Source organism: Neobacillus sp. KR4-4 (assembly GCF_042136325.1).
Classification (GTDB): domain Bacteria; phylum Bacillota; class Bacilli; order Bacillales; family Cytobacillaceae; genus Neobacillus.
The window spans coordinates 115,343-346,028 of record NZ_JBHHJU010000001.1 but is presented as its reverse complement, the minus strand read 5'-3'; the positions used below and the strand labels follow the sequence as shown (position 1 = coordinate 346,028).

Sequence of the window (230,686 nt, the reverse complement as noted above, 5' to 3'; positions counted from 1 at the left end):
AATGTTCCGGATACAAATCAGGTGCATGCTCTTTGTGAAAAGGAGCCCAGGCAGTTTCGAGATAGTTCGTCAGTTTAAAATAATCATTATTAACGACCTTTTGCTCCTTCACATCCACGAAGACAGGCACCGTTGGCCTGCCAGTATAATCTGCAGCTGTTTTTAAATAAATTTCACTCATATACCTAATTCCTAATACTGGGTCAATGCCGTCCTCATCTAAAGAAAACTCCCAATCCACGTGGGGAAGATTCGGCCGCATAGGACTAGCTGTCCCTAAACTGATTACTTCCTCTAACCCGAGAACACTGCGGACAATAACCGACCGATGGGCCCATGGGCAGACAGCAGACCATAATAATCGGTAACGCCCGGCTTCAACTGGCAGCTCTCCATCGTTTTGACCGAAAGGCGTAGTAAATCTGTTCTTTTGACGATTAAACGCACCATCTGCAGTAATCTCTTTTGGACTTTTATTAATTCCCTGATCATCTCGTGACATAAATGAATCCCCTCTAATAAATATTTAAATCTAAGTAATTCTATCGGTTTTATTAATTTTAGTATGATTAATCAATCTGTATAAGTCAATAATATTATCTGGCTTCATTTAATATTCAGAATCTACATTCCTAAAGCGATCCCCTTCAAACGAAAAAGGACATCTCCATGTTGAAGATGTCCTTTCTCCGCTATTAAGCTGCTTTTTGTTCTTGATAAGGTTTAAGCTTGTGGCCTTCCCATCTAGTAATAACAATGGCAGCCAAAGAGTTTCCGACAATATTAACACAAGTTCGTGCCATATCAAGGATCCTATCAATCCCGGCAATAAACGCTAAACCTTCTACAGGAATTCCTACGCTTCCTAATGTAGCAAGAAGAACTACAAATGATACGCCTGGTACCCCCGCAATTCCTTTAGAGGTTAACATCAATACAAGTACTAAGGTGATCTGATGGCCAATACTCATATGAATACCATACATCTGTGCAATAAACAGCGCTGCGATCGCTTGGTAAAGGGTAGATCCATCAAGATTGAAGGAATATCCTGTTGGAATAACAAAAGATGTAATCGCCTTAGGACAGCCAAGTTTCTCCATCTTTTCCATGATTTTTGGAAGAACTGCTTCCGAACTTGCTGTTGAGTAGCCTAAAATTAATTCATCTTTTAGATACTTAATGAGATGGATAATGTTAAATCCAACAAGTTTTGCTGTTAAACCTAGGACAACTAGAATGAAGAAAAACATGGCTCCGTATACAACAAGAACTAGTTTACCCAATGGTATTAATGAAGCAACACCAAATTTTGATACAGTCACACCAATTAATGCGAACACACCGAATGGCGCTAACTTCATGATCTGGTTGGTAACATAGAACATCGCATCGGCAGTTCCTCTAAAGAAATTAATGATTGGAATGCCTTTCTCCCCAATTGCCGCAACTCCAAGCCCGAACATAACGGAGAAGAAAATGATTGGCAGCATTTCCCCGTTTGCGAGAGACTGAATGATATTTGTAGGAACAATGTTTACAACAGTATCAATCATTGAATGAGATTCAGTTTGTTCCGCTGTGCTTACAAAGCTGTTTATATCTGTTTTCGCAAGTTTTGATTTATCTACACCTGCACCTGGCTGGAATACGTTTGCAAATAGAAGTCCTAAAACAATCGCAATCGTAGTGATCACTTCAAAATAAAGCAGGGTTTTACCACCCAGTTTCCCCAATGACTTCATATCTCCAGTACCAGCAACACCCACGATTAAACTAGAAATAACAATGGGAACAACAATCATTTTAATTAAACGAATAAATATATCGCCAATCGGCTGCAGGTAACTTGCCACATGTGGATTACCATAAAAAACCGCACCCACAATGACACCGAGAATGAGCCCAATGAAAATCTGCCACGCTAAACTAATCTTCTTCATTTGCATTTCTCCTTTTCAATATAATAAAAGTTGATTACTATAATGAATCAACTCTGACTTATAAAATGAAATATTATTTTCTCTATTCAGTTATACTTAGTTTATATTATATAAATTCTCCTCATATAACAACAATTTTCTTCATGGAAATTACTCCTATTTGTAATATCAGAATAACAATATCCCTTATTTACCAAGACTTTTTTCCTAATATAATCGAAAAATTCCTATCTGAAAAGTATAAGAATAATGAAGATTTACAACCTGTACGAAAAGGTTCCCTACGTATTAGCCTAGCTATTGATGAATAGCCTAGTTGTAGATGGTTTTCCATACTTTTATATAGGAGGGGTCAAAATGGGGTATTATGTAAAGGTTGCCTCTCAAGTCAACATTTATGTAGAAGATATTAATCCCAAGAGCCATAAGACCGTCCTCTTTGTCCATGGCTGGCCTGCAAATCATAATTTATTTGAATATCAGTTTAATGTCCTTCCTTCCATGGGATATCGATGTATTGGGATTGATCTTAGAGGATTTGGCAAATCAGATAAACCATGGAAAGGCTACTCTTACGACAGAATGGCTGATGATATTCGCCAAGTTGTGAAAGCGCTTCGTTTACAGCATTTCACACTCGCTGGCCATTCAGTAGGTGGAGCGATTGTAATTAGATATATGGAGCGTCATAGCGGCTATGGGGTTTCAAAATTAGCCCTATTCGGTGCGGCTGCCCCTAGTTTTACCAAGCGGCCCGGCTTCCCTTTTGGGTTAGAAGCGAAGGATGTCAATACATTACTGGGACAAATTTATAACGATCGTCCGAAAATGCTCGCAGACTTCACGAACATGTTCTTCCATCAGGCAATCACCAAACCATTTTCAGACTGGTTTTTTCAATTAGGACTCCAAGCTGCAGGTCATTCCACCGCAGGTTTACTTAATTCCTTAAGAGATGAAACCTTATTCGATGATATCAAAAGGATTCAAGTGCCTACATTGATTCTTCATGGGAAACACGATCAAATTTGCCTGCCGCCGCTGGCTTCCGTCCTTCACCAAGGCATACAGAATTCTAAACTGGTTTGGTTTGAACATAGCGGGCATGGGTTGTTCTGGGAAGAGCAGAAGAAGTTTACCCAGGAATTGGCTAATTTCATTGGCTAGAATAAAACAAACGCTTCCTACATAAATAGTGGGAAGCGTTCATTATTATTGTTGGGGATATGCCTTTTGTAAAAATCGGATTGACTCGGTAATGAGCTCTTTTAATACAGAAACATCAATATCGGCAACTTTATTGATATAAACACACGCTTTCCCAGTTGTATATTTCCCAAAGTTTTTAAGTAATTCCTCACGCTTCGTCTCACCAGGTGCAAAATACAAACTAATTTTTGCCTTACGTGGTGAAAAGCCAACCAAAGGGGCATCTCCCTCATGACCAGATTCATATTTATAGTGATAAGAACCAAAACCAATGATACTTGGCCCCCACATTTTTGCCTCATAACCTGTCGTTTCAGTAAAGATATCAATTAATTTATACGCATCTTCACGCTTTTTCGGATTGTCTACTTGTTCAATAAACTCCATGACACTGTGCTCAGTTTCTTTTGTTTTTTGTTGATAACTCAATTGGTTCACTCCTTTGTTATATTTTAGTGAATATTGGTATGAAGGACAAATAACAGGCTTTTGTATTAATTAATACTCTTTCAATCCTTCCTTTCCTGCTATTTTGTTGCTTTTTCTCCAAATAAAAAAGGAGAGCAGCTCTACTCTCCTTCTTCTACAACTATGATATATCCATGTTGCTGCGGGCCGTCCTCGTATACTTCGCGAGAAACTATGTAATAGTTTTCCTTACTTTCGTCACTGATGACTAATTCACTTGGACTTTTGTCCACTGCTGCTGCTTCTAAGCTAAAATATGGCAATCCAAGTGTTGAACTATCAAATGGCATGGTTATCCCTCATTTCTATCTATTAAGATGTACATTCCCTTTGTAAAGTATAACAAATTTTTCCCCTTTGTTGTCCTAATGATTTTTCTTTAATTTCAAGTTATGGTACTCTCTTAAAAGAAAAATGAAAACGTTTTGGAAACGGGGGATTATTATGAACGTATTATGGGATTTTGACGGAACTCTTTTTGACACCTATCCAGCACTTGTCTCTGGATTCATCCGCTTAAGCCAACAAGATTTGGACCGTGATGAGGTTCTTAAATGGCTTAAAATTGATTCCAAGACTGCCTTTAAGCATTATGGAATCGGTGAGGAGCAGAGACTTGAATACCAAACTTTACATAATTATTATTCAAAGACAGAAAGCAAGCCATTTGAACACTTAAAGGAAGCATTATCCTCTGTGGAGAATAATATTATTGTGACACATCGTGATAAGGAATCCACTGTATTTCTGCTTGAGAAATACCAATTAAAAGACTACTTTAAAGACATTGTTTCCGTGGAGGAACAAGGATTTACACGAAAACCACACAGCTCCTCATATGAATATGTATTAAAAAGTTACCAAATTGATTTGGTTGTCGGTGATCGTGAGTTAGACTTAATTCCCGCTCGCAAATTAAAGATTAAAACATGCGCCTTTCAGAATCAAAACATTGAGGCGGATTTTCATATTGACAGCTATGCCGATTTTATTCCTGAAGTTCTAAACCGCCTTTAGGTTTTTATTAAAATTTTGAAACTTTATTGAATTTCATTCGTACAAGTATATATAGGTAGGATGAATGGCAGAATAAAAAAAATTATGATAGAACGGAAGATCGATATTGGGCTCTAATATTTTACTTATTGGACATTATGTTTTTGAGGCTTATTATTGGTTAATTTTAATATCCATTTTTGGTTCTTGGTTTCCTAAGTTTCAAGAAACCAAACTTGGGATCTGGATTGGCAAGTTGGTCGAACCTTATTTAGGCTTGTTCAGAAGGTTTATTCCACCACTTGGTCCAATTGATTTTTCACCAATTATTGCATTATTTGCCTTTCAATTTATCCGGAGATTTGCAATCGAAGGTCTTCGCCAATCATTAAATGTTATTGGTGTATAAGGCAAAAGAAAAGGAGCTGCGCTGCAGCTCCTTTTTTCTATATCATCAATATTTCCCTTATATCCTCTTCAGTAAGGGTAGACATGACTTTCTCATCCGAATCAATAATTTCTTCGATAAGGTGTCTCTTCTTTTCTTGCAGTTCATTCATTTTTTCCTCAATCGTCCCGCGTGCTACCAGCTTGATGACCTGGACGATATTTTTCTGACCCATTCGATGGGCCCGGTCTGCCGCCTGTTCCTCAACAGCAGGATTCCACCATGTGTCATATAAAATGACGGTATCTGCACTCATTAAATTCAAGCCGGTTCCTCCTGCTTTCAAGGAAATGAGGAACAAATCACGTTCACCTCGATTAAATCGCTCGCAGATTTCTACTCTTTCTTCTGATGGGGTCTGTCCATCCAGATAGAAGTAGTTCATCCCTTTTGTGGTTAACTCCCTGCCGATTAATTCAAGCATCTTCGTAAATTGAGAAAAAATTAACACACGTCTTCCAGAGAGCTTTGATTCTTCGACAATCTGCAAGAGCTGTTCAAATTTTGCCGAATTCCCTTGATAACCATCTACAAATAAGCCTGGATGACAGCAAATCTGCCGCAGCCGCGTCAAACCTGCCAATATTCTGATTCGATTTTTGCGAATCGTATCTTTGTCGAGATGCTTTAACGTGTCGTGCCTTAGTTTCGCCAGATAGGCGGCATACAATTTCTTTTGTTCTGGGAATAGTTCAACCGATTCCAAAGACTCCATTTTTCCAGGAAGTTCAGCGAGGACATCTTCTTTTAACCTGCGCAGTAAAAAAGGACGGATTCTCCGCGCAATCGTTTTTCTTGAAAGCTTACTATATTCCTTTAACCCGAGAAACAGTTCTGGAAAAACAACATGAAAAATTGACCATAACTCCTCTAAGGCATTTTCCACTGGTGTACCTGTTAGCGCAAAGCGATGCTGGGACTGCAGTTTTTTTACTGCTCGGGCAGTTTGGGTCAACGGGTTTTTAAAAGCTTGTGCTTCATCGAAAAACACAGTATGAAACATTTGTTTCTCAAACCAGATGATCTCGCGACGCAGCAATGGGTAGGAGATTATCATAACATCAACATTTGTCTGTTCTTTCAGGAGTTGGGTCCGCTCTGCTTTCGTTCCATCAATGACAATGGCGTTCAATTGAGGAGCGAATTTCCTGCATTCACTCAGCCAGTTATAGGTTAACGATGATGGACAAACAACAAGGGCCGGCTGCCTATTTTTTCGAATATCGGACTGGACCGACACAATATACGCGATGCTTTGAATCGTTTTTCCAAGTCCCATATCATCCGCCAATATTCCTCCAAAACCATAGTAAGCCAGAGTTTTCATCCATTTAAACCCGTGTTTTTGATACTCTTTGAGAATCGGATCTACACTTGAAGGCACCTCAAACTCTAACTTGCCGGGATGGTGCAGGTGATCCAGAAACTGCCGAAAGGAGTCCTCTAGTTTGAAGGCATCACTAATCTCAACCGTATCAAGGAGTTGAAGACTTTGCTCGATTGGTAAATCCAATCCACTGGCAAGATCCCTATTTTTGGCTAGTGGTGAATAAAGAAAACGTTGGATTTCTTCAAATTCTCTTGTCTGAAGCGAGAGCAGCGACCCGTTTGGCAGACGATAATATTTCCGCTTTTCCTCTAAAGCCGCCAAAACTTCACGTATTTGTCTCTCAGGAATACCGTCCATTTCAAATTTGAATTCAAGCCAGTTGGTCCGTTCCCTTTTGACCCTTACCCTTACCTGTGGACGAAAATTCTCTCTCGAAATCCGATTTCGAACAGCTGTCGTTGCGTAAATCCGGACAAGGTTTTGGAGTTTGGGGACGACGTACGTTAAAAAATCATATTCCAGTTCTTCATTATGAAGAAAATATCCCCCGTCCGTCCTGGCAAACGCGCTATCCTCAAAAATCTGCAGGATTTCCTCTTCCTTTTCCACATCACGGATCACTAACGATCCTGTCGGGAGATCTCTATTTTCTAAAGGATTAATGATTGTATTTTCATAATGAAATTCGAGCCCAGCAAGCAGGCGGTTTTTCACACGGTCCAAGTAGAGTTTGGCTACTAGAGGTGTGGTCATCCATTGCTTCATGATTGCTTCGGCGATCGTAACTTGGCCTAATCTTTTTAATCCAGGCGCCACCTTTTCTAAAAAAAACTGGATTTGCTCTTCAGGAATCGGTATTTGACTCATTCCCGAGGCATCAAGCATCCTTTTCAGGTCGAAAAGACGTTTAAAGTCCTGCTCTACCAGTTGTTTTATTTTCCCTTCAAATAAAACAGAATGATAAGCTTCAAAGAAAATCATTCGCTGCAGATTTTTGACTCTCAGCTGATAGCCATTTCCATCCGCTCTAACAAAATCAAACTGTAAAGGCAGCCCTCCGTCAGACACATGCAGTCCCTGATAGACTCGGCCCTCATACTCCACCAGCACATTAGTTATCTTTCGTAGGAAAGAAAGCAGGCGTCCCCATGCGGATGATGGAATAAATAGCATTTGCTGTGTATTGATATTGTTATTGGTGTCAGGCACCGCATCCATATAAACTTTTTCATCAAGGACTACTTGGCAGAGTTGCTCGAGTACGTCATTGTATTCTTTTTGAAAGCAGTGCTGATTTGGGTCAAAATAAAATGAAATGGAAAGTTTGAAGGTCTTTCCTGCTCTCATCTGTTCCAGAAAGACACGGATGTTTTGTACTATGACGGATTCGAGTGTAACTTCAATCGTAAATAAATGGCTTCCATTGCCTATATCAACGGGTTTCAAGATAAACCCAATATCCAGCACGGTTCTTTTTTCAAAATGCAGTTGATGACTGCTAGACCGGACCGGCCGGTCGGTAAAAATATTCAATAACCCTTCAGTGAGTTCCTGATTGGTTGAATGAGCGGCGCTCGTGCTAGGGATCGTTCCTTTTTGTTGGTGCTCGTAAATGGCTAATAAAACGGCAGCAATATGCTGACAATCCTTTGAAAAAGAAGCCAGCTTCGGGCAGCTGCATTCCGTTCGAAGATCATCACCTGGACCAATCTCGATGGTTACATGAAAATCTTCATCACCTCTCACGGTTGCTTGACAGCGATGTGGGAGATATTGATGAAATATAACTTTATTCGTTTGATAAAAATACTCTCCCCGTTTGAAGGAGACAGTGCCACACATTTCTTTTATCCGTTTATGAGATAATGTTACGTTCAAGTGTCCTGCTCCCTCCTGAGGTTTGGGCTGTGCCCCCATTAAGATTTATAGAACATTATAGCATAACTACATTTTCACTTTCTCTCTTCTCTAAAAGATTGTTGCTTCCATAGATTCGCTCATTGAAACCCGAGATTCGCTCGTTAAAGCCTAATATTCGCTCGTAGAAGCCCAATATTAGCTCATAGGACTTTAAAATTCACTCATAGACTGGATAAACCATAAAAAAATCCTGAACTTTCAAAATTTTAAGTGTAATTTTACACAATATTTCTTTTTTTGTGATTTACTCATTGCTTTGTAACAACTTTATTCATGAAAACTGCCTTTACTTTTGAATGAAAAAACGCCTGCCCTTATAGAACGGAGGGCAGACGCTTAATTATGAAAATCTATTCTTCAAAACCAACTCTCATTGTATCCGGATGGGAACCTGCGCGGCTATCTTGATTTAATCCATCGATTTTTTCCATATCCTCAGCGGATAATTCAAAATCAAAAAGATCGGCATTTTCGATAATACGATGTTCTTTGATCGATTTTGGTATAGTCACTACACCATGCTGCAGATCCCAGCGCAAGATCACTTGAGCAACAGATTTATTATATTTATGGGCAAGGTCTTCCAGAACTGGTTCATTTAGAAGCTGCCCTTGTTTTAACGGCGACCATGCTTCCATTTGAATGCCTTCCTTTTTACAGTAAGCAAGCAATTCTTTTTGGGTTAAATGTGGATGGAATTCTACCTGGTTTACCATTGGTTTAATCTCTGCGGTACTGATTAAATCTTCTAGATGATGAACAAGGAAGTTACTTACACCAATGGCGCGGACACGGCCATCTTTATAGAGTTTTTCCAATGCCTTCCATGTATCTTTATACTTATTTTTTCCAGGCCAGTGGATTAAATACAGATCCAAATATTCAAGTCCGAGCTTGTTAAGACTAGTTTCAAAGGCTGCTAACGTCGATTCATAGCCTTGATCAGAATTCCATACCTTAGAGGTGATAAATAATTCTTCACGCGGCACGCCTGATTCTTTAATGGCCTGACCTACGCCTTCTTCATTTTTATAGATAGCGGCAGTATCAATACTAATATAGCCATTCTTAATGGCTGCTTTAACGGATTGAACGACCTCTTCTCCTTCATTCACTTTGAATACACCTAACCCCACCCATGGCATTTTTACACCATTATGTAATGTAGTAGTGTCTTTTAAATTTGTTGGCATCAACATTTCCTCCTTTTTATTATGGCTGTGTAAAATTGTCTGTTGCTTTCCGTTCCAGGCACTTCGCTTTCCGCGGGCGTGCCGGGGAGCCTCCTCGTCGCTTTGCTCCTGCGGGGTCTCCCCTGCCCCGTACTCCCGCAGGAGTCTTCGTACCTTCCACTCCAATCAACAGAGTGCAAAAATCAACATTAACCTTTAACACAACCTTTATTAAAAATCGAAAAAAAGACGAAGGGTCTTGGTTTCGATATTTGAAAATCACTCTATGGGTTACAGTTTATCTTCCTCTAGCGGCCTGAACTTTTTCAATATACTGTTTTGCATACTCAGTAATTTTGTTAAAATCCCCTGTTTTTGCTGGTGCCAATAGATTACCGCCTACTCCAACGGCTACGCACCCATTCTTAATCCACTGTTCAACATTGTCTAAGCTGACTCCACCAGTTGGCATAATATTTATTTGTGGAAGCGGCGCTTTTACTGCTTTAACAAAATCTGGACCAAAGGCACTGCCAGGGAATAGTTTCACAATATCAACTCCCGCTTCTAATGCACGTTTCATTTCGGTGAGGGTCATACAGCCAGGCATATATGGAACTTGATAAAGATTGCATAATGTTGCCGTTTCCTGGTCAAAGGCTGGACTCACTACAAACTGTGCCCCCGCTAAAATGGCAATCCGAGCTGTCGCTGCGTCAAGTACGGTTCCTGCGCCAATCACTACATCATTATTATCTTGATAAAGGGCTGCTAATTCTTTAATCACTTCATCTGCGCCTTGGACGGTGAAGGTAACCTCAATCCCTTGAATACCGCCTTCTACACAGGCTTCTGAAATGTTAACAGCCTCTTCTTTTGAGTCTGCCCTTACAACCGCAACCACACCACATTCCGCAATTTTCGTTAAGATATTGATTTTTTTCATCATCGGAATCACATTCTTTCTACTTATTTTCTTTTCAAAAAAGTATTTTCAAATAGTTTTCATTATTCTTATTTAAATTTACAAAATCACACTCTTATCGTATCATATAATAGAACAGCGTTCCAAAAATATGAACTGAAAAACATTTAAAAGAGGTAGAAATCATGTCTAATGTTCAATCCCTTGAAAGAGCACTTACCATATTAAACAAGCTTTCTGAATATCCCGACGGCATCCAGATTACACGGCTAGCGGAGCAGGTTGGACTGACAAAAGGTACTCTTCATCGATTGTTATCTACATTATCGAATATGAATTATGTTGTTAAAGATGAAGAGACCGACAAATATAAACTTGGCTTACAAGTCCTCTTTCTTTCAAGAAACCTTTTAAACAACTCAAATATTGTCACGATTGCTAAACCATTTTTAGAAAAATTATCACAAGAAGTGAATGAAACCGTTCATTTATGCATAGAAGACCGCGGCGAAGTAATTTATATTGATAAAATTGAAAGCAATCAAACCATTCGAATGTATTCGCGCATTGGCAGCAGAGCTCCTATGTACTGTACCGCTGTCGGAAAAATATTACTTTCTGATATGAATCAGGACAAATTTGAAGAACTCGTTTCAAACATTACCTTCATTCCTAAGACACCAACAACAATCACATCAAAAGAAGAATTGATTAAAGAAATCGAAACGGTGAAGGCCAAAGGTTATGCGTTAGATAATGCTGAGAATGAAGAAATGCTTAGATGTATCGCCTCGCCAATTTACGACCATAAAGGCAAGATAATTGCCAGCTTTAGTATTTCAGGACCTAATAACCGAGTTACCATGGATTTGATCAACCATACATTAATTGACAAAATGAAACAGTATAGTATCGCTATTTCAAGAAACCTTGGGTATACAGGTTCTTAAACAAGATAATTTAAAGGTAAAGAAAACCAGATAAATCGGATTTTCTTTACCTTTGGCTGTGTTAAACTTGTCTGTTGATTTCCGTTCCAGGCACTTCGCTTTCCGCGGGCGTGCCGGGGAGCCTCCTCGTCACTTTGCTCCTGCGAGGTCTCCCCTGCCCCGTACTCCCGCAGGAGTCTTCGTGCCTTCCACTCCAATCAACAAAGTGTCAAAATCAACATTAACCTCTAACACAGCCTTACCTTTAATATTCTCTTCTATTAAAGCTTCTCCAAGGATTCTTCAATAAAGGCTTCTAAGTTATCTCGATTCGGTAATCCATCGTTATCCCCAGGGGACATTACCGCAAGCGCACCGATAGCTGCTCCGCGTTTTACCGCTTCCTTCAAAGGCAAACATTCTAATATCCCGCTGACCACTCCAACGGCAAATCCGTCACCAGCACCTACCGTATCAACGACTTTCTTTACCGGAAAACCCTCGGTGTAGAATTGCTCACCTTGTGAGCTGGTGAACGCCCCTGCGGCCCCGAGCTTAATCACGACAGTTTTTACACCGGCGGCGTGATAATAAGCTGCTATCTCATGAACGTCTTCTTTTCCCGTTAACAGTTTCCCTTCCTCAATGCCTGGAAGAACAATGTCTGAACGGCAGGCCAAGTCGTTAATGACCCGAACCATTTCTTGTTTGTCTGCCCAAAGGCCCGGACGCAAGTTAGGATCATACGAAATTTGCACACCGCGCTCACGAGCCACCTTCAAGAGCTCATAAACCATCTCTCTACACCCTGCTGATAATGCGGGGGGAATACCCGTTAAATGAATATGGTCAAATCCATCCCAATTCAAATGAGCGATTGTTTCCAAGTTCATATGCGAAGCTGCTGAATTCTTTCGGGCTGAAAACACTTCTGGGTCACCGCTCACTACCTTTTCCTTCCACTGCATTCCAGTTAAATAGTCTGCGTGATACGTCACATATGTGGTATCAATCGCATTCTGCTTCAGAAATGTTTCAATATTTTTGCCAAACGGGTCCAGCCCTAATTGGGTAATATAGGTGACTTCATGCCCCAAGCGTGACATCCCAATCGAAAAGTTAACCTCTGCACCTGCCACAAAACGATCAAATCGATCAACAGTTTCTAGGGAACCCTCTTGGTCTGCTACAAATAGTGCCATCGGTTCTCCAACAGTCATAATTCTACTCATACGATCCTCCCCTTAATTGAAAGAGAGACATACATTATGTCTCCCTTGATTTACTTATCAAGCCGTGGCTTTATTTCCGCCCGGCATAACTGGTTCATTTTTTTTCTTTTTCATGTATTGCGACCAATAGGCCGTTAAAATTGGAACTAATATCGACGTTACGATAACAGACGCTGCACACAACGCCGTTGTAGATTGTGCAACTGGCAGAAATTCAGGTTTCATCGTAGCAATGATCATTGGATTGGCCACTGCAGCACCTGCTGTACTTGATGCCGCAAGTCCTGCCGTACCGTTTCCGCCACCGATAAACTTATCAGCAAGCATTAATGGAATGCCTGTGATAACGATTACAAGAAGACCCAATAAAATTCCTGCCAGACCTGTCTTCGCAATTACCGTCAAATCAATCGAGTTACCTAGAGCAAAACCAAAGAATGGAATCATGGTATGTGTCGCTTTACTGAAAAATTCACGGAAATCTTTATCCAAGTTACCAAGAATAAACCCTACTAAGAAAGGTAAGACAGCGCCTACAAATGCTTGTGGTTGGAATGCCGCCAACCCAGTTGAACCCAGAATTAACATGGTCACTAGTGGACCTGATTCAAGTGACATTAGGACAAACGCTCCGGCTTCTTCTTTACTGCCATACTGCTGCATAATGGAAGCATATAAGCCTCCGTTTGTCATATCCATGCACGCGATTAAAGCAAGAACAGAGAATCCTGCAAAAAAGCCAGTTTGAATCCCGCCATCTGGGATAAACATAGCAGCAACGATGGCAACGATCCATGCAACCGCTATCTTTGTTAACACAAGTGTTCCTGATTTCCGTAAAACCGTACCTGTTGCCTTAATATTGATTCCTGCACCCATGCAGAAAAACCAAACAGCTAGAATTGGTACAGTACCGGTCATTAACCCATTCGTAAATGAACCAAAATACTCACCAGACTTTGGTGCAAGCGTATGAATAATTGCACCTAAAAATAATGGAACCAGCATAAGACCACCAGGAATTTTTTCAATCGTCTTCATAATTTTCATAATGGCATATCATACCTTTCGGTTTATAATGGGTAATTTTTTTAGTAAAAAAGTGTCGAGACATGCTTGTTTTGTTCCTGAAACAAATCATGACAATCAAAGGCGGCTGGATTTAAACGATATTGACTTTGAACCGCCTCTGTCTTTAAATCACTAATTCCTTTTCCCGGCTTAACGGGCTAACCAACCACCGTCAACTGCTAGAATATGTCCATTCATATAATCGGAGGCTTTACTAGATAAGAAGACAACTACACCCATAAGATCTGACGGGTCAGCCCATCTTCCAGCTGGAATACGAGAGAGTATTTCTGCATTCCGACCCTCATCTGCACGAATTGGCGCTGTATTGGCTGTAGCAATATATCCTGGTGCAATCGCATTGATTTGGATATTGTAATGTCCTAATTCGTTAGCGAATGCCTTTGTAAGACCCGCAACCCCATGCTTACTTGCTGTGTATGGAGGAATAAATTTACCACCTTGGAAGGACAGCATTGAACCAATGTTGATAATTTTTCCGCTTTCTTGCTTAGCCATCACTCTAGCAACCTCTTGACTTAGAAAATAGACTGCGTTCAGGTTAATATCCATAACCGCATCCCAATCCTCTTGTTTGTAATCTAGTAATGGCGTACGACGGATGGTTCCTGCATTATTTACGAGAATATCTATTTTCCCATAGACGTTCAGACACTCATCTACGATATTTTTAATATTTTCTCTTACCGTTAAGTCTGCTTGATGAAAATGAACTGTGCGTCCAGTCTCTTCGATTAGAGCTCTAGTTTCATCCCAGTCTGTATTGTGGGAAACAACAAATAAATCTGCTCCCGCTTTCGCTAATGCAATCGCATAGCCTTGACCAAGTCCGGTATTTCCTCCTGTCACAATCGCAACCTTACCTGTTAATGAAAAAAAGTCTAGTGAAAAATCTCTTAAACTCATTAGTTAGCACCTCTTCTTTTTTGTCTTCTCATTGGCAGTTACAAGTTATCTCAGTTGATCCATGGTGACTTGATCCATATCGTTATAGGTTTTATTTTCTCCGGCCATTGCCCAGATAAAGATATAGTTACTTGTTGCATTGCCGCAATGAATCGACCATGGCGGTGAAATAACCGCTTGTTCGTTCTTCATTACCAGATGACGTGTTTCGGTTGGTTCCCCCATCATATGGAACATTCTTGCATTTTCGTCCAAATCAATATATAGATAGACTTCCATTCTGCGGTCATGTGTATGTGTTGGCATCGAATTCCATACGCTTCCCGTATTTAATTGCGTCAAGCCCATCACAACCTGGCAGCTTTGGATTCCTTCATTATGTATCATGCGGCGAATCACTCGATCGTTTGCATTTTCTAGTGACCCTAATCGGTCGCCTTCAATATCTTTAAAGGCTGCGTGTTGGACGGGATACTCTTTATGAGCTGGTGCAGAGAATAAATAATACTTCGCTGGGCTTACAGTGGATTCACTCGTGAACAGTAACTCTTTCTTTCCTAATCCAACATATAAGCAATCTTTGTTGTCCATTTGATATGTTTCGCCATCCACAGTGATCTTCCCGCTTCCACCGACATTGAAAATACCCACTTCTCTGCGCTCCAAGAAGTAATCAGCTTTGATTTGGTCATACCCCTCTAAAGAAATCGTCTCTCCCATCGGTGTGATGCCCCCAACGATGGCGCGGTCTTCCATCGTATATACAAGTTTGATTTCGCCTGGCACAAATAATTCTTCAATTAGATAGTGTTTGCGAAGTTCCTCGGTCGTAAATGTTTTTGCATGGTCTGGGTGTGTTGAGTACCTTGTTTCCACAATATCCACTTCCTTATATTTAATAGGTTTTCTCTTGAGTATTTTTTGTTCCACATCGTGGTACGATGTTTCATAATTTAATTATAGCGTTTTCATTTGCAAATGGCTAGTAGTAATTTGTCAAAATTGTGAATTTTAAATTTTAATGATTATTACCAGAACTTTTGGTAAAATCATGTAAAAGTATTTTTGGAGGATTTTTATTATGATTAACTACCCGCATTTAAAAAAGGGAGCTGCCATTGGAGTAACTGCACCGTCTTCAGGTGTGCCCGCACCACTACATGAAGTCATTAAACAAGCATGCTGCCGGATGGAGCAAAGAGGATTCAAGGTGGTTTGTGGAGAAACAACTTGGACTCAAGACAAAGCTAAATCAGCTCCAGCATTGATCCGTGCAGCTGAATTTAACTTAATGATGCAAAACAGTGATATTGACATTATCATTCCACCCTGGGGCGGAGAATTATTAATCGAGATTCTCGAACATATAGACTTTGAAAATATTAAAAACAAGTGGGTTCTGGGCTATTCCGATGTAAGTGCGCTTTTGCTTGCGATTACCTTGAAAACAGGTATAGCTACCGGTCATGGAACAAATCTCGTAGATTTAAGAGGAGAATTGATGGATGAAACGACCGCCATATGGGAGTCTGTTTTATCAACGAACATAGGTGAATCAATTACTCAGTTTTCCTCTGACCATTATCAGAAAGAATGGCAGCATGCTAATCCCTCACCCTGTGTCTTTCATTTAACCGAACAGACGGTTTGGAAAGTTGTCGGGAACCAACCTGTTAAGATCGAAGGGCGCTTGCTCGGCGGGTGTGTTGACATTATTAGGCATCTTATCGGGACACCATTCGGTGATGTAGAAGCTTTTAGAAAAAAACATATAAGCGGAGAGCCTGTTATTTGGTATTTAGAGAATTGTGAAATGAATACTGCTGATTTGCGGAGATCCTTAGTCCAAATGAAATTAGCTGGTTGGTTTGAAAACTGTTCAGGCCTAATGTTTGGACGGAGTGAAGCCAATAAGCCCGTTGAAAGCTATACGGTGGAAGATGTTTATCAAGACCTTGCTAATGAGCTTAAAATACCAATTATTTATGACATTGACTGCGGGCATCTCCCACCACAAATCACCTTCATTAATGGGGCTTATGCTGAAGTGGAAGTTGCCGCAGGTAAAGGTGCCGTTTTACAATTTTTCCGGCCGTAATTACAACAGTTGTCAGCATGACATTCGGACAGCCTTTTCCGATTTTTCGCTTCTCCTGTCCGAGTAACTGAAATACCTACTTTCCAATTTATAAAGTGGACCTTAGAAATGATACATAAAAGACCAAATCACCTGCGATTGATCTCTATTTAAAATGCTATTTGTATTTCTCAACAAATATGAAAGTAACTACTTTACTTGTATACCGGTTCCTTTTTCTTTACTAATTCATAGTAAAGGGCTGTGCATGTCTGAACCACCAAAAAAACGACCACTGAATACTTAATACTATAACCATGCTGATAATGAGTTAGTCCCATAAAGCCTGAGACTCTTTCCATTAGTAAGCCTACACAGCACCAACCGAGCACATATAATATAAATGTTTTCCTACTGATTTTAAATCTTTCATAAAAATAAATGAAAAAATAGCTGAAAGGTGCAAATAAAAAATAGCTAATCAAATCGAATAGTTCATATTTGTTGGAATCATTGACTTTATAATAATCAAGCAACCCTCCGCCGATCGTGAAATCAAACAAGGTAGAGCTTGCGAATCCCCACACTAAAAATAAAATGGTAATCGATGTAGGTAATTTTTTCGGAAATAGGAAAAATGCCAAATAGGCAACAGCCAGCATAATTAAGATATAGATCTCATTTTTCAGCAAAATGGGATAGGTTGAATCATTACAGCGGGCACGCAAAACACATCCCTAAACTGAAATCATATAATCGCCTGGCCATACAGGGTACATTGAAAGGAACGGAACCTATGAAATATAAGATTATTGAAAGAGATCGTTTTAAAGTTGTTGGAATCAAGCGCGAATTATCATGTGAGAATGGTGAGAACTTAACGGAGATCCCCAAAATGTGGGCTGATGTTCATACCGATGGAACGAACGATTTATTAATCAAGGTGAATAATGGGGAAATTAATGGCGTCCTTGGTGTATGTGCTGAAAAACGAGGCACTCAGGTGCAATTAATGGATTACTGGATTGCTACGGAACATACTGGTGAAACGCCTGAAGGTTTATTGAATCTTGAGATACCTGCTTCTAAATGGGCCGTATTTGAAGTTCACGGCGCAATGCCCGATGCTATACAAAAAGTGTGGCAACAAATATATAGCGAATGGTTCCCTTCCAGTCATTACAAGCATGCTGGCACACCTGATTTAGAAGTCTATTCCGCCGGAGATCCTTGGAGCCCTGATTACTACTCTGAAATCTGGATTCCTATAAAATAAAGAATATGTTTCTGATTAAACGTTTGGTTAGCTCTCCAAGCCAGGTATACCAAGGATTCCGGCGATTTGATCAGACGTTTGATTAGTCTTTAACCAAAAATTTACTAATGATTAATATTTAGTTCATATTTTATTAATAATATGGAGATATAGTATTTATTAGAGGGGATAGCACGCGTGGCTATCATGGTATTAGGCGTAGGCGGAGCCGATACCTTAGGAAGAGCTCCAGCTAAACAGTTGCTCCCTTAAATATGTAGTCTATTACTTCCTTATTTGTAAATACGAAAACTCAACGGGAGTGCACCTCTTCATAGAAGGAGGTGTGTTCTTTTTTATTAGCAAAGAAGAAGTTTATTCCATCAAACGTTTGATTAGTTAGTTCACCCCTACATAATGGATGACCACGTTTTAATCAAACGTTTGATTAGTTTTCAAAATGGCTCCGTTTGTTTGAATGAAACAAACATTCGTTGACTGTTAACTCTTTTCCTGAACGTCAGTGGGTTTTTCCCACAGTTCAATCCATCTGCCTTCAGGATCAGAAATCCAAATAAATGTTCCAAATTCACTTTGCTCCGGCTCCTTCAAAAGAGGAACCCCGCATTGGTTAAGATGCTCAAGACACTCAGCCATATTGTCAATTTGAAAATTCAACATAACAGATTGCTCTTGAGGAAAATATTCGTTATCCTCTGTAAAAAATGAAAAGGCTGTTTTATTCTCTGCTCCAGGAGTAATAATTGTCATATTCCAATCATTGTCCATAGGGATACCTAGAACGTCGTTATACCATTTTTTTAAAGTTTCTATATTTTTTGATCTCCAAAAGATGCCGCCAAATCCTAATACTTTCATTTTTCCACCCCTTAAATTTAAATACTATACCTTTTAATTTACCCCTTTAATAATTCAAGATTCATTCAACTAATTCCTGTCACTAAATGATTTTTATAGTTTAATACAAAAAAAGCTTGAGGATCATAATCCCCAAGCTCTCATATTCACTATTTACCAATAAACTCCTGTGTCCAATAGTTCCCCTGCGCAACATAACCTACACCAATATAATTGTAGTTCGGGCTGAGAATATTCTTACGGTGTCCTTCACTATTCATCCAAGCTTTGACTACTTCTTCAGGAGTTCGCTGGCCCTTGGCAATATTTTCACCTGCATAACGATAGGTAATCCCATACTTCTTCATCATATCAAATGGTGAACCGTATGTTGGGCTTGTATGGCTAAAGTAACCATTTGCAGACATATCACGTGATTTTTCATGAGCCATTTTGCTAAGTGTTACATCCACTTTAAGGGCCGGTAAGCCATTTTTAGCCCGTTCTTGATTGGTTAAATCAACTACTTTTTGCTCATAAGCACTTAAGGTACTTGTAGTTTGTGTAGTAGCTGTCTCGGTTGCCGGTTGTTGCTGCACAGACTGTGGAGCAGTTTGAGCAGGCTCCTTTGTTTCGACCGTTTGATTCGGTTGAGTTTGAGATGGCTGCTTTCCAGCATTTTGTGAAAATGAAACTCCTAAACTAGCAAGATATTTCTCCATGACACTAGTAAGCTCGTTCAAACTTGTCCCTTGGTATACATAGACTTTTTCCTGTACCGAAGGGCTATTAGTGGCAGCGTGGGCCTTATGTAAGACCGGATTTGACATCATTAATGCCGCTGCAGCTGCAACAGTAAGAATTGCTTTTTTCTTCATCATTGATTCTTCCTCCTATTTCGACAATTTGCCGTTTTTCCACAAATTCATCGTAACATATGATTTTTGTCATATTTAAGGAAGGATTTTACAACAGAATGGAAGATCCATTCTAGTAGAAACTTTATCTCAAGCTATCCTTATTCTTTAAGTCTCTTTCTCTATCAAGGTAAAACAGTTCTTTTTGCACCATTTCCAAATTAAGGAATAACTTCTAATAATTATAGTGAGAATTAATATTGACACCTCTTGCAAAGAGCACCCTTCTTAACAAATATTTCAAAAAGGTATCGTGTTTTACATTTATTTATTAAGAATAACCGGAGTAAGTGCTTCACTACCTGTTAAAACACCCAGCATATTATCCGCTGCCAAATGAGCCATCTTCATTCTAGTTTTTACACTTGCACTTCCAATGTGAGGCAGGGTTACCACATTCGGCAGCGTTAATAATGGATGATCCGTTGGTACGGGCTCTTGTTCAAACACATCCAGTCCGGCGCCCCAAATCTCTCCATTTTTCAATGAATGATATAATGCTTCTTCATCAACGATCCCCCCTCTTGCGGTATTGATCAGAATGGCTTCTTTTTTCATAAGCGACAATTCTTCTTTACCGATTAAGTGGTGGACTTCAGAACTGTATGGCAGCAGCAGGCACACAAAATCAGATTGCTGCAACAAGTCCTTCATTTCTCGGTAGTGAATCCCGAGCTTTTCCTCCGTTTCCCGTTTCCGTGTCCGATTATGATAAAGAATGTTCATATCAAAACCTTGCGCCCGCTTAACGAGAGCTTCGCCAATTCTGCCTAATCCAATAATCCCCAGGGTAGCTCCATAAATATCCTGTCCAGTCATTTGCATAAGGGACCAGGCGCCCCATTCCCCACTGCGTAAGTATTCAGATCCCTCGACGACTCTTCGTGCTGAAGCCATTAATAGGGCAAACGTTAAATCAGCGGTCGTTTCGGTTAAAACACCAGGCGTGTTGGTAACGACAATTCCCCTCTCCGTTGAGGCTTGAATATCGATATTATTATAGCCAACCGCAATGTTACTAATGACTTGTAACTGTTTCGCTTGATTTAGCACCTCTACATCAATCTTTTCTGTTAATAGACAGATCAGCCCGTCTACTTCTTCTATTTCTTTTAATAACACCTCCCGAGGAACCGGAACATTTTCTTCATGCCACATCTTCACATGAAATTGACTTGAGAGTTTATCAATAATTTCCCCGGGGAGTTTTCTCGTAATATAAATCGTTTTTTTCAAAAATACCTCCACCTTTCAGCATACACATGATTTAAGCTGTAAACATTTCTAAGAAATGTTCAATAACAAGCGAAGACATCCCTAGTGCGGGAGCATTTTTTCCTAAGGAAGAGAGCAATAGTTCCTGATTGTTGCTAAACATGTCATTACTCCTTGAGGAAATAGAGTTTCGAATCGAGTTCATAACCATAGGCAGGGCTTCAACTATGTCATTCCGGATAATAACTGCTTTCGGGTTAAATGTATTTATAATACTTGTTAATCCAATTCCAAGGTAGAAACCGAAGTTTTGTAATCCCATTAATATATCAGGATCATTTTGGTTAGCGCGATTAATTAGTTCCTGGCTGGAAGTGACGCGATTATTTTGTTGAAAAGGCTGCAGTAATGCTTTTTCGGAGGCGTATAATTCCCAGCACCCTTTGTTGCCGCAACTGCATTTGAGTCCGTTATAGTCGATGGTTAGATGACCCATTTCACCAGCGAACCCATTAACCCCTCGATATATATCATGATTAATGACAATACCAATTCCGATTCCCGTCCCGATGCTCACATAGATTAAGTTCTCGTAATTTTTAGCTGCCCCAAAGACTTTTTCTCCATAGGCACCGGCATTCGCTTCATTTTCAATAAAAACAGGTACTTGAAATTCCTTTTCGATATCAGCTTTTAAGTCTAGTTGATAATTCCAATCGATGTTCGGTGTGAAAATAACCTTTTGCTCTGTACTGACTAGACCAGGTACGCATACCCCAATACCAATCAAACCATAAGGAGATTCTGGGATTTGATTGCTAAGTTCCTTAATCATTGAAAATAATAAATCTTTGTTGGAATCAAGAGAAGGTTCCTTTAGATGATGGAATTGATTTGCGACGATGTTTCCTTTTAAATCTGTTAGAATTCCATTGATAGATTCAACGCCGATATCAATTCCGATGGAATAACCGGCATTTTTATTAAAAACAAGCATCACAGGCTTTCTTCCGCCGCTGGATTGCCCTTGTCCAATTTCAAAAATCAGTTTCTTTTCTATTAATGTATTAACTTGGGAAGATACAGTCGATTTATTTAATCCTGTTATTTCTGATAATCTTGCCCTCGAGATGGGAGAATTAGAAACAATTTCATTCAGTAATACCTTCTGGTTCATTTTCTTTACTAAGATTTGATCCGCGATCATCAAAAGTTTACACCCCGTTTGTATAATGCTTGAATTAAGCCACCATTTTATTCTGGTCATTTATTACTATTATAAATCAATTGTAAGTTAAATTACATTTCTATTGTAAAAAACTCTTGAATTAATATATTTAATTAGTTTATCCAAACAACAAACTAATTATTAATAAAAGGACTAATTATCCAGCCCTCGTGTTTGTTTTATTATTAGAAATTGAAATTAGTCTTAAATATTCGAGAAGAATGGCAGGATGATTAAGCAAAGACAAAGAAAAAATATGGCCATTGCACCTATTTTTTCTTTGTCCTTCCACATGGAAACGCCGAATCCTATGGTATAAACAATAATTAAAAATAGACTCATGTAAATAAATATTTTCAACTATGTCCCCACCCTTGGAGGTTTTTTTGTTCTTTTACCATAATCAATAATTTCAACATCTACTTTCACATGAATGTCCGCTTTCTGATATGATTTTCCCCAATTGAATTTTTTATATTCTTGAATCGTCCCAAAGTATTTTCGGGCATACATGGATAATGGATATGGTACACCTTTAAATTTTGTTTGTGTTTTTTTTAACAACTTTTCGTTCAGTGTTTCTATATGAGCAGCTATTTGTTTTTTTACGATTAGTTGATTTTTTTTCTCCGTATAGTTAACCATAGATGGGTTTGATATAATTTCTATCTTTAAAGGAATGGTTATAAAAATCTTTGGCCTTTGACCCTTTAAGTCCATCTTCACTTTATTATTTTCTGTTTTCATAATTCTTGCTGCAAACTGCAACTTGTCTTTTGAAAAAGGATCAGGTATATCAACCAATATATCTTGGATACTTGTTGAATCATCTAGAATATTAATATTGCGTGTTTCTTGACCGGTTAGCTTATTAATCATCACGCCATTCTTGAAGACAGCTGACCCAATAAACTGTGTAGCTCCCACTTCGCCTGTAGCATTCAATTGCCCTGCCATGTATTCATCTTCACTTCTTACCTCGGGATTCTTTTCCTTATTGGCTGTTGTGTACATCGCCAAATAGAAATCTGTCCCTCTTTCCAGCGTTTTAAAAAAACGAAAGAGGGTGGAATCTGGGATGAACCCATTATCAATTCCGTGATCAATCATGAATTGAAAGTATTTATGTGGTCTTGTTTCCATTTTCGGCCGATTACGTATAAAATACTCACTTGCATTTTCTTTAGATATGGCTAAATAGCAATCCAAGCGAATGTCTTTATCCTTTAAGATGTCGTAAAACTTCTTAATAAAATCTTTGTCATGTGCATATTCCTCGGAGACAACAATAATCTTTAATAGTTCATAACTAATATCCCGGGAGATTACGGAATTGCCTGTAGCCTTCGCCGCAATGAAATCATTGGCATCAAACGTGACAATTTCCCGCGGCTTTTCGGTTGACCCGCCACCGCCTTGAATACTGCCTACTTCCGCATTGGCTAATAACATGGTGACTTTGATTTTCCCTTCAACTTTGGAGCGATCTAATCCTAGTCCGATCACATAGGCTTTGTCTTCAATTTCTTGACGATCCCAACAACCTGTTAATAAACAAACAATGAGGAAAAACAACAATATTCTACATACTGCCTCTGTTTTTTTCATGTTTAAATTCTCCCTTTAGCAGTGCAGCCAGCCATAAAGTGATCGAAACAACCAAAAATGTAGGACCAATAGCACTTCTTAAAATCGGTTTCAGTTGGAGACTTATGTCATAAGGTGATTCCGGAATGGATCCAATCAATAAATAAATTGCTGCCAGTGCTGGAATGAGGAATTCAAAATTTTTAATTTTAAATAGTTGACCGAACATAAGTGCATTTATGTACAAAAATGCGGAAAAACGAATAAATGCCGCCATTAACCAAGTAACGAAAAATACAATTTCGATATTCGGAAAAAAAGTCCCAATTGAAATAAAACGAATCGCTGTGTGGAATGGATAACCAACTCCTCTTAAAGAGACATCAAACATACAAATGAAAATGATAATACCCACACTTAATTGGATGCTGACGTAAACTAAGGCAATCCACGTGCCTTTTCGAAAATCTTTGTATGAGGTGATAGACGGTATAATCAAGGCAAACAGAAAAAACTCAGAAAAAAGGGATAGATTTAGGGTGCTTTGCTTCAATATTTCAAGTTTTCCAGGACCCCAAATGGGGAATAGAGATTGAATACTGCTATCTTGAGTACTTATTACGAACGAAAGGAACAAGAAAACGACTGCATAGTAAACAACCAGATAGGCAACTGATCCGATATGCTGAATTCCCTTTTTCGCACCATATACACAAACGCCCATTAAGATGGCATAGATGATGACCATCGGTGTCCTATTAAAATAAAACGTCCTTATGATCGTTGTATACGTTCTTGAATCGAACGAAATGGAAAATACATTGATAATAAATATTAGAAAACAGACAAAAAACCCCAGATATTTTCCGAGTAACTTTTGAATAACAGAAAATAGATTTTTGTTTTGATACAACGACATGGTCTTTAGTAATAAAAAGAGCGGGATAAAGGAGATTGCGGCTGTTATGATCGGGATCATCCATGCTGCGTTTTGGACCTTTTGAAACAGCGCAGTCGGTGTGTCTTCAGTTACTTTGGCACCAACCATTAAAATGGCGATGGACAGATATTCACGGATCCCTATTTTTCCAGGTTGCTGCTTCATAGGTTTTTTTATCCCTTTCTTTGTTTGACAGTATCCTTTGGATTTAAATACCCTGGGCGAAACCTTTCTTTCATGGGGACATGACGAATAATTAAGTCTTTTGAAGAAATAAAATGCGGCGTCATGGGTGCAAAGTAAGGAACTCCAAATGATTTTAATGAAGCTAAATAAAAAAGTCCCGGTATAAATAGAGCAACTGCGCCATAAATCCCCATAAAGGTTGCCGCTAGAATAAATAAAAACCGCGATATGCGAATAGCAAAATTCATGCTCACATCACTGATAATAAAAGAGCTTAAGCCGCTTAAGGCAATAACAATGATGACAATCGGACTAATAATATTCGCTTGAACAGCAGCCTGTCCTAAAATTAATGCACCGACAATCCCAATCGTTGGACCAATAGGGGTTGGTACACGTAGTCCCGCTTCTCGAATGAGTTCAAAGGCGATTTCCATCATTAAGATTTCAACGGTCGATGGAAAAGGGACACGTTCCCTTGTCCCGGCAATGGCCATTAACAAATCAGGCGGAATCATCCCTACATGATAATTTGTAATCGCAATATATAAGGGCGAAGCAAACATGGCGACAAACAAAGCTTGAAATCGCAAAAACCTGATGAAATTCCCATAGGGTGTGCGTAGATAATGATCTTCCGGCGAATGAAACATTGCCCAAAAGGTAGCAGGCAGTACCAGACAACTTGAAGAATTTGTCATTAATAAAACGATGTGACCTTCCTCGATGAAGGAGCTCGCCCGGTCAGGACGTTCTGTATATAATATGGACGGAAATAATGATCTTGGGCGCTCTTCTAAGTATTGCTCTAAAATACTTAGATCAAGAATTCTATCCGTATCGAGAGAAGCTAACTTGTCTTTTATCGTTTGAAGCAATCCATCATTTACTAGGTCTTTTTCATAAACCAAAAATACATCGTTTCTGGATCGTTTCGAAATAACCTTTGCCTCAACAATAAGATTTTCATTTCTTATCTTTTTACGAAGCAAGGAAATATTATCCATTACCTTTTCGTTAAAAGCTTCCTTTGCCCCTTTTACAATCACTTCATTATCGGATTTCTCTATGGGACGGCCTGTAATTTTCGTCGTTTCAAATAGGTAGCATTGAGTATCGCCATCCACAAAGAGTGCAGTGACTCCACCTGTAATAAATTCCGTAATTTCCCCAATATTTGTTGCGGTTCTTTCACTTGGGTAGGAAGTAATGTTTTGAATCTTACCTGACGGCTGAACATTACCAATTAATTTTTCCATGATGCCTTCTTGAATGCTTTGTGCGTCGACCATTGTAGTTATGTAAATGATAAAAGCACGGAGGTTAAGTGAACCGATGGTAAACTCACGTACCTTGATATCGATATTCTTTGGTATACTGAAAATGGACTTAAATGTTGCTAAATTTTGATCGTAACTACTGCTAATATCTTGTTTTTTTAATTCAATTTCCTGTGTATTAGACTGTTCACTAAATTGTGGTTCTGGATTGAGCTTCTTAAAAAACTGCTTTAAGATTTTTTTGTTCAAAATGAACCACCCCCTAATTTTTATATTGTTTTCCATTTTTAAGGGTATTTATGTACAGATTAGTAATGATTCGGGCATATTTAATGGTTGATTTTTATTTGTTTCCAGTTATACCATAGTAAGATGATGTCGCTGCTGTAAAAAGCAGTTATGTAATCATTCATATGGATTTAAGAACAGGGGTGGATCTATTATGAAAGGAAAAATCAGACTTGTTTTGACGATGCTCATTTTTGGGAGTATCGGGGTTTTTGTAAGAAAGATTGACCTGTCTTCAAGTGAAATTGCCTTCTTACGGGGTGTCATCGGATGTCTGTTTCTGCTTATTGCTAGTTTCCTTGTCAAACATAAGCCATCTTTTCAAGCACTTAAAGAAAATGCGCTTCTGCTTCTATTATCAGGTGCAGCAATTGGATTCAATTGGATTTTTCTTTTTGAGTCCTATCACTATACGACTATATCGAATGCCACGATAAGCTATTACTTCGCACCGATTTTTGTGATGATCTTAGCACCATGGATTCTTAAAGAAAAATTGACGAGCGTGAAGATTATATGCATTGCTTTGGCAATGATTGGTTTGTTTTTAATCGTTAATCCTGGTGATGGCGGCACAAGCGGATCACAGAATCATACGTTAGGGATTTTTTACGGTCTTTTAGCGGCAGCATTTTATGCTAGTGTGGTCCTAATGAATAAATTCATCAAAAATTTATCAGGTTTTGAAACAACGGTAGTGCAATTAATGGCAGGAGCTCTGGTTCTGTTTCCATATGTACTCTGGCAGGGTAATTTAAACCTGGGTAGATTAGACACAACCTCCATTATTTTCATCTTAATTCTAGGGATTGTACATACTGGTTTTGCTTATTTTTTATACTTTACTTCTCTCCAAGAACTAAAGGGGCAGACGATTGCGGTACTCAGCTATATCGATCCGATATCAGCCGTGATTATTGCCGCGATTTTCTTAAACGAAGGGATGTCACTAATTCAAATGATAGGCGGTGCTCTTGTCTTAGGCTCCACGTTCTTGAGCGAAAAACTGGAATTAAAAATCTCCAAAAAAGGTCAGACTCCCACTACTTCACCGTAATGGAAGGCTGACCCTTTTTTTAATCCTATTATTCTCCTATTCTTTAAGACTCCAATTCATTAGATGATCTTTCTAGCCCGTGTTGCGCCTCATAACTTAAATTATGTTATACTTTAGAAAGTTTGTCTACAGTGGAGGTTTAAGTAGTGGAGTTACTAAAATCAAATACCTATTCGAAATCAACTTACATCATATGGCTCATTATTGGGATTGTACTAATTGCCTTTAATTTGCGTCCTGCGATTACATCAGTAGGACCGTTAGTTGGAATGATTCAGAAAGATGTGGGACTAGCCCATTGGAGCGCGGGCTTATTAATGAGTTTGCCTTTAATTGTTTTTGCCATCATGTCACCAATTGTACCAAAGCTCGCCAACCGTTTAACAAATGAGACAGCTTTAGTAGTTGGTTTGATCTCTCTTTTAATAGGCATTGTCATTCGATCTATTCCCATGGCGTTTTTTCTTTTCACAGGTACTTTGTTTATTGGGGTCGGGATAGCGATTGGAAATGTCTTATTACCTGCGATTGCAAAGGACAAATTCCCAGACCAATTTGGGCTGATGACAAGTGTTTATTCAACATCCATGGGATTAGTTGCCTCCTTAGCATCCGGAGTTAGTGTTCCGTTAGCAGTGGGAATGAACCTTGGGTGGAAGGGTGCCTTAAACGTTTGGGGGATTCCCGCTGTCGCAGCGATTTTGGTGTGGATATTCCTTTCTAAATTTAATCAAGGAAATCAAAAGGAGATTAGAAAAGTCACTCCGAGCTCGAATCATGTCTGGCGTTCGCCGCTTGCCTGGCAAATCGCTATATTTATGGGGTTTCAATCTTTTTTATTTTATGTAACCATTTCCTGGTTACCTGAAATCTTACATAGCCATGGATTGAGTATGGAAACAGCAGGCTGGCTCTTGTCATTTAGTCAAATTGTCGGATTACCGGCTAGTTTCTTCATCCCTGTAATTGCTGGACGGTATCGTTCGCAAGTATGGATATCTTTTGTGTTAGGCATATGCTCTATCATTGGTTATGGAGGATTACTGTTAGGCTCTTCTTATCCGATTTTAATCGTAAGTATTATCATTATTGGAATCGCATTGGGAGGAACTTTTCCACTAGCTCTAAGTTATATTGGCCTCCGCTCTAAGAGTGCCGGCGAGGCAGCCGATTTATCTGGGATGGCACAATCAACGGGTTATATCTTAGCTGCCGTAGGTCCCTTGTTTATTGGATTTTTGTATGATTTCACCCATATGTGGATGATTCCGCTAATTACCTTAATCATAATCTCTTTCATCGTTATGCTGTTCGGGATGATGTCGGGCCGAGACAAATATGTGTAGTAGTGGGGAATACTAGATTAAATACTTGGCGCACGGTGACAGTCACTGTGCGCCATCATTTTATATTTTCTTCTTCCATTTAATGGACCCGCTATCACTGTGAGGATGACTATTCGACTTTAATCGTTTGTATTCATTCTCTAATTCTGTTAAAGAAAACTTCGAAAGCTGTTCCTCATTTTCAAATACTTTAAAGGTAAGCAATATATTTATTAATGTTTTCCTTCTTTGTTCTACAGCATTCCGAAGGATATTCTCCATACCATCCTCTCCCTTTGTCAGTTTGCTTGTGTTTTGATAAGAGTTACTTATTAATACCAACGAGATATCATATTTTTTGTCATTTTACACTCAACCTTTTGGATTTTTATCGACTTTTCCCTTTTATGAGCGAATTTTTGAGTTTTGTGAGCGAATTCAGGGGGGCAATGAGCGAATTATTAGCATCAATGAGCGAATCGAGTGTATTATTGAGCGAATTCAAAATCAACAATGTTTAATGAAAAAGAAGTCTTAGAGTAGAATCAGCTCCTTCAATTTGAATAAAAAAAGACTTCTCACGGGAGGGAGAAGTCTCTATCAGAATAGTCGACTAGTGAAATGAATTTTTATAGTCAAAAAGGAGACACATTGATTTGTGTCTCCAGTTGTCTGGTAACGATTATTAATTAACTGACTTGTTAAAGATTAAATCATTTTATCTAATTCCAATAATACCCATATGATTACTTATTAGGATAGTAACATCCTCCAATGGATCCTGTCAATGAAAAAATCTAAAAACCTGTTGATAGTCAAAAGATTGGTGTCAGGCACCATGTGAATTTTTTCACACAGTGCCTGACACCTTAAGTCTTTCGTTTTTACGAAGGATTCTCCACTCAACGATTATGAAATAGACGCTCAACCCTGCCCAGATATTCACATTCAGAACTTCCCCGATCATCTTTTCTCTCCCGCCGGGAAGGGAAGTCATTTAAATCTCTTCTCCCTTTCTTCTTCAGGCATGGTTCGCCGCTTTCCTCTGTTTTCGCTGACCCCATGGTTTAAACACCGAAATTACAAACATCGCACCAAGCGAAATAATCTGAAGGATAATTCCAATCCAGAGCTGCCACTGGTTTACAGTAAACGATGGGTTCAAAAGAGTGTTCATTCCTCCCTTGGATGTCAATGTTACCGCCTTGAGTGTTAAGGTATACATAGCGAAGGGTCCCAATAGAATCGAGAGGAGCGTCAACCCTTCCTTAACGATTATCCAGTAATATTTAAACAATCCCCATTGCGTTAGCACAGATAGTAATATCCCTGTCACCACAGTGCCAATTGTTGAAGCACGAACGGAAGTTTTAGCAAGAACATGCATACTTGTATAACATGCCTTGAGCACACCGGCATCGTTCGTGTTTGCGGCAGTTATACTCAGAATTAAAAAAACAATGGCCACCCCGAACATAATTGCTGCAAATAATAAATGTAAGATAAGCAGCCATCTTCTCTGGGTAAGATTCAATTTCCTCATACCATTCCCCCCTTGTCACACATTAAACCGATACCCTACACCCCAAATGGTTTCAATATATTTCGGGTTTGAGGGATTCGTTTCAATTTTTTCACGCAATTTACCAATAAAAACTGTTACCGTGGCATTGTCCCCGTTTGAATCCAATCCCCAGATTTTCTCAAATAGTTCGTCTTTGCTGAACACCCGATTCGGATGGATGGTCAAAAATAGCAGCAAGTCAAACTCCTTCGATGTAAAAGGAATTTCAGTTTCATTTACGAACACTTTTCTAGATAACTTATCAATACGAATACCTCGGATTTGAATTTCTTCTTTGTGTGTCCCAACATTATCTGATATTAATCGGTCATAGCGGGCAAGATGCGCTTTGACCCTGGCCATCAGCTCACCCACACTGAAGGGCTTGGTCACAAAATCATCTGCACCGAGACCGAGGCCTCGTATCTTATCGATTTCTTCCCTTTTAGCGGATACCATTAAAATTGGGATGTTTTTCACTTGTCGGACTCGCCGGCAGATTTCAAATCCATCTGTATTTGGAAGCATGAGATCAAGAATAATCAAATCATATTCATTTTCTAAGGCCTTTTTCAGACCTAGGTCCCCACTTGCGGCAATTTCTACCTCATAGCCGCTTGCCTCTAAATAATCTTTTTCCACTTCCGAAATGACCTGATCGTCCTCTATGATTAAAATTCGTTTCACTCGTCCTCACCCTCATGATTGATCTTTGACAGCGTAAAATATATGCTGGTCCCTTCTCCTAATTGACTTTCAGCCCAAACGGTCCCACCTTGGCCTTCTACTATCTGTTTGACAATAGCAAGACCAAGACCCGTGCCTCCCGTATCTGTATTCCTCGAAGGTTCTGTCCGATAAAAACGATTGAAAATATGGAACAGTTCATTGCTGTCAATTCCCGTTCCGTTATCCTGGATGTGTATTGTTGCCTTTGCCTCGTCGTCAAACAATTCCACATTAATTTCCTTATGTGCCTTGTCCATATATTTTAAGCTGTTCTCAATAATGTTTATTATGACTCTGCTCAACTTTTCGTGGTCTGCCATAACACGAACCGGACTGGCCCTGCCAGAAGAAAACGTAATCTTAATGTTATCCATCCGCGGGTCGTGACGTAATTCCTCTATATAATTCTGTAAGTATACCCGAATGTCCAAAGGCTCCATATGAAATGGCAGTTGATTTATATCCAGCTTGGAATACAGCATTAATTCATCAATCAAATGGTCCATATCATCCGCTTTTTTTGCAATCATATTTATATATTTTTCCTTTTTCGAAACAGTATCTGCGATTCCATCTTGAATACCTTGAACACAGGCTTTAATTCCCGTAATCGGCGTTTTCAGATCATGTGAAATATTTGAAATTAGCTCTTTCCGGTTCTCTTCATACTGTAGTTGAAGATGGATTGACTCTCTCAATCGAACGCGCATTTCTTCAAAGGAAGCTCCTAATTCTCCGAATTCATCTTTGCGTTCCAACTCCACTCCATGGTCCAGATTCCCTTTTTTAATTTGTTCTGCAGCATGTTTTAAAGTAAACAAGGGTTTAATAAAGCTCCGGGAAACTAAATAGGTAAGGACACCGTTCGTTAACCCAATAACAAGTAGCAGCGACAATACTAGCAGTGGGAAAAACTTTCTTACTTCCTTGAAAAAGGGATATAGATCAGAAAGTACATATACCGTACCTGTAGTGTGATCGCTAAGGGTGATATTGAATGCTTCAACTAAAAAACGAGTTTTTCCCCAGCGGTCTTGAGTCTGACTGCTTTGCATTTTCTGAATCTCTGAAGCATCTATATCAAGGCTGTTCACAAAAGAGGAAGTGAAGCTCACTTGATTATTTTTCATCACTACGATTCCTGAATGAACACCATTTAATTGTTCGTCTGTGTTTTTCAAGAATCGGATGTCATTGAATCGGTCTGGGTCATTTTGTGACATAAATTTCACGCCGGCAATCAAATCTCGGCGTTCATTGGTCGTTTCCCAAAAGGCTGGTATTCCCTTCCCATCCATGGTTCCTGCCATATCCTTATAAAAAGTGGAAACAAGTGTTGCTGCAATAAAGGCAAACAACACGATGGGCATGAAGGTCATGGCCATATAGGAAAGCAAAAGTCTCGTCTTGATTGACATGAGCAAATCTCCTTAACGCATTTATTCCTCATACAATAATTCATCTGCTACTGTTATTTATCATAACCGCGAATGATAAACCACTTCTAAACCAATTCTAAAAAAAGTATAAAATTATTTGTCCAGTCGGTTTGTTAAGAAAAAATAGCCGTCTTTTAGCGAAAATGGTTACTTTTATAAGGGCGATAAGTTTTTTTAACAAATAAAAAAACAGAATGCTCAACTGGCCATTCTGGTTTTTAGATCCCTATGAAAGTTAAACTATTTCCGTCTTCTACTAAGACTCTGCTGCCCAGTTCTCAGCACATTTTAGCTTTCTCTCTGTTGATATTCCGGCACTTTATTCCCTTTCGCAAATGGCCAAGCAAACACTTTCTGGCCCTCACCGCTGCCTGCAAATTTAAACACAACAATTCCGCCGACGATGACCAGCACTCCCATCAACTGATTGAGAGTAAACGGGACCTTATTCAGACCTAACCAGCCTAGTGAGTCCCCGAGTAAGGCAAACAACAACTGTGATGTTAACGCGATTGCAATGGCATAGGTTGGTCCGAGCCGTTTGATTCCTTGAACAAGACAAACAACTACTCCTACGCCGATCATCCCGCTAAACCAGTACCACGTCTTCATATTTTCTAGGTGGAATAATCCTCTTCCCTCAAAGATGAGGCCGAAAGTCAGTGAGGCAAGAAAACCCATCCCTAATACTAAGGTCGTCGTCGCCCATGACCCCGCTCGTTCATTGACTTTACTGTTGAAAATATTTTGCAAGGCTACCAGCGAACCGGCAATAATTGCAAATAATAATCCCAAAATCATCCGCTTTCTCTCCCTTGTGTTGATTTTTTTCAAACTTATTCATAAATATTATCGCCTGCGAGACCTTTCAATCCATTTCTGTCCTTAACTAAAATGGAACCTCTCTTCCGTTCAATCAGACCCTCTTCACAAAATTGTGTGATGACTCGATTCAAATGACGATAACTCGTTCCAATTAAATTGGCCGCATCCTTAATGCTGATACTCAGTTGGTCTTTATCCTGTGAATCAGCTTCATCAAAGGAAACCGACAAAAGGTAACTAGCCAAGCGAACTTCGACCGGATACATAATATTAAAGGTCATTAAATTGTTTTTTAGCTGAAACTTCCTGGTGATAATATCCAATAGAAATTGCAGAAATGGCGCGTGGTCACTTCCATATTGCTTCAACCAGCGATAATGAATTCCAATCATCCAAACCGGCGATACGGCCTCCACCGTGTTAATAATATCAATGCCGCGGACATACTCAATATCCCCGATCACTTCAATCGGTTTCTTAAAAGAGAGAATGAGTGTTTTACCTTCCGGCGAACTAGTATAGATTTTGACCTTTCCTTTAACCAGAACATACAAATACTGTGAAGCTTCCCCCTGGGAGCAAATTAGTTCTCCTTGGTCAAAACTGTACAGCGACAAATGAGGAATCAATGGTTCATGAAATATCGAATCTAGTTGGTATGTTTGGATATAGGCGAGCAATTGCTCCTGATTCTTTTGTTCCCTCACTCGGTTTCACCTCTGTTTTTAACTGCATCTTGCGAGACTTAAGACCTTAGGATGACCACACCTGCAATCATCATCCCGATACCAATAAACTGTGGCAGTTTCATCTTTTGCTTTTCCAGGCCGAACCATCCGCTACTATCGATAATAAAAGTTAATGTTAACTGCGAAATCAGAATAGCCGATATACTAAGGGTTACACCGATTTCCTCAATCGATTTGACATTACTAAAGATAACAATCGCTGCAAAAGCGCCACCGATCAAATATAAGGGCTTCACTTGTTTGAAGCCATACCAATTGGCGTCCCGAACGAACATTAAGATGATAAAAGCCATTACAAAACCCGTAAGCTGGGTAATGGTCGCTGCCTGCCATGTACCTATATCTTGACTAATTCGTGTATTAGCAATTCCTTGCAAGGTAATAAATGCCCCGCCTAAAAACGCAAAGATAATTCCCTTCATTCTCTCTTCTCCCCTAATTTTTATTTCTGTCTATATTAAAAGGTATCACACGCTTGTTTGAATAGGACATATGTCCTCAACTATAAAATTGTGTTAAATGCCAAATATAAAAAGACCGCCAAAATGACGATCTTTTACAGTCCATAACTTATTTCGGCTTTTTTTGGGCTTGTCTAACTACCTTTTCAAGTCCATTTTCTCCTGCAAACTCTTGATCATTTGGTTGAGCATTTTTATTGTTCTTCAATTGGTTATTCTTATTTTTAGCCATACGTTCACCACCCTTGTCGTTTCCTAATTCAAGATGCCAATTAATAAATCGACACCCGCCATTTTAGTTTGCTAACTTTTTTGCGGGCTATGCGATTTGATTCACGAATTTTCTCAACAAACAAAAGGATTGATTATAGCAGCCATAGGGGTTAAACAAATAGCTATTGACTACCTTGTTGCCCCATTTTTATTATTCCCAGTCGTCAATCAGCCTGATTCTTTTAATTTCCGGACGGCTCTCTTCATGCTTTTAAATAGCTTACAGCAAAAAACAGGCAACCTTGGCCAAGGCTGCCTAAAATCATTTATTCCATGGTCAGCCAGGTTTGTGACCATTTTTCAAGTTCTTGTATAATTGGTTTTAAAGAGAGTCCCTTTTCTGTAAGAGAATACTCAATTCGGACAGGTGTTTCCGGAAACACCTCTCGTTTCACAATCCCCTGACCTTCTAAATCCTTGAGCCGCTCGGAAAGGACTCTTCCGCTAATCCCCATTGAAGATTCCAAGCTGCAGAAGCGTTTTGGGCCCGATAGCAGTTGATAAATAACTAATCCTGTCCAACGCTGGCTTAACATCCCCATCGCTTTTTCAAATCGAGGACAAATGACTGACTCATCCATTGACCTTTCCCCCTCTTCGCAATTAGCAACATAATTACCTTGCAAAATATATTTATTTGACACAATCGATTTTTAAAAATATAATTACTTACATAAAGTAACTGACTAACGAATAATTATTAACTATGAATATTTTACTTTAACCATTTATGGTTCGTCAATACATCAGATAGAATAAGGTGGTTTTCAAACATGAACCTTGAGGCAGATGTTTGTATTGTAGGTGCAGGTCCCGGAGGCGCGTTACTAGGATATTTGCTTGCCAAAAAAGGAATTTCAACGATTGTACTCGAACGCCACAAAGGGATTGATAAAGAATTCCGTGGTGAACATCTCAATCAGGACGGAGAACGAGTATTAAAAAAATATAATCTTTATGACCAAGTAGATGCTGCTGGGTTATTATTAATGGAACGAGTGGAATATTGGCAGGACGGAAAGGCAATAAAGACCATCACACCTGGTGCTGGGGAGCAGCATGTCGGCATCCATGTCCCGCAAAAGAATTTGTTAAGCGTGCTAATTCAAGCATCTGAACCATATCAGAATTTCAAACTGATGATGGGGACAAAGGTGATAGAATTAATGTTTAATGATATGGGTTATGTAACTGGTTTAAAAGCGCTATATGGCGGGCAAGAAGTAACAATAAACAGCAAGATTGTTGTCGGTGCTGATGGCAGGTTCTCAACAGTAAGGAAACTGGCTGGGATGCCTTTTACAAAGAAAACACATGGATACGATTTGTTATGGGCGAAAATTCAAAGCCCAGCAAATTGGGAGCCAACTATTAAAAACACTTTAGTGAATGGAAATCAGCTGGCTTTGTTTACCCAGGCAGGCGGGTTTATCCAAATAGGCTGGAATATTGAAGAAGATTCGTATCCATCCTTAAAAAAGCAATCATGTGAACCTTTTATCAAACAAGTGATAGATGCATTTCCAGAATTAACCGAAACCATCCGTACCCAGATTCGATCCTGGGACGATTTTATTTTATTAAAAGTGCAAAGCTCACATTCTCCAACATGGGTGAAAGACGGGTTGGTGATCATGGGCGATGCCGCACATACGATGAGTCCAACTGGTGCATTTGGGATCAATTGTGCACTATTAGATGCAGATGTATTAGCTGATGTACTGAGCGAAGCACTCGACAAACAGAACCATAGTGCGGCACAATTAAAAAGATTCGAACACGAACGACGGGATCATACAGAAAAGCTGCAACAACAGCAACGAGAGAAAGAAAAAAACTATCGGGATAATTTTGCCGTGCCAGTCCTTTCTTGACAGTAATGGCAGTAGGAATCTATGAAAATATGGATTGGGGGAATTCATAGTGGAACAAATTCAATTAAAAGCAGATACTCTCTCTTTTTTAGAGGATAAAATAAAATTAGTTAAAAAAGGTGAGGAAGCGATTTACCTAGTGGGACCGATCAAGCTTCCAGTCAATTTATATGGTGAAACGGTAGAATTTAAATGGTACAGCTGGCTGAAGAGTGAACATGTAACAGAAGATTTCCAGCAAGTCATTGATCAATTAGCTTCTGGGAATTTAGCGGAATACCAACAATCAAGTGTCCTCGTTTATGGAGATTTTGAATACGGAGAGGATGCATTAATCAGAATGCATTCTATTTGTCATACAGGAGATATCTTTGGCAGCAAGCGCTGTGATTGCGGTTTTCAACTAAAGCAATCGATGAAAATGATTGCCGAGCATGGAACCGGAGCGTTATTTTATTTAGCCAATCATGAAGGCCGAGGAATAGGCTTATTTAGCAAGGCAATGGCCTATATTCTGCAAGAAAATGGCTACGACACAGTCGAGGCAAATGAAGGACTTGGATTTCCAGATGATACACGAAATTACGAGGATGCGATTGAAGTGCTTAAAGCGCTAAGAAGCAAACCTGTCACCCTCATCACGAACAATCCGAGAAAGCTTAAGGCCTTAAAAGCAGCAGGTGCAACAGTTTCTGGACGAACTCCTCTTTGGGGCGATATCTCCGAGTACAACGAAAAATACTTACAGACGAAAGTAAAAAAATCTGGTCATATGGCGTAGGAAAATAAAACATTCAAAGTTATTGACATTTCATGACAATTGTTTTAAAGTAACAAAGGCAATAATTAAATAACAAAATTCATTTGTTTGTGGACTTTTCTAGAGAAATATCTCTATTTTCGCCACACAGTTCTCACGTGAGAGCTGTGTGGCTTTTTTGTTGTTTGGAAACTGGATCGAAAGATTAAAAAAATCAAAAAGGGGTAGAAAAAATGAAAACTTGGCACTATGCATTGATTGTTTTTTTAGGAGGATGCTGTTACGGTGTATTATCGACCTTTGTTAAGCTTGCTTACTCAGCTGGGTTTACGGTAAAAGAAGTTACCGGGAGTCAATTCATACTCGGGACCTTACTCATTTGGAGCGTCGCACTGTTTTCAAAGAAGGCAAAACTTACCCTGCTGAACATAGGTAAATTGCTTTTAGCAGGAATTCCAGTTGGGTTGACGGGCATATTTTATTATCAATCCCTGCAGACCCTTGATGCTTCACTTGCGATTATCTTTTTATTTCAATTTGTATGGATTGGCACTTTTATTGAATGGATGGTTTATAAAAAAATACCTAGTATGGGGAAAATGGCTTCAATTGGGATTCTAATCATTGGCTCGATTCTTGCTGCTGGCATTATTACTGAAGGCGGCGTAGATCTAACCTTGCAGGGAACAGTGTGGGGACTGCTTTCCGCGATTTCATATACTGCTTTTATCTTTCTCAGCAGTTCTGTGGGAGAGGGTACACCGCCAGTACAGAAAAGTGCACTCATGTCCACTGGCGGATTAATCACAGTTTTATTAATTTTTCAGCCAACAAATTTACTTCATTTACCCGTAATGATGGGAGTGGCTCCTTATGGATTGTTCCTAGGATTACTAGGCGTCGCCTTGCCGCCGCTTTTATTTTCTATTGGAATGAAGCATGTCGGACCAAGCCTCGGAACCATCTTAACAGCCTCTGAGCTACCGATTGCTGTTATCTTGTCTGCTATCGTTCTAGCCGAGAATGTTAACTTGTCACAATGGCTTGGAGTTGTCCTTATTTTAGGGGGGATTATGGCCGCGAACGTTAAATGGCCTAAGTCTCAAATGAAGTCAGCATCATTGGAAAGTAAATCGGTGTTATAAGATTTGTGGGGGCCGTCATGATGGCCCCCATTTTTATTGATAAGATGGTCTTTTTAAAGAGCATTTACTTGCTGCATCCTGTAAATTCGGAGCGAAGAAGCTTAGCTTTTTTATAAAGTAACAGGTTTCTGGAAAATGATGCTCTAAAAATCGTAAGGTTGTTTTATTAAGCAATTTATTTTCCTTATATTTAATCACCATGTTGTAGACAAATTGGCTCATCTCTAGAGTTGTTTTTCCCACTTCATTAGCAAATTCAGTTTGACGGGCGAACCCTGGCTCTTTGAACCGCAAATAACCCTTTAAGTGGTGATTTTGAACGATATAAACTTGAAATTTGTTGATATACATTTCCGCTTGAGTACTGGCCATGATTTCAATAGGGTCAATAATATTCTTAAACAGAACGGCGTGTCCCAGTTGATCTTCAAGCCATAAATCCATTAGGTCTGGTAATGGAAGAGGTACAGGCTCTCTTCCATAAACCAACAGACTTAAAAACCGCAGATATTCTTGATTTTCAGCTAATGTTCCGTTCAGGTAGGTTGGCGATAAATTTAAATTCACCTTATTATCAATTCTAAGCGCCTGCAATTTCCCTTCAAATTCAAAATATCCTTTTGCAACAGGCCATGCTCTTTGGGAAAAATAGATCATAGCTTCGTCTGTATAGTTACTTGAACTTGGAATATTGTCTAATGATGCAATTAAATCCCCAAATAAATTAATATATTGTTGCGCAGTGTTAACGTATTCAGCTTCGCTAACAGAAAGATTGTCTCTCACAAAATACGCATGATCCTGTAAAACTTCTAACCAAAATAAATGTTCATCCCATACGGAAATCATATTTCTTTGCAATGCTCTCCCCCCCTCTACCCCATTTATATGGATGAGAGGACTATGAAAGAATAAATTCACACACATTCTTATGTGTTTATAACCAAAGAAAAAAAGACCGATTTGGTCTTTTTGTATGTCATCTTCAACTTTGCAGCCAATCGCTCAGCAGCAAATAAATTACAACCCGCTATTTCTCCCAAAGCTCGACCAGCCGACCTTCAGGATCTTTAATCGCTGGGAGGTGCTGTTTTTAAATGCAATCTCTCTCGCTCTCAAACAAGTTAATATTATTATATTACAAATTTACCCTTTTTTTACAATGATTTATTAATAATAGCTTAGTCCTCAATAAGAAAAATTCAATAGCATTCATCAATCCAATTTTTAATGGTAATACTAAAATATATTCGAAAAGTAAAATAGGTAAGGAATGGTAAACGATGCCACGAAAAGCTTCACTAAATAACGAGGTGCCTGACACCGAAGAGAATGTTGTATCGCAAACTAACCAAAAAAAAGAGGATGATATCGATAAACTTTCACGTATGTTAGGTGCTGTAATGAGTTATCTATCGGATGATGAATTAGAGGAACTTGACATCGAATACCTTTTAGATGATACAGAAGGGTTACGGGATTGGTGGGATCAATATCGAGAAAGTAATAAAAAACAATTGGAGGAAGAAATTAAAGAATCTCTAGGTGAACTGTCATTAAAAGAACTGGAAGAAATCCGTGAAAAGATCAAGGAAAAGCAAAATTGAAAACTCACTAATTCATTAAAATCGTTATACACGTTTTTTTAAAATAGACCTCCTAAATTTTAGAAATATCTATTTTAAATTCGTACAAATATAGTTAGAATAGATTTTATATGACTTTAAGTAAAGAAGGAAAATCTATTGACTACAGAAAACAATAAGTACCAGGACCAATCATTATTTAGCATCACGTGGCCTCTTTTTATCGAAATATCGCTCCATATGGGTATGGGAATTGTTGCTACGTTAATTTTAAGCGGATATTCTGATAACGCAGTGGCAGGAGTTGGCGTAGCCAATCAGATTATTAATATATTTATTTTAGTATTTAATGTCACAGCTATCGGTGCAACCATCTTGATCGGTCAAAATTTGGGGGCGAACCGATTAGACTTGGCACGACGCCTTGCAAAATCTGCCTTTGGGGTGAACTTCTGGATTGGTGTTATGATGACTATCGTTGTAGTGGCATTTGGCGGTGTATTTTTAAAATTTTACGGACTGAGCGGGGAAGTTTACGATTTTGCTTACACCTTCCTTTCTATTATAGGTCTGTCTCTTTTCCTTGAAGCCATCGCATTAGCATTAAGTGCTGTTTTGCGCAGCTATGGACACACAAAAGAAACCATGGTTGTTACGGTTATCATGAATGTGATTAGTATGGCCGGTTCCTTTATTGCCATTAAAGGATGGTTCGGCCTCCCTATAACAGGTGTTGCCGGGGTTGCCTATGCCATGTTTGCTGCTCGAATTTTTATTATTGCAGCACTTTTTTATTTTGTTTATAGGCAACTAGCTTTAAAGTTTCATATGAAAGATTTGTTCAAAATTAATAAAATGGATGTTAAGGGGCTACTTTCGATTGGGATCCCCTCTGCCGGTGAAAACCTCTCTTATCAATTTTCACAAGTGGTCATTACAAGCTTTGTAGCACTAACCGGGGATGCTGCGTTAGCAGCACGGGTGTATATTTTAAATATATCCATGGTTTGCTTCCTATTTACATTTGCCATTGGCCAAGGGACACAACTGTTGATTGCCCGTTATATCGGAGCCAAGCAATATGACCGAGCCCTAAAAAGGGGCCTGAAGACTTTAAAAATTGCCGTGATTGTATCGGCATCGGTATCACTTGCGGTTGCTTTAATAGGCAAGCCAATTTTAACTATTTTTACAAGCGATGCTGACATAATCGCGATCGCTCTCCCAGTATTGTGGGCGATTGTGTTCATTGAACCGGGCCGGGCCATGAATATCGTTCTCATGGGTTCTTTAAAATCAGTCGGTGATGTACGCTTCCCTGTTGTCATCGGTATCATCAGTATGTGGGGAATTGCCGTCGTCTTAAGTTACTTTTTCGGAATTACACTTGGTTTGGGACTGTTAGGAATTTGGCTTGCCCAAGGATTGGATGAATGTATCCGAGGGTTTTTTGCCCTAAAGCGCTGGGTCTCCAAACCATGGTTAAAGAAGAAAGTAGTCGAACAAAACTTATCATCAAGTATGTCTTAAATGACTTGGGAACTCTCATTAACATGGCTGCCGAAAGGGCGGCCATGTTCTATTTTTACGAAATTGACTTAAAGTGGATGGTGTGTTTTTAATCCAATTGGATGGTTAATGATTCATCCAGTTGAGCTATTATTAACCTATTAACCTATTAATCTTTAATGGAGATGATGAAAATGACCTGGGCTGTGGTTTCGATAATTATCGTAAGTACGATTAAAATATTAATGACTTGTCTTCCAACCGGGCCAGTGGAATGGCTTATAAGGAAATTTGAAATTCACTCAAAACTAAATGAAACAGACGCCACCCTAACCATAGACGGAAAAAACTTAACAGGTGAAGACAAACTTCAATTGATTCATTACTTTAACGAAGCTGTCTTTTTAAAGCAGCATTATATCTTTCCAGGGACGGAGGAATTATTTTTACATCCTGAAAATAGTCAGCCTCCATTGGTTATTGATACGAAAAGCGGCAAAAAAGAGGTTCGATTATTTGTATACAGTTACAACGATCGCATTGATGTCGTCAAACAGTACAAGAAGAAGGTCATCGCGTATAGTCTATCTTCCGAACCTCTTCAAAAAAGTACTTTGGAAGTCCAATACTAATTATGAAAATGAACACGGAAGCCTAGTCCCGTGTTCATTTTTATTTCTATTGATTTTTTAATTCCTCCGTTATTCTGGTTAAATCCTTTCGGCGATAGACGCTTAAGACAATTCCAACTAAAATAGCATTTAGCAGCGTTGGCATTAGTCCATAGCTGATAAATGGCAAGGATATCGAAATTAAAGGAAAAATACCTAATGTCATTCCGATATTAGTAGCTAGCTGGACGGTATAAAGAGAAACGGCACCGATTAGCAGAAGTTTGCCGTACGGATCTTTCATCCTGCTTGTGATGACCATCATTCTGGCGATAAATAGGCCAAGGATTACCACTAATACAAGAGCTAATAGCCAGCCATAGTAATAGGTAAAGCTAACAAAGACTAAATTTGTATGGGCCAAAGGAATAAATTCTTTGTCCACGGAGTGGCCAAACCAGCCTGCTTTTAACAGAAATTCTTTCACATGCAAGATCATATAACCTGGTCCATCCGCGTATTCTTCTGGGTTTAAGTAAGCCAACAATCGATCTTTTTGGTATATACTTAAAAACTTCCAAGAAATGAAACTAACAATCAAGAATAAACTAACGGAAACTCCCCAGATGGAAAGAACAGTTTTTCGACTAAACCTGCTCCACCAAATCATCGAAAAGACCATGACGGTGTAAATATATGTGGAAGAAATACTTGGTGCAGTTAAGAGTAAAAAGAATGGCAGAGAGAAAAGCAGAATAAACTGCCAGACCTTCAACCTCTCAAGATCCAATATGGAAGCCCAGGCAAGGAAGAAGAATGGGAGCGACATGATCGTTTCAATCGTTAACGGTCCAATCCTAAAAAGCGGAAGTCCATTGATTGTGGTGTTTGAAAATAGTCTTAACACCAGAAGAATCATTACCCCAATGGAATAAAATAACCAGCCTTGCGTTTTGAACTTCCGATAATCCATCAGCATGATTCCTAGAACGGATGCGCTCCCGATAAAAGTAATAATGACTTTAGACGGTAACAAATATTCTCCTATACTGATTGAAAACATTGGTAAAAATCCGAGCCCGAAAATGGTCACTAAAAGAACCACAAGAATCCAATCTACTTTTGGTCGATGGAGTTTATTGAGCTGCTTCCCTAATTGAACCGGGCTTCCCATTTGTTCTACTGCCTTTTCTTCAGCTTCTACTTCTGGAAGTCCCTTCTCTATCCAAATATTTTTCGCTTCCTTTACATGATAATTCAATTCATCTATCACATATTTCTTTGCATCCTTCGATTTGATTTGAGCGATGACTTCATTTAAAAAGACTTGTTTTTTATTCACTAATGCCTCACCTCTCAAATAATTCTTTCCATGCTACTTGGCTTTTTATTTGTTTTTTATCGGCTTTCCGTAACACTTTTCGTCCCTTATCTGTTAACTGATAATACTTCGCCTTTGCTTCAGTCCAGCACGATTGGATACATCCGGACTGTTCGAGACGATGTAAAAGAGTGTATAAAAACCCTTCATTGTCTTCAAACTTTTTAATGCCTCTTCCCCGCAAAAGCTTCGTTAATTCAAAGCCTGTTTTTTCATGAACAAGCAGCTGCATTACCGCTACTAAAATGTCCTCGTCAGTTTCGGGTGGTTGATTAATTTTTCCAAGGATATTCCTGCGATGCTTCTCTGTAAACTTCAATTGAGAAAACGCCTGTCGATCCATGGCTTTTTTTAAGTTCTTTAATCGGTCCTCCATCACCATTCCTCCAATCGTTCTTTCAAAAGTTCCTTTGCCCGTCTAAGCCTGGTTTTCACAGTATTCGCCCCTACTTCCGTTACTACGGCAATCTCCTTAATAGGCAATTCCTCATAATAGAAGAGATAAATGACTTCCCGATATTTAATAGGAAGGAGCATGATCGCAGCAATCAATTGATCATCCTCTTGTCTTTGGATGACTGTTTGCTCAATCATTTCCTTTTTCGTCGTGTTGTTTAACGGCTCCTCTTCAGTAATTACGACGTTCTTGTTGTACCAGCTTTTTAGAAAATCTTTGCAATGATTGATGGCAATCCTCCATAACCATGTTCGCAACTTGGATTTTCCTCTATATGTATGGAGTCCTTTATAACACTTAACAAAAATGTCCTGAGTCAAGTCTTCCGCGATGGTGCGATTATTCACATATGAAAAGACCAGCTGAAGAACGTCCTGTCCATACCTGTTCATAATTTCATCTATAAGTAATTCTTTATCTTCTGTCTCTATTACTTCCAACGTCAGTTCTTCCATGTCTTCCCCTCCTTCCTAAACTATAGACGATAGACTCCTATATAAAGTTTTTTATAATAAACACCGAAGGCAGGGATAGCACAAATATATACCATAAAAGGCGGCTGGCTTCAGGCTGCTGGTAATCCTTCAAATGCAGTTGGTGCAGCTTTTGAGGAAACAAAAAAAAAACCTTCAATCCAAAGTTAGATTAAAGGTTCGGTATTTTATTACCTTGGTTTCTACTTCAAAGAATTAACTAAAGACCAGCTCTTTTTCTCTTAGTCCAAGTGTCTGCTCTGTGGTAGTATGAATTTCATGCAGAAGGTTTGGATTTTCCATTAGTGACATGCCATAAGAAGGGATCATTTCTTTGATTTTCGATTCCCACTCTTTGATATGATCCGGGAAGCATTTTTTGATGACCTCAAGCATGACGTGAACGGCAGTAGAAGCACCCGGTGAAGCACCTAGCAACGCTGCAATTGAGCCATCAGCGGCAGTAATCACTTCCGTACCAAATTGCAGTGTTCCTTTGCCGCCTGCTTCGGTATCTTTGATTACTTGTACACGTTGGCCGGCTACTACTATATCCCAATCCTCTGTTTTAGCATTCGGGATAAACTCTCGTAACTCTTCCATACGCTGTTCTTTCGTTAACATTACTTGTTGAATCAGGTATTTTGTTAGTGCCATCTCTTTTGCGCCTGCAGATAACATAGTCAAAACATTATTAGGTTTGACAGAAGTAATTAAATCCATATTTGAACCAGTTTTTAAGAACTTTGGTGTGAAACCGGCAAATGGTCCAAAAAGCAGCGATTTTTTATTATCGATAAATCTCGTGTCAAGATGCGGAACAGACATTGGCGGAGCACCAACCTTAGCTTTGCCGTATACTTTTGCATGATGCTGTTCTACAACTTCTGGATTGTTACATACCATGAATAGTCCGCTTACCGGGAATCCTCCGACATGTTTTCCTTCTGGAATGCCCGATTTTTGCAGCAAATGCAGGCTTCCTCCGCCGCCACCGATAAAGACGAATTTTGCGGTATGGCGTTTGACTGTACCACTAAATTGATTCTGAACTTTCAATTCCCATTGGCCGTCGTTAGTACGCTTGATACCGTTAACATTATGATTATAGTTTATCTGGACATTTTTAGTTTCTAAGTGGTCAAACAACATGCGGGTTAATGCACCAAAGTTGACATCTGTTCCAGAGTCAATTTTTGTTGCAGCAATCGGTTCATTCAATTTCCGGCCTTCCATGATCAGCGGAATCCATTCAATCAGTTTTTCATGATCTTCAGAGAACTCCATTCCTTGAAATAAAGGATTTTTTGACAGCGCTTCAAAACGTTTCTTTAAAAAAGCTAGATTTTCTTCCCCTTGTACTAAACTCATATGTGGCAAACGTCTAATAAAGTCCTGTGGATTATCAATCAGATTGTTTTTTACTAGATAAGACCAAAATTGCATGGAAACCTGAAACTGTTCATTAATTCTTATCGCTTTACTAATATCTAAAGATCCATCTGGTTTTTCAACTGTGTAATTAAGTTCACAAAGTGCTGCATGCCCTGTTCCTGCATTATTCCATTCGTTAGAGCTTTCCTCACCTGCGTTCTCGAGTTTCTCATACACAGTAATTTTCCATTCTGGTACTAATTCTTTCAAGAGTGTCCCAATAGTCGCACTCATGATTCCGGCACCAATTAAAATGACGTCTGTTTTTGTTTCCCCGTTGTTCATTTTAACCCACCTTATCCCCTGAAATTTGGCAGAAAAGATGCAGGTGTTACATCAAGGTAATGCGCGACCTAATCACACACCTTTTCTGTCTCAAAAGTATTCCAAACTCATAATCTATAAAAGTATTTAATATTAATATATCTACTATTATTATATGACAATTTTAAATTATTTAAAAGGTATTGAAAAGCGAGAAGTCTTTCCATATGGTTTTTAATGATATTTTTTCCCAAGTGGAGACCAAGGGGACGGTTCTGTCATATGTATCTCTACTTACAACGATCCCTATATTTTTCCAAAGAATGCCGTAAAATAAATCGTATGTTTCCTGAATTATATTATGAATCTCTTAAATAGGTCATATAAATCCCCAGTTTGGGGTGATTTCAAATGATTATCCAGCAAATATCTAAAATAAAGGAAGAAAAACCCGACTTTCCTTAGTGGTAGGAAAATCGGGCTTTTTCTTTAGTAAAATAGTGTTCTACTCTTTTTCGAAGAGATATTGTGATTAATAAAAATTTATACCGTTTGAAGTTCTTTTTCACCATAAAATGCCGGTCTTTCTTGAAGTTCAATAGATTCTTTCTCTCCTGTTTGCTGGGCTTTGACACATGCATCAGATGTTACTGCTGCTATGTAGCCATCCCATGAGGTTGGTCCTTGCGGCTGACCTTTTTTAGTAATTGAATCAATAAAGTCCTGGATTTCAACATCGTATGCGTCCATAAAACGGTATTTCCAATCAGTTAAGATCGCTGTGCTTAATTTTGCATCTTTGCGCATAACAACACTTGGAACTTCCGGCAATTTCGCGATTCCATCTTCACCAATAACTTCACATTGAATGTCGTAGCCATATCTGCAATTCACAAATACCTCCACATTCATTACAATGCCCCCAATTGTTTCAATTGTAAATAATTGCGGATCTTGTAATTTTTCATGTGAATATTTTGTTTTCTTTGGAAAAACCACTTGAACTGATTTATAGTCGTCATTAACTAGCCAGTGAAGAACATCAATTTCATGGATTAATGTATCTTGAACTGCCATTTCAGTAACATAGTTTTCATCAACCGCCGGGTTACGGTGTACAGCACGAATCATTAATGGTTTACCAATTTCATTGTTGTTAATAACTTGTTTTAATTGAACATATCCACTATCATAACGGCGCATGAAACCAACCTGAACCAACTTCTTACCCTGCTTCAATTCTGCTTCCACGATCCTCATACAGCCTGCAGCAGTAGTGGCTAATGGTTTTTCACAAAATACATATTTACCAACCTCAACAGCAGCTACTACTGTTGCTTCGTGTGCAGGACCCCAGCTTGTAACAAGTACCGCATCAACATTCGCTTCTGCAATAAGTGCCTTATCGTCTGGATATACGACTGCATCTAATTGATAGGATTCAACTGTTTGTTTGGCAGATTCTAGATTGACATCTGTTACAGCAACAATTTTGCCCCCGGATAATTTATTTGTAATTCTATTAATATGCTCTCTTCCAATTGCACCTGTTCCTACTACACCAAATCTTAAAGTCATGTTGATTCTCTCCTTTATGTTTACATATTTAATGTGATACTTCTAGACAACGCTTTCATTTATTAGTTAATTCATCATTCAATCATTGTTTTATAAGATTATTGATTGGAAGCTTGTTGATGACTTTCTTGCCCATAGTTACGGAAATAACTTTCTAACTGCTCAAGTGACTTTCCTCTTGTCTCTGGCAAAATTTTATTCACAAATATAATGGCGCCAATTCCACACACAGCGAAAAGGAAGAAGGTGATCGATAAGCCCACTGCACTTAGTAATATCGGGAAAAATAACCCAACAAGGAAGTTTGTGATCCATAAGCAGAATACCGTTACACCCATTCCAAGTCCGCGTAATTTTTGCGGGAAGATTTCCGATAACATTAACCAGGTGACCGGAGAAATCGCACCCTGCTGGAAGGCAAGGAAGGTAACAGTCAAGCTAAGAACGACAAACGGAAGTGCTGGAGATCCTTTAAGTATTAGCGAGAATACCCCAATGAGGGCAAGAGCTGCCGTTGTTCCGGTTAATCCAGCAATTAGCATCGGACGCCGGCCGATTTTTCCTAAAAGCCAAATACCGACAATCGTTGCTATTACTGAGATGGCACCATTAGCTATATTACCGATTAGTGCTGCATTGGTTGAAAAACCTGATTGCTGAAGAATTTGAGTACCATAATACATGATAGAGTTAACCCCTGTTATTTGCTGTACAATCGCAATACCAATCCCAATCCCGATAATCCGGCGAACCCACGGTACATTTAAATCCTTAAATGTTGCATGCTGAGTCCCTGACTCTTGAGCAATATTATTTTTAATCTCATCAAGTTCCGATTGGGCACGGTTTGCATCACGTATTTCTTTAAGGACCCTTAGTGCATCCCCCAGTTTTCCTTTTGATGCCAGCCAGCGCGGACTCTCTGGAACCGCTAACATTCCAAACCATAAGACCACAGCCGGAAGTGACGCAATCACTAACATATAACGCCAAACATGTGAAACCCCTTCACCAAACGTATTTCCAAGAATGGCATTAAATACAAACGCTAACAGTTGACCGGAAACAATCATTAATTCGTTCTGGGTAACCATCCTTCCCCGCATCTCGGCCGGAGACATTTCCGCTAAAAAAGATGGCACCATGACGGATGCAGCGCCTACCGCTAAGCCCAGTAAGAATCGGAAGACTATCATCACACCAGCAGACGGTGAGAGGGTACATCCTATTGCTGCGATAAAGAATAGTAATGCGAGATTAAGAATCATTTTGCGGCGGCCAAAACGATCTGATAAACGCCCGCCAAATACTGATCCAAGTGCTGCCCCGAAAAGAAGTGAACTTGTAACGAGACCTTCAGTAGCCGGTGTTAGATTTAGTTGGTCCGATTTAGCCATAAATGGCAGTGCTCCGTTGATAACACCTGTGTCATATCCGAAGAGAAGTCCTCCGAAAGTGGATATAACTGTAATCTTCTTTAAAGCCTTTTTGTAATCGCGTGGTTTTTCAATCGCCTGATTACTCATGTGCTCCCTCCCCAGGGTTCGTTTTTTTAAGCTTTGATTAATGAACTATTTTCTAATGGAATTAATTCTTCATTAATGTAATTACGGGCTTTCAACGCATACTCCAACGGATGTGCAACTGAGGGGTCTTGTTCAGCTTCAATGACAATCCAGCCTGAATAATTCATTTCCAAAAGCTTGTTGTATACTTCTGTAAAATCAATGCAGCCATCACCGGGAACGGTAAACATTCCTGCCAAAAAGGATTGTAAGAAGGACTTTCCTTCTTTTTCACATTGTTCTTTTACGGCTGGACGCACATCTTTAAAATGAACGTGATGAATACGATTGATATGGCTAGTTAATAGAGTCATATAATCAGCATCGGATACAAAGATATGACCGGTATCATACAGCAAATGAACGTGATTCGGATCCGTGTTTTCCATCAGATGATCAATCTCGGCTAATGTTTGCACGCCCGTCCCCATATGATGGTGAAAAACTAGCTTCAAATCATATTCTTCAGCAATTTTTCCTAATTCATTGAGTCCCTGGCATAACTGATCCCATTCTTGATCTGTGAAAGATGGTTTTTCTTTGAACACATTTTTCTCTGTACCTTGAATACTATAGGTTTGTTCTGATACAACAGCAACAGCTGCGTTAACCGCTTTCAAATACTCGCAATGTTTATGGAAAGCTTGCGATGTTTCTTCCACTCCGTCGCGAATAATAAAACTACTAAACCATTGTCCGGCAATTTTTAAGTTGCGGAGGTGAAGTTCTTTGTTCAATACTTTCGGTTCTGGAAAAAAGCCGCCAACTTCTGTTCCTTCAAAGCCTGCTACTACAATATCACTGAGCAAGTGGGACAATGTGCTCTCTGCGCCAATTTCCGGAATATCATCATTGCGCCATCCAATTGGAGCAATCCCCCATGAGATTTTTTTATTTTCCATCGTTTAACCTTCTTCCTTTTAAAGTAGGACTGTTCAACCGGTTGACCTTATTTTATAAATTGTGGAGAATCGATGTATTATATAAAATTGCTATCAAATTATCAATTCTTGCTAAACTTATATAAATTTATCAAAAAATAACAAAAAGATATCCACAAAAATGGATATCTTTTTTTAAAAACAAAGTTTTCTAAACTTTCCAGGGGTGATGCCCCCAGTAGAATGGGAGAACACTCTAATAAAATGGCCAATACTATTAAATCCGCAATCCATGCTTATTTGCTCGATGGAAAGATTGGTTTCTACCAATTGATTCTTCGCTTGGATCAATCTGTAATTTAGGACATATTGGTGAGGGCTGGTTCCTATGTACTTTTTAAACGTACGACAAAAATGATAGGTACTTAAATTGGATATTTCACTCAGCTGGTCGACGGAAATTTTAGAAGCGTAATTCTCACTAATAAAGGACAGTACAGCTTGAATTTCGGTTGGTACTGCCTTTGCAACGTTTGCACCTCTGTTTTCAAACGTATTCCGGGTACTCTCTACTAAATTACCAAGCAGTTTATATATTTCTAGGGATATTGTAAAGTCAATTTCTTGGTTCGATGCGATTAGGGATAAAATATTGGGAATATTATTTTGTTCACTCGTCAGTCTAAACGTGCAGCCCTTTCTTTTGTATAACTCGTTATACATAGCTTGTGTGTGACTACCTGTAAAGTGAATAAATTGGAAGGTCGTTTCTTCCAGTGCATAGTAGTTATTTTTTTCTTTACAATCTAGAAGAACAATATCATCTTTCGAGGCTACAAATGATTGGTCAAGATAGTGGAATTGCATCGATCCTTTTTTTATAAAAAAAAGGATAAAGGAATTCATGTAATCACGAGTAATACTGTAAGGAACCTCTACTATATATTCACCGCCCCATAGGACATAATGATATAATTCTTTCGTTAAAGCGGAAGGTTCATAAAAATATAATCCCTTTTTTGACCTGATGCCCGGTTCTACTTTTGGAATATAGAAATTCACTTTTTCACCTCTCACCTTATTGTAAACACTAACATTACTAAATATAGTATATTTTATTCTGACCCAAAAGTAATGGTCCATTTTTAGGAACTTTTCAACTATTATATTTTCTTTGAGTATCGCGCAAAGCCCTAATTCATTACCAAAAGTTATCAACTAAATTAAAAAATAGCACCAAAATACAATTTTAGAGCAAGATTATATAAAGTAATGAAGGAAAATTTCCATTAAACTGAAATCGCATACATAAAGTTATTAAATGGAGGTTTACCTATGAAATTATCATTTAATGAAGGAACAACATTCGAAAGTGCTTCTCTTCAACAGAATTTAGAGTATTGTGAAAAACACGGTTACGATTTTATTGAAATTCGCTCCATTGATCAGTTAAAAGATTATCTCAAAGAATATACATTAGATGATTTAAAAGCCTATTTTGATACCCATCATATTAAACCACTTTCTTTGAACGCATTATGCTTTTTTAATAACCGTACGAAAGAAGACGAAGAGAAGATTATTGAGGAATTCAAGGAATACTTGGAGATTTGCAAAAAAATAGATTGTCCATATATTTGCGTGGTACCTTCTAATATCGATGTGACGGAAAAAGGAAAGACATTGACCGAAGAAGTAAATGCAAGTTGTATTCGAGTTTTAACCCATCTATCTGACTTAGCCGAACCATACGGAGTAAAGATTGCGATTGAGTTTATCGGCATTCCGCAAAATACAGTTAATACATTTGCACAAGCATACAGCATTGCAAAAACAGTTGATCGAGATAATGTGGGTCTTGTGTATGATACATTCCAATTTACTGGAATGGGATCAAGATTAGAAGATGTAACTGATGAAACAGCAGATAAATTGTTTATTTTCCATATCAATGATGTGGAGGATTTTCCGATTGGGCAAATGCATGACACTAACAGAGTATGGCCTGGTCACGGTGTGATTGATTTAGAGGCACATTTGAAAAGATTAAAAGAATTGAATTATGATTTTGTCGCATCCGTTGAGTTATTCCGACCAGAATATTATCAAATGGATCCTGAAGAAGTCATCAAAAAAGCAAAAGAAATGACCTTGGAAGTATTGGAAAAGTACTATAATAATCATAATCACCCTGTTCATAATTGATCGAAAGGCATAAAGGATCTTTTTAAAAAAAGTCCTTTATTGTATTTGGCAATTAAATAATGTATACATGGCAGTACCTTTTTTGTATGTAAAAAGAGCCTAAATACGCAAGAAATACAATAAAACTTGCATATTTTAGGCTCTTTAATTTTAGGTCTTTGACAATTATGAGAATACTGCAATTTTACGTGCAATAGATTCTGTTAAACGGGATGCTACTTTAGGAACAGCCCATTTAATAATTGGTGTTAACACCGCACCCGATAATCCGCCTGCACGGACTTCCACCCTACAAGTCATTGTTGTTTTACCATTAACATCTTCTGAAGTAAAGTGACCGCTTCCTGTAAAATTATCTGATAAACCTTTTAGTTCAAACTTAATATTTGAAGGTTCATTCCATTCGGTAATATCTACCTGCGCTTGTATTGTTTTTTTAATACCTTTCACATTACCTTCAAATGTCCAAATAGATTGCTTGTCATTTGTAATTTCATGTTCTTTATAGGCTGGTACTGTCGTTGCCCATTTTTCAAGATCACTGACATAATCCCAAACTGCTTGTACATCTACTGGAATTTCTACTGTATGTATTCCCGTTGCCATTATGATTCCCACTTTCACTACGTATGAATAGTAAATTTATATTTCTACAAAATATAATTATTACATAAAAGACATAAACTTACATCACTAATTACACTTAAAAAGAGTAGAGATGTTATTACCATCTCTACTCTTTTAGGTGTAACTGAATCTTAATAACTCCATCTAAAAGGAAGAAATAAATGGCCTTATTAAAGTAAACCTTATGTTTATTGGTATTCAACCCATACAGCACCACTATCTGCAGACCTTACACAATTCTCAACCCATCTGACACCTTCTACTCCTGCTTCAATTCCTGGATACCACACATCTTCAAACTTTTCGCCACGATCTGCTGCCTCTTTAGAAAATAAATATTGGCCTTTAGTCCAACGCATAAAATCACATATTGATAAACATTATCTTTCTGAAATTGACTTAAACGCTACTGCATCACAACTGAATATGAGTCCTTCTTATTTAACACATGCTTTTAAAGCTGGTACAGGCTATTCACCTATGCAATATATTATTAGAAGAAGAATTGGTGAAGCACAATCCTTTCTTTTAATGACAGACTTTTCAATGAGTGAAATTGCTGGCATTGTTGGATTTAACAGTTTAAGTAATTTTCATAAAGTTTTTCAAAAATATATCGGAGTCAGTCCAAAAAAATATCGAGAAATATATAAGCCTAATAATGATACGTAATAATTTGCTTTCATTCATTATTGATTGAACATATAAAAAAAAGAGAAATATTGAGATAATATATATTTCATACGCTTACATAATGAATGTTAGCGTTTTTTTGATGTTTGTTTTCGTTTTCATCATGATTGCTAAAGAGCCTCCCAAGGTACAAAATTAAATTAACCAAATTATTCCTAGGGAGGAATCATGATGAAAAGAATAATGGAATTCATTCAACATACAATGCAATCTTTTAACCATTCAATGGATCAATATGGTGAGGCACGAATCGTTTTTTATGAAAGTATGTCTCCCTTAAGCGAGAAAAAAATAATCTCATTGAACAAAGCCTATACAAAAAAACGCGGAGAGGCCCTTTAGACTATCTCCGCGTTTCAGTTATTCATTTATTTTTTTCTATGCCCTCATTTTAAAGTTTTCCTCGATTTGCTCTAATGAAAGCCCTCTTGTCTCTGGTAAGTTTTTCGCCACAAATGCCACCCCAATGAACCCAAATACAGCAAATAGGAAAAATGTTCCTGAAAGTCCGACAACCTTCAAAAGAGTAGGGAAGAATAGACCTACTATAAAATTACAAAGCCATAAGAATAATGTAGCAATTCCCATACCAACACCACGTAAGCGAGCAGGGGAGATTTCAGCAATAATCAGCCAGCCTAAAGGGCCAATCGCCCCTTGGAAGAAGGCTAAATATAGGACTGTCAGTGATAATACTACAAATGGCAATGCAGGTGAACCAGCAAGTGCGAAAGTAGAAATACCGATCGTAATAAGAACAACTGTTACACCAGCTAAACCTGTAAGCAGCATTGTCCGTCTATTCACTTTGTGCATGATGGACATACCCACTATAACAGCAATAACGGCGATTAATCCATTGGCGACGTTTGCAATCAAAGCAGTTTTTGTTCCAAAACCAGAATTTTCAAGAATTTGTGTTCCATAATACATAATAGAGTTTATACCGACTAACTGCGAGACTGACCCAATTACAACCCCTATTAATACCATCTTTCGAATCCAAGGGATTCTTAAATCTTTAAGTGTTGCTTTTTCCATTTTTTGCTCTGCTTGGATATGTGCTTTTATTTCATCTAATTCTTGTTGTGCTGTACTCTCATTACGAATCATTTGAAGCACTTTTAGTGCTTCGGCCATTCTTCCTTTTGAGGCTAACCATCGAGGACTTTCTGGTAAAATAACCACTCCAATCCATAAAGCCACAGCTGGTAATGTTGCAATGACTAACATATAACGCCAAACATGTCCTGTATCACCAAAGGCATTTCCGATGACTGCATTAAATATATAAGCTAGAAACTGCCCAGTTACAATCATCAATTCATTTCGAGTAACCATCATGCCCCGCCGATCCGATGGAGACATTTCCGCAAGATAGGATGGTATGATCACTGAGGAACCACCGACAGCAAGACCCAGCAAAAAGCGGAAAATAATCATGATTGATGCATTTGGTGCAAAAACGCAGCCTATTGTTGAAAATAAAAATAAAATAGCTAGATACATGATTAGGCTTCTGCGCCCTTTTTTATCTGATAACCGGCCTCCCAATATTGAACCAAAAGCAGCACCTAAGATTAATGAACTCGCTACTAACCCTTCTGTAAAAGCATTAAGATTTAACTGGTCAGGTTTAGCCATAAACGGAAGTGCGCCATTAATGACTCCTGTATCATATCCAAATAATAGGCCCCCAAATGTTGATACAGTAGTAATTAATTTCAAGAACTTTTTTGGATTCTTTTTCTGTACATGTTCCAGTTGAACTGGACTCTCAGAAACGTTGAGATTTTGCAAGGTACATTTCCCCTTTGTCTAATTGTTTTATAACAATTTCTTCTGCCAGATTCCTTGATTAAGTCAGATTAGAATAATAGACTCCCATAAAGATCTTTGCTAATTAGGGATTAATTTAAAACGCTTTCATTTAACTCAATAAGATAAAAAATATATTTAATCATATTTAATCTATCCAGGGAGCAAACTACGGTAATTGCCCCCCGGCTTTTATACTATCTTTTTTTACACTAGCTGTGGTTTTTTGCTCTCATATTCTACCCAAACGGATCCATTGTCTGCGGAGCGAACGCAGTTTTCAATCCAGCGAATACCTTCAATACCAGCATTAATATCAGGGTATACCAGATTTTTCAATGTTTCCTCATCACCACGATTTTTTGCATCAATGGCAATGGCAAATTTCAGATATATATTTGCCCAAGATTCGGTTAAACCTTCTTGATGCAATGCTCCCAAACGCTCATCAGCATTACATGTTTCATCCAGGTATGGCATTGCACGAATTAAAGTTTGAATAGGTTCTCCCTGCACTTCGTATCTTAGTTCATTTGGTTTGCTATCCCACCATTCTAGGCTTGCTTTAGATCCGACAATGCGAATTCTGTGACCGTCCATACAGCCTGCATTAATAGAAGATGTCCATAGTCTTCCTACTGCTCCGTTTTCATATTGCATCAGAACAAAAGCATTGTCCTCTAAAGGAGCACGGGATCCCACAAAACTTTGTCGGTCACATAATAATTTATTAATTTTCATGTTTGGCATAATCAGCTCAGACATATAGTAAGTATGGGTTGAAAGATCTCCCAAAACAAAACTTGGACCAGCAACCTTAGGATCTACACGCCATTTTTGGGCAGCATTTGTTTTATCACCTTGCTCGGTTGCACTAAAACCATGAGTGTACTGTAAATCAACCACACGAATATCACCGATCTTGCCTTGTTCAATCATAGCCCGCATTTGAAGCAGCAACTGATTCCCGGAAAAACCATACGTTACTCCTACAATTTTCCCTTGTTTTTCTGCCAGAGCTTTAATCTCCTCACCCTCTGCTACAGTAAAGAACAATGGTTTTTCACAAATAACATGCAATCCGGCTTCCAATGCTGCTTTCGTAATTTCATAATGTGTTCCGTTAGGAGTGGCAATGGAGACAACCTCGATACCATCTTCTCGTTCCGCTTCTTCTGCAAACATTTTTATATAATCAGGATAGCAGCGATTCTCATCGACACCAAGATTAACACCAAAGTCTTTTCCTCTTTCTGCATCAATATCAAATGCACCCGCTACCAATTGATAAGCTGTATTATCTCTTAGTGCACCAATGCGGTGTTTATAACCAACCTGGCCAGTTCGCCCGCCTCCAATCATAGCCCAACGTAGTGGTCTTACAATCTTTTTCTCTCCATTTAACATCGTAAAAACTCCTCTCAATTGAATAATTTTCAGTATTTTTCATAAATTTCTGTAAAATTAAAAGCTAAGGGTTTGTTTTACAATCTTTTTCTCTCCATTTAACATCGTAAAAACTCCTCTCAATTGAATAATTTTCAGTATTTTTCATAAATTTCTGTAAAATTAAAAGCTAAGGGTTTGTTTTAACGCATCTATCGAAGTTCTTATTCCTGCCTCAACGGACATTGTCAGATCTTCCATTTCTAGGGAAACTTCACCGTTATAACCCATCATGCGTACAACAGAGAAGAATTCTTTCCACCATTGCAAATCTTGACCGCAGCCGACAGCCACATAATTCCATGCTCTATTGGCTGTATCTGTCACCTCTTTTGTTTCCAATACACCATTAACAGCTGATAAATGTCTTTCAATTCTTACATCTTTACCATGAACATGATGAATCGCTGCTCCTAGTTCTCTAGCTGACAAAATGGGATCAGCACCCATCCAGATTAAATGGCTAGGGTCTAAATTCAAACCAACCATAGGTCCAACTGCATTTCGTAATCTAAATAATGTTTCCGGATTATAAACTAACATCGAACTGAAATTTTCAAGGGCAATTTTTTCAACACCGCATGCTTCCGCCTTTTTCACTAACTCTCTCCAATATGGGATCGCTACCTCATTCCATTGATAATCCAAAATATCTTTTAATACTGGGGGCCAGCTTACTGTATATGTAATCCAGTTCGGGATCTTATCCTCCGGGCTTCCTGCCGGCAGACCACTCATCATAATGACCTTCTTCACACCAAGTAAACCGGCTAATTCCATTGTTTTTTCTGTTACTTCTCTGTGCTCTTTACCGAGTTCACCTGGATCTAAAGGATTCCCGGAACAATTCAGTGCACAAAGCTTAATATTCCGCTTTTCTAATTCACCTAGAAATTCACTTCTTTTTGCTTCACTTTCCAGCAATTCATTTAAACGCAAATGTGGAGCCGGTGACCAACCTCCTGTTGTCATTTCAATAGTATCAATCCCCATTTCAGCCACCGTATCCAACATTTTTTCAAACGGCAAGTGGCCTAAGCTATCTGTTACATATGATAATTTCATAGAAATCTTTCCTCCTTGTCTGATTTGCTGTGTATTCATAAATCCTTTATTACATACAAGTGTTTGGATTTTACATTTAAGGACATCTTACAAATTAACTTGTTTTTGGAGAATTCGCTTTCATTTTTCCATGTCTGTATTTTCCAATGAATCACCTTCTATGAACTTGTCATGACCTTGTTTACATAGCTAATTATATAAAAAGAATTCAGAATAGTAATTAAATTATAGAGACATGTTTTTATACTTTAAGGACATCTTTCTTTAAATAATTAAATTTTAAGCGTAAAAAAACACCCCCAATATAGTTATGGAGATGTCAGCTATGCGAATATGTGGTTGTATTTTGGTCTACAAACAGAGAGCGAAACTTTCCTGGTGATATTTGCATCATGGAAGTAAAAACACGGGTAAAATACTGAACATTCATAAAACCCGTTTCCTCAGCAATTTCTTTTAACGATAAATTCGATGTTTTGAGTAAAATCATTGCCTTTTTTATTCGTTCGTCTTGAACGTACTTTGAAAAACTTACTCCTAATTCAGATACAAAAACCCGAGACAAATGTCTTCCAGATATGTGTAAATGTTTGGCTACTTCCGTAAGTTTCAAGGAATTTGATAAATTGTCATTAATATATAACTGCGCCTGAGTAAGGAGGACGGAATGCTGTTCGGGATCATGTTTATGATTACTCTTATTCAAAGCAGGAACAAAATCTTGCAATATTGAGAGAATAAGAGAATAGGCAATATTTGAAAGCATTTCTTCAAAAAACTCATTTTGCCGCTTTGTTGCCTGGATAAGCAGTGATTTCCATAATAATGCTGTTTCCATTTCATCTTTATTATGTAAAATAACTTCGGTGCATTTTTTGGCAGTTTCCATGATTCTGATCCAGCTTTCATTCGACTCTGATTCGAGAAGGTCAAAGGCAACGTATAAGAGAGACAGCCCCTTCTCGCTTTTTATTTGGTGCAAAATTTCAGGTCTCGATAAAAAAAGTGTATTCTCTTGAAGAGTAAAGGTATTTTGATCATCTAGGTAAGTTCCTTCCCCCTCCACTACATAACAAACTTCGAAAAAAGAATGTTTATGTAATTGATTGTCATAATGCTTTGGCATGACTCCCCAATAATGAATTTGAAAAGAAGCGCCATTTTGGTTTAAACGATGAACATAATCATTCAAAGAAGTTTTTCCGGTTAGATATTTATTTAAATCCAATATAAGCACTCCTTGTCCAAGTAGCTGCCATTTTTAATCTTTCATTCAAGTAAAGTATTACATAAATAATCTTTAATACAACACAAAAATAAATTTTACTTATTCCCTGAAATCCAATTAGAGGAAATCATGTCTTCATATAAATGTATATACTCTAACAAACTGTGATAATTTGGCCTTTAGTGCAATTGATCTTAATGTGAAAAGATTTCCGGAACATGTAAAAGGACCGCACTGTAGTCCTCTTTTAAACTTTTTTACATTTATCTAAAAAAATAGGATAGAAAGAATATAAAATAGGTCCACATGAGATAAATTGTCTATGCTTGGTTAATAGAATGCTCGGGATTAGCCTTACAAAAATCTTTTATTATGATAAACTTCTACCTGAATTCGGTTCTAATAAAACTTTAAATGCGGATTAAATTTTATTTTTTTTCATATAATTCCACTTGAACGTACAATCCTGTTTTCTTTAATAATTTCAAACAGGTTCGTGAGGATTACTCAATTCCAGCGCATTCAAATGCAACATCAAACCCCTTTCCCTTTGTTATCTGGTTTACTCTCTCTTCTACGGGTTCTTCGTCTATAAAAATAGTGTCGTTTGCACCCAATTCTTTTGCTAATTGTAATCGTTCACGATCCACCGAAGTTCCTATCACGATGACATTTCCGCCAGAAGCTATTGCAACTTGCATTGGAAGTAGTCCAATTGCACCTGGACCGGACACTAATACAAAGTCTCCTGCTAAGACACTACCACGTTCTACTAAACATCGGACCATACAAGCTAAAGGTTCACAAAACGCTGCTTCATCCATTGTTACATTATCTGGAATGTGGAATGCTAAATCAGTTGGAATGACCATATATTCCGAGAACGCCCCATTCACACCTGAGCCAATTGACTTCCTTTCTTCACAAAGCATTATTAATCCTTCATAATAGTAATTTCACTTTCCACAGCTTTTTGCTGCTGTTAAGGAAATTACTCTATCTCAATTTTAAAATCATTTACATCCTCCCCAACTTCAACAACAATTCCAGAGTATTCATTTACCATTGTCACTGAATAATTGGCAGGATATTCACCGGCAATAATATGAAGGTCGGTTCCACATATCCCAGCTGCATGAATTTTTACTTTTATCTCGGAGGCTTTTACAATTGGTTCATCTAATTCTGAATTACCTTTATCCAGTTTACTTCTCTTACAAAATTCTAATATCAAGATGCTTGCTTTATAGATATAGATAAATAACAACCTCATTGTTATTTCTATTCATCGTTTAGTTTACTACTTAATGATAATTTATAGGATACTAAAAAAGGAGCATATGTTTTTCCCTTTTGCTCCCCTTTTATTTCAATGCTCTTTTAATGTTTTCAAAAGCAACTTTCGATCATTTTGATTTTCTTGGGCTTGCTGAAACGGATCAAGCAAACTTTGTAAACCGTTAATATGTTGTATAAGCTTGGAAATTACTTCTTGAGCGTTTACTATAAATTCACACTCTTGTTTTGTAAACGGTCTTGCATAATCCACGTTCGTAACAACATCATAGAAAACAACATTTCCCACCTCTACCTTACAAACCTTCCAATTTTCACTTTGAATATTATTACAACGTTCTTTTAGGGTGTTTATCTCACTTTGCTCCATTAATGAAGACTTATATACATCGTATTGCTCGAGATTATGCTTTTTTCTTAAAAACTCCATTCTCAATACTCCTTTAAATGACTTCAAACACCTAATGTCAATGCTCTTTTAATGGTTTCAATGGCTTCTTTTCGATCAGGTAATGTGGTGACAGGGCGTATTGCTTCTACAATTAATGGCCCGATAGTAATGTTAGGTACAAATTGACCATCCATTACATCAACATGAATATAATCAGCTCCACCTATCTCTACTTCTTTTATTTCATCTGCTAATCTAGCAAAATTAGCAGACAAAATGGAAGGAGCTATTTTAATCATTTTCATTACCCCAACTTTCTATATTTCTGAACTTAACAATAGTCTCGACAATATTATGTGCTTTTTATTAATTTTATTGGTCGTGATTTAAATAATTATTTGCATCAGAATATTATGCTTTGTTTGAAGAACCAAATTCACGAATTTTACTTATAACTGTTTCTTTAATCGCTTCACGGCCTGGGCCAATGAATTTTCGTGGATCATATACATCAGAATCTGTATTTAACTTCGCCCGAACAGCTTTTGTAAAAGCTAATTGATTTTCAGTATTTACATTAATTTTTGCTGTTCCTAATGAAATTGATTTTTTGATTTGTTCATTCGGGATACCCGTACCACCATGTAAAACTAATGGCAACTCAATAGTTTTACAAATCTCTTCCATTTCCTCAAAACCTAAATTTGGCACCCCTTTGTAAGGCCCATGAACAGATCCCAATGCCGGCGCTAGGCAATCAATACCAGTAAGTCTAACTAACTCCTTACATTCTTTCGGATCAGCATAAATAACACCATCTGCAATTACATCGTCTTCTTGTCCGCCAACCGTTCCTAATTCAGCTTCTACTGATATCCCCCGTTCATGTGCATATTGAACAACCTGTCTAGTTATTTCCACATTTTCTTCAAATGGATGATGGGAAGCGTCAATCATAACCGAAGTAAATCCAGCATCAATAGCATCTTTACATTTTACAAAGCTAGACCCATGATCCAAATGAATAGCTACAGGAACAGTAATACCCATTTCTTCGATCAGAGCTTCTACCATAGCGGTAACTACCTTATAGCCCCCCATATATCGAGCTGCTCCTTCCGAAACACCAAGAATAATAGGTGATTTCTCTTCTTCGGCCGCAGACAAAATGGCTTGTGTCCATTCTAAGTTATTTATGTTAAATTGCCCCACTGCATAACGCTCTTCTAATGCCTTATTTAACATATTCTTCATTGAAGTTAACCCCATAAGAACCCTCCTAAGTTAGAAAATCCAAAATACAAAGTGACTTTTTCCATTTAAGAATCTTTATGTAAATAAATTATCAATTTATTTAATAATTCTTTAGGAAACTGATAATCTTAAATCTGAAGCTTTATATACTTATTTTTTAATACATCCTTGCAACTATATCACTTATTAAAGTTACTGCATTCCTTGCATTGAGTTCGTTATTATTAAATTCATTAGTTGTTTCATATGTTGCTATTTTATTGACACGATTTGCGTGCCTCCCACCTTCAAATGGGGTTGTTAACCATATTTTTGCAATATCACGAGCTAATCCCGCACCAATGACACGCTCTCCCATAGCTAACATGTTTGTATCGTTATGTTCTCTCGTAGCTTTCGCGCTAAAGGTATCATGCACAAGAGCACAGCGTACCCCCTTTACTTTGTTGGCCGCAATGCTCATTCCAATGCCGGTTCCGCAAATTAAAATACCACGGTCTACTTCTCCCTTGGCAACCTTTTCAGCTACCGGAAAAGCATAGTCTGGATAGTCAACTGATTCGCAACTTTCACAACCTAATTCAACATATGTTATCTTCATTTCTTTCATCAATGAAATAATTTCTTGACGAATAAACATACCACCATGATCAGATGCAATGGCCACTTTCATCATTTTTCCTCCAATCTTCTTTTACTAAGAAAGATAAATAGTACTAAACTTTATTATACTAATAGAATGAAATGCAGTATGTTCTAGACCAAAATGTGATCTCTAGTTTTTGCTAGAAGGCGATTTTTTACTTCTTCAGTATTCACAAACCGTTGTGAAACACCCGTTTCTATAGCAGCTTTCGCAACTGCCGCTGCAACATATGCTGCCACGCGAGGATCGAAAGGATCTGGAATCACATAGTCGGGGTTAAGCTCATCCTCAGAAATCAACTCAGCAATCGCATAAACTGCCGCTAATTTCATTTCTTCATTGATTTCTTTAGCATGAACATCCAATGCTCCACGGAATATCCCAGGGAAGGCTAAAACGTTATTTATCTGATTTGGAAAATCAGAACGACCTGTTCCTACAACAAACGCTCCTGCCTCTTTTGCATCTATTGGCATAATTTCTGGTACCGGATTTGCCATTGCAAAGATAATGGGGTTCTGATTCATGGAACGAACCATCTCCTGAGTGACAGCACCAGCAGCCGATACGCCAATGAAAACATCAGCCCCAACAAGTGCATCTGATAAAGTTCCTTTTTTATGTTCTTTGTTAGTTATCCTTGCCATTTCATCTTTAAATGAATTCATTCCAACTGGACGACCTTCATAGATAATTCCTTTTGTATCACATAAAATAACATCTTTTACACCCATATTAAGTAACAATTTTACAACCGCCACTCCTGCAGCTCCCGCACCATTTGCTACTACACGAATATCTTCTATCTTTTTGTCCACCAGCTTAAGGGCGTTGATTAGTCCTGCAGCTGTTACAATGGCTGTACCGTGCTGATCATCATGAAATACGGGAATATTACATGATTTCCGCAGGCGATCCTCGATTTCAAAACATTGAGGGGCAGCAATATCTTCTAAGTTAACTCCACCAAAAGTCGGTTCTAATAATTGAACCATTTCAACAATTTTATCGGTGTCTGTTGTATCAAGACAGATTGGAAACGCATCCACATCTGCGAATGATTTAAAGAGTAACGCTTTCCCTTCCATCACAGGCATAGCTGCTTTCGGCCCGATATTCCCAAGACCAAGTACCGCTGTACCATTCGAAACAACAGCAACAAGATTCCCCTTAATCGTATAATCATAGACTTTGTCCTCATCTTGATAAATTTCAATACAAGGCTCTGCAACACCAGGTGAATAAGCAAGACTTAAATCTCTCCCGTTACGTACTTCTACCTTTGAATAGATGCCAAGTTTCCCTTTATTTTTCTTATGCATTTCTAGAGACTGTTCCCGTAATGCCAACGTCATAACCTCTTTCGTAATAAATTTTATATTGAAATAAGAATTGGAAGTCATAATCGCAAAACTTATTTTTTTGCTGAAAACGAATTTTTCCATCACGATGATTGCATGTATCACCTCCCTAAAGGAATGTGTGGTGAAATAGTCGTATCTGCTCTTTTTTGAATTAAATTTATTATTTAGTTATTGAAAACGGCACTTTATTAATTATTGTTTTTAATTTTTTCCTTGACGCTCAAAGCAATTTTAATAGATAATTTTTAAAAGGCTTTTAAAACTAGTAGTTTTCTAAACTAGTAGTTTTTTATATCAGTGTGGCATTGTTCTCTCACTGCGGAATAGAACGTACTTCTTGCATTATTTTTTGTAACATCGTAATTTCTTTATCTAATTGTTGACTAAGATCGATGGTGCTCGTGTCTGTAAGCCCTTTATTTTTTACTAATTTATATAAATCTTTGCGATATTCACCTATACGCTTATGACATTCTAGTGCCGTTCTCAACAACATTTCCTTATCTCCTTTTTCGTATTTTGTATGTGATGCACTATAAAAGTCTTTCCATTTCAATGTCCTATTAAAAAATAAACTATATTTTAAATAATCTTACGTACTTTCTTAAAGTTAAACATGCCTTAAGGAAAATAGCTCTCTAAGTTCATCAACGTTTACATCAGCTAATGAATCCACAACTCTATCTGCTTGTGTGAGATCCATATTTATTTGTTTATGTCTTACTCCAATACATTGCATATTGGCTGTTTTAGCGGCAGTTAGACCATTAAAAGAATCCTCAATCACTATACAATTTGATACCAATACACCCAGTTTTTCTGCTGCATGAAGAAAAATCTGTGGATCAGGCTTTCCCCTTTCAAAATCCTCACCTGAAATAATTTCATCAAAATATTCTCTTAATTCACATTGATCCATTACTGTTTGTATTCTTCTCATTTCGGAAGAAGATGCTAAAGCCGTAGAAATACCGTGTTTTTTTAAAGACTTTAGTAAGGGTAATGCCTCCGAAAAAAACAGTTGCTTATAATTCCATTCTTTCTGTGAAAATATTGTTCGTTGTAATTCAATAAGCTCTTCTAAAGTTTGCGGCAAAGAATACTTTTCTTTTAAAATTGACCATTTTCTTTTGGCCGTTCCACCCATATAACTACGTTGTGTAATTTCGTCTACCTGAATATCCAGTTTCTTAAATATCTCTTGGTTGTACCTTCTATACACTGGCTCAGTATCGACAATTACTCCATCCATATCGAAAATAACTGCTAAATTGGACACTATTTTCACCTTCCCATCTTCTTTTCAGCTAAATTCAGGGTACTAATTTCTAAGTTCAGAATCTTGTTCAATACCTTTGTCATCATTACATCTTTTTTCATTACAACGAGAATAGTAAAATCCAACTTTCTCTGAACTAAATGTATCCAAGAGGCGTCCACACTTATCACAAATAATAGAACCTAGTACTAATGTGTTTTCTAAAACTGACATAATTGATCATCCTTTCAATGTAGTTAAATCAAAATAAATTGTTAACACTATTACAATGTCTTTATCACCTTAAAACCAACTATTTATATGACACGGCCATACATAGGAAGACCGTTCTCCAAAGGAAGAATCAATTCACCCTGGATAATCGGACGTACGTAGTTAATAAATTCTTGGGACATGGAACAGTTTTCTTGATCATACCAACTTATTGGTACAAAGCGTTCCTTTCCTCCAACCACGCTTAACGGTACTGCTTTGTAAGAAATTTTATACTCTGTTAGATCTTCTCGACTTATTCCAATCATAACTCCTGAATAATTTTCCTTTGCAAAAGACCAGGCTTCTATTCCAACCTTGTAGGCTTCCGATACATCTGTTTTTGCAGCAAATAACATACTGCTTCGCTGCCAAGTACTAGGTAAAATAACATGTGAATGGATATCTGTTTCCTCTTTGATAATATTATTTAAATATGAAGAAACCCCCCCAAGCTTAGGACGACCAAGGATATCAAAGTTCAAGTCATTTCCTGAAATTAGGTTACCCTGATGATCTTTAATCCCTTCTGAAACCACTACGACTGCACTCTTTTTTTCTAGATTTAAAGATTGAATTCTACTTATAAAGTCATTCTCATCAAACGGTACTTCAGGAATATATATTAAATCTTGACAATTGCCCCCTACATCTCCGACCAATGAACAAGCTCCTGCTAACCAACCAGTATGACGACCCATTGTTTCTATTATTGTAATACGGTTACTTACCATATAACTTTTCATGTCCATCTTAATATCAAGCATACAAGTGGCTAAAAATTTTGCAGCGCTTCCAAAACCAGGCGAATGATCGGTACCCATTAAATCATTATCTATTGACTTAGGGACACCAATTACAATTAATTCATAACCGACTTTTTTTGCTTGGTCATGAATCATTTGAGCAACTTTCATGGAACCATTTCCGCCAATACAAAAGAAGTACCGAATATCCCTTTTTTTCATAACATATAATATATTTTCGATCTCGTTGATAGTGAGCTTATGCCGCCAAGACCCAAGCGCAGCACCTGGTGTCCAACGTAGACGATGACGCTCCTCGTTAGACAGGTCACTTAAATTCACAAAAGATTCATTTAGCAGTCCATGTATTCCTCCTACTGCTCCATAAATCTGTCCCTTAAAAGATGAATCAATCGCTCCATTTAAGATTCCGATTAATGAATTATTAATAACAGCTGTGGGACCCCCGGATTGAACAATTAGACAATTCCCATTCATAAGCTTTTCTTCCTTTCGGTATTCACTCGGTTAAATTTAGTTAAGCGCTTCACTTTTTCGTTAAAAAAAATAATATCTTATTTTCTCTGTCTAATATGCACTTTTGTCTAATTCTAATTATATCCTAATACAATTTAATTGAAAACTTTATTAAGCGCTTTACCTATTTCTATTATATGTCTATCTATTCAGAAAATCAACTTGATTACTAAAAAATTATTAACTGTGAAGCTTGTATTTTATAATAGTTTTCTTATACCTTATCATGTATAAAGTGATAAGGTATAAGAAAACTTAAACAGTTGTAGCAACAACCTCTAACTCACTCTCCCAAAAGATTCTAAATAAAAAAAAGAGAATGTCCTAGTTCTTTAGGACACCCCCTATGTCAAATTACGCCTATTAAGAATAACTAAAAAGTTACTTTCCTAACAACTTGTTAAGAACCTCTAACTTTTCATTTGCGTTTTCTTTTGTTACAATATCAAGATCTGTAACAATTTTCTTCTCCACTTTTTCTCCACTTAAAGATTTTACGATACTTTCTACGCCTTTATAGCCCATATCATATGTTTTGACAGCAACAGTGGCGCTTAAGTTACCTTGACTAATGGAGTCAACCGCTTCAGTAATACCATCCATTCCCACAGAAACAATTTTTTTCCCTGCTGTTTTACTCGCTTTAAGTGCTCCGAGTGCCATTTCATCATTTGCACCAATAACGCCTTTAATTCCTGGATGCGCCTGTAAAATATCCTCCATGACAGATGTCGCTTTTACCCGGTCCCAATCTGCCGCTTGAGAAGCAACAACTTTTAAACCAGCCTTTTCCAAGGCTTCTTTTGCTCCCTTAACTCTATCAGCGCTTGTTGGTGTTCCTGAAATTCCTTCTAGTATCGCTACTTCGTCTCCAGACTTTATTTTAGAAGCTAATATCTCACCAGCTTTTCTACCTGCGTTGACATCGTCATTTCCGATAAATGTAATTTTATCTTCTGAATCTACATTACTGTCTAAAAGAGCAACAGGAATATTCTTTTCCTTAAATTGCTTTAAAATAGGGATGACGGTTTTGGGTTGACTCGGAGTTAAAACTAAACCGGCAGGATTTTGATTTAGCAAATCCTCAAGCATGTTGATTTGTTCCATATATTTTGTTTGATCATTGGGTGCAATAACGGTACCATCTACATTAAAATCTTTAAACGCAGCATTCGCACCCGCTTCGATAAATTTAAAATATTCAGAATCCAGACTTTTTAATACAACATACACTTTCTTTTTCCCATTATCGCTAGTTTTAGAACTAGTGCTTGTTTGTACTGTATTATCTTTGTTACCACATCCGGCAAGTGAAAGTACTATCACTGTGAGAATTATTAAAGCAGCTGTAAGCTTTTTCATAGCCATCCCCCTTGTAAGTAATAAGCAAAATCCTAGTATTGTTAAAAGTGCGATATTCTTTTTGCTGTCACCTCCTCCCTCAAAAAAGAAAGCGTTTTAATAAATGACAAAAAATAAAATTACAATTCTCACTAAATAACGAAATTCACTTTTTCATTAAATAACATAAGAGGTTAGATTATTAGTATCATAGATAATTCACGCTATTTGATTAAGCGCTTCACCTATTAATAAAAAAATAATCTTAATATAAATCCTCAATATATATTAAGATCATCTGATAACCTAAACTGTTTAAAGTTAAAATATGCAATTTTACAGTTTTGAATTTATTGTCATTATTAAGCGCTTCACTTTTTGAGTTTATTATATTTCAAAATTTTCAGAAAATCAACATGTTTTTCAAGAACAAAAATGAAATAGTTTAGGAACTTACTTTCTTCACCACTTTTGCAGTTGATTCTCTCTTCACTAGTTCAGGCATTAATGTAACCCGTTTTATTGTCTCATTTCTTTCAATCATACCTACCATTAATTCCATAATTTCTTTCCCCATAATCTGTATAGGTTGAGCCATGGTAGTTAACGTAGGAGCAATTAATGTTGCAAGCATCGTATCGTCAAAACCGACGACAGATAATTGTTCAGGAACGGAAATACCATATTCCCTAGCAGCATGAATCGCTCCTATCCCCAATAAGTCATTGCAAGTAAAAATAGCTGTTGGGGGATTAGCATTATTCAAATAGTTTTGTGTAATTTTTTTCCCCCAAACTATACTTATCTCCTTTGCATATTCAACATTCCCTGGTACCTTTATCCCGTGATCTTCTAGAGCTTGTTTATACCCTCTTACTCTCTCTCTATTACTCCATACGTCAAGAGCGATTATTCCTATATTTTCATGACCTAAGCTAATTAAATATGACGTAGCTTGATATCCTCCCATATAGTCGTCTATTGCTACTGTATTAATAGGAATCATTGGAGAATCACGTGCAATAATTGATACAGGAATATTCTCTTCTATTAATTCTTGTACCTTTGTTAGATCCTCAAATCCGGACGCAAGAATAAAACCATCAACACTTTTTTGTTTTAAAAGTGATAAATACTTATTTTCTTTTTCAGACGAATAATCTGTACTACACATAATTAGATTATATCCCCAATTGTTCGCACTATCTTCAATATTTCGTGCTAATTCAGAAAAAAAGGGGTTAGCCAAATCTGGAATTAACAATCCAATTGTTTTTGTTTTTTTTCCCGTCAACGCAGATGCCATTACATTTGGATGAAAATCTAACTTCTTTGTCACACCTAAGACTTTTTTTCTTGTCTTTTCACTGATATTCCCTGTATTATTAATAACTTTAGAAACCGTTGCAATTGAAACACCCGCCTTTTTTGCAACGTCATATATAGTAACTTTCATTTTTTTCCCCACTTTTTAGTTAACATTATATATAGAATTTTTACTGTTAAATTAGTATTACATGGAAGCCAAAAATTGGGTTCACTTAATTTCTTATTTTCCTTAATTTATGTTTATATTCACTCGCCCTGTTGACTTTCTTTCAACCAGTTCAGGTAATAATAATTTCCGTTGTTTCCTTGTTACCGTTCCTTCAATTTCTGAGAGTAGTGACTCTATAGTCTCTTTCCCCATGTCATTGAGAGGTTGTGACATTGTAGTTAAAGTTGGGCTACATATAGTTGCCAAAACTGAATTATCAAACCCTATAATTGATATATCATCGGGAATGGTTAGCCCCCTCTTATGCACTGCCCGCATGGCCCCAATCGCTAAGATGTCATTAAAAGCAAAAATAGCTGTTGGAGGTTGTTCTAAATCAAGAAGTTTTTCTGCTTGTCTTTCACCCTCTTCAAATGTAGCCCTTGACTCTGTCTTAAGCTTTTCATCGTATACTAAGTGATAATCATTTAATGCATTTTGATATCCACGAATTCGTTCTGCACTGCTTTGAACCGTTTCTGTAATAATTGCAATACGCTTATGACCTTGTTCAGCTAGGTAAGCGGTTGCTTGATATCCACCTCTATAATCATCTACTGAAACTGTATTAAGTTGTAATGAATCTATATTATAAGCAACCAAAACTACAGGTATTTTTTGCTCCATTAAATCTTTTATTAAATTTACATTATTAAAACCAGAAGTTATAATAATTCCATCCACTCGTCTTCGGAGCAATAGAGACACGTATTTTTTTTCCTTTTTCTCATTATAATCTGTGCTACAAATAATAATGTTGTACCCTTTCTCATCCGCCCAGTCTTCAACACTCCTTGCAAACTCAGCATAAAATGGGCTCGAAATATCCGGAATAATTAAACCAATTGATTGGGTACGTTTAACGGAAAGTGAGGATGCAACGGAACTTGGATAATATTTCAATTCCTTCATTACATCCAATACCTTTTTCTTCGTTTTCTCACTGTATTTCCCGTTATTATTAATAACGCCAGAAACAGTGGCAATTGAAACACCGGCTTTTTTGGCTACATCATAAATCGTTGGTTGTTGCATAATCTTTCCTCATTTCAAAAAATTCATCTTCTACTATTTAGTATAGCAGTTTTTGAACACAATACATCATAAAAGTTAAACGCTTTACGAAAACAGTTATATACAGAAAGATTCATTGTAGAAATACAATGAATCTCACTGATAAAACCGAATAGTAAATTTTTAATTTTCCCTTTTACGAGTTCCGTAAGCCAAACTTTACCCTTCTACGTTTACCACCACTGTCACCGTTTCAAGAAGCTCCTGGATAGCGTATGCAGGTCCTTCTTTACCATTTCCACTTTCTTTAACACCACCATATGGCATTTGGTCAGTACGGAAACAGCAAGTATCATTAATGATAACTCCTCCAACTTCAAGTAAATGAGGAATTTTATAGGATAAATTTAGATCTTTAGTATAAATTCCTGCTTGCAGTCCATATTTCGAATCATTTACTAGTTCTATCGCGTCTTCAAGGGAGTCATAGAACAGTACTGAAACAACAGGTGCAAATACTTCCTCGTCTAACACCTTCATGCCTTTTTTCACATCTGTTAATACGGTTGGATAATAAATATTACCAATACGCTTGCCACCTGTTAAAATAGATGCACCATTTTGTTGTGCCTCATTTACCCATTCTTCAATACGGATTGCTTCTTTTTCACTGATCATTGGTCCGACATTCGTTTCAGGATCTAGCGGGTCACCCACTCTAAGTTCTGAAACATATTGTAAAAATGCCTCCATAAATTGGTCCTTTACCGATTTCTGAACTAAAATGCGCTGAACCGATATACAAATTTGCCCGGCATTAGCAAATGCCATCTTTGCTAATCTCTCTGCTGCTTTTTCAACTTCCGCGTCACCATGAACGATAGTGGCTGAGTTAGACCCTAGCTCTAATGTTGCCTTACGTAATCCGATTGTTTTTTGAATATGTTTTCCGACTCCAGGTGAACCTGTAAAAGTGTAATGGGCAATTCGTTCATCGTTTAAAAGCTGTTCACCCACGGTACTTCCACCACCAGTTACACATTGAATATAACCTTTTGGAACGCCGGATTTTTCTAATAACTGACATAATTTTATAGCTGAAGTTGCTGTATCTGATGCAGGCTTAATAATTACTGGATTTCCAGCTGCTAATGCAGGTGCTACTTTATGAACTACAAGATTTAACGGAAAGTTAAACGGTGTGATTGCCGCAACAACACCCACTGGTTTTTTTATCGTATATAGAAAACGGCCTTGAACATTGTAATTAGGGATAATTTCACCCACTAATTTTTTAGTTTCCTCAGCAGCCATCTCAAAAGTAGCTATCGATCTATTTACTTCCCCTAATGCGTCTGTGATTGGTTTCCCACCTTCTTGTGCAATAGTGTTTGCAAAGTCTTCTCGGTTCTGTTTGAGAAGTTCTGCAACACGTATTAAAACAGCATGACGAGATTCCGGTGAAAAAGATACCTTTTTATGAGCATAAACCGCTGATTCTACAGCTTTATTTACAAGATCTGGGCTTGCTAAAGACACTTCAGAAAAAACTTCCCCTGAATATTTATTATAAATTTTATACGTTTCTTCAGTAGATACCCATTCGCCATTTATAAACAATTTTTGCTTATCCATTGTTTTTACCATCAGTTTACTCCTATCATATTTTCTATTAAGCGCTTAACTAAATAGGGTGCTTTTTCATTTAAAATATTATTTCCTCTTTATAACTTCTTTGACACGATCTACAATATGATTTACGGAAATTTCATACTTTTGAAGTAGAGCCTCATTCGGACCAGACTCTGAATTACGGTCTTTTACACCAATTCGAAGCATTGGAACTGGCCTTTCTTCTACAAGTACCTCTGCAACAGCACTTCCAAGGCCCCCATAGATGCTGTGTTCTTCTGATGTTACGATAGCACCCGTATCCTCTGCCGCTTTAATAATAGCTTCCTTATCAAGAGGTTTAATGGAAGGCATATGCAAAACAGCTACATTGATTCCTTCCTCCGCAAGTTTTTCCGCCGCTTCAAGAGAGCGGCCTGTTTGCGTGCCCGTTGAAATGATAGTCGCGTCTTTCCCTTCTCTTAATTTAACTGCTTTACCAAGTTCAAACTTGTAATCTTCAGAAAAAACCGCTGGCAGTGGATCCCTTGCAAGGCGAATATACACAGGTCCATAATAATCATTAGCAAATTCCATCATTTTCTTTGTTTCCACACCATCAGCCGGTGCTAGTACTACCATGTTGGCCAGGCTGCGGAAAATCGCAATATCTTCTAAGGCTTGGTGTGTTTTACCTGTTAAGCCAGTTAATAGACCACTATAGGCACCAATCATTTTGACGTCTAGATTTGGCTGTGCAATCTGTACTTGGATTTGATCAATAGATCGTTTAGATAAAAATGCTGCAAAAGTAGTAGCCCATGGCTGTAAACCAGTGGTAGCAAGACCAGCCGCAACGCTCATCATATTTTGTTCTGCTATTCCCATTTGTAAAAATTTTGGTGCATTTTTTTCTGCAACAACATTTACCTTTGTTGATGTCGCTAAATCACCATCCAGCGCAAAAACCCTCGGATCATCTAAGGAAAATTTTAATAAAGTATCTCCAAACACATCACGCATTGCTACCTTTTCTACAGTTTTTAAGTTTGTCATCTTTTTAAACCCCCATTTCGATTTCTGTGATTGCTGCTTCTAGTTCCTTATCATTTGGTACACGTGCATGCCATGAATAACTATTTTCCATGAAGCTTACACCTTTCCCTTTGATTGTATTGGCAATAATAATAGTTGGCTTTCCTTTTATCTGTTTCGCTTCTTTAAATGCCCTATTTATTTGTTCAACATCATGACCATCCACGCTGATTACATTCCAGCCAAATGCCTCCCAACGCTTTTCCGGAGATAATGCAGGGTTTTCTCGCTCTGTTATTGTACCTGCCCACCCATACTGCTGTAGTTTGTTATAGTCCATGATAACAACGAGATTATCTAACTGATATTTTGATGCCACATCTGCAGCTTCCCATACTTGCCCTTCTTGTGATTCACCATCTCCAATCATGCAGTAAGTGCGGAAAGTTTTGTTATTCAATTTCCCACCAAGCGCAATCCCTACCGCAGCAGAGATTCCCTGTCCCAAGGAACCTGTCGACATGTCAACACCAGGCAAAATCTTCATATCTGGATGTCCTTGCAAGCGAGAGTCAATTTCATCAAATGTATTTAATTCATCAGTTGGGAAATAACCACGTTGTGCAAGCACAGAATATAGCGCGATAGCTGAATGTCCTTTTGATAAAACAAAACGATCACGATCTACCCAATGAGGCTCTGCAGTATTGATATTCATTTCTTCAAAATATAAACTTACAAGCACTTCCACAGCAGACATTGGGCCCCCCACATGACCCGCTCCAGCATGATGAACAGTTTTAAGGATAAGTTTTCTTGTTTCAGACGCTCTCTGCTTTAACATTGACACTCTTTCTTGATTGAGTAACATACTCATTTGAATTCCTCCTTAATATATAGAACAATTTTACCTAAGCGCTTAACTAAATGTGTGAAAATGTGGATGCTAATATCTTAGCATCCCACAGATAAGAAAAAAGTGAATATTTAGTTCGGATATGTGTACGTATTCACCCGCAGTTTATTCCACAATCAATTCAAAACTTTTCTTCTAATTTTAACAGGTTTGCCTGTTTCAAGAGATTCTTTTGCAGCTTTTGCAATTAACTCAGCCTGAAGTCCATCATTACCTACGCAAACAAGGGGTTTATCATTTATTACTGAGTCTATAAATGCATGTGTTTCTATCATGTACGCTTCTTTGTAACGGTCAAGGAAGAAATGTTTTAACGGATCTTTAATTACCCCATTTGAAGTGCTAATTTCTACATTTGTAGGGTGTTCGTTTTGAGCTGATACACTACCGTTCGAACCAAAAACCTCAAGTCTTTGATCGTAACCATATACCGCTTTACGGCTATTGTCTATCACACCAATTGTACCATTTTCAAACTTTAAAACAGTTAAGGCTGTATCTACGTCACCCAGCTCACTAAAAATAGGATCAATTAGATTTGCGGCTTGGACATATACTTCCTCAACCTCACTCCCTACAACGTATCGAGCTAAGTCATAGTCATGAATAGCCATATCAAAGAACAAACCTCCAGAATTCTTGATATAATCAGCCGGAGGCGGCTCTGGATCACGGGCTGTAATTTTTAAAATATGAGGCTCTCCAACTACACCATTTTTAACTGTATCATGCACCTTTTTAAAATTCGGATCAAAACGTCGGTTAAATCCAACCTGTAATTTAATACCTGCTTCTTTAACAATCTCCAGAACTCTTTGTGTTTCTTCCACTGAAAAACTGATTGGTTTTTCACAAAAAATATGTTTTCCAGCTAGGGCTGCTTCTTGAATAATAGAAATATGAGTGCTTGTTGGAGAACAAATAAAGACTGCATCAATTTCAGGATCATTCAGGATGTCTTGATAATTCGTTGTAACTGTTTCAATTCCAATTTGTTTTGCCCATTCTTCTACGCTATCAATATAAATATCTGAAATTGCCTTAATTCTAACATTGGACAGCGGAGCAATATTTGTCGCGTGCAAACGTCCAATTCTACCGGCACCTATAATGCCAATTGTAATTTTCCCCATAATAAATCTTCCTTTCTATAACTATTACATTAATTTAGTTAAGCGCTTCTCTTAATAAATTCATTATAGACTATATTATTTACTTTTGAAAGTGTTTTCTTTATTTTTTTCTGAAAGTTTCCACAAACACTAGTCCCTTCAATCCCTTCTAATATATAAATATTTTAAACTAAAATTATTTATTGCATAACCAAATCAACTAGTATAATATATATAGCATAGGTTAAGCGCTTAATTTTTTATTCGTTTAGGATACAAAAATACTCTTGATAAATCCAATAAAAGAGGAGGCAATCTAATGACGCATATCCCCTTCAATTTAGGTATTCATCCAATAAATTGGGTTGGTGAAGATGTCTTAGAACATGGTGATCATTATTCCTATCAACAAGTAATGTCTGAAATCTCATCTCTGGGATTCAAAGGAACTGAAGTAAGTAGAAAGTTTCCGAAAGATCCGCAGGAGCTGAAAAAGGCCCTTTCGGATTATAATCTTCAATTAACTACTCAGTGGAAATCTGTATTGTTTTCTGATCCAAAGAACCATAAAACTGAATTACAAGCCTATCAAGAACATGTTGAATTTTTAAAACCATTTGGCTGTAAGGTTGTAAGTACTGCGGAAATCGGCGGATCCATCCTTAATCAAGATCCAAGACGTGGACAGGACGAAACTGAGGTTTTACGTTTAGATGAAGATGGTTGGAAGTATATGGTAGAGGGATTGAATAAAGCCGGTGAAATTTGTCGTGATAACGGCATGTACCTTGTGTATCATCATCACGCAGGTACTGTGGTGGAGCAACCAGAAGAAATTGATAAATTAATGGAAATGAGCGATCCAAATCTAGTTCATTTGTTATTTGACACTGGCCATGGGTATTATGGTGGCAATGATCCGTTGTCCTTATTAAAAAAGTATTACAATAGAATCAAATATATTCATCTAAAAGATGTCCGACAAGAAATCCTTAATCAGGCACGTCAAAATAAGTATAGTATAAGATCATGTATACAGAATGGTATGTTTACAGTACCTGGGGATGGTTGTTTAGACTTCAAGCCTATTTTTTCAGAATTATTTGAACGAGGATACAATGGTTGGGCTCTAATTGAGGGAGAACAGGATCCATTAATATGTAATCCATATCAATACGCACAAAAGGCAAAAACACACATTGAAGATATTTTTAATAGTTTACAAGAAGAAAAAACATCCATTTTTTAAAAGTTTTTATTTTAAAAGATAAATAAAGATAAAAAGGCGGTTGAAAATCAGAGAAAACGATTTTCGACCGCCTTTTTTTATGCTTTTTATTTTCTTGTTCTAATCTTTGAAAATAAAAGGGTATAATGAGAAAATTTTTTTAATGATTTAATAAATTCTGTGTAACAGAAGATCTATTTAAGGACTCATACCCTTTTTCAATATAATGTATCACCTTTATTGAATCTTCAATTGAATATCTTGGTTGGCAGCGATTAATAATGCAATCATGTAAATGTTCTACTTGATTTAAATATTGATCATCTTCGTAAGCTTCATATAAAACCGTCTGATTATTAAGGTCTTTAACAATCACTTTTCCGGATTTATCTAGCGATGCATCAGGACGGAAGGCTGAATCTACTAGAATTGTTCCTTTTGACCCGATAATTTCGTACCGATTGATCATTGGTAATTCCATACTGGCTGTGATCTCGGCTGTACGTCCTTGTTCATCTATAAAAATACAAGTAGAAAGTGTATCTACTTTATATTCCGGATGAATTTTGCCTGCCATTGTTACTTTTGTTGGTTTCATTCCAATTATCTGACTCATAGCATGAACACCGTAACATCCTACATCACGCATGGCTCCTCCACCAAGTTCAGGGTTTAATCGGATATCGTTACAATCTTCCAACATCCAGGAAAAATGAGCCTTTATATGTAAATAATCTCCAATATAATTAGATTCAAGCAATTCTCTTACTCTCTGATGCTGTTTATGGAATTGATACATAAAAGCTTCCATAAAAATCACGCCATTGTCCAATACAGCCTTTTGAATGTCTTTCATTTCTTCTACGTTTAATGCAGCCGGTTTTTCTAGTAAGATATGCTTTCCCTTTTTTGCGGCTTTGATAGCCCACTCTACATGGAGCGCATTTGGTAAAGGAATGTAAACCGCGTCAATGGCGGGATCATCAAGCAACTGATCATATTCCTTATAAATAGTTGGTATATTGAACTTCTCTGCACGTCCCTCGCTTTTACTAGCAATCGCCACTACTTCAGCACAATCTGAACGCCTTAAAGCAGGCAGAACTTGATCATAAGCGATGTTTGCTGCACTTAAAATACCCCATTGAATTTTTTTCATATACTTTCAGCTCCCTATTAATCTCGAAATTAGTGAACCCCTACCAATTTGCTCCCAAATTCTTCTTTTTAACAAATTACACTATATATCATGGCTGGGCTTCCATAATATAGATAGAAAGAGCAGCCTTTGTTTATCAACCGCTCTTTCACATGTAATGTTAAAGACTACTTGTCTAAAATGCTTTTAACTTTCTCTAATTTTTCTCCAGCATTTTCTTTTGTGATCACTTCTATACTGCTGTCAATATTTTTCTCAACAGTTTCTCCTTTAATCGCTTTCAATGCATTTTCAACGCCTTTATATGCCATATCATATGGTTCTTGGGCCACAGAGGCGGTTACATCTCCTTTACTAATCGACTTTAAAACATCACTTGTTCCGTCAATACCGATAATTGGAATATTTAAGTTACGGGCCTTGACTGCTTTTAAAGCACCTATAGCCATTTCATCATTTGCTGTAAAAATGCCTTTAATATCCGGGTTGGCCGTTAGAATATTCTCCATTACAGTAACAGCTTTCACACGGTCAAAATCAGCTGCTTGGGAAGCCGTAATCTTAATGCCTTTTTCCTTCATAACATCTTCTACACCTTTTACCCTTTGCTCATTTACGTCTGTTCCTAACACACCTTCAAGAATGGCAATTTTATCACCTTTTGATAGTTTTTCAGCTAAAAATTTACCGGCTTCCTGTCCTGCCGTGTAGTTGTCAGTACCAATGTACGCTGTTTTTCCGTCCCACTTTAAGTCTGTATCAATAAGAATAACTGGAATATCTTTTTCCTTGTATCTCTGAAGAACTGGGATGGCCGCTTCAGTGCTTGGCATGACAACTAATGCATCCGGCTCTTCATTGGTTAAATCCTCCAAAATATTAATAAGCTTTTCTGTTTCTGTTTGCGTTGTAGCTGCAAGAAAAGTCCCATCTACCCCTAAATCCTCAAATGCTTGTTTTGCCCCTTTTTCTGCCAACTTAAAATACTCTTGATCTAACCCTTTTAGTACAACCGCAACTTTTGGTTTGCCGCTATCCTTTTCTGTCTTGTTTCCGTTCTCATTAGAAGCAACCTTACTACTTTCCTGTCCTCCGCATCCAGCTAGTAGTAACATAGCTGTCAGCAAGGTAATAGCAGTTATCATCAATCGATTTTTCATTATTATCCCCCCGGTAGAGTTTATCTTTTCTATATAAATTTCTTTTAATTTTTTTGACACAACTCATGGCCTTTCTTCTCTTTATGTCTTTAGGGCTAACCCTCACGACTTTGCTTTCAAGCGCCTTTTTATAAGCTTTTGGCAAGGCACTGTAAGAGAAATGGGCGAAAGTCTATGCATAAATTCTCTGACTTGGGCAGTTTTTTTCCATGCCAAATAATTTATGTAGATTTATATATTTTGTAAATCTATTGTTTGTATTTATTATTACAATGGATAGACTATTATTTTAATTGCCTCTCCCTTTCTCATTGTTTCGATTCCTTCTTCTAGTTTATCTAACGTAATTTTATGAGTAATCAAACTATTTAAATTTAGGATGTTCGACTCTAAAATTTTCACGACTTTAGGAAAATCATAATTTTGAATAAATGTTCCTTTTACAGTGATTTCGTTTCTTGTAAGATCATATTGTTTAATTTGCGGCTGTGCATGCTCATTCATTCCAACTAAAAGGATCTGTCCCCCGCTGCGAACAAGATTTATGCACTGATCAAATAATACTCCTACACAGTCGATGACAACATCTGCACCAACCTTGGTTATTTCTTTTACTGTTTTTACGAGATCCTCGTTCTTTGGATTGAGAACATGAGTGGCCCCAGATAGCTTTGAATAGTTTAGTCGATAGTCCGAAAAATCAGCACAGATGATTTTTGCTGCGCCCGCAGCTTTTAATACTTGCGTAAACAGTTGTCCCATTGGACCTGCTCCTATAATTACAACACTCTCACCAGGCTGGACATTTACTTTTTCGCTGCCATTGACAACACATGATAACGGTTCAGCTAAAACAGCTATCTCAGGAGCGATTTCTTTTGAAATCTTGAACACATTTTTGGAAGGAACAACACTATAGGAAGCCCAACCACCGTCAAGAAAAATCCCGAGAGTAGAAGAATTTTTACACAAGTTTGGTCTGCCAATTTGGCAATAATGGCAGGACCCGCAAGTAGTAGTAGGATCAACAATTACCCGATCACCGATATTCACATTTCTCACATCTTTACCGGTTTCAACTACTTCCCCTACATATTCATGTCCCTGAATAACACCCGGTGTCGCTGGATGACCTGGCGGGTCTGATAAAATGTGAACATCCGTTCCGCAAATACTTGCTGCCAATACCTTAATTTTTACGTCTAAATCCGATTTTAAAGTTGGTACTTCCCTTTCTTGTAAAGCTAAATTCCCTACCTTTTCGAATACTCCTGCTAACATACATGTTCCTCCGTTTTAATAATGTCATTTGTTTTCCATTGATGTATTTCCAAAAAAATACAAATTGATATAAATATATTTTGATAATTTTACTAATGTTGTAGTACTCAAAAACTATGATTTATAAGATTTATTGAAACCATCTTTTTAAATATACTAGAGACTCCTCAGCATATTTATACATCCATTGCATATTATCTCTTCCTTTATCAGCGCTGAAAGGATTGGCACCAGGAGTATTGCATTCAACCACAATGGTACGATTATATTTCAGGCTCTGTAGTTCAGAAAAAATGTGTTGAAAAGGCAGTTGGCCTCTCCCCAATGCTTGACGGTTATTGTCTGCAACATGCACTACTTCTACCATCTCACATATTCTTCTAAAAGGTTCTACCATATCTTTTTCTTCAATATTCATATGGTACGTATCTAAGAGCGTCTTAACTAGAGGGTGATTAATTTCATTTACGAATCGATAAGCATCATCAGCTGAATTTACAATACAGCTTTCATAACGATTTAATGGTTCAATAATTAGCTTTACATCTAATTCAGAAGCTTTTTCAGTTAATTGATGAATCGAGTCGACTGCCCATCCCCAATCTTCTTTTCCATTTCCCATAGGAGCAGATTTGCCGACAGCGGAAGGACATACAACTAAATATCTCCCATTTACATTATTAACTGCTTCAATTTGTCTTTTAAAATATTCAATCGCGTTTTTTCTATTAACAGGATTTCTATTGGCTAAATCTTTATTTTCATCGGGCCAGCCAGCATCCCCTGTTAAACCACTTATTTTCAGATCCAATTCCTTTGTTAATTGATTTATATAGTGCGGATTATTTACTGCAAGACTAGCATGAAGTTCTACTGCATCATAGCCAGTATCTTTTACAAATTTCGCAACTTTTTCAATAGGTTCTTCTCCGAATGTCCAGCTACAAATTGATAACTCCATCCAACTTCCACCTCAAATTTTATATTCCGACACCTTGATCACTTTCCAAGATACCCATTAATTTTCACAATTTCTTCTTCTACATTTTCTTTTGTGACCACATTTACACCCGTATCGATTCTTTTTTCAACCTTTTCGCCTTTTTTGGTTTTATAAGCTGCTTCGACTGCCTGATAACCAATTTGATAAGGCTGCTGCGCAACATTTGCCAACATTTTGCCGTTTTTAAGGGCATCAAGGCCATTTGGCGTACCATCGAATCCAATAATTGGAATGTTTGTATTACCCTTATTCTCTAGAGCTTTACTAGCTCCTAACGCCATTTCATCTGAAGTTGCAAACACAGCTTTAACATCAGGATTGGCAGTTAATATGTTTTCCATAACACTAACTGCCTTTAAACGATCGCTTTGTGCATCTTGAATAATAAACTCAATATTTTTACCTTTTAATGCTTCCTTAAAACCATTTGTACGGTCATCATGTGTCTTGCTCCCTAATTGCCCGCGGATAATGGCTACTTTGTCACCATCTTTAAGTTGAAGGTGCTTGCTTACAAATTCTCCTCCGAGCTTCCCTGCTTTATAATTCTCGGTTCCGATAAATGAAACTTTCTTTTCAAATTTCGCATCAGCATCCGCCAGTATAACAGGAATATCTTTTTGGTCTGCGCTATTCAAAGCAGGAAGAATAGCTTCAGCCTGACTTGGCGCTACTATTATCGCATCTGAACCAGAAACAACCAGATCTTCTATCATTTTGTTTTGTTGTTCATATTGTGATTCCTCGGGTGGTCCAAAAAATTGAACCTCCACGCCGAGTTCTTTGGCAGCATCTTTTGCACCGGCCATTACGATTTTCCAATATTCACTATTCAGCGTCATCAAAACAACGCCAAATTTATAGCTATCTTCCGAACCATTAGCCTTTGTTGCGCTATCTCTCGTGCTGCTGCTAGAGCAAGCAGATAGTATGGCTAGAATCAACATTGTTAAAATTAATAGAATATGTTTATAATATTTCATCTTTTTTCTTCCCCCTTATTATTTACTATTTTCCTAGGAGCTTTTTGGGACTTTTTATGATGAAACTTTTACATATGAATTTCTTTCAATCGATTGTAAACACATTTCAATCGCCTGCATGTTTTGAATCGTCTTTAGATCGAAATCATTTGGATAATTTCCATCTAGCACCCACTGAGAAAATGCTTCTACTTGAAGGACATATTGCTGTCCCACAATTTTCTCTTCCCTCGATTCCCCATTTTCTTTACTAACGATAACCAACCCTTCACCATTAAAAAGATTCGGCAAATATGCACGAGGGACCTCAATTTTGCCTTTCGTTCCTATTACCTCATAATGATTTCTTAATACTTGTTCCATAGAAGCATCAAATAATGCAGTAAGCCCGTTATTGAGTTTTACAATTCCTTGTACAGACATATCCACCTTGTATTCAGGATGGTGCTGTGCTGAAACAAAAACCTCTTCAGGAGTAGCGTTAAGGATATTTCCAATAGAGTGAAGGCAATAACAACCTACATCATATAAACTGCCACCTCCTAAAGCCGTACTTCTTCGAATATCATGTTCAATCCCGTGAAGAAAAAACGAAAAGCTGGCTCTCATTGACTTAACCTCGCCAATCTCACCTGAAACAATAATCTCTTTGACTCTTTGATGCTGCGGATGAAATTGATACATAAAGGCTTCCAAAAACATAACGCCATATTCCTTGCAAACATCTATCATTTCTTGTGCTTCTTTAGCTGTTAATGCCGCCGGTTTTTCACAAAGAATATGCTTTCCTTTTTTAGCGGCCTTTTCGGCCCATTCGCGGTGAAGCCCATTTGGCAAGGGGATATATACTGCATCAATATTCGGATCTTCTAAAAGCTCTTCATAGGTTGGATAAATAGTTTTAATCTTGAATGTTTCCGCCACATTGTAAACTTGACTGTTTGAGCTTGCTATTGCAATAACTTCAGCATTTTGTGCATCTACAAATGCAGGAAGCAAATGATCCTGTGCAATTTTGGCAGTGCTTAATATACCCCATCGAACAATCTTTCTCATATACTAGCTCTCCTTTTTACATTTTTAAAAGTTCATAGTCTATTTTTTGTCCCCTTTACGACGAAGCACATCGACATATACTGCCGCTATAATTACTAATCCGATGATGATTGTTTGCAAATCAGATGAGGTCCCCAATAAGTTTAGACCATTACGTAAAACGGCAATAATCATCGCTCCAATTAGTGTTCCCCATACTGTGCCAACACCGCCAAAAAAGCTTGCTCCACCAATGATTACTGCTGCGATTGCGTCTAATTCGTACGATAATCCGGCAATCGGCGATGCAGAATTCGTTCTTCCAATTAAAACAAGCCCGCCAAGAGCTGCCATAACCCCGCTTATTGTATAAACAAGAATTAAAATCCGATCAACAGGAATACCTGAAAGTCTTGCGGCTTCCTTATTACCGCCAATTGCATAAATATATTTACCGGTTGATGTACGAGTCAGAAACATATGAAAACCGATACAAGCTACAATTACCAGCAGGAAACTGACAGGAATGATTCCAACATTTTCTTGACCTACAAAGTTCATGGCATAAGAGAAACCAAAGATAGGTGAAGCTCCAGTGACAATTAAAGCTAATCCACGGAAAATGTTCATTGTTCCCAGTGTTGAGATAAACGGATGCGGCAAACGCAATTTCGTCAACAGGATTCCATTTAGCCAACCTGCCAATGCTCCAATTCCAAGACAAACAATAATCGCTAAGATTGGGCTCATTCCCCAAGTTACCGTTACAATACCTGCACTAATAATCGCAAATGCAAGGATAGATCCGACTGACAAGTCAATTCCGGCAGTTAAAATAGGCAATAACATTCCCAAAGATAACAATGCGTTAATGGATGATTGTCGTGCAATATTCATTAAATTGTCCGCTTTCAAGAAACTCGGTGTAAGAATTGAAAGAATTACACATAGGCCGACTAAACCAAAAAGTGCACCAAACTTATTAATAATAAATCTCCAATTTCTTCTCTCCTTTAAAGCAGGATTAGCTTTTGTTCCAAATTCTAGTGAACGCTGTTCCATCATTAATCATCCTCCCGTTGCAGCTTTCATAATAACTTCTTGACTTGCTTCACTTCGTGCTAAATCACCTGTAATTCTTCCTTCGTGCATAACAAGAATGCGATCACACATACCGAGAATTTCGGGTAGCTCAGAAGAAACAATAATGACACAAGCTCCCAATTCGACCAATTCATTTATGAGATTATATACTTCAACCTTAGCACCAACATCAATGCCGCGAGTTGGTTCATCAAAAATGAAAACTCTAGCTTCAGTAAACAGCCATTTTGCAATAACAACTTTTTGCTGATTACCCCCACTTAAATTTCGAGCCATAAGATTGATATTATTGGGTCTTATTTTTAAATCTTTAACGTATTTATTTGCTACTTCCTTTTGCTTTTTATAGCTAATTAACCCCTTCTCCTTGACTCTTCGTAGTTTAGCTATTGTTTTATTAAAGATTAGAGTTTGATCCAGGAAAAGTCCTTCTCCTTTTCTATCTTCTGTAATAAAGGCAATTCCAGCATCAATAGCGTCTTTCGGCTTTCGAATAATCTTTTGTTCACTGAATACATGGATTTTTCCAGAGTCTATGAGATCAGCTCCGAAAATCCCTCTCATTAATTCAGATCGTCCTGCTCCCACTAATCCGGATATACCAAGAATCTCTCCTTGATAGGCAGTAAAGTTTATCTCGTGAGGTGAGTCTTTCAGTTTAAGATTCTCTACTTTTAATCCTTCTTTCCCTCGCTTAAATGCTTTTTTTGGATATTTTTGATCAAGGGAACGTCCTACCATTAATTCAATCATTTGATCGACAGAGGTGTCTTTTACAGGTACGGTAGTAATTTTAGTACCATCTCTTAAAACCGTAATTCGGTCACCAATATGCTTGATTTCTTCTAGCCGGTGAGAAATATAGACAAACGTCATTCCCTGTTCCCGTAAATTTTCAACAGTAGATAACAATTGATCAACTTCTTGTCCACTCAAACTGGCAGTAGGTTCATCCATAATTATTAGTTTGGCATCCAAAGAAAGCGCCTTCGCAATTTCGACTAATTGCTGCTGTCCAATACCCAGGTTACCTACTAATTCATCTGGATTTACTTTTTGACCGAGTCTTTCCATTAGTTCTTTTGCTTTTTCTTTCATTTGGGCACGATCAAGAAGAGAAAAACGCCCTCCTTTCTTTCGTTCATGACCCAAATAGATATTATCTGCTATCGAAAGTTGAGGTATAAGGTTTAGTTCTTGATAAATAGTGGCAATTCCAATATTGATGGCATCTTTAGGTTCCGTTATGTTCGCATTTTTTCCTTCCCAGTTTATCTCCCCTGTATCCTTAGAGTAGGCACCAGTCAAAATTTTAATAATTGTCGACTTCCCAGCGCCATTTTCCCCCAAGAGCACATGAACTTCACCTTTTTGAATATCCAGGTTAATATTATGCAAGACTTGAACTCCAGAAAATGATTTACTGACATCTTTCATTTCCAGTAACTCCATTAGCTTCCCTCCTAACTGCTACTCAACTATTCAATCTATGAAATGTTTGATTTACATACAAATTTATGTTAAGCGCTTCACTAAATAGTTTTATTGTCACATTTCAAATGATAATTTTATAATATTTACTTCTTCTTTCGATACCTACGCTTTTTTATTTTTAGAAGCATTATCGAACCATACCGCTAAAACAAGAATCGATCCCTTGACAATGTATTGCCAAAAGGCATCTATATTCAATAAACTCATCCCATTATCAAGAGTCGCCATTATTAAAGCACCTAAGATGGCACCATTCACTCTTCCCCGACCGCCTGCCAAACTTGTTCCACCAATTACCGCTGCTGCTATTGCATCAAGTTCCATCATATTACCTGCACCTGGCACCCCAGCGTTTAAACGTGCTGACAATATAATACCGGCAAAAGCGGCGATTAAACCATTTAAAGCAAATACAATTAAAACCACTTTTTTAACTTTTATTCCAGAATATCTAGCTGCCTGTATGTTTCCACCAATTGCATAAATACTTCTTCCGAATTTTGTTTTTTCAGCTATAAACGTATACAAGATAGCAAACACTAACATAAAAAATACTGGAATTGGAATACCTCTATAAGTATTCATTAATATAACAAAAACTGAAATTAACCCTGCTATTAAGATAAGTTTCCAAGTAAACAGTGGCATGGGTTCTAACCTTAAATTATATTTCACTCTTGATTGCCGCTTTCTTACAGATAACACCACTATCGTAACAATCGCAATTAACGCTACAAATAGTCCTACATTGTTATTTATATAGGCTTGACCTAGAATTTGATAACTATTATTCATGGGAGCAATCGTTACTCCCTTTGTGATACCGAGTAATATTCCACGGTAGATCATCATCCCACCAAGTGTAACAATAAAAGCAGGGATATTAAGATAAACAGTAGCAAAGCCATGAATAATTCCAATAATTACACCAAAAACTAAAACCACAGCGATTGTCGGGAGTGTTCCCCACCCTTCCCATGCCATAAAGACTGCGGCAAGCCCACCTGATAAACCAACGAGGGAACCCACAGATAAGTCAATATTCCCCGTTACGATAACAAGAACCGCTCCTGTCCCAAGTAAAGATACAACGGACATCTGCATTGCTAAGTTAGAAAGATTACGAGCAGATAAAAAGACCCCGTCGGTAAAAAAGGCAAACATGATCATAATTACTACGAGACCGATAAGCATTGTATAAGCCCTAATATCATAACTTTTCTTTTTTAAGTCTATTGTTTGTTCACTTTCAAGGCCCTTTGTTGGAGCTTTCGTGATTGTTTCCATCTTACTTACCTCCCGTTGCGTAATAAATAATTTTTTCTTGGCTAGCTTCTTCTATACTTAATTCTGCTGAAAAGTTGCCCTCCGTCATCACGTATACCCGATCACTCATCCCTAATACTTCTTCTAATTCAGAAGAAACCATAACCACGATGACCCCTTTATCCACGAGATCATTCATGATTTTATAAATCTCATATTTTGCTCCAATGTCGATCCCGCGTGTTGGCTCATCTAAAATCAATACCTTTGGCTCCGTCATCAACCATTTTCCAATAACAACCTTTTGTTGGTTTCCTCCACTTAAATTATTGACAATGGTTTCAACGCCAGATGTTTTTATATTCAACATTGAAACGAACTTATTTGAAATGGTTACTTCTTTATTTTCGTTGATAATTAACTTACTAACTGCATCCAAACTTGCCATTGAAATATTTTGTTTTATATCCATGTCTAAAACAAGCCCTGAACCTTTACGATCCTCAGAGACAAGGGCAATTCCATTTTTTATGGCATCAAACGGGTTATTAATGGTTACTTTTTTTCCTTCAAGGTATATTTCACCTTCTACTTTTCCAGGAAATGCCCCAAAAATACTGGAAACAAACTCTGTTCGTCCCGCACCCATTAGACCCGCAATCCCAACAATTTCACCACGATAGGCCTGAAAAGTAACATTATCAATAATCTTCTTATTTATTTTACTTGGATCATATACAGTAAAATTTCGGATTTCAAATGCAAGTTCCCCTCTAGAGTGTTCAACACGGGGAAATAGTTTATCAAGCACCCTGCCAACCATCATGTAAATAAGTTTGTTTTTATCGATTTTCTCCGCAATCTCCGTACCGATATACTGGCCATCTCTTATTGCTGAAATCGAATCTGCTAGACTCATAACTTCATCAAGTTTATGGGAAATATAAATGGATGTAACACCCTGTTTTTTTAATTTCTTAATAATACCAATTAATATTTCACTTTCTTTTTCCGTTAGAGCAGATGTCGGTTCATCGAGGATTAATAATTTTGCATTTTTTGAGAGGGCTTTTGCAATTTCAATCAACTGCTGTTGTCCAACCCCAAGATTGCCCACCTTTTCTTCTGGGTCCACACGAAGTTCTAGCTGTTCTAAAAGTTGTACAGTTTTGTTATACATATCATCCCAGTTAATCACACCCAAATTATTGGGTTCATTTCCGAGAAAAATATTTTCCTGTACCGATAATTCCTGAACAAGTGCCAACTCTTGATGAATGCAAACAATACCTTTCTCTTCTGCATCACGAATTTCTTGAAATTGCTGGACCTGTCCATTAAAAACAATTTCTCCACTATAAGTTCCATATGGATATATTCCACATAACGTTTTAATTAACGTTGATTTTCCAGCACCATTTTCTCCGCATAGTGCATGGATTTCTCCTCTTTTAACCTTAATATTAATATCACTCAATGCTTTGACCCCGGGAAATTCCTTTGTAATCTGTCTCATTTCCAGAATGTAATCACTCATATAGTCACCCCTATCCCATTGTGAAAAAATCGCTGCCTAAGACACCAAGTACAATCCCTAGGCAGCGTTTTCATTTTTATTTATTAATTATTGCTTTGGCCGTTGATCCTTTGGAACATCTTTATATACCTCATCCATTTTGTGGAATCCATCTTTGATAATAGTCGACATGATATTGTCTTTTGTAACTGTTGTTACATCCATGAGAAACGTGGTTACGTCTTTCGTACCATTATCTACCTTTCCAACATGTCCATGCTGAATATTACCTGATACCATATTTTCTACTGACTTCTTATCACCTTTGGCTAAGTTATAAACAAGCTCCATAGCAGTTGAATTTAAAATTTGTGTCGGTTTATATACAGTACTTGTCTGTGTGCCTGCTACAATTCTTTGTAAAGCTGCAATGTCTGCATCTTGTCCAGATACTCCTACCGTTCCAGCCAAGCCTTGAGCTTGTAATGCTTGAATTGCCCCACCTGCTGTTCCGTCATTAGATGCTAGTACAGCGACCACATTATTATTTGCAGCTGTTAATCCATTTTCAGTATTCTTCATTGCTTCCGTCGGATCCCACCCCTTGGACCATTGCTGTGTAACAATTTTTATGTCACCTTTATCGATGTATGGTTTTAATACTTTTTCCTGTCCATTTTTAATTAAATGTGCATTGTTATCTTCAGGGCCACCTAAAATCGAAATATAATTACCTTTTGGGTACTTTTCTACAAGAGCTTTTGCTTGTAATTCTCCTACTTTCTCATTATCAAAAGTTATATAATAATCCAAATCCCCATTTCTAACTAATCTGTCATAAGCCACTACAGGAACTCCAGCATCATGTGCCATCTTTACTACAACACCTGATGAGTCACCATCTTGTGCGGAGATTAATAGGGCATCGATACCTTGTGATAACATGTTCTGTACTTGCTGTATCTGCTTGTTGGGATCTTCCTCACAGGACTGAACTAGTAATGAGAAACCATGATCAGCAGCATATTTTTTAGCCATATCTACTTCTTTTTGCCATCTTTCTTGTTTAGTAGTACCTATTGAAAATCCAACCACAATTTTTTTGTTTTTATCTTTCGTAGTAGCTTTCTGATTACTAGTACCAGTGTTAATCGCGCTACACCCAGTTAAAAAAACTGACAAAACTAACATACCTACAAAAAGCGATTGAAATAATTTTTTTAACATTTTAATCCCCACACTTTCCTTATTTTTATTAAAAAAAGATAGTAACTATATTATGTTAATTATAGAAACTTCTTGTTAAGCGCTTAACAAAATCACAATATATAAAAATACTATAAAATGCTATGTTTATAGCTATCTTTGCTTATGTTATGTTTCAATTATTCCTGCTCTTTTGCAAGTTTAGTTTACTACAGCTATAGCGTTGTAAATATTGGGGCCCGAGTCAGGAGATAGATAAACCGGTTGATATACTTCGGGCACGAGTATTGCTTTCTAATTCGAGGGAAGGCAATCTCCCCTCTCAGTTAATTGGTGAAATGATGTTCTTTTCTTAAACCCATTTTATATGCGGATTAATATTATGTTTTAAGGAGGGGGCTTATCCTAAATCTTGTTGTAGATCGTCATTCTCTTGTTAAATGGTTCAAAGAAAATTTAACAAACAGGAATACTATAGTGTTTTCCAACAACTCTAGCAGTTTTTTCTTTACTTACCTTTATGAATTCTTCTACATCCCATTCGTAATATTCTTTTCTAAACAGCTCAACAGACACTGCACCATCATAACCAATTTCCTTTAATGTTTGGAGTATCAGGTCTAGGTCAATTGCTCCATCACCAGGGAATAAACGATGTATATTCTCTTTTAAATATCCACGCGGGAAATCATCGGCATCATCAATGTGTATAACAAAAATCTTGTTTGGATCATAATTTTTAAGGTCTTCAATGTTTGAACCAAGTGAATGAAAATGGAAAATATCTAACACCATTCCAACACTATCTCGGTTTACTTCTTTTATAATCGCATCACATTGATCAAATGTATTGACACAGCAATCTGGATGCCCTACAAATTCAAAAGCTAACCGCATATTAGCTTGTTCTGCATAATCTGCTAAATCATTTAACACTCGTACTGATTCATTTTTAATTTCTTCAATTGTATAATCACCTACATTAAACGAAGGAACGACAACAATAGTATCGCAACCGATTTTATTGCCGACTTCACAAAGAAATGTTAAATTTTCTTTTATTTGGCTATATTCCTTTTCATTACAGAAAGTCACAAATTCAAGTGAATTTAATGCAAGTGGTTTTAGGTTATGACTTTGGAAGTAGGCTGCAAGATCATCGATTGAATGTTCTTCCAAATAGTCTTTTATAAAATTTAAACGTAATTCAATTGCATCATATCCATGCTTTTCACAAAGTTGTAAATCTTTTTCTAGACTTGATTGTCTAAGTGTCTGGTTGAATGATAATTTCATATTTTTATTTCTCCTTTATATTATGTTTCTCAGAAGTAATTAAATTGTTCATAAAAATTATTATATATATCTATAATAATTTTTTATACAGCTTTACTATTACTTGATACTTTGTTGTCATCACTATCATTATTAGTACGGAAGTAATGTTCTAACTGCTCAAGTGTAAGCCCTTGTGTTTCTGGTAAGAATTTTTTTACGAATGTAATTGCAGCGAGGCCTAGGGCAACAAAGATGAAAAATGTTGAGGACAAACCAATCTTGTCAAGCATTATTGGGAATGTCAATCCTACAAAGAAATTCACAACCCAGGAGCCAAACACACTAATACCCATACCGATACCTCTCAAACGTAATGGGAATATCTCGGAAAGCAATAACCATGTTACGGGTGATATAGCTCCCTGCTGAAAGGCAAGAAACGTGACTGTCAGTGTAAGCACAATATATGGAAGTGCCGTGGAACCTTCAAATATAATTGGAAATATTCCTATAAGCAGAAGTGTTGTTGTCGTACCAATCAATCCACCCAACAGCAATGGTCGACGTCCCACTCTACCAAGAAGCCAGATTCCGACCAAAGTTGCTATAACTGATATTGCACCATTGGCAATATTACCGATAAGGGCTGCTTTTGTTTCAAAGCCAGCATCTCTTAGAATTTGAGTACCATAATACATAATCGAGTTTACGCCTGTAATTTGTTGGACTGCACCTATTCCAATCCCTAGAAATAGAATGCGACGTAACCATGGTACAGCTATGAAATCATTAAATATTGGTTTTTTACTCTCTGCCTCTTCATCAAAAGCTGTTTGGATCTCTCGTAATTCAGATTTAGCCTGATCCTCTTTCCGAATCTTTCTAAGAACAACTAAGGCTTCCTCATTTTTTCTTTTTGATACAAGCCAACGTGGGCTCTCAGGCATTATAAGCATACCAAGAAACAATAATATTGCTGGAAATGCTGCGATCACCAACATGTAACGCCAAACATGCGGATGGTCACCCATTGTGTTTCCAAGGATGGCATTACAGACGAAGGCTAATAGCTGTCCAGTAACAATCATTAGTTCGTTCTGTGTAACCATTCGGCCCCGGCTCTCTGCAGGCGAGATTTCTGCTAAATAGGTTAATACGGTTACTGACGCGCCTCCTACAGCAAGCCCTAATAAGAATCGAAAGATAACCATTACAGTAAGATTCGGTGCAAGGGTACATCCAAGTGTAGCAAAAAAGAACAATACTCCAAGATAAAGGATGTTTTTCCGGCGCCCATAATGATCTGATAGTCTTCCGCCAAACACCGAACCAATGGCTGCACCAATAAGAAGGGAACTTGCAACAATACCTTCAGTAAAGGAGTTGAGATGTAGGCTTTCAGACATATATGGTAAGGCACCGTTAATTACACCAGTATCGTATCCAAAAAGAAGACCCCCAAAAGTTGAAATTACAATAATGGTACGCAAAAATGAATTTGGATTTACCTGTTTATTCATATCGGTTTCTCCTATTTTCTTTATAAATTAAACGCTTTCAATTATAACCTCTTAACTATTTTAAATCACCCATACTATAGTGATCGGTAGATGATTTTTAATTCTAGTTTCCTACTATCTTCATTATACTTTATAATTTAGTTTATAAAATATTTATAATATTCCGTATTTTATTTTCAAAGAAAGTCCTTACCCACCTAACTATCCTTAGTCTTCCTTATGGAGTCTTGTTAGTTTTAATGGGTAAAGAACTTTCATTGGCTGTTTAATTTTAATTTTGTAATGTGAGGAATTTACTGTTTAATTCAATTGTCTTTCCAGTTTTAAAAGATTTAGTCGCCGCGGCTGCAATTTCCAATGCTGCCTTTCCATCAATTTCTGTACAAATCGGTTTAACACCTTTTCGCAAACTATCAATAAAATGAACCATTTCTAGTAAATATGCATCTTTAAATCGGGTTGGGAAATCAGGAATTAAATCATGTTGACTTCCTTTAGAAGTTAATACTTTCACATCATTATATCTCATCGAACCAATTTGAATGGAACCTTCTGTGCCAACCACTTCTCCCCGAATATCATAAGCATAAGGAGCAATTCTCATCGTTTCAATATCTCCGGCTGCACCTGAATCAAAAGTGAAGTATGTCATGGCTTGATCCACATCATTGTATTTTTCCATAAATTTATTGGATTCCATTAAAATATTGCCGGTAGATGTTATAGACACTATCTCTTGCCCCATTAAATAACGAGCAATATCATAATCGTGAATCGCTACATCTAAAAAGATTCCGCCACTATGCTTAATGAATTCTTCCGGTGGAACGTTACCGTCACGGCTTACACCTTTAAAATAAATTGGCTTCCCGATATCACCAGCTTCAATTCTCTTTTTAGCTTCAGCATAAGCTGGGTCAAATCGTCTCATAAATCCAACTTGGCAAGAAACATTATTTTCATTAATAGCTTTGATTACTTCATCAGCTTCATCTAATGTATGTGTTAATGGCTTTTCTACAAAAATTTGTTTACCATTCTTTGCAGCACGTGTAATCATATCTGCATGAGTACTCGTTGGTGTTACAATGACTACTGCATCAATTGTATCGTCTTCAAAAATATCATTAGGATTTTGTGACCATTTTTCAACTCCTAATTCTCTTGCTACTTGTTCCGCTCTTCCCTCAAGAGGATCAACAACGCTTACTAATTGAGCTCCTTTAATTTTGGAAACAAGATTTTCTGCATGCCAATAACCTAATCTTCCTAACCCTAATACCGCTGTACGAATTGCCTCTTTCATTTTATTCATCCTCTCTATTCAATAAAGGTTCAAAGTTTGTTTATCCATTAGGAAATTCATAACGTTGTTTTTCTACGGCTATGAATTTCCTTTATTCTGTAAAATATTATTTCATTAACCACGCATGATCTTTATCATTCGTAAACTTCCATGTCCGAACAGGACCCGCCATCACATTTAAATAATATAATTCATATCCAGGAGGTGCTGAAACTGGATGATACCCTTTCGGAATAAGTACTAGTTCGCTATCCTTTACAACGATAGTTTCGTTTAACGAGTTATCATCTGTATAAACCCGTTGTAGAGCAAAACCTCCCTCAACAGGATTCATTTTATGATAATAGGTTTCCTCTAGGTATCCTTCTTGAGGTAAATTATCCTCATCGTGTTTATGCGGTGGGTAGCTTGACCAGTTTCCAGCTGGTGTAAACACTTCAATCACAAATAGGCTATCTGCTAGATCTGATTCTGATAAAATAGTTTGGACTTCACGTTCCATACTGCCTGATCCCCGTTTTGACACGTCTACATCTTCTGGAGCAATCAGTCTAGCTCCATATGTTCCCTTTCCAGGTGCTTTACATACAGCAATTTCAAGCTCTGTTAATGCTTCTACCTTATATTGATCGTCGTTTGGAATATATACGGAATATGCAGGAGTTTTTTCGAATACGCTCATTCTTTTTCCGATATTTTCCCAAGATTTAAGTTTTGTTTGAACATTCGCACGGCCAGAAACTAATACAATAACTGTTTCTTGGTCCAATGTTTTATTTTCTAAAGTTTGACCTTCTTTTAGCTTATAAACTTCGAATCCAACATATTTCCAACCTGCAGATTCAGGTGTTACGGATATCACTTTACCGTTTTTATCACCCTTTTGTTCTGGTGTAACAAGTAGATTACTTGCAAGTAGATTACTCATTTTATTTATCTCCTTTAACTAGTTACTTAATATTTTAATATTTTCTAGCTTCAGCAATTTTTCTTTCCATATTATCGTGAGCTTTTCTAACTTTTTCACTTGTTGACACTTCCGCTACACCAAGACGCCACCATGATTCATATCCAGTTGTACAAGTACCAGGTAATACTTTTATATCAATTAATGTTGAAACGGATTCCTTCTTAGCTTGTTCCAATGCCGCTCTTAATTCTTCTGCTGTATGAACTGTATATCCCTTGGCACCAAGGCTTCGAGCGTTTGCTGCAAAATCGATTGGCATATAATCCCCTGTCAAACGGTTGTCCTCTTTAGAACGATAACGGAACTCGTTTCCAAACCCGTCACTTCCTTGTCCTCTTTGCAGATTATGAATACATTGGAATCCATGGTTATCAAATAAAAGAATATTAATCTTCTTATTTTCTTGAAGACTTGTTACTAGTTCTGAATGGAGCATTAAATAACTCCCATCCCCCACAATGGCATATACTTCCTGATTTTCCTCTGCCAACTTAATTCCTAAAGCACCAGCTACCTCATAACCCATACAAGAGAATCCATATTCCATATGATACGTCTTTGGATTTGAATTTCTCCATAAACGGTGTAGATCTCCTGGCAAACTTCCGGCTGCGGCAATAATAACATCTTTGTCATCGATAGTTTTATTGATTTCGCCTAAAACCTGAGTTTGTGAAAGTCCTTCTTCTCTTTGATCAGCAAAGTATTTATCTACTTCTGCAGTCCAATTTTCTTTCAATGATTGAAGATAACTCTCTTCATAAGATGTTTTATATCCTTGTTTTTTTAATTCTTCTGTTAAGATTTCCAGTCCTACCTTTGCATCTGATACGAATGATAGTCCATCTAATTTTAGTGCATCAGAAGAACTAACATTAATACCTAAAAACTCTACATCTGGGTTTTGAAATGCTGATTTAGATGATGTGGAGAAATCAGTTAATCTAGTTCCTACCCCAATAACTAAATCAGCCTCTTTTGCTAAGATGTTTGAAGCTAATGATCCCGTCGAGCCAATACTGCCCATATTTAGAGAATAATCCCACGCAAGAGCGCTTTTCCCGGCTTGGGTTTCTCCAACAGGAATTTGAAAAGCTTCGGAGAACGTTTTCAATTGGTCTGTTGCAAATGAATAATGGACTCCTCCACCCGCAATAATTACGGGGTTTTTCTTTCTAGAGATTAACTCGACAGCACGTTGAACTGCTTTTGGTGCAGGATTTCTTCTCTCAATATAATGAATTCTCTTTTTAAAGAATTCAGCAGGATAATCGTATGCTTCACTTTGTACATCTTGTGGTAAAGCTAGTGTAACTGCACCCGTATCTACTGGATCTGTTAATACACGCATTGCATTTAATGCTGCAGTCATTAGCTGTTCGGGCCTTTGAATCCGATCCCAATATTTACTTACTGGTTTAAATGCATCACTTGCAGCAATCGTGTAATCTGTAGGATCTTCGATTTGTTGTAAAACAGGATCTGGCTGACGATTAGCAAAGTTATCGCCTGGTAATAACAAAACTGGAATTCGATTTACTGTTGCAGTACCTGCAGCAGGAACCATATTTAAAGCACCAGGTCCAATTGATGTAGTACAAGCAAAAATTTCAAGTCTGTTTTTTTGCTTTGCATAAGCTGCCGCTGTATGTACCATCCCTTGTTCATTTTTCCCTTGAATATAAGTTAATCCCCCGGTATGAGTTTCTAAAGCTTCACCCATCCCTGTCACATTTCCATGACCAAAAATTCCAAAGACACCCTGGATAAATTTCCTTTCCTCACCATCGAATTCAATGTATTGATTATCTAAGAATTTTAATAGCGCCTGTGCCATTGTTAAACGAATTGTTTCCATTCGATTTCCCTCCAATTTACATTACTAGCATTATCTTTTTAATAGTTTATTTAAGAATTACAATTTCTTTTGTTTCAAAAGACTTAGTAGCAGCAGCAGCAATTTCTAATGCAATTTTTCCATCTATCTCTGTAACTTGTGGTCGCTCATTTCTTTGAAGACACTCTATAAAGTGAGTCAATTCATGCAAGAAAGCATCTTTGAATTTAACAGGAAAACTCGGAATATTATCATGAACGCTTCCTTTATTAGTTAAGATCTTTATGTCGTGATATTGGAGAGAGCCAATCTGAATAGATCCTTCAGTTCCAACCACTTCACCTCTGATATCATAACCGAATGTCGAATTACGACTCGCTTCGATATCGCACGCTGCTCCATTTTGGAATTTCATAAAAGTTATTGATTGATCTACATCTCCGTATTTATTCATAAATGGATGAACTAATACATTGCCAAATGTTTTAATAGAATGGACATCATCTCCAATTAAGAAACGAGCAATATCATATTCATGAATAGCTAAATCCAAGAAAATGCCTCCACTTGTCTTAATATATTCTTCTGGAGGTGAGCCTGGATCTCGACTAACTCCTTTGAAATAGATGGGTCTCCCAATATCCCCATTCATAATTCGCCGTCGTGCTTCTGCGTATGCTGGGTCAAATCTTCTCATGAACCCAACTTGGCAATAAACGTTATTCTTCTGAATTTCCTGGATAACTAGATCTGCCTCATCTAATGTTTCTGTCAAAGGTTTATCTACAAATATGTGTTTGCCACTTCTTGCTGCTTGAATAATTAATTCAGCATGTGTTTTTGTAGGGGTAACAATTACAACCGCATCAATCGTTGGATCATCAAACACTTCTTGTGGATTTGTCGTCCACTTTTTCACCCCCAACTCACGAGCCACCTTTTCGGCGCTCTCTTTTCTTGTGGCAACTACTGTTACTAATTCAGCACCTTTTATGCGTGTTGCAAGATTTTCAGCATGAAAATATCCTAACCTTCCAACTCCAAAGACAGCACATCTTATTTTTTCCTTCATAGTTCCACCTGCACCTTTAACTGTTTTATTAACCTGAATATTCGTTAACCGCTTAACCAATTGAATAAATTTTTTTGCGAATTAATTATTACGAGCTACTAAAACTCGGAATCTTTCGCTTAATTACTAAACTAGATTTCTATAAACATCTCGAATTCTCACTAGAACCTCTGACTTTTAAAGAAATACAATTAACTTAAGTTAATATTAAAGCGCTTAACTAATCAACAATCCAAATGAAACGCTTTCTTCTTGAATTATATTATAACAAAAATCAGAAAACAATAGTAAATTCCACTTTGATCTAATATTAGCTGATTACTAAACATGATTAACTTGTTTAACCATTTACTTAAGCGCTTAACATTTCTTGATTTGAGTATATTATATGAAAATTTAGAATGCAACAAAAATTTTCAGTAATCCTTTGTAAAATGAATCCTTCATTTTCATATTTGTTCCTGTAACTACTGAATAGCCTTAGTTCTATAGTCTTTTTGACAGCTATTTAGTAGTTCTACCTTATATGAGATCATTGATAACACCGTTCCTAAAAAACCTAAAAACCCAGCTAAATAAAAAGCACTTTCTAATCCGAATATTTGAGTTAACTTACCTGCAATCAAAGGACCTAAGAAAATTCCAATCCCATAAAAGGACTGAAAAAACCCCATTGCTGTAGCATACCTATTCTTTGGTATTTCCTGAATTGCAATACCCATTAATAGTGGAATTAACAATCCAAGAGCAAATCCATTAAATACCTGTGTTACATAAAGCATTGGTAAATCTGTAACAATTGGAATAAGAATGGAAAACACCGCAGAAACTAAAAAACCCGCAAACAAAATATGCCATCTGTTGAAATGAGGAAGCAAATACCGACCAGTAACAATTGGTGCAAAAGCATGAGGAATCATAAAACTAAATACAAGAGTCATTAAACTCTCCTTTGATGCACCAATGTTTAGTGCTTGGCTTGTAGTAAAACCAAACATTGTAATAAAAAGGATGGAATGAGCAAGTGCCGATAGCAAAGCAACCTTTAAAATCAAAGGATTTTTCACTATTTTTTGTATCTGAATTTTTTGCTTTACTAAATCCTTTTTATCTATTTCTTTTATCCAAAATGACATGATAAAGCCAATTATGCCAATGCACGCTCCAAAGTAAAAAGGTGCTTTCCACCCCCATTTTCCTACGAAATAACCACTTAGTCCCATACTTGTTAATTGGGCTAAAACTGTTATACATTGAATATTCCCCATTGCTTTTGTTGACTCTTTCTTTTCAAAATAACTCGCATATAAAACGGTAAAAGCAACCCATGTTGAAGCCGTAACTCCTGCAATAACTCGGGAAATTAAGGCAAAAGTTAGGCTTTCGTTAAGAGCAAACCCCAAACAACTTATAACAGTTGTGGCAAGTCCTAAGATAATAAATGGCTTTCGATTCCCCCACATATCAGATAAAATACCCATTGGAAATCTTAAAATAATTTGCATGATCCCATAACTTCCTACAATTAATCCTGCCAGTGCTGCCGTTCCACCCAGATGATAAATGTAAGGTACAAAAACGGGCACATAAATATACATTGAAAACCAATAAATGAACGTTACGACAATGAAAAAAAGATGAAAGTATATAGGAATCTTTGATTTGTACTGCGTAATCTTCATAATTCTCCCCCTTTTTAATTAAGCGCTTAACAAAAGAGTATAAGTATTGGTGCGCACCAATACTTAATAACATAACAAAATGATGAAATATGTCAATTACTTTATCATATATTCTATTTACCTGAGAACTAGTATTCAAAACTTAAAAATGCTTTGAAAGAGTGATCCACTTAAAAAGTAAAAAGTTCCCCTTTATAAATATAAAGGGGAAGCTCTTTTACTCAAAAAAAAACCGAACTTTTTAATACTACATAGAGAATAACACTAAACACCCTCATTTCTTTTTTCTTTAAAACGTTTCAAAATAATTGGTAAAGAATCTGCATGATTTCTACTCCAACTGATAATTAGGAACGTAGCCACTAGTCCAAGTATCCCCACAAAATAAAAACCCGCTTTAATTCCCATCATCGAATTAAAGATCCCCGCAAAAAATGGTCCTGCAAAGATACCTACAGCATAAATCGCCTGGTAGGCACCCATAGCGGTCGCTCTTTTTTCGGGTGCAATTTTTTCAATGGCCAATCCCAACAGCAACGGGAAAATTAAGCCCAGTGAAAATCCGCTAAAAATCTGTACGGTCATTAATAATCCTTTACTCTGAACGAACGGAATCAGTAACGTAAAAACAGAGGCAAGGAAAAAGGCCGTTTTTAGGGCATTCCATTCACCCAAAAGTGGAACCAATACTCTACCCATAAAAAGAGTCGCAATGGCGTGAGGAATCATAAACGCAAACACGAGCCAAGTTAGCTCACTTTTCGTAAAGCCAATATGGAGAGCATAGTTGGATGTAAAGCCAAACATCGTTGAAAAAATAATACTATGTGCCAAAATCGATAAAAGAGCCACCTTCAACAATGATCGTTCTTTTATAACAGCCGCTAATTCCTTCACCTTTAGCGGCTCTCTCTCTATCCCTTCCTTTGATTCAAAAATAAACAGGGACAGGATTACACCGAGAATGCTGAAAGATACAGCCAACCAAAATGGAGCTTTCCAACCCCATTCACTTACGATTGAACCACTGAAACTCATCCCTAAAAACTGGGCAAGTACGACAATAAATGAAATACTCCCCATTGCCCGATGGACTTCATGATCAGCAAAATAACTTGGATATAAGACTGTAAAGGCAACCCACGTAGCTGCTGAAATTCCTGCAAGTGCACGGGCTGCAAGAGCCCAACCTAAACTATCTGTTAGTAAAAAGATGCCACAACTTAACATGCTGACCAACATGCCAAAAATGATACATGGTTTCCTAACTTTTTTTACATCAGAAAAGATGCCAATTGGGAGTCTGCATAAAAGCTGCATAACCCCGTAGCTGCTCAATACAATCCCAATAAATGTATACTTTCCGCCCAACGCTTCCATATAGGGTGAAAAAATAGGAACATAGAGAAATTGCGGAAACCACAATAGAAACGAAACAACAATAAAAAGATATTTGTTTCTATTTGATCGTAATGTACTCAGGCATACCACCTCCATTTTAATCATTCTTAAGAAAAAAACCGGGCAAAGATCGTAACGGCACGGTTTCCTATTGAAAAACTTTAATTTACATCGTATTTTGCAGTGCTATCTGTTTAGGTGCAAGAAAGCAAGGATGGTTATTAAGTGATTATTCATTCTTTTTTCTAATTCAAAGAAAAGAACACCCCATTGTATAAATAGAACCTATTGTGAACCGTAAACTGAGAAAATGATTTACCATTGTCTCCAAAAGATTTTATTGACGACTGAAAGCTATGAAAATGATTCAACTGGGTAGCCAATAGACCCTATTGACGACCGAAAGCTATCAAATTGATCCTTCTGGGTAGCCAATAGTCCTATTGACGACCGAAAGCTTTCAAATTGATCCTTCTGGGTAGCCAATAGACACTATTTTCATCTGAAAGCTATGAAAAAATTCAAATTCCAGTATTTTTTCTATAGGAATGGCTATATCCCAATAAAAAATGACTATCAAATTAGCATACATTTTGATAGTCATTTATTATTATTTGTGATAGCTAACCGAACCCGTTACAAGCATCGCCCGGTTGATTTTATGCTTTATTGCTTGATCTAAACTCTCTAATCTTCTCTTTGACTGTTTCTTTCACAGCTTCCTTACCTGGTGTAAGGATTGCCCGGGCGTCATACACTTCTTTATCGTTCTCTAGTACATTTCGGACAGCTTTCGTCCACGCCTGCAAGCATTCTGTATTCACATTAATTTTGGCATGCCCTAGTTCAATTGCTTGATGGATTTGGTGTAATGGGATGCCTGAACCGCCATGTAATACAAGTGGCACATTGGTTAATTCTGAAATCTCTTTCATTTCAGCGAACCCTAATTGTGGTTCTCCTTGGTAGGGGCCATGTACAGAGCCAAGGGCCGCTGCCAATGCATCTATTTCTGTTTCTTGAACAAGCCGTAAACATTCCTGTGAATTCGCGTAATTAATGCCGCCGATGAGACCATCTTCGTTACCGCCCACAGTCCCGACCTCAGCTTCAACTGTCACACCGTGAAGTCGGGCATAATCCGTCACTTGCTTTGTCATGGCAATGTTTTCTTCAATGGAATAGTGCGAACCGTCAATCATAACGGAAGTATATCCAGCATCAATGGCTTCCTTACATCTTTCCACACTTTTTCCATGATCAAGATGCAGGGCAACTGGTACCGTAATCTTCTTTTCCTCTACAATTCTATTTACCATCGTAGCAATCGTCTTAAATCCGCCCAAATAATCTACTAATCTATCGGATGAGGCCACAATGATAGGCGACCGTTCCTCCTCAGCCGCCTCTAGCATTGCTTCTGCCCATTGAAAGCTGTTGATATTAAATTGCCCTACTGCATATTTTTCTTGTTTCGCTTTCTCAAGCATTTCTTTCATCGGAACTAATCTTGATGTTGCGATCATTTCCATCCCACCTCTCTAATCTGAATTTTCAAACTAATTAAGCCAGATCAAATTCATGTGAATTTGATCCAACCTCATGTTGTTTTTAGCTTATTAGTATTGTTTTGCAGTTTCTAATTTTTGCTTTCTTAACTCAAATGCCTTTTGAATGCTTTCTTTATCAGATACTTCTGCCACACCGACATTCCACCAGCTCTCATAGCCGTCAGTCATTGTTTTAGGAAGAACTTTAATATCGATTAGAGTTGAGCCTTCCTGTTTCTTCGCATCTTCTAAAGCTGCTTTCAATTCCTCGACTGTATTGACGCGGTAGGTTTTTGCACCATATCCTTCCGCCACTTTTGCATAATCAATATTTAAGATTTTATTATCATGGGTTCTAAATTCACAGAAGTAACTGCCACTGCCATGATCCATTTGTAAATTGTTGATACATCCAAAGCCTGAATTATCAAAGAGGACAATATTGATTTTTTGTCCATATTGAATTGAAGTAATGAATTCAGAATGCAATAATAGGAAGCTTCCATCCCCTACTAGTGAATATACCTCTTTCGTAGGCTCTGCTAATTTTACCCCTAATGCACCGGAAACCTCATACCCCATGCATGAGTAGCCGTACTCAACATTGTACGTATTTGGTTCAGACGTATTCCAAATCCGCTGTACGTCCCCTGGAAGGGACCCGGCTGCAGTGATGATCACACTATCAGGTGAAATGGTCTCATTCACAGCTAGTAATGCGGTCGTCTGAGCCAGCTCTGTGTTAAGTGCGTCCGCATATTCATTTAGTACTTCTTGTGAAAAATGATTTTTAACTTCCGGAAGGAAATTTTCACGTTGGAATGTTACTTGACTCAAACGGTCACGTTCGGTATTCCATTCCGCTTTCAAATCAGCAATTTCACTGCCAAAATCACTTTCATATCCTTCTAATAATGGAGCCAATTGCTCTAATGTTGTTTTTGCATCTGCGACAACTTGGAAGGCATCCATTTTATATGCTTGCAGACGGCTGACATTGATGTTTAAAAACTTGGTTTGGTCAAAGTCAAAGGCCGTTTTGGAAGAAGTCGCAAAATCGGTATATCGTGTTCCAATTCCAATAAATAAATCGGCTTGACGTGCTGCTTTATTGGCTGCAAGTGTACCGGTAATACCCATTCCACCTAAATTATTTTTAAAATCGGACTCTACCGTTGCTTTACCCGCCTGTGTTTCTACTAATGGGATATTATGTTTTTCTGAAAGCGAAATTAAAATATCACGTGCTTGGGAGTATTTTGCGCCACCGCCCACTAAAATGACCGGTTTTTTACTTGCGCGGATCAGTTCAGCAGCTCCCTTAAGTTCGCGCTCTACCGATGGTTTACGATCAACATAATGGACGCGTTTTTCAAAGAATTTTTCATCATAGTCATACGCTTCCCCTTCGACATCCTGCGCAATACAAATCGTTGCCGGGCCTGCTTTTCCTGGGTCGGTCATCACTTCGAAGGCACGAAGCAAGCTTGGCATTAACTGTTCTGGGCGTGTAATCCGGTCCCAATATCTAGAGACCGGCTTTAAGGCATCATTTGTCGTGACAGCTAAGCTATATTCTTGTTCTACTTGTTGTAAAACAGGATCAGGCTGTCTGGTTGCAAAGGTATCACCCGGGATAAACAAAACAGGAATATTATTTGCCAAGGCAGTCCCAGCCGCTGCCGCCAAGTTGGCTGAACCTGGTCCAACAGATGTCGTGACTGCATAGATCTTTTGACGAAGCATTTGTTTACTGTAGGCAATCGCGGCATGCGCCATCCCTTGTTCGTTTTTCCCTTGAATCACTTTTAAATGTCCTGAGTATTGCTCAAGTGCCTGCCCAATCCCCAAAACATTCCCATGTCCAAATACATTAAAGATTCCTTCAACAAATAAAGATTCTTTACCATCCACATGGATATGTTGCTGATTTAAAAATTTAATTAAAGCTTGTGCCGTTGTTAATCTAATTTTCCCCATGGCTATTTTCACCTCTAGCTTAATTGTTCTGCTTTTTCCGTTCTTTCTTCAATCAATTGTTCAATTTCTGCAACGGTTGGCATTGCTTCTGAAGAACTATGTTTACTTACTACAATTGCTGCAGAGGCACTGCCGAATTTAAGAGCGGTTTCAATATCCTTGCCTGTGATTAAAGCGTATAAGAAGGCAGATGCGTAAGAATCGCCTGCGCCAAACGTTTTTAATACTTTTGTTAAGTAAGCGCGGCCTCTAAATGTTTCTCCTGACTTTGTATAGGCATAGGAACCTTCTACACCATGTTTGATCACAACTAATTCTGGAGAATGCTTAAACAACTGTTCAATCGTTGCTGCGTTGCTGCCTTCAGTCACATTTTCCATGACATCAAATTCATCGCGTGTACCAACAACAACATCTGCCTGCTGTGCCACTAATGTATAATAAACGGATGTTTCTTCAAGAGATGTCCATGTATATCCGCGATAGTCTAATTCGAATATTACTTTTACATCATTTTTCTTTGCTAGTTGAATCGCTTTTAACACCGCTTCACGAGAAGGGCTTTTTGCAAGAGCGGTGCCGGAAACAAGCAGAACTTTTGCTCTTTTAATATAATTTTCATCTACTTCTGAAGGCTGTAAATAAAGATCTGCGACTTCATCACGGTACATGAGAATGCTGCACTCTTCCGGACTTTTAATCTCTGTAAAAGCCAAACCTGTCTTATGACCTTCTTGATCCACCACCATGTTGGATGTATCAACACCCACTCCGCTCATATATTGCTCAATAAACCGGCCATGCTGATCATCGGCGAGTTTCCCAATGAATCCTGCTTTTAAACCTAGCTTTGATGAACCGATGGCGATATTTGCTGGTGAACCGCCTACATACTTTTTAAATGTCATCGTTTCTTCCATTGGACGATTGTATTCCACTGCGTTCAAGTCCATGCAAGCACGGCCGATGGAAATAAGATCGAACTCTCTATCAGAATGAAATTGAATTTTCATGATTAAAGCCACTCCTTTATTTTCGGTTTAGAATCCATTCATGGGCTGGTTCGTTGTAGAATTTCCAGATACGTGTTGGCCCTGCCATTACATTTAAATAATAGGACTCATAACCATCAGGTACACCAACTGGATGATAGCCTGCCGGTACTAATACGACATCGCCATTCTCAACTGCCATTGTTTCATCAAGGGAACGGTCATCTGTATAGACGCGTTGGAATACAAATCCTTGCCGCGGGTTCATTTCATGATAGTAGCTTTCTTCTAAAAAGGATTCATCCGGCAAGTTATCTTGATCATGCTTATGCGGCGGATAGCTTGACCAGTTTCCGCTTTCTGTGATTACTTCTACAACTAGCAAGCTATTTGCAGACGGGTCTGAATCAGGTAAGATGTTATGCACTAAACGCTTATTGCTGTATTTTCCTCTATTTTCAATTCCATTCTCTTCAGCCTTTATTAACTTTGTTGGGAGTTGATTGTTTGAAGGAGAGTAGCATAGAGCCACACGAGCTTGTGTAACACCCTTTACCTCAAAAGAACGATCATTGGAAACATAGACACTGTCGGTTGGTTTCTTTTCGAAAACGCTTTCCCTTGTGCCAATATTTTCAAAAACCTCTTCGCCAGCCGACACATTTATTTTTCCTGTCAAAGCAACTATGCAGCATTCTACTTTACTTAAGTCTTCTGTATACTTAGCACCCGGGGCTATATCTACTAATTTGAAACCAACATATTCTAAAGGGGAATTTTCATTAGTTACATCTTGAACGATGGTAACTCCTGGTGCCGTTTCGATTGTGTTGGGCTTTCGGAGCAATTTACTCACCTTGTAATCCTCTCCTATCTATGTAATAGCTATTATCCTGACCGTAGAGGACAGGATAATAGCATTTTATGTTGCTATCACTTATTCAAATTTTGGTGTTTTATAATTAGCCGTAACAACTTTTTTATGTGTATAGAATTCAACGCCGTCTTTTCCGTTGGCAGGTAATGTTCCATAGAAGGAAGATTTCCATCCTGAGAAAGGGAAGAAAGCGATTGGTGCTGGAACACCTAAGTTAACTCCCAGCATTCCTGCATCGATATTTTCACGGAAGTAACGAATGGACGAAGCGTTTGATGTATAGATACATGCACCATTTGCAAACTCAGATTTATTGGCTGTTTCAACAGCTTCTTTTAGATGTTTAACACGAACGATTGAAAGTACTGGTGCGAAAATTTCATCTTTCCAGATGGTCATATCGGTTGTCACATCGTCGAAAATCGTTGGCCCTACAAAATATCCTTCTTCAGGGGCATTTTCACGGCCATCACATACTAGTTTAGCACCTTCATCAATACCTGTTTGAATATATCCTAATGTACGCTGCTGATTTTGTTCGCGAATAACTGGTCCTAAGAATACACCCTCATCAAGGCCATGTCCGATCTTGACTGCTTTTGATTTCTCGACTAATTTCTCAAGAAATTCATCTGCAATTCCTTCTTCTACTGTTACAACGGCGCAAGCCATGCAACGTTCGCCAGCAGAACCAAACGCTGAAGCGATAACGTTAGTTGTGGCAAGTTCTAAATCTGCATCGTTTAATACGATGGAATGGTTTTTCGCACCTGTTAAGGCTTGAACACGTTTTAAATTTTGGCTTCCGCGCTTATAAACATATTCTCCAACTGGCTTTGAACCTACGAATGAAATAGCTTTTACTTCTGGATGGTCTAACAGTCCGTTTACTACATCATGTGCACCATGAACCACATTAAATACGCCCTTAGGAAGACCAGCTTCTTCTAATAGTTCTGCTAATCTATTAGCCAATAATGGTGTTCTTTCAGATGGTTTAAGAACAAAGGTATTTCCAACGGCAATGGCGGTTGGGAACATCCAGCATGGTACCATCATTGGGAAGTTAAATGGTGTAATTCCGCCAACAACACCGATTGGATAACGATAATTTGTGACCTCCACATCTGTTGCAATTGTTGAAAGTGAATCTCCCATCATCAGTGTAGGAGCACCTGATGCAAATTCTACATTTTCAATTCCGCGCCCTACTTCCCCAAGTGCTTCTGTAAGATTCTTACCATTTTCTATTGTAATGATTTTAGCCAATTCTTGCTTGTTTTTTTCTAATAGTTGCTGGAAGTTGAACAGGACTTTCGTACGTTTTAGAACAGGTACATTTTTCCAGCTTTCAAATGCTTTTGCTGCTACTTCTATGGCATAATCAATTTCTTCTTTTGTTGAAAGGGGAACCTGGGCAATGACTTCTTTTTTCGCAGGATCGTACACATTTTCGAATTGAGTCGCTTTACTTTCAACCCATTCACCATTTATGTAATTTTTTAGTTTCTTTACCTGTGTTAATACTTTAGACATCTTTTTTCCTCCTTAAGAAAAACTTCTTATCATTTTTTGAGTAATTTTTAATTTCGAAACGATTGAGACTCTAGTTAACTGGTAAGATACTTTTAATTATTTGTTACTTGTTGGTTATGTTTTGGTTATCTTTGATTACATCTTAATACTATAAACGCTTTCAGTCAACTATTTTTTAATATTTTTTTAGTATCGAATTAACATCATTTCGGCCCTAGGCTCCTTACAATTTACCAGTTAAAAACTGTGCTTCTCCAAATCCAAAGCTCCAGTCAGACGCCCCATTGGTAACAATAGAAACCATAATATCATTTGGGGCAATTCCACAGCTTTCACCAAGCTCTTGTACCAAGAGTTTATAAAAGGATTTCTTTTGCTTGTCACTTCTTTGGGTACTTGTTACACTCACAATGACTAAATCATGGCTCCTCTCGAATCCTAATCCAGTATCTTCAATGATTAATTCATTGACAGGATGTTGATTTATTATTTGGTAACGATCTCTTTCAGGTACGCCAAAGGCCTTTACAACGGCTCGGTGGGAAGCATCTAATAATTGTTTTAAAGCTTTATCATCCCGGCCCTGTATTAAATCAAAGCGAATTAACGGCATATTTCTCTCCCCCTATTAAAAGTAGTATTTCAACCAATTTATCAACTCACTATTAAATATTGAGTATATTTTGGTTAAGTTATGATTATATCATAGTATTTATTCAGGCTGCCGTCAATACTTATTCTTCCATTTGGATGTAAAGTTTTTGGAACTACGAGAATTCATTGACAAGCTTTAGGAATTTACTAAAAGAGATAGAATCTAAAAAAGCCTTTCCTCATCAAACACTGAGGAAAGGCTTTAATTTATGAGATTTTCCGACCCAGAAAAGAGTTTCTACACACGATTAAATATATAATCCCTCTCTAATGGATTTCAACGTAACTTCATTGGACCACTCTGGTTTATCAGGAAACGCGAATACTGAATTTGTTACAATTCCATCAAATTTCATTTCTCTTAATTTCCGATATAATGCATCGAAGTTTACTTCCCCTTGGCCAGGATTCAAATGTTGATGGATGGTTACGTTTGCATCAGGCGGATTAATGATATAACGTAATCCAAATGCCGCTTTATGATTAAGCGTATCAGCAATTAGGACATGTGCGAGTAAATCTCCTGCTTCATCTAAGTGTTTGGCTACATCACCAATACCATCATCATAAAAGAAAGCATGTGCTACTGAATATACCAACTTAATCCAATCTTTATCAAGTGCACGAATCATTTGAATTGCCTCCGTGTTCAACTCAATAAAATCATGGGGATGAGATTGTAAATTTAGTTTAATACCTTCTTGTTCAAAGATCGGCATTAACTCGTCCATTGATTTTACAAAAGCAGCTTCACTTTCGACTGGACGGCTTTTGTCACCGGCAAATTCGCTGTTCATTAAATCAACTCCTAATTCAGAAGTGATTTCAATACAACGTTTCCAATTCCTTACTGCAGCCTGGCGTACTTCTTCGTTTGGCGAAGACCATTGCTGAACAGGAAGCACGGAAGAGATTTGAACGCCGGCATCTGAACAATATCTTTTTAAATCTTTTATCAGCTGCTTATCAACCTTTGGATATTGATTAAACCAAATAAAATCTTTACGCGGAGATAACTCCACCCATTCATACCCTAATCTGGCAACTGCATCGATAGTATCTTTTAAATTTGTGTTGTCACGATAATGTGACGGATCGTAAGCTAAACGCATTCTCATTTTCCCCTTTCTTTTGTAAGCAACAACATGTCAATTATGTTTTGTATTACTATTAAAAAGTAAATACTCTTTATTACTCTTAATATGTAATGTAATTCTCTACTCATTCCAAAATATTTTTTAGCCGCATATAAATCCCAAATCGATTTCATGATTGATAACCTTCATATACCCAAAATTTTTATTATATGTTGGGTAACTCTTGGTTATCTATATGTACATATTAATACGAAACGTACCTACAATCAATATTTTTTTATTATTTTTTTATGAGAATATGTGAGAGCCATAAATATTTACAAAAAATCCCCTTCTTTCGTGGCGTTAGCCACAATTGAAGGGGATTTTGAAAGATTCCACTAGTCAGCCATAACAAGTTGTATGCCATTTTTCTTAGCATATTCTTGATAGGTTTCATTCGGAAGCGCGTCGGTAACAATATAGTCAATTTCATCAAAACCGCAATAGGTCATTAAACCATATTTATCAAATTTATCCTGGTCTACCAATAAATAGACCTCTGCACTTCTATTCACAACGATCTTTTTCAATTCACTCTCTAGGGGGGATGCGTTGGTTACACCATTTGTTAAGGAAATCCCCGTGGAAGCCATAAAGGCTTTCTTAATATTATAATCTTTTAGCAAATCCATATTTCGCGGGTTTACAAATGATTTGGTTTTACGTTCAAGCATACCACCGATTGTGATAACATTTATTTTTTCATATGGAAGTGAATCAACAATAAAATCAATGTTATTTGTAAAAACAGTCACTTGTTTGTCCTTTAAATATTCAAGCATTTCAATTGTAGTCGTGCCTGAATCAATAAAAATAAAATCCCCATCTTCCACGTAACTTGCTGCCTTTTTTGCAATTAATTCTTTCCGATCCTGGTTACGCACTTGTCTTACTTGGAAAGATTCGAGCTTACTTTGAACGACGGATACCCCGCCATAAACTTTTTTAAGTTCCCCGCGGTCCACCAATTCTTGGACATCGCGTCTTATCGTATTTTTAGATACATTAAAAACTGTAACTAATTCGTCTAATGACGCTGATTGATGCTCATTAACATATTCTTGAATCTTTTTTAAACGTTTCTCTTTAATCATATCCGTTTCACCCTAGTTTTCTGCATCATAAATTGTTATCGTCTACAATTATAACATATATATTACCAACAACTAACCAAAACCTTGGTTATATTTTTAAAAAATGTAAAGTCATTTATTGGGTTTTTTAATTGGCTATGATTAGTTGTATGGCATTATTCCTAGCGTATTCCTGATAGGAATTACTTGGGAGCTTATCGGTTACTAGATAATCGATCTCAGCTAAACTGCAATAGGTCATTAATCCATATTTATCAAACTTGTCATGGTCTACCAATAAATAAACCTCGGAACTTCTGTCAACAATTGTCTTTTTCAATTCACTTTCTAGAGGAGATGCATTCGTTACACCGTTTGCTAATGAGATACCAGTAGATGCCATAAACGCTTTCTTAATATTGTAATCTTTTAGTAAGTCCAAACTTCGTGGGTTACTAAACGAATTGGTTTTAGGATCAAGCATTCCTCCGATTGAGATGACATTCAAATGTTCAAATGGAATGGCACGAAGAATAAAATCAATACTATTCGTAAATATGGTCAGCTGTCTTTCCTTTAAAAATTCAAACAATCCGATTGTCGTGGTTCCTGAATCAATGAAAATAATATCGCCATCTTCCACATAACTTGAGGCTCTTTTCACAATTGATTCTTTTTGCCCTTTGTTACGTATCTTTCTATCTTGAAAGGATTCAAGTCTTTTACGAACGGTAGTAACCCCGCCATAAACTTTCTTCAGTTCTCCACGGTGAACTAATTCTTGAATATCTCGTCTAATGGTATTTTTAGAAACCTCAAAAACTGTAATCAGTTCGTCTAATGACACTGATTGATGTTCAATAACATATTCCTGAATTTTTTTGATACGCTTCTCTTTCATCATTTTAGTTCACCCTAGTTCTGGCTTAATAATACCCATATATCCATTTATTATATAATATAACACAAACATCACCAATACTTAACCAATACTTTATTAGTTTTTTTCAAGAAATTGATATTGGAGGATATCTTCCATTTTTAAGTACCCGATCTGATAAATAACCGGAGAAATTCCGCTTAAGTCTAAATTATCATTAAAAAAGGCTCAAATAGACGGAGAAATTCCGCCTATGTATTCGAAAAACGTGAAAATGGAAGATTTTTCTTTTCATAAGCGGAAAATCTCCGCTTATTTCCCCCGAAACAATCTCCATTCTAAATATAACCGGAAAATCTCCGCTTATTTTCGCTGGCAATTCGATTAAGGAAAAGACGTTTTAGTTTAAAAAAACTGATTTTCGAATGATTACCCACTGCCTCGGGAATAATTTATTTATATTTAAAGAAGGTGGGATCCTTTTGATTTTAACAAATCCGATAAGCTCATCAGAGGTAGGAACCCTTTGGCTTACATACCAAGAAAAAACTCTTATTATGAGAATTTTAGAATATTTCATGAAAAAAGCGGATGACGAGGAAGCCAGGAATATCTTAGGTGGCTTATGGCAGGAGTTAAATTACTATGTTATAGAAATTGAGAAAATATTTAGCCAGCAAGGGGTCGTTATTCCAATTGGTTTTAGAAAAGAAGATGTCAATTTAGAAGCGCCCAAATTATTTGACAATGGATTTGACGTGATGTTTATACGAGTATTAAAAGAAGTAAGCATGGGTATGTACACCATTAACATGAATATGGCATATAACGATGATGTGATAAAGATTTATGAAGGACTTACGACTGTTACCCACAAAATTTATAAGTTAGCCACCCTATATTTACTGGAAAAAGGAATCTTAGCCCTTCCACCAAAAGTGACAATGCCAAAAACAACAGAATTTATTAAGAGTAAAGAATATATGAACGGCTTTAACCCATTTAATTCTAAACGGGCATTAAACGACATTGAACTTGGTGTACTTCATCATGGAATAGAGACTAATAACATTGGAATGCAGCTTATTACAGGATTTGCTCAATGCGCGCAGAACAAAGAAGTTAGAAAATATTTTGAAAAAGGGAAAGAACTTGCAAAAAAACAAGTTAAAATATTCCAAGGCATTCTTTTGGATAATGATATACAGTTTTCGGCCCATTCAGGGGGTACAGTAACAACGTCAAACATTGCCCCATTTTCGGACAAACTAATGATGCATTGTATCGCCTTTCTAAATGGATTTTGCATCGTAGGAAATAGCTTTGGTACATTTTTTACATTAAGAAATGATATCTCCTTAAAATTAGCCCTCCTAGCCAAAGATATCTATTTTTATGGTCAAGAAGGGATTGAAATTATGATCAAGCATAAATGGTTTGAGGAACCACCTCAATCAGAAGACAGAAATCAAATCATAAATAACTCATGAAATTTTGCCAATTCAAATAAAGAGCGTTGCAAATTCTTGCATCGCCCTTTTCACTTCTATACTAGTCTTTTCCTTGCTAGTAAATACCCAAAACCAATAACAAAGACTGTAATTGCAGTAGGAATCAATAACTGTAAATCACGAGTGAGAAATGATACAAATTCGGGTTCCTCGACAATCATTTCTCCTGCAGTCCATGATAAGATTCCAGCGCCTGCATAAGAGATAATCGGGTACTTCTCCATTGCTATTAATATTAACTGGCTTCCAAAGACAACAATTGGAACACTTACAATCACACCGATCACAATACCGCCCAAATTCCCACCAACTGCCCCCGCAATAGCTAGGACATTATCAAGAGACATGACAGCATCTGCAATGATAATTGTTTTGACAGCGGAAAATAAACTTGACCCGCCCTCTTTCAGATGTTCCTCCTCCTCACCAATTAATAATTTAATGGCAATATACACGAGCAGAAGGCCGCCAATAAAGGTAACGAACGGTACGTCAAGCAGGTTAACAATGACTACTGCAAATAGTAACCGTAAAATAATCGCTCCAAAGGTTCCCCAAAAGATTGCTTTCTTTTGCTGTTTCTTTGGAACATTTCGTGACGCCATTGCAATCACAACTGCATTATCTCCACTTAATACAATATTGATTACTATAACTTTCAATAATACTGCAAATGACAAACCAAAAATCTCCAAAATATTCACCTCTGGACAAGTTTAACTTTGTCATTATATTCATTTGATATAAAGAATAGAACACCTAATGTCACAATCGAATATTTTATCTCTTATCTAATTGAGTATAGCTCTCCATCTTTGTAACTGAATAAGCGACAAAGTAAAGAGTTAAAAAAATAATAAAATCATATAAAGTGGACCAATTTTTAGGGTTATAAAAGTCGATTGCATCAAAGAAATTCATTCCTCCAAAAGCACTAATTGCAGCGAATACGACTCCTTTTAACAAGGGATTCATTTTTGGCTTTATTTGTAGAGCAAGCATGATCCCAACTGGTGCTAAAGAGAAGTGATAAGGTAAAAACAGAAAGGGGGCTAGTGGAATGATTACCATTGGATAAGACCACAACCCTAGAGATAAGGCAGCAAGATCTATTGTAAGTGACAATATAATGGTCATTAAGCCTGCTAAAAGAAGGCGTCCTGTGCTATCTTTTTTCCTAAATATAATCCAAACAATCCATGGAATAATAAATAGGGCCACTCCAAACCACCATTGCCATGTTGAGAGAAAATCTTCTTTCAATGTTTTAGCAAATAAAGAACAAACCTCAGTGAGCTGGTTGTAAGCTTTTTCTGATTGAGCGAGCCCTTCCTCAAATGCCATTCAATTACATCTCCTTAAAACATAGTTATTACATTTTTTCTTTTAAACAGTCTTTTATTCACTTAGCCTTTTAAAGAATTTTCATAACCTAAAATTAAAAAGTTCATTAAAAATAACTTATCAATTTCCATTTGTTCTCACCTCTTCCGTATTTTTTACTGACATAGAAATAGATATGCATTTCTTAAACCTTTTAAGGGAAATTGACAAAAATGAGCTAATAAAATGAGGATGGTACATTTGTATGGTTAGAGTGAACAGAAGTAGAAGGTGATTCAGGCTACAATTCACTCCTTGAAAGAATTGACACTACTAATGATTTTTATTCCGATGATTCAATCTAACAATTTTAATTGTGTGGAACACTTTAAGCAAGAACTAGAAAAGTATATAAAATACTATAATCACAAAAGAATCAAGGCAAAATTAAAAGGCATGAGCCCAGTTCAATACCGAGCTCATGCCCAACAAGCTGCCTAACGAAATATTGTGTCTAATAATAAGACCTTTTGTTATAATGTATATTTTTCTAAAGTAGATTTGGCAAACAAATCTTCTATCTTTAATTGGTTCTTGATCATTCCCTGTTCATAGGAATAGGCTACAGCCGCTTCTAAGGTTTGGCGGTTATTTTCTAATCCGTATGGCCAGAAATCCTCTCCTATTAGTTCTCTCGTATTCTCCCATTCAGAAGTGAACCATGGAAGTGTTACTTTTAATGCGGCCGTTTGCTTGAAACCCTCATATACCTTTTGTTTTGCCTGCTCAAAAGCCTTGAATAAATTTTGAGCAACCCATGGATGTTCTGCTAAAATTTCATCTTTTATCGCTACTACATGCATAATAGGAAAAATCCCGGTACGCTTGTAATATTCCTTTTCAACAGCTGGATAATCAGGAAAAAGACGCTGAACATTTGGCGACCCTTCAAGAAAACAAGACGGTGCACGTGGTGCGATAAAAGCATCTATTTCTCCAGATTCGAGCATTTGATTTAAAGTTTGGTTATCATCGATTTGCCTGATGTTAATATTCCAAGGTAGGTCAAGCTTAATCTTCTCGATTCGGCCTGCTGTTTCTTGTCCGCCAATATACCAGTTCATGTCGGCTGGATGAACTCCGTAATCATGTTGGAGTATACCACGAATCCAAAGGCAGGCGGTTAACTGATATTCTGGAATCCCAACTCGTTTTCCTTTTAGATCTTCCGGTTTTTTTATACCAGAATTCTTATTGATATAAATGCCGGAATGGCGGAAGAATCGGGACATAAAAACGGGAATCGCCGTGAAATTAGGATAACCGCGATCCTTAGCAACTAAATAAGATGATAAGGATAATTCTGCTACATCAAATTCTTGGTGACGCATCATTCTCCAAAAGGTTTCCTCAACCGGCATATTCAGCCAATTAAGATCAATTCCTTCTACTTGAACAGAACCATTAGTTAGAGCATGGATCCGATCGTAATCCCAGCAGGCAAAGCTTAATGATAGTTTAGACATACGGCAACTTCCTCTCTCAATTACTTTATAAAAAATTATATCTTTCATAATGCCTTATGGATGCATGTGTTGGAAACAGGCTGTCCCTTTATACGGCACACTATTTAGCGAAATCATTTGAAAAAATAGGAATTTGTCGTTAAAATAATAATAATAAAAATATTATGAAAATAAAAAGTGAGGGACGAAAAATGTTGTCTTCAGTACATAATGCAATCAGAATTTTACAGACATTTTCGAAGACAGAGACGGAATTAGGAATAACTGAATTGAGTATTCGATTAGGGCTGGCAAAGAGTACTGTTTTCCGGCTTATGAAAACATTAAATGAATCAAATTTAGTCGAAAAAAATCAGGAAACCCAAAAATATCAATTAGGTATCGCTGCATTCGAGCTCGGCTTCACTGTCTATCATTCAATGGAACTACGCAGAGTTTCAGTCACTATCCTTGAAAAGCTAGCAAAGTCTATTAACCGTGTTGTACGGCTTGGTGTATATGATAATGGTGGAGTGGTATACCTTGTTAAGCGAAGTCCCGATGGGGATAATGGAACGAAATCGAAGATCGGTGACCGGATTCCTACACACTGCACTGCAATTGGTAAAATGCTGTTAGCTCACCAAAATGACAAAGAAGTTGAAAGGGTAATTGAAGATGGTTTGACTCAATATACAGATAAAACAATTGTTTCTGCAAACGAATTGAGAGAAAATTTAAACGAAATTAGAAAGAAAGATTTTGCTTTAACAATGGAAGAGTTGAGAAATGGAATCTCCTCTGTAGCAGTACCTGTAAAAAATGACTTAGGAAAAGTGGTAGGCGCGATAAGCATTACCGGTTCTAAATCATTTTTTTATTTAAATCAGATCGAGCAATACGTGCGTGAACTCAGACATTGCAGCAGCCTGATTACAGAACGAATGGGAATGGACTACTATTAATTAATAATAGACTGATAGCAATAATTACATACTTAATTTTCGAGAAATGATTAGTCTAACTAATCATTCTTTCTTTTTATATAAAGTTAACTATAGGTTTTCATTTTTATTTTAGTAAAATGTGGAGTAAGTTGATGAATAACATTCATTGTTAATATTTACAAGTTAACAATAGTGAAAATTTTTTTAAGCTCGTTCCATATATGAGAACAAAGCAAATTACACGCTTATTTTTTTATGAGAATATATTTACTGTAATATTTAGAATATTTTTTAAAAGATAACGAAGACATTCCGAATTTTTTTCGGAGTGAAAGCGTTTCCTTGATGAGGAGGAGATAGGTGGTAGAAGGAATCGTTCAATAAAACTGTAAATATTATTTCTTGTACTAATAAAACAAATCTAGGGGGGCTAAATGATGAAAAAAGTAGTATATGGATTTTCACAAAAACTATTCGTCGTACCATTCTTGATACTAGCTTTGATACTTAGTGCTTGTGGAAAAACGGAGAATACTCAATCAAATGTAAAAGCTGGAGATGGTACAAGTAAACATGGAAAAACGAGCATTAGCATGGCATTCCCTTCCTATAATGCTAGCTATCTGCCAGTATTCGTTGCTGAAAAGAATAAGCTGTTTGAGAAGAACAATCTTGTAGTTTCTATTACAAAGGTACAGGGCGGAGTCATTGCGCTTAGAGGACTTCAGACAAATGAGTTTCAAATTATTTCCAGTCTCCCAGAATCAGTCATAAATGGCATCGCATCTGGAGCGAATATCAAGTTGATTGGGACATTTGACGATCAATCCATGTATAGTATTTACACAACATCAGATATCAAAAAACCGGAAGATCTTAAAGGACAAGTTGTGGCAACGAATCGGACAGGAAATGGCACAGACATTCAGCTCCGCTGGTGGTTACAGCACAATGGATTGGAACCTGATAAGGATGTCCGTATTATAGAAGCCGGTGAAAACTCAACTCGTCTTCAAGCATTAGTAACCGGTCAAGCGAAGTTAACCATTCTAAGTCAGCCAACAGATTTAAAAGCAGAAGCTGCCGGAATGCATAAATTATCTCTTATGAGGGATGACCTGAAAACGTATAATCACAACATGTTAATTGCCAATGGCGAGTTTTTAAAGAACAATCCGGAAGCAGCAAAAGGCTTTATGGCTGCTATTGCTGAAGCAACCGAGTATGCAAAAAAGCCAGAAAATAAAGAGGAAATGGTTCAAATCATAATGGAAAAATTAGAAATGAGTCAGGGAGAAGCTGAAAAATCTGTTGATTTCGTGTTGCCTGCTTTAGCAGATAAAGGTAAAGCTAACATTGAAGGGCTTGAATGGGCTGTTAAAACGGCGAAAGAAGCAGGGATGCTAACAGGTGATATAACAATCGACCAATTATATGATGATTCTTATATTGTAGATTAAACAAGTACATTCTTAAGTAAAATCTATCTAAAGAGGTGATCGCCATGACTAAAACATTCGTAAAAACAAAGACCCCTATTTTAAAATTTGATAATCTGAACGTTATTTATAATGAAGGTCAGCCGAATCAAGTACATGCATTAAAGGATGTTTCCGGAGAAATACATGAGGGAGAATTTATTTCGATCATAGGACCGAGCGGATGTGGAAAAAGTACGCTTCTTCACACATTAGATGGGCTGCTTAAGCCTACCTCTGGTACTATTTTGATAAATGGATCAGAAGTTCATGGACCTGATGAAAATAGAGCAATGGTATTCCAGGATTTTGCCTTAATGCCATGGCAAACAGTCTATGATAATGTTGCTTTTGGATTACGGATGGCAGGAAAGAAAAACAAGGAGATTCGTGATAAAGTCTTGCATTATATCAAAATGGTTGGCTTGGAAGGTTTTGAGCATAAATACCCTCATCAGCTGTCCGGAGGAATGAAACAAAGGGTTGGAATCGCCCGTGGTTTTGCAGTAGAGCCAAAGGTTTTACTGATGGACGAGCCATTCTCTGCGATAGATGAACAAACACGGGAAATCATGCAGGAAGAAGTCTTGAAAATCATGTTAAATGAGAAGAAAACGGTCATTTTCATCACACACTCGATTGATGAAGCGGTTTTTCTCTCCAGCAGAATTATCTTAATGTCCGTGCGTCCTGGACAAATAGTGGATGAAATTAAAATAGATATCCCTTATCCAAGAACGCTTGAAACGAAAGTGTTACCCGAATACCAGGAATATAAGCAGTCGATTTGGGATCATCTAAAAGGGGAAGTAAGAAGGCAATATAAGAAGGGGGAAGCATAATGCAAGAAGTAGGAGTTACTAAAAATCTCTCATCATCTACTTTGAAAAAGAGTACATGGAAGATACCTAAAGGTGTCCTCTATCCTTCTGTGACACTGCTCATTATTTTAATTATTTGGGAGTTATGCGGTCGCTTAAATCTCATAGATCCGTTTATGTTTAGCTGGCCAAGCAAAATTTTCACCGAAGCCATTGTCTTTTTCGTCTCTGCAGAGGTTTTTACACATCTTGCTGTCAGCGGGATGGAGGTTGGCATTGGATTTGCTATGGCGTTAATCGGGATTCCAATCGGATTAACAATGGGATATTGGAAAAATCTTGAATTAGCTTTTGACCCCTTTGTAACAGCACTCTATACAACACCAATGATCGCATTGACACCATTATTTGTGTTATGGTTCGGTTTAGATACTCTTTCCAAGGTTATGATGGTGTTTGCCTTATCCATTTTCCCAATTTTGATTAACACAATGTCAGGTGTCAAAATGACGGACCCGTCTTTAATTAAGGCTGCCCGCTCCTATGGGGCAAGCAAAGGACAAATGTTTAAAGAGGTTATTTTGCCATCAGCTTTCCCATTTATTATTACTGGTATCCGCTTAGCACTTGGCCGAGCATTAATTGCAGTAGTTGTTGCAGAAATGCTTGCAGGTAATAAGGGAATTGGGTATGCAATCAGGCATGCATCAGAGCTGTTCCAAACTGCCCAATATTTAGCCTATGTGGCGGTATTAATGGTAGTAGCTGTTTTATTAACAGAGCTTTTAAAGATATTTGAAAAGAAAATTGCTCCTTGGCGGAATTTATAGGGTGAAAAAATTATAGTTTGAGCTGTTTTAAGGTTAAAAACGAAAAAACTCACCGAAATCGGTGAGTTTTTCCCTTCCCTCTCCTTATTATTGGATGGAGTTAAGAGTTACTAAAGGATTATTTAGGTTTTATCTTTTGATTTGGATTTAATATAAATGATGTCCTGATCAACCGTAGATTCCCTTTTTTGACGAGTTTCTTCTATTTAAATAATGTAATCCCGAGGTTCTTTTTTGCGTGTTTGTTATATTATTTAAAATAGTGGGAAATTTTAAAAAAAGTGAAACCTGTTCCATATACAGCAACAGCATAGTTGTATATGGAACAATTAGTCGATAAAATAATATTAGAAAGTATTATAGATTGCCATTTTAAAGGAGGGTTTTTTAACCATGCAAGTCGAAACTAAAACGGTAGTAGAACCTATTGTAAAACCATTTGATTGTTTAAATTATATTGACGGAAAATTTGTTGAATCTGTAGATGGAAAAACATTTAAAAACGTGAACCCTGTTACCGAAGAAGTTTACGGTACAGTTGCAGAAGGAAGCGCAGCAGATATTGATTTAGCTGTTAAAGCTGCTAAACGTGCTTTTGAAGAAGGACCATGGGGAAAAATGAGTGTTCAAGCTCGTTCAAAAATTATCCGCAAAGTTGGGGATATTCTTGAAGCAAGACAAGAAGAAATCGCTCAATTAGAATCATTAGATACTGGTAAACATCTTAAATTCTCACGTCACGTTGATGCTCCTCGTGCAGCAGCAAACTTTCATTTCTTTGCTGACTATATGCTTTCCGTAGGGACAGAGGCATACCAGGATGAAGTTCATCATGCACTTAACTACGGTTACCGCCGCCCCATCGGAGTAGTTGGATTAATCCAGCCATGGAACCTTCCATTATTCTTATTAACTTGGAAATTAGCTCCAGCTTTAGCTGCAGGCTGTACAATCGTTATTAAACCATCTGAATTAACTCCAATGACAGCAACAAAATTAATGGAAATTCTTAAAGAAGCTGGCGTGCCAGATGGAGTTGTAAACTTGGTTCACGGTTTTGGACCTGGCGCGGGCAGTGCAATCAACAAACACCCTGACATTGCAGGTATTGGCTTTATCGGACAAGTAAGTACAGGTGCTCGGATCATGGCGGAAGCTGCCCCAACATTGAAAAAACTATCTTTCGAATTAGGAGGTAAAAACCCGAACATCATCTTTGCAGATGTGGATATTGATGAAGTAGTCGCAACAACTGTTAGATCAAGTTTCACAAACCAAGGGGAAGTTTGCGTTTGCGGTTCAAGAATTTATGTTGAACGCCCAATTTTTGACGAATTCGTAGAAAAATTTGCAGCAAAAACAAGAGAATTAAAAGTTGGTGATCCATTTGATCTGTCCAACGATCAAGGCGCATTAGTTGCTAAGGTACACTATGATAAAGTAATGAGCTACCTGAAAATCGCTGAAGAAGAAGGCGGTACTTTCGTTACAGGAGGTAAGCGTCCTGAAGGTTTGGATAAGGGATATTTCATTGAACCGACTATTATTACTGGTTTAGATGACAGCTCTCGATGTGTTCGTGAAGAAATCTTTGGACCAGTTGTTACCGTTATTCCATTCGACTCCGAAGAAGAAGTGATTGCGGCAGCAAACGATACTCGGATGGGCTTAAGTAACACAATCTGGACAAACGATATCCGTCGTGCCCACCGTGTAGCACAAAAAATCGAATCAGGTTTATCTTATATCAACTGCTGGTTTGTACGTGATTTAAGAACTCCATTCGGCGGAACGAAGGATAGTGGAATAGGTCGTGTTGGTGGAGTTCACAGCTGGGAATTCTACACTGAATTAACTAATATTTGTGTTAAACTATAATTCTTTTTAGGCTGTGTCAGATGCCATTGTTGATTTGAGCGGAATAATTAAATGTTTCTCTGCATTTACACACTTTAACTACATAAATAAATAGAAAGGATGTATTCAATTGACTAGTAAAATTGAAAAGTTTGCAGCTCAGTTATTAGAAGCTGAAAAGAAACACGTTGGAATTGACCCTATAACAACAGTTGATCCAGAAATTACGGTTGATGAAGCCTACTATATTCAATTGGAAAATATCAAAAAGAAATTAAATGAAGGACAAAAAATTGTCGGCAAAAAAATCGGTCTAACCTCCGTTGCAGTTCAAAAAATGTTGGGAGTTGATGAGCCTGACTATGGACATCTATTAGATAGCATGGTGGTTGAAAATGGAGGTACGATTTTTTGCGAAAACATGCTCCAGCCAAAAATTGAAGGTGAAATCGCCTTTGTTTTGAAAAAGGATTTAAAAGGTCCAAATGTTACTGCTCTTGATGTATTACAAGCAACAGATTATGTTATTCCCGCCCTGGAAATTGTTGACAGCCGGGTGCAAGATTGGAAAATTAAACTGCAGGACACGGTTGCTGATAATGCTTCTTCTGGATTGTTTGTTTTAGGAGGCACGCCTACAAAAATTGAAGATATTAATCTTGAATTAATTGGTATGGTTTTATACCAAAATGGTGAAGTGGCGAATACCGGTGTAGGTGCAGCTGCACTTGGAAATCCTGCAACTTGTGTGGCATGGCTTGCCAACCGTTTAGCCGAATACGATATTACCCTAAAAGCCGGGGAAGTCATCCTGTCAGGGGCATTATCTGGCATGGTAGTTGCAAATCCTGGAGACAATTTTACAGCAAGGTTTGCTCATCTTGGACAAGTAAGTGTTAACTTTAAATAATAAATAATAAACAAATTAAAGTGACGAAAGAGGGGAAAAAATGTCTAGTGAGATTATTAGGCAAATTGCTGATTACTTAATTGCTGCAGAAGTAGATAAACGTGAGGTTGTAAAAGTTACTTCAAAAATTAAACCAGATTTAACAGTCGAAGAGGCTTATGAAGCACAAGAATTACTTGTTCAGAAAAAATTGGATGAGGGCAAGAGAATTGTTGGACCTAAAATGGGATTAACAAGTAAAGCAAAATGGGATCAAATGGGTGTCTCGGAACCAATTTACGGATATATATTCGATTATATGCTGATTGATAACGGAGGTGCACTTCCTTATTCTGAACTAATTCACCCAAAAGTAGAAGCAGAAATTGCTTTTGTAATCGGCGAGGATATTGAAGGACCAGGGATTACAGGCGCTCAGGTACTGGCAAAAACAGAGTATGTTTTACCTGCACTTGAAATTATTGACAGCCGCTTTGAAAATTTTAATTTTACACATACAGATGTTATTGCCGATAATACGTCTGCTTCCAGAGTAGTATTTGGAAATACGCTTAAAAAACCTAGTGAGTTTGACTTGGAATTAGTAGGCTCAACATTATCGATTAATGGAAAAATTAGAGAACTAGGTACGGGTGCAGCCGTTTTAGGACATCCTGCCAATGCAATTGCTGTATTAGCCAATATGCTTGCAAGAAAAGGTGAAAGAATTTTGAAAGGTGACATCATTTTATCCGGAGCGATAACAAGTGCAGTACTGTTAAACGTAGGGGATTTTGTTTCTGCTAAATTTGATGGTCTCGGGGAAGTTACTTTTACTGTTACAGAATAATTTAATATATCTTGATTTCATACTTGAAAGTATAATAAAAAAACAGATGTTTCAAGAAGAACGATTCTTCAAACATCTGTTTTTTTGTGATTTTGATAGATTCTATTACTATTTATATACTTGGAAACATACTACTTTAAACTTGAAACCTTGTTTTTCGAAAACGTAATAAGGGGATTCCAGCTTCCCGATGATTGTCCGTCTGCATAATAGACTGGAGTACAATCTATGTCGATGACTCCCAAAAGCATCGCTACATGTCGGCCGCCTGATTCCACTTTAGCTATACTTGAAAATTGTGGCAGCATTTGATAGGCAGCATGATAATTTTTATTCATAATTAAATCTAAAAACTCTTTATTAAGGGCATGTTCAGAAAGAGTTGGCATATTGTGCCTTCCACGTACTAAGTTATGGGATAAAGCACCGCTTGAAACGAAAACAACCTTCTCCTTCGTATCCTGTAAAACCTTAGCGATGACTTGGCCCCATTTATAGGTTTCTTCGATATTAGCAGCTAGCGTAACAGATAGGTTGATAACAGGTATATCTTCTTTTGGGACGAGATACCGTAAAGGTACAACCGTACCATAATCCCACTCGAAATGCCCCCCGTATACCCCTTCGACTGGAATATTGGCCGCTTTTCCGGCTTCTACTAATTTTTTTCCCAAGTTTTCGTCACCAGGGTAATTATATGGAACGTCTGTAATCATATCTGGGGCTTCCTGTGCAGTCAGCAGCCCTTTATGAACTGGATTACAGTCAACATAATGTGCAAAAGTAGATGGCCAGTGACAAGAAACTAAAACAATCACATCCGGTTTGATTTGGGCAATTTCCTTTGCAACTTCTTTCAAACCCGCAACTATGTTTTGCTGAAAATCCGGTACTTTATCCTCGTGGCAAAGACTTGGAGCGTGTGGTACAAGCATGCTTAACTCAATTGACATGAATAATTCCTCCTAGATTGTTTTTATATAGTTTGAATTATTTTTGTATTTAAAAAATTTCAACCACTATGTTAATAGTGGCTTATTCCTTTTTCTCCTACAAGGATGTTATTCTTCTATATGGAACAAAAAGGAGATTTTCGTAAGTTTATTTGTGGTTCTTTTCAAGCATCAAAAAGCCCCTTTGCAAAAAGGAGCTTTTTGAAGTTTTGTTTTAAACTTTACATCCACGGTGAGACGGTAACTAATAACCGGGATGAGTCAACCTCTCCTGCAGCTGTTCTTAAAGCCAGGTCGGTCTCACTTAATTTATAATTATGTGAATTCATGATACCGAGAGGAAATTTACCGGAAGATATAAGCTCTACAGCCATTTGTACCGATTTATAACTATGTCCGCGGACTCCTTTAATTGTTAACGATTTGTTATAGATGATATCAAGATCAAAATCATTGAAGCGTTGGTGTTTTAATGCTCCTAATAACACAGTACCTCTTGTTTTTACCACTTCTAATGATGAGATGACAGGGTCCGTTCCTCCACTCGTTACATCAATAACCAAATCAGCCATTTTTCCATTCGTTATTTCAGAAACCTTTTCGATCAAATCCTCTGAACTTACATTAACCGTATAATCAGCACCAAGTTCCAGAGCCAGTTTCAGACGTTTAGCACTACTATTTCGTCCAGTCATAATTACCGTTTCAGCTCCGGCTGCTTTTGCAGCTAAAGCACATGCCAGTCCTTGCTGGCCTGGACCTTGAATAACTACAACATCCCCGGGGCCGACTTGCCCGATGATTCGCATCCATTCAAATCCGTTAGATAATGGTAATGTCAATGCTGCCTCATCAGCTGGAACATGAGAGGGAATTTTGTGGATTACAGCATTGGGATGCAGGTATAAATATTGACTGAAACCTCCGTAAAGCGATGGTTCAATAGCAATTGGTGTAGCTCCATATCTTATTCCATTCGCTTTTGGATTCGTGCTTGCACATAAACGATATAAACCGGTTCGACAAAATTCACATTGACCGCAAGGAATATACTCTTCCATGACAATCCGGTCGCCTTCTTTAACGCCCCAACGCTTCGAAGCTAATTCACCAATTTTGTAAATATGACCTACTACATGGTGCCCTAAAATCATAGGTTCTTTTAAATTATTATAATAAGAAACATCCGTACCACAGACCCCTACAATTTCTACTTTTAAAATACCTGTATCTTTATCTATATCTGGTAATTGAACTTCTTTAATCTCTGTATGTTTGGTACTCGTTGCTACTGCAGATAATGCTACTTCTTCCATGAATACCCTCCTCTAAAAATCCTTATTTAGGTCCCTTACCCCGTTTTATTTTCAATATTAAATATGTTTTTATTACCCCTGTTTAAAACCATGAAAACTATTATAGAATTAAGATGTTTTCCAACTGTAAAGGAGTAACGTCCCCCTTGCTTTTAATTTTTAAGTTTACTAAGGTGGTAATCCCATACCTTTTGAATATTTTTTGGCTGCCAAATAAATTTTGACATACTAACGATTTCCTCATCCTCTAATGAATGAGCATAGCCCAATTGACTTCCCATATATTGTCGCTGTGCGTTCTCTTCTAAAAACACACTACGCACAAATGTTTCGATAATGGATTGACCGGTGATGACGGCACCATGTGCCTTTAAAAGAGCAATATGATGATCTTCTATTTTTTTTGCCAATTCATCGGCAATTTCAACGTTACTTATTGAATGAGATTTAGAGAAAACTGGAATCGTTCCCAGCACTGCTCCTTGTATAATGACTGGACGCAGCGGCATCTTCGCTATTGTAAAGAGCGTTGACCACCTTGGATGGGTATGACAGATCGCCTGAACATCTGGTCTACGCTTGTAAATTTGTGTATGAAGAGGATATTCATTTGGCGGCATACCCCTTCCTTCAACAAGGTTTCCCGTCATATCAATGGTAATGATATTATCTACAGTTAAAGAACTTCTGCTTACTTCAGCCGAGTTTATCAAAATCAAATCGGTTTTAGGAATCCGAACACTGGAATGACCATTAAAATCGATATGTCCGATATTCTCCAACATCCGAATCCCCTCTACCAGCTGCTTTTTTAACTCTTCAAGATGATAAACGTTCAAATAGTTACCTCCCACCACTAACATAATCGCCTAACCAATTACGATAAAACCTGCTCCGATCATAGCAATAATAGCTGCCAAATAAACAGTTTTAGTTGTTCCCTCATGAGTTTTAAAAATAAAAGCTGACAATATAAGTGTAAAAATAACATCGGTTGACGTAATAATCGCTACTCTGGATACATCACTAAACATTAATGCTGAAAAATATAGAATTTGCCCTAATGAAGTGGCTATTCCTGCGGCAAATAACCAAGGTTGAAAATATGTAAAAGTCGGCACGATCGATTGTTGGAATGTCTTTTTTAGCAAAGAGATAATGAGGAATATCAGGATCCCTACAAGCGCTCCGATCATGGTGCCGAAAAATGGATCAGGAATTTCGGACAACCCCTCTTTTCTCACCACATAACCGATCGAATACGCTAAGGCAGATACCACGCCATACATATATCCTAAACTAGTAATTAATTTAAATCGTTTGATCCAAAGCATACTTTTATTCACATTTTTTTTTGAGTTTACTACTGTAGTTTCGTTCGCTGCAGCAGTCTCATTTTTTTGTAATCTTCTATTTGAAATAATCGTTTCATACATCAAGAACGATGAACTAGCAAAGATCATGATCATTCCACTGAAAACCATAAGGTTCATCGATTCATGAAGGAACAACACACCAATCATGACAGTAAAAAGTGAATTCAAACGTTTAAGTGTAGAAGCCCGTACTGAACCTAAGTGCTGGATAGATGTAAATAGAAAACTTCTCCCGATGTAAGCTGTTAAGATACCAGCTAAAACATACCATCCTATCCCTTTTGTTGTATATTGCGGCCAATCCTGAAATAGCCCCTTGGCCAGGGTGATGATGCCCGCAAGTCCGAAGGTTATCAGGACAGAGAGAAAAGCTCCGTTATTTTTTGAAATAGGGGTTACCCCTTTTTTCACCATGACATTGGCACAGCCAAAAGAAAAGGCAGCGACGAAAGCTAAAATTTCCCCTATCATTCCACAGCTACCAAACTTGAATGATATCCGCTGATTCTACTGCATCCCAAAGGTTTTTCACATGAAACCCATCCCGTTCTGCTTCTGTCCATAAATCATCAACTGGTCTAAGCCCAATCACGACTGAGATATCATGATCCCGTAACATTTTTGCAAAATCCATTCCTTCTCTGCTGTATCCTAGTATCGCAATGGATTTACCATATAAATAATCTGGTATAACCAATTGTTCTGCTAATGCCATACGATTCACCCCTTAAAGTAAAAGCCTGTACGATAGAAAAATTCACAACTATTCTATCGTACATGGATTTCATCTAAATCTGAAATTCTAGTTAATTGCTATTAATTTGTTTTAATAAGCTGATATTTTGCTGTCATATTTTCCTTCAAACCTTTTCTCCAATCAACTCCCTTAGGAAGGAAGGCATCACAAGCCCTTACATCACGGTAGGTTTCTGGATGAATCCCTTTTGGAGCCTTACCACTTTCCACCTCTCTTACCGCTTCTAACAATAGCTGTCTTGCTGCAATAATTGCTAAATCGGCAGTTCCAAGACGTTCTTTTGTACGGTCAGGAAACGGTTTTTCCATGGTTTCCTGCAAAGCATAGTCCTGAGTGTTAATTCCCTCTATTCCGGTAAATGTTTTCGTGCGCTGAACTTCTCGATCAATGAGATAATCATTGGAAGGATTTCGTTTTAATCGATAACCTGGCAGTACATCATCAGGACCTCTTCCAAAGGCAATCTCCTGCTGTAAGGAAAATTCCGGATCTAAAGGAATGGAAGGTTCAGAAGTATATTTAAAATTCCAGACCCACACACTTTCATCATCAATTGGTACCCATATGTGACCGCGAATGGTTGGATATTCCTCTTGGCTGCCATCGTGCCACTTCAACATCTGACCACGCATTTGCTGGGACGGCATGATAAACTGATAGGCACGAATATAGTTGCCATCATCTTTTAAATCGCGGATCCCCGCATAACGAAAACCGTAATCCGTTTTATCCACTTCGAGCTTTGGATTTGTTGCACGGTTGCGTAAGGAATTTTTATCTTGGATATTGTTGTTATGAGCAAACGATGAATGGGATGTATCAATTCCGCCTTCAAGAGCTTGCAGCCAATTGCAGCCTTCATAGGTTTTCGACACTTGGAAATGAGTTTCAGGTGCCCTCAACCATTCATAATCCGGAAAGCTTGGCTGTTTTTCTTTAGGTCCCATATAGGTCCAAACGATCCCGTTTTTCTCCCAAGTCGGATAAGATGTCAGATGAACCTTTTGCTTAAAGTTGCTTTCACTCGGTTCATTTGGCATATCTACACATTCACCGTCTCGATTAAACTTCCATCCGTGATATGTGCAGCGAATCCCGCATTCTTCATTCCTACCCCAGAATAAATGCGCCCGGCGATGTGGACAATACGCGTCTAAAATCGCTACCTTCCCCTCTGAATCACGGAAAGCAACCAAATCTTCCCCTAATATTCTCAATCTAATTTGCGGACTATCTGGTTTAGGTACTTCTTCCGAAAGAATTGCCGGGACCCAGTATCTTCTGAATACCTCCCCCATTGGGGTTCCTTTGTTCGTTAGACATAATTTTTCATTATCCTCTTTTTTTAACATAAAGCTCTCTCCTTTTTAAGATTATTTTGAATTTATTGATCATTTATAAGAAAATTATACGATGATAAAAGGGAGTATTATAGGGAGGGTTCTTGCATATGAAACAAAATGAAAAAAATAATCAACCTTTTTAATAATTATTTATCTGCAGCCATAAAAGAAACAGGTTGTTGCGATAGTTTATTTTCTTTTTCAGCGAAAAGGGACAGGTTACTACTGTAATCATACGAGGTAGAGATTACTTGCAGGGATAGAGGCTATGCACATGATCAAAAAAGGACAGACTCTCCAAAGGGAGAAGTCTGTCCAAAATCAAAAAGAATTCATCCATCAACTGTTTAGACGAGTTGCTTAAGACCAGGGGTCACTAGAAATCTTTTGCTTTTTTATATTTTCTTCAATTATTTGCATCAGAACATGATTCCTATTTTATTTCGCCTCTACGATATGAGAGGGATTCTGATGATTAAGGTTTGAATGTTGAGGCTCAAAAGTCATGAGCACATTTCCACTGCCCGAAGATTGACCATAGCCATAATAATTACTTTTCTTACTCTCTTCCAGCACACCTAGCAGCGCTGCCAGGTGACGGCCACCTGATTCTACACCCGCATTTCTCGCATACTGAGAAAGCATGTTCCTCGCAGATGAAAGGTCATTGTTTTGCAAATATTCTAGGAATTGACGGTCAAGAGCCTGCTCAGACAAGGATGGCATTGCCTCCGGTCCCCTTACAAGGTTATGGGAAAGAGCACCGCTACTGATAAACATGACATGTTTATCGCTTTCCCGTAACACTTTTCCTATTTGTTGTCCCCAAGCATACGTTTCTTCTAAACTAGCAGCCCATGTCACTGAAAGATCAATGACAGGGATATCCTCTTTTGGAACAAGATAGCGAAGAGGGACGATTGTACCGTAATCCCATACATATGTTGGATCGTCTACCGCTATGACAGGAAAACCTGCCTCTATCCCTGCCGCTACTAATTGGTTGGCTAGCTCTGTATCTCCGGGATAGTAGTAGGGAACATCGGAAATAAGTTCAGGACACTCGAATGCCGTTAAAATCCCCCTGTGTTCAGGCGTAACATCCACAAAATGCTTAAAACTGGACAACCAATGACAAGAAATCATCACGAGCACATCAGGCTTTGCTTCTTCAATAACCTTTGCCACTTGATGCATTCCCTCCACGATCTCGTTCAAAAATTCCGGAGCTTGATCCTCATGACACATGCGAGGTGTATGAGGTGTAAGTATTCCTAGTTCAAGCGTCATTTGCACTTCTCTCCCTTCCATTTACGTTTATCTATTTGGCATGTCTGATACAGATATACCCCCGATTCCCCAGTGAGTTTTTGGCACTTCTGATACAAGAATACGAACGTTTTCTTTCGGAGCACCAAGCGTAGTGCTCACGGTTTCTGTCACATTATGAATGAGTTCCTTCACTTTCTCTTCGGGTCTTCCTTCCAAAATCTGAATGTTTACAATCGGCATAGCCTAATCACCTCCTCTAACATGAAGAAATGTTCTATTCTGCCATCTTAAAAGACATTTCTTCTAAACCGTCAAGTTTAGCTAAAACCTTATTTCCAGACGCTCAGCGAATGCATCCGTTTTTCAACCTTTGACTTCTTGTTATTTATAGTAACGGGATGTTGTTCATTATACAACAAACTCATTCTTCTATATGGAACTAAAAAGAAAAATTTTTAAATTTTTTAGAATATTGCACTTGTTATGAGGTTTAAGTTAAAATAAGTTGTACATCATAAGAGATTAATGTTCTTATATAAGCATCAATTAGAAAGGAGAATGTTTATGGAGACTAAGAACAATCAAGATTACCTGCTTTCTTCAGTAAAAAATGCTCTTCGTCTATTACGAAGCTTTTCGATAGATGAACCTGAGAAAAAGGTAACTGACTTGGCTTCTTCATTGGGACTGGGCAAAAGCACAGTTAGTCGTTTATTAGCGACTCTCGCAAGTGAAGGGTTTGTGTATAAAGACCCTGAGACGCAAAAATATCGTTTAGGTCTCACCATTCTTAATTTAAATACCATAGTCACTTCAAACCTTGAAATTAACCGTGAATCACAACCTGTTCTCCAAAAGCTGGTCAATGAGGTTGGAGAAACAGCTCATATTGCTGTATTGGAAAATATGGGTGTTGTTTATTTAAATAGGGTAGAGTGCAAACATCCCGTACAAATTTTATCTCATATCGGAAGAAGAAACCCTCTTCACTGTACGAGTTCAGGAAAAGTGATCCTTGCCCACCAGAAGGAGGAAATAATTGAACAATTCTTCGAAGAAGGCCTTCAAAAATATACGATGAATACAATAGCCGATCCTGATGACCTTCGCAACATATTAAAAACTGTCAAGGAACAAAGATATGCGGTAAGTGTTGAAGAACTTCGCGAAGGAGTTGCATCGGTTGCAGCCCCAATATGGGATTACACCGGAAAAGTCATGTATGCTGTAAGTGTTGTTGGACCGGTCCACCGTATGAATCCTCATAACCCTGCACTCATTAATAAAGTGAAAAGTGCAGCTAAAGAAATATCTGAGAGGCTGGGTTACTGGAAACATTAATTTATTCAAAATAGAAAAAGGAGCGTGATTACTTTGTTTGATATGCATACTCACTTCATTCCGCCAGATGTCTTGCTTTGGCTTAAGGATAACCAGAATTTAGTTCAAGCAAGATGGGAGAAAAAATCACCAGATCAAGCTGACTTTCTTACAGTAAATAATAAATGGGGATTTGAGCTCAAAGAGTCATTTATCAATCCTGGATTATATCTGCAGGAACAAGAAAAAGCTGGCGTTTCTCATTCCCTTGTCTCACCTATTCCCCAGCTTTTTATGTATGATTTTCCTGAATATATTACAAGTGAGCTTTCAACAGTCTACAATCGTTCACTAGGTAATTGGATTCATGACAACAATGAGCGATTATCGGCACTAGCTACCATTCCATTAAACAATCCTGTTCATGCAGCAAACGAATTAAAGCATGCGATGAATTTAGGATTAAAAGGAGCCATAATTGGGCCCGGGCTATCAAATGTCATGTTAACAGACGAATTTTTCACTCCTTTTTGGGAGGAAGCCAATTATCAAAAAGCCATCATTTTTATTCATCCTCTGCTTTGTGAGGATCCGCGACTTCAGAAAAGGATGATGCCTAATCTAATTGGGGTACCGTGGGAAACAACCATTTGTGCTGCAGATTTATTGTTAAGTGGTATGCTGGACAAATATCCAAATGTAAGAATTTTGCTAGCTCATGGCGGCGGTCTACTTCCCTACCAGATTGGTCGTTTAAATAAAGGATATGAAAAATGGATAGGGGTTTCCTCTTCATTGCAAGCTCCTCCAGAAGAGTACTTGCGTCGCTTTTGGTTTGATAACGTACTTTGGAACAATACAAGCTTGAATTTTCTCGTAGAAATGGTTGGATCCGATAGAGTAGTTCCTGGATCGGATTTTCCTTTCGACCTATGTGCTTGGCCTCCTATAGCAAATAATGAGAGTGGAGTTAAATCTCTCCTATCTATCTAAAGGAGTTATAGTAGAACGACAAGTAGTCAAGGCTTTATGAAAGCGCTTGACTGCTTGTGTATCATTTCTATAAATTAATTACCTCTGCCACACAAAGTTGACAGAGGCGGTTATTGCCCTTGAAGATTTCATCTTTCCAATATTGGGAATTAAAATGCTCAGTTCCCATTTCGGATCATAAGCTCTTTTTGTTATTAATTTTACAAACTCATAACTTTCAATTGAAGCTGATATAAATAAAATTTGTCCCTTTTGAACATTTGCTCAAGTCTTCGCCGCTTTCCACTCCAATCAACAGGGTTATAAAATCATTAATGACCTTTACATCATCCCTTTGTATAATTAAGATACCGCCATATGATGAAATGCTAATTACGAGCAAAAAAACCATAAAAAGGCATTCGATTAAGCTCATCGAATGCCTTTTGTCTACAATCTGAGCCTAGCTTTTTAAGCTAGGTTATTTATGTATCTGCAGTATTTATTAAAATCATATCAATTTTAAAAATCTATTTCTCCAGTCCTCTGCAAGAGCATCAACCGTCAATATTTTTTCAACGGATGTTTTATCTTGTTGTTGATGAAAAAGAATTTGTGTAGCAAAGGAAACGGAAATTTCTTTTGAGTGTTTTTCAACAAGAGTGATTTCTGAGTCGAACTTAATCGTTCCCTCTTCCAATACCCGAAAAAAGTAACCAGTTAGGGTTGTTTCAATCACTTTCTTTAAAAATTGATTCTCCTGATTATATTTGGAGATAGTTGCACAAGGTACTCTCCCTTGTGTTACTTGAACAATGGTTTCCCCTATTTTAAATATATCGCCAATACAAACTTGTTCTTCCACCATTCCTGTTGCAGTAATATTTTCCCCAAAGGCAGGTAGAATTAGCTTTTTTTGAAATATCTCTTCCCAATAAGAGTAATGCTCAAATGCATATAAACATACCGCACGATCTGGTCCGCCGTGAAACTTGTGGTTTTGAACATCATCACCTACAAAGCCAGATTTTTTCAGCTCAACAGCTTGTACAGATGACTTTCCGATTGCGGAAAGTTCTTTTTTATTGTTCCAATTAAATTCCTTCGGTTTTCCAACAGCTAAATTAATAATTTTTCGATTCAATTTGAATTTACCTCACTTTTACCAAACTCTTTATTTCATATGCAAATCCCCACCTAGTCGAGCAACCTGCAATTGTTAGATGCAACTATTATGTCCAAGCGTCTTTTAAAAGCTTTATACCTAATTGTATTTCCTCACAAGTAAGATTACTGAATCCGAGCTTAATTATTGCCCCGTCAGAATGATTTTTTATGAAATAGATGGAGGTAGGATACACCTTAACCCCATTAATAGAAGCCCGCTCAATTAACCATTCTTCTGTACGATTCAGATGTACCTTAACTAATACATACAAACCAGACTGTTCCCCAATAATGGATATATTTTGTTTGAAGTGTTTTTTTAATTCAGAAACGATGCACTGCATTTTTCGCTTATACACAAGTCGCATTCGTTTAATATGGCGACTCCATTCCCCCTCTTCCATAAATTTAGCCATTGTAAGCTGACTAAGAAGGGAAGTGGTACTCTCGAAATGGGTAAATCGGTGTTTATAATGCTTTAAAAGGATCTGTGGCAGCACCATATAACTTAGACGGATTCCTGGAAGAAATGACTTTGAGAAATTCCCTAGGTAAATAACTTTTGTTGAATCAATAGAAGCAAGTGCTGGGAATGGCTGCTGCGTATATCGAAATTCACTATCATAATCGTCTTCGATAATATATCCATGATTCTTGTTCGCCCAATGAATAAGCATTTGCCTTTGTTGAATAGACATGCTTACTCCTATTGGACTTTGATGGGAGGGCGTGACATAGATTAGCCTTGAATTCATTTGTTCTAATTTAGAAAAATCAGCACCAGATTCATAAACGGGTAAAGTTTCAAGCGTGAAACGATGAAATTGAAAAGCTTCCCTTGCTCCATCATAACCTGGGTCCTCTACAATAATGCTAGTGAAATCCTCCTTCAGGATTTGCCCGAGATAAATCAACATTTGTTGGGTACTACTGCCGATTATGATTGCATTTGGATTTGCTTTCACCCCACGGGATTGCAGTAAATATGCGGAGATTTGTTCACGCAGGCACAGTTCACCAAAGGGTTCCCCATATCGAAAGCTTCCCTGTAATGTTAGCACCTGATTTGAGATTCTCCTCCAAACTTTCAGGGGAAAATTGGTTTGATCTACGGCTCCTGCCCGGAAATCAATTAGGATTGGTGTCACCGGCTTTGTTTGCTTTTTATTGGGAAAAATTAAATCATCTTGAACTATAAGTGGATCTAATTCATTTACAAAATACCCTTTTCGACCTTCTCCACGGATATAACCTTCAGCTACAAGCTGCTCATATGCCATTAATGTGGTATTACGACTTACTTGAAGTGAGTCTGCTAGACCGCGAATGGAGGGCAGTGGGTCACCAGCCGGTATGTCGCCACGCTCAATAAATAATTTAAACTGCTCGTAAATTTGTTTGTATTTGGGCAAGTCATCCTTAAAAGCAAAAATGGTTTCTTTCATTTACATTACACCTTTGACATGTTCTTTTATTCATAATTGTACCTTTTTATATGTCAGTTGGCATTATAAAATATCTTATACAGTACCGCCAATTACTGGCCAAATGAAGGAGGAGCTAATCATGTATATTCCTAAAGATTTTAAACTAGATGACGAAGAAATCATTAATGATTTTATCGAAAAATACAGCTTTGCCACTTTATTTTCTCAGCACAACGGAGAACCATACGCTACCCATCTTCCACTTACATTAAATAAAGATGAGCGTGCCTTATATGGTCATTTTGCCCGCCAAAATGACCAGTGGAAGGATATTGAAAACCAACAAGTTCTCGTTGTTTTCCAAGGTCCTCACTGTTATATTTCACCTTCTTGGTACGAAACAAAAAAGGCAGTACCTACTTGGAATTATGTGTCTATTCATATATATGGAAAGATGGAGATGGTCGAGGAACCAAAAGTAATATTTGATTCTTTAAATGACATGGTAAAAAAATATGAAAGACCAGATAGCTTATACAATTTAAAGGATGTAGATTCACAATTTATCGAAGGAATGAGCAAAGGGATTGTCGCATTCAAAATAAACATCTCAAAAATTGAAGCAAAAGCTAAATTAAGTCAAAATCATCCCGCCGAACGGCAGGAGTTAATTATTAATCAACTAGAAAGAACTTCCCAACAAGATAATATACAAGTGGCATCCCTTATGAAGAAAAATCTACAAAAATAAAAGTTTTTTCATCTGTTTTGTAGAGCTAACGTGCCTTATTGAGCAGGATTGTCCTAACGAATTTTGTTTTTATCTTTCGACATTTTTCCGCAATCTAGGAAGGGTAAAAAAATACATTTGAGAGTAGAATCATATAAAGTTTATTGATTTTATTGACTTTTATTGTCATTACCTTTACTAGAAGGGATAGAAATTTTTGGTAAGTCGAGATTTTGTCAAATCTTGACCTTTTTTTTAGCTTTATTCCATTTCATTTTATTTGTAAAATATAAAAAAGTTAGAAAACATTTATAGAAATACCTAAATGCAATTGAATTTATTAGAGAAGTGCACGAACCAAAAAGTTAGAATTAAATAAAGGAGATAGAGCAAAATGTACAAGTATACAATCTATGTAACGCATAATGGCAAAGTCTATCAAACCAACGTAATAGCTACCAAAAACCAAACAGAAGAAGAAGTTTATCGTATTGCACAAGAACAAGTTCTTAAACAATGGGCAAATTAAATACGGGATCTTGGGATTAAAATGGAACTTCCACTTGAAAAGTAGATTTTGGATTGCTTCCTTTACTAGAAATCTAGCTGCCAATGGTGGCTTTTTTTGTTTAACAAAAGGACGGGTTAGTGAAAGGGAAGAAAAAAAGAGCCTTCTTGCAAATACAAATAAATAAAGGTCATTTAAGATGGATAAATACCTACTATTCTTAGACGGAATAATATGAATTTGGTTTCTTCTTTCATCAAAAGAGTTTACACATCTTTTATTCAAGGGGTCTAATGAAAATAGCCCCTCTCATCATCATTTGAGAGGGGTTTTATCTATGGTAAAAAAAACATTAAATAGAATTCAAAAAGGATTGAATAAATGGGATAGCAGCACCTACAGGTACCCCATTAACGGATGAACGGCTTATGTGAATAAAAGGCTCGCTGCTCGGAAATGCAGATTTTTCATTAATTTTTTCATGAAGAATGTCAATGTCTTCTTCTATTAAGTATGGAGATAGATGTCCACCTAGTATAAATTCTCTGTTAAGGACAAGATTGATATTGTTGATTGAAAATGCCAGTTGATCTAAAAAGGAATTCCACCTCTCAGCATACGAAGGGATACCCATACGAACCTGTTGGAAGAAAAAATCTAATGACTCATCTTCATCCAGAAGGGCATTAATAGAGCTATACGTTTCCATGCATCCTTTTTTTCCGCAGTAGCAGGAAGGCCCGTTAGGATCAATCGTCATATGCTCGATTGTTCCGCTATGTCCGTGTTTTCCCATATAAATTTGATCATTGATAATAATGGCTCCGCCAAGATGGGGACCAATCGAGAGATAAACAGCATCTCCAATATCATTTCTTACCCACAACTCCGTTGTTGCTGCACACTTTGCATCATGTAAAAACCTACAAGGATAATGGAGAAATTGTGAAAAAACCCCAATCTCTAATCCTGTTGGGATTAATATTTTTCCATACGTTATTTTTTCACCGTCATTTGATGTCAATCCTTGTACAGCAAAACCAATCCCGAGAATCTCTTCCACATGAAGAGATGTGATGAAAGACTGTACAGCATAGCTTAGCTCTTTATAATACCTCTCCACATTGGAATAATCCATCGCAAGTCTCTGATGTTGAAAAGCATGGCCGCGTAAATCAATGGCTATAATTTGGACGGTCCTTTTCTGTATTTCTATTCCAATGCTGATACGAGCTTGAGGACATATTGCATAAGCGGTGGCACGCCTGCCTACAGAAGATTCAAACTGCCCACTCTTCTCAATCAATTTTTCTTTTTCCAAGCGAACGAGATTTTGGGTCACAGTTGGTAAACTTAAATTTAGTTGGTTCGCAATTTCTTGTTTAGAAAGTTTCTGATTTTGATATATGAGATGATAAATCGAGGAATAATTACCTCTTTTTATATCTTTAAATGTGATGCTATTTTCCATGTTATACCTCATTTTGCAAAATTATTTTATAAAAAACCTTTTTTAAATTCAATTTAAATATACCACACAAATTCATACAATCACAACTTTTTCATGAAGTGTCTGCCATTTTAATATTTTGTCCTTATTGACTTCGTTAAGAAAACGTTTTATTATGTAAATATATTTTATAAAACGACTTTATAAAATTCATTTCACAAAAAAAGAAATGGGGAAAAAACATGGGTATTATTGAAAAAATGAGACTGGACGGGAAGAAAATTTTTGTCACTGGTGGTGCAAGGGGAATTGGAAAAAGTGTTGCGACCGCTTTTGCTGAAGCAGGAGCAGATATAGCCATCGTTGACCTCGATATCGAGGAAGCAAGCAAAACAGCAAGAGAACTAGAAGAAAATAATGGGATTCAATCCATTGCCATCAAGGCAGATGTTACAAACCCAGAAGATGTAAATGCCATGATCGAAAAAGTACTGGATGCTTTCGGCCGTTTAGATGTTGCCTTCTGTAATGCCGGAATCTGTATGAATGTTCCAGCAGAGGAAATGACGTATGAACAGTGGAAGAAAGTAATTGATATTAATCTCTCCGGCGTTTTTCTAACAGCGCAGGCAGCTGGTAAAGTCATGTTAAAACAAGGCGGCGGTTCTATTATTAATACGGCATCGATGTCAGGGCATATTGTGAATGTGCCACAACCGCAAAGCTCCTACAATGCCTCAAAAGCCGGGGTCATCCAGTTGACTAAATCCCTCGCGGTGGAATGGGCGACAAGAAATGTCCGCGTCAATTCTATTAGTCCTGGATATATTGGAACCGAACTGACATTAAATTCTCCGAGCTTACAGCCATTGATTCAACAGTGGAATGAAATGGCACCGCTTCACAGAATGGGAAGACCGGAAGAACTTCAGTCCATCTGTGTCTATCTTGCAGGAGATACTAGCAGCTTCACAACGGGATCTGACTTTGTCATCGATGGTGCCTTTACTTGTATTTAATAGACTAAAAGATTCTTAGGAGGAGTAACTATGAAGTACTTACTAGGTACAGATATCGGAACATCCGGCACCAAAACCATCCTAATGGACACAGAAGGCAATTTAATTGCTCAAGATTTACAAGAATACGATGTATTGACCCCAAAGCCTTTATGGGCAGAGCAGTGGCCAGATGTATGGCTTGATGCAGCAAGAACATCCATTAGAAACACGGTACATAAGTCAGGAATTCCAGCGGAGAACATAAAGGGTATCGCTATTAGCGGTCTATACGGGGGTTCAGGAATTCCCTTGGACGAAAACATGGAACCGGTTAGGCCATGCATGATTTGGATGGATCGAAGAGCAGAAGCCGAAACAAAATGGGTAATCGATACGATCGGAGAAGAAAAACTACTCGACATTACCCATAATGGGGCCGACCCTTATTATGGCTTTACCAAAATGTTATGGATGAAAAATCATGAACCGGAAAATTGGAATAAAACCAAGCTTTTTCTCCCGCCAAATGATTATGTCATTTATAAGCTGACTGGAGAAATTGCTATTGATTATTCTTCTGCAGGAAATATCGGCGGGATTTTTGATATGAATAACAGAACCTGGTCCAAAGAGTTGATGAATGCGATGGGCATTCCGCTGTCGATGATGCCAGAAAAGATCGTGGAATCAACTGATAGTGTAGGTGGATTGACAAAAGAAGCCGCAGCCGAGTTGGGACTTTCTGAAGGAATGCCAGTGATCGCCAGTGGCATTGACTGTGGTGCTGCCAATATCGGTCTCGGTGTATTTGAATCCGGGATTTATGCAGCAGCCATTGGAACTTCTATGTGCGCGGCCTTCATTTCCGATAAACCAGTGAAAGGAAAAGATTTGATTGTCTGGCCGTACTTATTTGATGCCAAAAGGCTTTCCTATAATTTTGCTGGTGGAGCGACAGCTGGAGCGATCGTGAAATGGTTCCGTCAAACGATGTGCCAATATGAATTGGAAGCAGAGAAAGCAGGCGGGAAAAATGCCTATGATCTATTGAACGAACAAGCTGCAGGAATTCCAGTTGGAAGCGATGGGTTGATTGTCCTTCCATACTTTATGGGAGAAAGAAGTCCAATTTGGGATTCCGATGCAAAAGGGACAATCGTGGGACTCTCATTGGCGCATACCAAAGCGCATATTTATCGTGCCTTTCTGGAAGCGGTTGCGTTCTCTTTACGGGATGCAATGGAAGCGACAGGAGAAAACCTTGGAGAATATATCCTGCTTGCCGGCGGAGTCACCAAATCAAAATTATGGAGACAAATCTTTGCTGATGTCACGGGTTATCCAGTGGTCTGTCCTATTCATGATGTAGAAGCGAATATGGGTGATGTCATGCTGGCTGGAATTGGCACAGGTCTTCTCTCTTATGAAGATGTGAAGAAATGGCAGGTTCTAGACCAGAAGATCATGCCTAATAAAGGGAATCATCAGAAATATACTGAGTATTACCAAGTTTATAAATCTATCTATCAAAATTTAAAAGCTGATATGAAAACGTTGACAAGGCTTTCTGCAAGATAATTTGAGCATAAGCAAAATAAAGGATGGTTGATGCAGATGAATAGATGGAAGAAAAGAATTGGATACGGGGCTGGCGACTTCGCCTGCAACCTCGTATTTAGTACGATGGCGTCTTATTTGTTGTTTTTTTATACCGATGTCTTTGGAATCACCGCAACCGTTGCCGGTACTTTAATGTTAGTAACCAAAATCATCGATGCTTTTGCCGATACGGGGATGGGATTATTGGTCGATCGGACTCGTACAAGATGGGGACAAGGAAGACCTTACTTCATAATCGGGGCGATTCCGTTTGCTGTTTTTACCATCATGACCTTTATTGTTCCGGATTTCAGTATGTCCGGAAAGATTCTCTGGGCTTATATCACTTATTGCTTGTTAAACATTGCTTATACAGTGGTCAATATCCCATTAAATACCATTGTACCAAGGTTAACGTCTGATAACCATGAGCGGAACTGGTTAGTATCGACAAGGATGATTTGTGCATTAATTGGAACCGCTTTAGTTATGACGATTACGACGCCGCTTGTCACTTTCTTTGGTCAAGGTGATACCCAAAAAGGCTATTTGATTACAATGACCATTTATGGCATCGCCGCGGTGTTCGTGTTTTTATTTACCTTTATGAACACAAAAGAGGTGGTTCCGCCTACTGTTCAACCTGGGAAGTCCTCTTTTAAAGACGATTTTAAGGGATTAACAGGCCCGGCTGTTATTTTCTTTATCTTGAACTTTCTCTATTTTGGTCTTTTTGTCATACGAAATACAACCGTGATCTACTATTTCACCTATAATCTGGGACGTACGGATTGGCTGACGTTTGTCGGACTATTCGGCATTCTTTCTGGGCTGCCAATGCTGCTGCTCTTGCCTTGGCTTCAAAAGAAAATGCCGAAGAAAAATGTATTGCTTTTAAGTACGGTCATTTATATTGTCGGAGATTTAGTGATTTATTTCGGAAAGTCATCACCTGTCTTACTGATTGCCGGTTTGACGATTACCGGCCTGGGGATTTATGGAATCTTCGGAACTACCTTTGCGATTCAGCCAGATGTTATTGATTATTCAGAGTACAAAAACAACAGAAGTATTGCAGGAATGATTGCAGCCTTTCAAGGTTTTTCTGTTAAAGTAAGCTTGGGGCTTGGGAGTGCACTCGTTGGTGTTATTTTGAAAATGGGCGGCTATGTTCCGAATAGCACACAAACTGCCAAAGCTTTATCCTATATTGAAATCAGTTTTATCTGGGTGCCACTCGCCATTTGTTTACTGATTGGAATTACGATATGGTTCTATAAACTTGACGATAAACGGGCCGAAATGGATGTAGAACTCGACCGCCGACGTGCATTGGTAAACCAAAAGGTTGAAAGCCAAAATATTGTAAACCTCTAATAAATTGGAGCCTTTCTGAATAGAGAGGCTCTTTTCTTCTGTTCCATCTATGTTTTATTCTTCCTCTATATGCCTGAACACCACAGGAGGCAGATGAACAAGTTTGACAAAAAAATTAAATATACCTAATATAATTATTAATCTCTTAATTCAAATAGGAAGCAGGTGTTTGCATGCAGTATAGTATTGGTGTTGAATATGGCCTGCATTGCCTTGTTTATTTAATTGATATTCCTCCAGATTCAAGCATAGGAATAAAGGATCTTTCTGCCTTTCAAGGCATTTCAGAGACATATCTCTCAAAAATTTTTGCCAAATTAGCCAAGGCAGGTATCGTAAATTCAGTACCTGGGGTTAAGGGCGGCTATAGATTAGCGAGGTCCCCAGAAGAAATTTCTTTTTGGGATGTAATCGAAGCAATTGAAGGGAAAAAGCCCATTTTTCAATGCAAAAACATAAAAGATAATGGCCTTCTGGTTCGAGATAATCAAAACTCCAGCTGCTGCTCCGAAACTTCCGCTTGCACCATTAATCTGGTTATGCTTGAGGCAGAAGAAAATATGCGCAATTTTTTACGTAAAAAGACCCTTTCATGGCTGAACGAAGAGCTGGATCATGTTTTATCGAAACAAGCACGTCAAGATACACGTGCATATTTCGAAAAGAGCAACAGTTAATCAAGACACCCCTTTCCCCTCTATCCCGCAAGTTAAGGGGTTCTTTACCCAATTACCCATAAATTTCAAAAAAAACGTCTCCAAAAACAAACATCCTATCCCGATTCATTCCCCTACTAAAACCTATTTCTCTTATCTTTTGATAATCCTATATTACAAATCAAGCGCTAATCCCTTTTCAAGGTTAGCGCTCGATTAATGTATAAACATAAAAATTCTATTTTGCCGCAGTTGCGAAATTTCCCATTGAAATCGAGATTCGATTCCAACTATTAATTTGATTGATCAAAATAACAAGATCTACATAATCCTTTTCACTAAAATGAGCACGGACTCGATCATAAAGCTCATCGGGTACTCGCTTAGTTGGTATTAACGTCACATGTTCAGTTAATTCTAATGCTGCTTTTTCAGCATCCGTGTAGAAGTCACAATCTTCCCATGCGCTTACGCAGTATAAACGCTGTTCCGTTTCACCCATTTTTCGAGCATCAGCGGTATGCATATTAATACAATAAGCACAGCCATTAATTTGAGAAGCACGGATTTTAATTAGTTCCCGGAGTTTACGGTCTAGTCCACTAGTTTTCGTATACTTCTCCATTTCCATCATGATTTTAAGTGCTTCAGGTGCTATATCATAGTAATTAATACGTAGTTCCATTTCTATTCCCCCTACTATTATAGATACAGTTAATCGCCGATTAACTGTATCTATAATTTACACCTTTAATTAGCTTTTGTCAAACCAAGATTATGGTTCTACTTAGAATAGGACTTTAAAAACTAAGCCTAGATAAATGGTCCACAGGGACGGTTCCTTAAAGTGAAAATCGGAAGTTTCTACGTTTAAAAAATGGCGAGCTTCATAATAGAATAGAAAAAAAGCATCAATTATAATGATGATTAGGCTACAAAATATTCTGAAAGAGAGTAGGATTATTATATGCTATTTTATGTAATGGCAATCCTCGTTATTGTGATGGACCAGCTTTCTAAATATCTCATTCGGGCCAACATTCATATGAATGAAACATTTACATTGTGGGGAATACAACTCACACATATCGAAAATAGCGGGATGGCAGGAGGTTTATTTCAAGGCTATGCATGGCTCTTCGGAGTTTTGGCTGTGGTTTTCGTAATATGTGTTTTATATTTTCGCAGGACTGGAGAAATGAAGGGGGCTCTCATCGATTGTAGTTTTGGATTCCTAGTCGGAGGAGCAATTGGAAATGGTATCGATCGACTCTTGTTTGGACAGGTGACAGATTTTATCATTCGCTCTGGCGGAATTCTTAACTTGGCCGACCATGCTATCGAGATTGGCGGGTTATTGCTTATTATTTATGTGGTCGTTAGATGGTGGAAAAGTAAGCACTAGATTCTCATATAAATGTTTGGCGATGAAACAAAACAACAAAGGGTATACTTTTAGCGTTCACTATTCAATCCTAATAAAAATAACCCGGAGTTTTCTCCGAGCATTCAGTGCTTGGGTAATATTACTAATCAGATTCCAAAATCATCTGGAAAATAACCGATAGGTCCCTGGCGAAACCCTTTCCAAAACACGATATTCATCACTCACATTAGAGGAATTATTCCCTCCTAAAGACTTCGGGACCATATCAGCAAGTGCCGTACCTGCACTTTTCCATGTATTAGGATAATTGGCATTGATCCAATCATCCACTTCCCTGATTGTCCCTTCGCCTCCTAATTCATCCAATGCTAAAATAATAGCTTCATAATGATTCATTTTACACACATCCTACCTTTCCCGTTTATTTCAAACAAATACTTTAGAAGCATGAGAAATCAACGCAATATGTAAGCAAATTCTGCGATTTTCTGGAGACATCCTGCCGGATACCGGTTTCGCATTTTTGCCAGCGATCGAAAAACCTGTGAACAAACTCAAAGTCTTTAAAACTAATCCTTCGGTCATTTGATAGATTAACACTTAGGCTATTAGATCTCGCTTTACTTATTATTAAATAGCTCCCTTGGACTCCGACCTGAAACCACAAATGCGTGCTATGATTCTGTGAAACCGTATGTATTTCGAACTCTGATACTCTAGCTTTTTTATTAAGATTCTCCCATAATGTTTTTGCAACCATATACCTAACCTCATTTAGTATAAATTTACCAATTAATATTTTTATTATATCAAAAGCTTATGGATAAAAACTGGAATATTTATCGGATTTGAAATTTCCTATAATTTTAGAAGAAACGTAGAGGTTTATTTGGGACGCCAGAGATAGCCATTTAAAAATACAAATCTTTCTTCCTGGACAGCTGTATTTGGCATTATTGCCCTAAACACGGGCAACAACTTCCGAAACTAGTGTAGATATTTGGCAAAGGAAATTATATTGGAAGGTGAAAAGGTATTATTGCTTCGATAGTTACTATTATAAAAAAGGGTGGAACCTTATGAGAATTTGGGAGCACCAAGTTAAGGAGGAATTTAATAACGTTATAGACAGCATTGTAGATTTTGTTGAAAGTTGAAGAAAGAAAATAAAGAGTGCTCATTCTGTTTGCGCCAAAACGAAGAATAGTCTTCCCAAATGAGAAGACTACAATAATGACATAACTTCCTTAAAAACCACAGAAGGTTGCTGGATTAAAATATTTAAGTTCAAAGTACGCTCTAATCCACTTTTCTTAATGATTAACTTTTCTTGTTCCTTATTTAGAAGAATCTCAATATCCCTAAACGAAAACTTTTTAACAGCAGATGCATCATCAAGATTTGACCCATCAAGTTGAATTGAGATTCTATCCGAAAGGCGTCTAAGGGTATTCCATAGAGTCTTTTCTTGTTTATTTTTCATATAAAGCTCAGGCAGTTCTTTTGCTTCTTTTAATTGGGTTAATGTGGTAATCATACAAGTGGCAATTCCATATTTAACAGGTCTAATCAAGTTTGGGGTCCACTTCCAAGCCTTAACATAAAAATTGATGTTATCATTGTCCGTTAAAACCCGTTCAATTTTTCCATAGTCTACAATACCATTTTGTTCTCTTGCAGCCTCGGTTGCATATAAGGCTACATATTTTGCTTCCTGCCATCCCTTGCGCAACTTTGACAACGGAATCTGAAAATAACCACTTCGAATAAAACGTTTGTAATCGTCCTCATTCGATACGGTTCCAACAAGGACCTTGTCAACCAAACTGGACTCCCATTCCTCCATGATGCCAATCGGTAAAATACCTTCCCTTTGAATTTCTTCAGGATTTTTTTCAATTAACCGTTCCACAAACTGCTCCACTAAATCTGTAGCCTGAGGTAAAAAAGGGAGTCCGCCAATGTTGACTTTATTAATACTCTGATAGAGAAGGTGTTCCCGATACTCCTCTTCCCCGTCCCAAGGGAATAACACATAAGCACCAAATGCAGTACGCTCAAATGGCCCGTCCTCATTATTCATTACTACCAATGAATCCCGATAGCGATGCATCGTGTTAATATCTTCTTCTAATGGACCCGGGGTTTTATAGCGATCTCTGTAGAAACTTCCCTCTTGTGCATAATCGACTCGATATTTGGCATCAAATACATAGTTATAGAGATAATCCTTGCCCTTTTTGGAAATTGTAAGCATGGTATCAGGCTTTTGATAAATAGTAGGCAGATCACGTTCGCTTTTTTGAAATGTAAGGAATATTTTCTCTTTAGTAATGGGATGTTCAAATTTTCGCTCAGCCTTCCTGTTTGTGTCTAAATTTACGAATAACCCATTTCGATTTACTTTAATAATATCGTTACTTATCATTGTATATTTGTGGCTAAGGATTTGTCCCAATTTCAAGAATGTCCAATATTCATACAAGGTTGCCACATCTTTTACAGACATTTGATAAAAATTGGACTGAAGCATTAACCCCTTGGAGACAGTCAAATATATTTGAAAGGCATCACGATAACCTGGTGCCATTTGCATAACCAAGCTCATCACCGAACGGTCTAGCCGGCCAATACTCTGCCAAAAGTGGTTTTTCACTTTCGTCTCGATGGATTTCCTCATCGCATTTAAATGTTCGATTAACTCTGGATCAGGATCTATCTTCCACCGTTTATTGGGATTTTCGAGAGCCTTTATTAAATCCTCAAGCTTTTCCTTTAGTCTCTCCATCATCCATTTAACATAACGAGTCTCTAACGTATCGTATAAAAGCTCCTTCTTAATCCGTAGACCCTCACGCGGCATCAACGTCCTGTCATGAATAGGAATCCCCCGATTTACATCTACAAATTTATTGTTCTTTTGAAGGTATTTTCGGGTATATGAATCACTCTTACCAAGCTGATCTCCACGGACCTTTACATAAGTAGTTTCCAACTTATGATGCGGCTGCTGCTCAATTCGGTTTATGGCTTGGATAAACTGTTGGAAATGCTTTGTAATTAAACGATAAAATTCTGCCCTGCTTGGATTGCCTTCCAGCTTAATATTTGCGCCTAAATAAGTTTTCCGAATAAAGTGGAACGCAAGGTTATAAATTTCGTCATTCACTTCTTCAAGCAATTTCCGATAATCGTTTCGATAATCCAATTTTGCTGGAAAAATTTCGAGCGTAACATCTAGAAGTGTCTTTCCTTCCTGCCTGATTTCAAAGGTAGAATAGCCCACTTCATTTTGAAATTGGAGATTACCCATTAATACTGGTATCCCAGCCATATCTGATATGTAAATGGCCTTTCGAAATAGGGGGTACTCATGATAAAACTCTAGTTGTTGTTTTTGCTTCGGAATTACAACTAACACGTAATTCCCGTTTTCGAAGAAAATAGGACGGACACTTTGTATAGGGGTTAACTGCCCTTTCTCAATATCATAAACTTGAATGGATTCCACTGTAGGCCCAGAAGCAGAGAATTCCATTACATCATGGCGATCCATACCCTTATATTGTTTTAGTCCTTCATAGCGATAATGGTAAGGCTTCCCCTTTATGATCAATGAAAAGTCAGATGCTTCAATTTTGACTAACTCAACATCATCACGAGATCCAGAAGGAAGTGAAACCATCTATTAACCCCCTAAACATCTCTACTACCTTGGCTGAACTTTTTGGATATTTGGCTTGGTTAATTTCCTCGTCATAAGAGTCTCGACCGTCTTCATATGGTCTTCCAGTAAAGTGCTTATATAAATTGCCTAACAACTTTTCCACACGCTGGTCACTTCCGGCAATACGCGGTAGGATTTTTTGAAGAATACAGTGGTCAAAGGCATCTTCAAAATCCATAAATTCGCTATTTTCATTGTAATCCATATAGAAACAGATTTCGTCCCGTACCCGATAACCCACATGGGCGTTAATTAACTTTAAAGATTTATTGATTTCTTCTAATTCATCAATAACCCTTTCAACAAGAGCTTTATTCGAAACATATAAATCTTTTAAATACAGATAATCAGCACTTAATTTATCATTTTGCACAACTATGGGTTTTACCCCTTCCCTATCCTCAAGGAAGGATAAAATCTTCAGGTCAACCCGGTTAAATTCAATTGTATTAGCACGGTCCAATACTTTTTTACTGAAAGGGTGTGTTGTTTCATCCATATTAACTGTACCTATTATATATAAATTCGTAGGAAGTTTGATTTCACGTTTTGCTAGGGTTTCCTCTATTGCTATCATTGTTGACGTAACAATTTGTCCTTCTTCCCATTTACGGCTTTCCATAACGCTCAAGACATCGCTAAAATAATGTTCCACTCTAGCTAGGTTCATTTCATCAAGTAACACAAAGTAAGGAAGCTTAGCATTATTTTCAGCCTGTTCGATTACCTTAGTTAACGGTCCCGGCTTAAAATCACCCTTGATATCAACATAACCAAGCAAATCTGAACTGTCATTCCAATCAGGACGAACTGGAATCAAGGTAAATTGGCCATTCTTTTCACTTGCTCCTACACTCTCTGCAAACCACTGGACAATTTTTGTTTTTCCTGTGCCTGAAATACCAGAGAGAATAACAAATGGCTTAGTCTTTATGGATAAAAATAGGTTAATTACTTCTTCTTTTGAATAATGGAAGCCTTTTGATTTTATGTAAGAATGAATATGGTCGATTAGGTCTTTATTGGATAACAAACGCTCTGGCTTTTCTATTATGATATCGTCCGGCTTATTATCAATTATATAATCTATGGTGCTCTTCTCCTTTAACGGGATATATTTTCCAATATTGATCCACTCCAGCCAAGGGTCAGGTGCATTTTCCGTAAAAGGCTCCCCTTTGTGAAGGTCTTCAATCCATGCCCTTTTTATCGTCTTGACATCTAAAATGGTGAAAATTGATAGGTAATTTTGGACGGGCCCTTCTGTACTTTCGTGCGAAATAATCTTTAGAATATCAGAATCGTTTTCATCTACTGCCCCAGGTACAGCTAGACCACGAAAAATGACATCTCTTCCTCTCTTCCCTTTCGCAAACACAAAAAATGGAGGAACATTTTTTCGATTTCCATCAAGAAATTCATCAAAAGAATAACGGAGGATTAAATTTCCTTTTTTTGCAGTCTCATGTATACCACGGCCCGCTTTCCGATTGTCTCCATAGTAATAAAACTTTCCTGTTTCAAGTTCAATTCGATTCGACCATTCATCATGTGAAAGATCTGAATAGAGTACACAATACTTTGTATTTACTCCATTACGGGCGCCTACGGGTCTAAATCCCCCTTGGTTTTCGCATCCCATTAATTTCGATAAAGGGTCATCACCCGCATTCCCTTTCGTTCCGCCTTCATATATAGTCCCTATTTTTAAATCGGCTTTTGGTAAGTCAGTAACAGCAATTGTATATGTGCTATTCATTTATTAAAACACCTCTTTGTTGCAAATATTTATATGTATAGAACATTTATAGATTCTGTGCCTAAGTTCGCTAGAAGAAAAAACGGCCTTCTCTAAACTCCCAATGTTCTTAAATGTTCCATTCTTATTGCAATTGGTATTCTGATGTTAATTTAATTGTAGACCAACCATGTTCTTGCCCTCGGCTAAATTTTACTCGAAGACTGATTGTTTCATTATCTTGGTTCCAGGCCAAAGTATTTTGTATTGCAGAAGGCTGTTTTACATAAACATTAATAAAACTGTCAATTTTTGAATGCTCCTTACAATAACTAACACTTTCCTCATAAAAGGTTACAGCCATCATTGCCTTTCCCAAAAGATTCTCTATCCCTTGTTTTAATTGTTCTTGATTTGCTTGCAGCAGTTGTATCCCAATCTCATTTGCCAGCACCTCTAAACTTTCCTTTCGTCCCAATTCCCCAATTTGGAATTTAGTCTTCACTTCATTTACAATAGAATCAAGGTTACCTATATTAAAATAAGTTGGACCTAGAATTGTTCCTATCCCTGGATTTTTTGTGGTAATCTTACCACTTTTCTTCGCAAGCGCTTTTAAAGATATATTTTCAACTACATACTCGTCATTGACCTTCAGAATTAATTGAAGATCACCTGTACTAAGCCGGTCGTTAATATAACTATCAGGTACTAATTCAACGCTATCAATTTTAAAGCTATTATATTTCTCATACAATTTTTCCTTTATTACTGGAACTACTGTTGATGTAGCCTCATATAGTTTTTCTAACGATTCTGGCTTTACGTACAAATAATATGTGTCCATTAATTGTATACACTCATCAGGTTCAACCTGGGATATCTCAGGAAACTCTTTAAGAAAATAGTAGTATGCCAAAGCCTCATGACACTTTCCGATTGCATTACTACTATTAGATGTTTGAATGTATTGATGCTCTTCTATTAATTCATTCATTTTATGTATAGTTCTACTATTTATTAACTCTATTTCTGTCTCTTCCTTGAAATCGTCATAACTTGCCGCCAACTTTATTGATGAAGCTGGGCTACTTTCAAACTTAAATCGTAATGTCAGTGCTACTTTACCAAATTTAATTCCTACTGTATTTTTCCCTACCTTATATATTTGAATATCTCCAAAACGGGGTGTTCCTGGATTAAACTCCTCCACACTAACGTCATCTATGTGCTTCCCATAACTCGTAATGATATTTACATCTCTAGTCATGAAAAATTCATTATATGCATAAAAGAAACCTTCACTTTTTTCATTAAAGGAATCCTTTAGCAAATGAAAGCATGTTTCACGTAAGCTATATAAAAAATTATTCCTGAAATGATTTATACTTTCTGTAAACTTTGGAAAATAGGTATGTACCAACTTCTTTAAAATCTTTTTGTCGGATAGGTAATGTATTCCTTCCTTAAATTTTACTAACTCTTTTAAAAAAATTAGATAACTTTCTTCAAAAGCGCTATTAAACATTCCCTGTAACCTCTCTGATAAAAAATATTTAGACAGGAAACTTTTAGCACCAGGGTTTTTAGGCTGAATTCTACCTCCTTTTTTAATAAAAAACAGGTTAACTGATACGTGACTATTATCATTTAAATATAGGGTAAGATCTTTTGCTTGATCTGGATGGATGGTTTCAAATTTTGAAGTAACTGAGATAATGTTCGGATAGAGGGTAGTAATAAAATACACAGTTTGTGAAACAGTCTCTGGAAAGTGATCTATGGATTGTTTTCCTTGGTACAGTAATAAAGCCTGATGGACGGACCTAACATGTTCATCGCCAATTAATCTGGGATTCTTCCTCATTCACAACACCTCCCATTTATTATAACTCAATAACAACTGTTAATTAATGGTCTATAATAGAAAAAGCTGGCCTTGTCCTTCAAGAAATGATAAAATAACCTTATATATTTTATTGGGAGGTATGAAAATGAAACTAGAGGAAAGAGGACGAGCCAAATACCGCCCTTTAAAAGATTATGACTCAGAACAAGTTAAACAGCTTCTACTTGATAAAATAGAGGAAGAAGATAAATTAATTCAAAGTATTAAAGATGATTACGAAATGCCTGAACTTGATTATAGAGAAGATAAGATTAATGTCATAAGCCTATTTTCTGGCTGTGGTGGACTTGACTTAGGCGTTGAATTGGCTGGTTTATCTGCGGTCATTGGAGAAGAAGAGGCTTTTAAAGCCTTCAAAGATCGTGAATGGTTTAATGCGGTTAGAGGAGAAAGTATATTTCATACAATCTATTCCAATGATCTCTTTAAAGAGGCAAATGAATCTTATAAGTTGAATTTTCCTAAAGTACTTCAACAACAGTTAGATATTCGAAAAGTGAAGACTTTTCCCAAAGCCGAACTAGTACTTGGAGGTTTTCCTTGTCCCGGCTTCAGTGAAGCTGGACCTCGTTTAATTGATGATGAAAGAAATTTCCTTTATATTCACTTTATCCGATGTCTTCTCCAAGCAAAACCATTTGCTTTTATTGCTGAAAACGTAAAGGGCATGATGACGCTAGGTAAGGGTGAAGTTATTAATCAAATAGTACAGGATTTTGCATCGGCAGGATACAATGTAAAGTTCAAATTGGTTAATGCGCGTGATTATGGTGTTCCTCAATTAAGAGAAAGAGTATTTATTGTTGGAATCCGAAAAGATTTAGGATTTGAATATGAACATCCGGAACCTACCCATGGGGAAGGAAAATTACCTTATGTAACCTTAAAAGATGCAATTGGTTATTTGGAAGAAAATCCTGGTGATTGGTTTGAGGGTAGCTTCTCTCCGATATTTTTATCTCGTAATCGCAAGAAAAAATGGGACGAGCAAAGTTTCACTATCCAAGCATCAGGGAGACAAGCCCCTTTACATCCAAGTGGTCCAGCTATGGAAAAATTAGGTCCCGATAAATGGGCACTTCCTGGAGATGAATCCCAACACCGCCGTTTATCAGTAAAAGAAATTGCTCGTATTCAGACCTTCCCGGATTGGTTTTTGTTTTCTGATGGTGGAAACATGAATGTGCAGAAAAATAATAGGTTAGACAAGCAATATAAACAAATAGGGAATGCCGTGCCAGTATTACTTGCAAAAGCAATGGCAATGCCTATTGCGCTTTGGGCAAAAGACAACATGAATTTGATAAAAAATAAGAATTCTATTCTAATAAAGTGAAATTTAAACCTTACCCGATTTGGGTAAGGTTTATTTTATTATTAAATTTAAAAGTACCTAATTTTCTTCTATTTCTTCAACTTTAATAGTTTTCAAAAATAAATTACTCTTTTCTATAAATGAAAATTCTGTACATTTGGACATTACTGGCTTATCTCCTAATAGAAATTGTTCATTATCTACGGGATGAAATAAATACCAACATTTATTATTAAGCACCACTGTTAGGTTTTTATTACTGTTTGAGAAAAATTCTAAAAACCTATATAGTGTTTTGATTACAGTAAAATAAACAAAAATTATTAATAGAAGGTAAAAGAATAGAACTCCTACTAAAACACTGTATTGTTGGATTGTTGTCAATTTATCATTATAAAATTCAGAGTAAATTTGAGTCCCTATATAATAAGATGGTAACAAAATCCAAGATAAACCATAAATCAAAAATATCATGTAAATTACTATTTGATATCTCCTTTTTATAGTACCAAATAAATTAAAGAACGTTTTTCCAAATAAGTCTAGGGCGCAAATCACTATAAAAATTGCAAAAATAAGTATTGTAGAGAACAATGCAATTTTTGAATTATATTGCTCTTTATTTGAAAAAAACTTATCTGTAATCAGCCATAATAAAACCAAGTAAAAAAGAATTTCCGATAGAGTTCTAATAAACTTTACATAAAACCTTTTTTCCTTTGAAAACAATTTTAATTCAACAGGACTAGCAGAAATTGATGTTATCGGATTCAGTTTTATTATTATAAGAATAATCGAAAAAATAATACCTGGTATTCCAAACTTCGATAAAACTTCTTTTATTATTTCTATCATTATTTTTTCACCTGTATCAAATGTTTTTGAATTTAGTTATCTGCAGATAGCGGGATTCGGCGAATATTAACCCATAAAGCTCATTGTTTAATTGTATAAAAAGTTAACCCCAAAATGATGTCTTTATATGATTAGAGAATTGCAAGGACTTATATTTTTTTTAGTCCTTTTTGCTTGACATTTTTCGACTGCATTCCTTCTAAGTTAAGAAACATAAATAGCATTCGCGAGGATTTCTTAGTAACAGTTATTCTTATTAATTTATTCTTCTAGTCTCTGAAGTAACCTATCTTCTTGTCAATAAGTAGGCTTCTATCTAAATATAAATTCCAATATTCACAAGACGTTTCTGGAATATGCGAACAGTTATAACAAGCTGCACCGTTTAAATTATTTACCCCTTGTCCTTGTGTCTTTCCAAGCTCTGTACAAACTGGGTCAGAACTGCACCATTCTGCATTATTTTTAGCCTTGTCTAAAACATGGAAAAACTTCTCTTGTAATCCCAATCGTACAAGCCCGCCTAAGGTGCCCTCTGAATCGCCAGCAGAAATATAGATTAAAACACCTGTCTGCCCCTCATCCAAGTAAAGCCGTTCTCTGATCGCTGCACGATTATAACCACAGACATTTGCAAGTTCATCAATTATAAAGTGGGATAGTGTGTGCAACATAATATTCCTTGGTTTGAGAATTGTATCATCTCGATGTTCTATATGTCCTACTCGTCGAAGATAGTGTTGGAAATAATGCTGTACGTCCTGAGATGATTCCCATTCTTCGACTTTTTTGGAATTCAATTGTAAAAAGATGCCCTCACCATATACTTCATTTACTGGAAGCCACTTTTCATAAGCATTATTATAATCCTTATAAAGAGAAGGGTAGTAACTATTGTAATCATTAGTGTTTCTGTAATCTTTTCGATCGAAGCCGTATAAAGCCGTTGTTTCTTTTAATTTTAGCACTCTAGATATACGTTCTAAATATGGTTTGTAATAATTCTTGGCGTTTTCTGCGCTACCTTCATAAATCCATTCAGGTTCAACTTTTAGTTCTTTTGAATTTACTGTAGACGTAAGCTTTTCAAATTCTTTTTGCTTAATTACTAGACCTGGTTTTTCTAGCTCCTCGTCCGTGTATTCAAATTCTTCCCCAGCTTCCATATACATCAGAGCTTCTTGAATATCCTCGTCAGTTATCTCTTCCTTCAACTCGAATCTAAGATTTGTTCTTATAAACCGAATTTTTTTCTCTATATCTTCTAAAAAAGCCAGATTTGTTCGAAATAAATACTTAGCTGGAGATTGAATTTTTGATACAATCAGATCTACATTCTCGCTATAATCTCCTGGTATCGCTAGAGCACTAATTTTTTTTGCCATATATACACTAATAGAGTTTCTTAAAATCGCTACTGGCGCTGCGGAACAATCTTCTTTTTCTTCTCCACACCATGGACGCTCACCTTCGCAGGTGTATTTTTGTGATCCTATTTTATTAAGGGTATCTCCTAAAAGGCTGGTTTTCTTTTCACCATCATATGAAGATGTAACTCCTTTTAACCCACGGCTGATATTGCATCCTTCACATTCAATTCTCCAGGAATCAAGCGTTGTCCCCCCACTCATTCTAATTCTTAAATTGCCTTCACAAGTAGTATTTTCATCACCATGAACCCACTTACGCCAAGGGAAATCAGACAAATGACCGTGCTCACAAACTACAACAAAAGGAACCTGTTTATAGTATCTTTTTGTTTTACATTTTGGACACTCTAAGTATACTGAGGTTTGATCAAGCTCTAATTCTCTTAATGACTTACATGAACTACAATAATGCCATCTAGGAAAGCGCATTAAAGGCATGACAAGCCCACTGTTTGGAATGACTTCCATATCAGTTCTTGAATTCTTTCTAAATTCGGGCGGAGTGTAAAATTTATCTACCTTTAAGATTGATTTTAAACGCGGCTCATTTACCGCAAACTCTTCAATATTTTTTGCTTTATTTCCTTTGGAATCTCTAAACCAGAGATCTAGAGCGCCTACAACTGCTGTTTCACCTTCAGGGCTAATTACTAATGATCCTGGTCCTTCTGTTCCGACCAGTTTAGAGCGTCTCATCGGTAAATATCGCATTTAATCATCGTCCTCCCACACAAATTCGTCTTCCTCTTTATCAATTAAAACAATAGATCCTCTACTTTCAACATCTACACTTCTCAAACTATTAATTACTGGAATACTGCCTGCATATTTTTCGCCGTCACTTAAATTACCAGCTTGATACATCAAACCACGCTCTGTATCAGAAACTCGCCAAGTTTCATAACGTCCTTGTAAAATTCCATCCATGAAGGCTTTAAAGATATCTTTCCATATATCCAATTGATCAAGATCGATTAATTCTACCCGCTTTTTAAATCGATGGCGGAAAGCATTGAAACGGTCATCTTTTATAGCCCGTTTTAACTCTTTACTTGTAGGATAGTTTGCTATTTGCATATCCATCCGTTGGCGTAAGAATCCGATTAGAACGCTGGTTAACCCGCGTTCCAAGGAGGCTGTAGAAAAAGGCGTTAAACTTGTTGTTTCTACCTGTGCATAGAGTCTTTGATGATATTCATTAAAGTGCTCAAAATGTGATTTATCTCGCGAGTTTTGATTAGAAAATACTGTTACAATTAAACCTGGTCTCTCGTTAGGTCTTCGCCCTACCCGACCGCTTACCTGAATATATTGGGCTGTCATCTTAGGCTGGCTGACGATGCCCATTATTGATAAACGGTCAATATCGACGCCTACTTCAATAATATTTGAAGCTAAACATGACGTAAGAGCCTTTGTGCGCCCTTTACTATCTTTCGTAGTATAAGGAACATTCAGGTCATCTATAGTTTTAGAGATTTCATTACTTTGTTTACGGGACGTTAATTCTAATGGTGCTCCTAAAAATCTCCTGTTACTGAATCCTTCTCTCTTAACAAATGCATCTATATACGTTGGAATATCGCTATTAAATAAATTTAATCCGGCACCTAAATCTCTTAAGCTATTATAGAATGAAAGCAGTGTCCAAAATGGGTCCCGCCCATCTTCAAGGAAGCTGTCTACTTTCTGCAAAATAGCTGAATACGTCATTACTTGTGCCATCAAAATCCGTACTCTTGATGTAAAAACGCCTATATATTTTCTACCTGGCATTGGCTTACCACTTTCATCAACAGCAATTTTCGAGAAGAACGAATCATCAATGTCGATTCCTGGGCTCGGGAATAATCTTGCGCTTGTTCGTCCAAATAGGCATTTAGCTTGTTCCTCAAACTCTTTAATAGTTGCTGTTGCTGAAATTATTTTAGGCTTAATTGGTACCTCCCCACGATCGTCAATGCATAATTCCTCGATTAATACTTCATATAGACCTGAAAGTGTTCCCAACGGACCTGAAATTAAATGTAGTTCGTCCTGAACAATAATTTGTGGCGGCGATACAATTCGCTCTCCCATTTCATTTATGCCAAATAACTTTCTAGCTCCAGGTTGCCATGTTAATTGAACAAATTTATCGATAGTCCCAATTAAAAAAGTCGGTTGTTTTTCATAAATTGTTTCATCTACGAAATAGACGGGAATATCGTCATGAAAACTACATTGTTCATCTGGGCACGCCACTATTAAGCAGTTATTTTTATTTTTAAAACCAATTACCTGGCTCTCGTTGGGCTTAGCACCTTTTCCCTTCACTTCAACTTTTCCAATTTGACATCCACACCAAGGGCACCTTGTTATTACGAGATTCTCAGGGCCTTTTGACTTTCTCATTGCATTTACTTGCCTTAACGCTTCCTTATTGGTATTAGGTGAAGTTTTTGATCCAACCCAAATTCCAATCGAATAAGGTACACGACCGAGGTCCTTTTCATTTTCTCGACGCACATATTCCATTGCGCAAATTAGTCTAGAAGCACGCTGGAACTGGTCGGCTGTTAACAAACGTAAAGTATAGCGCATTATAATATCTACACCGGCATCAGTAGGATCTAACAAGCGTCTGTAAAACATTTGAAATGCTGCAACGCCTAAATATGCCTCTGTTTTTCCGCCACCAGTAGGGAACCAGATTAAATCAACTGTTTCACGGTCTAAGGAATCCTTTTCTACTAAAGATTGGATTGACAATAAGAAGAAAGCGATCTGAAAAGCGCGCCAGCTATTATCACATGAACCTAAATCGCTCATTTTTTTTGTTGATTCAGCAAATGTTTTTTCAAATACAAGCTCTAATCCCGTATCTAGTTTTTCAAAGTAAGCTTTACGCGGTGTTTTACCATTAATTTGTTGCAACAAAATCGCTTGGTTAGCCATTTTAAATGCTTGGAGTACCTTAGGCTGTTTCAATAATTCTAGTCCTTTTTCTATCCTGGCTAAGCTTTCCTTACAAAATTTCAAATTAGTTTCAGCAGCTTTTTTTAGTTCTTTCTGGAGCCTTTGGGTTTCTTCCTCGCGATCAGCAATCCAATCTTTATAGCCTGTCACTAAAGGCTGCAAAATTTGAAATAACTCATTATAGTTTTTCACATTCATTAAGGCTTGCATTTCAATTCTCAATTTTACTTCTTTGCCCTCAATATTCAACGTGACATCTGGAGTCATGCTCTCCGTTTCATACCTTGGGATAAATGTAGAATTAATTTCTGATATGCTTTTTGTATATTGATTCCAAGTAACTGAACAACCATGACCAATTGCGTAATTAGATTTGTTTCTGAATAATAGCTCGTTATTCCACTCATCTTCTGTTAAATCTAAATTGCGCTGAAAAACCTTAGGGTAATTTAAAAAGCTTCCAGTAGGAGCTGAAATAGTTAAACGAGATTGAAACACTGTAAATTCGTTTATATTATGTCTTGCGGGAGGCTCTGTCACATTTAAAACAGTCACTGTTAATAACGTATATTCGCCTTTTGCACGATATTGAATGTGCAAGTTCAAACTAATTCTTTCGATTCTATTCTTTGTGTTGTCATAAATACGGAAGGGAAATTGCTTTACACCTATACCTTTGCTATGCTCAAATTCCGATAATTTAATCTCTGTTTCGGCGAAAACAGATGTACGCAACCACCAGTATTCGTCAAATTTGTAATATTTTTTCTTACCATTGTCTTCATCTTTGTGAATAATGTCTGCATAGATTTTATGTTTTTCGTATATACCACCTTTAAACTTAACTGTAAATGCTTTTGTATCCCTAGATAAGCAAAATGTCATTCCCATACTTGAAGGCATTGAATCTTTCTGTTGAATTTTAGGTACAGCATCGTCTAAACCTGACTCCTCGTCTATTTCTACTGCATTTAAGTTATCTAATTGATCATAAAACTCTGCTTGTTGCTCATCGTTAATCACGTCAATTACTAACTCGTCTTCTTCAGGCTCGTTGTTTTCAAGATTCATAGGATATAGCATTCCTGCAGCATACCTTCGAGAAGGGGTATCTCTTTGGATGACTTCCTCCTTTAAAGTTGCCTTACTCCAATAATAATTAGTATTTAAGTCATCAAAATTACTAAATGTTGTATTGCTAATAACATTTAAAGGTTTTGTAGCATTTTGAATGTCACTAGGACCTACAATTTCTTGTTCAATGGCATCAATAATCTGTTCACGATTATATAAAGATCTTTCTAACTTTTTATCCACGTTCTACACCTCAACCTTTAATAATCTTCAACGTTTCATTTTCTGGAGTAAAATATGTTTCATTATTAATTCTTTTTATTTCTACAATATTAAAAAATGCTCCTTCAAACTCTTTAGATTCAATTTTATAAAACCCGTTCTCATTGATCACATTTTCCAGATCCTTATCCAACTCATCCATTAAGCAGCGGGAAATATGATGACCGGCTGAAATATGTGCACTAAGAATTTCACTAGCTGCATTTAATATTTCTGTTATCTCATCCCTATCAAACTTAAAAGCCAGTAATAACTTATTTAAACAAGAGGGCTTAATGGAGTGATTACTCATCCAGTTTTTTAGATTATTTTCTCTAGCAACCGTAATTCCATAACGTTGCATTAAAATCTTTGAAACCTTCTCAATCCCTTTCGTTTTCACATGGTGACGTAGCCTTATCTTCCATTTTTCAAGGCTCTCTCGATATTTATCTGCGTTAATGCCCATAATATTGTCTGCTTCTTCTCGGACTAAATTTGACGCATTTTGCTCTCGGAATATTAATAAATCCCCTATGCATAAATCTCTAACTTTCTCTTGAGAGATCTTTAGAGAATCTCTGTCGATCACATTTACTTTTTGCCTAATAGGTAAGAAAATGTAGTTATTGTGAGAAATAGTTGCTAATTTCACCTCAACTTTTTCTTCTAGAGGGATATTTTGAATGTTTTCAAACTGGTTAATTAATGCCTTTTCTGATTTTTCTATTATTCCTTTCGCAAAGGTTTCTTTAAAATCTAAGCCCGAAAAGCCTTTATCAAAGGTAACATTTTTATAGATCGTATTTATTAGATGGTTATGGTTAATTACATCCAAAATACGTCTCCTTTTAGCCAGTCGATTTTCGAAACAAGAATATCCTACAAATATAGTTTTATTTGCATAAAAAATTGTAGAAAACTTACTGTCAAAGTAACTGGGAGTCCCTATAAATATAACTACATCTGCAAAAACTCCTAAATCAACAAATTCTTTATCTGTCAATGCTCTATACATGGTGCCATTAACTTCAATATATTCACTTGACAATTTTTTCTTAGTTAATATATAGGTTTTTTTCGGAGAAAGGTGCTTCTCTTTAATTAACTTAAATAATGCGTCAATATAGGCATTATTTTGCTGTTTCCGTAATACCATTATCAAATCGACAATAGGTTGTATATTTTTTTTGAATAAGTCGGTATAAATTCGTTTCTTTGTTAGAGTAAAATACTTCACGATTAAGTCATTATTCTCTTTAAAGTAAGTGCTATAGCTGTGAACAGTGCCAACTACTTTGCGACATACTTTGATCAATGCCTCGGTTTCTTCTAACAGAAGTTGATCATGTTCATAATACTCCATAACTTCATCCTTCAGCTCTTTCAATGCGTACATTAATTGCCCTATATGATCCTCTTCAATCCTTACAAATTCTATCTTTACTGGCGAGGAATATAATTTATTTGCTAGATCCAAATTTGTTCTTCGATAACCATGCAAAGATCTCGACTCCTTTTGGAACTTCAATTTGATTGTTATCTATGAATTCCAATATATCTTTATTCAAAGATTGACCTTTCTCCATCAAAAACTCCTGTTCAATTTTCAGTTGTATTTCCTCAATTTTTTCATTTGACTCATGTTGATCTATAATAAAAATACACTTTTGTTGCTTAAATTGATCCATCTTCCTTAGTGACCTGCTACTACCGACAAATATTATCGTTGATTCGTTTGGAAGAAGTGGTGAGTGATTTTGCTGGATAAATGAAAAATTTTTAAATGTGCCTTCTGATCCATCAAACAATAGTTCTTCTAATTGAATGTGTTCTTCATTGATTTTTAGGTCAATTACAGATATATTATCTGTCCATTCTTTTTTATTAGCGTATAAATAGGTTTTTGGGATATTTTGCATCATTAACAAATTAAGATTATAGTCTAAATATAAATTTTTTAATTTAATATTATCAGTAATATTTTCTACATGGTTTACTCTTCTCGTGTTTCTAACTTCCGTTACTTCATTGTCATAGATTCTTACATAATTAAACCATCTTGTTTCTGGTATATAGGTAGTACCGTTTAATCGATCTTTTACCACTATGGCTTTAATTTCTGCATTTGGAATTTTGCTTACTTCTATAACGGAATGAGCGACCCATTCATTTCCACTTTTGTAGAGGATCCGATGACCTTTTTTTAAACTAAGATACTTCCCTAATAATGTTTCTTTAGATACGTTCCTGAAATCATAATCAATTGCTCCCAATACAAAAAAATAAGAGAACAGTAGATTAGATGGTACGGATATATATAATTTTATAGGTTGATTTGCTTGTTTGACATAGTTGGCTAATCCTATACTAAATTCCATCCAGTTTTCCAGATAAACGAAATTCCTTGTATGGTCCCTATATTTCCAATTATTTAAAGGTATCACTATTTCATCTCCCAAAGAAAAATCACACAAAATTTCTCGGTTATCTACATCTTTTATTACTCCTCTAAGCCTTTTTAATAAGAGTTCTGTTATTTTTTTCCTATAAATATTATACCATTGTGACTGCTAAACTTAAGTAGACATTTTTTGCTTGATAAGATGAAATACATATTTACCCATATGTACCAGTAAAATATTAGACTTTTATATAGTAAGATGACAATGAAATTATTCATACATCAATGGAGGGTACAGAAAAGGTGGAAATTGCGACAGGATATTCTAAATCAGAGGATTACTTTAAATATCTCTAAGAAAATGAATTATGAAATACTTAAGTCTCTTTTAAGAGCAAATATAAATTTAATTCAAAGAGAGCAGATGGAACTATGGTCAATCAGCCATCACTAAAACATTATTACCAATTTATCTGGGATTTGGTTGTAAACAATGAATGTAAGTCCTTTGATGAATTAAGCCCCCCTCTTCTAATGGCATTGGGCAGGAGCTAGTAATATAAATATTAGATAATTTGAAGATACATTAATGTTAGTGGTCCAACACTCATCAAAAACGTTAAAGTAAAAAATGCCCGGAACTTTTGAATTCCGGGCATTTTATAAACTCTTCCAATTGAATTGCCTAAACGATTTGTTTAAAAATTCATGTTAAAAGTATATGCTAGATGATTATTAGCATCTATCCTTTATTCTTAAAAACGCTTTTCCTTTACTTCTACAGGAAAAGCGTAAACTCTAAGTGTGCTATTAGAAACGAAACCGTTCTTGATTTAATTAGTGTTCAAAAGGAATTAATACAATACAACTACCATTCAATATCTTCCGGATACTCCACAAGTGATTTTATATTTGTCATGGAGCAATTGTATTTTTTTGCTGCCTCAAGTCTGCGGTCTTAACTTCTTGATACTCCCTGCCTTCTTCGGCATTACGTTTAGCCATTATCGTAATGTTTTTCGAGCGTTTTTCCTTGTCCATGGCGATGAAATCACAATTGAGTTCATCTAGGTATTGGGTAGCATAATTGAAGTATAATCTTTGTTCATTAATTTCATTATCCGGCAATAGGATGATTCAGTAATGGTTTCTTTTATACACTTCGCAATAGCTGCTTGGAACAATCTAACCCGGGCTATGGCAGGATCCCAGATATTCCGATACTCCAAAACTGGATTGCAGCTATTTTTTTCCTGCTTTTTAGGAGTCAAACAGACTTATGGCAGCGCTTAAAAAAAGTGATTGACGAATAAAACAATGGTGATACTCTAAGTGTGCAAATTAATTCGTTAGTTTAATAAACATATATACAGAAGTCTCTTAGAAATTTATTAAACATAAATGATTCCGCCTTTCACGTTTTGTTTGTTCTTTATGACTACACTATAATCCCTTTTTCCATTAAACAACATGGGTATAGTGATAAGTTCACAGTTTGTTTGAAAAGGTTTGACTAACTTTTGAACAGAGAAAAACGCTTTTGAAGAAGCTCATTCATCTCAATCATTGGAGCATTAGCCTATCAAATTGTTCGCCCGGATACACCAGCTCTCGATCGAGCACATGTGGCTCCAACATCAGTAAACTATGATTTCAAAAACCGCCCAGTAGATTAATATAAAAATTTATAAACGCTTGAATCAAAAAAAAGAATCAAGCTTTTTTTCTATGGGCGTAAAACAGCTTTTCAGATTTTTATCCAAGATTTCTTAATTGAAATTTTTTACATTGAGGCGTATTCTATTAAAGTTCGTTTTTTATAGAAAAATAGATGTTAGGCTCAATAATCTAAGGTCTATGAGCCAGCAGTTCGTTCTATTAAACTGAGGGAGAAGAGATCTAATGAAATTAAAATGGTTTTTAATGATGGCAGGCTTAATTATAATTTGGAGTGTTTCTTGGCCAATTTATAAAGTTGCATTAGTCTATACACCTCCTTTGCTTTTTGCCGGGATGAGGTGTTTGTTTGGCGGCGTACTCCTAGGTGCTGTCATTTGGAAAACACGTGACCGGATCCATTGGCGAAAGAATTGGAAAATATATGTCGTCACCGGCACTTTAAATATCGCTTTGTTCTATGGGCTGCAAACCGTGGGGCTTAAATTAGTACCATCAGGCTTATTCTCAGTCATTGTCTATTTTCAACCTATTTTAGTTGGTCTGCTTGCATGGCTATGGTTAGGCGAATCGATGACCCTCCCTAAGGTATTGGGACTTATTCTAGGGTTCCTTGGAGTCATTTCTGTAAGCGCAGAAGGATTTTCCGGCCATGTTTCCATTTTAGGTATTATACTCGGCATATTATCCGCGCTTTCCTGGGCATTAGGTACAGTGTACACCAAAAAAAATTCTCACTCGGTTGATTCGCTTTGGATGGTGGCATTCCAGTGTTTAATTGGGGGATGTGTTCTGATGATAGCCGGACTTTCGTCTGAGAATTGGTCCAGTATTGTTTGGAATGATACATTTATATGGGGGCTTTCCTTTGGTACGATTCTAGGGATTGCGTTATCATGGATTCTCTACGTTATACTTGTGAAAACAGGAGATGCCAGTGTTGTCGCAACATTTACATTCTTGGTTCCAATGCTCGCAGTTATCATCGGAACTGTATTATTAAATGAACCCTTTACGAAACTTTTATTCCTAGGAATTGTCCTGATCGTGGCCAGTATCTATCTTGTAAATAAGAAGCAAAAGCAGGCGTCGGAACAGATTGTCATTCAAGGGAAAATGGGAGTTTAATGCTTATAAAGAAGATACATTCAATTTTTAGTCAATAATAAAAGGATAGTGGAGCAGAATAAATGCTCTATCTATCCTTTTTTTGTACATTTCATGTAACAATCTTCCAGACATGACAAACCACCCAAGGTCAAATCAGATATTCCTTCAAATCCTATATTGTTGCACATCATCTTTATTAAAAAAAATCTCATGTACCTTCGTTTTCATGTTACCACCTCGAATAGGACCGCTACTCCAATTCCTCCACCACTTCCAATGGCAGCCAATACATATTTCATACCCTTTCGTCTTTGAACTTCATAGAAAAGCCTCGTGATTATGATACTTCCTGAAGCTCCATAAGGATGTCCTAGCGTTAAAGCTCCACCGCAAACGTTCAACTTGTCATAAGCAATGGAAAGTTCTTTTATACAGGCGACAATCTTGGAAGAGAAAGCTTCGTTTATTTCAATTAGGTTTATGTCCGCAATGGTTAATTCGTTTCTTTTTAATAAATCTTGAATCGCTGGAATAGGGGCAGCCCCTGGGTAATTAGGATGTACACCTGTGACTTCACTATCCAAAAATCGTAATATGGGTTGGAATCCATTATTTAATGCCATGTTTTCTTCCATGACAAGTACAGCCGATGCCCCGTCATGTATCCCACAACTGTTGGCTGCGGTAACGGTACCGATCTTTTTAAATATAGGCTTCGCCCTATTTAAAAGTACTTCCATCTTTCTTTTCCTAAAAAGTTCTTCATCTTGGTGAAAATCACCAATTTGAATGATCTCTTGATTAAAATATCCTTTATCATAAGCTTCCCAGCTACGTTTATAACTTAATAAAGCATATTCATCCTGCATTTCCTTTGAAATGGCGTATTTTTCTGCCACATATTCTGCTGCAACGCCCATATCTGGGTCGCCAATTTTTTCAGGAGAAAATCTCGCTCTAGATGGAAACGGAGAGGTACTCGTGCTTTCTACACCACCAGCAATGTAACAACGGCCAGCACCGCCTTGGACAAAGTAACATGCCATCCGAATTGCTTCCAACCCTGCACTACATTGACGGTCAATGGTAATTCCCGTTAATGAAAGAGGAAGTCCTCCTTCTAACGCAGCAACTCGAGCAACGTTTCCACCTGGTCCAACTACATTTCCCAAAATGATGTCATCTATCCTATCTTCCAATCCTTTCGCTAAATGTTGGAGGAGAGGAGCCGCAAGCTTATGTGGCTGAATGTCTCTTAACATTCCACCCATTTTTCCAATTGGTGTTCGTTTCGCTTTGACAATTACTGCCCTTTTAATCACTGCTCACCTTACTTTCCATTTGTTTTATAAGCTCAGCACGAGCTATCTTACCACTCGTTGTATAAGGCATTTCAGATAGAAAAAACCATTTACGAGGAATTTTAAAGGAAGATAAATGCATCTTACAAACTTTTTTTAAATCTGATGGGCTAGCCTTTCCTTTTACTACTGCAGCCACAATTTGACCCCAGTATGAATCTGATAGGCCTATTACAGCAACTTCCTCGACATCTTGATGCAAGGCAATTACTTTTTCAATTTCTTCAGGAAAAATATTAATTCCCCCATATAAAATCATATTTTGTTCACGGCCGATAATATATAAAAAGCCATCCTCGTCAAAATAGCCCATATCATGGACCGTGGCCCACCCCTCTTCATCATGAATGGAATGAATGGTACTTCCCTCATAATCAAAGTACCCATTTATCACAAATTTGCTTCTTACATATATTTTTCCGGTCTCATTTAGCTTTGCTAATTTCTGGTCTGGACGCCGTATTTCTACCTCAACTCCATAACAAGGCTTTCCGACAGATGTTGCTTTCTGAATACCTTCTCTATCAGAAAGTACCGTAATGAAGCTCAATTCACTAGCTCCATAAAACTCGTACATGGTCATACTAGGAAACATATGACGGATTTCAAGTTTTGATCTTTCAGACCATTTTGCACCAGAAGAAAGAATTTTTATAGTCTTATCGATTTGGATTCCTTTTTTCAGGAATGCTTCTACCATAGTCGGAACTACATAAATGGTTGTAATGGGTAAGGACTGTATCCATGTAAGTGCTTCAATAGGAGAAAACTTTTCTAAAAGAAATACCGTTCCACCTAAATACAAGGTGCTAATAGCTCCATACAGAAAATGAGAATGAATTAGGGCACCAGGAATAAGAACTTGATCGGATTCATCTAATCCGAAATCAAAACGATTGCAAGCAAAGCTAGCCACCCATGAATCTTGAGAGCGAACAAAAGCTTTTGGGTTACCTGTTGTACCAGAAGTAAATCCAATGTAAAAAGGCAGACTTTCTTCTGTTTTTCTTACAGTTGCTGGATCAAATTGAGGGATTTCCTGTAAACAATCATCCAAAATCGTTACATTAGGAATGATTTGCTTGATTTGAGAGTAAATTTCTCTAGTTGTGACAACGATAGAAGGGCGGGAAAGGATGACCCTTTTTTCTAATTCGGATATATTCCATTTCAAATCATATGGAACAGCAATCCAGCCAGCCTTAGATGCTCCTGCAAAGAGTTGTAGGAAAGGGATACCGTTTGGCAAAAGGATTCCTATTGTTTTATTTTCTGAATGAAGAGAGTGAAGCCAGTTCGCTGTTTGATTAATCAATTTATACCAATATTGATAACTAATTCGCTGATGATTTGTATGGATCGCTATTCGGTTGGGGGATAATTTTGCGAAAGTCTTATATGAATCTGTAATATTTCCCATGATATATCTCCTTTAAAAAAGAGACACATCAAGGTGTCTCTTAAAATTTAGATATTTTTAGTTAAGTTATTAGAATAACTTGTTGCTAATGAGCGTGAAAAAAACGGGTGCTTTCTTAGTCTGTAAACTAAAATAGAAGCTAAAATAGCTTTTAACACATCCCCTGGTATATAAATTAAACTTAATTTAACAGCTTCTAAAACAGGAATGTCCATTATAAATGCTTGCGCAGGAATTCCAATTAAATAGATTAATAGAATTCCAACTGTCAAATTAATCATTAAAACATGTTGTAATTTTAAATTTTGAAAACGTGATAATAAATACCCAATACAAAAAGCCGTAATTGGCCATGAAATTAAATAACCAACACTTGGTCCGACAAATACACTTAGTCCACCTCGTCCTCCAGATAGAAGAGGCATTCCAGCAGCAACAAGTAATAAAAAGATGGTTTGGCTCATCGCCCCTAATCTTGCTCCCAATACTCCTCCTGTAAGAAGCACACCTAGAGTTTGTAATGTAATAGGAACAGGAGTAAAAGAAAGCATAATAGGCGGAACTACGCCTAGAGCGCCCATGACGGCAGCAAACACTGCAACAGATGTCATTTCTTTAATTTTCATTTTTAATTCTCCCAAATGATGAATTTGTAATATTTACAACCATCATAATAATGAATCTCACATTAAATGTCAACTAGATTTTTAATGCAGTTAACAATTGAATTTCATTATTCAAAGTATCAGTATTATCAAGACCTTTCGAATGTACAGTTCCTTTAAGCAAGAATATAAAAAAGGCTCGGAAACATTCCAAGCCATATGTCGATTAGATGATCATCCCCATGCAATAATGCCTCTTCCAAAACCCCCACACCTTTTCAAAAAAACCCCAAACCATACTTTTATTAGTATAAATTTTTTAACAATCTACCTCTACTGAATTTTCTCTATCTATTTTTAATCCAAATTGGCTTTTTGAAAAAATTTCTATCAGTTTTTTTAATTCACGTTTCTATTTTCTTCAACTATAATAACCATAATAGCAGCTCAGCAATTTTAGTTAAAAATACATACCAGATGGGGGTGGAAGCCTGTGGCATTATTGATGATCATATTGCCTCCTTTTTTCATTTTTTTCACCGGGTATCTTGGTCAAAAATTAATTGGCTTTGATATCAAATCGATTTCAATGGCCGCCCTATATCTCATGTCTCCTTTTTTGGCATTCCGAACTTTTTACACGAATGAATTAACAATGGAATACTTTTATATCTTTTTATTTTGTGTTCTTCTTTGTTTTCTGCTAGTTTTAGTCGTGGCAGTGAGCAGTTATTTCTCTCATGCTTCCAAGCAGCAAATGTCCGCGATGATGCTCGGAGGAGCCTTTATGAACGCTGGTAACTATGGAGCCCCTGTTGTTCTCTTTGCTTTCGGTTCGGCTGGCTTTGATCACGCAGTTGTTATGATGGTTTTTCAATCCTTTCTTATGAATACTGTTGGTCTCTTTTTTGCATCGCTTGGCGGTGAAGAGGGAGCTTCTATAGGCGATTCCTTTAAACGTGTGATTCGGATGCCGGTTCTTCATGGAGCAATAGTGGGTGTTAGTCTACAACTGTTTTCCATAAAACTACCAGAGACTTTTATGGAAGCATTTAATATGATCGCGAATGCGTCCATTCCGACTGTTATGCTGGTCCTCGGGATGCAATTGGCTGTAATTACAAAAAAACGAGTCGCCTATCAATTTGTATCCGCCATTACACTTATACGAATGTTTATTTCTCCAGCATTAGCGGTCTTGATCGTATCGTTTATGCCGATTGATACTCTACTAAAAAATGTCCTAATATTACTAGCAGCAATGCCGGCTGCAGCAAATACAACCATGTTTGCTGTCCAATTTGGCACAGAACCCGACCTCGTTTCATTTACAACCTTGGTCACTACGATTTTAAGCATTGTGACTATTCCACTCGTGCTTCTATATTTAGGTGTATAAGTACTCACTTAAAGATAAAAAGCTTGTAGGTAATCAACTCTCCCTACAAGCTCTATTTTTTACTATTCCCATTTATTGCATCGGATTTTTAAAATTATTAACCAAAATCTGTACTTCATCATTTTCGTGAATGATTCCAGGACTTTCTACTGCACAAACAATCCCCCGTCGCTTATAACCTGCACGTACAAAACGGATGGATAACTTCTCATGATCATCAAAGTGCTTTTGGATTTCATCACCAGGTAAGGTACAAGGCTGGTTTTCACCCATACATATTAATCCAGCTCCACTTTTGAAAAGGATACGTGAACCCATGGGGAGTTTTGTCAATTCTGGATATCCCGTTATCAAGAGATTAGCCCCTAACCACTCTGGCAGAACAGCTTCAACACCTAATTCTTCTGCGATCCTGTCTAATTCTTCTACTGACACAATCGTTATTTGGCGGCGGTTTAGAATCTCTGTTCCTCTTGGATACATCGGCTGCCTCGAATCAGCCTTGCTGGTAATACCAAAGTGGCGATCACCACGAATTCCGCCAAACTCAAGATTTGTTTCTGATATTCTTCTAGTTACGAATGTCTTTGGATCATCTGCAATTAATACTGCATTTATGTTTGCCCATACTTTTTCCATAAGAAAGCTCCTTTTCATACAAATTTGTGGTACGGTTCACCTTTGTATTTATAGTAAAGCATATAAGTTTCTATTAGGATAAAAGAAAGTTATGCTTTAATATAGGCAGTGCATTACCTAGATTGAAGGCAGCGATATAAAAGTTATTACCTTCTCTTATTGGTATTCTTTTCATGCTATCTATTGTACTTGCTCTCTTTAGCATAACAGATCAATATAAAATGCTAACGTTGTTTACTGTATTCGTATTTGGAATTTTCGCATTCGGTAAGGATTAAACCATTAATAAAAGGAGACCGTCTAGTTCGGTCTCCTTCTCTTTATTTAAGTGTTTTTAATACATCACTATTTAATAACACTTCTACTCTCTGTTTTACCACTATTTGTGATACGGTTCACCGTGTTGTATCTAAATGAGGATTTTTTACCCTTTTTGATTACTCAGCTACTTATTCTGTTTCCATACAGTTTATTTCACCTTTTATCTTTTACAATTCAGTTCAAAAAAATAAACTACTTTCTGGACTTACTTCTTTATAAAACCATGGATAAGATGGTTTTTTTTTCAAATAATAAGAAAAAATTATAAAGGGTTTTTCAAATGACAAACACACCAAATAAAAATAACTGCCCAAATTATGAAAAAATTAAATACATCCTCAACCAATCACCAGATTTAAATTGTAGAACACTCGAGGTTGGCAAAGATTGTATCGAAGTTGTTTTTATAAAAAATTTAATTAAGGCTGAGACAGTTAATGAATATGTAATTAAATTCATTCAACAGCTTCCAGAAAAAGATATAACCTATTCTTATTTAATGAAAAATATCCCTATTGACGAAGTAAAGATGGACTTTAAGGAACAAGAAATTATTTCTTCACTTTTAAATGGATTCGTTTATATTTACTTATTAAAAGAAAGGAAAGCTCTTTTAGTAAATTGTGCTAATCCAATTGAAAGATCCATCGAGAAAGCAGAAACTGAATCTTTGGTATACGGCCCTAAAATTTCGTTTACAGAATCATTGTCTTCTAATATACAAATTATTAGACAAAATCTAAATAATTCTAATTTGTGTACGGATGAATTAGAAATAGGAGAACGTGTTAAGAAGAAATTAAGAATTATATATATTAAAGATTTAACGGATGAAGACATACTAGAAACACTTAAGCAGAGGCTTGAAAATATTACAACTGATGATATAATTGACAGTTCGGTTTTGTCACAGTGTCTTGAAGATAATCATTATTCTTTTTTTCCACAGTTTATTATGACAGAGCTGCCCGATCGATTTCTCTATTCTATTTTAAATGGAAGGGTTGGTATCCTTTTAGATCGAAGCCCAGTGGCTATTATTGGGCCTGCTAATTTTTTTTCGTTTTTTGAATCAACAGAAGATATTTATTTACGCTGGTCTTTGAGTACTTTCATAAGATTTATACGGTTTTTTGCTATGGCTGGATCACTGCTCTTTACAGCATTCTATGTTGCAATCCTTACCTATCACTTTGAACTTATACCATCTAAATTGTTAATTGTCATTGGGCAATCACGTTCACAAGTTCCTTTTCCCCCTTTACTAGAAGCAATATTAATGGAATTATTAATTGAATTACTTAGAGAGGCAGGGGCACGTCTTCCATCAAAAGTAGGTCAAACAATGGGGATTGTTGGAGGGATTGTTATTGGTCAAGCAACTGTTGAGGCTGGCTTAACTAGCAATATTTTAATTATTATCGTGGCATTTAGTGCATTAGGGGCTTTTTCAGCTCCAATTTATGAAATGGGGACTGCTATAAGAATTGCCAGATTTCCTTTCATTATTCTAGCTGGTGTTTGGGGTTTTAATGGGATTATGATCGGTGTCTGTGTACTGGTTGTCCACTTGTTAAAGTTGACATCCTTAAATAGACCTTATCTTGCACCTCTATACCCGTTTAGGAAAAAGGATTTAAAATACTTCCTCATACGGCTTCCACACCATTTTTATAGGAAACGTCCTGTTGTCAATCGTCCATTAAACGTATTCCGGATAGGATGGAAATTTAAAAAAACAGAAAACGATTTAGATGAATTTTGAGGTGGATAATGAAATCAAATATTAGTTTTGTAAACGCCTATATTGCTTTCTTTATCATTCACACTTCACAAATCGGGATGGGCATACTTGGCGCACCTAGAATTGTTTTTCTTGAAGCTAAGCAAGATGCCTGGATCAGCGTTCTACTCTCTGGACTATTCATTAGTGTTATCATTTGGATGATAATTAGCATCCTTGCTAAATATGAAAACTGTAATCTTTATGAAATACACGAGAATTTATTTGGTCGCTTTATAGGCAGTATCATCAATACCTTTATTGTAATTTACTTTATTGCAGCACTTTACTCTATCATCATCTCTTATGTTGAATTGTCCCTGACATGGGGATATGAAGGAGTTGATGAATGGGTAGGTGTTTTAGCGCTATTATTAGTAACCATTTATGCCGTATCTGGCGGATTCAGAGTAATTGCAGGGGTATGTTTCTTATCCTTTTTAATGACTATATGGCTTGTATTTGTTTTTTATCAACCACTTGAATCGATAAACTTCACTAGAATTTTACCCGTCATGTCGGCAACCCCCGCACAAATAATGAAAGGAGTATTTAAAACCAGTTTTACAATTTTAGGTTTTGAAACTTTATTTTTTATTTTTCCATTTATAAAGGAGAAAAAAAAGCTGCTTTTTTTCAGTCAATTAGCAATCTGGTTTACTACACTTATTGTATTAATAACAACTGTTATTTCGATATTATTTTTTAGTCCAAAGGAATTAGAAATACATATTTGGCCTGTGGTCAGTATGATAAGCACGGTCCATTTTTCATTTCTTGAACGGTTTGAATTTATTGCAGTTCCATTATGGATATTGGTTATTTTTCCTAATTTATGTTTATACCTGTTCATTTCTTCAAAAGGAGTAAAACAAATATTTCATTTAAAACAAAAACATGGTATATGGGTAATCTCAATAATCATTTTTATCACGAGTTTTTTTGTCACCAAAAGAGTCGACAATAACCTTTTTTTTGATCAAGTTGGTCATGTCGGCTTTTATCTATGGTTTATCTATCCGATCTTGTTATATTTCATTTCAATCATTAAATCTAAAATTTTTTCACATTCTTAATGGAGTTGAAAAGATGAAAAAATGGCTTATTCTATTTTGTTGTCTTCTCTGTACTGCATGCGTGCCCCCTGGAAAAATATTAGAAAGGCAAGGGATTTCAACTATTATTGGTTATGATTTACTTGATAAAGATACATATAAAGGCTCTATTAGCTTGTTGCAATTCGACCGTAAAGAAGAAAAAACAAGTGTAACCATTTCTGCCGTCGGTACTACAAGCAAACAAATAAGACAAAGGTTAGAACAACAAACAAGCCACGACATTACATCTGGACAATTGAGGACAATACTATTTGATAAAGATATAAGTAAAATGATAGGAATTTCATCTTTTTTAGATACCATGCAACGAGACAGCAGCATTGGATCATTAATATTTTTGGCCATTACAAACAATACTGAAGAAGTCATTAAAAGTAATAACTATGAAGAATACCCTGAGATGGGGTCATATATTTATCAATTATTGGATAAGCAAGAAAGGAATGAAATGTTAATAAACTCCAACCTGCATGATTTTTTCTCCACTCTATATGAAATTGGCATCGATCCTACCTTACCTATTATATCGAATAAGAATGGTGCAGCACCCTATATTGAAAAGGTGGCATTATTTAAGGATGATAAAATGGTCGGTTCTATTTCTTTAACAAAAACCTTGTTCATAAAATTATTTACCAATCGCAGGGCTTCTTTGGGAGATATAACAATAAACATTCCTCTAGAGGTTTTAGAAAAAAAGGGAATACCACTAGTCAAAAAGCCAAAAGGAGATAAATTTAATATTACAATTCGCCCAATAAAGCACCGCGGAAAAGTTGAATTATCTAACGAAGATGACTTTTATCTAAACGCAACGATTAAGGTTTCAACTATAGAAGTACATCCTGCAATTACTCTTAACAATAAGAAATCTATAAAAAAATTGGAGCAACTGCTTGGGGAAGAACTAAGCAAAGATTTGGGGGATTTTCTTGAGGAGTTAAGAAAATTAAATACTGATCCAATTGGCATTGGGAGAAAAATAAAAAGCATCAGAAAATATTCCAATTTAAGTGATAAAGATTTGAGGGAAAAGTATTCAACATTAAAGTTAAAATCAACTATTAAGGTTGAAATAAAACGAACAGGTGCTGTTGATTAGTAAAGATAGTAGAGAAAAATACTCTACTATCTTATTCTTTCAAGTATATTAAATTTATCTTCCTCTTCATGTCCCTCTTCACCCCCACTTGATAAAACAGCAAAAACTCTCTCACCGGATGCTGAACATGAGATTCCTTCTGATTAAATGTAATCCCCCCATCTTTCATAGCATTTAATAGTTCCTTCATGAAAACTATAGTGAACTGAGCCATTTTAGATAACTTGTTGAATTAACGCAGATAAATAAAGTACCCCTACTGAATTTATTATTTTAAGACCTAAACTATAAAGACTTTATATTCTTACAAATTTATATTGTTTCCCTTCTTTGTATACGCTAATTTCACCCTTTGCAGCTAGATAACGTAGGTAGGCATTGGTTTCCCCAAGTGCAATCCATCGGTCAAGGACACTTGAATCTTTTGGAAATAGAATTTGTGATAGTTGGTATGCATTCATCTCTCCAGTTACATGCTCGTATACGAAGCTTATCCGATCTTCATAATATGTAGAATCTCGGTAATCCGCGCTTGTGCATCCGTAAAAATTGGACCATGTCCTGGAAGCACCAATGAAATTTTCATTTTTTGCATACTTTTCAATGAGTCGAGGTAACTGCTTAATGGATTTTCATTTCCGTAGCCATGATATGAAATATAGGGGATTGTTTCTCTAGTCAAGTGATCGCCTGCCAGGAGAATCTGTTCTTCTCTGTTATAAAAGCAAATGTGGCCGTCAGAATGACCGGGCATGTGTAATGCTTCAAAAAGGAACTCACCAATCCCATAAAGGGTATTGGTTTCAAGGGGACGCAGACTGTTTAGAAACCCGTTTGCTGATTTATTCACTGGTTGTAATTGCTTGACTAGTTCTTCAGGCATACCAGCTGCTAAGTAAAAATTCCGAACTGAAAGACTTTTTACAAGCTTTTTTTATTTGATTTCTTCCCCATATTCTGCCTCCAAGTTTTAGTAATCACAAAATAATACCACCCCCAATCTCTATCCTTCCCCATTTACTGATTTCAGTATACGAGATAGAATTTTCTTATAAATTTAGAAATGGTAAGCGTTTTGTCGATGACGGCAATACAAAGTAACTTACTAAACTTGAAGACATGAAAAAGTTGCCTGATCCCCAATGCTTTAACGCATTGGGGGTCCGGCACAAAATACAAAACTGTAATTCTTACATATTCCTTTTGTATTTAGGCTTATACCGGAAATTCACAAAATGAATGCTTATTCCTACTAGCAGCATCCCGATAATCAGTGGATATGTCACCTTTTCTCCTAAGAAAAGCACTCCGAGAATAACAGCCACAATCGGGACGAGAAACGTATAGGAACCCACTTTGCTTGCCTTACCGGCATTAACAAGACTGTAGTAAAGAATGTATGCCAATGGTATGCCAATAGTCGCACCAAAGCCGAGGCCAGATATGTAAAATCCATTCCATTCGATGGCAGACCAACTTTCGAACACTGATCCGATACTTAGGAGGAAAATGCCGCCGATGATACATTGAAGCGCCACCATCCAAAACGAATCTACGTCTCTGCTTACTTTCTTAACGTAGATTACTCCGAACGCCCAACTTATTGCAGTTAGTAACCCGAGTATGACTCCGATTGGCGAGATATGGACTGTCAGACCATCCACACTAACCACCGCTATCCCTACAAATCCTAGAAGCAGACCAAGTATTTGGACTGGCGATAAATATTCACCAAGTAACAGCCAAGCGAAAAGGCCCAGTAAAATCGGCTGAAAATAGACAAGAACGGAAAACAATCCACCCGGTAAATAGAGCAATCCTGCTGTCTGAAGCCCGAAAAAAAGGATGGTGTTAAAGAAAGCCGCTATAAAGTACTTCTGCCAGTTCTTCCGCCAATTTATCTCCTTCCGTGTCTTCCAAATGATAACTGTCAGCAGGATTCCTCCTAAAAGTGCACGCAGTCCCGCATAAAGCAATGGCGGTGAATAGGGTACTGCTAATTTATTGATTGGCCAGCTTGCTCCCCAGATCAAAATGAGGACGAGAAGCGCAGCAGTTGATTTTGTAAACACCATCTACATCCCCTTTTCAACGACTAAAAGCATGTCGCAAGTGTAACTGCAAAGTTCGAAGAGACGATGCACTAATGCATCGCCTCACTTTAGTAAGATAATTTATACATCCTACTATTAGAATTTCATTTCTATTTTACTATAAAATTATGATTACAAATACGTCTTATAAAACACTCAATTCTTCATCTTTTATATCACTGATAAACATACATCCTGGTGCATGAGTAATCATGATCGAGGGCTTACTTTCCATCGCAACCGCTTGAGGAGTTACACCACAAGCCCAAAATACCGGAATCTCCCCTTGTTTAAATGGGACAGCATCTCCAAAATCAGGTTTTGAAATATCCATGATGCCAATTTGGCTAGGATCCCCGATATGGATTGGTGCACCGTGTACTGCTGGAAAACGTGACGTAATTTGAACGGCACGGATTGCATCTTCTGGTGTCATCGGCCGCATACTAACGACTGTCGGACCCTCAAACATGCCTGCTTTTTGGCACTTAATATTCGTTTTGTACATCGGAACGTTACAGTTCTCTTCGATATGTCTGATTGGAATACCGCCCTCAAGGAGGGGTGTTTCAAATGTAAAGCTGCAGCCTAACAAGAAGCCAACCATATCGTCTTCCCAGTACTCAGTAATATCTGCGACTTCTTCTGTAAAAACACCGTCTCGATAAATACGATATTTCGGAATGTCTTTACGGATATCTGCACTTTTGGCAATCATTGCAGGAACATAGGAGCCAGGCTCCGTCACGTCCAATAAAGGACATGGCTTCGGATTCCGCTGGCAAAAAAGCAAAAAGTCAAAGGCATGCTCCTTTTTTAAGATAACCAAGTTGGCTTGGGTATTCCCTTTTGACATTCCTGCCGTCGGTCCAGTAATCTCTTGTTTCCGAATCAACTCTCTTATTTCTTGCGGCTCCAACGTTTCATATTTCCCCATAAAGCTACCTCCCAAATTGGCTACTTATAGAATTACTTAAAAACCAATGGCAATTGCTCGATCAATGTCACTATACTTAAATAGCCCATAATCACTACCACAAAGCCGCCCGTAATCGTCAACCAAAGCGGATGCTTATACTCACCAACAATACTTTTCTTATATGCAGCAACTAATAATGTACCTAATCCTATTGGCAAAATAAGTGCGTTTAATGCTCCAACAATAAGCAAGATTGTTACTGGTTTTCCAACAACGGCAAACGTGGCAGTTGAAATAACGATAAATGCAATAATGACCCAATTTTGGTTTTTCTCAATAGCAGGATGAAATGTACGGATAAATGAAACCGACGTATACGCCGCTCCAACAACAGATGTTACCGCCGCAGCCCACATGATTACACCAAACATCCGATATCCCACGTCACCTGCAGCCAGTTGGAACACTGAAGCTGGCGGATTCGCTGGATCAATCGCGAGTCCTTTTGTTACAACCCCAAGAACAGCCAAGAATAATGCCACCCGCATAACACCGGTAACAAGAATCCCTGTAACAGAGCTTTTCGTAACGGCTGGCAATGCTTCAACACCTTTGATACCCGCATCTAATAAACGGTGTCCACCTGCAAACGTAATATATCCCCCAACCGTTCCACCAACAAGCGTAACGATCGCGAACATGCTAATCTTTTCCGGCATAACCGTATTCACAATCGCCTCTCCAACCGGCGGTGATGTTGTGAATGCTACGTACAGCATGAGGAGGATCATAACAAACCCTGCAGCTTGCGCGACCTTGTCCATCGCTTTACCTGCTTCTTTCACAACAAAAATAAAAATCGCTAACAGTGCACTAATTACAGCACCTGTAACTGGATCCCAGCCAAGCATGGCATTCAGACCCAATCCAGCACCGGCAACGTTTCCGATATTAAATGCCAAACCCCCAATGACGATAAGGATGGCCAAAACCACTCCGAGTCCAGGGAACACTTTATTGGCAATTTCTTGTCCACGCAGCCCGGAAACGGCAATAATTCTCCAAATGTTCATTTGTGAAAAGATATCTAATAATAATGAAATTAAAATAACAAATGCAAAGCTTGCAGCCAATTGCTGTGTAAATACAGTCGTTTGTGTCAAAAATCCAGGTCCAATGGATGATGTCGCCATTAAAAAGGCGGCACCGAGTAAGACGCTTCTACTTACCTTCTTTTTCCCTGTCGCTTTGGCATTTTCCTGTATAACATCAAATTTAGGATTTTCCATATTAAACCTCCAAGTTAGAGATTGCAGTTACAGTAATATTCTTCTTTTCTAACGTTTCGTTTATATATTTTGCAAAGGCTAAGGCGTGTGCACCATCTCCATGAATACAAATGGTATCTGCACGAAGCGAAACTTCTGTTTTCTGCTGGGAAACTACTTTTCCTTCGGTCACCATTTTCACAATTTGCGTAACCGATTGTTCTTGATCTGTAATCAATGCATCCTCTTGTGAGCGGGAAGTCAGAGACCCGTCCGCTTGATACGTGCGATCTGCAAACACCTCATGTGCTGTTCGTAAACCGATCTTTTCGCCGGCCTTTGTTAATTCACTGCCCGCAAGGCCGAATAATATCAATGACGGGGATACGTCATAGACCGCTTGTGCAATGGCTTCAGCAAGTTTTCGATCCTTTGCCGCCATATTGTACAAAGCACCATGGGGTTTTACATGCTGCATCTTTTCATTAAAAGTCATTAAAAACCCTTGCAATGCCCCAATTTGGTACACAACCATGTCATATCCTTCTTGAGGTGTAATCGCCATCTCTCTTCGCCCGAAGCCGTTTAAATCTGGCAAACCAGGATGAGCTCCAATTTTGACACCATGAGAAATAGCCATCTTCACCGTTTCTCTCATCACACTGGGATCTCCACCATGAAAGCCACAAGCAATATTTGCAGATGTGACGTATTTCAAAATTTCTTCCTGTTCCCCAAGCTTGTAACGGCCAAAACTCTCCCCTAAATCACAATTCAAATCGACTTGAAACATATTTCTCCCCTCCATTGATCACTCGTCTACTAATGCAATAAGCGCTCTCATTTGTTCCACGTTTCGGAACTTAGGTTTTGAAACTTAAACCCATTCTAGCATAATTATTTTCAATTGAATATATTGTTTGCAAAATTATATGAAAATTATAAATATCATAATATTCTATATTTCAAGACTTGTATTTTAATTTGAATGTAAACTATAATGTTTGTAATATCCGTTTGACAGAACTTAGTTACCGAAATTCGAAACCTAGAGGAGCTGTTTAGAATGGCCCATCAGAAAAATAATGCGAACATAAGGCCTTTAGGGGATTCTGCACTAGTCATTCAATTAGGCGATGGAATCAGCCCCGCCACCCATGAGAGAGTGAAAAATCTTTCCAGCTTATTAGAAAAAGAGCCGTTTACAGGATTGATTGAATCTGTGCCGTCTTATAATAGCTTGACTATTTATTACAATCCTGTTGCCGTCTATTATTCCAGCTCAGACAAAGAACTATCAAGTCCTTATAAAAAAGTCAGCGCTTTCATTTTAGCGTTGCTCGATAAATTAGGAACAAGCGAAATATCCGAACAACGGCTGATAACAATCCCCGTCCTGTACGGAGGAGAGTTTGGTCCAGATTTGGAATATGTAGCAAATTATCACGGCATTTCTGTTGAAGAAGTAATTCAAATTCATTCGTCAAATGATTACTTGGTCTATATGATTGGCTTTGCACCAGGGTTTCCGTTTATGGGCGGAATGGACGAAAGAATTGCCACACCACGAAAGGATTCACCCCGACTTGCCATCACTCCGGGATCTGTTGGAATTGCTGGTAAACAAACAGGCATCTACCCGCTGGAAACACCGGGTGGATGGCAAATTATCGGCCGTACTCCGCTTGATTTGTTTCTTCCAGAACTTTCACCGCCAACCTTATTACAGTCTGGGGATAGAATCCGCTATGTACCGATAACGCTTGAAGAGTATGCTGCCTATAAGGAGATGAAACAATGAGCATTAAAGTGCTTCATCCAGGATTATTGACTACGATTCAAGATTTAGGGAGATTCGGCTCACAAAAATTCGGGGTCATCGTCAGTGGAGCAATGGATCCCATTTCTCTTAGAGTTGCAAATTTACTTGTCGGAAATGACGAAGGCGAAGGAGCACTTGAAATAACACTTTTTGGGACCACTCTCCAATTTGAAACTGATGAATTAGTTGCCATTACGGGAGGAGACCTGCAGCCCACGATTGATGGAGAAAAAGCACCCATGTGGCGGCCGGTCCTGATTCGGAAAGGATCTATTTTACAATTTAAATCCGCCATGAGTGGGTGCAGGGCCTACGTGGCATTTGCGGGCGGAATAGTGGTTCCTGAAGTTATGGGTAGTAAAAGCACTTATCTTCGTGCAGCTATTGGAGGACTTCAAGGCAGAGCATTACAAAAAGGGGATGTGTTTGAATGTGGAGACTTCAATCCGCTCAGCCGGGCATTCATTCATCAACTAGAAGGAATGACGACTCATTTTAAATGGTCTGTCAACTATAAAGAATTTTTGACGTTCAATAAAACACAAACGATTAGGGTTTTACAAGGGGCTGAGTTCGAGCGTTTCGAATCGGACAGTCAACAAGCGTTTTTTTCAAAGCACTATAGATTAACAACTCAAGCGGATCGGATGGGCTATCGGTTAGAAGGCGAATCACTCAGCTTATCAGAGAAATTTGAGTTGTTATCAGAAGGGGTCACTTACGGTACCATTCAAGTCCCTTCAAACGGACAACCCATTATTTTAATGGTGGATCGACAAACAACCGGAGGATATCCAAAAATTGGTCAAGTCATTTCCACTGATCTACCTTGTTTAGCACAGATGCAGCCAAACGCACACATTCAATTCAAGGAAGTGTCACTTGAACAAGCAGAAGTAGAATTAATCAAGCAAGAGCAGTTGCTTCGTAAAATATCGATGGGCATTCATTTTAAAGCATTTCATAAATGAGAGGACATAAGCGGATGAAAATCGACAACTGATTGCTGATACGGCACTGCCACATCCCCCTTTAGAAGTTGCCGGTAATACTGTTTCTATGCACGTCCAACCAACAAAAGTAAATTAAGCGGAGATTTTCCGGTTAAATGTAGAATGTAGCTCGTTTCGGGGTAAATAAGGGAAGATTTTCCGCTTATGCAAAGAAAAATCTCCCCATTTCATGTTTTTCGAGTAAATAGGCGGAATCTCTCCGTCTATTTACGCCTTTTTTAATAATAATTACGATTTAAGCGGAATTTTTCCGTCTATTTATCAGCTCGGGTGCTTAAGCTGATCCCCCAACCGATAAGTGCGAACCATTGATGCAGAGACCGCCCCGTTTTTTTTATTCCGTATAGCCTAAACGCGTTGAAATATCCTTTGCAACGCTTTTTATTTTTTTCGCATATCTCTCAATGTTCTCACCCTGATAATTTGCTTCGATACCTGCGATACTTATACCCGCAACAACTTCCCCTTTGTGATTAAAAATCGGAGCGGCAATGGCAGATGTATGGTTTTCCAATTCAGAATGGCTAATTGTAAATCCATCTATTCTCGCCTGTTTTATCGCTTCATAAATTTTATCCTTGTCAGTAATTGTACCAATTGCAAATGATTTTGGCTCAATGGATTCGAGGTATGACTGCACTTCCGAATCAGGTAAAAAGGACAAGATCGCACGTGGACAGGCACCAGCATAAAGCGGGCTTTTCCTTCCTATCGCAGTATACAGACGAACCTTTTGTTTGGTGTCAATCTTCTCAATATAGATTGCTTCATTACCATCTCTAACAATCAAGTTAATTGCTTCCTTTACATCATTATGCAATTCATTCATAAACGGATAAGCAATCTTACGTAAATCAATCCTGCCCAAAACCAAATGACCAAATTTGAGAAACAAGAGTCCAAGTCGGTATTTCGAATCACTTCCTTTTTCCAAGAACTCCATTTCCTCTAACGACCTGAGCATTCGATAGACTGAAGTTTTCGGAATCCCCGATAGATTAATAATTTCCTGAAAGGATAATTCGGTATGCTCTATAAATAAATTTAATACATCCATCGAACGGACAACCGTTTTGTTTTTGTTGTTCATAATCGTAGCCTCCTTCCCATTCACCATTTCGGATCGTAGTTACTCCTGCGATGATCTTTCTAGTATTCCATAAGCTTTTCTACCATTCCACTTTAATATACTCCTTACGTATTCTATACAAAAATTATTCTACATGAAAATTCAGGTTTGCACAGGTTATTGGAAAAAGATGATTATATTTAGTAAATTCAAATGAAGATTCTCTCCTAAAAGTGCCCATCCGAAAAAAGCACTGACTAAAGGTGTAAAAAAATATCCCTTTTTTCCCCATATCGATTTTTCTTATAAGTAAGTATAATTTTCTTTAATTTCAATTATTCAGATAATTGTATTATCCTTATCCGTAAAGCATCTGAAGTTTTTAAAAGGAATAGTTTTAAAATTATGGGAGCAAAAAATTCTCGGAACGTTTGCAATATAGTTCTTTATGGTTGGATAAGTAGGGGGAGAATTTAATGGAAGCAAAATTTTGTAAAGAGTCTAGAGTTATACGAACAAGTCGTGTATTCCCAAATGACGTAAACAATCACAATACATTATTTGGCGGACGATTAATGAGTGACGTGGACCAGGTAGCGTCCATTTCCGCAGCTCGTCATAGTCGCACAGAATGTGTAACAGCCTCTACCGATTCAGTAGACTTTTTATGTCCCATTCATACATCAGATTCGGTTTGTTTTGAATCCTATGTGACATGGACAGGTACATCATCCATGGAGGTTTTTGTAAAGATTATTGCTGAAGATTTAAAAAGTGGTGAGCGTAGAATTGCAGCTACTGCTCTATTAACGTTTGTTGCACTTGATCAGCATAAACGTCCAGCACATGTTCCACAGGTCATTCCTGAAACTGAAGAAGAAAAAAAATTGCATGAATCTGCACCGGACCGAGCAATAATGCGAAAGGAGCGAAAACAAAAGAGCAAAGCATTAGCTGCATTCTTAACACACTAATAGAAGTTCGATTTCTATGAAAAATTCGAGTAAAAGCAAGGAAATGGCCTTCATCATGGGATGAAGGCCATTATTTGCGCAAATAAAACTAGCAGAACTATCCGTTTGAACTATGCCTTATAAATTAAAACATACTCACCTGGTCCAATGAGCGCCACCCCGAGGACTACAGCGATCAAAATAAAGTTATATTCATAACCGCCTTCAGTCAGCCAAAAGCCATTCCTGCCATGAATGGTGAAGATGGCGTCAATCATAACGATTGTGATAAGTATTGCACCCAGCCAGGTGAACAGTCCCGCTGAAAACAGCAGTCCGCCAGCCAATTCAAATATTCCTGCTAAAATTGCCCATGTCTTGCCGCCTGTCTTGATTCCGATCGACCCTAAATATTCACCAAATTTGACTACACCTGGACCGCCAAACCAACCAAATAATTTTTGGCATCCATGCCCCACGAACGTCATTCCAACAGCCAATCGAATAATCAAGAGCCCTAAATTAATCATTCCTACCCCTTCTTTCAAAGACGATAGCCCAACATTATTAAAGCCGGACAACTAAATATTCCATTTAACTTACTACTTTTTACTGTTGATTTACTCGGGACCGTTTGATGAAGAACGATAGAACTAATGCGACAAATGCGATACCGGTTGCAACAATAAAGGCATCATTAATCCCTTCAATCGTAGCTTGCTGCATGGTTTGACCGTAAATCAAATAGGTGGAGAGCTCTTTTCCGGTTGCAGCCGGCAGGTTCGTGAAAGCTGACAAACCTTGAGCTAGCTGCGATAAACCGCTGGTTATAAAAGAATTGGAACTTGAGATGGCATCCCCATACTCACTATAATGAAATCCTTGTCTTGTCGTCATGACTGTAACTAGGAAGGCGGTCCCTATACTTCCAGCGACTTGCCTTGCGGTGTTCGAGGCAGCCGTCCCATGAGCACCAAGGTGACGTGGTAACTGATTCAGTCCTTCTGTCATGACGGTCATCATGATAAAGGACATTCCAAACATCCGCATCACGTATAAAAACAGAATATGGCCATAACTGGTTGTCATACTCAGACTGGTAAATCCCCATGTGGTAAGTACAGTAATCGCCAATCCAGTAACGGCTAGCCATCTTGCCCCGATTCTATCAAAAAGGGCTCCTGAGATAGGGGACATTATGCCCATCACGATGGCACCCGGAAGCATCAACAGACCTGATTGTAAAGCTGTATATCCTCGAATGTTTTGCAAATAAATCGGAAGTAAGATCATGGCGCCAAACATAGCCATGTTAACAATCATACTGATAACAGTTGTTAAGGCGAAAATATCATATTTAAAGACCCGTAAATCAAGCATTGGCTTTTCTGCAGTCAGTTCGCGCCAAACAAAACAGATTAAAGAAATTATTCCAATGATTAAGGAGATAACCACCGTTTTGCTGGACCAGCCATCATTACCCGCTTCACTGAATCCGTATAACAAGAACCCAAAACCTAGAGTTGAAAATAAAAATCCTGAGAAATCAAATTTAGGATTTGTGACTTTAGTAACGTCCTTCATCCACATGAAGCTAAGAATCAAATCAAGTACACCGATTGGGATAACAATATCAAACAATAACCGCCATGAAAAATGGCCAATGAGCCACCCGGATAATGTTGGACCAATCGCAGGAGCAAATATCATGACAATCCCCATAATCCCCATAGCCTTGCCGCGCTTTTCCGGAGGGAATAAGGCAAAAAATACAGTCATTAACAGGGGCATAATAATACCTGCACCGCAAGCCTGAATGACCCTTCCAATCATGAGCATACTAAAGTTTGCTGACACTGAACAAACTACTGAACCCAATGTAAATAGAAAAATGGCGCTAATGAACAGTTTTCTTGTTCCAAACTTCTCTATTAAATAGGCCGTTATAGGAATCGCAATTCCGTTTACTAACATATATCCTGTGGAGAGCCATTGTACGGTATTGGCTGAAATCCCCAAATCATTCATAATATGAGGAATCGCTACATTTAGCAAGGTTTGATTCAGAATAGCAACAAACGCACCTAGCATTAAAGCCGCAAGAATTTTTCCGTTTCCTGAATCTTTCTCAGAATCGGAAGCAGATGGTTCTTTCTTCTTTTTCATGCTTTCTTTCGGCTGAACATCCTCCTCTGCATCTTCCAATTCTTTTTCCAGATGAGCGGAATCTTTCAACACTTCCTGTAAGGAAATATCCTCAGCCGTTATGTCCTTGATTTCAATCAAAGGTTTATTTTCCTTAATCTCCTCTTCGTTAGTCTCAGGGAAAGCGGTCTTCTCGATTACCTCTTCATTCATCTTTTTTGTATGTGCTTTATTTAATCTCTTTTTATTGAATAATCTTAAATTTATTAAGAGTAACAGCAATAGGCCTAAGACAACATAAACAGTGATATAAATTAGCATGTTATCACCTACTTATGAATCCGTACTGTTACGTTCATACCGGGAACGATGGCTACACCTTTATTATCATCAATGGAAATTTTCACTGGAATCACTTGAGTCACTTTGGTGTAGTTCCCTGTATTATTCGAACTTGGTAACAAAGAGAATGTTCCAGCCGTCGCTAAACCAATTTGCTGCACTTTCCCTTTTAAAGTGTTATTTGGAAAGGCATCCACATAGATATCGACATCCTGCCCGATTGTCACTTCATCAATTTTGGTTTCCTCAATATTTGCTGTAACCCAAAGATTATTAAAATCATATTCTTTCGCTAATGGTGTTCCTGCAGCCACAAATGAATTTTGAACTCCACTATTCTGAACGATCGTCCCGTCTGTTGGCATTGTCACTTTCATATCAATAGGTTTACCTTTTTCATCCGTTGTTGCAATGGCTCCAACTTTAGAATCCTTTGAAAAACGATCACCAAGATTGACTTCCCAATTAGTCAATTTGCCATTGGCCGGAGCCGCAATCGTTACTTGTTGTCCTGCTATTTGGGCATTATCCGTCGATAAATAATTTACGGCTCCATTATAATAAGCATATCCTCCAACACCACCACCCACTAATATAAGTAGAATAATAACGTTCAATAACAGCAATTTTTTAGTGCTCATTCCTTTTTTCCTCCCTTAATGGATGAATAGCTTAAAGCGTACGGTTTCGTGCTCTCCCTTCCTTTGCTTTCCTTACTTAATAACGTATAGAATGAATTATAAATAATCTATTTTTGAGCGTCAATAAACAAAATGACACATTGTCATTTGGAATATTGACAAATAAATATAGGAATATTATCATACTTTTAATTCTATTATGACACGTTATCATTTCAAAAAAGGAGATCGACAATGCCAAAACAAACCTTTTTTAATTTATCAAACGAAAAACAAAGATCATTAATGACTGCTGCTAAGAAGGAGTTTTCGAGGGCCCCTTTACATGAGGCTTCCATTTCGAATGTGATCAAGGATGCTGGAATACCCAGGGGAAGTTTCTATCAATATTTTGAAGACCTAGAAGATCTATTCTACTATTTATTACATGAGCATTCGCAACGGAATTATGAGCGATTTATCGCAATCATCAAAATGAACAATGGAGATTTATTTGAGTCTATTATGGATTGGTTTAAAGGCATTCTTATTATTTTTGAAGAACCAGAAAATCGACAATATTTTAAAAATGCCTTTTTAAATATGAATTATAAATTCGAAAAAACATTTACTCAGAATATGTATGGGGAAAGAAGAAAAAGCAAATTTTTTGAAATTATCCACTTAATTAACCCGGAGAATATAAACATATCGAATGAGGAAGATCTCTACCACATCTTTAAAATGCTGATGGCTGTTTCGTTTCAAAATCTCGCCCATGCATTCGGGAAAGAGATGCAAATTAAAGATGTTATAAAGACCTTCTCGTTGGAGATTGAATTACTTAAAAAAGGTTTTTATAAGGATCCTAAATAAACTTAGAGATGGTTAGTATTCAAACCCCGTTTTAGCGGCTTATGGACTGGAGAGCTGTTTTTTTATTTGAATATGTTAGTAAAAGGAGGGAATGGTAAGAAGTAGAAAGGGTGTTTTTCCGGTGAATATGGAAAGATGGATAGTGGCAGGTTCCTTATTGTTAAGTATTATTTCGCTAAAAAAATTGGTACCAAGTGAGAAATGGAGAGATGCGTGGATATTATTTCTATTTCTCCAAGTAATTACTTGGCCAGCAGGATTATTTGCTGTTGAAATGGGCTGGATTGATTATCCTACACAATTACTCCCGCAGGCGAATAAGTACAATAAGACAAGTTTCTCATTTGAATTCTTCATATTTCCAATAGTTGCTATTTTTTTCAGCTTATATTACCCCTATAAAATCAAAAGATTGAAGGCTCTGTTATATTACCTGTATTTTGCGGGTTTCTTTACATTTTTAGAAGTAATTCTTGAAAAGTATACTACTCTGGTAGAATATCACGATTGGAAGTGGTATTGGACATTATTAACTGTGATGATTTCTTTATTTATTAATCATAAATATTATTTCTGGTTTAGAAAACGATTGATCAAGGTAAAAAGTTTATGAACAAAGAAATTCTTATATTATTATTCTCTTGGATAATATCAATACTGTTACTGTTTAAATATATACCAGTCAATCGGAAACGAACGGCTCATTTAACATTTGTATTTGTCCAGGCAATCGCTTGGATATTCCAATATTTTCAATTATTATTTGGATTAGTGGAATTTCCTTATAGAGAATTTGACTATGCCACACGGATGAGTTTTTCTTTACATTATCTAACTTATCCTACATTCGGTGTATTATTTATTATGTTATATCCTTTAAATAAAGGGAGAATTAGAATAATCTTGCATTTTTTAATCTTTGCTCTAGCAATATCAACATATACATTTTTAATTGAAAAGTATAGTTCTCTTTTCGAATTTAGGAAATGGAATATATATATTGGCATTCTAAGTAATATGATTATTTTATACATAGTGAAAAAATTTGTTTTTTGGTATCAAAAAGGGTTAGTTTAATTAATTATTGTGTTAACAAAATAATAATTTTTCGAGCTTATTTCACAGAAGCTCCTGGTTGGATTGGAAATGCTTGGTGAATTTAATTACAAACTACTCGAATGGTGTGGTAAAATTCAATTTATCAATCTATTAAATCCAATACAAAGCAGGTGGTTACGCGTGTCCTCTGAAAAAGAAGTGAAGCTTTATTTTGTTCGGCATGGAGAGACCCTTTTTAATGTAGAGAAACGATTACAAGGATTTTGTGATTCACCTCTTACGGATAAAGGAATTGAACAGGCGAAATCTGTAGGAATTGGTTTATCTGATATCGAATTTAAAGCAGTATACGCAAGTGAAAGCCAGAGAGTGGTAGATACGGCTAGGTATGCCATTGGCCATCGAAACATCCCCATCATAACGGATCCACGTCTAAAGGAAATGAACTTTGGTGCTTTGGAATCCCTATTACAAACGGAAATTCTAGCTCAATATGGGAATATCCTAGAAACATTATTTAGCATTAGCGATTTAAATCTGTCAGCACCTGAAGGAGAATCCTACTTACAGCTTTTTTCACGGACAAACACTGCTATCAATGAGATTGTTCATAAACATAAACATGACGGTGGCAATGTTCTAGTATTTTCACACGGGGTTACAATCGGCAACTATTTAATGCAATTAGCAAAAATGAGCAGTTATATTCACCATGATAATTGCAGTGTTTCTGTAATCAGCTATTTGAACGGTGAATTTTATGTAGACAGGATTGCTGACACTTCTTTTAGAGATAATACAAAATAAGATATTTAGATAAACTAATATAAGTACTAATCAGCCATATAGTTTGAAATTCTTCCCAAAAGAATATCCCAAAATTTCAATAAAAAAGGCTCTGACGTCTCCCCTGAACTGTGACCCATAAAGTGGACAGTTTAAAAAAAGACCTTTTTATGCAGCTAGTAGATGACTCCGGCCCAATACCGAAAAAAATGGATCTCAAGTGCTAAATACCATTTTGAAGTCTGCGTATGTAAGAACTATCGAAGAACAAAAAAGACGGTTTCCACCTGCTAATAAGACTCAATTAGAATACTATTTCACTTATACAACAGGAGGAACGATTGATTTCGTACGAAAATGGAGCATTAATGATATGAAAATTCCACCTGAAGAAGTTGTCCGCATCTTAGAAACTATGTATATGACCTAATCTCAAAAACATTATTTTTATTAATGAATGATTATACACATTTTATTGAAGGCCCGGTATTATAAAAATTTTTTTGAATTTTAGCCGTAAAAATAAGATTTTTTTGATTAGAATTTAACATTTTTAAAATCTATAATTAATGAAAGCGCATTAATACAAGCCTCCGGAATGCTTATATTGATATCATAATATAAAAGGAGCTCATTTTTTCAAAAAAGGAAGTGATGTAATGGATGATGAACAACTCTTAACCTTCATTACTGTTCTTGAGTTAAATAATTATTCGCGTACAGCAGACCTCTTGAATTTAACACAGCCCGCGGTAACGGCAAGAATCCAAAAATTAGAAAATGAACTGGACTGTAAATTATTTTACCGCGACGGAAAAAGGATCCTATTGACTAAGGAAGGAACTGCCCTGTATCCATATGCACGTAAAATATTAAACTATGTAAAAGAAGCAAGACAGGTGATTGAAGGTATTAAAACTCCAATGATTACCATTGGATTATCACCTGCTATCTCTGTTTCGATTGTCTTAGAGGTTTTATCACTGCTGCGCAATACAAGTGAGTTTTCGTTTGAACTAGTGGATGCAGCGGACTCTGTAGAAGTTTCTAAAATGATTGAAGATGGGTCAATCGATATAGGGCTGGTAAGAGATGTAATCCCATTTACAAATCTGGAATCTGAATATATTTTTCATGAAAAGCTTGTTTTTATTGTTGGAAAAGACCATCCATTAGTTGGAAAAGCTGAAATTTCCAAAGACGATCTTATTGACCATACGATGATTTGCTATCTTAGGGAAACAGCCTTATGGCGAAAAATTGATGAAAGATTAATCGGAGTAAGAAATCTAAAACGAATTGAAGTTGGCGGATTCGAAATGGTATTATCGATGATTAAAAATAACTGGGGTTTTAGTGTCGTACCAGAACTAATTCTAGCTAATGACACAAATACACACAATAAAGATTTATGTACCGTCCCTTTTGCTGAATTTAAAGATCTCACTTATAATGTTGCTGGAATATATAAAAAGGATTCTCCAAAATTAGAAAGGCTTCTTCTGTTTCTTCATACTTTTGAAACTACTTTAAAAAATTTAAAAACTATTTAAATATGTATACGCTGTCATCAGCAATAACAAAGGACATTCCATATAAACAGAAATGTCCTTTGTTATAAATCTATACCGTTTCTTTAATAAAACTTGCTTTATTTAACCCCAGAAACTCGATAGCATTTTCTCCAAGCATTTTTTATCTTTTCCTCATCCAAAACATTTTCTAGCATTTCGACTACATTTCCTGGTAGTGCTTCTCGCAGCAAAAATGTCTAGTCAGTACCCATGATGATGGGATCAGCCCCCAATTTTTCAATCACTAAAATATCATTCTCAATTATTAATGGTTTTTCTACAAAATTAATCTTTTTCATTATTTTTTGTATTACTTTAGGAAAAAAGTAATCTCCAAAAAAAGCACAAATAAAAGCATGTGACCAAGTTTTTAACCATGCATGTAAAAATTTTCCATCATAACCCTTATTTATTAAGACTAATAGTAATGAAATAAAAAAGGACATACTAAAAGCCATTAAAAGTGCAAAAATGATATTTTTTATTTAATATTAATATTTATTATTACTCATCTCCTCATCATTTAATTTATCTACATTTTTATCTTCGAATACCTTCATACATATTGTTTCAAATAAGAACAGAACAAATAACAGATATTTCCTGATCTATAGAACCTATAGGTCAAGATAAAAGAACATTCCTATTAAAATGGAATGTTCTTTTATTTGGCCTATTCCGATTCTTTAATAAAACTCTCTTTATTTAATCCTAGAAACTTAATCGCATTTTCTCCAAGCATTTGTTTCTTTTCCACATCCGAAACATTTTCCAACATTTCAACTATTTTCCCCGGTGGTGCTTCCCGCAACATAAATGGATAATCTGTACCCATGATAATATGATCAGCACCAAATTTTCCAAGCATAAATTGGAGATTGCACGGATCGTAAACGAGCGTATCGTAATAGAGTTTCTTCGCATAATAGCTTGGTGGCCGTTCCGTTGTGCGAATATGTGGCCATACTTCCCAGGCTTGGTCGATTCGCGGTAATAAATACGGCAGGGACCCTCCGCCATGGGCAAAGCAGATTTTTAATTTTGGAAATTTATCAAGAATACCGCTGAAGATTAGGCTTCCTGCCGCAAGAGCTGTTTCGGACGGCATTCCGATCGAATACATAAAGTTATGGTTTGGCATTCTCTCTACTCCGACCGTGGCCCATGGATGAACTAAAATGGGTACATCCAATTTTGCCGCTGCCTCCAGAAATCTTTGAATCTCTGGATCATCGAGGGTTTTTCCATTTGCGTTGCTGCCAATTTCAATCCCGATCAGCCCCAGCTCGTTAACTGCTCTTTCCATTTCTGCAATCGCCAAATCCGAATTCTGCAATGGTACCGTTCCAAGGCCGACAAAACGATCAGGATATTGGGCTACTACCGAAGCTATAAAATCATTTTGTGCTTTCGACAGCTCTAAACACTTTTCTACATCTGCCCAATATGTAAACGTAACCGGAATCGGAGATAAAACTTGGACATTGACACCTTCTGCATCCATTTCAGCGAGGCGCTTTTCAGGATTCCAGGCATTCTCGTCGACTTTTCGGAATGACTTTCCATCCTTGTAAATTTCAGCTCCACAGCTGCACGTATGCTTTAAAATCGGAAAACGATCATCCGCATATTTTTCCGCAAAATCAGGAAAATTCTCAGGAATAATATGGGTGTGAAAGTCAACCCGGAAATTCTCACCTTTTGACACGATGCTGCCTCCTTAAAGGTTAATTGTTGATTGATTATTGATTAACTTTTTCCAGGTCTTCCTTTATCAATTTACCAACTTTTCCCCATCCTGGTTTAGGTTTTCCTCCCCATTCATCAAGGGTATGCATGGTTGGTTCTAGACGGCGAGGCTCTCTTGGATTTTCCTCCGGAAATTCTTCCATTCCTTGACTATACTCAATCGTCAAGCCGTCAGGATCCGCAAAATATAGGAAAATGCTACCCGATGGGTGATGTTTTCCTGGCCCAAAAAGAATCGGAACATTGTTATCCTTTAATCTATTAACTTGAATCCCCACATCATCTACACGTTGAGCTTGATAAGCAAGGTGATTCAATTTATTTTCTTTTCCTTTTGTCAGGGCAAAATTATGATGAAATGGAGTTCCAGCTGCCCTTAACCAGGCCCATCCCGTTTCCCTTCCTTGGATATCTGAAATATTGAAGTTCAAAACATTCGTAAAGAAATCAAATAATTCGTCAAATTTATTAGTTTCATAAACGACATGAAGAAGTCTCGTAATTCTGGCCTTCTTAGGAACAAATGGTGTACCCATTTGCATAATTTGCACATAAAATTCATACGTTACGCCTAAATATGGATCTTTAAAACGCAATGTTCTACCTTGGGCCAAATTTTGGCACTCCTCTGCGCTTAATTCGACAGGATTTACACCTTGTTTCGTTAAATGGTCAAACACTGCTTGAAATTGGTCTGCCTTTTCAAGCTCAAATGCTACTCTTTTTAACCCAGGTTCTTCTCCTTGTTCAAGGATTAAATTGTGATGGTCACCGCTGCATCGAAGGTATGCAGCATCAAGAACCCGTTCAACAAATTCCATACCAACAATATTTTCATAAAAATCTACCGATTTATTAAGATCAGTCACGCTTAACACAACATATCCCAACTTTTTATAACGAATCATTCAAAAACCTCCTATATTTGAGGATCTGACCCTCATAGCTTAACCGCGTTAATGTGTTAATTCGTATGAACCCCAATCAAAATCTGACTTCATATTATAAAATGATACTTACTTTTCCGTGCGGGCGGAGACTGTCCAATTTGAGAATGACTTTCTTGGATTGAATCTTTAATTTTCCATTTTCTTTTACCAAAATGTATTCGTTGACCCCGACATAATTGTCCAGTACTTCACGTTTCGTACGGTAGGTAGAGAAATTGCATCTGACTTTTACGGCATCCCCTTCATTATTAACGATTCTTACATTCGTCACATTGTGAAGAGTAGTGGAGTGTGGGTATTCTACATGGGCTTCTCTTTTCAGTAATCGTAACGCCCGCTGTTCTAAACGGGCACGATCATCATGAACAAAGAAAAGCGATTTTTTAAAATCCGCATCAGGATTTCCGATGGGCGGAATCACATACGTTCCATTGCTTGAGAATAATGCAGCCCACTCCTTTAACTTAAACTCATCAAGAAGCTCCCCCTCATGGAATAAAAAATCTTCAATTTCCTGACGTGTTATGTTCATACTTCCACCTTCCCAGCTTCTTCTTTTTTGCTTTCCGCTGCTGTCATCCGTTTATCCCATTCACGCCAAAATGCACGCATTTGTTCTTCATCCGTCGCTTGGGGAATTTCCCTGTTCATTCCTTTGGAAATATCATTCCATCCGACTTTTTTAGTATTTAAAAAGCCTTCCTGGCATAGTTCAAGTGCTTCATTATCATCCGGAGTCGCAAAACCGCCTGGCCCTAAAAACTCTAAGTAGCTGTCATTCCGGACCACCCTGAAACCGTCTGTTTCATTTATAGGAGATAAAGCATAGGCGGTTACTTGCATATAACCCGGTTCAATAGGATAAAAGGTTCTGATTGCAATCGCCATGATATCATTGATGACTAGGTTAGGGAAAATTAAAATATTGCGGTTCTTTTTCGAAATGCGGTGGGCTCTTTCTTCGCCAAATTTTTCTACTAAGCGAGCATTGTTTTTGTCGATAATTTCTTTCGCCTCTTCACCGTAACCTTCAATCCATTTTCCGATTGGTCTTGGCCACGGGGCATAATATTCCATTACGGCATGTCCATTCCCCAGAGCGCGTGCTTCCCCTGCAAGACTGTCTTTTTCCATTATTCCGCCGCGGGTCGCAACAATATCAAAATAAGTTTTATGGGTTGGTACCCCGTGGTATAAATCAAAACTATTTTCACAAAGTAATTTCCAGTTCGCTCGTACGCTATATTCTTGGGGATCCTGCAAAACTTCCATTCCAACTTCTGTTTGATCTGCCACCAAGTCGAGATACTCTTTGGCACCTGCCAGGTATTCCTCTAATGATATGGCGTTGTCATCAAAGTTAACGAATACGAAACCGCGGTAACTTTCAAGTCGTTTGACAGCCAGCATATTTTTGGAGCCATCGCAGTTATGGTCTTCCAAGAAACCAAATTTATCAGGTAATCCGACTAATTCCCCTTGCGTATTAAAGCTCCACGCATGATAGAAGCAGCGGAATACTTTTGAGTTTCCTTTTCCTTCACGGCATACGAGCGCTCCCCGGTGTGGACAGGAGTTATATAATGCCCTTATCACCCCATCATTACCGCGGGTAAATAAAAGGTTTCGTCCACCAACTTTTCTTCTATGAAAATCGCCTTTATTCGGTACTTCTGATTCATGCCCGATATATAACCAGCATTTATCAAAAATTTCATTGCGTTCGATTTCTAAAATTTCCGGATCAATAAAAACTTCACGATTTACTTTGAATAAACACCTCTGTTGATCATCCTTAAGATAATTGCTCATTGGCTCTCCCCCTAAATAAGTTTTTTTGTAAACCTGCTCATCATCTATGTCAGTTCTGAAAGAGGTTTTAGAAAACCTTAAAATCATTTTTATTACATCGTGCTTCCTTCATTTACACTAATCACTTGGCCCGTAATAAAAGTCGCCTTATCGGAAGCAAGGAATACGATGGCATCCGCCACTTCTTCCGGATTGGTCCCTGTAACCAATACAGTCGCACCTACTTGTGATAAACCAATTGCAACCGCTTTCCCAATTCCTTGTGAAGAACCTGTTACATGGCTACTCTCCCTTCCAAAAGATAGGCTTGTGATTGACTCTACGACTCGACATGCTAATATCACCTCTTTTCCTTGTAATCTCTTTTTTGGTTTGTAAAGAAAATAGTCTGTTTCCTTTTTGTCGTGACAATCAAATACACAAAAACTAACATCGTTCCGGATACCTCAACTAAATGTAATCGCATCCAAAATATAACTCAGTGTGCTTAGGTAAACAGCGTTTAATGCATTTTTCCAGATAATATCTGAACATATTGACATTTAAAATTTCAGAATATTATCTTAATTGGTTTAATTTTAAATCTTTTTTTTGTGAAAATCTAATCGAAATATTCTTACCTTTATTGACTAAATTCAAGATTTTATTTATATATAAACATTATGAATACTCTGTTAACCCCTGTGCAAAGAGATGATTTAAAAGGAATAATAATAGATTTCGTTTGTCCTGAGTAAATTTTAAAGACATTTAAATAGTCATGACATAATAAAAAAAGGTAAGGGGAGCTCGAAATTATAAAAGGAATAAACTAAAAGAATCTTTATATTTGTTTAAAATCACTTGAAAAATTTACCATATTAAAAACCCCCTTAAGTAGGATTATTAGTCCAACTTAAGGGGGTAACTTCATTAAGTTACCTTTTTCTAATGACTAAAATATTGTTTATTACAGTGTATTTACTGCTAAAAAAGTTTCCTCCCCTCCGAAAAGAGAACCCGTTACTTTTCCTCCTGGCTCCTATTTGTTGAAACTGGATGAATTACATAATAGAATCCTAAAATATTTTCAATTTCTCCTATGTCTAAATATTCATCTGATAAATCTTTAAGCACTATCTGTGCATCTTGAATATCCAATTTCTCTAGTTTTTCAATGAGTTCAGATACTGTCATTTCTTATTTTCCTCCATTAAAATGAAAAGCTTCCCTTTACCGATGTCTGCAATGTTTTTATAAGAGTTTGTACCTAGAAGATAGACCTGAAAACAATGGATTATCATATATAAAAAATTCGTTAATTAAATGATTAAATCAGACAGATATAAAAAATACCAATTCAACAAGATGAATGGGTATGCCTTTAAATCTATTTCTACTATGGCTAATCATAAAGATATGAGTGAATAACAAGAAGAGGTGTAGAACCTCCCTTAGGGGATGTTAGTACCTCAGGTAAATCGACAAACCCGAATATTTTCGAATTTGTCGACAGTCTGAACTCCCTTTCAAAAAATATAGGGAGTTTTAATTTTTTATTTCTAAGGTTGTGAAAAATCCTTTATAAAAACAACTAATAGTTTGTCATTTTTCTAGAATACAGTTACTAGACTCATGCTTATTCGTTTATTTTCTATCAGAAACCGGTACACCGGCAACTCCCCAATGAGTTTTTGGCATTTCATTTACCAATACTCGAACGCCAGTTTTTGGTACAACTAATGTTTCAACAACAGTATCAGTAATATTTTCAATTAATGCTTTTATTTTTTCAGGTGGTCTACCTTCCATAATATTTACTTGAATAAGTGGCATGGTAATTCCCCTTTCATAAATTATATTTTCCTATTGTAATATGTTTTAAAATTGCTGATTTATTTACCAACAGAGAAAGTTACTTCGCCCAAGCCATCAAATTTACCTGAAACAACGTCGCCAACTTTTAACAATATTGCACTTGTTAAGGCTCCCGATAATATGATTTCGCCTTTTTTAATTTTATCTCCTTTTCTGGCGAGCATGTTTGCCAATACTGCAATGGCATTGGCAGGATGTCCTAAAACGGCAGCCCCAGCGCCCAATTCTTTAGTTTGGCCATTAATGGATAAAGTCGCCCCTACTAATTCAAGTTCAAAGTCATTTGGTTTTCGAAGTGTGTTACCAAATACGACCCTTGAAGTAGATGCATTATCAGCAATTACATCTGTGTGGGTAAAGTTAAAATTTTCATAGCGGCTATCAATAATTTCAAGTGCAGGTAAAACATACTCTGTTTTAGCTAACACTTGTGAGCCGGTAATTCCAGGTCCTTCAATATCTTCGCCAATCAAAAACGCAATTTCTGCTTCCACTTTTGGATGGATCAGATCAGAAAATGGAAGAACACCACCGTTATCGATCAACATATAATCAAACACATATCCGTAAATTGGCTCAGTAACGCCCATTTGTTCCCACTTCGCCTTGCTTGTTAATCCCATCTTAGGGCCAATGATTCTTCGGCCCTCGTCTAATTTTTTTTGAACAAGCAGTTCCTGTGCCTGATAAGCTTCCTCAACTGTTAAATCAGGTTTAAACGTCTTAGTTACCTTTACAACTTCACGTTTTTCTACTTCCGCAGCAACTAAGTAATCAGCAATTTGTTTAATAATTTCACTTACCATACCTTTTCCTCCTTTGATCCAGATTCAGTATCTATTTATGCCAATTATTTAAAGTTAACGCTTACTTGACCAAGATGAGCAAATCTTGCTGTAAAATTGTCGCCCGGATTAACGACAACCATGCCGGAAAGTGCACCCGAAAGGATTACTTCACCTGCTTTAAGAGTAATATCATAATCTGCTAAACGATTCGCCAGCCATGCAACACAAGTTGCCGGATTTCCAAGTGCAGCGGCTCCAACACCTGTATTGGCAACTTCACCATTTTGCAAAAGTACCATGCCTATTAATTCCAAATTAATATCTTGAATTTTTGTAGGCTTGCCACCCAATACAAATAATCCGGATGAAGCATTATCAGCGACCGTGTCTGGTAGCTTAATTTTCCAATCTTGTATCCGACTATCTACAATTTCTAAAGCAGGAACAACATAATCTGTTGCTTGTAGCACATCAAGAACAGTTACACTCGGACCTTTTAAATCTTTCTTTAAAATAAATGCAATTTCACCTTCTACTTTCGGCTGAAGCATGTTTTCACAAAAAATAGTACCTCCATTTTCAACGACCATGCTGTCTAATAGATGTCCATAGTCAGGCTCATCAACACCCAACATTTTTTGTACGGCAACAGAGGTTAATCCAATTTTTTTGCCAACAATTTTCTGTCCTTCAGCTAGCTTCTTTTTAATATTTTCCAATTGAATATAATATGCCTTATCTACAGTAATTTCTGGATCTACCACAGTTAGCGGATTAATTCCAACGCGTTTTTTTCAGCTTCTAATAATTTAGCAGCAAACTTTTCAATTTTACTAGTCAATTGAATATATCCTTTCTATTATAAATGTATTTTGACACTGTTTAGTATAAGCTGAGAAACATTCAAAAAAGTTGCACGGTATATCTTATTTAAACCGTGCAATATATCCATGTTAAAAAATAAAATTAAAGTTTAACACAAATATTAGATATTTCAGTGTAGAATTCCCAACTGTGACTACCGCCAACACGACCTAGTCCACTGTCTTTCGTACCTCCGAATGGAGTTCTAAGATCACGTACAAACCAGCAGTTGATGTAAGATAAACCTGATACAATTTTTTGGGCTACACGGTGTGCACGACGGATATCGTTAGTCCAGATTGTGTTACTTAAGCCCATCCGAGTGTCGTTTGCTGCCGAAATCACTTCTTCTTCTGTGTCAAATGGAATAACTGTAACAACCGGTCCAAAGATTTCTTCACGAACACAACGAGATCTGTCATCTAGACCAGTAATGATGGTTGGTTCTATGAAATATCCTTTATCCAAACCATCAGGGCGCTTACCTCCTGTAACGAAAGTACCGCCTTCTTCTTCTGCAATTTTCAGGTAGCTCATTACTTTATCATAGTGTACTTTGGCGACTAATGCGCCTTGATCATTGCTCATATCAAATGGATCGCCAACTTTTAATTCTCTTGTTTTAGATGCAAATCTTTCTACGAATTCATCAAAAATTGGACGTTCAACATAGATTCTTGAACCGCAGACACAAACTTCCCCTTGATTTGTAAAACTTGATCTAATGGTTGTTGCCACTACTTCATCAATATCGACATCTGCAAAGATAATGTTAGGGTTTTTACCGCCTAATTCGAAAGAAAGCTTTTTTAGTGTAGGCGCAGCTTCTTCCATGATTTTAGCACCTGTAGATACTTGCCCGATAAAACCGATACCAGCAATGTCAGGGTGTTTGTTGATTGCACTTCCAGCACCAGGTCCAAAACCGTGAACCAAGTTTACAACTCCATCCGGAACACCAGCTTCTTTAAGAATTTCCATTAATCTTGTTGCAGTCATCGGGGTTATTTCAGATGGCTTAATCACTACTGTACATCCTGCAGCCAAAGCTGGAGCTAATTTCCATGTTAATAAGAATAATGGAAGATTCCATGGCTGGATTAATCCAACTACTCCAATCGGGCGGCGATATCCGTAGTTAAGCGCATAGTGAGTTTCATCTTGGTATGCCTCTGTTCCTATAGAAATCATGTAATCAGCAAAAAAATGGAAGTTTGCTGCTGCACGAGGAGCATCAACGTGACGTGAGAATTTAAGGTGCTTACCAGTATCTAATGATTCTAATTGTGCAATTTCTTCCTGTCTTGCTTCAAGAATGTCACCAACTTTGCGGATAATTCTTGAACGTTCATTTACAGTCATTTTTCCCCATGGGCCCTCTTCAAAAGCACGTTTAGCAGCTTTAACAGCTAAATCAATATCTGCCGCGTTTCCTTCTGCAACTGTACCATAAACTTCCTCAGTTACAGGATTCACGTTATTAAACGTTTTTCCATCTACAGATTCAACAAATTTACCGTCGATATAATGTAAACAATCAAATGGTTTTACGATAGGTTCAACTACTGTTTTAGTTTCGACTTGCGCCATTCATAATTCCTCCTTGGTTTTGATTTTAATATTTTCTAAATATAGCGTTAATGCTTACATGTTTTATGTTAATGCTAATTTGTTAATGGAACTTTCCACTTCACTTAAAAGATTTAAAAAAGTGTGCGTCTTACCCAACCTAAATTATAAGATAATGCTTACTTGTCCGTGCGGTAGGAGGCTGTCTAGTTTTAGGATGACTTTCTTGGATTGAATCTTTAATTCTTCTTTTTCTTTTACCAAGATGTATTCGTTGACTCCGACGTAATTGTCGAGCACTTCACGTTTTGTGGGATAGGTTGAGTATATGCAGCTTACCTTACGGCATCCCCTTCATTACTAACGATTCTTACATTCGTGATATTGTGAAGAGTAGTTGAATGCGGATATTCTACCCGGACCTCTTTTTCAATAATCGTAACGCTCCTGTTTTGGACGGGCTCGATTTTCATGAACGAAGAAATTTTTAAAAGTCCGCATCATAATTTCCGATGGTCGGAATCACATACGTTCCATTGCTTGCGAATAATGTAGCCCACTCCTTTAGCTTAAACTCATCATGAGGTTTCGCCTCATGGACTAAAAGATCCTCAATTTCCTGACGTGTTATGTTCATACTTTCACCTTCCCAGCTTCTTCATTTTTGCTTTCCGCTGCTGTCCTCCGTTTATCCCATTCAAGCCAAAAGGAACGCATTTGTTCTTCATCCGTCGCTTGGAGAATTTCCCTGTTCATTCCTTCTTGTCGTGACTATCAAATGCACGAAGACTAGCATCGAACCCGGGCACCTCAGCCAAATGTAATCGCATCCAAAAGTTAAAGCCAATGTGCTAAGGTAATCAGCGTTTATTGTATATTTCAGATAATATCAATATCTAAAAATGTTAATATTTAAATATATCTGAATATTATCTTGATTAACTTAATTTTAAATCTTTACCCCATGTAATTCTAATCGAAATAATCTTTCTTCTAGAGCCAAAATTCAAGATTTTTTTAATATATAAACACAATAAATACATTGTTAATTCTAATGCAAGGAAATGTTTTAATAGGAATAATGAATAGACTTCGTTGTCCTGAGTGAGTTCTAAAAAACGTTTAATTAAAAAAGGGTAAGCGGAGTTGGAAATAAAAATAAAACTACGAATAAATAAAAAGACATCTTTCTATTTAAATCATTCCAAATTTATTTTTTCCCAAAAAAAAAAGCCGTTCTCCCTATAAAATGTACCCTAATAGAGTACTTAAAAAAAGTCTACCTAAAAAGAGAAGGGCAAATTCGCAAGAGACATTTTGTTGCTGTTTGTACCATCTTGTTTTCTCCTCCTAATATGGCTCTGATTTTCTAAATAAGAATTATTAATTAATACAGTAATATTTTCTCCTTATAGATCCCGTTATTGACATACAACTATAAAAAATATTTTTAAAAATCCGCCTTTTTATAAATTAAATTCTATTAGATATTTCAATAGCTATTTATTACAATATAAACATTCGGAAAATTCTCATATATTTAAAATATTTATTTTCTGAATGCTTAAGACAAGGGAATTCTTTAAGTTATTGGAAGACTTAGGGTTATATAAAAAAGGGGGGCAATGAATATGCCATTATTAATGGTTGCACTTGGAGATATTCTACTAATTATTTTAATCACGGGCTTCAAATTAAACGCTTTCATTCCATTGATTATTGTTTCGTTTGTTGTGGCGCTGGCATTAGGGATGCCGCTAGGTGAAATAGTCACTTTAGTAGAAGCTGGATTAGACGGTACTTTAGGATACATAGCGCTAATCTTAGGTTTCGGAGCGATGATTGGTCGTTTGATCGCTTATGCAGGTGGAGCCTATCGAATTTCAATGACATTAATCGATAAGTTTGGAAGCAGGAATGTGCATTTACGACATATACGATTCTTTCATCAGTAGCATCAATTGTTGGAATTATTCTTCTTAATGGATACTTCTGTCATATTAGCTGGTGTAACCATTGTAGCTATCCTAATTGCTGCAGTTGTTATTCACACGATTGAAGGGACTGGAAACAAGAAGAAGCAAATTAAAAATATTTCTGTTTAATCTTTATATATTTACATAACACCAAGAGAAAGCTATCTGATAAATTCCTTTCACAATGAAGTTACTATTATAAAAATAAATAGCAAGATGCTTCCTATTTTTAATAGACTTTCTATTCTAATTATGAAAAATGAAGAAAATATAATACGAAATGAGGTTTTTAAATGAAGATCATCACAGTACTTGGAGCAGGTATAATGGGTCATGGCGTTGCTCAATTACTTGCACAAGCAGGATATATTGTACGTATTCAAGCTAGACGCGAGACATCATTGGAAACAGCAAAAAAAATGATTACGAACAGCTTGAAAATTATGGTTGATAAAGGCATGCTGTCACAAGAAAAAATGGAGCAGACTTTGGATAATATTAAATATACAACAGATTTACTTGAAGCGATCCAGGATACTGATTTTATTCTAGAATCTATTCCAGAAGTGCTTGAGACAAAATTAGATACTTACGAGATTATTGAAAGCATTGTCTCTGAAAAAACGATTATTGCATCTAATACATCTACTTTCCCATTAAAGGAATTAACACAAAGAGCAAAACATCCGGGAAGATTTATCATTACACACTACTTTAACCCTCCACAACTTGTACCAATTGTAGAAATTGCTAAATTTGAGAAGACAGATGAAAATGTCATAAAAGTAACTTATGACCTAATGAAAGAAATCGGTAAAACTCCAGTAGTACTGAAAAAAGAGATTACCGGCTTTATCGTTAACCGCATACAAGTAGCCTTTCTACGGGAATGCTTCAACTTAATTGAATTGGGAGTATGTACGGCAGAAGATATTGATATCGCTGTCAGAGGAAGCATGGGCTTTAAATGGGCTTTCTGCGGACCAATGGAAAGTCAGGATTTAGCAGGTCTGCAAACAACACAAGCTATGGTATACAACATCGAGCAGGATTTATCGAATACAAGAGAAGTTCCTAAATTCTTAAAAGAAATGGTCGAAAAAAGTGAATATGGTATTCGTTCAAATAAAGGTTTCTATGAATACGATGATAATGGGGCAAAAGCAATTTATACACGTGATGATAATTTCCTAGATCTTCTAAAATTAATTCAAGACAAAGAAGGAAAAAACAGCATCAGCAGTTAAATAAGCAATGTGACAGTTTAAAAATAATAAGGTAGAAGTTGGTTTAGCCGGCTTCTTTTTTTTTTGCTCCGTACAGCGTCTCCGCTATATACCAACAAAAAAAGCCTATCAAATAATATAATTTGATAGACATTTCACCTTACATGTTATTTGTTTGTAATAGGTAATGGAGCCCTTTAATATTTTTCTACTTATTTTTTGAATGGATAAATTCTTTTTCAACAGAAAGTTGTAAGCTGGATACCATGTTGTTAACTGCACTAAACAGAGCTTTTACTGAGGAGGTCATAATATCCGTATCAATTCCGCATCCCCAATATACAGCACCATTCTTTGCGGTAATTCCTACATAAGATACAGCGTTTGATCCTGAACCTATCTCCAGCGCATGCTGCTTATAGACCAAATCTTTATAATCGATACCCAGTTGGGTTTGAAGAGCGTTGCTGACAGCATCAAGTCTTCCATTTCCCACACCAGTAAATTTATGTTCTTCATTATTCATCCGGATCGATACAATCGTTTCGTAATAACCATTTTGAGTGTATTTATAACTGATGAATTCGATAGGGGTGTTAATATTTACATATTCATTGATGAAAATATCATAGATTTCATTGGGCATAAGTTCCTTGTGCTTATGATCTGAAACATTTTTCACACAATATCCAAAGCTCTCACGCATTTCGGTAGGTAGGTCAATTCCATACTTTCGCTTAAGGATATAACCGATTCCTCCCTTACCGGATTGACTGTTAATTCGGATGATGTCTCCTTCATATTCTCTTCCTATATCCATCGGATCAATTAATAGATAAGGTACAGTCCAATACTGACGTTCTTCTTCCTCTCGCCATTTCATACCTTTGGCAATGGCATCTTGATGGGAACCTGAAAATGCAGTAAAGACAAGTTCACCGCCATATGGGTGTCTTTCGTGAACCTTCATTCTTGTTAATTTTTCATATTTGGAAATAATAGTAGGGATATCTTCAAAATTCAGCTTGGGATCTACCCCATGGGAATACATGTTTAATGCCAGCGTTACGATGTCCACGTTCCCTGTTCTTTCTCCATTTCCGAACAATGTTCCTTCGACTCTTTGCGCTCCGGCAAGCATTCCTAGCTCAGCATCTGCTACCCCAGTTCCTCTGTCATTGTGCGGATGAAGTGATAGGATTACATTATCTCGGTAGCTCAGATTGTCACTCATATACTCAATTTGACTTGCGTAAACGTGAGGCATGGACATTGATACCGTAGCTGGTAGATTGATAATTACATTGTTACCAGCTGTCGGCTGCCAAATATCAAGTACCTTGTTGCAAATTTCAAGTGCAAACTCCACTTCTGTACCCGTGAAGCTTTCAGGAGAATACTGAAATTGAAAATTCCCTTCGGTTTCAGCAGCATATTTCTTTAGTATTTTTGCTCCAGTTACAGCAATATTAATAATTTCTTCCTTAGATTTTCTAAATACTTGCTCACGCTGTGCTATAGATGTGGAATTGTACAAGTGCACCACTGCTTTATTCGCACCCTGTAACGCTTCAAATGTTTTTTTGATAATATGTTCTCTTGACTGTGTTAAAACTTGAATTTTCACATCATCCGGAATCAAATTTTCTTCAATTAATGTACGTAAAAAAGCAAATTCAGTTTCCGAGGCAGCTGGAAAGCCTACTTCAATTTCCTTGAAACCTACTTGTAAAAGCAACTGAAAATATTCTAACTTTTCCTCTAGACTCATTGGGACGACCAAAGCTTGATTCCCATCACGTAGATCAACACTACACCAGGTAGGAGCTTCTGTAATATACTCCTTCTCTGTCCATTTCAAGCATTGCACTGGGGGCATAAAGTAACCCCTAGAATATTTATCGATATTTTTCATCCCGACTCCCACCTTTTCAATTGTAATTGTTAATTTATTTAAAATAAAAAAGCCCCGTCTCTATAAAAATATAGAGACGAGGCATTGCTCGCGGTACCACTCTAATTGATTAATCATAATAATATTAACCCACTCATTTTCAGTGGCAATCACCACCTATCTACATAACGGTAGAAAACCGACATCCCCTACTGATTAAATTCAGGGAGTAGCTCTTGGATGAGTTCAAAGGCAATAACTACCGATTCTCACCAACCATCGGCTCTCTAACAAGTTTATAATTCCTTTTACTATTTCCAATCTTTGCTTAATATTTAATTAAATTCGATAATATATCGATAAACTCGAGTTGTCAATACCAAATTTACTGAAAATAAAGATTAATATGAATTAATATCACTTCTTTAAAAGAAAACCCCTATATTAATACCTTCCTATAGCACTTCTAATTTTTACTTTTGCTTTCATTTGTGCCATTTGATCACACCTGTTTCAAAGTATTAATAGAATCAATATGGACAGGAAGATTCGACCTTAAAAACACATTATTTATCAGAGATGACTATTTGAAAAAGGACTATTCAAGTTGATCCAATTAGTAGGAAGCACCATTGTTTTATAACTTTTGTCTGAAGTTCCTTACATCCTAGATTTGTAAAATATCTGACAACTTCCAACTAAGAAAAAATATTATAAAAATCTTTGATTGACCTTTTGCTGGACCTGGGATACCCCCTCCTTTTTTTAACTAGTCATATGTCATTTAGTCTTGTCTATAAATATCTAATAATATCATCTCCGTGAGCAAGTTGTGACCAAAGGTGTGACCATTTTTCTTAGTTTAATTAATGGTATTAAACTAGTTATTGAAGAGGTGGATACAAACCTCCTCTTCTATTTTAGTAGGACTTAATCCTGAATTACAAGATAGCCAAATTATGTTGGAATGAGAAGAAGTTTCAAAAGAAAAAGAAATTCTTAACCTTGGTCAGAGCCTTTTCTTGTCCTGCTATTGCTTTTACTGTCCGCTGTTTATCCCCGGTAATTAAGATTACTTCTATTCCTATACCTTTAAGGCGGCTTATGGCTGATTTTGAGGTTTCTTATAACGAACTATCAATATCTGATTAACTACAATTTATTACAAACTTATTACATTATTTTTACGATTTCGACAAATTATAGCAAATTATTCAATTGATATGTAAACTAAAATTAATAAATGAAACGATTACTAAGGGGATACACATGAAAAAGAAAATTATAGCATTCGTTACAGCTACCGTATTCGGGACTTCCCTATATAGTACGTCAGCCATGGCTGCAACAATCAAAGTTAAAAGTGGGGATACTTTATCAAAGTATTCAAAGCAATATAAAATATCAGTTTCAGAGATTAAGAAAGCTAATAAATTATCAAGCGATAGAATCAAAATAGGTCAAAGTATATACATACCTGAAAAAGGCAAGGTCGTGACTAAAACAAACACCAGTCCATCTTCATTGGTATATACGGTAAAATCCGGTGATAGCTTGTCATCAATCGCAAAGAAGTATAGGACAACTGTAACACAACTAAAAGCAGGGAATCGATTGAAATCGAATCTAATTAAAATAGGTCAAAAATTAAAAATTAGTAGTGGTACTGCAACATCACCTGTTGCTCCGGCTCCCGCAGCAAATAAACCTGCAGTGTCTACCATTAATAAAAACAAGTTGATTCAAAACGCTAAAACTGTGGTTGGCAGCCCTTACAAATGGGGAGGAACTACTCCAAGCGGATTTGATTGCAGTGGATTTATTTACTATGTGATCAACAAACAAAAATCCGTATCTCGTCAGACTGTTGCTGGATATTGGAACAAGATGAAACCTGTGTCTACTTTATCCGTCGGCGATTTTGTCTATTACGAAACGTATAAAAAAGGTCCTTCACATATGGGAATCTACGTAGGAAATGGTCAGTTCGTTCATTCTGGGTCCCATGGAGTTGAAATTTCCAATATGAATATTTCTTACTGGAAATCTCGCTATCTTGGAGCAAGACAACTCTAGTTTCAAAAGTCCTTATGTATCGATAAGGGCTTTTTTTATTTATCTAACTAAATGATTCTATCGCAAATGTCCAATTAAGGTCATTCCCGAAAGTAAATGCGATGCTTATTTTAGCATCGCACCCGTTTTTGAATAACATGTTGGTTATAAAAAGGAATGAATTATAAATAGAATTGCGAAACTAACTCCAGAACGCAAATGCCACTTCCTGTCCATCCTCTGATATCGAAATAATCCGGATATAGGGACTGGCAGAAGGACTAGCAAGGAAAGCAATCCACTTATATTATTAAAATCAAATTTGAAGCCGTGCATAAAGACAGCTACCGTATGCACGATAATAAAAGCGATGGCGATAATCGCTGCTGGAGTATGCCATTTTCGGGTAAAGCGCAGCAATATGGCCAACCATTTTTTTACCTCTACTTGTCCTTTCAGCATACGAAGCCTCATCACACGTAGAAGCACATAATACGCAAGTACAAAAAATAAGGCAATTCTAGCAATGGAGCCAAAATCTTTAAATGTATGTTCGAACTGCCTGCTGTGCAAAGTGGTTAATGGAAGCTGTAATAGCCCCTTAAGTTCCCAAAACACTATCAAAGCAGCGATAATTAACGCAATGATTAACCATATTCGTTCCTTTTTAGGAACCCATCCTTGTTTTTGGACCTTGATTTCCCTTGCATTCATTGATCTGTCCTCCTATATAAATATAAGAAACTTACATTCAGTTTCATCATTCCAAAATGACTCCATTTTTTTTATAAAACAATCCCCTTAAAGTTAAAATAACCTTCAATTTTATTTAAATACAATTTAGCACATTAAATGAATGCATTTTATATATTAATGAATTATTAATAATAAATTAATTGAAAAAATAGGTTCATATTATTGATTGATCTTTAAAAGCTGGTCGATAAAAAGCTGCTGATTCCCGCATCTAGGGACAGAGGGTACGCACTTATCGGGTGGGGAATTAGGTTAACCCCCCGAGCTGATAAATAGACGGAGAAATTCCGCTTAATTAATAATTATTATTAAAAAAGGCTTAAATAGACGGAGAGATTCCGCCTATTTACTCAAAAAACGTGAAAATGGGGGATTTTTCTTTGCATAAGCGGAAATTCTCCGCTTATTTACCCCGAAACGAGCTCCATTCTGCATTTAACCGGAAATTCTCCGCTTATTCTACTTTTGCTGGTTACAGACTAAACTTCCCCATTAATATAAAAATAAAAAGCTGCCAAAATGACAGCTCTGTTCTTCATAGTATTGCATTAATTCTTTATGCCGAGTTTATTTCAACGAAATCTTCACAACATCTTCCAAATATTTCGTTGCACTATATCCAAAAATCTCCAGCTTTTTAGGAACCACTTTCTCACCAGTGCCGTTACCGTCCAACTTCATGCTTTGAACGGTTACGAAATAACGAGGCTGCTCGATTTCATCAAAAGGGACTGGGAATTCATTCGTATCGTATTCCGTCCCATTTTTATCAACGAGCACCCCATCCGTATTCATCTCCGTAGTAATCGGCTCGTTTTCATCTTCTCCCACAATATTGAAGTTAAGCGCCTCATACGCTCGATTCTTCACTTCATGATCGCTTATGACAATAATGGAGGGCTGTCCAACTTCCAGTTTGTCGATAGAGATTGTACTGCCTGCATATTCAAAAGTTTGAGGATATTGCTTAGCAGCATCCAGTTCGATGGTTTTTGGGTCTTGAAACGTTAAATTAATAGATGCGAGTTGAACGTGAACCTCTTTTGGCTTTTCTCCGAAAAGGGGTTCAAAGTTTGTTTGAAAAGTCGTCCAATTCATGTCTTGCTGTGAATTCATAAAAGAGCTGCCATACAGATCAGTTTTTACAATTTTATTGTTCACTTCCAGATTATCAATATTAAGAACATCAATCATCTTCTCTGGCTTTTCATTATTAATACCATATTGCAGAATTGTTGCTGTTGGCGCAATGGTTAGTTTATCAAATCGAACCGGGATCCCCTCGACTTCTGTTTCTTGATTCAAGGCATATTCAACGGAAGGCTGTTTTGTCACAGGAATCTCGAAATTCCACTCCCCAGTTTCATATCCAGGGTACAGGGGAGTGCTAATAACTTTCTGGTCAGAGGAATCACGAATCAATTTCAAGAGCCTTGTGATTTTTAGTTTGATCGTTCCATTCTCCTTATTGAGTGGCAGTAGACTAATTTTTCCTTGATACACATTCTTCTCTTTTTTATTGCCATCTGATTTAAGGTCAGGGGGATTGTACCTAGGATGACCTTCCGTATTCATGAGTTCAAGTTCATTCTCCACAATAACCCCATCATCATAATTCATCATATATTGATTTTCTTCATTTGTATCTTCAATTTCATAAAAGACAAGCGTCTGAACATCATCAGCAATCACACTTCTGATCTTAATTTTCACCCCATCGCTTTCCGCTTCCAGGTTCAGCCTTTCACCAAGGTCCTGTTGCAGAAAGGGACGCAATTCCTGATCTTTTTCTGTCCAAGTATAGTAGAGGCTAGTAAAACTCCCTGTAAAAACTTCTATACCTATTAATAATGCTATAAAACTTGCAAATACAATGCCCATTCTTAAACGTTTCTTGTTCTTTTGTTGTCTGTCCTTTTCCTTTTCTACCAGCCTTGTTTTGACGTTCTCCATGAAACCGGATGGTATATGCAAATCTTTCATCCCATCGGTTAGATCTATCATGGTTAACATGACATCTTGAAAGCCAGCCAAATCCACCTGACATTCTTGACAATGATAAATATGTATCTCTAATTCAATCTTTTTCGGGCGATCTAGAGTTCTTTCTAAATAATCGATGTAATCCTTATAATATTCCTTACAGCCATTAAAGGATGAACCGTACCCCATTTCTATCCTAAGTGACTGAATTCCGGAAAACAAAAGCTCTTTCAGCTTTTCCACTGATATTTGGAGAAGCTGTGCCGCCTCCACATGTGAGAGCCCTTTTACATAGGTAAGGACCATCGCTTCTTTCTCGATGTCTTTCAATTGATCAAGTGCTTTAAATATACTCTGACGTGGTTCACCTTCCCCAGAAGCTTGTAAACCTCTATCAATAGAAAGCTCACGACAAATATGTATGAAAATGGATGTAACCCATGTTTCGAATGATGTTTCACTTTTAAAGCGCGGCAATTCCTTGTGGACTTTTAAAATGGACCGGTAAAAAAGCTCTTCCATTTCCTTCTGGTTACTAAGATAGGACCAACCAAGCGTATAGAACGCCTGTTTATGCTGATCCAACCAATCGAAGATGGATTCCACGCTTTTTTTGCTTATTGAAGTGATTGAAGTAGAATCTATCTTTGCTGGGATCATTCATGCGTTCCCCCCTTTTTGTTCTCTATATGGTATTTATACTTTGAATTATCTTCCTATTATAATAGATTTCATTTAAAATTGGTCTATATTTCCTTTTCTTAACAAAAGTATCCTGCCACTATCTGCTATATTTTCCAAGCATATTAATTAATAAAATCCCGTATTTTTTCAGAAGGAACCGATGCAGGAAGAAACCTTGTTACTTGATGTGTATTAAGTTCTGTGAAGTGTTAATAATTGTTAGAGATAAGTGAAAAAGGAGCGAGGGAAATGACCTATATAGTTGATTTTAAAAATGTGTCTACAGTTGGCTTAGAGTCCTCACCTATTGCAGAAGCGCTTGCTGGTTTACGCGCGAATGAAGCCCGTTATTTTATGAATAAATACAAGCATGAGTTTACGGTTGAACCAGCTGACGAAAGCCAGGAGACCATTGATTATGTGAACCGGATTTTGAAAGAAGAACGTGATATTGAGTTTGCGGCCAAACCTTTAGAAACTTCGCGTTTTCAAGTGGAAAATATCAATTGGGCTTACGTCTTTTATGAGGATGGTCTTGAGGTCAACGTCTTGTATACGTTAGATGGCCCAAAGCCGAAACGTGCCGTTGGTTTTAAGCTTTCGGAGGGGATGGAGGTACCCAAGGAGTTAGAAGGGAAGTTTAAGTTTGCTAGACAGAAATCTAAACTAGCTGGAACAATTCGGGGCTCGTTTTTTGTAATTAAACGAGAATATTAAAGTAAGGAAAAGGGATAGTCAAGGAATCCTGCCATTATTCATATTCCTTGATTAAAATAAAGCAGCAACTTCCTTTAAGTAACCAGCAAAAATAAGCGGATTTTTTCCGGTTAAATGTGGAACGGAGCTTGTTTCGGGGTAAATAAGGGAAGTTTTTCCGACTACTCAGTGCAACAACCACCATTTTCAAGTTTTTCGAGTAGATAGGCGGAGTTTCTCCGTCTATTTAAGCTATTTTTAATGATAATTACAAATTAAGCGGAATTTTTCCGTTTATTTATCTGATTGGATGCTTAACACGCCCCCTCCGATACGAGCGGATTCACATGATCCCAGATTTCCCCCTATCCTTTCATAGATTCCTATAAATAAAGCTGCCTGGAATGACCGGCAGCTTTTTAAAGGAGTTATATTAAATAATCAATCAGTTTTTCTTTCGGATGGCCAAAGATTTCTGCTTCTAGCCTCCGTCCGGTCGGGGTAGCCGCCAACCCGCCTTCGGCTGTTTCCCTTAACGCAGAAGGCATTGACTGTCCAATCGCATACATGGCTCCAATCACTTCGTCACATGGAATCCTGCTGGTTATCCCAGCAAGGGCCATATCAGCAGCTGTCAAAGCATTGGATGCACCCATTGCATTCCGTTTCACGCAAGGCACTTCAACGAGACCAGCAACCGGATCGCAAACAAGGCCCAGCATATTTTTTAAGGTAATAGCCATCGCTTCGGCTGATTGCTTAGGCGTACCGCCAGCCATTTCAACAATTGCAGCTGCTGCCATCCCTGAAGCCGAACCTACTTCTGCCTGACAACCGCCTGCAGCCCCTGAAATGGATGCATTGTTTGCAACGACAAATCCAAACGCCCCTGCCGTAAATAAAAATTCAATCATTTCCTGCCTAGTTGGATTGAGTTTATCCTTTACTGCAAATAATGTACCTGGAACGACTCCCGCCGATCCTGCAGTCGGTGTAGCACAAATGATGCCCATTGCTGCATTGACTTCATTCGTGGCAACCGCCTTGCTCACCGCATCCAACAGCAATGTGCCGGTAAGAGATTTCCCGCTTTGAATATAGTTTTGCAGCAATAATGCATCGCCGCCTGTGAGTCCTGTGCGTGATTTTACTCCTTTTATGCCCCGTTCGATCGCCCGTTCCATTACGGTCAGGTTTTGATCCATTTTGGCAAGCACTTCTTCACGGGAAAGGCCAGAAACTTCTATTTCCTGCCGAATCATAATTTCGGCTATTTTTACCTGATGTTGTTCCGCCAGCGAAACAAGTTCAGCTACATTACGAAACATAGCATTTCCCCCTGAATCTACTAATCATTTATGTTTAATGCCCGAAAATATTATCATTCAACAATACGGATGACACTTACAACGTTGTCCAGCTTTTGCAGATCGCTTACCAACTGGTTATTTATCTTTTCATCCGATTCAATGACCATGATGGCCATGTCGCCTTTATCTTTCCTGGCCACTTCCATATGACCGATGTTTATTTTATTTTGCGAAAAAATGCTTGTTACCGAGCTGATGACGCCAAAACGGTCATTATGAATGACGAGGATTGCAGGGTCACCCGATAATTTTAGTTTGAAGGAGTTGATTTCTGTTATTTCAATGGCTCCTCCGCCGATGGAGATGCCAATGATCTCCAGCTCTTTATCTTCCGCAAAAAGATTAATCTTTACTGTATTTGGGTGTTCTGTAACGGCTTCTTCCTCTTGAAAGATGACCTCCATGCCCAGTTGTTCTGCTATTTCCATAGCCTCGGGGATCCGCTCGTCAAATGTATCAAAATCCAGTAATCCCGCAACAAGAGCTAAGTCAGTACCATGTCCTTTATACGTCTTTGCAAATGAGCCGTACAGCGAGAGGACAGCCCTTTTCGGCTGGCACTCGAACAGGGTTCTGGCCACGCGGCCAATTCGGACTGCACCAGCAGTATGTGAACTGGAAGGTCCAATCATAATCGGACCAATGATTTCAAATGCTGATCGATATTTCATTGTTTTCACCCGTTCCTATACTTATGATTCTTTATATTAATGTTCCTTTTGCATCCAATCTTTAAGGAAAAATAGGGACAAGTTATAAAAACTGTCCCTATTCTGTATTAAAATTTACACTGCTTTCTTATCTGTCCGATCTTCTGTTTGAAGTTCCGCAGGTACACGCTTGTTGATTCCGAAAGCATAAAAGCTGATTGCTACAATAGCCAGGAAGACGATACCCGCAATTAGTGAAATACGAGTGTCTTCGTTGAACCACATACCAACAAGCACCGCTGTCAGATAGGCAATTGTCACATAGTTAGTGACAGGTGCAAAAGGCATTTTGAATGGATGGCTGGCCATTTTATCAGCATGAACCTTTCTGAACTTGATTTGGCTGATCAAGATGACAAACCAAGGAACCATACCTGGAAGAACACTTGAAGCATAGACGTACACAAACAATTTTTCTGGTGCAATATAACTTAACACTACACCAACGCCAAGGCCGATCAGAACGCCAATGGTACCGAATAAAGGCACTCCGTTACTCGAAACCTTTGCAAACGCTTTTGGAGCTTGACCATTAACACCAAGAGTATAAAGCATGCGCCCTGCGCTGTAGATACCGCTGTTACATCCAGACATCGCAGCAGTGATAACAACAAAGTTAATGATTCCGGCTGCCGCTGTAATACCGATTTTTGCAAAAGTTGCTACGAACGGGCTTCCTAAAGAAGTTAATTGATCCCAAGGATAAACTGTGACAATAACAAAGATTGCGCCAATATAAAATACGAGGATACGCCAAATTGTACTTTGAATCGCGTTCCTTATTGTTTTCTGAGGATCTTTCGCTTCACCAGCTGTAATACCAATAAGTTCTACACCTTGATATGCACCAACAACGAGTGATAGGGCAAAGAGGAATCCTTTAAGACCGCCAGTAAAGAAACCGCCATTTTTCCAGAGGTTCGATAAGCCGATTGATTCTCCTCCGTTACCAAGACCGAAGAAAATCAGGCCAAAACCTGCAACAATCATCAATACAATCGTAACTACTTTAATCAACGCAAACCAAAATTCGAATTCACCAAATGATTTAACAGAAATAAAGTTCGCTGCCCCAAGGATAACCATTGCGATTAGGCCTGGGATCCACGCTGGAAGATCTGGGAACCAATACTGCATATATGTGCCGATTGCGATAACTTCCGCCATACCAACAACTACCCACTGGAACCAGTTACTCCAGGCAGTCATATATCCTGCTATTGGATGGATATACTTATATCCAAATGTTGCAAATGAACCTGTACTTGGTTCCAAGTAGAGCATTTCGCCCATGGCGCGCATTATCAAATAAAGAAAAATTCCTGTAATTCCATATGCTAACATAACGGATGGACCCGTCCAGCCTATTGTGCTGGATGATCCCATAAATAGACCTACCCCAATCGTTCCACCCAAAGCAATCATTTGAATATGGCGCGAACTTAAGCCCCTACTCAATTCCTTGTTTGCCATTTCGTTTCCTCCCCTGTACGCTTATTGTCAAAATTCAAGCAAGATTCATATAACCCCATGTTCATATTTATTATTGCAAGATAACTTAAGATAACATAATCACCAGAAAGTAGTCCACCCGAAAAATACAATTGTCTTTTTTCTAGAGATGGATTATAATAGACTGGTAGACGGAAGTTTGTACAGTTTGCAGAAATTAAAAGGCTAATGCAAGTTCTCTAAAAGGAATGCCTAATTTCTCTGATAAATTTTCCAACATGTCTTTTGTCATACGATCCAAGTCGTATTGTGGATTAAAATCCCATTCTTCACGTGCGGCAGAGGCATCAATACTATTTGGCCATGAGTTTGCAATGCCTTGGCGTACAGGATCAACATTGTATGACATTTCAAATTCAGGAATGAACTTCTTAATTGATGCAGCAATTTGTTCTGGCTCAAAGCTCATCGCAGTGATGTTAAATGCATTGCGGTGCTTCAATCGTGAAGGATCAGCCTCCATCAATTGAATGATTGCTTCGATTGCATCTGGCATATACATCATATCCATAAACGTTCCTTTGCCAATGAAGGATGTATATTTCTTGTTTTTCAGAGCTTCGTAGTAAATGTCAACTGCATAATCGGTTGTTCCCCCACCTGGAAGAGTCTTGTAAGAAATCAGACCAGGGAACCTTACTCCGCGTACGTCTACACCGAATTTGGAGAAATAGTAGTCACAGAGCAATTCTCCGGCTACCTTAGTAACACCGTACATTGTGGTAGGCCTTTGAACTGTATCCTGAGGTGTCATATCTGCGGGTGTTTCCGGTCCGAAAGCTGCGATGGAGCTCGGTATAAAGAGTTTTAGGTTTAATTCACGTGAAACTTCAAGTGCGTTCATAAGACCGCCCATATTTAGATCCCATGCGAATTTTGGTTTTGTTTCACCTACCGCCGACAGCAGCGCAGCAAGATGGATGAGAGTGTCGACTTTATATGTTTTGCAAAGGTCAAGCATTGCTTTAAAATCCATCACATCAAGGATTTCAAATGTACCTCTTTCGATGACTGGATTGCCTTCAATACGGCGGATGTCTGTTGCGATAACGTTTTCTGTTCCGTACACTTCTCTGAGACGGTGTGTCAATTCAGAACCGATTTGTCCAAGACTGCCAGTTATAAGAATTTTTTTCATAAGACTTTACCTCCTAAGGTTTCTACTATAAATTTTGCAATTGATTCTAGTATTCTGTTATTCTTTGTAAAATTTTAAATGATTAGATAATAGACAACTCTTTGCCAATTTTTTCATAAACTGCCAGAACCTCATCGAGCATTTCCTTGGTATGTGCAGCCGTAGGCATATTTCTAACCCTGCCTGTACCTCTAGGAACCGTTGGGAAGGTAATCGATTTTGCATACACGCCTTCTTCCATCAGCCTGCGAGAAAATAATTGGGTAAGATCTTCTTTTCCGATAATGCATGGAGTAATTGGAGTTTCGGAATGTCCAATATCGAAACCAAGTTTCTTTAAGCCTTCTTTTAGATATCTTCCGTTTTCCCAAAGCTTTTCAACTTTTTCTGTCGATTCAGTCATAATATTGATTGCTTCAATACAACCGGCAGCATCCCCAGGAGTCAATGAAGTTGAAAACAGGAACGGACGTGCCCGGACTTTCAGCCAGTCAATCAATTGCTCTGACCCTGCTACATATCCGCCAACGACGCCAATCGCTTTTGAAAGGGTCCCAATCTGCAGATCAATTCGGTCTGAGAGGCCAAAATGCTTGACTGTACCAGCACCGTTCCCCATTACACCTGAGCCATGAGCATCATCTACATATGTGATTAACCCAAACTCTTCAGCAATTTCAACGATTTCCGGAAGCTTTGCTACATCACCGTCCATTGAAAAAACTCCGTCCGTGATGTACATGACTTTTTCGTATAAGCCGCTTTCAATCGTTTCTTTCGCAACTCGGCGTAAATCGTCCATGTCCTGGTGTTTGACGCGGATAATTTTCGCTCCAGATAATCTGCATCCATCAATGATCGATGCATGGTTTAATTCATCCGAGAGAATAGCATCTTTCTTAGTCATAAGAGCTGAAATAGCACCCATGTTGCAATTGAACCCCGACTGGAAGGCAATTGCCGCTTCGGTATGTTTGAACTTGGCAATTGTTTTCTCTAATTCATTATGAATGCTCAATGTACCATTGATTGTACGGACTGCACCTGCTCCCAACCCATACTTATCGATTGCTTCATGCGCCTTTTGCTTCATTCTTTCATTATTGGCAAGACCAAGATAGTTATTGGATGACATATTGATTAGTGATTTGCCATTGATGGTAACTATAGGGCCATTGGGTCCTTCTACAGTATCAATAACATTGTAAAGACCATTTTCCCTCAACTCGTTCAGTTGGGGTGTTAAGAAGTCCTTTAAAACCATTTTCGCCAAAATAATTCCTCCTCTTAAATTACCTTACTAAGGGTTCTTCACATAACAACTACTCGTATTTTTTATCGGGAACATCATTTTAATACGGCTTTACTTGAAAGCGATTTCAGCTGCCTTCCAAAAAAAAGCAATTAGTTTTCAATAAATAATTACTCCCTAAATTTTCAAATCGTACTTTTTGACCGAATGAAGTTATGCTATTGAATTGGATGTGTCATAATAAACTTGTTTAGTTGATTCATATGTTCAGTGCTATTCTATAATTATGTCGGAAAAGTGTCAATACTGTTAGAAAAAGACGAATCATTCAGACTAATGCCTCGATTAAAGAAAGATAGAGAAATAAAAGGTTCATTAAGACTAGAAATCATTTTTTGCTTTTGGAAACTCTATTGAGCAGCAACAAATTCACATTAATCCTGAAACAAGACAAACAACCTTCATACCGAACGGGACAAAGGTCGTTTGTAAATATATTTACTTACCATTTAATACACATCACGCTGATAACGCCCTTGCTTCTGCATATCTTTCAGATACGCTTCTGCTTCATCGCGGCTCATGGAACCCTCTTTCTCAATTATGTTAGTAAGTGTTTCATGGACGTCCTTCGCCATGTATTCCTTATCTCCACACACATAGAAATAAGCACCTGTTTGCAGCCACTCGAATATTTCTTTACTGTGTTCTTGCATTTTATGTTGAACATATACTTTTTGAGCGCCATCGCGAGAGAAGGCCGTATCTAATTTAGAAAGTACTCCCTCTTGCAGATATTGTTCCAACTCATCTTTATAAAGGAAATCAGAAGCTGCATGCTGGTCCCCAAAAAATAGCCACGAGCGGCCTGTTCCTCTATTCACTGTACGTTCCTGTATAAAAGAACGGAATGGTGCAATACCTGTCCCAGGTCCAACCATAATAATATCAGTATCTTGAGACTCTGGCAGATGAAAATGTTTATTTGCTTGTATAAAAACAGGAAGCGTATCTCCTTCATTCACACGTTCCGCACATAACACAGAGCAAACCCCTTTACGGTCGCGTCCATGAGCCGTGTAGCGTACAGCACCGATAGTTAAATGAACTTCCTCTGGATTCGCTGCAATGCTGCTCGCAATCGAGTAGAGCCGCGCCGTCATTTTTCTTAAAATAGAGACAAATTCTTGAGCAGTTGCTTTCCATGGACCGAATTCACGTACCATATCAAGTAAATCCCGCCCATAGCAATATTCCTTCAATTGGGCTGCATTTTCAACCTGGATGAGCTTTTGTAACTCTTCGTTTTCTGTAAAGGCAGCTGCCTGCTGTAAGACCTTTTTAGATAGCAGTGTAATTTCAAAATAGGTAGTTAACGCTTCCATTAGTGGAAGTGTTTCACCTTGCTTATTGATTGTTACAGGCGTTGCTTCATCCCAGTGCATCTCTTCAAGCAGGGAAGCAACAAGTTCTGGATCATTTGAAGGAATAATACCAAGGGCATCACCTGGCACATAAGAAAGCCCCGACCCTTTTAGTGATAACTCAATATGCCTTGTTTCTTTACTAGAGCCTGCACCATTTATATTAATGTTTTTAAGAATTTTTGCTTGAAACGGATTTGTTCGTGAAAATGTTGTTGGAACTTGTTTGTCTTTTTGGTCAGTCTTTGTGTTATCCAATGTTTTTTGCATGGTTCTTAACCTCCAAAAGTAATATATACATTTTAACATTAATTTTGGAAATTAGATGTATATTTTTTCACAATATTCTTTCCAATTCCAAATGAATTTCCCAATTAAAGTTAAAATGGGTAAGAGCTTTTATTTCAAAGTTTTTAAAATAAAGTTAGCAAATATATATAATTACAACATGATAAAATCGATAGATTGGAGATAATAGCAATAGTAAGGAAATATTTACTCCAGCGATTGTACTTGCCTTATTAATGATTATATCAGGTAATTGAATATGGCTAAAATTTTAAACGATAGATTTAGTTATTTTTTTTAGAAATAGCTTGTTTAAAAAGCCTCCTAAATTGCTCCCGATCTTCTGCCGTAAACGGCTTTGGTCCCTTTGTCCGCTTTCCGCCTTTTCGAGCCATTGCACTTAAGTATCGTGTTTGTAATAATTGATCAATGTTTTCATTGGTATACCTAAATCCTTTGTGGTGAAGGACGATACAGCCTTTTGGTAAACCTAGCGATGCTAATCCATAATCTTGCGTAACAATCATATCACCTGATTCGACTAACTTCATAATCCGATAATCGGCAGCATCCGCTCCAGAATCAACATAAATAATATCCACTCCTGAAGGTTGTTCCGCATTAGAAAAGTGCGAAAAACTCGTAACAAGGATAACAGGAATTCCTGCTTTCCCTCCTTCCGAAATAATAATATCCTTTACAGGACAAGCATCCGCATCCACATAAATTTTCATCTATATCTCTCCTATAAAGAAGTTCGAATTAATTGTGATACTATTGGTAAATTACGTTTTTGTCAAATCATGTAAGCAGAAGTACGATGCTTCTTTATGCTATTTCTATTATTTGATTCAACTAATATTGTGTTACCTCTGATAGGGATAGCACCATTTACCGATCAAGCTAATTAACTAGAAATAAAAAAAGCTTGGGAAAAATTTTTGTCCTCAAGCTTTTTACATTATCAATATTAAAGCTAACCGGCCCTAAATTCCCCTATACAATAAAGTAAGCTAGAATGGAAAGACAGATCGATGTAATCCCCATCGCGATTAACGGTTTTAATGCTTTCGTACGAAGATCCCGAAGACTTACATTTAATCCAAGTCCGACCATTGCTGCTGTTAAATACCAGGTAGTAAGCTTGGAAATACCATTCATAAATTCACTTGATACTGGAATAGTTGTACCAAGAACATAACTTCCAATAATGCTCATGATAATGAACCCTATTAAAAACCATGGAAATTCAACCTTCGTTTCAGAACATTCATCCCTAGAGCTTTTCCTTTTCATGATGTACATCAAAAGAATGCACAGTGGAACAAGTAAAAACACTCGACCTAATTTTGCAAGTAAACCAATAGCTAGTGCATCTTGTCCCCCTGGTGCTGCAGCTAAGGCTACGTGCGCAATTTCATGTAAGCTAATTCCTGACCAAATGCCATAATCTATGTCTGACAACGCTAGAAAGGGCCGTAATATCGTATAAGAAATCGCAAAAATCGTCCCAACTAAAGCTATAATACCAACACCCATTGCGGTATCTTCATCTTTTGATTTAATAATTGGTGCTATCGCAGCTATGGCTGCCGCGCCACACACCCCTGTACCTATTCCAAGTAGAAGTGATATATTTTTATCTGCTTTCAACAATCGAGCTAGCCCTAATGTTACCAAGATAGCAAAGATAATAACCCCAGTATCTCGAACCAGTAATCCTAAACCATCCTGTAAAACCATACTTATATTGAGCTTAAGTCCATACAAAATAATCGCAAACCGTAATAATCTTTTTGAAGAAAATCCTATACCTGAACGGAGGAGTTCAGGGTAACCAAAAAATTGCCGATACATGACTGCGATCACAATCGCGGATGCTAGTTGACCAACATGATCAAATCCAGGCGTTTTTGCCAATAAGTAGCCCAGTAAGGCAATCATAAAGGTAAAGCCAATTCCACCGATCCATTGGCCAAAAGACGAGGTTTTCTTTAGGGGCTGGATAGGCTCTTTATTTACTCTAGTGTATTGCGCTTCCATACCATCACCACCTATATTTATTTACAATCTCAGACTAAACCTTTTCCATGCATAAGAAAAATAATTATTTATGATACTTATCATAAGTAAAACTATATAATAAAAAATAAACGGAAAAAGGGGGGATAAAAATGGATCAACAGTTACAAGTCTTCGTAACGGTAGTTGAGATGGAAAACTTTTCACGTGCAGCAGAAGAATTACATATGACTCAACCTGCAGTAAGCCAATATATTCAATCTTTTGAGCGTACCATGGGGACAAAATTATTAGAGCGCAGTAATAAATTTGTACGCTTAAATAAAGCTGGGGAAATTGTCTATCATCATGCAAAAGAGATATTAGGTCTCTACACAAAAATGCATTACTTAATAGATGATCTAACCAACAAGTCGAGTGGACCGCTTTCAATTGGTGCCAGTTATACATATGGAGAATACGTTTTGCCGCATGTTATTGCAAAAATGTACAAGAAATATCCATTAATCACTCCAACTATTACGATCGGGAATACAAAAGAGATAGCAAAATTAGTTTTGGAGCACCAATTAGATGTAGGAATTGTCGAAGGGGATTTCAAAGATAAAAATTTAGTAATCGAACCTTTTGCAGAAGATTCCATGTATCTGGTGGCATCGCCAAAACATAGCTTGGCACAAAAAAATGATGAAATTAACATATCAGAATTAGAGGAAGAAACGTGGATTGTCAGGGAAAATGGTTCTGGAACTAGAGAAGTGACTGAGAAAATGTTCAGATTATGTGAAGTCATTCCGAAAAAAACATTGGAGTTTGGAAGTACACAACTAATTAAGGAATCTGTAGAAGCAGGTCTTGGTGTTAGTCTACTTTCTTACTGGGCGATTCGTAAGGAATGTTCAATGGGCTCTTTACATGTCATAAACGTAAAACAACTTCCAATTAAACGGAAATTTTCAATTGTCTTACGATCCCCATTCCAGACTAAAGCGTTAAGCGTATTTTTAGAACTAGTAAGAGACAGTAATAAGGCCATACCTGATTGATGAAGTGGTTGCAGTTTAGGTTCATTATCAGGTTTGTACCCGATCTATGAAATAGACGGAAAGATTCCGCTTAATTAATAAAAACTATTAAAAAACGCTTAAATAGTCGGAGAGATTCCGCCTATTGGCCTGAAAAGTTCGTAAATGGGAGATTCTGCTTTGCATAACCGGAAAACCTCCGCTTATTTACCCCGAAAACGAGTTCCATACTGCACTTAACCGGAAAATCTTCGCTTATTTTACTTTTTTGCTTGTTACTCGAGAGAAAAGACATCCTAATTAAATAGAAGTGAGTTGTTTTCATGCATTAAGATGAGGTTTTAGTTAAATAAGGTTTTGGTATTCCAAATAAAGAAACTCGCCAATTAATTAATATGGCGAGTTTTACTTTTTATATACCAATACAACTGTTATTTCGGCACGTATTTTAAGAAAAGCACCTCAAAACGAACCTATTCCCTTTTTTCCAAATATTACCCTTTTACAGATCCCGCTGCAATACCTTCTACAATACGGTCACTTAAAATAAAGTACGCAATCAATACTGGGATAATACTGATCATTAGCGTTGCACCAATCGCACCCCAGTCAGTCAAATATTGCCCTACGAAGTTGTTTACCCCAACAGTGATGGTTTTCCATTTATCAGAGCTTAGGAATGTGTTAACAAATACGAATTCATTCCAGTTGTAAATCATGTTGATAATGACAGTAGTAGAGAGAACAGGTACTGTCATTGGAAGTGTAATTTGGAAGAAGATTCGGTGGATCGAACAGCCGTCCACAACTGCTGCCTCTTCAATCTCCCTTGGGATTGTCCTGTAAAATCCTGATAGAATCATAATCGTAATCGGCAAGTTAAAGGCTACATACGATAGGATCACGGACATTGGATTATCAATCATATTGGCCGTTTTAAAGAAATTAAATAATGGAATTAAAGTTGAATGAAGTGGAATCATATATCCGGCCATAAACAATCCTAGAACCAATCCACTTAATTTCCATTCCATTCTTGTGATTGCGAACGTTACAAAGCTCGCAAGAATCACTGTAAGTACAACCGCGGCGACCGTGTACAACACACTGTTAAAGAAATATACATCGATGTGACCCGCTGTCCAAGCCTTTGCATAGTTGCCCCATTGCGGAGCATGTGGCAGCGCAAACGGTGACATTCCAAAAACTTCTTGATTGGTCTTTAAGGAAAACAGGAATAGCCATGCCAGCGGATAAACCTGAATAATCGCAATGACTGCCAGGGCAAAGTACAAGATTCCGTATCCTATTTTGTTTCCTAATGATTTACTTGTTTTATAAGAAGCTGATAGGGTCGTTTTTTGTATTTCAACTGCAACCTTACTCATCCTTTTCACTCCCCTTTTTAATAGTCAACATCTTTTGTATTAAGTAATTTTTGAATGAACCATGTTACCACAAGACAAATGATCAATAGGCCAAATCCAATCGCGCTTCCGTAACCGAAGTTATATTTACTAAATGCTTCTGTATACATGTAAGATGCCATTACCTCACTCGCACCGTTAGGACCGCCTCCGGTTAAGACGAAAATCAAATCAAAGTATTTTAACGAACCGACAATGGCTAGGATCACCATGACTTTTATGACACCTGCAATAAGAGGAACCTTAATTTTATAAGCAATTTGAATCGGAGTTGCCCCATCTATTTTCGCCGCTTCAATCAGTTCTTCAGGAACATTTTTTAACGCTGCATAGAAAATAATGATGTAGAAACCTGCAAATTGCCAAACGATTGGAAGGAATAGCGCAAATAATACTATTTTAGAATCCGCTAGCCAAAGCGGAGGATTTTCAACGCCAACCAACACTAGCAATCTGTTAAGCATACCGTTCGTTGGGTCAAAAATCTTCGCCCAAAGCTGTCCGATTGCTACTGAAGATAATAACATCGGGATTAAGTAGATTTTTCTTAAAAAGTTAGCACCTTTGATTTTACTTGCTAAAATCAAGGATAAAATTAAATAACCCACCAAGCTTAGAGTTGAAAAAAGACCGAGTAACAGGGAATGCCATGCACTTTGCCAAAACTTTGTGTCCTTTGTTAATTCAATGTAATTTTCTAAACCAATAAACTTCATCTTTCCGATGCCGTTCCAGTCCATCAAACCATAATATCCAGTTAAGACAATTGGGATATAGATTAATAAGAGAATAAGAATTAAGGCAGGAAGTACATACAGGCTGATTACCCATTTATTTGACATTACACTTCTCATCTGAATACTCCTTTCTTATTTGAGAGGCTGTGTTAAACTTGTCTGTTGATTTCCGTTCCAGGCACGAGCGGTTCGCGGGCGTGCCGGGAAGCCTCCTCGGCGCTTTTAGCGCCTGCGGGGTCTCCCCTGCCCCGTACTCCCGCAGGAGTCTTCGTGCCTTCCACTCCAATCAACAGAGTGCAAATATTAACATTAATCTTTAACACAGCCATTTGAAAAGAAGTTAAAATGATAGAGGGCATAACCTGTATGCCCCCTTCATTTGGATTTATTAGGCCAATTTTTACTTTTTCTCTTTAGCAAGTTCATCCGCATGCTGTTTAACAAAATCCTTCGGTGTCACTTGTTTTCCGAATAGAGCTGTCATTAAATCGTGGTGTAATTCTGCTACAGCCGGGCTTGCTTGAGTATCAAAATATGTTGTTACGTTTGATGCTTCACTTAAATCTTTCAAGATATCAATGTACATTGGTGCAAGGTCCAGCTTAGATGTGTCTACTTTCGTTGCAGGAATCACACCAGCATCGGTAACTGATTTTTCTCCCCATCTCTTCACAAGATAGCCCACAAAATCTTTTGCTTCCTTTTGAACTTTAGAATCTTTTGCTACGAATAGACCAACTCCAGGGCCGCCTACATAGCTGTTGATGCTTGTCCCTTTTCCGCCTTCATAAGTTGGGAACTTGAAATAGCCAATCTTATCTTTAAATTCTTGCTTAACATCTGGGCTTGTTGTGTAGTTCGGTAACTCCCATGTAGCTGTTAAGAACATCGCTGCTTGTTCGTTCATGAAATATCCTTTAGCATCGTCATTTGATAATGCGCTAGCGCCTTTAACAAAACCACCCATATCAACTAGGTTTTGTACCTCTTCAGCTGCTTTTACGATAGCCGGATCATCCATTTTTGCTTTCCCTTTTATTACATCTGTTAGAATGGTAGATCCGCCAATCCGGTCAGCTAGATACATAAACCAGAAAGATGCTGGCCAGCCGTCTTTTGCACCAACCGTCGCAGGAATCACACCATTTTCTGCTAAAGTTTTCACAACATGTTTATACTCGGAGAAAGTCTTTGGAACTTCGAGATTATATTTTTTGAAAATTTCTTTGTTGTAGAACACGTAGGAAATATTTAATTCTAGTGGAAGACCATATGTTTTTCCGTCCACTGCATATGATTCTTTAACACCTGGGATAAATGCATCTTTAAGATCTGCATCTCCGCTTACGATATCATCTAGCGGTGCTAACATATTACCTTCTACATAAGGCTTAATGAACCCATCTGACCAAGTCATCCCAATATCAGGAAGCTCATTAGATGAAGCTAACACCTTAAGCTTTTCTCTGTATTGATCAGGATTTAAAATTTCTGTTTCAATTTTTACATTATGATCTTTTTCATATTCACTAATGATGTCTTTTACTATGGAGAATTGAGCATTCGAGCTGCCTTCCGGCCATAAATGCATGAATTTAATAACTTTTTTGTCATCTGAACTGCTTTCCTTGGTTGAACTTGAGGAAGAGCAACCCGCAAGCACTAGAGAGACAAGCATGATTACAGACATAAATATTGCAACCGTTTTCTTTTTTAACAATGTGATTCCCCCTATGACCTTTTCTAAATATTCCTTACACTTATAGTCTACATTCAGACAGTTCTGAAAAATAGGTCACAACGATTAGGAAAAATACTACTATTTTTAGAAAGCCCTTTCATTATTATCCTTTCGGTATGCACTTGGTGTCATTCCCTCTAGTTCTTTAAAGATCTTAATAAAATATTTTGCCGTTTTATACCCGGATTCTTCTGCAATATCGTTAATGGGAAGATTAGTAGATACCAATAGTTCCTTTGCTCGCTGGATTCTTCGCCGGGTTACATATTCACTGAAGGTTAATTTGACATGCTCTTTAAATAGGACACTTAAATAACTTGGATTTAAATGTACATGATCGGCTACTTCCTTTTGGGATAGCTCATTTTTTAAATGGTTGTTGATATAATCTATCGCTTCCCTGACAGGTTCACGATTAGAAGGAATTTGGGCATTTGCATCAACGAGTTTCGTATCCACCACTTTCTCAATCAATCCCGCCCGTTCCTTTTTCTCCACCGTTTGAACCGCTTCCTCTACGGCCTCTATTAACGCTTTTTTACTAATGGGTTTTAGTAAATAGTTAATAACACCTAAACGAAGGGCTTCCTGGGCATACTCAAACTCAGAATATGCCGAAATCACAATGATGACCGGGGATATATTTTGTTCTTTGGCGATTTTTAATAATTGTAAACCCGTTATTTCTGGCATATGGATGTCTGTGATGAGGATATGCACTTTTTGTTGTTGCTTCATCAGTTCAATCGCTTCTTCTCCATTCGAAGCTATCTTTATTTGATATTGCCCATTTGCCCAAGTATCCAATGTTTTCTTGAGCCCTTGGCGTGTTCTTGGTTCATCATCTACGATTAAAATTGTCTTTGTCTTCAACATGGCTTTCCTCCCCCTTTACCGGTATGACAAATGAAACTGTTGTTCCAATGTTCACTTCACTCATAATAGTAAGTCCACTTCTTAGACGATCAGGATAGTATAATTCTAAACGCTTGTGTACATTGGAAATTGCCATTCCGCTGCCGCTTTTAGAGATGATCCCGCCTGATTGAATGGCCTGTTTTATCGAATCTAATTTTTCCGGATGGATTCCTGGACCGTCATCCTCTACAAGTATTTGCAGGTACTCATGATCCGCCGAGGGCTGGATCGTTACCGATATCGTACATGGCTGCATTGTATTTCCTGCTCCATGGAGAACCGCATTTTCGACTAATGGCTGGATTAACAGCTTTGGAATTTTCACATGCCCTGCTTCAAGAGGCATGTTTAACTTCCATTTTAAGTGGTCGCCGAAACGCATCTTCATAATCTCCATATAGTTTTCAATATGTTGGATTTCGTCCTTTATAGAAACCCAATCTCCATCGTTTTGCTTGGTGATCGTATAACGGAATAAATTGGACATGGCAACGACAAACTCTGCCAGTTCTTCCTCATCTTTATCCTCTAGCGTCCACTTAAGGGCATCCAATGTATTAAACAGAAAATGGGGATTAATTTGTGCTTGCAATGCTTTTAATTCACTGCGGTTTCGGGTAATTTCCTTTTGATATACCATTTTAATCAGATGATTGGTTTCTTTAACCAGTTGATTATAAGTACTATTTAATTCACTGATTTCATTGACCGTGTTTACACTGGGGTTCATTGTTAATAAGCCTGCGCTTGCCTGCTGCATCGTTTTTGTTAATTTAATAATCGGCCTTGTAATAAACGTCGATAGGAAGAGTGAACTAATTAAAAAGATAATGAAGCCAATAATCCCAGATATAATAATTACCGAGCGTAATACATTAATTCCTTTTGTAAGTGCCTTAACAGGGGTTAAGATGACCATTGTCCACCCGGTTTCATTAGACGTTTGTTTTGTCATCATATACTCCTGGTTGTTTAAAGAAAGAGTTGGAGCTGCATTCTTTATAATCGGCTCGAGAGGCCTATTGTAATTTGATAGGATCACCATTGAATTTTGATCTAATAATATCGAATACTGGTTCTCAATTTTGGTTTCATCTAGGTCGACAAACTGTAGATAATTTCTATAAATACTAATGAGCAGATATCCGCCATTTGCATAGCCGCGACCCATTAAATTCACGCGTCTTAAGGCAAGGATGTTATCTGAGTTACGCGGATCATCACCAATCCAAACCAGTCGTCCATGCGCGCTATCAGCCTGCTGGATCCACTTCCCGTCAATCCTAGTGACTAGATTCGTATCATCTATTGGAACTAAACTGTTCATCATATTGGTATAAAGTTCAAAGGAAAAAATCCCCTCTGTATTAGCTTGAATGGTATTCACAATTCCTTTTAATTGCTGGCGTTCGGCAAAAGAAATAGGGTTCCCTCCATATGCCTTAGTTAAGGTCCGTTGAATCGTATCATTCGTCATGACTAGCTTCGAAGCCATGTTAATTTGTTTATACAAAGATTCTAATCTTCCATTTGCCTCTACTGCTGTCTGTTGAATTTGTTTTTCGGCATTATTTTTAAGCAACGTGGACACTTTATTAAAAGTTAACAGTCCGACAATCAATAAAACAATTACCATAACGACTAAAAATACGACGAGTATTTGATTTCGTAATGTGTTCCATTTTTGTAATCTTGAGAACATATAATCGCCCTTCTAGGATAGTTTTTACCTGCTATATAGAAAAATTGTAAAATTCTGTTAAATTAGTTTAAAAATCAAAGATATGTCAATTTTTTTAAAAGTTGGTCATGTTCAATATAGCTTCAATGGTCTATAATTGTATAAAACTAAGCATCATCAGAAGGGGACTTTTTATGAATAAGCTATCGATGAGTGGTCTATATACCCTGACCGAGTGGATCACTAAATTCGCCTATGTGAATCTATTATGGATTGGCTGCTCTCTCCTTGGACTCGGGTTGTTTGGAATTAGCCCTGCAACCACTGCGATGTTTACGGTTATTCGGAAATGGATTATGGGTGAAAGTGATATCCCAGTGTTTCAAACCTTTTGGAGCACCTATAAAAAAGAGTTTCTTAGAAGTAATGGATTAGGATTGGCTCTCACTATATTAGCCAGTATTATTTATATTGATTTGAACTATATCAAAATCGGTACAAGCATTCAAATTCCTTTATACTTAATTATTTTCGCGATGATTATGACGGTATTGTATATATTCCCCGTTTACGTTCACTATGAAGTGAAATTTAGCCAGATGTTTAAAAACGCTTTCTTCATCATGATAGTGAATCCGGTTCCTAACATGATAATGATTATTGGATTTATCGCTGCAATCTTTGTCATGAGGTTTATACCCGCACTATGGTTTATCTTTGGCGGGAGCATTACGGCGGGAATCATCATGGCATCCTGTTATCTAGCCTTTCAAAAAATCGAAAAGAAAAAAGGGCAGGCCGCAGCTTAACACTCATACGATTAGAAACTGAAGTAGCAAGAGGAAGCACAAACTCTTAATGTGCTTCCTCTTTTTATGCCCATTTTAATAGTTCACTCACCGTTACAAGTTGATACCCTTGTAATGTCAACTCGGTAACTAGCATTCGAACTGCTTCTATCGTTTCTGAACGGTCCCCATAGCCATCATGAAAAATGAAAATACTGCCATTTTTGATCCCTTCTCTTGATTTTTCCAGGATATGCATCACACCGGGCTGTTCCCAGTCCTGTGCCTCTAAATTTATTGCACCAATCATCGGATATCCCTTCTGCATGAGTAATGAAACTGTGTCCTGATTATAATCGAGGTAAGGAGGACGGAAGACAACTGGCTTTCGTCCGGTCAGCTCCTTTATTAATACTTCATTTTGTTCGATTTCCTCTAAACATTCAGCAGTGCTTAACAGAGATAATTTCGGGTGGGTAAACGTATGA

At 37.3% G+C, this 230,686-nt stretch carries 212 protein-coding genes, 7 pseudogenes and 1 other annotated feature (2 of these 220 cut by a window edge); of the genes and pseudogenes, 59 read left to right on the top strand and 160 right to left on the bottom strand.

Going from position 1 to position 230,686, the window contains the following annotated elements; translation table 11 throughout:
- Both ACE198_RS01655 and ACE198_RS01650 read right to left on the bottom strand, forming a co-directional pair.
- On the bottom strand, positions 1 to 502 hold the 5' end (the start) of the coding sequence (locus ACE198_RS01655) for a glutathione S-transferase family protein (protein ID WP_375374475.1). It extends 503 nt beyond the left edge of the window; the window shows 502 of its 1,005 coding nt (coding positions 1-502); it begins with the start codon at positions 500 to 502; the stop codon falls past the left edge of the window.
- A gap of 193 nt (positions 503 to 695) precedes the next feature.
- A complete protein-coding gene (locus ACE198_RS01650) occupies positions 696 to 1,943 on the bottom strand; it encodes a cation:dicarboxylate symporter family transporter (RefSeq protein ID WP_375374474.1) in 1,248 nt (415 codons plus the stop codon).
- Between the two features lie 357 nt (positions 1,944 to 2,300).
- Between ACE198_RS01650 and ACE198_RS01645 the strand changes: the two genes are divergently transcribed.
- Positions 2,301 to 3,110: an alpha/beta fold hydrolase gene (locus tag ACE198_RS01645; RefSeq protein ID WP_098575877.1), complete on the top strand. Its 810-nt coding sequence runs from the start codon at positions 2,301 to 2,303 to the stop codon at positions 3,108 to 3,110.
- A gap of 45 nt (positions 3,111 to 3,155) precedes the next feature.
- Here ACE198_RS01645 and ACE198_RS01640 read toward each other — a convergent pair whose 3' ends face one another.
- Both ACE198_RS01640 and ACE198_RS01635 read right to left on the bottom strand, forming a co-directional pair.
- Positions 3,156 to 3,539 carry a DUF1801 domain-containing protein gene (locus ACE198_RS01640; RefSeq protein WP_375374492.1) on the bottom strand — a complete coding sequence of 128 codons (384 nt, stop codon included), beginning with the start codon at positions 3,537 to 3,539 and terminating at the stop codon, positions 3,156 to 3,158.
- A 182-nt stretch (positions 3,540 to 3,721) separates the two neighbouring features.
- Positions 3,722 to 3,910, bottom strand: a complete 189-nt coding sequence (locus tag ACE198_RS01635) for a hypothetical protein (protein WP_098575879.1) — start codon at positions 3,908 to 3,910, stop codon at positions 3,722 to 3,724.
- Between the two features lie 154 nt (positions 3,911 to 4,064).
- Between ACE198_RS01635 and ACE198_RS01630 the strand changes: the two genes are divergently transcribed.
- On the top strand, positions 4,065 to 4,637 hold the full coding sequence (locus tag ACE198_RS01630) for an HAD-IA family hydrolase (RefSeq protein ID WP_375374473.1): 573 nt from the start codon (positions 4,065 to 4,067) through the stop codon (positions 4,635 to 4,637).
- 106 nt (positions 4,638 to 4,743) lie between these two features.
- Positions 4,744 to 5,025 carry a YggT family protein gene (locus ACE198_RS01625; RefSeq protein ID WP_098575881.1) on the top strand — a complete coding sequence of 94 codons (282 nt, stop codon included), beginning with the start codon at positions 4,744 to 4,746 and terminating at the stop codon, positions 5,023 to 5,025.
- 37 nt (positions 5,026 to 5,062) lie between these two features.
- Here ACE198_RS01625 and ACE198_RS01620 read toward each other — a convergent pair whose 3' ends face one another.
- The 4 genes from ACE198_RS01620 to ACE198_RS01605 all read right to left on the bottom strand — a co-directional run bounded on the left by ACE198_RS01620 (position 5,063) and on the right by ACE198_RS01605 (position 10,432).
- Positions 5,063 to 8,272 carry a DEAD/DEAH box helicase gene (locus tag ACE198_RS01620; RefSeq protein WP_375374472.1) on the bottom strand — a complete coding sequence of 1,070 codons (3,210 nt, stop codon included), beginning with the start codon at positions 8,270 to 8,272 and terminating at the stop codon, positions 5,063 to 5,065.
- Positions 8,273 to 8,664: 392 nt separating this feature from the next.
- Entirely contained in the window at positions 8,665 to 9,507 is an 843-nt protein-coding gene (locus tag ACE198_RS01615; protein ID WP_251460988.1) for an aldo/keto reductase, read from the bottom strand.
- A gap of 19 nt (positions 9,508 to 9,526) precedes the next feature.
- On the bottom strand, positions 9,527 to 9,709 hold the full coding sequence (locus ACE198_RS01610; RefSeq protein ID WP_375374471.1) for a hypothetical protein: 183 nt from the start codon (positions 9,707 to 9,709) through the stop codon (positions 9,527 to 9,529).
- A gap of 75 nt (positions 9,710 to 9,784) precedes the next feature.
- Positions 9,785 to 10,432, bottom strand: a complete 648-nt coding sequence (locus tag ACE198_RS01605) for a bifunctional 4-hydroxy-2-oxoglutarate aldolase/2-dehydro-3-deoxy-phosphogluconate aldolase (RefSeq protein WP_251461026.1) — start codon at positions 10,430 to 10,432, stop codon at positions 9,785 to 9,787.
- Positions 10,433 to 10,596: 164 nt separating this feature from the next.
- On the opposite strand from ACE198_RS01605, the gene ACE198_RS01600 reads away from it, so the two are divergent.
- On the top strand, positions 10,597 to 11,361 hold the full coding sequence (locus tag ACE198_RS01600; RefSeq protein WP_375374470.1) for an IclR family transcriptional regulator: 765 nt from the start codon (positions 10,597 to 10,599) through the stop codon (positions 11,359 to 11,361).
- A 260-nt stretch (positions 11,362 to 11,621) separates the two neighbouring features.
- Here ACE198_RS01600 and ACE198_RS01595 read toward each other — a convergent pair whose 3' ends face one another.
- From ACE198_RS01595 to kduI, 4 genes are all read right to left on the bottom strand, one after another.
- Entirely contained in the window at positions 11,622 to 12,572 is a 951-nt protein-coding gene (locus tag ACE198_RS01595) for a sugar kinase (protein ID WP_251460983.1), read from the bottom strand.
- 57 nt (positions 12,573 to 12,629) lie between these two features.
- On the bottom strand, positions 12,630 to 13,622 hold the full coding sequence (gene kdgT / locus ACE198_RS01590; protein ID WP_375374469.1) for a 2-keto-3-deoxygluconate transporter: 993 nt from the start codon (positions 13,620 to 13,622) through the stop codon (positions 12,630 to 12,632).
- Positions 13,623 to 13,793: 171 nt separating this feature from the next.
- Complete coding sequence (gene kduD, locus ACE198_RS01585; RefSeq protein WP_375374468.1) at positions 13,794 to 14,570, bottom strand: 2-dehydro-3-deoxy-D-gluconate 5-dehydrogenase KduD; 777 nt, start codon at positions 14,568 to 14,570, stop codon at positions 13,794 to 13,796.
- A 45-nt stretch (positions 14,571 to 14,615) separates the two neighbouring features.
- Positions 14,616 to 15,446, bottom strand: coding sequence for a 5-dehydro-4-deoxy-D-glucuronate isomerase (gene kduI / locus ACE198_RS01580; protein WP_375374467.1), 831 nt, complete (start codon positions 15,444 to 15,446; stop codon positions 14,616 to 14,618).
- A gap of 205 nt (positions 15,447 to 15,651) precedes the next feature.
- Between kduI and ACE198_RS01575 the strand changes: the two genes are divergently transcribed.
- Entirely contained in the window at positions 15,652 to 16,668 is a 1,017-nt protein-coding gene (locus tag ACE198_RS01575; protein WP_375374466.1) for a S66 family peptidase, read from the top strand.
- Between the two features lie 194 nt (positions 16,669 to 16,862).
- Here the strand turns inward: ACE198_RS01575 and ACE198_RS01570 are convergent, their stop codons facing one another.
- Positions 16,863 to 17,375 carry a hypothetical protein gene (locus ACE198_RS01570; protein WP_375374465.1) on the bottom strand — a complete coding sequence of 171 codons (513 nt, stop codon included), beginning with the start codon at positions 17,373 to 17,375 and terminating at the stop codon, positions 16,863 to 16,865.
- A 68-nt stretch (positions 17,376 to 17,443) separates the two neighbouring features.
- On the opposite strand from ACE198_RS01570, the gene ACE198_RS01565 reads away from it, so the two are divergent.
- Positions 17,444 to 17,923 carry a GyrI-like domain-containing protein gene (locus ACE198_RS01565; protein ID WP_251460973.1) on the top strand — a complete coding sequence of 160 codons (480 nt, stop codon included), beginning with the start codon at positions 17,444 to 17,446 and terminating at the stop codon, positions 17,921 to 17,923.
- 480 nt (positions 17,924 to 18,403) lie between these two features.
- Here the strand turns inward: ACE198_RS01565 and ACE198_RS01560 are convergent, their stop codons facing one another.
- From ACE198_RS01560 to ACE198_RS01530, 7 genes are all read right to left on the bottom strand, one after another.
- Entirely contained in the window at positions 18,404 to 18,781 is a 378-nt protein-coding gene (locus ACE198_RS01560) for a VOC family protein (protein ID WP_251460971.1), read from the bottom strand.
- A 149-nt stretch (positions 18,782 to 18,930) separates the two neighbouring features.
- The gene (locus tag ACE198_RS01555) at positions 18,931 to 19,638 is read right to left on the bottom strand and encodes a CAP domain-containing protein (protein WP_375374491.1); all 708 of its coding nucleotides are present in this window, start codon (positions 19,636 to 19,638) and stop codon (positions 18,931 to 18,933) included.
- 303 nt (positions 19,639 to 19,941) lie between these two features.
- Positions 19,942 to 20,913 (bottom strand): 2-hydroxyacid dehydrogenase, encoded by a 972-nt coding sequence (locus ACE198_RS01550; protein ID WP_375374464.1) that lies wholly within the window; start codon positions 20,911 to 20,913, stop codon positions 19,942 to 19,944.
- A 31-nt stretch (positions 20,914 to 20,944) separates the two neighbouring features.
- Positions 20,945 to 22,102, bottom strand: coding sequence for an ROK family protein (locus ACE198_RS01545; RefSeq protein WP_375374463.1), 1,158 nt, complete (start codon positions 22,100 to 22,102; stop codon positions 20,945 to 20,947).
- 378 nt (positions 22,103 to 22,480) lie between these two features.
- The gene (locus tag ACE198_RS01540) at positions 22,481 to 23,728 is read right to left on the bottom strand and encodes a Ger(x)C family spore germination protein (protein WP_375374462.1); all 1,248 of its coding nucleotides are present in this window, start codon (positions 23,726 to 23,728) and stop codon (positions 22,481 to 22,483) included.
- Positions 23,703 to 24,812: a GerAB/ArcD/ProY family transporter gene (locus tag ACE198_RS01535; protein ID WP_251460964.1), complete on the bottom strand. Its 1,110-nt coding sequence runs from the start codon at positions 24,810 to 24,812 to the stop codon at positions 23,703 to 23,705. Before ACE198_RS01535 ends, ACE198_RS01540 begins: the two co-directional genes overlap by 26 nt.
- 8 nt (positions 24,813 to 24,820) lie before the next feature.
- Positions 24,821 to 26,362, bottom strand: coding sequence for a spore germination protein (locus tag ACE198_RS01530; RefSeq protein ID WP_375374461.1), 1,542 nt, complete (start codon positions 26,360 to 26,362; stop codon positions 24,821 to 24,823).
- A gap of 193 nt (positions 26,363 to 26,555) precedes the next feature.
- Between ACE198_RS01530 and ACE198_RS01525 the strand changes: the two genes are divergently transcribed.
- Positions 26,556 to 27,458, top strand: a complete 903-nt coding sequence (locus ACE198_RS01525) for a DMT family transporter (RefSeq protein ID WP_375374460.1) — start codon at positions 26,556 to 26,558, stop codon at positions 27,456 to 27,458.
- 146 nt (positions 27,459 to 27,604) lie between these two features.
- Positions 27,605 to 28,804, top strand: coding sequence for a CynX/NimT family MFS transporter (locus tag ACE198_RS01520; protein ID WP_375374459.1), 1,200 nt, complete (start codon positions 27,605 to 27,607; stop codon positions 28,802 to 28,804).
- 60 nt (positions 28,805 to 28,864) lie between these two features.
- Here the strand turns inward: ACE198_RS01520 and fbpA are convergent, their stop codons facing one another.
- The 9 genes from fbpA to ACE198_RS01475 all read right to left on the bottom strand — a co-directional run bounded on the left by fbpA (position 28,865) and on the right by ACE198_RS01475 (position 35,404).
- Entirely contained in the window at positions 28,865 to 29,065 is a 201-nt protein-coding gene (gene fbpA, locus ACE198_RS01515) for a Fur-regulated basic protein FbpA (RefSeq protein WP_375374458.1), read from the bottom strand.
- Positions 29,066 to 29,804: 739 nt separating this feature from the next.
- Positions 29,805 to 30,326 (bottom strand): hypothetical protein, encoded by a 522-nt coding sequence (locus ACE198_RS01510; protein WP_375374457.1) that lies wholly within the window; start codon positions 30,324 to 30,326, stop codon positions 29,805 to 29,807.
- Positions 30,327 to 30,341: 15 nt separating this feature from the next.
- Positions 30,342 to 31,034 (bottom strand): response regulator transcription factor, encoded by a 693-nt coding sequence (locus tag ACE198_RS01505; protein WP_375374456.1) that lies wholly within the window; start codon positions 31,032 to 31,034, stop codon positions 30,342 to 30,344.
- A complete protein-coding gene (locus ACE198_RS01500; protein WP_375374455.1) occupies positions 31,031 to 32,494 on the bottom strand; it encodes a sensor histidine kinase in 1,464 nt (487 codons plus the stop codon). Before ACE198_RS01500 ends, ACE198_RS01505 begins: the two co-directional genes overlap by 4 nt.
- 309 nt (positions 32,495 to 32,803) lie before the next feature.
- Positions 32,804 to 33,316 carry a DMT family transporter gene (locus ACE198_RS01495; protein WP_375374454.1) on the bottom strand — a complete coding sequence of 171 codons (513 nt, stop codon included), beginning with the start codon at positions 33,314 to 33,316 and terminating at the stop codon, positions 32,804 to 32,806.
- Between the two features lie 35 nt (positions 33,317 to 33,351).
- Entirely contained in the window at positions 33,352 to 34,047 is a 696-nt protein-coding gene (locus ACE198_RS01490; protein WP_375374453.1) for a Crp/Fnr family transcriptional regulator, read from the bottom strand.
- Between the two features lie 38 nt (positions 34,048 to 34,085).
- A complete protein-coding gene (locus ACE198_RS01485) occupies positions 34,086 to 34,511 on the bottom strand; it encodes a DMT family transporter (protein WP_251460951.1) in 426 nt (141 codons plus the stop codon).
- Between the two features lie 148 nt (positions 34,512 to 34,659).
- Complete coding sequence (locus ACE198_RS01480; protein WP_257148591.1) at positions 34,660 to 34,782, bottom strand: hypothetical protein; 123 nt, start codon at positions 34,780 to 34,782, stop codon at positions 34,660 to 34,662.
- A gap of 307 nt (positions 34,783 to 35,089) precedes the next feature.
- Positions 35,090 to 35,404 carry a winged helix-turn-helix transcriptional regulator gene (locus ACE198_RS01475; RefSeq protein ID WP_098575907.1) on the bottom strand — a complete coding sequence of 105 codons (315 nt, stop codon included), beginning with the start codon at positions 35,402 to 35,404 and terminating at the stop codon, positions 35,090 to 35,092.
- Between the two features lie 192 nt (positions 35,405 to 35,596).
- On the opposite strand from ACE198_RS01475, the gene ACE198_RS01470 reads away from it, so the two are divergent.
- The 3 genes from ACE198_RS01470 to ACE198_RS01460 all read left to right on the top strand — a co-directional run bounded on the left by ACE198_RS01470 (position 35,597) and on the right by ACE198_RS01460 (position 38,602).
- Positions 35,597 to 36,697 carry an FAD-dependent monooxygenase gene (locus ACE198_RS01470; protein WP_375374452.1) on the top strand — a complete coding sequence of 367 codons (1,101 nt, stop codon included), beginning with the start codon at positions 35,597 to 35,599 and terminating at the stop codon, positions 36,695 to 36,697.
- Between the two features lie 49 nt (positions 36,698 to 36,746).
- A complete protein-coding gene (locus tag ACE198_RS01465; RefSeq protein ID WP_098575909.1) occupies positions 36,747 to 37,478 on the top strand; it encodes a GTP cyclohydrolase II in 732 nt (243 codons plus the stop codon).
- Between the two features lie 212 nt (positions 37,479 to 37,690).
- Positions 37,691 to 38,602 (top strand): EamA family transporter, encoded by a 912-nt coding sequence (locus ACE198_RS01460; protein ID WP_375374451.1) that lies wholly within the window; start codon positions 37,691 to 37,693, stop codon positions 38,600 to 38,602.
- A 33-nt stretch (positions 38,603 to 38,635) separates the two neighbouring features.
- Here ACE198_RS01460 and ACE198_RS01455 read toward each other — a convergent pair whose 3' ends face one another.
- Positions 38,636 to 39,463, bottom strand: a complete 828-nt coding sequence (locus tag ACE198_RS01455; RefSeq protein WP_375374450.1) for a DUF2935 domain-containing protein — start codon at positions 39,461 to 39,463, stop codon at positions 38,636 to 38,638.
- 422 nt (positions 39,464 to 39,885) lie between these two features.
- On the opposite strand from ACE198_RS01455, the gene ACE198_RS01450 reads away from it, so the two are divergent.
- The 3 genes from ACE198_RS01450 (at position 39,886) to ACE198_RS01440 (ending at position 42,329) form a co-directional block, all read left to right on the top strand.
- A complete protein-coding gene (locus ACE198_RS01450; RefSeq protein ID WP_251460931.1) occupies positions 39,886 to 40,209 on the top strand; it encodes a hypothetical protein in 324 nt (107 codons plus the stop codon).
- A 138-nt stretch (positions 40,210 to 40,347) separates the two neighbouring features.
- Positions 40,348 to 41,718, top strand: a complete 1,371-nt coding sequence (locus ACE198_RS01445; protein WP_375374449.1) for an MATE family efflux transporter — start codon at positions 40,348 to 40,350, stop codon at positions 41,716 to 41,718.
- 173 nt (positions 41,719 to 41,891) lie between these two features.
- Positions 41,892 to 42,329, top strand: a complete 438-nt coding sequence (locus ACE198_RS01440) for a YfmQ family protein (protein WP_375374448.1) — start codon at positions 41,892 to 41,894, stop codon at positions 42,327 to 42,329.
- Between the two features lie 46 nt (positions 42,330 to 42,375).
- Here ACE198_RS01440 and ACE198_RS01435 read toward each other — a convergent pair whose 3' ends face one another.
- The 8 genes from ACE198_RS01435 to ACE198_RS01400 all read right to left on the bottom strand — a co-directional run bounded on the left by ACE198_RS01435 (position 42,376) and on the right by ACE198_RS01400 (position 51,403).
- On the bottom strand, positions 42,376 to 43,650 hold the full coding sequence (locus ACE198_RS01435) for an FtsW/RodA/SpoVE family cell cycle protein (protein ID WP_375374447.1): 1,275 nt from the start codon (positions 43,648 to 43,650) through the stop codon (positions 42,376 to 42,378).
- A gap of 7 nt (positions 43,651 to 43,657) precedes the next feature.
- Positions 43,658 to 44,065, bottom strand: a complete 408-nt coding sequence (locus tag ACE198_RS01430; protein WP_098575915.1) for a PadR family transcriptional regulator — start codon at positions 44,063 to 44,065, stop codon at positions 43,658 to 43,660.
- The gene (locus ACE198_RS01425; RefSeq protein WP_375374446.1) at positions 44,065 to 44,601 is read right to left on the bottom strand and encodes a sigma-70 family RNA polymerase sigma factor; all 537 of its coding nucleotides are present in this window, start codon (positions 44,599 to 44,601) and stop codon (positions 44,065 to 44,067) included. The genes ACE198_RS01430 and ACE198_RS01425 overlap by 1 nt, the downstream gene beginning before the upstream one ends.
- Positions 44,602 to 44,835: 234 nt before the next feature.
- Positions 44,836 to 46,338: a malate:quinone oxidoreductase gene (locus tag ACE198_RS01420; protein ID WP_375374445.1), complete on the bottom strand. Its 1,503-nt coding sequence runs from the start codon at positions 46,336 to 46,338 to the stop codon at positions 44,836 to 44,838.
- Positions 46,339 to 46,860: 522 nt separating this feature from the next.
- Positions 46,861 to 47,895 (bottom strand): bifunctional inositol 2-dehydrogenase/D-chiro-inositol 1-dehydrogenase, encoded by a 1,035-nt coding sequence (iolG, locus tag ACE198_RS01415; RefSeq protein WP_375374444.1) that lies wholly within the window; start codon positions 47,893 to 47,895, stop codon positions 46,861 to 46,863.
- A 98-nt stretch (positions 47,896 to 47,993) separates the two neighbouring features.
- Positions 47,994 to 49,421 carry a sugar porter family MFS transporter gene (locus tag ACE198_RS01410; RefSeq protein WP_375374443.1) on the bottom strand — a complete coding sequence of 476 codons (1,428 nt, stop codon included), beginning with the start codon at positions 49,419 to 49,421 and terminating at the stop codon, positions 47,994 to 47,996.
- A 26-nt stretch (positions 49,422 to 49,447) separates the two neighbouring features.
- A complete protein-coding gene (gene iolE / locus ACE198_RS01405) occupies positions 49,448 to 50,362 on the bottom strand; it encodes a myo-inosose-2 dehydratase (protein ID WP_375374442.1) in 915 nt (304 codons plus the stop codon).
- A 174-nt stretch (positions 50,363 to 50,536) separates the two neighbouring features.
- Entirely contained in the window at positions 50,537 to 51,403 is an 867-nt protein-coding gene (locus ACE198_RS01400; RefSeq protein ID WP_375374441.1) for a helix-turn-helix domain-containing protein, read from the bottom strand.
- 273 nt (positions 51,404 to 51,676) lie between these two features.
- Here ACE198_RS01400 and ACE198_RS01395 point away from each other — a divergent pair, with 273 nt between their 5' ends.
- A complete protein-coding gene (locus ACE198_RS01395) occupies positions 51,677 to 52,546 on the top strand; it encodes a sugar phosphate isomerase/epimerase family protein (protein ID WP_375374440.1) in 870 nt (289 codons plus the stop codon).
- Between the two features lie 165 nt (positions 52,547 to 52,711).
- On the opposite strand, the gene ACE198_RS01390 is transcribed toward ACE198_RS01395, so the two are convergent.
- A complete protein-coding gene (locus tag ACE198_RS01390) occupies positions 52,712 to 53,152 on the bottom strand; it encodes an SRPBCC family protein (protein WP_375374439.1) in 441 nt (146 codons plus the stop codon).
- Positions 53,153 to 53,361: 209 nt separating this feature from the next.
- A pseudogene (locus ACE198_RS01385) lies at positions 53,362 to 53,457 on the bottom strand (hypothetical protein); the annotation flags it as partial.
- On the opposite strand from ACE198_RS01385, the gene ACE198_RS01380 reads away from it, so the two are divergent.
- Both ACE198_RS01380 and ACE198_RS01375 read left to right on the top strand, forming a co-directional pair.
- A complete protein-coding gene (locus tag ACE198_RS01380; protein WP_375374490.1) occupies positions 53,423 to 53,845 on the top strand; it encodes a helix-turn-helix transcriptional regulator in 423 nt (140 codons plus the stop codon). The pseudogene ACE198_RS01385 and the gene ACE198_RS01380 overlap by 35 nt on opposite strands.
- Before the next feature lie 192 nt (positions 53,846 to 54,037).
- Positions 54,038 to 54,208, top strand: a complete 171-nt coding sequence (locus ACE198_RS01375) for a hypothetical protein (protein ID WP_375374438.1) — start codon at positions 54,038 to 54,040, stop codon at positions 54,206 to 54,208.
- A gap of 36 nt (positions 54,209 to 54,244) precedes the next feature.
- On the opposite strand, the gene ACE198_RS01370 is transcribed toward ACE198_RS01375, so the two are convergent.
- The 22 genes and pseudogenes from ACE198_RS01370 to iolG (ACE198_RS01265) form a co-directional block, all read right to left on the bottom strand.
- Positions 54,245 to 55,630, bottom strand: a complete 1,386-nt coding sequence (locus ACE198_RS01370; RefSeq protein WP_375374489.1) for a sugar porter family MFS transporter — start codon at positions 55,628 to 55,630, stop codon at positions 54,245 to 54,247.
- A 261-nt stretch (positions 55,631 to 55,891) separates the two neighbouring features.
- On the bottom strand, positions 55,892 to 57,091 hold the full coding sequence (locus ACE198_RS01365; protein WP_375374437.1) for a Gfo/Idh/MocA family protein: 1,200 nt from the start codon (positions 57,089 to 57,091) through the stop codon (positions 55,892 to 55,894).
- A 162-nt stretch (positions 57,092 to 57,253) separates the two neighbouring features.
- A complete protein-coding gene (locus ACE198_RS01360) occupies positions 57,254 to 58,195 on the bottom strand; it encodes a sugar phosphate isomerase/epimerase family protein (RefSeq protein WP_375374436.1) in 942 nt (313 codons plus the stop codon).
- Positions 58,196 to 58,514: 319 nt separating this feature from the next.
- Entirely contained in the window at positions 58,515 to 59,423 is a 909-nt protein-coding gene (locus tag ACE198_RS01355) for an AraC family transcriptional regulator (protein WP_375374435.1), read from the bottom strand.
- A 503-nt stretch (positions 59,424 to 59,926) separates the two neighbouring features.
- Positions 59,927 to 60,355, bottom strand: a complete 429-nt coding sequence (locus ACE198_RS01350; RefSeq protein WP_375374434.1) for a zinc-binding dehydrogenase — start codon at positions 60,353 to 60,355, stop codon at positions 59,927 to 59,929.
- 59 nt (positions 60,356 to 60,414) lie between these two features.
- A complete protein-coding gene (locus tag ACE198_RS01345) occupies positions 60,415 to 60,690 on the bottom strand; it encodes an alcohol dehydrogenase catalytic domain-containing protein (protein ID WP_375374433.1) in 276 nt (91 codons plus the stop codon).
- A 102-nt stretch (positions 60,691 to 60,792) separates the two neighbouring features.
- Entirely contained in the window at positions 60,793 to 61,149 is a 357-nt protein-coding gene (locus tag ACE198_RS01340) for a hypothetical protein (RefSeq protein WP_375374432.1), read from the bottom strand.
- 77 nt (positions 61,150 to 61,226) lie between these two features.
- A pseudogene (locus ACE198_RS01335) lies at positions 61,227 to 61,409 on the bottom strand (ribulose-phosphate 3-epimerase); the annotation flags it as partial.
- 112 nt (positions 61,410 to 61,521) lie between these two features.
- Positions 61,522 to 62,379: a class II fructose-bisphosphate aldolase gene (locus ACE198_RS01330; protein WP_375374431.1), complete on the bottom strand. Its 858-nt coding sequence runs from the start codon at positions 62,377 to 62,379 to the stop codon at positions 61,522 to 61,524.
- Between the two features lie 142 nt (positions 62,380 to 62,521).
- A complete protein-coding gene (rpiB, locus tag ACE198_RS01325) occupies positions 62,522 to 63,037 on the bottom strand; it encodes a ribose 5-phosphate isomerase B (protein WP_375374430.1) in 516 nt (171 codons plus the stop codon).
- Between the two features lie 83 nt (positions 63,038 to 63,120).
- Positions 63,121 to 64,332 carry an NADP-dependent malic enzyme gene (ystJ, locus tag ACE198_RS01320; RefSeq protein ID WP_375374488.1) on the bottom strand — a complete coding sequence of 404 codons (1,212 nt, stop codon included), beginning with the start codon at positions 64,330 to 64,332 and terminating at the stop codon, positions 63,121 to 63,123.
- 355 nt (positions 64,333 to 64,687) lie between these two features.
- On the bottom strand, positions 64,688 to 64,870 hold the full coding sequence (locus ACE198_RS01315) for an aspartyl-phosphate phosphatase Spo0E family protein (protein ID WP_375374429.1): 183 nt from the start codon (positions 64,868 to 64,870) through the stop codon (positions 64,688 to 64,690).
- A gap of 114 nt (positions 64,871 to 64,984) precedes the next feature.
- Positions 64,985 to 65,653 (bottom strand): HAD family hydrolase, encoded by a 669-nt coding sequence (locus ACE198_RS01310; RefSeq protein ID WP_375374428.1) that lies wholly within the window; start codon positions 65,651 to 65,653, stop codon positions 64,985 to 64,987.
- Between the two features lie 42 nt (positions 65,654 to 65,695).
- Positions 65,696 to 65,866 carry a GapA-binding peptide SR1P gene (locus tag ACE198_RS01305; RefSeq protein ID WP_375374427.1) on the bottom strand — a complete coding sequence of 57 codons (171 nt, stop codon included), beginning with the start codon at positions 65,864 to 65,866 and terminating at the stop codon, positions 65,696 to 65,698.
- Positions 65,867 to 65,949: 83 nt separating this feature from the next.
- Positions 65,950 to 67,149 (bottom strand): diphosphate--fructose-6-phosphate 1-phosphotransferase, encoded by a 1,200-nt coding sequence (locus tag ACE198_RS01300; RefSeq protein ID WP_375374426.1) that lies wholly within the window; start codon positions 67,147 to 67,149, stop codon positions 65,950 to 65,952.
- Positions 67,150 to 67,569: 420 nt separating this feature from the next.
- Entirely contained in the window at positions 67,570 to 68,553 is a 984-nt protein-coding gene (locus ACE198_RS01295; protein WP_375374425.1) for a sugar ABC transporter substrate-binding protein, read from the bottom strand.
- A 424-nt stretch (positions 68,554 to 68,977) separates the two neighbouring features.
- The gene (locus tag ACE198_RS01290; RefSeq protein WP_375374424.1) at positions 68,978 to 69,988 is read right to left on the bottom strand and encodes a LacI family DNA-binding transcriptional regulator; all 1,011 of its coding nucleotides are present in this window, start codon (positions 69,986 to 69,988) and stop codon (positions 68,978 to 68,980) included.
- Between the two features lie 102 nt (positions 69,989 to 70,090).
- Positions 70,091 to 71,104 (bottom strand): LacI family DNA-binding transcriptional regulator, encoded by a 1,014-nt coding sequence (locus ACE198_RS01285; RefSeq protein WP_375374423.1) that lies wholly within the window; start codon positions 71,102 to 71,104, stop codon positions 70,091 to 70,093.
- Positions 71,105 to 71,302: 198 nt separating this feature from the next.
- The gene (locus ACE198_RS01280; RefSeq protein ID WP_375374422.1) at positions 71,303 to 72,730 is read right to left on the bottom strand and encodes an aldehyde dehydrogenase family protein; all 1,428 of its coding nucleotides are present in this window, start codon (positions 72,728 to 72,730) and stop codon (positions 71,303 to 71,305) included.
- 66 nt (positions 72,731 to 72,796) lie between these two features.
- Complete coding sequence (locus tag ACE198_RS01275; RefSeq protein WP_375374421.1) at positions 72,797 to 73,750, bottom strand: transketolase family protein; 954 nt, start codon at positions 73,748 to 73,750, stop codon at positions 72,797 to 72,799.
- 4 nt (positions 73,751 to 73,754) lie between these two features.
- Complete coding sequence (locus ACE198_RS01270) at positions 73,755 to 74,606, bottom strand: transketolase (protein ID WP_375374420.1); 852 nt, start codon at positions 74,604 to 74,606, stop codon at positions 73,755 to 73,757.
- Between the two features lie 155 nt (positions 74,607 to 74,761).
- The gene (gene iolG / locus ACE198_RS01265) at positions 74,762 to 75,778 is read right to left on the bottom strand and encodes an inositol 2-dehydrogenase (RefSeq protein WP_375374419.1); all 1,017 of its coding nucleotides are present in this window, start codon (positions 75,776 to 75,778) and stop codon (positions 74,762 to 74,764) included.
- Positions 75,779 to 76,076: 298 nt separating this feature from the next.
- Here iolG (ACE198_RS01265) and iolE (ACE198_RS01260) point away from each other — a divergent pair, with 298 nt between their 5' ends.
- The gene (gene iolE, locus ACE198_RS01260; RefSeq protein WP_375374418.1) at positions 76,077 to 77,006 is read left to right on the top strand and encodes a myo-inosose-2 dehydratase; all 930 of its coding nucleotides are present in this window, start codon (positions 76,077 to 76,079) and stop codon (positions 77,004 to 77,006) included.
- Positions 77,007 to 77,145: 139 nt separating this feature from the next.
- Here the strand turns inward: iolE (ACE198_RS01260) and ACE198_RS01255 are convergent, their stop codons facing one another.
- The 28 genes from ACE198_RS01255 to ACE198_RS01120 form a co-directional block, all read right to left on the bottom strand.
- Entirely contained in the window at positions 77,146 to 78,144 is a 999-nt protein-coding gene (locus ACE198_RS01255) for a Gfo/Idh/MocA family protein (protein WP_375374417.1), read from the bottom strand.
- 167 nt (positions 78,145 to 78,311) lie between these two features.
- Positions 78,312 to 79,304 (bottom strand): sugar ABC transporter substrate-binding protein, encoded by a 993-nt coding sequence (locus ACE198_RS01250; protein WP_375374416.1) that lies wholly within the window; start codon positions 79,302 to 79,304, stop codon positions 78,312 to 78,314.
- Positions 79,305 to 79,571: 267 nt separating this feature from the next.
- Positions 79,572 to 80,585: a zinc-dependent alcohol dehydrogenase family protein gene (locus tag ACE198_RS01245; protein ID WP_375374415.1), complete on the bottom strand. Its 1,014-nt coding sequence runs from the start codon at positions 80,583 to 80,585 to the stop codon at positions 79,572 to 79,574.
- 130 nt (positions 80,586 to 80,715) lie between these two features.
- Positions 80,716 to 81,546 (bottom strand): sugar phosphate isomerase/epimerase family protein, encoded by an 831-nt coding sequence (locus ACE198_RS01240; RefSeq protein ID WP_375374414.1) that lies wholly within the window; start codon positions 81,544 to 81,546, stop codon positions 80,716 to 80,718.
- A 38-nt stretch (positions 81,547 to 81,584) separates the two neighbouring features.
- The gene (locus ACE198_RS01235) at positions 81,585 to 82,571 is read right to left on the bottom strand and encodes a sugar ABC transporter substrate-binding protein (protein ID WP_375374413.1); all 987 of its coding nucleotides are present in this window, start codon (positions 82,569 to 82,571) and stop codon (positions 81,585 to 81,587) included.
- Between the two features lie 54 nt (positions 82,572 to 82,625).
- A complete protein-coding gene (locus ACE198_RS01230; protein WP_375374412.1) occupies positions 82,626 to 83,627 on the bottom strand; it encodes a Gfo/Idh/MocA family protein in 1,002 nt (333 codons plus the stop codon).
- A 39-nt stretch (positions 83,628 to 83,666) separates the two neighbouring features.
- On the bottom strand, positions 83,667 to 84,671 hold the full coding sequence (locus ACE198_RS01225; RefSeq protein WP_375374411.1) for an ABC transporter permease: 1,005 nt from the start codon (positions 84,669 to 84,671) through the stop codon (positions 83,667 to 83,669).
- Between the two features lie 3 nt (positions 84,672 to 84,674).
- Positions 84,675 to 86,162: a sugar ABC transporter ATP-binding protein gene (locus ACE198_RS01220; protein ID WP_375374410.1), complete on the bottom strand. Its 1,488-nt coding sequence runs from the start codon at positions 86,160 to 86,162 to the stop codon at positions 84,675 to 84,677.
- A 144-nt stretch (positions 86,163 to 86,306) separates the two neighbouring features.
- Positions 86,307 to 87,491, bottom strand: a complete 1,185-nt coding sequence (locus tag ACE198_RS01215; protein ID WP_375374409.1) for a sugar ABC transporter permease — start codon at positions 87,489 to 87,491, stop codon at positions 86,307 to 86,309.
- Position 87,492: 1 nt separating this feature from the next.
- Entirely contained in the window at positions 87,493 to 89,007 is a 1,515-nt protein-coding gene (locus ACE198_RS01210; protein ID WP_375374408.1) for a xylose ABC transporter ATP-binding protein, read from the bottom strand.
- 87 nt (positions 89,008 to 89,094) lie between these two features.
- Complete coding sequence (locus tag ACE198_RS01205) at positions 89,095 to 90,213, bottom strand: sugar ABC transporter substrate-binding protein (RefSeq protein ID WP_375374407.1); 1,119 nt, start codon at positions 90,211 to 90,213, stop codon at positions 89,095 to 89,097.
- Between the two features lie 435 nt (positions 90,214 to 90,648).
- Positions 90,649 to 91,488 (bottom strand): sugar phosphate isomerase/epimerase family protein, encoded by an 840-nt coding sequence (locus tag ACE198_RS01200; protein ID WP_375374406.1) that lies wholly within the window; start codon positions 91,486 to 91,488, stop codon positions 90,649 to 90,651.
- A gap of 83 nt (positions 91,489 to 91,571) precedes the next feature.
- Complete coding sequence (locus ACE198_RS01195; protein WP_375374405.1) at positions 91,572 to 92,990, bottom strand: sugar porter family MFS transporter; 1,419 nt, start codon at positions 92,988 to 92,990, stop codon at positions 91,572 to 91,574.
- A gap of 271 nt (positions 92,991 to 93,261) precedes the next feature.
- The gene (gene iolG, locus ACE198_RS01190; protein ID WP_375374404.1) at positions 93,262 to 94,296 is read right to left on the bottom strand and encodes an inositol 2-dehydrogenase; all 1,035 of its coding nucleotides are present in this window, start codon (positions 94,294 to 94,296) and stop codon (positions 93,262 to 93,264) included.
- A gap of 106 nt (positions 94,297 to 94,402) precedes the next feature.
- Positions 94,403 to 95,224 carry a 5-deoxy-glucuronate isomerase gene (gene iolB, locus ACE198_RS01185; protein WP_375374403.1) on the bottom strand — a complete coding sequence of 274 codons (822 nt, stop codon included), beginning with the start codon at positions 95,222 to 95,224 and terminating at the stop codon, positions 94,403 to 94,405.
- 34 nt (positions 95,225 to 95,258) lie between these two features.
- The gene (gene iolD / locus ACE198_RS01180; RefSeq protein ID WP_375374402.1) at positions 95,259 to 97,124 is read right to left on the bottom strand and encodes a 3D-(3,5/4)-trihydroxycyclohexane-1,2-dione acylhydrolase (decyclizing); all 1,866 of its coding nucleotides are present in this window, start codon (positions 97,122 to 97,124) and stop codon (positions 95,259 to 95,261) included.
- A gap of 46 nt (positions 97,125 to 97,170) precedes the next feature.
- On the bottom strand, positions 97,171 to 98,175 hold the full coding sequence (gene iolG, locus ACE198_RS01175; protein ID WP_375374401.1) for an inositol 2-dehydrogenase: 1,005 nt from the start codon (positions 98,173 to 98,175) through the stop codon (positions 97,171 to 97,173).
- 467 nt (positions 98,176 to 98,642) lie between these two features.
- Positions 98,643 to 99,857: an MFS transporter gene (locus ACE198_RS01170; RefSeq protein ID WP_375374400.1), complete on the bottom strand. Its 1,215-nt coding sequence runs from the start codon at positions 99,855 to 99,857 to the stop codon at positions 98,643 to 98,645.
- A gap of 264 nt (positions 99,858 to 100,121) precedes the next feature.
- Positions 100,122 to 101,354 carry an MFS transporter gene (locus ACE198_RS01165; RefSeq protein WP_375374399.1) on the bottom strand — a complete coding sequence of 411 codons (1,233 nt, stop codon included), beginning with the start codon at positions 101,352 to 101,354 and terminating at the stop codon, positions 100,122 to 100,124.
- Positions 101,355 to 101,917: 563 nt separating this feature from the next.
- Positions 101,918 to 102,784, bottom strand: a complete 867-nt coding sequence (fba, locus tag ACE198_RS01160) for a class II fructose-1,6-bisphosphate aldolase (RefSeq protein WP_375374398.1) — start codon at positions 102,782 to 102,784, stop codon at positions 101,918 to 101,920.
- A gap of 93 nt (positions 102,785 to 102,877) precedes the next feature.
- Complete coding sequence (iolD, locus tag ACE198_RS01155; RefSeq protein ID WP_375374397.1) at positions 102,878 to 104,788, bottom strand: 3D-(3,5/4)-trihydroxycyclohexane-1,2-dione acylhydrolase (decyclizing); 1,911 nt, start codon at positions 104,786 to 104,788, stop codon at positions 102,878 to 102,880.
- 14 nt (positions 104,789 to 104,802) lie between these two features.
- Entirely contained in the window at positions 104,803 to 105,801 is a 999-nt protein-coding gene (iolC, locus tag ACE198_RS01150) for a 5-dehydro-2-deoxygluconokinase (protein WP_375374396.1), read from the bottom strand.
- Positions 105,802 to 105,817: 16 nt separating this feature from the next.
- Positions 105,818 to 106,636, bottom strand: coding sequence for a 5-deoxy-glucuronate isomerase (gene iolB, locus ACE198_RS01145; protein WP_375374395.1), 819 nt, complete (start codon positions 106,634 to 106,636; stop codon positions 105,818 to 105,820).
- Between the two features lie 81 nt (positions 106,637 to 106,717).
- On the bottom strand, positions 106,718 to 108,193 hold the full coding sequence (locus tag ACE198_RS01140; protein WP_375374394.1) for a CoA-acylating methylmalonate-semialdehyde dehydrogenase: 1,476 nt from the start codon (positions 108,191 to 108,193) through the stop codon (positions 106,718 to 106,720).
- Between the two features lie 223 nt (positions 108,194 to 108,416).
- The gene (locus ACE198_RS01135; protein WP_375374393.1) at positions 108,417 to 108,806 is read right to left on the bottom strand and encodes a tautomerase family protein; all 390 of its coding nucleotides are present in this window, start codon (positions 108,804 to 108,806) and stop codon (positions 108,417 to 108,419) included.
- Positions 108,807 to 109,095: 289 nt separating this feature from the next.
- A complete protein-coding gene (locus ACE198_RS01130) occupies positions 109,096 to 109,959 on the bottom strand; it encodes a sugar phosphate isomerase/epimerase family protein (protein ID WP_251460865.1) in 864 nt (287 codons plus the stop codon).
- 365 nt (positions 109,960 to 110,324) lie between these two features.
- Complete coding sequence (locus ACE198_RS01125) at positions 110,325 to 111,080, bottom strand: DeoR/GlpR family DNA-binding transcription regulator (protein ID WP_375374392.1); 756 nt, start codon at positions 111,078 to 111,080, stop codon at positions 110,325 to 110,327.
- Between the two features lie 127 nt (positions 111,081 to 111,207).
- A complete protein-coding gene (locus ACE198_RS01120; RefSeq protein WP_375374391.1) occupies positions 111,208 to 111,963 on the bottom strand; it encodes a DeoR/GlpR family DNA-binding transcription regulator in 756 nt (251 codons plus the stop codon).
- Between the two features lie 458 nt (positions 111,964 to 112,421).
- On the opposite strand from ACE198_RS01120, the gene ACE198_RS01115 reads away from it, so the two are divergent.
- A complete protein-coding gene (locus tag ACE198_RS01115; protein ID WP_375374390.1) occupies positions 112,422 to 113,429 on the top strand; it encodes a DUF3231 family protein in 1,008 nt (335 codons plus the stop codon).
- 56 nt (positions 113,430 to 113,485) lie between these two features.
- Here the strand turns inward: ACE198_RS01115 and ACE198_RS01110 are convergent, their stop codons facing one another.
- On the bottom strand, positions 113,486 to 114,130 hold the full coding sequence (locus tag ACE198_RS01110) for a TerC family protein (RefSeq protein ID WP_251460855.1): 645 nt from the start codon (positions 114,128 to 114,130) through the stop codon (positions 113,486 to 113,488).
- A 100-nt stretch (positions 114,131 to 114,230) separates the two neighbouring features.
- Positions 114,231 to 114,794 carry a CBO0543 family protein gene (locus tag ACE198_RS01105; protein WP_375374389.1) on the bottom strand — a complete coding sequence of 188 codons (564 nt, stop codon included), beginning with the start codon at positions 114,792 to 114,794 and terminating at the stop codon, positions 114,231 to 114,233.
- A 336-nt stretch (positions 114,795 to 115,130) separates the two neighbouring features.
- Here ACE198_RS01105 and ACE198_RS01100 point away from each other — a divergent pair.
- A pseudogene (locus ACE198_RS01100) lies at positions 115,131 to 115,274 on the top strand (IS3 family transposase); the annotation flags it as partial.
- Between the two features lie 32 nt (positions 115,275 to 115,306).
- On the opposite strand, the gene ACE198_RS01095 reads toward ACE198_RS01100, so the two are convergent.
- The gene (locus ACE198_RS01095) at positions 115,307 to 116,299 is read right to left on the bottom strand and encodes an ABC transporter substrate-binding protein (protein ID WP_375374388.1); all 993 of its coding nucleotides are present in this window, start codon (positions 116,297 to 116,299) and stop codon (positions 115,307 to 115,309) included.
- A gap of 191 nt (positions 116,300 to 116,490) precedes the next feature.
- Between ACE198_RS01095 and ACE198_RS01090 the strand changes: the two genes are divergently transcribed.
- The 7 genes from ACE198_RS01090 (at position 116,491) to ACE198_RS01060 (ending at position 123,950) form a co-directional block, all read left to right on the top strand.
- Positions 116,491 to 117,243 carry an IclR family transcriptional regulator gene (locus ACE198_RS01090; RefSeq protein WP_375374387.1) on the top strand — a complete coding sequence of 251 codons (753 nt, stop codon included), beginning with the start codon at positions 116,491 to 116,493 and terminating at the stop codon, positions 117,241 to 117,243.
- Positions 117,244 to 117,662: 419 nt separating this feature from the next.
- Complete coding sequence (locus tag ACE198_RS01085; protein WP_375374386.1) at positions 117,663 to 118,685, top strand: ABC transporter substrate-binding protein; 1,023 nt, start codon at positions 117,663 to 117,665, stop codon at positions 118,683 to 118,685.
- A 44-nt stretch (positions 118,686 to 118,729) separates the two neighbouring features.
- The gene (locus ACE198_RS01080; protein ID WP_098575956.1) at positions 118,730 to 119,545 is read left to right on the top strand and encodes an ABC transporter ATP-binding protein; all 816 of its coding nucleotides are present in this window, start codon (positions 118,730 to 118,732) and stop codon (positions 119,543 to 119,545) included.
- Entirely contained in the window at positions 119,545 to 120,354 is an 810-nt protein-coding gene (locus ACE198_RS01075) for an ABC transporter permease (RefSeq protein WP_375374385.1), read from the top strand. Before ACE198_RS01080 ends, ACE198_RS01075 begins: the two co-directional genes overlap by 1 nt.
- 393 nt (positions 120,355 to 120,747) lie before the next feature.
- Positions 120,748 to 122,232: an aldehyde dehydrogenase gene (locus ACE198_RS01070; protein ID WP_375374384.1), complete on the top strand. Its 1,485-nt coding sequence runs from the start codon at positions 120,748 to 120,750 to the stop codon at positions 122,230 to 122,232.
- A 109-nt stretch (positions 122,233 to 122,341) separates the two neighbouring features.
- Positions 122,342 to 123,121, top strand: a complete 780-nt coding sequence (locus ACE198_RS01065; RefSeq protein WP_098575959.1) for a 2-keto-4-pentenoate hydratase — start codon at positions 122,342 to 122,344, stop codon at positions 123,119 to 123,121.
- A 40-nt stretch (positions 123,122 to 123,161) separates the two neighbouring features.
- On the top strand, positions 123,162 to 123,950 hold the full coding sequence (locus ACE198_RS01060) for a 2-keto-4-pentenoate hydratase (protein WP_375374383.1): 789 nt from the start codon (positions 123,162 to 123,164) through the stop codon (positions 123,948 to 123,950).
- Positions 123,951 to 124,081: 131 nt separating this feature from the next.
- Here the strand turns inward: ACE198_RS01060 and ACE198_RS01055 are convergent, their stop codons facing one another.
- The 6 genes from ACE198_RS01055 to ACE198_RS01030 form a co-directional block, all read right to left on the bottom strand.
- Entirely contained in the window at positions 124,082 to 124,903 is an 822-nt protein-coding gene (locus ACE198_RS01055) for a DODA-type extradiol aromatic ring-opening family dioxygenase (RefSeq protein WP_098575961.1), read from the bottom strand.
- Between the two features lie 221 nt (positions 124,904 to 125,124).
- Positions 125,125 to 126,219: a zinc-dependent alcohol dehydrogenase gene (locus ACE198_RS01050; RefSeq protein WP_375374382.1), complete on the bottom strand. Its 1,095-nt coding sequence runs from the start codon at positions 126,217 to 126,219 to the stop codon at positions 125,125 to 125,127.
- A gap of 152 nt (positions 126,220 to 126,371) precedes the next feature.
- The gene (locus tag ACE198_RS01045; protein WP_375374381.1) at positions 126,372 to 127,058 is read right to left on the bottom strand and encodes a class II aldolase/adducin family protein; all 687 of its coding nucleotides are present in this window, start codon (positions 127,056 to 127,058) and stop codon (positions 126,372 to 126,374) included.
- Between the two features lie 30 nt (positions 127,059 to 127,088).
- Positions 127,089 to 128,066 carry a DMT family transporter gene (locus ACE198_RS01040; RefSeq protein ID WP_375374380.1) on the bottom strand — a complete coding sequence of 326 codons (978 nt, stop codon included), beginning with the start codon at positions 128,064 to 128,066 and terminating at the stop codon, positions 127,089 to 127,091.
- A 7-nt stretch (positions 128,067 to 128,073) separates the two neighbouring features.
- Complete coding sequence (locus tag ACE198_RS01035; RefSeq protein WP_375374379.1) at positions 128,074 to 128,310, bottom strand: ketol-acid reductoisomerase; 237 nt, start codon at positions 128,308 to 128,310, stop codon at positions 128,074 to 128,076.
- A gap of 101 nt (positions 128,311 to 128,411) precedes the next feature.
- Positions 128,412 to 129,704 carry a Rieske 2Fe-2S domain-containing protein gene (locus ACE198_RS01030; protein ID WP_375374378.1) on the bottom strand — a complete coding sequence of 431 codons (1,293 nt, stop codon included), beginning with the start codon at positions 129,702 to 129,704 and terminating at the stop codon, positions 128,412 to 128,414.
- A gap of 238 nt (positions 129,705 to 129,942) precedes the next feature.
- Between ACE198_RS01030 and ACE198_RS01025 the strand changes: the two are divergent.
- Positions 129,943 to 130,059: pseudogene (locus tag ACE198_RS01025) on the top strand (IS6 family transposase); the annotation flags it as partial.
- A gap of 74 nt (positions 130,060 to 130,133) precedes the next feature.
- Here ACE198_RS01025 and ACE198_RS01020 read toward each other — a convergent pair.
- Positions 130,134 to 130,985: a DODA-type extradiol aromatic ring-opening family dioxygenase gene (locus tag ACE198_RS01020; RefSeq protein ID WP_375374377.1), complete on the bottom strand. Its 852-nt coding sequence runs from the start codon at positions 130,983 to 130,985 to the stop codon at positions 130,134 to 130,136.
- Positions 130,986 to 131,012: 27 nt separating this feature from the next.
- Positions 131,013 to 131,207, bottom strand: coding sequence for a 4-oxalocrotonate tautomerase (locus tag ACE198_RS01015; RefSeq protein WP_375374376.1), 195 nt, complete (start codon positions 131,205 to 131,207; stop codon positions 131,013 to 131,015).
- A gap of 318 nt (positions 131,208 to 131,525) precedes the next feature.
- On the opposite strand from ACE198_RS01015, the gene ACE198_RS01010 reads away from it, so the two are divergent.
- Both ACE198_RS01010 and ACE198_RS01005 read left to right on the top strand, forming a co-directional pair.
- Positions 131,526 to 132,308, top strand: a complete 783-nt coding sequence (locus tag ACE198_RS01010; RefSeq protein ID WP_375374375.1) for an IclR family transcriptional regulator — start codon at positions 131,526 to 131,528, stop codon at positions 132,306 to 132,308.
- Between the two features lie 33 nt (positions 132,309 to 132,341).
- Positions 132,342 to 133,280 (top strand): amidohydrolase family protein, encoded by a 939-nt coding sequence (locus ACE198_RS01005; RefSeq protein WP_375374374.1) that lies wholly within the window; start codon positions 132,342 to 132,344, stop codon positions 133,278 to 133,280.
- Positions 133,281 to 133,770: 490 nt separating this feature from the next.
- Here ACE198_RS01005 and ACE198_RS01000 read toward each other — a convergent pair whose 3' ends face one another.
- Positions 133,771 to 134,403 carry an MOSC domain-containing protein gene (locus tag ACE198_RS01000; RefSeq protein ID WP_375374373.1) on the bottom strand — a complete coding sequence of 211 codons (633 nt, stop codon included), beginning with the start codon at positions 134,401 to 134,403 and terminating at the stop codon, positions 133,771 to 133,773.
- Positions 134,404 to 134,491: 88 nt separating this feature from the next.
- Positions 134,492 to 135,871, bottom strand: a complete 1,380-nt coding sequence (gene pdxR, locus ACE198_RS00995; protein WP_098575972.1) for a MocR-like pyridoxine biosynthesis transcription factor PdxR — start codon at positions 135,869 to 135,871, stop codon at positions 134,492 to 134,494.
- Between the two features lie 121 nt (positions 135,872 to 135,992).
- Here pdxR and ACE198_RS00990 point away from each other — a divergent pair, with 121 nt between their 5' ends.
- Together ACE198_RS00990 and ACE198_RS00985 are read left to right on the top strand one after the other, a co-directional pair.
- The gene (locus ACE198_RS00990; RefSeq protein WP_098575973.1) at positions 135,993 to 136,604 is read left to right on the top strand and encodes an FMN-binding negative transcriptional regulator; all 612 of its coding nucleotides are present in this window, start codon (positions 135,993 to 135,995) and stop codon (positions 136,602 to 136,604) included.
- Positions 136,605 to 136,977: 373 nt separating this feature from the next.
- Positions 136,978 to 137,112: a BA3454 family stress response protein gene (locus ACE198_RS00985; RefSeq protein WP_098575974.1), complete on the top strand. Its 135-nt coding sequence runs from the start codon at positions 136,978 to 136,980 to the stop codon at positions 137,110 to 137,112.
- 331 nt (positions 137,113 to 137,443) lie between these two features.
- Here the strand turns inward: ACE198_RS00985 and ACE198_RS00980 are convergent, their stop codons facing one another.
- Positions 137,444 to 138,562 (bottom strand): ROK family protein, encoded by a 1,119-nt coding sequence (locus ACE198_RS00980; protein ID WP_375374372.1) that lies wholly within the window; start codon positions 138,560 to 138,562, stop codon positions 137,444 to 137,446.
- A gap of 221 nt (positions 138,563 to 138,783) precedes the next feature.
- Here ACE198_RS00980 and ACE198_RS00975 point away from each other — a divergent pair, with 221 nt between their 5' ends.
- The 4 genes from ACE198_RS00975 (at position 138,784) to ACE198_RS00960 (ending at position 143,195) form a co-directional block, all read left to right on the top strand.
- On the top strand, positions 138,784 to 139,560 hold the full coding sequence (locus ACE198_RS00975) for an SDR family oxidoreductase (RefSeq protein WP_098575976.1): 777 nt from the start codon (positions 138,784 to 138,786) through the stop codon (positions 139,558 to 139,560).
- A 30-nt stretch (positions 139,561 to 139,590) separates the two neighbouring features.
- On the top strand, positions 139,591 to 141,120 hold the full coding sequence (locus tag ACE198_RS00970) for an FGGY-family carbohydrate kinase (RefSeq protein WP_375374371.1): 1,530 nt from the start codon (positions 139,591 to 139,593) through the stop codon (positions 141,118 to 141,120).
- A gap of 36 nt (positions 141,121 to 141,156) precedes the next feature.
- Entirely contained in the window at positions 141,157 to 142,518 is a 1,362-nt protein-coding gene (locus tag ACE198_RS00965) for an MFS transporter (RefSeq protein WP_375374370.1), read from the top strand.
- Between the two features lie 173 nt (positions 142,519 to 142,691).
- Positions 142,692 to 143,195 carry an RrF2 family transcriptional regulator gene (locus ACE198_RS00960; RefSeq protein WP_375374369.1) on the top strand — a complete coding sequence of 168 codons (504 nt, stop codon included), beginning with the start codon at positions 142,692 to 142,694 and terminating at the stop codon, positions 143,193 to 143,195.
- 217 nt (positions 143,196 to 143,412) lie between these two features.
- On the opposite strand, the gene ACE198_RS00955 is transcribed toward ACE198_RS00960, so the two are convergent.
- Complete coding sequence (locus tag ACE198_RS00955) at positions 143,413 to 143,859, bottom strand: carboxymuconolactone decarboxylase family protein (RefSeq protein WP_098575980.1); 447 nt, start codon at positions 143,857 to 143,859, stop codon at positions 143,413 to 143,415.
- Positions 143,860 to 144,141: 282 nt separating this feature from the next.
- On the opposite strand from ACE198_RS00955, the gene lspA reads away from it, so the two are divergent.
- On the top strand, positions 144,142 to 144,579 hold the full coding sequence (gene lspA / locus ACE198_RS00950; RefSeq protein WP_375374368.1) for a signal peptidase II: 438 nt from the start codon (positions 144,142 to 144,144) through the stop codon (positions 144,577 to 144,579).
- 141 nt (positions 144,580 to 144,720) lie between these two features.
- Here the strand turns inward: lspA and ACE198_RS00945 are convergent, their stop codons facing one another.
- The 4 genes from ACE198_RS00945 to ACE198_RS00930 form a co-directional block, all read right to left on the bottom strand.
- Positions 144,721 to 144,957 carry a hypothetical protein gene (locus tag ACE198_RS00945; protein ID WP_375374367.1) on the bottom strand — a complete coding sequence of 79 codons (237 nt, stop codon included), beginning with the start codon at positions 144,955 to 144,957 and terminating at the stop codon, positions 144,721 to 144,723.
- 829 nt (positions 144,958 to 145,786) lie between these two features.
- Positions 145,787 to 148,246, bottom strand: coding sequence for a DUF2357 domain-containing protein (locus ACE198_RS00940; protein ID WP_375374366.1), 2,460 nt, complete (start codon positions 148,244 to 148,246; stop codon positions 145,787 to 145,789).
- Entirely contained in the window at positions 148,218 to 150,047 is a 1,830-nt protein-coding gene (locus ACE198_RS00935) for an AAA family ATPase (RefSeq protein ID WP_375374365.1), read from the bottom strand. The genes ACE198_RS00940 and ACE198_RS00935 overlap by 29 nt, the downstream gene beginning before the upstream one ends.
- Before the next feature lie 124 nt (positions 150,048 to 150,171).
- Positions 150,172 to 151,893 (bottom strand): hypothetical protein, encoded by a 1,722-nt coding sequence (locus ACE198_RS00930; protein ID WP_375374364.1) that lies wholly within the window; start codon positions 151,891 to 151,893, stop codon positions 150,172 to 150,174.
- Between the two features lie 127 nt (positions 151,894 to 152,020).
- Between ACE198_RS00930 and ACE198_RS00925 the strand changes: the two genes are divergently transcribed.
- Complete coding sequence (locus ACE198_RS00925) at positions 152,021 to 153,271, top strand: DNA cytosine methyltransferase (RefSeq protein ID WP_375374363.1); 1,251 nt, start codon at positions 152,021 to 152,023, stop codon at positions 153,269 to 153,271.
- Between the two features lie 57 nt (positions 153,272 to 153,328).
- Here the strand turns inward: ACE198_RS00925 and ACE198_RS00920 are convergent, their stop codons facing one another.
- The 6 genes and pseudogenes from ACE198_RS00920 to ACE198_RS00895 all read right to left on the bottom strand — a co-directional run bounded on the left by ACE198_RS00920 (position 153,329) and on the right by ACE198_RS00895 (position 163,461).
- On the bottom strand, positions 153,329 to 154,105 hold the full coding sequence (locus tag ACE198_RS00920; RefSeq protein WP_375374362.1) for a hypothetical protein: 777 nt from the start codon (positions 154,103 to 154,105) through the stop codon (positions 153,329 to 153,331).
- A gap of 269 nt (positions 154,106 to 154,374) precedes the next feature.
- Entirely contained in the window at positions 154,375 to 156,246 is a 1,872-nt protein-coding gene (gene drmB, locus ACE198_RS00915) for a DrmB family protein (protein ID WP_375374361.1), read from the bottom strand.
- Positions 156,247 to 159,810, bottom strand: coding sequence for a helicase-related protein (locus tag ACE198_RS00910; RefSeq protein ID WP_375374360.1), 3,564 nt, complete (start codon positions 159,808 to 159,810; stop codon positions 156,247 to 156,249).
- Between the two features lie 10 nt (positions 159,811 to 159,820).
- Positions 159,821 to 161,332 carry a DISARM anti-phage system protein DrmE domain-containing protein gene (locus ACE198_RS00905; RefSeq protein WP_375374359.1) on the bottom strand — a complete coding sequence of 504 codons (1,512 nt, stop codon included), beginning with the start codon at positions 161,330 to 161,332 and terminating at the stop codon, positions 159,821 to 159,823.
- A complete protein-coding gene (locus ACE198_RS00900; protein ID WP_375374358.1) occupies positions 161,292 to 162,275 on the bottom strand; it encodes a hypothetical protein in 984 nt (327 codons plus the stop codon). Before ACE198_RS00900 ends, ACE198_RS00905 begins: the two co-directional genes overlap by 41 nt.
- Positions 162,276 to 163,147: 872 nt before the next feature.
- A pseudogene (locus ACE198_RS00895) lies at positions 163,148 to 163,461 on the bottom strand (DUF6904 family protein).
- Between the two features lie 673 nt (positions 163,462 to 164,134).
- Between ACE198_RS00895 and ACE198_RS00890 the strand changes: the two are divergent.
- Positions 164,135 to 165,037 (top strand): DMT family transporter, encoded by a 903-nt coding sequence (locus tag ACE198_RS00890; protein WP_251460808.1) that lies wholly within the window; start codon positions 164,135 to 164,137, stop codon positions 165,035 to 165,037.
- Between the two features lie 206 nt (positions 165,038 to 165,243).
- Here the strand turns inward: ACE198_RS00890 and ACE198_RS00885 are convergent, their stop codons facing one another.
- Genes ACE198_RS00885 through ACE198_RS00875 form a run of 3 tightly spaced genes read right to left on the bottom strand, consistent with a single transcriptional unit; the run spans position 165,244 to position 168,426 of the window.
- Entirely contained in the window at positions 165,244 to 166,338 is a 1,095-nt protein-coding gene (locus ACE198_RS00885) for an acetyl-CoA C-acyltransferase (RefSeq protein WP_375374487.1), read from the bottom strand.
- Positions 166,334 to 167,800 carry an AMP-binding protein gene (locus tag ACE198_RS00880; RefSeq protein WP_375374357.1) on the bottom strand — a complete coding sequence of 489 codons (1,467 nt, stop codon included), beginning with the start codon at positions 167,798 to 167,800 and terminating at the stop codon, positions 166,334 to 166,336. Before ACE198_RS00880 ends, ACE198_RS00885 begins: the two co-directional genes overlap by 5 nt.
- 47 nt (positions 167,801 to 167,847) lie before the next feature.
- On the bottom strand, positions 167,848 to 168,426 hold the full coding sequence (locus ACE198_RS00875; RefSeq protein WP_375374356.1) for a biotin transporter BioY: 579 nt from the start codon (positions 168,424 to 168,426) through the stop codon (positions 167,848 to 167,850).
- 472 nt (positions 168,427 to 168,898) lie between these two features.
- Here ACE198_RS00875 and ACE198_RS00870 point away from each other — a divergent pair, with 472 nt between their 5' ends.
- Positions 168,899 to 169,804, top strand: coding sequence for an AEC family transporter (locus tag ACE198_RS00870; RefSeq protein ID WP_375374355.1), 906 nt, complete (start codon positions 168,899 to 168,901; stop codon positions 169,802 to 169,804).
- A 72-nt stretch (positions 169,805 to 169,876) separates the two neighbouring features.
- Here the strand turns inward: ACE198_RS00870 and ACE198_RS00865 are convergent, their stop codons facing one another.
- A complete protein-coding gene (locus ACE198_RS00865) occupies positions 169,877 to 170,443 on the bottom strand; it encodes an MOSC domain-containing protein (RefSeq protein WP_375374354.1) in 567 nt (188 codons plus the stop codon).
- 601 nt (positions 170,444 to 171,044) lie between these two features.
- Here ACE198_RS00865 and ACE198_RS00860 point away from each other — a divergent pair.
- Genes ACE198_RS00860 through ACE198_RS00850 form a run of 3 tightly spaced genes read left to right on the top strand, consistent with a single transcriptional unit; the run spans position 171,045 to position 174,767 of the window.
- Positions 171,045 to 172,529, top strand: a complete 1,485-nt coding sequence (locus tag ACE198_RS00860; RefSeq protein WP_375374353.1) for a spore germination protein — start codon at positions 171,045 to 171,047, stop codon at positions 172,527 to 172,529.
- 8 nt (positions 172,530 to 172,537) lie between these two features.
- On the top strand, positions 172,538 to 173,623 hold the full coding sequence (locus ACE198_RS00855) for a GerAB/ArcD/ProY family transporter (protein ID WP_375374352.1): 1,086 nt from the start codon (positions 172,538 to 172,540) through the stop codon (positions 173,621 to 173,623).
- Between the two features lie 13 nt (positions 173,624 to 173,636).
- Entirely contained in the window at positions 173,637 to 174,767 is a 1,131-nt protein-coding gene (locus tag ACE198_RS00850; RefSeq protein ID WP_375374351.1) for a Ger(x)C family spore germination protein, read from the top strand.
- 296 nt (positions 174,768 to 175,063) lie between these two features.
- On the opposite strand, the gene ACE198_RS00845 is transcribed toward ACE198_RS00850, so the two are convergent.
- The 6 genes from ACE198_RS00845 to ACE198_RS00820 all read right to left on the bottom strand — a co-directional run bounded on the left by ACE198_RS00845 (position 175,064) and on the right by ACE198_RS00820 (position 179,840).
- The gene (locus tag ACE198_RS00845; RefSeq protein WP_375374350.1) at positions 175,064 to 175,228 is read right to left on the bottom strand and encodes a hypothetical protein; all 165 of its coding nucleotides are present in this window, start codon (positions 175,226 to 175,228) and stop codon (positions 175,064 to 175,066) included.
- Positions 175,229 to 175,257: 29 nt separating this feature from the next.
- Complete coding sequence (locus tag ACE198_RS00840) at positions 175,258 to 175,650, bottom strand: MBL fold metallo-hydrolase (protein ID WP_375374349.1); 393 nt, start codon at positions 175,648 to 175,650, stop codon at positions 175,258 to 175,260.
- 307 nt (positions 175,651 to 175,957) lie between these two features.
- Complete coding sequence (locus ACE198_RS00835) at positions 175,958 to 176,842, bottom strand: DMT family transporter (protein WP_375374348.1); 885 nt, start codon at positions 176,840 to 176,842, stop codon at positions 175,958 to 175,960.
- 163 nt (positions 176,843 to 177,005) lie between these two features.
- The gene (locus ACE198_RS00830) at positions 177,006 to 177,797 is read right to left on the bottom strand and encodes a putative hydro-lyase (RefSeq protein WP_375374347.1); all 792 of its coding nucleotides are present in this window, start codon (positions 177,795 to 177,797) and stop codon (positions 177,006 to 177,008) included.
- Between the two features lie 32 nt (positions 177,798 to 177,829).
- Entirely contained in the window at positions 177,830 to 179,068 is a 1,239-nt protein-coding gene (locus ACE198_RS00825) for an NRAMP family divalent metal transporter (RefSeq protein ID WP_375374346.1), read from the bottom strand.
- Position 179,069: 1 nt separating this feature from the next.
- Positions 179,070 to 179,840, bottom strand: a complete 771-nt coding sequence (locus ACE198_RS00820) for a LamB/YcsF family protein (RefSeq protein WP_098575992.1) — start codon at positions 179,838 to 179,840, stop codon at positions 179,070 to 179,072.
- 273 nt (positions 179,841 to 180,113) lie between these two features.
- Here ACE198_RS00820 and pxpB point away from each other — a divergent pair, with 273 nt between their 5' ends.
- Positions 180,114 to 180,848, top strand: coding sequence for a 5-oxoprolinase subunit PxpB (gene pxpB / locus ACE198_RS00815; RefSeq protein WP_375374345.1), 735 nt, complete (start codon positions 180,114 to 180,116; stop codon positions 180,846 to 180,848).
- Positions 180,845 to 181,840: a 5-oxoprolinase subunit C family protein gene (locus tag ACE198_RS00810; protein WP_375374344.1), complete on the top strand. Its 996-nt coding sequence runs from the start codon at positions 180,845 to 180,847 to the stop codon at positions 181,838 to 181,840. The genes pxpB and ACE198_RS00810 overlap by 4 nt, the downstream gene beginning before the upstream one ends.
- A gap of 376 nt (positions 181,841 to 182,216) precedes the next feature.
- On the opposite strand, the gene ACE198_RS00805 is transcribed toward ACE198_RS00810, so the two are convergent.
- The gene (locus tag ACE198_RS00805; RefSeq protein ID WP_375374343.1) at positions 182,217 to 182,972 is read right to left on the bottom strand and encodes an IclR family transcriptional regulator; all 756 of its coding nucleotides are present in this window, start codon (positions 182,970 to 182,972) and stop codon (positions 182,217 to 182,219) included.
- A 455-nt stretch (positions 182,973 to 183,427) separates the two neighbouring features.
- Between ACE198_RS00805 and ACE198_RS00800 the strand changes: the two genes are divergently transcribed.
- Positions 183,428 to 183,925 carry an acyl-CoA thioesterase gene (locus tag ACE198_RS00800; RefSeq protein WP_098575996.1) on the top strand — a complete coding sequence of 166 codons (498 nt, stop codon included), beginning with the start codon at positions 183,428 to 183,430 and terminating at the stop codon, positions 183,923 to 183,925.
- Between the two features lie 110 nt (positions 183,926 to 184,035).
- Here the strand turns inward: ACE198_RS00800 and ACE198_RS00795 are convergent, their stop codons facing one another.
- The 3 genes from ACE198_RS00795 to ACE198_RS00785 all read right to left on the bottom strand — a co-directional run bounded on the left by ACE198_RS00795 (position 184,036) and on the right by ACE198_RS00785 (position 187,032).
- Complete coding sequence (locus tag ACE198_RS00795; protein ID WP_375374342.1) at positions 184,036 to 184,434, bottom strand: DoxX family protein; 399 nt, start codon at positions 184,432 to 184,434, stop codon at positions 184,036 to 184,038.
- Positions 184,435 to 184,513: 79 nt separating this feature from the next.
- A complete protein-coding gene (locus ACE198_RS00790; RefSeq protein ID WP_375374486.1) occupies positions 184,514 to 186,070 on the bottom strand; it encodes a DHA2 family efflux MFS transporter permease subunit in 1,557 nt (518 codons plus the stop codon).
- Positions 186,071 to 186,378: 308 nt separating this feature from the next.
- Entirely contained in the window at positions 186,379 to 187,032 is a 654-nt protein-coding gene (locus tag ACE198_RS00785; protein WP_251461867.1) for an HlyD family secretion protein, read from the bottom strand.
- A gap of 234 nt (positions 187,033 to 187,266) precedes the next feature.
- Between ACE198_RS00785 and ACE198_RS00780 the strand changes: the two genes are divergently transcribed.
- The 6 genes from ACE198_RS00780 to ACE198_RS00755 all read left to right on the top strand — a co-directional run bounded on the left by ACE198_RS00780 (position 187,267) and on the right by ACE198_RS00755 (position 191,285).
- Positions 187,267 to 187,887, top strand: coding sequence for a TetR/AcrR family transcriptional regulator (locus ACE198_RS00780; RefSeq protein ID WP_375374341.1), 621 nt, complete (start codon positions 187,267 to 187,269; stop codon positions 187,885 to 187,887).
- A 127-nt stretch (positions 187,888 to 188,014) separates the two neighbouring features.
- Positions 188,015 to 188,500, top strand: a complete 486-nt coding sequence (locus ACE198_RS00775) for a CBO0543 family protein (RefSeq protein ID WP_375374485.1) — start codon at positions 188,015 to 188,017, stop codon at positions 188,498 to 188,500.
- On the top strand, positions 188,497 to 188,964 hold the full coding sequence (locus tag ACE198_RS00770) for a CBO0543 family protein (RefSeq protein WP_375374340.1): 468 nt from the start codon (positions 188,497 to 188,499) through the stop codon (positions 188,962 to 188,964). Before ACE198_RS00775 ends, ACE198_RS00770 begins: the two co-directional genes overlap by 4 nt.
- Positions 188,965 to 189,126: 162 nt before the next feature.
- Positions 189,127 to 189,753 carry a histidine phosphatase family protein gene (locus ACE198_RS00765; protein WP_375374339.1) on the top strand — a complete coding sequence of 209 codons (627 nt, stop codon included), beginning with the start codon at positions 189,127 to 189,129 and terminating at the stop codon, positions 189,751 to 189,753.
- Between the two features lie 199 nt (positions 189,754 to 189,952).
- Positions 189,953 to 190,162, top strand: coding sequence for a TetR-like C-terminal domain-containing protein (locus ACE198_RS00760; RefSeq protein ID WP_375374338.1), 210 nt, complete (start codon positions 189,953 to 189,955; stop codon positions 190,160 to 190,162).
- Between the two features lie 229 nt (positions 190,163 to 190,391).
- The gene (locus tag ACE198_RS00755) at positions 190,392 to 191,285 is read left to right on the top strand and encodes a LysR family transcriptional regulator (protein WP_375374337.1); all 894 of its coding nucleotides are present in this window, start codon (positions 190,392 to 190,394) and stop codon (positions 191,283 to 191,285) included.
- Between the two features lie 218 nt (positions 191,286 to 191,503).
- Here ACE198_RS00755 and ACE198_RS00750 read toward each other — a convergent pair whose 3' ends face one another.
- The 13 genes and pseudogenes from ACE198_RS00750 to ACE198_RS00690 all read right to left on the bottom strand — a co-directional run bounded on the left by ACE198_RS00750 (position 191,504) and on the right by ACE198_RS00690 (position 201,651).
- Positions 191,504 to 191,752: a DUF2798 domain-containing protein gene (locus ACE198_RS00750; RefSeq protein ID WP_375374336.1), complete on the bottom strand. Its 249-nt coding sequence runs from the start codon at positions 191,750 to 191,752 to the stop codon at positions 191,504 to 191,506.
- Between the two features lie 227 nt (positions 191,753 to 191,979).
- Positions 191,980 to 193,014 (bottom strand): amidohydrolase family protein, encoded by a 1,035-nt coding sequence (locus ACE198_RS00745; RefSeq protein ID WP_375374335.1) that lies wholly within the window; start codon positions 193,012 to 193,014, stop codon positions 191,980 to 191,982.
- A 34-nt stretch (positions 193,015 to 193,048) separates the two neighbouring features.
- Positions 193,049 to 193,963, bottom strand: a complete 915-nt coding sequence (locus ACE198_RS00740; protein WP_098576005.1) for a VOC family protein — start codon at positions 193,961 to 193,963, stop codon at positions 193,049 to 193,051.
- 94 nt (positions 193,964 to 194,057) lie between these two features.
- Positions 194,058 to 194,537, bottom strand: coding sequence for an aromatic-ring-hydroxylating dioxygenase subunit beta (locus ACE198_RS00735; protein WP_375374334.1), 480 nt, complete (start codon positions 194,535 to 194,537; stop codon positions 194,058 to 194,060).
- On the bottom strand, positions 194,534 to 195,817 hold the full coding sequence (locus ACE198_RS00730) for an aromatic ring-hydroxylating oxygenase subunit alpha (protein WP_375374333.1): 1,284 nt from the start codon (positions 195,815 to 195,817) through the stop codon (positions 194,534 to 194,536). Before ACE198_RS00730 ends, ACE198_RS00735 begins: the two co-directional genes overlap by 4 nt.
- A 92-nt stretch (positions 195,818 to 195,909) precedes the next feature.
- Positions 195,910 to 196,161 (bottom strand): SDR family oxidoreductase, encoded by a 252-nt coding sequence (locus ACE198_RS00725; RefSeq protein ID WP_375374332.1) that lies wholly within the window; start codon positions 196,159 to 196,161, stop codon positions 195,910 to 195,912.
- 658 nt (positions 196,162 to 196,819) lie between these two features.
- The gene (locus ACE198_RS00720; RefSeq protein ID WP_180230215.1) at positions 196,820 to 196,993 is read right to left on the bottom strand and encodes a hypothetical protein; all 174 of its coding nucleotides are present in this window, start codon (positions 196,991 to 196,993) and stop codon (positions 196,820 to 196,822) included.
- A 450-nt stretch (positions 196,994 to 197,443) separates the two neighbouring features.
- The gene (locus ACE198_RS00715; RefSeq protein ID WP_257148613.1) at positions 197,444 to 197,653 is read right to left on the bottom strand and encodes a 4-oxalocrotonate tautomerase; all 210 of its coding nucleotides are present in this window, start codon (positions 197,651 to 197,653) and stop codon (positions 197,444 to 197,446) included.
- Positions 197,654 to 197,691: 38 nt separating this feature from the next.
- Positions 197,692 to 198,480, bottom strand: coding sequence for a 2-keto-4-pentenoate hydratase (locus ACE198_RS00710; protein WP_375374331.1), 789 nt, complete (start codon positions 198,478 to 198,480; stop codon positions 197,692 to 197,694).
- A gap of 44 nt (positions 198,481 to 198,524) precedes the next feature.
- Positions 198,525 to 199,303, bottom strand: a pseudogene (locus ACE198_RS00705) (2-keto-4-pentenoate hydratase).
- 125 nt (positions 199,304 to 199,428) lie between these two features.
- Entirely contained in the window at positions 199,429 to 200,916 is a 1,488-nt protein-coding gene (locus ACE198_RS00700) for an aldehyde dehydrogenase (RefSeq protein ID WP_375374330.1), read from the bottom strand.
- A 466-nt stretch (positions 200,917 to 201,382) separates the two neighbouring features.
- Entirely contained in the window at positions 201,383 to 201,532 is a 150-nt protein-coding gene (locus ACE198_RS00695; protein WP_375374329.1) for a hypothetical protein, read from the bottom strand.
- A complete protein-coding gene (locus ACE198_RS00690; protein ID WP_257148599.1) occupies positions 201,529 to 201,651 on the bottom strand; it encodes a hypothetical protein in 123 nt (40 codons plus the stop codon). Before ACE198_RS00690 ends, ACE198_RS00695 begins: the two co-directional genes overlap by 4 nt.
- A gap of 875 nt (positions 201,652 to 202,526) precedes the next feature.
- Between ACE198_RS00690 and ACE198_RS00685 the strand changes: the two are divergent.
- The 3 genes and pseudogenes from ACE198_RS00685 to ACE198_RS00675 form a co-directional block, all read left to right on the top strand.
- Positions 202,527 to 202,817, top strand: a pseudogene (locus ACE198_RS00685) (GntT/GntP/DsdX family permease); the annotation flags it as partial.
- Positions 202,818 to 202,859: 42 nt separating this feature from the next.
- Positions 202,860 to 203,000 (top strand): hypothetical protein, encoded by a 141-nt coding sequence (locus ACE198_RS00680; protein ID WP_375374328.1) that lies wholly within the window; start codon positions 202,860 to 202,862, stop codon positions 202,998 to 203,000.
- Positions 203,001 to 203,164: 164 nt separating this feature from the next.
- Positions 203,165 to 204,118 (top strand): 3-hydroxyacyl-CoA dehydrogenase family protein, encoded by a 954-nt coding sequence (locus tag ACE198_RS00675; RefSeq protein WP_098576014.1) that lies wholly within the window; start codon positions 203,165 to 203,167, stop codon positions 204,116 to 204,118.
- A gap of 187 nt (positions 204,119 to 204,305) precedes the next feature.
- Here ACE198_RS00675 and ACE198_RS00670 read toward each other — a convergent pair whose 3' ends face one another.
- Positions 204,306 to 206,012 carry a 2-isopropylmalate synthase gene (locus tag ACE198_RS00670; RefSeq protein ID WP_375374327.1) on the bottom strand — a complete coding sequence of 569 codons (1,707 nt, stop codon included), beginning with the start codon at positions 206,010 to 206,012 and terminating at the stop codon, positions 204,306 to 204,308.
- A gap of 69 nt (positions 206,013 to 206,081) precedes the next feature.
- Positions 206,082 to 206,325 (bottom strand) — a binding site (T-box leader).
- 935 nt (positions 206,326 to 207,260) lie between these two features.
- Between ACE198_RS00670 and ACE198_RS00665 the strand changes: the two genes are divergently transcribed.
- Positions 207,261 to 208,067, top strand: a complete 807-nt coding sequence (locus ACE198_RS00665) for a LysM peptidoglycan-binding domain-containing protein (protein WP_375374326.1) — start codon at positions 207,261 to 207,263, stop codon at positions 208,065 to 208,067.
- 144 nt (positions 208,068 to 208,211) lie between these two features.
- Here the strand turns inward: ACE198_RS00665 and ACE198_RS00660 are convergent, their stop codons facing one another.
- Positions 208,212 to 208,760 carry a hypothetical protein gene (locus ACE198_RS00660; RefSeq protein ID WP_375374325.1) on the bottom strand — a complete coding sequence of 183 codons (549 nt, stop codon included), beginning with the start codon at positions 208,758 to 208,760 and terminating at the stop codon, positions 208,212 to 208,214.
- 609 nt (positions 208,761 to 209,369) lie between these two features.
- A complete protein-coding gene (locus ACE198_RS00655) occupies positions 209,370 to 211,445 on the bottom strand; it encodes a DUF4179 domain-containing protein (protein WP_375374324.1) in 2,076 nt (691 codons plus the stop codon).
- Between the two features lie 273 nt (positions 211,446 to 211,718).
- Here ACE198_RS00655 and ACE198_RS00650 point away from each other — a divergent pair, with 273 nt between their 5' ends.
- A complete protein-coding gene (locus ACE198_RS00650) occupies positions 211,719 to 212,186 on the top strand; it encodes a phage tail protein (RefSeq protein ID WP_375374323.1) in 468 nt (155 codons plus the stop codon).
- 407 nt (positions 212,187 to 212,593) lie between these two features.
- On the opposite strand, the gene sdaAA is transcribed toward ACE198_RS00650, so the two are convergent.
- The 8 genes from sdaAA to ACE198_RS00610 all read right to left on the bottom strand — a co-directional run bounded on the left by sdaAA (position 212,594) and on the right by ACE198_RS00610 (position 221,902).
- Positions 212,594 to 213,493: an L-serine ammonia-lyase, iron-sulfur-dependent, subunit alpha gene (gene sdaAA, locus ACE198_RS00645; RefSeq protein ID WP_375374322.1), complete on the bottom strand. Its 900-nt coding sequence runs from the start codon at positions 213,491 to 213,493 to the stop codon at positions 212,594 to 212,596.
- A gap of 53 nt (positions 213,494 to 213,546) precedes the next feature.
- On the bottom strand, positions 213,547 to 214,206 hold the full coding sequence (sdaAB, locus tag ACE198_RS00640; RefSeq protein WP_375374321.1) for an L-serine ammonia-lyase, iron-sulfur-dependent subunit beta: 660 nt from the start codon (positions 214,204 to 214,206) through the stop codon (positions 213,547 to 213,549).
- A gap of 114 nt (positions 214,207 to 214,320) precedes the next feature.
- Positions 214,321 to 215,718, bottom strand: coding sequence for an amino acid permease (locus ACE198_RS00635; protein WP_375374320.1), 1,398 nt, complete (start codon positions 215,716 to 215,718; stop codon positions 214,321 to 214,323).
- Positions 215,719 to 215,914: 196 nt separating this feature from the next.
- Positions 215,915 to 216,895, bottom strand: coding sequence for an L-threonine 3-dehydrogenase (locus ACE198_RS00630; RefSeq protein ID WP_098576023.1), 981 nt, complete (start codon positions 216,893 to 216,895; stop codon positions 215,915 to 215,917).
- An 82-nt stretch (positions 216,896 to 216,977) separates the two neighbouring features.
- On the bottom strand, positions 216,978 to 218,159 hold the full coding sequence (locus ACE198_RS00625) for a glycine C-acetyltransferase (protein ID WP_251462029.1): 1,182 nt from the start codon (positions 218,157 to 218,159) through the stop codon (positions 216,978 to 216,980).
- 497 nt (positions 218,160 to 218,656) lie between these two features.
- A complete protein-coding gene (locus ACE198_RS00620) occupies positions 218,657 to 219,841 on the bottom strand; it encodes a sulfite reductase subunit alpha (RefSeq protein ID WP_375374319.1) in 1,185 nt (394 codons plus the stop codon).
- 302 nt (positions 219,842 to 220,143) lie between these two features.
- Positions 220,144 to 220,593 carry a YaiI/YqxD family protein gene (locus tag ACE198_RS00615; protein WP_098576025.1) on the bottom strand — a complete coding sequence of 150 codons (450 nt, stop codon included), beginning with the start codon at positions 220,591 to 220,593 and terminating at the stop codon, positions 220,144 to 220,146.
- 262 nt (positions 220,594 to 220,855) lie between these two features.
- The gene (locus ACE198_RS00610) at positions 220,856 to 221,902 is read right to left on the bottom strand and encodes a YeiH family protein (RefSeq protein WP_375374318.1); all 1,047 of its coding nucleotides are present in this window, start codon (positions 221,900 to 221,902) and stop codon (positions 220,856 to 220,858) included.
- Positions 221,903 to 222,033: 131 nt separating this feature from the next.
- Here ACE198_RS00610 and ACE198_RS00605 point away from each other — a divergent pair, with 131 nt between their 5' ends.
- Complete coding sequence (locus ACE198_RS00605) at positions 222,034 to 222,927, top strand: LysR family transcriptional regulator (RefSeq protein WP_375374317.1); 894 nt, start codon at positions 222,034 to 222,036, stop codon at positions 222,925 to 222,927.
- 473 nt (positions 222,928 to 223,400) lie between these two features.
- Here the strand turns inward: ACE198_RS00605 and ACE198_RS00600 are convergent, their stop codons facing one another.
- From ACE198_RS00600 to ACE198_RS00575, 6 genes are all read right to left on the bottom strand, one after another.
- Positions 223,401 to 224,294: a carbohydrate ABC transporter permease gene (locus tag ACE198_RS00600; RefSeq protein ID WP_375374316.1), complete on the bottom strand. Its 894-nt coding sequence runs from the start codon at positions 224,292 to 224,294 to the stop codon at positions 223,401 to 223,403.
- Positions 224,295 to 224,311: 17 nt separating this feature from the next.
- On the bottom strand, positions 224,312 to 225,187 hold the full coding sequence (locus ACE198_RS00595) for a carbohydrate ABC transporter permease (RefSeq protein WP_375374315.1): 876 nt from the start codon (positions 225,185 to 225,187) through the stop codon (positions 224,312 to 224,314).
- Positions 225,188 to 225,219: 32 nt separating this feature from the next.
- Complete coding sequence (locus ACE198_RS00590) at positions 225,220 to 225,429, bottom strand: hypothetical protein (RefSeq protein ID WP_375374314.1); 210 nt, start codon at positions 225,427 to 225,429, stop codon at positions 225,220 to 225,222.
- 41 nt (positions 225,430 to 225,470) lie between these two features.
- Positions 225,471 to 226,760 carry an extracellular solute-binding protein gene (locus ACE198_RS00585; protein WP_375374484.1) on the bottom strand — a complete coding sequence of 430 codons (1,290 nt, stop codon included), beginning with the start codon at positions 226,758 to 226,760 and terminating at the stop codon, positions 225,471 to 225,473.
- Positions 226,761 to 226,895: 135 nt separating this feature from the next.
- Complete coding sequence (locus tag ACE198_RS00580; protein WP_375374313.1) at positions 226,896 to 227,687, bottom strand: response regulator transcription factor; 792 nt, start codon at positions 227,685 to 227,687, stop codon at positions 226,896 to 226,898.
- Positions 227,653 to 229,431: a sensor histidine kinase gene (locus ACE198_RS00575; RefSeq protein WP_375374312.1), complete on the bottom strand. Its 1,779-nt coding sequence runs from the start codon at positions 229,429 to 229,431 to the stop codon at positions 227,653 to 227,655. The genes ACE198_RS00580 and ACE198_RS00575 overlap by 35 nt, the downstream gene beginning before the upstream one ends.
- Positions 229,432 to 229,604: 173 nt before the next feature.
- Between ACE198_RS00575 and ACE198_RS00570 the strand changes: the two genes are divergently transcribed.
- The gene (locus ACE198_RS00570) at positions 229,605 to 230,219 is read left to right on the top strand and encodes a YesL family protein (RefSeq protein WP_098576046.1); all 615 of its coding nucleotides are present in this window, start codon (positions 229,605 to 229,607) and stop codon (positions 230,217 to 230,219) included.
- A gap of 64 nt (positions 230,220 to 230,283) precedes the next feature.
- Here the strand turns inward: ACE198_RS00570 and ACE198_RS00565 are convergent, their stop codons facing one another.
- Positions 230,284 to 230,686, bottom strand: the 3' portion of a protein-coding gene (locus ACE198_RS00565) for a polysaccharide deacetylase family protein (protein WP_375374311.1). It continues 200 nt past the right edge of the window; 403 of the gene's 603 nt are visible here — the last part of the coding sequence; its start codon lies off the right edge, out of view — the gene reads right to left on this strand; its stop codon occupies positions 230,284 to 230,286.

Excerpts from the sequence above, each read along its gene's own strand:
- ACE198_RS01215 (WP_375374409.1), bottom strand. The coding sequence starts at position 87,491 with ATGGAAACAATCACGAAAGCTCCAACAAAGGGCCTTGAAAGTGAACAA.
- ACE198_RS00570 (WP_098576046.1), top strand. The coding sequence starts at position 229,605 with ATGAATAAGCTATCGATGAGTGGTCTATATACCCTGACCGAGTGGATC.
- ACE198_RS01060 (WP_375374383.1), top strand. The coding sequence starts at position 123,162 with ATGTCTAGTGAGATTATTAGGCAAATTGCTGATTACTTAATTGCTGCA.
- ACE198_RS00590 (WP_375374314.1), bottom strand. The coding sequence starts at position 225,429 with ATGCCCTCTATCATTTTAACTTCTTTTCAAATGGCTGTGTTAAAGATT.
- ACE198_RS01440 (WP_375374448.1), top strand. The coding sequence starts at position 41,892 with ATGACCTGGGCTGTGGTTTCGATAATTATCGTAAGTACGATTAAAATA.
- ACE198_RS00860 (WP_375374353.1), top strand. The coding sequence starts at position 171,045 with ATGACAAACACACCAAATAAAAATAACTGCCCAAATTATGAAAAAATT.
- ACE198_RS01480 (WP_257148591.1), bottom strand. The coding sequence starts at position 34,782 with ATGGCTAAAAATAAGAATAACCAATTGAAGAACAATAAAAATGCTCAA.
- pdxR (WP_098575972.1), bottom strand. The coding sequence starts at position 135,871 with ATGAAAGAAACCATTTTTGCTTTTAAGGATGACTTGCCCAAATACAAA.
- ACE198_RS01565 (WP_251460973.1), top strand. The coding sequence starts at position 17,444 with ATGAAATATAAGATTATTGAAAGAGATCGTTTTAAAGTTGTTGGAATC.
- ACE198_RS00975 (WP_098575976.1), top strand. The coding sequence starts at position 138,784 with ATGGGTATTATTGAAAAAATGAGACTGGACGGGAAGAAAATTTTTGTC.
- ACE198_RS01650 (WP_375374474.1), bottom strand. The coding sequence starts at position 1,943 with ATGAAGAAGATTAGTTTAGCGTGGCAGATTTTCATTGGGCTCATTCTC.
- kduD (WP_375374468.1), bottom strand. The coding sequence starts at position 14,570 with ATGAGTTTAAGAGATTTTTCACTAGACTTTTTTTCATTAACAGGTAAG.
- ACE198_RS00770 (WP_375374340.1), top strand. The coding sequence starts at position 188,497 with ATGAACAAAGAAATTCTTATATTATTATTCTCTTGGATAATATCAATA.
- ACE198_RS01510 (WP_375374457.1), bottom strand. The coding sequence starts at position 30,326 with ATGAGGAAATTGAATCTTACCCAGAGAAGATGGCTGCTTATCTTACAT.
- ACE198_RS01055 (WP_098575961.1), bottom strand. The coding sequence starts at position 124,903 with ATGTCAATTGAGTTAAGCATGCTTGTACCACACGCTCCAAGTCTTTGC.
- drmB (WP_375374361.1), bottom strand. The coding sequence starts at position 156,246 with ATGCGATATTTACCGATGAGACGCTCTAAACTGGTCGGAACAGAAGGA.
- ACE198_RS00980 (WP_375374372.1), bottom strand. The coding sequence starts at position 138,562 with ATGGAAAATAGCATCACATTTAAAGATATAAAAAGAGGTAATTATTCC.
- ACE198_RS01070 (WP_375374384.1), top strand. The coding sequence starts at position 120,748 with ATGCAAGTCGAAACTAAAACGGTAGTAGAACCTATTGTAAAACCATTT.
- ACE198_RS01140 (WP_375374394.1), bottom strand. The coding sequence starts at position 108,193 with ATGTCTAAAGTATTAACACAGGTAAAGAAACTAAAAAATTACATAAAT.
- ACE198_RS01315 (WP_375374429.1), bottom strand. The coding sequence starts at position 64,870 with ATGTTGTTGAGAACGGCACTAGAATGTCATAAGCGTATAGGTGAATAT.
- iolE (WP_375374442.1), bottom strand. The coding sequence starts at position 50,362 with ATGGAAAATAAAAAAATCTCATGGGGGATTGCTCCAATTGGATGGCGC.
- ACE198_RS01020 (WP_375374377.1), bottom strand. The coding sequence starts at position 130,985 with ATGACGCTTGAACTAGGAATACTTACACCTCATACACCTCGCATGTGT.
- ACE198_RS00625 (WP_251462029.1), bottom strand. The coding sequence starts at position 218,159 with ATGGTTTTAAAGGACTTCTTAACACCCCAACTGAACGAGTTGAGGGAA.
- ACE198_RS00710 (WP_375374331.1), bottom strand. The coding sequence starts at position 198,480 with ATGGTAAGTGAAATTATTAAACAAATTGCTGATTACTTAGTTGCTGCG.
- ACE198_RS01615 (WP_251460988.1), bottom strand. The coding sequence starts at position 9,507 with ATGCCAACAAATTTAAAAGACACTACTACATTACATAATGGTGTAAAA.
- ACE198_RS00655 (WP_375374324.1), bottom strand. The coding sequence starts at position 211,445 with ATGATCCCAGCAAAGATAGATTCTACTTCAATCACTTCAATAAGCAAA.
- ACE198_RS01420 (WP_375374445.1), bottom strand. The coding sequence starts at position 46,338 with ATGAACAACGGGGAAACAAAAACAGACGTCATTTTAATTGGTGCCGGA.
- ACE198_RS01075 (WP_375374385.1), top strand. The coding sequence starts at position 119,545 with ATGCAAGAAGTAGGAGTTACTAAAAATCTCTCATCATCTACTTTGAAA.
- ACE198_RS01010 (WP_375374375.1), top strand. The coding sequence starts at position 131,526 with ATGTTTATGGAGACTAAGAACAATCAAGATTACCTGCTTTCTTCAGTA.
- ACE198_RS00785 (WP_251461867.1), bottom strand. The coding sequence starts at position 187,032 with ATGAGCACTAAAAAATTGCTGTTATTGAACGTTATTATTCTACTTATA.
- iolC (WP_375374396.1), bottom strand. The coding sequence starts at position 105,801 with ATGAAAATTCAATTTCATTCTGATAGAGAGTTCGATCTTATTTCCATC.
- ACE198_RS00855 (WP_375374352.1), top strand. The coding sequence starts at position 172,538 with ATGAAATCAAATATTAGTTTTGTAAACGCCTATATTGCTTTCTTTATC.
- ACE198_RS00930 (WP_375374364.1), bottom strand. The coding sequence starts at position 151,893 with ATGAGGAAGAATCCCAGATTAATTGGCGATGAACATGTTAGGTCCGTC.
- ACE198_RS01050 (WP_375374382.1), bottom strand. The coding sequence starts at position 126,219 with ATGGAAGAAGTAGCATTATCTGCAGTAGCAACGAGTACCAAACATACA.
- ACE198_RS01135 (WP_375374393.1), bottom strand. The coding sequence starts at position 108,806 with ATGCCGTTAATTCGCTTTGATTTAATACAGGGCCGGGATGATAAAGCT.
- iolG (WP_375374404.1), bottom strand. The coding sequence starts at position 94,296 with ATGAAAGAGGCAATTCGTACAGCGGTATTAGGGTTAGGAAGATTAGGT.
- ACE198_RS01575 (WP_375374466.1), top strand. The coding sequence starts at position 15,652 with ATGATTAACTACCCGCATTTAAAAAAGGGAGCTGCCATTGGAGTAACT.
- ACE198_RS01340 (WP_375374432.1), bottom strand. The coding sequence starts at position 61,149 with ATGGAGTTTTTAAGAAAAAAGCATAATCTCGAGCAATACGATGTATAT.
- ACE198_RS00775 (WP_375374485.1), top strand. The coding sequence starts at position 188,015 with ATGGAAAGATGGATAGTGGCAGGTTCCTTATTGTTAAGTATTATTTCG.
- ACE198_RS01635 (WP_098575879.1), bottom strand. The coding sequence starts at position 3,910 with ATGCCATTTGATAGTTCAACACTTGGATTGCCATATTTTAGCTTAGAA.
- ACE198_RS00810 (WP_375374344.1), top strand. The coding sequence starts at position 180,845 with ATGAGCATTAAAGTGCTTCATCCAGGATTATTGACTACGATTCAAGAT.
- ACE198_RS00840 (WP_375374349.1), bottom strand. The coding sequence starts at position 175,650 with ATGCCTGAAGAACTAGTCAAGCAATTACAACCAGTGAATAAATCAGCA.
- ACE198_RS00580 (WP_375374313.1), bottom strand. The coding sequence starts at position 227,687 with ATGTTGAAGACAAAGACAATTTTAATCGTAGATGATGAACCAAGAACA.
- ACE198_RS00955 (WP_098575980.1), bottom strand. The coding sequence starts at position 143,859 with ATGGAACTACGTATTAATTACTATGATATAGCACCTGAAGCACTTAAA.
- ACE198_RS00830 (WP_375374347.1), bottom strand. The coding sequence starts at position 177,797 with ATGGGGAAATATGAAACGTTGGAGCCGCAAGAAATAAGAGAGTTGATT.
- ACE198_RS01410 (WP_375374443.1), bottom strand. The coding sequence starts at position 49,421 with ATGAGTAATCAGGCGATTGAAAAACCACGCGATTACAAAAAGGCTTTA.
- ACE198_RS01630 (WP_375374473.1), top strand. The coding sequence starts at position 4,065 with ATGAACGTATTATGGGATTTTGACGGAACTCTTTTTGACACCTATCCA.
- lspA (WP_375374368.1), top strand. The coding sequence starts at position 144,142 with ATGCTATTTTATGTAATGGCAATCCTCGTTATTGTGATGGACCAGCTT.
- ACE198_RS01430 (WP_098575915.1), bottom strand. The coding sequence starts at position 44,065 with ATGGAGGACCGATTAAAGAACTTAAAAAAAGCCATGGATCGACAGGCG.
- ACE198_RS00960 (WP_375374369.1), top strand. The coding sequence starts at position 142,692 with ATGCAGTATAGTATTGGTGTTGAATATGGCCTGCATTGCCTTGTTTAT.
- ACE198_RS01425 (WP_375374446.1), bottom strand. The coding sequence starts at position 44,601 with ATGGAAGAACTGACGTTGGAAGTAATAGAGACAGAAGATAAAGAATTA.
- ACE198_RS01495 (WP_375374454.1), bottom strand. The coding sequence starts at position 33,316 with ATGATTTTGGGATTATTATTTGCAATTATTGCCGGTTCGCTGGTAGCC.
- ACE198_RS00990 (WP_098575973.1), top strand. The coding sequence starts at position 135,993 with ATGTATATTCCTAAAGATTTTAAACTAGATGACGAAGAAATCATTAAT.
- ACE198_RS01120 (WP_375374391.1), bottom strand. The coding sequence starts at position 111,963 with ATGATGAAAGAGAAGCGTATCAAAAAAATTCAGGAATATGTTATTGAA.
- ACE198_RS01220 (WP_375374410.1), bottom strand. The coding sequence starts at position 86,162 with ATGGAGTTACTGGAAATGAAAGATGTCAGTAAATCATTTTCTGGAGTT.
- ACE198_RS01035 (WP_375374379.1), bottom strand. The coding sequence starts at position 128,310 with ATGGCATTAGCAGAACAATTGGTTATACCAGATTATTTATATGGTAAA.
- ACE198_RS01365 (WP_375374437.1), bottom strand. The coding sequence starts at position 57,091 with ATGTTAAATGGAGAGAAAAAGATTGTAAGACCACTACGTTGGGCTATG.
- ACE198_RS01460 (WP_375374451.1), top strand. The coding sequence starts at position 37,691 with ATGAAAACTTGGCACTATGCATTGATTGTTTTTTTAGGAGGATGCTGT.
- ACE198_RS01525 (WP_375374460.1), top strand. The coding sequence starts at position 26,556 with ATGAAAGGAAAAATCAGACTTGTTTTGACGATGCTCATTTTTGGGAGT.
- ACE198_RS01090 (WP_375374387.1), top strand. The coding sequence starts at position 116,491 with ATGTTGTCTTCAGTACATAATGCAATCAGAATTTTACAGACATTTTCG.
- ACE198_RS01560 (WP_251460971.1), bottom strand. The coding sequence starts at position 18,781 with ATGAAAGTATTAGGATTTGGCGGCATCTTTTGGAGATCAAAAAATATA.
- ACE198_RS00875 (WP_375374356.1), bottom strand. The coding sequence starts at position 168,426 with ATGAAAATTAAAGAAATGACATCTGTTGCAGTGTTTGCTGCCGTCATG.
- ACE198_RS00615 (WP_098576025.1), bottom strand. The coding sequence starts at position 220,593 with ATGAAAATTTATGTGGATGCGGATGCTTGTCCTGTAAAGGATATTATT.
- ACE198_RS01170 (WP_375374400.1), bottom strand. The coding sequence starts at position 99,857 with ATGAAGATTACGCAGTACAAATCAAAGATTCCTATATACTTTCATCTT.
- ACE198_RS00800 (WP_098575996.1), top strand. The coding sequence starts at position 183,428 with ATGGAAGCAAAATTTTGTAAAGAGTCTAGAGTTATACGAACAAGTCGT.
- ACE198_RS00865 (WP_375374354.1), bottom strand. The coding sequence starts at position 170,443 with ATGGAAAAAGTATGGGCAAACATAAATGCAGTATTAATTGCAGATGAT.
- ACE198_RS01250 (WP_375374416.1), bottom strand. The coding sequence starts at position 79,304 with ATGAAAAATCGATTGATGATAACTGCTATTACCTTGCTGACAGCTATG.
- ACE198_RS01225 (WP_375374411.1), bottom strand. The coding sequence starts at position 84,671 with ATGATGGAACAGCGTTCACTAGAATTTGGAACAAAAGCTAATCCTGCT.
- ACE198_RS00890 (WP_251460808.1), top strand. The coding sequence starts at position 164,135 with ATGAAATTAAAATGGTTTTTAATGATGGCAGGCTTAATTATAATTTGG.
- ACE198_RS00750 (WP_375374336.1), bottom strand. The coding sequence starts at position 191,752 with ATGTCCTTTTTTATTTCATTACTATTAGTCTTAATAAATAAGGGTTAT.
- ACE198_RS01285 (WP_375374423.1), bottom strand. The coding sequence starts at position 71,104 with ATGCAACAACCAACGATTTATGATGTAGCCAAAAAAGCCGGTGTTTCA.
- ACE198_RS00665 (WP_375374326.1), top strand. The coding sequence starts at position 207,261 with ATGAAAAAGAAAATTATAGCATTCGTTACAGCTACCGTATTCGGGACT.
- ACE198_RS01085 (WP_375374386.1), top strand. The coding sequence starts at position 117,663 with ATGAAAAAAGTAGTATATGGATTTTCACAAAAACTATTCGTCGTACCA.
- ACE198_RS01330 (WP_375374431.1), bottom strand. The coding sequence starts at position 62,379 with ATGGGGTTAACTTCAATGAAGAATATGTTAAATAAGGCATTAGAAGAG.
- ACE198_RS00965 (WP_375374370.1), top strand. The coding sequence starts at position 141,157 with ATGAATAGATGGAAGAAAAGAATTGGATACGGGGCTGGCGACTTCGCC.
- ACE198_RS01395 (WP_375374440.1), top strand. The coding sequence starts at position 51,677 with ATGAAATTATCATTTAATGAAGGAACAACATTCGAAAGTGCTTCTCTT.
- ACE198_RS00670 (WP_375374327.1), bottom strand. The coding sequence starts at position 206,012 with ATGAAAAATATCGATAAATATTCTAGGGGTTACTTTATGCCCCCAGTG.
- ACE198_RS00700 (WP_375374330.1), bottom strand. The coding sequence starts at position 200,916 with ATGGCGCAAGTCGAAACTAAAACAGTAGTTGAACCTATCGTAAAACCA.
- ACE198_RS01210 (WP_375374408.1), bottom strand. The coding sequence starts at position 89,007 with ATGAGTGATTACATTCTGGAAATGAGACAGATTACAAAGGAATTTCCC.
- ACE198_RS00780 (WP_375374341.1), top strand. The coding sequence starts at position 187,267 with ATGCCAAAACAAACCTTTTTTAATTTATCAAACGAAAAACAAAGATCA.
- ACE198_RS00835 (WP_375374348.1), bottom strand. The coding sequence starts at position 176,842 with ATGGTGTTTACAAAATCAACTGCTGCGCTTCTCGTCCTCATTTTGATC.
- ACE198_RS01605 (WP_251461026.1), bottom strand. The coding sequence starts at position 10,432 with ATGAAAAAAATCAATATCTTAACGAAAATTGCGGAATGTGGTGTGGTT.
- ACE198_RS01500 (WP_375374455.1), bottom strand. The coding sequence starts at position 32,494 with ATGTCAATCAAGACGAGACTTTTGCTTTCCTATATGGCCATGACCTTC.
- ACE198_RS01040 (WP_375374380.1), bottom strand. The coding sequence starts at position 128,066 with ATGATAGGGGAAATTTTAGCTTTCGTCGCTGCCTTTTCTTTTGGCTGT.
- ACE198_RS00850 (WP_375374351.1), top strand. The coding sequence starts at position 173,637 with ATGAAAAAATGGCTTATTCTATTTTGTTGTCTTCTCTGTACTGCATGC.
- ACE198_RS01105 (WP_375374389.1), bottom strand. The coding sequence starts at position 114,794 with ATGGCATTTGAGGAAGGGCTCGCTCAATCAGAAAAAGCTTACAACCAG.
- ACE198_RS01305 (WP_375374427.1), bottom strand. The coding sequence starts at position 65,866 with ATGTCAGTTTTAGAAAACACATTAGTACTAGGTTCTATTATTTGTGAT.
- fbpA (WP_375374458.1), bottom strand. The coding sequence starts at position 29,065 with ATGGAGAATATCCTTCGGAATGCTGTAGAACAAAGAAGGAAAACATTA.
- ACE198_RS00585 (WP_375374484.1), bottom strand. The coding sequence starts at position 226,760 with ATGTCTGTAATCATGCTTGTCTCTCTAGTGCTTGCGGGTTGCTCTTCC.
- ACE198_RS01350 (WP_375374434.1), bottom strand. The coding sequence starts at position 60,355 with ATGCTTTGTGAAGAAAGGAAGTCAATTGGCTCAGGTGTGAATGGGGCG.
- ACE198_RS00605 (WP_375374317.1), top strand. The coding sequence starts at position 222,034 with ATGGATCAACAGTTACAAGTCTTCGTAACGGTAGTTGAGATGGAAAAC.
- ACE198_RS01595 (WP_251460983.1), bottom strand. The coding sequence starts at position 12,572 with ATGAGTAGAATTATGACTGTTGGAGAACCGATGGCACTATTTGTAGCA.
- ACE198_RS01130 (WP_251460865.1), bottom strand. The coding sequence starts at position 109,959 with ATGCGTTTAGCTTACGATCCGTCACATTATCGTGACAACACAAATTTA.
- ACE198_RS00730 (WP_375374333.1), bottom strand. The coding sequence starts at position 195,817 with ATGAGCAATTATCTTAAGGATGATCAACAGAGGTGTTTATTCAAAGTA.
- iolD (WP_375374402.1), bottom strand. The coding sequence starts at position 97,124 with ATGGAAACAATTCGTTTAACAATGGCACAGGCGCTATTAAAATTCTTA.
- ACE198_RS01290 (WP_375374424.1), bottom strand. The coding sequence starts at position 69,988 with ATGAAAGTTACTATATATGACGTTGCAAAAAAGGCGGGTGTTTCAATT.
- ACE198_RS01205 (WP_375374407.1), bottom strand. The coding sequence starts at position 90,213 with ATGTTAAAAAAATTATTTCAATCGCTTTTTGTAGGTATGTTAGTTTTG.
- ACE198_RS00935 (WP_375374365.1), bottom strand. The coding sequence starts at position 150,047 with ATGAATAGCACATATACAATTGCTGTTACTGACTTACCAAAAGCCGAT.
- ystJ (WP_375374488.1), bottom strand. The coding sequence starts at position 64,332 with ATGCATAAGAAAAATAAAGGGAAACTTGGCATCTATTCAAAGGTAGAA.
- ACE198_RS00940 (WP_375374366.1), bottom strand. The coding sequence starts at position 148,246 with ATGGTTTCACTTCCTTCTGGATCTCGTGATGATGTTGAGTTAGTCAAA.
- ACE198_RS00735 (WP_375374334.1), bottom strand. The coding sequence starts at position 194,537 with ATGAACATAACACGTCAGGAAATTGAAGATTTTTTATTCCATGAGGGG.
- fba (WP_375374398.1), bottom strand. The coding sequence starts at position 102,784 with ATGATCGCAACATCAAGATTAGTTCCGATGAAAGAAATGCTTGAGAAA.
- ACE198_RS00740 (WP_098576005.1), bottom strand. The coding sequence starts at position 193,963 with ATGATTCGTTATAAAAAGTTGGGATATGTTGTGTTAAGCGTGACTGAT.
- ACE198_RS01200 (WP_375374406.1), bottom strand. The coding sequence starts at position 91,488 with ATGAAATTATCATTCAACCAGACACTTAGACAATCAAGTCTAGAAAAA.
- ACE198_RS00805 (WP_375374343.1), bottom strand. The coding sequence starts at position 182,972 with ATGAACAACAAAAACAAAACGGTTGTCCGTTCGATGGATGTATTAAAT.
- ACE198_RS01295 (WP_375374425.1), bottom strand. The coding sequence starts at position 68,553 with ATGAAAAAGCTTACAGCTGCTTTAATAATTCTCACAGTGATAGTACTT.
- ACE198_RS01275 (WP_375374421.1), bottom strand. The coding sequence starts at position 73,750 with ATGACAAACTTAAAAACTGTAGAAAAGGTAGCAATGCGTGATGTGTTT.
- ACE198_RS01080 (WP_098575956.1), top strand. The coding sequence starts at position 118,730 with ATGACTAAAACATTCGTAAAAACAAAGACCCCTATTTTAAAATTTGAT.
- ACE198_RS00695 (WP_375374329.1), bottom strand. The coding sequence starts at position 201,532 with ATGAACATAACACGTCAGGAAATTGAGGATCTTTTAGTCCATGAGGCG.
- ACE198_RS01645 (WP_098575877.1), top strand. The coding sequence starts at position 2,301 with ATGGGGTATTATGTAAAGGTTGCCTCTCAAGTCAACATTTATGTAGAA.
- ACE198_RS00755 (WP_375374337.1), top strand. The coding sequence starts at position 190,392 with ATGGATGATGAACAACTCTTAACCTTCATTACTGTTCTTGAGTTAAAT.
- pxpB (WP_375374345.1), top strand. The coding sequence starts at position 180,114 with ATGGCCCATCAGAAAAATAATGCGAACATAAGGCCTTTAGGGGATTCT.
- ACE198_RS00925 (WP_375374363.1), top strand. The coding sequence starts at position 152,021 with ATGAAACTAGAGGAAAGAGGACGAGCCAAATACCGCCCTTTAAAAGAT.
- ACE198_RS00845 (WP_375374350.1), bottom strand. The coding sequence starts at position 175,228 with ATGAATGCATACCAACTATCACAAATTCTATTTCCAAAAGATTCAAGT.
- ACE198_RS00635 (WP_375374320.1), bottom strand. The coding sequence starts at position 215,718 with ATGGCAAACAAGGAATTGAGTAGGGGCTTAAGTTCGCGCCATATTCAA.
- ACE198_RS01230 (WP_375374412.1), bottom strand. The coding sequence starts at position 83,627 with ATGAGAAAGATTGTTCGATGGGGTATATTAAGCACTGCCAAAATTGCA.
- ACE198_RS00630 (WP_098576023.1), bottom strand. The coding sequence starts at position 216,895 with ATGAAAAAAATTCTTATAACTGGCAGTCTTGGACAAATCGGTTCTGAA.
- ACE198_RS00650 (WP_375374323.1), top strand. The coding sequence starts at position 211,719 with ATGACCTATATAGTTGATTTTAAAAATGTGTCTACAGTTGGCTTAGAG.
- ACE198_RS01300 (WP_375374426.1), bottom strand. The coding sequence starts at position 67,149 with ATGAATGGGAATTGTCTAATTGTTCAATCCGGGGGTCCCACAGCTGTT.
- ACE198_RS00945 (WP_375374367.1), bottom strand. The coding sequence starts at position 144,957 with ATGAATCATTATGAAGCTATTATTTTAGCATTGGATGAATTAGGAGGC.
- ACE198_RS01235 (WP_375374413.1), bottom strand. The coding sequence starts at position 82,571 with ATGAAATATTATAAACATATTCTATTAATTTTAACAATGTTGATTCTA.
- ACE198_RS00790 (WP_375374486.1), bottom strand. The coding sequence starts at position 186,070 with ATGAAAAAGAAGAAAGAACCATCTGCTTCCGATTCTGAGAAAGATTCA.
- ACE198_RS00985 (WP_098575974.1), top strand. The coding sequence starts at position 136,978 with ATGTACAAGTATACAATCTATGTAACGCATAATGGCAAAGTCTATCAA.
- ACE198_RS00620 (WP_375374319.1), bottom strand. The coding sequence starts at position 219,841 with ATGCAAAAAACATTGGATAACACAAAGACTGACCAAAAAGACAAACAA.
- ACE198_RS01475 (WP_098575907.1), bottom strand. The coding sequence starts at position 35,404 with ATGGATGAGTCAGTCATTTGTCCTCGATTTGAAAAAGCGATGGGGATG.
- ACE198_RS00575 (WP_375374312.1), bottom strand. The coding sequence starts at position 229,431 with ATGTTCTCAAGATTACAAAAATGGAACACATTACGAAATCAAATACTC.
- ACE198_RS01280 (WP_375374422.1), bottom strand. The coding sequence starts at position 72,730 with ATGGTAAAAACAATGGATAAGCAAAAATTGTTTATAAATGGCGAATGG.
- ACE198_RS01165 (WP_375374399.1), bottom strand. The coding sequence starts at position 101,354 with ATGGAGGTGGTATGCCTGAGTACATTACGATCAAATAGAAACAAATAT.
- ACE198_RS00595 (WP_375374315.1), bottom strand. The coding sequence starts at position 225,187 with ATGAGAAGTGTAATGTCAAATAAATGGGTAATCAGCCTGTATGTACTT.
- sdaAA (WP_375374322.1), bottom strand. The coding sequence starts at position 213,493 with ATGTTTCGTAATGTAGCTGAACTTGTTTCGCTGGCGGAACAACATCAG.
- ACE198_RS01470 (WP_375374452.1), top strand. The coding sequence starts at position 35,597 with ATGAACCTTGAGGCAGATGTTTGTATTGTAGGTGCAGGTCCCGGAGGC.
- ACE198_RS00920 (WP_375374362.1), bottom strand. The coding sequence starts at position 154,105 with ATGATAGAAATAATAAAAGAAGTTTTATCGAAGTTTGGAATACCAGGT.
- ACE198_RS01030 (WP_375374378.1), bottom strand. The coding sequence starts at position 129,704 with ATGTTAAAAAAAGAGGATAATGAAAAATTATGTCTAACGAACAAAGGA.
- ACE198_RS00660 (WP_375374325.1), bottom strand. The coding sequence starts at position 208,760 with ATGAATGCAAGGGAAATCAAGGTCCAAAAACAAGGATGGGTTCCTAAA.
- iolD (WP_375374397.1), bottom strand. The coding sequence starts at position 104,788 with ATGGGGAAAATTAGATTAACAACGGCACAAGCTTTAATTAAATTTTTA.
- ACE198_RS01485 (WP_251460951.1), bottom strand. The coding sequence starts at position 34,511 with ATGAAGGGAATTATCTTTGCGTTTTTAGGCGGGGCATTTATTACCTTG.
- iolG (WP_375374419.1), bottom strand. The coding sequence starts at position 75,778 with ATGGGGAAAATTACAATTGGCATTATAGGTGCCGGTAGAATTGGACGT.
- ACE198_RS01195 (WP_375374405.1), bottom strand. The coding sequence starts at position 92,990 with ATGAATAAACAGGTAAATCCAAATTCATTTTTGCGTACCATTATTGTA.
- ACE198_RS01245 (WP_375374415.1), bottom strand. The coding sequence starts at position 80,585 with ATGTTAGCAGGAGTATTCGAAAAGGTAGGGAATTTAGCTTTACAAGAA.
- ACE198_RS01360 (WP_375374436.1), bottom strand. The coding sequence starts at position 58,195 with ATGAAATTATCATATGTAACAGATAGCTTAGGCCACTTGCCGTTTGAA.
- iolE (WP_375374418.1), top strand. The coding sequence starts at position 76,077 with ATGACGCATATCCCCTTCAATTTAGGTATTCATCCAATAAATTGGGTT.
- ACE198_RS00880 (WP_375374357.1), bottom strand. The coding sequence starts at position 167,800 with ATGGGAAATATTACAGATTCATATAAGACTTTCGCAAAATTATCCCCC.
- ACE198_RS00675 (WP_098576014.1), top strand. The coding sequence starts at position 203,165 with ATGAAGATCATCACAGTACTTGGAGCAGGTATAATGGGTCATGGCGTT.
- ACE198_RS01450 (WP_251460931.1), top strand. The coding sequence starts at position 39,886 with ATGCCACGAAAAGCTTCACTAAATAACGAGGTGCCTGACACCGAAGAG.
- ACE198_RS01015 (WP_375374376.1), bottom strand. The coding sequence starts at position 131,207 with ATGCCGATTGTAAACATTCAGATTTTGGAAGGAAGACCCGAAGAGAAA.
- ACE198_RS01640 (WP_375374492.1), bottom strand. The coding sequence starts at position 3,539 with ATGGAGTTTATTGAACAAGTAGACAATCCGAAAAAGCGTGAAGATGCG.
- iolG (WP_375374444.1), bottom strand. The coding sequence starts at position 47,895 with ATGACTTTAAGATTTGGTGTAGTAGGAACAGGTGCAATTGGAAGAGAG.
- ACE198_RS00600 (WP_375374316.1), bottom strand. The coding sequence starts at position 224,294 with ATGAGTAAGGTTGCAGTTGAAATACAAAAAACGACCCTATCAGCTTCT.
- ACE198_RS01125 (WP_375374392.1), bottom strand. The coding sequence starts at position 111,080 with ATGATTAAAGAGAAACGTTTAAAAAAGATTCAAGAATATGTTAATGAG.
- ACE198_RS01095 (WP_375374388.1), bottom strand. The coding sequence starts at position 116,299 with ATGTCTAAACTATCATTAAGCTTTGCCTGCTGGGATTACGATCGGATC.
- ACE198_RS00690 (WP_257148599.1), bottom strand. The coding sequence starts at position 201,651 with ATGAACAGGGAAATTCTCCAAGCGACGGATGAAGAACAAATGCGTTCC.
- ACE198_RS01255 (WP_375374417.1), bottom strand. The coding sequence starts at position 78,144 with ATGAAAAAAATTCAATGGGGTATTTTAAGTGCAGCAAACATCGCTTAT.
- ACE198_RS01270 (WP_375374420.1), bottom strand. The coding sequence starts at position 74,606 with ATGAGTATGTTACTCAATCAAGAAAGAGTGTCAATGTTAAAGCAGAGA.
- ACE198_RS00970 (WP_375374371.1), top strand. The coding sequence starts at position 139,591 with ATGAAGTACTTACTAGGTACAGATATCGGAACATCCGGCACCAAAACC.
- iolB (WP_375374403.1), bottom strand. The coding sequence starts at position 95,224 with ATGAGTAATCTACTTGCAAGTAATCTACTTGTTACACCAGAACAAAAG.
- ACE198_RS00825 (WP_375374346.1), bottom strand. The coding sequence starts at position 179,068 with ATGGAAAATCCTAAATTTGATGTTATACAGGAAAATGCCAAAGCGACA.
- ACE198_RS01555 (WP_375374491.1), bottom strand. The coding sequence starts at position 19,638 with ATGAAGAAAAAAGCAATTCTTACTGTTGCAGCTGCAGCGGCATTAATG.
- ACE198_RS01535 (WP_251460964.1), bottom strand. The coding sequence starts at position 24,812 with ATGAAGCAGCAACCTGGAAAAATAGGGATCCGTGAATATCTGTCCATC.
- ACE198_RS01600 (WP_375374470.1), top strand. The coding sequence starts at position 10,597 with ATGTCTAATGTTCAATCCCTTGAAAGAGCACTTACCATATTAAACAAG.
- ACE198_RS01240 (WP_375374414.1), bottom strand. The coding sequence starts at position 81,546 with ATGGAGTTATCAATTTGTAGCTGGACATTCGGAGAAGAACCTATTGAA.
- ACE198_RS01390 (WP_375374439.1), bottom strand. The coding sequence starts at position 53,152 with ATGGCAACGGGAATACATACAGTAGAAATTCCAGTAGATGTACAAGCA.
- ACE198_RS00795 (WP_375374342.1), bottom strand. The coding sequence starts at position 184,434 with ATGATTAATTTAGGGCTCTTGATTATTCGATTGGCTGTTGGAATGACG.
- kdgT (WP_375374469.1), bottom strand. The coding sequence starts at position 13,622 with ATGAAAATTATGAAGACGATTGAAAAAATTCCTGGTGGTCTTATGCTG.
- ACE198_RS01540 (WP_375374462.1), bottom strand. The coding sequence starts at position 23,728 with ATGAAAAAAACAGAGGCAGTATGTAGAATATTGTTGTTTTTCCTCATT.
- rpiB (WP_375374430.1), bottom strand. The coding sequence starts at position 63,037 with ATGAAAGTGGCCATTGCATCTGATCATGGTGGTATGTTTATTCGTCAA.
- ACE198_RS00610 (WP_375374318.1), bottom strand. The coding sequence starts at position 221,902 with ATGGAAGCGCAATACACTAGAGTAAATAAAGAGCCTATCCAGCCCCTA.
- iolG (WP_375374401.1), bottom strand. The coding sequence starts at position 98,175 with ATGAAGGAAAAAATAAGATGTGCTGTCTTTGGAGTTGGAAGGTTAGGA.
- ACE198_RS01375 (WP_375374438.1), top strand. The coding sequence starts at position 54,038 with ATGAAAAGAATAATGGAATTCATTCAACATACAATGCAATCTTTTAAC.
- sdaAB (WP_375374321.1), bottom strand. The coding sequence starts at position 214,206 with ATGAAATATCGATCAGCATTTGAAATCATTGGTCCGATTATGATTGGA.
- ACE198_RS00820 (WP_098575992.1), bottom strand. The coding sequence starts at position 179,840 with ATGTTTCAAGTCGATTTGAATTGTGATTTAGGGGAGAGTTTTGGCCGT.
- ACE198_RS00720 (WP_180230215.1), bottom strand. The coding sequence starts at position 196,993 with ATGACAGTATCTGAACTCATTGAAAAACTAGAGAAATTGGATATTCAA.